Origin of the sequence: Rathayibacter sp. AY1E6, assembly GCF_002931115.1 — a bacterium.
In the GTDB taxonomy this organism is placed as follows: Bacteria; Actinomycetota; Actinomycetes; order Actinomycetales; family Microbacteriaceae; genus Rathayibacter.
The window spans coordinates 110,626-286,901 of record NZ_PSVK01000004.1 but is presented as its reverse complement, the minus strand read 5'-3'; the positions used below and the strand labels follow the sequence as shown (position 1 = coordinate 286,901).

The window sequence follows — 176,276 nt, the reverse complement described above, 5'->3', positions numbered from 1 at the left end:
GGCCTGACGCGCGGGCGCCGGCCGGGGCGGGCCCGCCCGCCCCGGCCGGCGCCCGCGCGTCAGGCCAGGCGCAGCAGGCGGCAGCCGTGCGGCTCGAGCTCGAGCTCGACGGCGCCGCCGACGATCGGCAGCTCGGCGCCGCTCCACACGTCGACGGCCGAGGTCGCGCCGGAGCAGCCCAGGTCGGCCAGGTGCGCCGAGTAGGACCGCGCCGACGAGCCCAGCCAGAACACTCCGCGCCACTGCTCGTCGCCGCGCCACGCCGACCACACCACCAGGTCGCCGTCGCGGACGATCTCGCGGCTGCCGTCGCTGCCGAGCAGCGCGAGGACGTCGCCGTTCGTCAGCAGCGCCAGGGTGTCGGCGGGCGTGTCCGGGAGGTGCCCGCCCATCATCAGCGGCGAGCGGAGCAGGCACCACAGCGTCACGAGCGTCCGCTGCTCCGCGGGCGTGAACCGCGAGAGCCGGTCCTCGCCCACGTGCGCGCGCACGCCGATCCGCCCCAGCGGCAGCATGTCGGCGTCGGCCCAGGCGCCGGGGCGCTGGTGCGGTGCCCAGCGCGCCGCCCGCTGGAACTGCTCGTGCAGGTGCGCCCAGTCGTCCCAGAAGTCGTCCGAGATCCGCCACATCTGCGCGGTCGAGCGCAGCAGCTCGAGGTTCTCGAGCGAGAGCTGCTTGCCCGGGGAGAGGCTCAGCACCATCGGGCGGCCGGTCGCGTCGATCGCGCGGGAGAGGGCGGCGATCTCCTCCGCCTGGATCGGCGGGTAGAGCACGTCGTCGAGCTTCACGAAGTCGACGCCCCACGAGGCCAGCTGCGCCATCACGGAGTCGTAGTACTGCTGCGCGCCGGGCGCGCTCATGTCGACGCCGAAGTTGTCCGGGTTCCACGGGCAGACGTTCCCGCGGTCGGCGATGTCGGCGCAGGTCGCCTCCGCCCCGAGCACCGGCAGGCCGAGCTCGGCCGCTCGGCGGGGGACGCCGCGCATCAGGTGCACCCCGAAGCGGAGGCCGAGGGCGTGCACGCGCGCGGCCAGCGCCGTGAATCCGCCCGTCGCCGCGGAGGGGAAGCGGCCGACGGCGGGCTGCGGGCGTCCCCAGTCGTCGAGCACCGGCTCCGACACCTCCTGGTAGTCGCTCGTGCCGGGATCGGGCTCGTACCACTGGATGTCGACGACGACCGTGTCCCAGCCGTGCGGCAGGAGGTGCTCGGCGAGGTACTCGGCGTTCGCGAGCACCTCCTCCTCCGTCACCGAGGCGCCGAAGCAGTCCCAGCTGTTCCAGCCCATCGGCGGGCGGCGGGCGGCCTCCGTGCGCGCGGCGATCACGACAGCTCCAGCGTCACGGTCGCGAAGGAGTGCGGGGGCAGCGTGACGCGCAGTCCTGTCGCCGTGGTCTCGATGCCCTCGAGGGCGACGGGGGTCACCTCGTCGGCGGCGCCGGGCCGGTTGTGCGCGTCGGGGCGGTCGGCGGTGAGGAGGCGGCCGGTCGCGCCGGTCACGGTTCCGCCGCGGAAGTCGAGGGAGACCTCGAGCGGCTCCTCCAGGTCGACGTTGGTCAGCGAGACCAGGACGCGGCCGTCCTTCGTGGAGGCGGAGGCGGAGGCGACGGGTATCTCGCGGCCGTCGACCGCGTGCGTCGGGCCGGCGACCGTGGTCGGCAGAACCGTCGCGTCGTGGTGCCCCTTGTTCATCTCGAACACGTGGTACGTCGGCGTGCGGACCATCTCGCCGCCGTCCGGGTCGGTCAGCAGCATCGCCTGCAGCACGTTCACCGTCTGCGCGATGTTCGCCATCGTCAGGCGGTCGGCGAAGCCGTGGAAGACGTCGAAGTGCCAGGCCGCGACCATCGCGTCGCGGATCGTGTTCTGCTGGAAGAGGAAGCCCGGGTGGGTCCCCGGCTCCACGTCCCACCAGGTGCCCCACTCGTCGAGCACCATCCCGTACTTCTTCTCGGGGTCGTGGACGTCCATCACCGCGGCGTGCGAGCGGAGCAGCTCCTCGATCCCCTGCGCGGCCACGATCGTGCTCCAGTAGGTGTCCGCGTCGAAGTCGGTCGCGCTGCCCTTCGCGTGCCAGCTGCCGCCGATCGTGTAGTAGTGCACCGAGACCGACTCCCACGGCACGGAGGAGAAGGGGTGCCCCTCGATCTCGGGGATCACCTCCATCAGCGTCTGCGTCCAGTGGGTGTCGGCGCCGTCGGCTCCGGCCGCCACGCGGTAGAGCGGAGTGTCGTTGCCGCTCTGCACGAAGGTCCCGAACTGCCGCGCCAGGTCGGCGTAGGCGCCGGCGCGCATGTTGCCGCCGCAGCCCCAGGTCTCGTTGCCGAGCCCCCAGAAGCGGACGGTCCACGGCTCCTCCCGGCCGTGGGAGCGGCGCAGGTCGGCCATCGGCGACTTGCCCGCGCCGGTGAGGTACTCGGCCCAGTCCGCCATCTCCTGCACGGTGCCGGAGCCGATGTTGCCCGAGATGTAGGCGTCGGCGCCGAGCAGCTCGCAGAGCGCCATGAACTCGTGGGTGCCGAAGGAGTTGTCCTCCGCGACTCCGCCCCACTGGGTGTTGATCAGGCCGGGACGCTCCTCGCGCGGGCCGATGCCGTTGGTCCAGTGGTAGCGGTCGGCGAAGCAGCCGCCGGGCCAGCGGAGGTTGGGGATGTCGAGGGCGCGGAGGGCCTCGACGACGTCCAGGCGGATCCCGCCCTCGTTCGGGACGGGCGAGTCCTCGCCGACCCAGAAGCCGTCGTAGATGCACCGGCCGAGGTGCTCGGCGAAGTGGCCGTAGAGGTGGCGGCTGATGGTGGCGCCGGGGCGGTCGAGGTCGACGGTGACGGTGCTGTTCACGGGGTGCTCCAGGGTGGTGGCGGACGGGTCGGCGGCGGCGGTTCCGGCGGCGGCGGTGTCGAGGACGCCGGGGTCGGCGGCGGTGCTCACGCGGTCTCGCGGACGAGCCGCAGGACGATCGCGCGGTCGGCGTGGAAGGTCGGCAGGTCCAGGCCCGCCTCGCCCAGCAGGCTCCCCGAGTAGGCGGGGGCCGGGGCGTCGGAGTCCAGCGGCACCGTCGACTCCAGCCAGTGCGGGCTCTGCCAGGGCGGGCCGAGCGAGCCGGGGCGCGCGGTCTCGATCCGGTAGCGCGCCCGCGGATCCAGGCCCGGGAGGCGGACGCGGCGGCGCGAGTCCGCGGTCAGCGCGGGCGTGACCAGCGTGTACAGCGCCTCCGAGCCGTCCGGCGCGACGACGCCGCGCAGCGACGGCGCGTCGGGGTCGGAGTCGTCGCCCCCGACGACCCGGCCGGTCGCGATCAGGCCGCGGTGCTCGCGGTACGCCGCGATCCAGCCCGCCAGCACGGGCTCCTCCTCCGCGTCCAGCTCGCGGAGGTCCCACTCGATCCCGAAGTGGCCGAGGAAGGCGATCGCGCAGCGGGTGTGCAGGTCGCTGGTGCGACCGGTGACGGAGTTGACCGGCGAGGCGACGTGCGAGCCGAGCATCTCCGGCGGCACGAGCAGCCCGGTCCAGCGCAGCATCCGCGAGCGGTCCAGCGGGTCCTGGTTGTCGGAGGTGTGCACGCGGTCGGTGCGCTCGAGGATCCCCAGGTCGACCCGGCCGCCGCCGGAGGCGCAGCTCTCGATCTCGAGCTCCGGGTGCCGGGCGCGCAGCTCGTCGATCAGCCGGTACAGCGCGAGCGTCTGCTCGTGCACCGCGGCCGTCCCGGTGGCGGGGTGGCCCGCGTCGATCAGGTCGCGGTTGTGGTCCCACTTGAGGTACGCGACGCCGAGGTCGGCGACCAGGCCGTCGAGCACGCCGAGGATGTGCGCGAACGCGTCGGGGTTCGTCAGGTCGAGCACCTGCTGGAAGCGGAACCGCGGCGGCAGCTCCTCGCGGGCCCGCAGGATCCAGTCGGGGTGCGCGCGGGCGAGGTCGGAGTCCTCGTTGATCATCTCGGGCTCGACCCAGAGGCCGAACTCCATGCCCAGGCCGCGGACGTGCTCGGCGAGGGGGAGGAGGCCGTCGGGCCAGGCGACGGGGTCGGGCGTCCAGTCGCCGAGGCCGGCGCGGTCGTCGCTGCGGCCGAGGAACCAGCCGTCGTCGAGCACGTAGCGCTCGACCCCGAGGGCGGCGGCTCGGTCGGCCAGCTCGGCGAGGACGGCGAGGTCCTGGTCGAAGTAGACCGCCTCCCAGACGTTGAGCGTCACCGGGCGCGGCCGGCGCGAGGAGCGGGAGACCCCGCGGAGGTGGGCGTGGAAGCGGGCGGCCGCGGCGTCGAGGCCGTGGCCGAAGCTGCCGGAGATCCAGGGGGAGGAGTAGCTCTCGCCGCTCGCGAGGCGCACCTCGCCGGGCAGGAGCAGCTCGCCGCCGCGGAAGGCGAGCCAGCCGTCGCCGCGCTCCACCGCGTGCTCGTGGTTGCCGCCGATGCCGACGTGGCAGAGCCAGACCCGCCCGTCGGCGGAGTCGAAGCCGGGGGTGCCGACCGCGACGACCGTCGTCGCGTCCAGGCCGGTGCGGCCGCGCCGCGAGGAGCGGGAGTGGGTGCCGGTGACGACGGGGTGGCGCTGGGGGATCTTCTCGGTGCCCCAGCGGCCGGAGAAGTCCAGGATCTCGCGGGCCTCGGTCGGGATCCGGAGGGCGGGGTCGACGCCGATCACCTCCAGGTGCCCGGCGCCGTCGTTGCGGACCGAGACGCGGGTCCTGAGCAGTCCGGCAGGAGAGAGAACGATCTCTACGACGACCCCGATCCGGGCCTGCGCGTCGTGCGCCTCGACGGTCACAGCGGCGCTGCCGGCCTGCGCGACCGCGCCCTCCGCGAGGTCTTCCCCGTCCACCGAGACGGTGTCCACGGTCAGTCTCGGCGACCAGCCGGCGCCCTCCCGGTGCACCCGGAGACCCGGCAGGCCGGCCCAGCCGAAGGTGTGCTCGGGCAGGATCCCGGGCTCGTAGGGGACGTCGGAGGAGCCCTCGATCCCCGTCCGCACGGGAGTTCTTGCGAAAGCTGCGAGATCGTCGTCGCTCGCGTCGAGTCGCGGACCCCAGTGCAGCAGCACGGGCAGGTCGCCTCCCGACTGAGTGAGGAGGGCGGACACGTCATCGGCGACGAGATGGATCACTCTCGGGGATTGCATGTCCCCATTCCTATCGTCGATCCTGGTCTGAGTACAGCGAGAGATCGATCTCGACCCTCGGTCGGATGGACCACCGCGCGGATCGACCCGCGCCGATCGACCACCGCTCGCGCCGCTCATCCCCACCACCCACCGCCTCGACGAGGAGCACCCATGCCGCTGACCCACCCGGCCCCGCACGAGACCCGCCTGGAGCGCGGGGTGCTCGACGCGCGGCGGCGGCTCAACCGCGACTACCTCCTCTCGCTCACCGACGAGGGGCTGCTGCAGAACTTCCTGATCGAGGCCGGGATCGGCGACCAGGGCTGGCACCTGCACCCCTCGCAGGACTCGCGCGAGGCCCGCGGCCTCGACCGGCACTGGGGCTGGGAGACGCCGGGCTCGCAGCTGCGCGGGCACTTCCTCGGCCACTGGCTCTCCGCAGCGGCCCGCGAGGTCGCGGTCACCGGCGACCCGCTGCTGCGCGTCCGGATCGACTCCGTGCTCGACGGACTCGAGCGCTGCCAGGAGGAGAACGGCGGAGGCTGGATCTGGGCGATCCCGCGCGGCTACCTCGACCGCCTCGCGACCGGCCGCCCCATCTGGGCGCCGCAGTACGCGATGCACAAGCTGCTGATGGGCCTCGTCGACCTGCACCTCGACCTCGGCGACGAGCGGGCGCTGCGGATGGCGCGGGCCGCCACGGTCCCGCTGCTGGAGTGGGTCCGCGGATTCGACGACGCCGCGTTCCAGGAGATCCTCGAGGTCGAGACCGGCGGCATGCTCGAGGTCTGGGCCGACCTCCTCGCGATCACCGGCGACCCCGTCTACACCGAGCTACTGGGCCGCTACGACCGCCGCTCCCTCTTCGAGGGCCTGCTCGAGGGCCGCGACGTGCTGACCAACATGCACGCCAACACCACGATCCCCGAGGTCCTCGGCGCCGCCCGCGCCTACGAGGTCACCGGCGACGAGCGCTGGCGGAGGATCGTCGAGGCCTACTGGGAGCAGGCGGTCACCCTCCGCGGCACCTTCTGCACGGGCGGTCAGACCTCCGGCGAGATCTGGACGCCGCCCTTCGCGTTCGCCGCTCGCCGCGGCGAGAAGACGCAGGAGCACTGCGTCGTCTACAACATGATCCGGCTGGCCGACGTGCTGCTGCGCTGGACCGGCGACCTCGCCTACGCCGACTACATCGAGCGGAACCTCTGGAACGGCCTCCTCGCCCAGCAGAACCCGCGGACCGGGATGGTCGCCTACTTCCTGCCGCTCGAGGGCGGCGCCCGCAAGGACTGGGGCAGCCCGACCGAGGACTTCTGGTGCTGCCACGGCACGCTGGTGCAGGCGCACACGCGCCACTCCGGGCTCGTCTTCTACCGCGGCGGCGACGCCGAGCTGACGATCGCGCAGCACGTCGACGCGAGCCTGCGCCTGCCGACCGCCGCCGGCGACGCGGCGGTGCGGGTCGAGGTGCTCGACACCGCCGGCTACGTCGGCCCGGACGCCAACGCGGGTGCCGCGGGCGACGTGCACCGCCCCACCGCCTCGCGGATCCGGGTCGAGATCGTCTCGGAGGAGGGGGTCGCGCTGCAGGTGCGGCTGCGGGTGCCGGAGTGGACCGTCGGCGAGCCGGGGGTCGCGGGCGACGCCGAGCGCGTTCGGGCGGGCGACGGCGCGCTCCTGATCGAGCACCCCGGTGGCCGCACGAGCGTCGACCTCGCCTTCGGCACCGAGATCCGCGCCGTGCCGATCCCGGACGAGCCGGGCACGGTCGCCTTCGTCGAGGGCCCGATCGTGCTGGCCGGCCTCGTCGACCGCGAGATCGCGCTGCGGGGGCGCCTCGAGGACGCCCCCGCCCTGCTCGCCCCCGACAACGAGCGGCAGTGGACCCAGTGGCTGCGCGGCTACCGCGCCGTCGGCCAGCCCGCCGCCGTCCGCTTCCGGCCTCTGCACGAGGTCGTCGACGAACCCTTCTCGCTCTACTTCCCGGTCTCGGCCGGGAGCTGATGGACAGGATCCCCTCCGTGACCTGCGCTCCGCGCTCATGACCGCCTCCCCCGCCGTCCAAGCGATGCCCCGCGGCCGCCTCCTGCTGCCGATCTTCGCGATGCTCGTCGGCTTCGGGCCGCTCACCATCGACCTGGTGCTGCCGTTCCTGCCGACGCTGCAGGACGATCTCGGCGTCTCGGTGGCGACCGCCCAGCTGGTCGTCACCGGCGCCACCTTCGGCTTCGCGGCCGGCCAGCTCGTCTCCGGACCGCTCAGCGACGCGGTCGGCCGCAAGTGGCCGCTCGGCGTCTCGGCGGCGCTGCACATCGCGGCGAGCCTCGTCGCGGCGATGACCTCCGACACCGCCGTGCTGCTCTCGGCCCGCTTCGTCCAGGGCGCCGCCTGCACCGCCGCGGGCGTCGTCGTCACCGCCATCGTCCGCGACCTCTACAGCGGCAAGCGGCTCGTCACGATGCTCGCGAACCTCGCCGTGATCGTCTCGGTCTTCCCGATCCTGGTGCCCTCCGTCGGCGCGCAGCTGACCAAGGTGATCGACTGGCGCGGCTCCTTCCTCGCGGTCGCCGCCTGGGGAGCGCTCGCGACCGTGATCGCGCTCCTGGTGCTGCCCGAGACGCTGCCCCGCGAGCGGCGGCACCAGGGCGGGCTCGGCCCGTCGCTGCGCAACTCCTTCGGGATGCTCCGCCGGCCGCGCGTGCTGGCGCTCGCCGCCGCCTCGGCCGCGGGCTGGTCGGTCGGCTTCGCGTATCTCGCGACCGCTCCCTTCCTCTACACGAACGTCTACGCGGTCGGTCCCGACCTGTACGGGCTGCTGTTCCTGGTCACCTCGCTCGTGACGATCGCGGTCGGGCAGACGACGGGACGGGTGATCGTGCCGCGGTTCGGACCCCGGTTCGCGATGTCCGCCTCGGCGATCGTCACGGCGCTCGGCGCCGTCGTGGTCGCGGTGCTCGCGCTCACCGGCACGCAGCCGCTGCTCGTCGTCGTCGGCGCGCTGACGTTCGCGCTGGCCGGCCGCTCGCTCGGCTTCGCCCCGGTGCAGTACCTCTCGCTGCAGGGCCCGTCGAGCGAGGCGGGCAGCGTCACGGCGATCCTCGGCACGGTCAGCTTCACGGCGGCCGGACTGGTGATGCCGGTGATGGGCGCGTGGGCCGAGATCTCGCTGATCCCGTTCGCGATCCTGCTGCTGCTCGCGGGCCTGGTCGAGGGCGGCGTGGCGCTGCTGTTCCGGCCGGGCTCGCGGCGCTTCGATCCGGGGGCGCAGCGGCTCGAGGACGAGCCGGCCGGGGCCGCCCGATCGGCCGGCCCCCGCGCGGACGACGAGAAGAGCTGAGATGACCCTCCGGGAAGGAATCACCGTGGAACTGCGCTCCGGCGACTACACCCTCCGCGTCGAGGCGGGCGGCCTCGAGGTGCTCGCGGGCGAGCGCGTCCTCTACGCGAACGACCGGCCGCTGCGCGTCACGGTCAAGACCGTCGCCGCGATCAGCGAGTACTCCGGCGCGCCCTACGACGACGTCTCGCTGTCGGAGGGGGCGATCACCGCGAGCGGGACGATCACCGTCCGCTCCGGGTCGGCCTTCGCCGTCACCGACGTCTGGCGCGTCGCGGGCGACGGCTTCTCCGTGCACCGCGACGTCGAGGTGCTGGCGGCCGGCGGCGACCTCGGCTTCTCCACCGCCGTCTCGCTCGGGCTGACCGGGTCCGACGACCTCCGCGACTACGAGTGCTTCGCCCCCGGCGCCTGGTACCGCGACAACGCCTTCGGGCCCGCCGACGCGATGGGCCGCGACCCCGGCAGCGAGTACTTCTGGCGCACCGAGACGCACTACGCGCTGCCGCTGTTCGCCGCGCAGAGCCTCGCGACCGGCGAGACCGTGGCGCTCTCGCGCTGGGCGGCCGACGCGACGCTGCCGCGCCTGGACGTGGTCCGCTCCGAGAACTTCACCGACCCGGACTGCACCGTCGGCTCGATCGGCCTGAGCCGCCCGCAGGGCACGACGCTGAACTACCTCTACTACGGCTTCGGCGTGCGGACCCCGCTCGACGTGCCGCCCGCGGGCCTGTCGATCGACTACGTCCACCCGGGCGCCGACGGCGAGCGCACGATCGACAACCCCTACTCCGGCCTCGACTACGACGCCGCCCCGAAGGCCCTGCAGCGGGTGAACCACCCGGTCGAGGTCGGCTTCCGCCAGCGCTACGCCGTCGCGGTCGACCTCGGCCGGTACGACGACTTCGCGACGATGATGCGCGCCACCTGGCGCAGCACCTACGCCCGGCTCCGCGACGACCTGTTCGAGGTCGACAACGAGCGGCACTTCCACCACGGCATGGCGATCCTCCAGCGCCTCACCCGCCGCTACGGCGACTCCTGGGGCCTGCCGTTCGCCTGCCAGCTGCCGGACCTGGACGTCTCGAGCGTCTCGTTCCAGTTCGGCTTCGTCGGGCAGCAGCCCGGCATCGGCTACCAGCTGCTGCGCTACGGGGACCGCGAGGGCGTGCCCGAGGCGTTCGAGCAGGGCGTCGGCATCGTCGACTTCTGGGCGCGGACCGCGCTGCCCGAGTCGGGCCCGCCGCGGATGTGCTTCAACCCCTCGCTCGGCGGCTTCGAGCCGTACCCGCACTACCTGCGGATGCTCGCCGACGGCGTCGAGGCGATCCTCGACGCCTACCTGCACCTGCGCGACCTCGGCGACGAGCGCCCGCTCTGGCTCGAGTTCTGCCGGCGGACCGCCGACTGGCTGCTCGAGGTGCAGGACGCCGACGGCAGCTTCCACCGCGCCTACAACGCCGACGGGTCGGTGCGGATGGACTCGCGCTCGAACACCCCGAGCGTGATCCGCTTCCTCGTGCAGCTGCACCTCGTGACGGGGGAGGGGCGCTACCGCGCGTCCGCCGTGCGCGCCGGCGAGTGGTCGTTCGCGAACATCCACCGCACGCTGGAGTACCGCGGCGGCACCTGCGACAACGCCGACATCCAGGACAAGGAGGCGGGCATCTACGGGCTGTTCGGCTTCCTCGCGCTGTACGACCTGACGGAGGAGCCGCGCTGGCTGGAGGGCGCCGTCCGCGCCGCCGACTACACGGAGACCTGGACCTACGCGTGGTCCTTCCCGGTCCGCGCGCCCTGGGCGCATCCCTTCAACCGGTACTCGATCAGCGGACAGAGCATCATCACCCTCGGCGGCGGCGCCGACGTCTACATGGCGGCCTGCTCGTACAGCTACTACCGACTGCACCTGATCACGGGCGACGAGCACTACCTCGATTTCGCCGAGTTCCTGCACCGCAACACCCGCCAGTCGACCGACGTCGACGGCAGCATCGGCTACGCGATGCCCGGCCTCGGCCACGAGAGCGGCGACTTCGCGACCCAGACCCTGCGCAGCCACCACCACTGGCTGCCCTGGTGCACCTTCGTCGAGGTCGACCCGGCCTCGCGCCTGCGCGACACCTTCGGCGTCTACGAGATCGCCGACGCGCAGCGCCTGCCCGCCGCCGAGCGGGCGGCCCGCAACCGCGTCTACGACCGCTACGGGCACTCGCGGAGCTGACCCGACCCCCCCACCGCATCCTGCTCGCGTCTCGTTCTCACGTCGACGCGGCCACACGGCGGGTCCGGCGGCCAGCGGGGACGACGCCCGGTGCGCTGCTCCGCCTCAGTCGGCGGACCGGAGCTCGTTCCGCGTGCCGCAGCCGGACCCTCCGCAGCGCCCTCAGCCGCGCCACTCCACGTCGACGCGCACCGCCTCCGCACCGAGCTCCAGCCCGCCCGACACCTCGCGCCCGTCGACCCGCAGCACCGCGTCGCGCAGCGTGCGCACCCGCGTCCCGCCCGCCGGTGCCAGCCACTCCGCGCCCGGCACCCGCCGCACCCACAGCGACGCCCGTCCCGGCGACCACTCCAGCCGGTCCACGACCACCCCGCCGCGCGCGCGCAGCCCTGTCACGGCACCCCGCGCCCACGCGGACGGCAGTGCCGGCAGCACCGTCAGCGTCTCGTCATCCGATCCCAGCAGCATCGCCGCCACGAGCCCCGGCAGTCCGCCGCTGGCGTCGAGGTTGAAGATCCGCCCCGCGTCGTGCCGGGTCGTCAGCGTCGGTGACCAGTGCTCGACCGCGAGCCACTCCGCGCAGGTCAGCGCCGCCTCCCCGTCACCCAGCGCCGCCGCCGCGACGCCCACCTGCACCAGCCCGAACGCCATCTCCATCCGCCCGGGAGGAGCGGTCGGCGCCTCGGCCCGCCACGCGATCTTCGCCGCCACCGTCGCCGCCGCGGCGGCCCGCAGCCGCACCGCGGAGGCGCCGGGCCCCTCGAAGGCAGCGTCGCCCGCGTACCAGAGCGGGTACAGCTGCGACGCGTGCCGGTGCGCGATCTCCTCCGCGAACCGCGGGTCGATCCACTCCGCCAGCGTGCCGTCCTCGGCGACCCGGTACTCCGGCAGCTCCGCCACCACCCGCGCCCAGCGCTCGTCGAGCGAGTCGTCGCCGCGGGCCCGGCCGAGCAGCGCCGTCGCCCGCGCGGCGTCCCGCAGCACGGCGACGTCGATCGTCGCATCGACCGCTATCGGCGAGCGCGCACCACCCGGTGTGTTCTCGGGGGAGTAGGAGGGGACGATCCGGCGCACCCCGTCGACCACGGTCGTCCCGGTCTCGGCGAAGCGCAGCACGCCCTCGGCCAGCTCCCACAGCCGGTCGTCGACGATGCCGCGGTCTCCCGTGGCCGCGACGGCGTCGGCGGCCAGGCGCAGCACCCAGCCGCCGCAGCCCGTCCAGAAGAGGTGCGGGTAGCTCGCCACGAAGTGGTCGGCGCGGCCGTGGGTCGACATCCGCGACGGCAGGAGCATCCCCTCCGCCCCGTAGACGAGGCGCGCGTTCTCGCGGTAGTCGTCGAGGTGCGGCAGCACCAGCTCCAGGATCGACAGCGCCAGCTCGGGCGTGCCGGTCGGGATCATCCCCGCCATCGCGCCGTTCTGCACGTTGCCGTTCAGCGTGTAGTCGGCCGACCAGGCCGGCCGCCAGGTGCCCTGCCAGACGCCCTGCAGCGTCGGCGGCAGCTCGCCGGTCGACGCGACGATGTTCGCACGGCCGCTCAGCCAGGCCAGCTCGACCACGCGGCGACGGGCGCCCGCGTCGCCGGAGCGGGCGGCGTCCCACAGGTCCTCGGTCAGCTCGGCGTCGGAGGCGCCGTCGAGATCCAGCACGGAGGCGCCGACCAGCCGGCCGTGCCCCTCGCGCTGGGCGTCGCGCAGCTCCTCCCAGGAGAGGTCGGCGGAGGCGTCGGGAGCCGCGCCGATCGCGACGTCCAGCCGGAGCACGCGGGCGACCCCCGCGGAGATCTCCACGTCCGAGACGGCGGCGCCCCCGGCCACGCGCCACGTCGCTCCGCTCGTCGCCCGCGTCACGGCGCGGATCGCGGTCGGGCCCTCGCCCGCCTCGGCCGTGAGCACCGCGGAGGCGCCGCCCTCGACGTGCGACGAGACCACGGCCGAGGCGTCGGGCACGCCGGTGTCGAAGGAGGTCGCCTCGCCGGCCCCGAGCGCGAGCTCGACGGTGACGACGGTGTCCGCGGAGGACTCCAGAGCCAGCCGGACGCCCTCGCCGCCGTGCGGGGCGAGCAGGCGCACGGCGTGGCGGCCGCCGTCCTCGTCGGTCCACTCCACCGCGGCCTCGCCGCCGAGCGGATCGATCAGGCGGACCGCGGAGGCGACGCCGCCGGGGGTGCGCAGCGTGACGGTCGCGCAGAGGCCGAGCGGGTCGGTCCAGATCAGGCCGCCGTCGTAGCCGCTGTCGCGGGCGGCGCGGGCGAGCAGGGCGGTGGCGGTGTCGGAGTCGCCGGCCAGCAGGGCGCCGCGCAGCTCGTCGCGGACGCCGGCGAGGTCGGGCGCGTCCGGGCGCGGATTGACGGGGAGGAACCAGCGCTCGTGGGCGAGCGGGACGGTCAGGGAGTCGGCCGGGCCGTGCACCACGGCGCCGACGCGGCCGCTGCCGACGATCAGGCCCTCCTCCCAGGTCGGGGCCGCAGTGGCGGTGACGAGGGTGGGCGTGCGCGACAGTGCGCCGGCGATCGGGGCGATGATCGGTTCCTTTCGGGCTCGCGGGAGTGCCTGATATGTTGCGTGAACCCTCAAATTACCTCTCCCGGTGCGACGGCGCGCGGGAGTCGAGAGTTAGGAATCCGCGATGACGCGACCGATCACCCTCTTCACCGGCCAGTGGGCGGACCTCCCCTTCGAGGAGGTGGCGCGCCTCGCGGGGGAGTGGGGCTACGACGGCCTCGAGATCGCCTGCTGGGGCGACCACATCGACGTGGCGCGCTGGGACGACGCGGAGTACGTGCAGAGCCGGAAGGACATCCTCGAGCGCAACGGCCTCCAGGTGTTCGCGATCTCGAACCACCTCACCGGCCAGGCGGTCTGCGACGACCCGATCGACGAGCGCCACCGCGACATCCTCAGCGACCGCGTCTGGGGCGACGGCGACCCCGAGGGCGTCCGGCAGCGCGCCGCCCAGGACCTCAAGGACACCGCCCGCTTCGCCGCCGCGCTCGGCGTGACGCAGGTCAACGGCTTCTCCGGCTCGTCGATCTGGAAGGGCGTGGCCATGTTCCCGCCCGCCTCCGACGAGTGGATCGCCGCCGGCTACCAGGACTTCGCCGACCGCTGGAACCCGATCCTCGACGTCTTCGAGGAGGTCGGCGTCCGCTACGCGCTCGAGGTGCACCCGAGCGAGATCGCCTACGACTACTGGACCGCCAAGCGCACCCTCGAGGCGATCGGCCACCGCGCCTCGTTCGGCTTCAACTTCGACCCGTCGCACTTCGTCTGGCAGCAGCTCGACAGCGTCGCGTTCGTGCTCGACTTCGCCGACCACATCTTCCACGTTCACGTGAAGGAGTCGGTCACCAACCTCGACGGCCGCAACGGCGTCCTCGGCTCGCACCTGCCGTGGGCGAACCCGCGCCGCGGGTGGACCTTCGTCTCGACCGGGCACGGCGCCGTCCCGTGGGAGCCGGTGTTCCGCGCGCTCAACGCGATCGGCTACACCGGCCCGACCAGCGTCGAGTGGGAGGACGCCGGCATGGACCGCCTCGACGGCGCCCCCGAGGCCCTGGCCTTCGTGCGGAAGCTCAACGCGATCACGCCGCCGGCCGACGCCTTCGACGCGGCGTTCTCGACCTCGCGCGACTGACCGTCCGCCGCACGCCTGCGTCCCGGAGGCCGGAAGGACCGACTGCCCGCGAGGGCCGTCCGGGCCTCCCGGCCTCCGTCGTGCTGCGACCGCGTCCGCAACCGGGGCCGGGACGCTGCAGCGGGCGCCGAACGGGCCGGAGAGGGCGATCCGACCTCGATCGCCGACGTGATCCAGGTCGGTCTCGGCGGCGGGCCCCCCGCCCCGACCCGGCGGCTCGCCGGGAACGACGGAACGGCCGGCCCCCCGCAGGGAGCCGGCCGTCCGGCCTCGCAGGATCTATAGGCCCTGGGAGAGGCGGTAGTACGCCGCGTTCGAGCGGATGTCGGACTCGAAGCCGCGGAGGGTGGTCGACTCGTCGATCACGAGGAGCTCGACGCCGGCGATGCGGGCGAAGTCCTCCCACGCCTCCAGCCCGATCTGCGTCGTCATCACCGTGTGGTGCGCGGCACCGGCGGTGATCCAGGCGGCGGCGCTGGTGCCGAAGTCCGGGGCGGGCTGCCAGACGGCGCGGCCGACGGGCAGGTGCGGGAGCGTCTGGGGCGGCTCGACGTTCCGGACCTTGTTCGCGACCAGGCGGAAGCGCTCGCGGACGTCGCTCAGGGCGACCACCACGGCGGGGCCGGCGTCGGCGGTGAAGACCAGGCGCACCGGGTCCTCGCGGCCGCCGATGCCCAGCGGGTGGATCTCGAGCGAGGCGCGCTTCGACGACAGGGACGGCGACACCTCGAGCATGTGCGCGCCGAGGATGAGCTCCTCGCCGGGCGTCATGTCGTAGGTGTAGTCCTCCATCAGGCTGGTGCCGCCGGGGAGGCCGGCGCCCATGACGGCGGCGATGCGGATGAGGACGGCGGTCTTCCAGTCGCCCTCTCCGCCGAAGCCGTAGCCGTCGGCCATGAGGCGCTGCACGGCGAGTCCGGGGAGCTGGCGGAGCCCGCCGAGGTCCTCGAAGCTGTCGGTGAACGCTTCGAAGCCGCCCTCCTCCAGGAACGAGCGCAGGCCGATCTCGACCGCGGCGCCGTAGCGGAGCGACTCGTGGCGCTCGCCGCCGGGGAGCAGCTCGGGGACCACGTCGTAGCTCTCGACGTACTCCGCGACGAGGGCGTCGATCTGCTCGGAGGTGGCGGCGTCGACGCGCTCGACGAGCTCGTTCACGCCCCAGGTGTTGACGCTGACGCCGAGGCGGATCTCGGCCTCGGTCTTGTCGCCCTCGGTGACGGCGACGTTGCGCATGTTGTCGCCGAAGCGGGCGACCTTCATGCTCTGCGAGGCGGACCAGCCTGCGGCCGCGCGCGACCAGGTGCCGATGGCCTCGGTGACGCGAGCGTCGCTCGCGTGGCCGACGACGGTCTTCCGGGGCACGCTCATCCGGCTGAGGATGTAGCCGTGCTCGCGGTCGCCGTGCGCGGCCTGGTTGAGGTTCATGAAGTCGAAGTCGATGTCCTGCCACGGCAGGGCGACGTTCGCCTGGGTGTGGAAGTGCAGCAGCGGCTTGGCGAGCGCGTCGAAACCGTGGATCCACATCTTCGAGGGGCTGAAGGTGTGCATCCAGGTGATGACGCCCACCACGGAGTCGTCGGAGTTCGCCTCGATCATGGTGCGGCGGATGGCGTCGGAGCTCTTCAGCACCGGCTTCCACTCGACGGTCACGGGGATCGCGCTCGCCTCGTTGAGCTGCGCGACGACGGCCTGCGACTGCTCGGCGACCTGGCGGAGGGTGTCCTCGCCGTAGAGGTCCTGGCTGCCGGTCAGGAACCAGACGGTGCGGGTGGCGAGGTCGGGGATGATGCTCTGGTACACGCTCATGCGATGGCTCCGGTGGGGTTCTGTCCGTAGACGTTCTGGTAGCGGTCGAACAGGGCGTCGATCGACTCCTGCGGGATGGGGACGAGCTCGCCGCCCTGGCGCGCGAGGTGCACGGTGCGGGCGACGTCCTCGGCCATGACGGCCGCCTTGACGGCGTCCTTCGCGTCCTTGCCGATGGTGAAGACGCCGTGGTTCTGCATCAGGACCGCGCGCGAGCGGTGGCCGCTGAGGGTCGCGACGATGCCGCGGCCGATGGAGTCGTCGCCGATGATCGCGAACGGGCCGATGGGGATCTCCCCGCCGAACTCGTCGGCCATCGCGGTGATGACGCAGGGGATCGACTCGGCGCGGGCCGCCCACGCGGTCGCGTAGGTGGAGTGCGTGTGCACGACTCCGCCGACCTCGGGCATCTCGCGGTACACGTAGGCGTGGGCCGCGGTGTCGCTGGAGGGGCTGCGGTCGCTGCCGGGGGTGCCGGGGACGACGTTCCCGTCGAGGTCGCAGAGGATCATGTTCTCGGGCGCGAGGTCGTCGTAGGAGACGCCGCTGGGCTTGATCACGAAGAGGTCGGCGCCGGGCACGCGGCCCGAGATGTTGCCGCCGGTCCAGATGACGAGGCCGTAGCGGACGAGCTCGGAGTGCAGCCGCGCGACGTCCTCGCGGACGCGGGCGATCGCCTCCTCGACGGCGGGGGTCTGGGTGGTCATGCGGTGGCTCCCTGGTTCTGCGGGTCGGTGAGGGTCTCGACGGCGGTCTGCTCGACGGCGAGGCCGGCGCGGTAGCGCTCGAGGTAGGCGGAGAAGCCGGCGACGTCGTCCGCGTCGGGGGCGACGGTCTCGAAGCCGGAGTCGCCGAAGACCTGATCGGTGAGGTACGCGTCGAGCGCGACTCCGCTCTGCAGGCGGTAGGCGGCGAGCACCGCCATGCCCCACGGGCCGCCCTCGGAGGCGGTCGCGGCGACCGAGACGGGGGCGTCGAGCGCGCCGGCGAGGAAGCGCTGGGCGACTCCGGCGGTGCGGAACATGCCTCCGTGCGCGAACATCTCGTCGATCCGGACGCCCTCGCCCGCGAGGACGCGCATGCCCAGCGCCAGGGTGCCGAACACGCCGTAGAGCTGCGCGCGCATGAAGTTGGCGAGCGTGAGGCGCGAGTCGGGAGTGCGCACGACGAGCGGGCGGCCCTCGACCAGCCCGGCGATCGGCTCGCCCGCGAGGTGGTTGTAGGCGAGCAGTCCGCCCGCGTCCGCCTCGCCCTCGAGCGCCTCGGCGAAGAGGGTGCCGTAGACGGCGTCGCTGTCGGAGGGTCCGCCGGACGCGGCGGCGAACCGCGAGAACAGGCCGACCCAGCCGGCGAGCTCGCTGGCTCCGTTGTTGCAGTGGACCATCGCGACGAGGTCGCCGGCGGGGGTCGCGACGAGGTCGAGCTCGTGGTGCACGCTCTCCAGCGGGCCCTCGAGGACGACCATGGCGAAGATGCTGGTGCCGGCGCTGACGTTGCCGGTGCGCGGGGCGACGGAGTTGGTCGCCACCATGCCGGTGCCGGCGTCGCCCTCGGGCGGGCAGGCGGGGGCGCCGGGCCGGAGGGCGCCGGTGGGGTCGAGCAGGAGCGCGCCCTCGGCGGTGAGCGAGCCGGCGTCGGCGCCCGCGGGGAGCACGGCGGGCAGCAGCTCGCGCAGGGGCTTCACGGCGCCGGCCGCGCGCTCGTCGTAGAGGTCGACGACACGCTGGTCGTAGTCGCGGGTCGCCGGGTCGGTCGGGACCATGCCGGAGGCGTCGCCGACTCCGAGGACCTTCTCGCCGGTGAGGCGCCAGTGCACGTATCCGGCGAGGGTGGTGAGGAAGTCGATCCGCTCGACGTGCGGCTCGGAGTCGAGGACCGCCTGGTGCAGGTGCGCGAGCGACCAGCGCAGCGGGATGTTGGCGCCGAACAGCTCGGTGAGCTCGGCCGACGCGGGGCCTGTGCTGGTGTTGCGCCAGGTGCGGAAGGGGACGAGCAGCCCGCCGTCCGCATCGAAGGGGAGGTAGCCGTGCATCATCGCCGAGACGCCGAGCGCCCCGACGGAGGAGAGCTGCACGCCGTGGCGCGAGGAGGCGTCGGCGACGAGGTCCGCGTAGGCGGCCTGGAGGCCCGCGTGGACGGCGTCGAGGGAGTAGGTCCAGCGGCGGTCGACGAACTGGTTCTCCCACTCGTGGCTGCCGACGGCGAGGACCACGGACGGGTCGGCCGCGTCGACCAGGCACGCCTTGATCCGGGTGGAGCCGAGCTCGATGCCGAGGGCGGTGGCGCCGCTCGTGATCACGTCGGCGGGGGTGGGCCTGCGCTGGTCCATCATGCTCCTCGCTCGGGCGATGTGACCGTTCACAAAGCCCCCGGTCAGCGTAGGCGAAACGGCTCGGGGTCGGCAAGCGAGGAGCCGGCCGACGGGGTCCGACTGCTCCTCCTCCGCCGCAAGCCCCTTCCGCCGGGGCCGCCCGCTTGGTCGCATGAGGCATGCGTGAGATCAGACTCGTCAGACTCGTCACCCGCCTCGAGAACGCCGCCGCCCTCGATCCGCTCGTCGGCCGGGTGAAGCGGGCCGTGAACGCGGTGGTCCGGCCGCAGCCGGTGCGGGACGTGCTGCACGGCGTCCCGGTCGGCCACCCCGTCCATCCGCTGCTCGTCCTCGTGCCCACCGGCGCCTGGGTGTCGGCGGCGGTGCTCGACCTGCTGCCGGGGAACCAGCGCGCGGCGAGGACCCTCGTCGGCGTCGGCGTGATCAGCGTCCTGCCGACCGCCGCCTCCGGCTTCACCGACTGGTCGGAGCTGCACGAGCAGCAGACCCGCGTCGGGCTGGTGCACTCGGCGGCCAACGTGGTCGCGACGGGCCTCTACGCCGCGTCGTGGGTGCAGCGCCGCCGCGGGCGCACCACGAGCGGGAAGGTGCTCGGGATGCTCGGGCTCGCCGTCGTCTCGGGAGGCGGCTACCTGGGCGGCCACCTCAGCTACCGGCAGGCGGCGGGGGCGAACCACGCGGAGGACGTGCCGCACCGCTTCCCCTCGGGCTGGCAGGAGCTCGGCGCCCTGGCGGACCTGCCCGAGCGCACGCCGGTGAGGAGGGAGGTCGCGGGCCTCCCCCTGCTCGCCTTCCGGCGGGGCGAGCGGATCGACGTGCTCTCGAACGTCTGCAGCCACCTCTCCGGCCCGCTCGACGAGGGCGAGGTCTCGGCGGACGGCTCGGGGGAGGCGTGCGTCGCCTGCCCGTGGCACGGCAGCGCCTTCTCGCTCGAGACCGGCGAGGTGCTGCGGGGGCCGGCCACCTCGCCGCAGCCGCGGTTCGAGACGCGGGTGCGCGAGGGGCGCGTGGAGGTGCTGCTGCCGCACGCGGGGTGAGGCGGGGCCGGTGCTGCTCAGGCCTGAGCCGTCGACGCCCGCTCCACCAGCACCGGCGGCACCGGGCGGTCGACGGCGGGCTCCTCGCCGCGCAGCTCCGCGAGCACGACGCCGATCGTGCGGCGGCCGACTTCCGCGAAGTCCTGGCGGATGGTGGTCAGCGGCGGCTGGTAGTGCGCCGCCTCGGGGACGTCGTCGAAGCCGACGACGCTGAGGTCCTCGGGCACGCGCAGTCCCCGCTCGGTGCAGGCGTGCAGGAGTCCGAGGGCCATCTGGTCGTTGCCGGCGAACACCGCGGTCGGCCGGGGCGAGGAGTCGAGGAGGCGGAGGCCGGCGCGGTAGCCGGACTCGGCGCTCCAGTCGCCCTCCACGACGGCGACAGGGTCGAGGCCGGCCGCGCTCATCCCGGCGCCGAAGCCCTCGAGCCGCGCCTGCGCCTCCACCCAGTGCTGCGGACCGGCGAGGTGCGCGATGCAGGTGTGGCCGAGGCCGACGAGGTGCTCGGTCGCCAGTCGCGCTCCGGCCGCCTGGTCGACGAGGAGCAGGGAGTCGGCGCCGCGGTCCGTCGCGCCGAGCGTCACCGAGGGGACGCCGATCGCGAGGCTCTCGATCGCCTCGAGCGCGCGCTCCTGCGGGGCGAGGACCACGATCGCCTCCACCGACTCCCGCTGCAGGTGGGCGAGACCGTCGGCCAGCGACTCCGCGTCCGGCGCCGCGTTCACGACCGGGACCCGGTAGCCCGCGTCGCGCGCCGCCTGCTCGATCGCGGCCATCGCGGTGGCGGTGCCGTAGAAGCTGTGGCTCTCGGCGGCGAGGATCCCGATCAGGCCGGAGCGGCTCGTCGCCAGGGCGCGGGCGGCGGCGCTGGGGCGGAAGCCGAGGTCCTCGATCGCGGCGAGCACGCGCTCCCTGGTGCGCGGCCGCAGCTGCGGGCTGTCGTTGAGCACCCGCGAGACCGTCTGGTACGACACTCCGGCCCGCACCGCGACGTCGCGGATGGTCGGCGCGCGGTCGAGGGGCATGGCCACACCGTAGCGGTGCGTGCGCCCCCGTCCCCCTCCCGCGAGATGCCACTCTGGTACACGTTCGTCGGCGTGTCGCGATCCTTCTTCCACTCGACCCGCCCTCCTGTGACATCTCCAAAGACACTTTTGGGCCTGGACGCGAAGCACGTAATCCTAGAAGAATTGCTTATTCCGGACGTAAGCTTTGAAGTATCAGCTGCTGGAGCCTGTCAATCAACGGGACACATTCAGATCGGAGAACAACATCGCCGTTAAGAACAGCGCGTTGAATAGCCGCGTTAACTATCGCTTTCGCCACGACAACTTCCCCTTTCGCATTTGGCATTCCGCGAGAGGTTAATATGTCTTCGAGCTTCTCACTCCAGGCCTTGATACGATCTTTGTCCAAGGATCCCCGCTCTTTAGCTGAAAAGCTAAACTTGATGTGAGCTTCAAGAGCGGCGAGATATGTATCAACCTCGAATAGATCCTCGAGTTCAGATCGTTGGTGATGGGGTCTTGTAGCTTGAACTACGAAAGTCGATTCGACTATTCCCTCGGCAAGGAGTCGTTCTACGTCTTTTTTCCCGGCGTCATCGCCATCAATCATGACTATTGGTGTCGTGAGGATGGTACGGGCTGCCAGAACTCTAGAGTATATTCTGCTACCGCCACCTGCGGCCTCGACGAGCACGCGTCCATCATCCAGGCTCGCCTTGACCGCCGGATTGAGTGTCGAGAGTAGAATTCGCAGAGTTAGTTCGTCATGGATGCCTTCTCCTATCAAGATAACTTCTGCAGCCGAAAGAGCGTCAGATAGGCGAACGCCTAGCGCATGACGAAGTTGGTCCAGGTCCTTCGCGGCTTTCGCCGCGCGATCCCCTACTATCACATTTTGGCTTAGGGATCGTCTATTGACAAGCGACTGGCTGTGGGTGGTCACGATCACCTGTTGAGTCTCCGCAATTCCTTGAAGAACCTTCCGGAGCTCGTGAACAGCTCCTGGGTGAAGGTGTGACTCCGGTTCTTCTACGGCAATTACGAGTTGCTTGTCCGGATGGGCTGTAGATCTAGTCCATTCTAAAGTCAGACCGAGCGCAACCAAGCTCTGGATCCCATCTCCCTTAGTGGCTAAAGATGTACTAACGCCATCGTCGATAAGAATTTCATCGACACCTCGCGATCTTGAAAGGCTGCTTGTCTGCACGGTCACTCCCGAGGCGGTCGGTACGAAGCGCCTCAGGGTCGACGTTAGAACGTTCTCGACTTCGGTCACGGCTTTCGCGTCTAGCTCTTCAAGTTCTTTTACAAGCGAAGCGTAGCGTTTCGACTCCAATATGGCGCGTCGGCGAGTAGCTAGGATCTCTTCTACCACTCGGAGGGCTGCGGCGCTCGTGCGAACGGCCGGTACGTATAGAAGGCCAATCCGCGCCGCTACAAATGCGGCAATTTCTTGAGCTTTTTCACCGTGATTGCCTTTACCCTGCTTGGGAATCGTTAGCGCTGCAGATCTTACATCGAAAGAAACTTGAACCGGCAAATGAGAGTTTATGGAAATACCCGTTGCAGATTTGAATGCGGCTTGCTCGGCGTCGTCAAGTTCAAAGTTTAATTGGATGATTGTGCTTTTCTGAGCTCCCCGTCGATCTCTTGCAAAGAGCGGAAAATCTCGGTCCCAATCGTAATCGAGATTCGACTCGCGGCGCTGCCTTTGTGATGCGCGAGACGACCTAAAGACGGCCAATAGCGGTACTTGGCTTCGTCTTGCGAAGACTGGCGGAAGCTGCGCCCAACCCTCGATGGCATGCATGGCAAGTACGGTCGCCTTTAATAAATTCGATTTCCCCTGATTGTTGGCCCCGACCAGTACGGTAAAATCAGCTACTTGAAACTCGGCTTGCTTATCGATACTTCTGTATTTGCGTACAGAGACACTTCCTAGTCGCACTCGCGGCTCCTTCTCTCGAAAAAACATCATTGTTGAACGTTGGTGCCCTCGTGGGAAAGTCGGCTTGCTGCAGTGCGGGACACCGCCGCATATTGAGGTCAGGGGCCGCCGAGCCAGTGGTCGATGCGGTGGTGGTCGGGGGTGAAGCCGTGGTCGACGCCCCAGAGGACGGCCTGCGTGCGGCTGGTCGCGCCGATCTTGCCGTAGACGCTGCGGATGTAGGACTTCACCGTGTTGGGGCTGAGGTAGGTGAGCGCGGCGACGTCGGCGTTGCTCTTGCCCTGCGTGATGAGCGCGAGGATCTCCGACTCCCGGTCGGTGATGCCCTCGTGGCGGCCCGGCCAGTCGAGGCCCGGTGCGCTGCCCGCCCGCCGCGGAGGATCGCTGACGACGACCTCGCCCGCCGCCACCCGCTCGAGCGCGGCCACCAGCTCCCGCGCCGGCAGGGTCTTGGAGAGGTAGCCGTGGACGCCCTGCTCGAGGGCGTCCGCGATGAGCGTCGGCGCGAAGTTCCAGGTGTAGACGACCACGTGCTCGGCCCGCTCGTTGCGCACCAGCTCCGCGATCTCGTGGTGGTCCGACTCCGGCTGGGCGAACGAGTCGTAGAGGACGACGTCGATCCGGTCGGAGAGGGAGGCGTTCGCGTCGATCTCGGCGACGACCACCCGATCGCGGTAGTGGTCGAACATGCGCGCGAGGCCCGTGAGGACGACGTCGTAGTCGTCGACGAGCGCGACGGTGAGGGGCGCGCGGCGGGTCATGGTCGGACGCTACCGCACGGCTCGTCGGGGCGAGCACACCCCCAGGGGTGTACCGCCGCCTCCTCCGGGGTGGTTGCGTAGCCACCGGTCCCGCAACCGCGGAACCGATCAGCGGGCCCCCGCCCGCACAACGGAAGGACGACCGCCATGCTCGGTCTCATCATCAGCCTCATCGTCGTCGGACTCATCGCAGGAGCGCTGGCCCGCCTCATCGTCCCCGGGAAGCAGAGCATCAGCATCGGCATGACCATCGTGCTCGGCATCGTCGGCTCGTTCGTCGGCGGCTTCCTCGGGTTCCTGATCTTCCAGCACGACCCGATGGACGGCTTCTTCCAGCCCGCCGGCATCATCGGCTCGATCATCGGAGCGATCATCGTCCTGCTCGTCTACACCCGCTTCGCCGGCCGCTCCGCCGCGCGCCGCTGACCCGCAGCGCACGGCGACAGCGAGGTGGCTGCCGACCCGCGCTCCGCGGGCATGCAGGCACCACGCTGACCGGCGGCCCCGGCCCGGCTCCCTCCACGGGCCGGGCCGTCGTGCTGTCCGCGGGGTGCCCGGGCGACGACCGCGGTCTCCGACGCTGCGTCCGCGGGTTCCGACGCTCCGTCCGCGGAGCCCGCGCCGCGTCCTCCGACCTCCGTGGATCGGCGGCCGAGTCCGTCGACGCCGCGTCGGTGGCGGCCGAGTCCGTCGCCCCAGAGTCGGCAGCCGCGCAGCCCGTCGCCGCCCAGCCGCCGCGCACCGGGGTGCGCGATGCTCGGGCGATGCCGCTCGTCGTCCCCGATGCCCTCGTCCCGCTCGCGCTCCGGCTCGCCCGTGCGAACCGCACCTTCGTCAGCGCGGAGGGAGCCCGTCGCCGCATCCGGGAGCGCGCGCTCCGTCCCGCCTCCTACGGCCCGCCGCCCCGCCTCCGGCCCGGCGTGCGCGTCGACGTGGAGCAGGTCGGCTCCTGGCCGGTCTACACGATCCGCCCGCGGGTGATCCGCGGCGGCGTCGTCTACGTCCACGGCGGCGGCTGGGTGAACGAGATCGCGCCCCAGCACTGGTGGCTCGCCGCCCGCATCGCCGACGAGGCCTCCGTCGCGGTGACCCTCCCGATCTACCCGCTCGTGCCCTTCGGCACGGCGCTCGAGGCGCGCGACGGCGTCCGAGGCCTGGTGCTGCGAAGTCTGGAGCGGCACGGCGCGACCTGCCTCGCCGGCGACTCGGCGGGCGGCCAGATCGCCCTCTCGACGGCCCTCGCCCTGCGCGACGAGGGGGTGGTCCTGCCGCGCACGACCCTCGTCTCGCCCGCGCTCGACCTCTCCTGGAGCAACCCGCGGATCCCCGAGGTGCAGCCGACCGATCCCTGGCTCGGCACCCCGGGCGGTCGCGTCCTCGCCGAGAGCTGGCGCGGCGCCCTCGACCTGCTCGATCCCGTGGTCAGCCCGCTGTTCGGCGACCTGGCGGGCCTCGGCCCCCTCACCGTCTTCAGCGGCACGCGTGACGTCCTCAATCCGGACGCCCACGTGCTGGCCGAGCGGGCGGCGGCCGCCGGGGTCCCGTTCGAGCTCCACGAGGCCGTCGGGCAGGTCCACGTGTACCCGCTCGTGCCCACGCGGGCCGGCCGCGAGGCGCAGCACGACCTGGTCGAGGGGCTCCGCGCGGCGGTCTGACCACCGGCCGGCCCAGGCGTCCGGCAGGCTCCTCTCAGTCCGTCTTCCGTATGGCGGACGGCGCCTCCGCCCGCTCGTCCACGACGTCGAGGCGAGCCAGCGCGTTCGCCGTCCCCCGGCGGCCCCGTGTCGCGACCAGGCCGATCATCGCGGCCGCCGCGAGGACGAAGGCGAGCAGCGACCAGAAGCCGCCCTCGACGGCGAGCAGGGTCGACCAGCCGCCCGATCCCGCCGCCCAGCGCACGAGCCGCTGCCAGAGGAGCGGTCGCGGCTCGGGACGCAGGCGCACCACCGTCTCGCCGAGGGTCCGTCCGGACCGCAGCACGATCACGAGCTGGAGCAGCGGAGCGACGAACGGCAGGGCTCCGAGAACCACGTCCCCGGGGCTCGAGCGCGTGTCCACCCCCGCGAGCACGAGGCCGACCCCGGTGATCGAGACGAGCGCGCCCGTGATGAGGCTCAGCGCGAGAACGTCGCAGAACATGCCGAACGCGCGGCGGCGGATCGTGACCGGGCGCGCCAGCTCCGGCACCGCGCCCTCGGTCCGGCGGGTGAAGAGGAGGAGGACGGGGGAGAAGAGGGTGCCGAGTAGGGCGCCGGCCGTGTTGGCCAGCAGGTCGTCGACGTCGAAGAGCCGGTAGGCGCACGGGTAGAGGAACCAGTCGCCCGTGAGCTGCGTGACCTCGATGAGGAGCGAGACGGCGAAGCCGACGACGGTGCCGCCGATCAGCCCGGCGACGAGGCGCCCGCGCAGAGCGAGGTGTCGGACGAGCATCCCGAGGGGGACGAAGAAGACCACGTTCAGGAGCACCTGCGCGGACGCGGGGTTCGTCAGCAGCGCGCGGGGCCCGTCGATCCCGCCCTCCTTCGCGATGTCGCCGACGAAGGCGAACAGGCGCAGCTGCGGACCCGATCCGGTGCGGCAGGCGGCGGCGACCGTCGCCTCGTCGGGCAGGGGGAGGAGCGTGTAGGTGACGAGGGCGAGCGCGTAGACCACGGCGGCGAAGGCCAGCACCGCGTTGCCGATCCCGAGGACGCCGCGGCGCCGGTACTGCAGGGCGGCCCAGGGCACGAGGCCCACGAGGGCGACGGCGGAGCCGAACAGGAGGGCGAGCACGGCGGAGGTCATGCGTCGACAGTAGGAGAGCGGAGGCCGATCCCCACCGACAGGCGCGTCGGGGATCTCCGCCAGCGCGATTCGTCCCTCCCCAGCGCGGGATCCGGGCGCTCCTCCACGGATCCGAGCGATCCCCGTCCGCCGCCTCCACGCCCTGCTAGCGTTTCCTGGGTCGCGTCCAAGAAACGCGTGCACCCCCGACCCCTCCACGAAAGACGTCATGCCGCTGCGCTCCCGCCTCCTCGCCCTCCCCGCCGCCGTCGCGGCCGCCGCGCTCCTGCTCAGCGGCTGCACCGCCGAGACGCCGGACGCCTCCAGCACCCCCGTCGACGGCGGGACGCTGACCTACGCGTCCGGCGACGCCGAGCCCACCTGCCTCGACCCGCACGTCGGCGGCAACTACCCGCAGGCGCTCCTCGCGACGCAGGTGCTCGAGTCGCTCGTCTCGCGCGACGCCGACGGCACCATCACGCCCTGGCTGGCCGAGTCGTGGACCGTCTCGGACGACGCGCTCAGCTACGACTTCACCCTGCGCGAGGGCGCGACCTTCACCGACGGCACCGCCCTCGACGCGGAGGCGGTCGCCGCGAACATCGCGCACCTGCAGGACCCGGCGACCAAGTCCTCCACCGGCTACCTCGCCGTGGCGAAGGTCGCCTCCGTCACCGCGGTCTCGCCGACCGTCGCCCGCTTCACCCTGACCGCGCCGGACAGTGCGCTGCTCGAGTCGCTCGCGCAGCCGTGGACCGCGATCGAGTCGCCCGCCGGCATCGCCCGCGGCGAGGAGGCGAACTGCGAGGCGCCCGTCGGCACCGGCCCCTTCACCGTCTCGGAGTGGGTCAAGCAGGACCACGTGACCCTCACCCGCAACGAGGCCTACGACGCGTCGACCGGCCCGACCGGGGACGGCCACGAGGGCCCCGCGCACCTGGCGAGCATCACCTGGCGCTTCATCCCCGACTCCGCCACCCGCTACGCGGCGCTGCAGTCGGGCGAGGTCGACGTGCTCGACAACGCCCAGCCCGACACTCTGAAGGCCGCGACCGGAGCCACGGACCTCGTCGAGCTCGACGCGCCCCGGCCCGGCTCGGTCAACCGCCTCGAGCTCAACTCCGGCCAGGCGCCGTTCGACGACGAGTCCGTCCGCGAGGCGTTCGTCCGCGGCGTCGGCGTGAACGACGCGATCGACTCCCTCTTCTTCGGCACCGCCGAGCGCTCCTACTCCCCGCTGTCCAGCCGCGAGGCGACCGCGTACTCCGACCCGTCGCTCTTCGAGGACGCCGGGTCCGACTCCGAGACGGCCGCCGCCGAGGATCTGCTCGAGAAGGCCGGCTGGGTGGACTCGGACGGCGACGGCATCCGCGAGAAGGACGGGACGCCGCTGACGCTGCGCTTCCCCGTCAGCACCAACCAGTCGATCCCGGCCGAGCAGTCGCTGTTCGAGCAGATCCAGGCCTCGGCGAAGACCCTCGGCTTCGACGTGCGGATCAGCCTGCTCGACCTGTCGAGCTGGTACACCGCGCTCGCGTCGAACGAGTACGAGCTGGTGAGCGCCCCGTACACGAAGGTCGGACCCGACGTGCTGCGGATCCTCTACTCCTCCTCGGGCATCACCCCCGCGCCGAGCGGCTACTTCGCCAACCACGCGCAGATCGCCGACCCCGCGCTCGACTCGCTGCTCGAGCAGGCGAGCGCCACGACCGACGAGGACGCCCGCGCCGACCTGTACGAGCAGGCCCAGCGGATCGTCCTCGAGGGCTACTGGATCCTGCCGCTCTACGACCAGCAGAACCACTACCTGCACCGGTCGGCCGTCCAGGGCCTCGTCGCCCTCGACACCGTGTCGACCCCCTGGTTCGCCGACGCCTGGGTCTGACCCGGCTCCGCGGAGCCGCCTGCACCGATCGAGGAGCGGACGCATGCCGGTCGAGTAGTCGCCGCGGCGGCGCATCGAGACCCCGCGATCGGGACGGGCGGATCTCGATGCGCCCGCTCCGCGGGCTGCTCGATCAGCAGGGATCCGTCCTCCATGCTGGTCGAGTAGCCGCCGACGGTCGCGCATCGAGACCCCGTGCTCCGGAGGGAGCGGACCTCGACGAAGCCCCGCCCCTCCATCGCCCCGACCAGAGAGGACGCCCGCCCGCATGATCCGCCGCGTGCTCCTCCGCCTCGGCGGCGCCCTCGTGGTGCTGTGGGCCGTCGCGACCGCCGTCTTCGTCCTCATCCGCCTCGTCCCCGGCGATCCGGCGCAGGCGATCCTCGGCGGTCCGGGCTCGCAGGCGTCGCCCGAGGCGCTCGCCGCGGTGCGGGAGCAGTACGGCCTCGACCAGCCGCTCCTCGTGCAGTACCTGGTGCAGCTCGGCAGGCTCGCGCGCGGCGACCTCGGCACCTCCTACTCCCTGCGCACTCCCGTCGCGCAGATCCTCGGCGAGCAGCTGCCCGGCACCCTCCTGCTCGCCGTGCTCGCGCTCACCGCCGCATGGATCCTCGCGCTCGCGACCGCCCTCTGGTCGACCCGGGGCGGCCGCCTCGCCGCCGCGGTCGGGTCCGGCCTCGAGCTCACGGCGGCCGCGCTCCCGCACTTCTGGCTGGCGACCGTGCTGATCGCCGTCTTCGCGACCGCGCTGCGCTGGCTGCCCCCGGTCAGCACCGGGTCGCCCGCCGGGCTGGTGCTGCCGACGCTCACCCTCGCGATCCCGCTGGCGGGCTTCCTCGGCCAGGTGATGCGCCGCTCCCTCCTCGACGCGCTGGAGTCGCCGTTCGTGCTCGCCGCTCGGGCGCGCGGCGAGGGCGAGTTCGGCGTCCGCGCCCGCCACGCCCTGCGCCACGCGGTGCTGCCAGGGGTCTCGCTCTCGGGCTGGGCGTTCGGCTACCTGATCGGCGGGGCCGTGGTGGTCGAGACGATCTTCGCGAGGCCGGGGCTCGGCCGGACTCTGCTCGCGGCGGTGACCGTCCGTGACGTGCCGGTGGTGACGGGTGTCGTGCTGGTCACGGCGCTGGCGTACATCGTCGTGACCCTCGCCACCGATCTGCTGACGCGCGTGATCGACCCGCGGCTGGCCCGGCGGGAGGCGGTCGCGTGAGCGAGCTCGAGCTGCGCGCCGCCCGCCCGCTCCGCCGGGGTCCCTCCCGCCTCCGCGCCGGCGAGGTGCTGGCCGCGGTCTTCGTGGTGCTGCTCCTGCTCGCCGCCGTCGCGCCCGGGCTGCTCGCCCCCTCCGATCCGCTCGCCGTCGCCCCGCGCGACGCCTTCACCCCACCGGGTGCCGCCCACCTGCTCGGCACCGACGAGTCCGGTCGCGACGTCCTCAGCCGCCTCATCGCGGGGGCGGGCGCATCCCTCCTGATCGGCGCCAGCGCCACCGCGATCGGCCTCGTCCTCGGCGCGGTGCTCGGGGTGGTCGCGGCGTTCGGCGGCCGCGTCGTCGACGGCGTGATCGGCCGCGTGCTCGAGGTGCTCTTCGCCTTCCCCGCGCTCCTGCTCGCGCTGCTCGTGATCGTGGTCACGGGTCCCGGAGTCGTCCCCGCCACCATCGCGGTCGGCCTCTCCACCGCGCCGGGGTACGCCCGCATCCTGCGCACGCAGCTGCTCGGCATCCGCGACTCCGGCTACGTCGAGGCGGCGCGCGTGCTGGGGCACGGGCCCGTCCGGATCCTCGTCCGGCACGTCCTCCCCAACACCTTCGGGCCGCTCGCCGTGCTGGCGACCCTCGGCGTCGGCCAGGCGATCGTCTGGGCCTCGGCCCTCAGCTACCTGGGCCTGGGCGCCGAGCCGCCCGCGCCGGAGTGGGGCGCGATGCTCTCGGCGGGCCGCACCTACCTCTCGAGCGCGTGGTGGCTGACCGTGTTCCCGGGGCTGGCGATCGTGCTGACCACGATCGCGACGACGGTCCTCGGCGGGCGTCTGCGGGGTGCGCGGTGAGCGCGGTCGTCGTCGAGGGGCTCCGGGTCGCCTTCGACGGAATCGAGGTGGTGCACGGGGTCTCGTTCCGCGTGGAGCCGGGGGAGTGCGTCGCGATCGTCGGCGAGTCCGGGTCGGGCAAGAGCGTCACCGCGCGAGCGCTGCTGGGGCTGAGCGGAGGCGCCGTGACCGGGAGCGTCCGCGTCGGCGGGACCGAGGTGGTCGGAGCGGGCGAGCGGGAGCTGCGGCGGCTGCGCGGCGGATCCGTCGGCTTCGTCCCGCAGGACGCGCTGCTCTCGCTCGACCCGCTGCGCCCGATCGGCCGCGAGATCGGCGACGTGCTCCGCCTCCACGGCCGCCTCCCCGCGGCCGAGCGCGCGCAGCGGACGGTCGAGGCCCTGGCGAGCGTCGGCATGCCGGAGCCGGCCGAGCGGATGCGGGAGCGCTCCGGCGACCTCTCCGGCGGTCTCCGCCAGCGCGCCCTCCTCGCGGCGGCCGTGGCGCTCGATCCGCCGCTGCTCGTCGCCGACGAGCCGACCACCGCGCTCGACGTGACCGTCCAGGCCCGCGTGCTCGAGCTCTTCGCCGAGCAGAAGGCGCGCGGCCGGGCGCTCGTCCTGGTCTCGCACGACCTCGCGGTGGTGGCGGGCCTCGCGGACCGCATCCTCGTGCTCGCGGACGGCCGCGTGGTGGAGGAGGGGACCGCGGCCGAGGTGCTGCGCGCGCCCCGCAGCCCCGAGGCCCGCGCGCTCGTGGCCGCCGTCCCCGCCGGGCGCCCGCGCGGCTCCCGGCTCACCGACCCGACCGCACCGGCGACCCCGCCTGACACCCCCGGCGAGGTCGTGGTCGCGGCCCGCGGACTCGCCGCCCGCTTCCCGCTGCCCGGCGGAGGAGTGCGGGTCGCGGTCGACGACGTCGACCTCCGGCTGCGGCGCGGCGAGACCGTGGGGCTCGTCGGCGAGTCCGGGTCGGGCAAGAGCACGGTGGCCCGGCTCGTGCTGGCGCTGCGGCGTCCGGACGCGGGCGCCGTCGAGCTGTTCGGCGAGCCGTGGTCGGCAGCGACCGAGCGCTCCCGCCGTCCCCGCCGCCCGCGGATCGGCGCCGTCTACCAGGACAGTCTCTCCTCGTTCGACCCGCGCTGGAGCGTCGGCCGCCTCCTCCGCGACGCCGGCGCAGCCTCCGTGCCCGCGCTGCTCGAGAGCGTGGGGCTCGACCCCGCCCTGGAGCGGCGCTCGCCGCGGACCCTCTCCGGCGGTCAGCGCCAGCGCGTCTCGATCGCCCGGGCGCTGGCGACGCGCCCCGACGTGCTGATCTGCGACGAGCCCGTCTCGGCCCTCGACGTGTCGGTGCAGGCGCAGATCCTCGACCTGCTCGACGACCTGCAGCGCCGTCACGGCCTCGCCCTCCTCCTCATCTCGCACGACCTCGGCGTGATCGCCCACATGAGCGATCGCATCGCCGTGATGCGCGAGGGTCGGATCGTCGAGGCGGGGCCGGCCGCGTCGCTCCTCGCCGCGCCGCAGGAGGAGTACACGCGCCGCCTGCTCGCCGCCGCCCCTCGCCTCGAGCGCTGAGCCGTCCGCGGCGCGGCGCCCGCGCAAGCCCGCGCCGCGAATCCGCCGCACCTCCACCACGTGTCGGACCTGCGGCGTAGCGTTGCCGAGGTGATGCGCCCGACGACCCAGACCCTCGGCCAGCTCCGTGCCTCCGGGCACGTGCAGAAGAGCCTCCGCACCGAGATCCGCGACAACCTGCTCGACGCCCTGCGCGAGGGCCGCGATCCCTGGCCGGGCCTGCACGGCTTCGCCGAGACGGTCATCCCGCAGGTCGAGCGCGCCGTCATCGCCGGTCACGACATCGTCCTGCTGGGCGAGCGCGGCCAGGGCAAGACCCGCCTCCTGCGCACCCTCGTCGGCCTGCTCGACGAGTGGACGCCCGTCATCGAGGGGTCCGAGCTCGGTGAGCACCCCTACGAGCCGATCACCACGGAGAGCCGCCGCCGCGCGGAGGAGCTGGGCGAGGACCTGCCCGTCGCGTGGAAGTCCCGCGAGGAGCGCTACGTCGAGAAGCTGGCCACGCCCGACACCAGCGTCGCCGACCTCATCGGCGACGTCGACCCGATGAAGGTGGCCGAGGGCCGCAGCCTGGGCGACCCGGCGACCATCCACTTCGGCCTCATCCCGCGCAGCCACCGCGGCATCGTCGCGATCAACGAGCTGCCGGACCTGGCCGAGCGGATCCAGGTCGCCATGCTCAACGTGATGGAGGAGCGCGACATCCAGATCCGCGGCTACGTCCTCCGCCTCCCCCTCGACGTCCTCGTCGTCGCGAGCGCGAACCCGGAGGACTACACGAACCGCGGCCGGATCATCACGCCGCTGAAGGACCGCTTCGGCGCCGAGATCCGCACCCACTACCCGACCGCTCTCGTCGACGAGGTCGCCGTCATCCGGCAGGAGGCGGACCTCGTCGCGACCGTGCCCGATGCGCTCATCGAGATCCTCGCCCGCTTCACGCGGGCCCTGCGCGAGTCGAGCTCCGTCGACCAGCGCAGCGGTGTCAGCGCCCGCTTCGCCATCGCCGGCGCCGAGACGATCGCCGCCGCCGCCCTGCACCGCGCCACCCGCCGCGGCGAGGAGGAGGCGGTCGCCCGCCCCATCGACCTCGAGACCGCCGTCGACGTGCTCGGCGGCAAGATCGAGTTCGAGTCGGGGGAGGAGGGCCGCGAGGACGAGATCCTCGACCACCTGCTCCGTCAGGCCACCGCCGAGACCGTCCGCGCCCACCTGCGCGGCGTCGACCTCGGGCCGCTCGTCGAGGCGGTCGAGAACGGCGCGATGATCACGACGGGCGAGCAGGTGACCGCCCGCGAGTTCCTGGCCGGCCTGCCGCTGCTGGGCGAGGCCCGCGTGTACGACGAGGTCGCCGAGCGCCTCGACGCCGTGGGGGAGGGGCGCCGCGCCGGAGCGGTCGAGCTCGCCCTCGAGGGCCTCTACCTCTCGCGCAAGCTGAGCAAGGAGACGGGCGGGGGCGAGGCCGTCTATGGCTGATGCTCCGCGCGGCAACCGGCGGCTGAAGCGCGACGCGCGCTACGCGAAGTACGACGGGGGACCCGATCCGCTCGCTCCTCCGGTCGACCTGAAGGAGGCCCTCGACGCGATCGGCGAGGACGTGATGGGCGGCACCTCGCCCGAGCGCGCCCTGCGCGAGTTCCTCCGCCGGGGCACCCGCGACCGCGAGGGCCTGGACGACCTGGCCGCCCGCGTCGCCGAGCGGCGTCGCGAGCTCACGCAGAGGAACAACCTCGACGGCACGCTCCGCGAGATCCGCGAGCTCCTCGACAAGGCCGTCCTCGCCGAGCGCAAGCAGCTCGCCCGCGACACGCAGATGGACGACGGCGACCGCGCGCTCGCAGAGATCCAGCTCGACAGCCTCCCGCCCTCACCGGCCGCGGCCGTCTCGGAGCTCCGCGACTACCGCTGGCAGAGCCCCGAGGCGCGCGCCGACTTCGAGCGGATCCGCGAGCTCCTGGGCCGCGAGATGCTCGATCAGCGCTTCGAGGGGATGAAGCAGGCCCTCGAGAACGCGAGCGACGAGGACCGCGCCGCGATCGACGCGATGCTCCGCGACCTGAACGAGCTGCTCGAGGCGCACGCGCGCGGGGAGGACACCCCCGAGCAGTTCGACGCCTTCATGGAGCAGCACGGCGAGTACTTCCCCGAGGGCCCGGAATCGGTGGACGAGCTGATCGACGCGCTCGCCGCCCGCGCGGCGGCGGCCCAGCGGATGCGCAACTCGATGACCGCCGAGCAGCGCGCCGAGCTCGACGCCCTCGCCCAGGAGGCCTTCGGCACGCCGGAGCTCATGCAGTCGCTCGGCCGCCTCGACGAGACCCTGCGGGGGCTCCGTCCCGGCGAGGACTGGGGCGGCTCCGAGCGGATGGACGGCGAGCAGGGGCTCGGCCTCGGCGACGGGACGGGCGTGTTCCAGGAGCTGGCCGACCTCGACGCCCTCGCCGACCAGCTCGCGCAGACGGACCGCTCCTCCCTCGACGACCTCGACCTCGACCTGCTGGCGAAGCGCCTCGGCGAGGACGCCTCCGTCGACGCGCAGACGCTGAAGCGCCTGGAGCGGGCCCTGCGCGACTCCGGGACCCTGCGCCGCGGCTCCGACGGCCGCCTCGCCCTCAGCCCGAAGGCCATGCGCCGGCTCGGCAAGGCGCTCCTGCGCGACATCGCCGAGACCGTCTCCGGCCGTCAGGGCGCCCGCGACGTCCGGCGTGCGGGCGCGGCGGGCGAGCGCTCCGGAGCGACGCGCTCGTGGGAGTTCGGCGACACCGAGGCCTGGGACATCCCCCGCACGGTGACCAACGCCCTCACCCGCAGCGCCGGCGAGGGCCGACCGGTCGGCTCGGGGGTGCGCATCCTGATCGACGACGTCGAGGTGCAGGAGACGGAGGCGCGCACGCAGGCCTGTGTCGCGCTCCTCGTCGACACGTCGTTCTCGATGGCGATGGACGGCCGCTGGGTGCCGATGAAGCGCACCGCCCTCGCCCTGCACACCCTGATCAGCAGCCGGTTCCGCGGAGACGCGCTGCAGCTCGTCGCCTTCGGCCGACGCGCCGAGGTGATGGACGTCGAGCAGCTGGTGGGCCTGGACGCGGAGTGGGACAAGGGCACGAACCTGCACCACGCGCTGCTGCTGGCCAACCGGCACTTCCGCAAGCACCCGAACGCGCAGCCGGTGCTGCTCATCGTCACCGACGGCGAGCCGACCGCGCACCTCGAGCCCGACGGCGGCGTCTTCTTCGACTACCCGCCGGACCCGCTGACGGTCGCCGTCTCGGTCCGCGAGCTCGACGCGTCGCTCCGCCTCGGCGCGCACACCACGTTCTTCCGCCTGGGTGACGACCCGGGCCTCGCGCGCTTCATCGACTCGCTCGCCCGCCGGGTCGGCGGCTCGGTGGTGAACCCGGAGGCGGAGGACCTGGGAGCGGCCGTCGTCTCCTCCTACCTCGGCGCTCGCGGCGCGGGTCCGGGAGGCGGCGGGACGCCGGGCGAGGAGCTGTTCGGCCGCGGCTGGAGCTTCTGAGCCGTTCAGGATGCAGGAGGGATCCGCTCCCGCGCCTGAGGATCAGCGCGTCTCCGCCGCTCCGGAGGCGTTCGTCCCGAGTTCCGACCGCGCCCTGCTCAGAACAGCGGCCAGGGCACCGCGGGCATCCCGCCCCGCGGGCCCGGGAAGCGGCCGAAGGAGCCGAGCCGCTCGCAGCGCTTCGCGAACGCGGCGACCTCGTCCTCGGTGAGCAGCTCCGAGAGCGCCTCGCCGAGCGGTCCGTCGATCTGCGCGCGCAGGAGCGCCAGCGCCGTCAGCTCCTCCTCGAGCAGCGGTTCGCCGATCCAGCCCCAGAGGACCGTGCGCAGCTTGTGCTCGGAGTGGAAGGTGAGGCCGTGGTCGACCCCGTAGCGGTGGCCGTCGGGCAGCGCGAGCACGTGCCCGCCCTTCCGGTCCGCGTTGTTGGCGACCACGTCGAACACGGCCATCCGGCGCAGCGCCGTCGAGTCCTCGTGCACGAGGGAGATGTCGCGGTCCTCCTCGTCGCTGCCGTCGAGGACGTGCCGCCATCCGTCGGGCACGGCGTCGGCGGGCACCAGGTCGACCGCGTCCTGGTCCGGATCGATGTCCTGCCAGAGCTGAACCATGCCCGGCCCGAGAGGACCGTCGCGGAGCCACGTGCGCGGCACCACGTTCCAGCCGAGCGCCTCCGAGACGAGGTACGCGGCGACCTCGCGGCCCGCGAGCACGCCGTCCGGGAAGTCCCACAGCGGCTTCTCGCCCGAGATCGGCTTGTAGACGACGGACGTCTCGCCGAGCTGCGCGAGGAACGTCGCGTTCGAGGCGATCGTGATCCGGCCGGCCAGCTCCAGCTCGCCGTCGAGCCCGCCCGGGTCGCTCATGCGAGCGGGCAGTCGTGCCCGTCGGGATCCATCGGCTCGCCGCAGCGGGGGCAGAGCGGACGTCCGGCGCCGACGACCTCGAGGGTGCGCTTCGCGAAGGCGCGCGCCGTTCCGACCGGGATCTTCACCTGCAGCATCTCGGTGGGCTCGGGCTCCTCCTCGGAGTCGTCCTCCGCCTCGGTCAGCGGGTAGGCCTCGATCACGATCTGCGCGGTGGACGGGTCCCAGCCGAGGCTGAGACCGCCGACGCGGAACTCGGGCTCCACGGGCTGGTCGAGCGGGTCGTTGTCGACGAGCTCCGGGGGAGTGCCGGCGGGGACGCTGACCGGGTTGCCCTGGGCGGTCATCAGCTGGTCGAGGATCTCGTCGATCTTCTCGGCGAGGAGGGCCGACTGCTGCTTCTCGAGGCCGACGCTGACCACGCGGGGCCCGGTCTTGGCCTGGAGGTAGAAGGAGCGCGAGCCGGGTGAGCCGACGGTCCCCACGACGACGCGATCGGGCCAGTCGAATCCGTGCACGATCGGAGGCATGCCCCCAGTCTACGAGCGCCCGCCTCCGCGGTGGCTGCGCGCGTCGGGCTCGGGCGGCCTGCTGATCGAGCAGCCGTCTCTTCTGCTGACCGAGCCCCCCGCGGAGCGGGCGCATCGAGATCCACCGCCGCCGAGCACCCGCGTCCCTGCCGCTCGGTCGAGCCCTGAAGCGGCCCTCCCGAACCGCGCCTACTCGTGCCCCGCCCCGCCCCCCACAGCGGCGTCCGCCACGGGGGCCGCCTTCCGCAGCCAGCCCAGGTCCCCGGCGTCCGTGTTCATCGCGACGACCTCGGGCCGCCCCGCGCCGTAGCGGATGATCGACACCGACGCCGGTCCGACGCTGAGCCTCTGGAACAGGTCGAGGTGCATGCCGAGCGCGTCCGCGAGGATCGCCTTGATCGTGTCTCCGTGGCTGACCGCCGCCCACACCGCGCCGGCCCCGTGCTCCTCCGCGACCGCCGCGTCGTGCCGCCGGATCGCCGATACGGCCCGGGCCTGCATCGCGAGCATCCCCTCGCCGCCGGGGAACACCACCGCGGAGGGCTGGTTCTGCACCGTCGCCCAGAGCGGCTCCGTCGCGAGATCCCGCAGCGAGCGCCCCGACCAGTCGCCGTAGTCGCACTCGGTGATGCCCTTGTCGATCACGGTCGCCGGCGATCCCGTCTGCCGCTCGAGGACGAAGCGCGTGGTCTGCCGGCACCGCTCGAGCGGGCTCGACACCACGGTCGCGAGCTCGACCGCCGCCAGCCGCTCCCCGGTGCGCGCCGCCTGCGTGCGTCCGACGTCGTCGAGCCGCACTCCGGCGGTGCGTCCGGCGAGGATCCCCGCGGTGTTCGCGGTGGTGCGTCCGTGCCGGACGAGGAGGAGCGTGGGCATGGGGCCAGCGTAGGCGGCCGTGCTCCCGCCCCGCCCCGTCGGACCACCGGGGCCGCGCCGGCGCGTTCAGCGCGACTCCATCGCGGGACGGATGCCCCGGCCGCAGCGCCTGCCTAGGGTGGAGGAGCGGCCGCCCACCGCGGCCCGGAAGGGACACACATGGACGGGACGACGCCCCCCGGCATTCCCCAGGACGGCACGGACACCGAGAGCCCCGCCGCGCGCACCGCCGCCGACGGCACCGCTGCCGAGCACACCGACTCCGCGCTCACCGACTCCGCGCTCACCGACTCCGCGACCCCCGCGTGGGCCGCCCCCGAGGCCTCCGGCCGCCACGGCGAGGTCGCCCTGCGGATCCGCGGCCTCCGCAAGCGCTTCGGCGACAAGGAGGCCGTGAAGGACATCGACCTCGACGTCCCCGCCGGGTCCTTCTTCGGGCTCGTCGGCCCCAACGGCGCGGGCAAGACGACGACCCTCTCGATGGCCACGGCCCTGCTCCGCCCCGACAGCGGCGTCGTCACGATCCACGAGGTCGACGTCTGGAAGGACACCCTCGAGGCGAAGCGGCTGATCGGCGTCCTCGCCGACGGCGTCAAGCTGTTCGACCGCCTCACCGGTCTCCAGCTCGTCACCTACTACGGCCTGCTCTGCGGGCTCGAGCGCTCCGTCGTCGTCGAGCGGACCGACGACCTCCTCGCCCTGCTCGGCCTCGATCCGGCCGACCGCACGCTCGTTGTGGACTACTCCGCGGGCATGACCAAGAAGATCGCGCTCGCCTGCGCGCTCGTGCGCGCCCCGCGCCTCCTGGTGCTCGACGAGCCGTTCGAGTCGGTCGACCCGGTCTCGGCGGCGAACATCCGCGACATCCTGACCGGCTTCGTCGCGTCGGGCGGCACGGTCATCGTCTCGTCCCACTCCATGGACCTCGTCGAGCGGATGTGCGACCGCGTCGCCGTCATCGCCGACGGCCGCGTGCTCGCCTCCGGCACCCTCGAGGAGGTCCGCGCCGGGTCCAGCCTCGAGGAGCGCTTCGTCGAGCTGGTCGGCGGCCGCACCCACCAGGAGGGACCGGCATGGTTGCGCATCTCCTGAGGCTGCGGCTGCTCCTGCTCCGCAACTCGCTGACGCGGAACGTGTGGCAGCTGATCGGCGTGATCCTCGGCGGTCTCTACGCGATCGCGGTGCTCGGCCTGGTCGCGGCCGGCCTGGTCGCGCTCGGAGGCACGGACCCGGCGTTCGCGAACGTCGCGATCGTCCTCGGCGGCTCCGCTCTGATCCTCGGCTGGGTGCTCGGGCCGATCTTCCTGTCCGGCTCCGACCAGAGCCTCGACCTGCCCACCCTCGCGACCTTCCCGATCCCGCTGCGGACCCTCCTCCTCGGGCTCGCCGCCGCGGGCCTCGCGGGCATCCCCGGCGTGGTGACCTCGCTCGGCGCGCTCGCCTCCGCCGCCGCCTGGTGGAGTCGGCCCATCGGCATCCTGCCCGGCCTCGTCGCCGCGGTGATCGGCGTCGCGACCTGCGTGGTCGCGTCCCGCCTGATCGGCGCGCTCACCACGGGCCTGGGCTCGAGCCGCCGCTACCGCGAGGTGATCGGCGGCGTCGTGCTCGTCGTCGTCATCCTGCTCGGACCGCTCTTCTTCGGCCTGACGAACGTGATCCGCGACGGCCTGGACGTCCTGCCCGTGATCGCGGGCGCCCTCGGCTGGTCGCCGCTCGGCGCGATCTGGGCCGTCCCCGGATCCGTCGTCGCGGGCGACTGGGTCGCGGCGATCGCGCGCCTGCTGATCGGGCTCGCGACGCTGGCCGTCCTCGTCTGGGCGTGGGCCCGGGCGCTGCGGCACGCGCTCGCGGAGCCCGCCGCGTCCGGCGCGCACTCCGCCTCCGGATCCGCGGGCCTCGGCCTGTTCGGGCGCTTCCCCGGCACCCCGACCGGCGCCGTCGCCGCGCGTGCCCTCGGCTACTGGTGGCGCGACCCGCGCTACAGCCGCGGGCTCCTCGTCATCCCCGCCGTCGTCGTCCTCGCGGTCTTCTACTCCGCGATCGGCAGCGGCGGCGACACCTTCGTGCTGCTCTCGGCCGTGCTCGTCGGCCTGATCTTCGGCGTGACCCTCTGCGCCGACGTGTCGTACGACGGCACCGCCTGGGCGGCGCACGTCAGCTCCGGAGTGACGGGGTCGGCCGACCGCGCCGGTCGCGTCGTCGCCGCCGCGATCATCGGCGTCCCTGCGGTGGTCGCCGTGGCGGTGGGCACCGCGCTGTACGCGGGACGCGCCGACGCGATCCCGGCCGTGCTGGGCATGGCGCTGGCCCTCGTTCTCAGCGGGTTCGGAGTGTCGAGCGTCGCCTCGTCGCTCGTCGTCTACCCCGTGCCCGGGCCGGGGGACAGCCCGCTGAAGACGCCGCCGGGCTCCGGGATGATCTCGAGCGTCGTGATGCTGGGGAGCATGGCCGCGACCGGTCTGCTGGCGCTCCCGTCGATCGTCCTCGGCGCGATCTCGCTCATCGGCGGCGACCCGGCCTTCGGCCTGATCGGACTGGCGGCCGCCCTCGTGCTGGGCACCGTCTTCGCGCTGGTGGGCATCCGCGTCGGCGGTCGGATCGTCGACCGCCGAGCGCCGGAGCTGTTCGCCGCCCTCGTGACGATCGGCTGACGCGGGGGCGGGGCGCGGGGCCGGCGGTGCCCGCCCGCTCCCCGTCTCCGCCCCGCTCCCCGCCCCCGCGAGTGCGCGAAAGTTGTCGCACTCGAGCTCGAGTGCGACAACTCCTGCGTGCTTGCGAGTGCGACGACTCCTGCACACTCGCGGGAGCCGGCGAGGACCGCGCGCACCCGCGAGTGGCCGCGCGTCCGCGAAAGCCAGCACACATTGCCCGCGGCAGAATGTGGACATGCGCAGCCTCGAAGTCCTCCTCGATCCGGAGTCGGAGGCTCGCGTCCGCAGCCAGTGGGAGGCGCTCGAGGCGGCCGGCATCCCGAGCCTCGCGCTGCACACGTCCGCCAGCAACCGCCCGCACCTCACCCTGGTCGCCGGGCCCGAGCTGACCGCCCCGGAGCCGGGCGCGCTCGGTCCGCTTCCGGCGACGGCCGACCTCGGTGCCGTCCTCCTCTTCCCGCACGCCGGGCGCTTCGTCCTCGCCTGGGGAGTGGTCCGCTCGCCCGCCCTCGACGCTCTGCACGACCGGGCCACGCGCCTCGTGCCGGGCGGCGTCGACACCTCGCTGCCGGACGCCTGGACGCCGCACATCAGCGTCTCGCGCCGCCTCCGCGCCGAGCAGCTCGGCGACGCCGTCCCCCTCCTCGGCGAGCCGTTCACCGTCGGCCTCGCGGGCGTCCGCTTCTGGGACGGCGACACCCGCACCCTCACCGACCTCTGATCCGGGCGCCGCAGAAGACCCCCGACCTCCCCGCAGCCGCCTCCCCAGCTCCCTCCCTGCGGCCCTTCTCCACAGTTCCCCGGACCCCCGGGGCGGCGTCGGAGGCGGCGGGTAGAGTTCCCCGGGTGACAGAGCCCACCGCGACAGCCCTCCCCGCCCCGCCGCTCGCCGACCCCTCGGCGGAGTCCCGCGGCGGCGTCCGGAGCGACGCGGCGAGCGGCGCTGCGGGCTCCGGATCCTCCGAGGCGCAGGCGATCCTCGAGAAGGTCTTCGGCTACGGCTCCTTCCGCGGCGAGCAGCAGGCCATCGTCGAGCAGGTCATCGGAGGCGGCGACGCCGTCGTCCTGATGCCCACCGGCGGCGGCAAGTCGCTCTGCTACCAGATCCCCGCCATCGTGCGCCCCGGCACCGGCGTGGTCGTGTCCCCGCTCATCGCGCTGATGCAGGACCAGGTCGACGCCCTCCGCGCGAACGGCGTCCGCGCCGAGTTCCTCAACTCCACCCAGGACGCGGGCGAGCGCAGCCGCGTCGAGCGCGCCTACCTCGACGGCGAGCTCGACCTGCTCTACGTCGCCCCGGAGCGCCTGGGCAACGAGGGCATGAAGCAGTTCCTCGCCCGCGGCCGGATCGCCCTCTTCGCGATCGACGAGGCCCACTGCGTCAGCCAGTGGGGCCACGACTTCCGCCCCGACTACCTCGCACTGGGCGAGCTCGCCGAGCGCTGGCCCGACGTCCCGCGCATCGCCCTCACCGCGACCGCCACCGAGGCGACGCACCGCGAGATCACCTCGCGCCTGCACCTCGGCGCCGCCCGCCACTTCGTCTCGAGCTTCGACCGCCCGAACATCCAGTACCGGATCGTCAACAAGGTCGAGCCGCGCAAGCAGCTGATCGACTTCCTGCGGCGCGAGCACGCGCACGACGCGGGCATCGTCTACGCCCTCTCCCGCAAGAGCGTCGAGGCGACGGCCGAGGCGCTGCGCTCGGCGGGCTTCGACGCCGTCGCGTACCACGCGGGCCTCGACTCGCGGGTGCGCGCCGCCGCCCAGTCGCGGTTCCTCCGCGAGGAGGGCGTCATCGTCTGCGCGACCATCGCCTTCGGCATGGGGATCGACAAGCCGGACGTGCGGTTCGTCGCGCACATCGACCTGCCCAAGTCGGTCGAGGGCTACTACCAGGAGACGGGTCGTGCCGGCCGCGACGGACTGCCGTCCACCGCCTGGCTCGCGTACGGACTGCAGGACGTGGTGCAGCAGCGCCGGATGATCGACGAGTCGCCGGGAGACCTGGCGCACCGTCGGCGGATGTCCGCGCACCTGGACGCGATGCTCGCGCTCTCCGAGACGGTCCAGTGCCGCCGGGTGAACCTGCTCGCCTACTTCGGCCAGGAGAGCACCGCCTGCGGCAACTGCGACACCTGCCTCGAGCCGCCCGCCTCCTGGGACGGCACGGTCGCGGCGCAGAAGTTCCTGTCGACGGTCGTCCGCCTCAAGCGCGAGCGCAACCAGCAGTTCGGCGCCGGTCACATCATCGACGTCCTCCGCGGCAAGACCACGCCGCGCACCACCCAGCACCAGCACGACGGCCTCGCCACCTGGGGCATCGGCGCCGAGCTCAGCGACACCCAGTGGCGCGGAGTCGCCCGCCAGCTCCTCGCCCAGGGCCTGCTCGGCGTCAACGACGACGGCTTCGGCACGCTCGTGCTCACGCCCGCGTCCGGCTCCGTCCTCAGCGGCGAGCGGAAGGTCGAGCTGCGGCAGGAGCCGGAGAAGCCGGCCCGCTCCAGCGGATCCTCCCGCTCCGGGCGGTCCACCGTCGCCGAGCTGTCGGGCGAGGCTCAGCCGCTGTTCGAGCGGCTCCGGGAGTGGCGCGCCGCGCAGGCCCGCGCGCAGGCGGTCCCGGCCTACATCGTCTTCAACGACGCGACCCTCCGCGAGATCGCGACCGCCGAGCCGGCGACGATGGACGCGCTCAGCATCATCGGCGGCGTCGGCCAGAAGAAGCTGCTCACCTACGGCGAGGCCGTTCTCGCCGTCGTCGCGGGGGAGAGCCCCGAGATCGCCGTCCCGGAACCCGGTGAGGAGGCTCCCGCTCCCCGCCGCGCGCCGACCGCCCGTGGCGGGTCGTCCCGCTCGCAAGGGGCGAAGCCCTCGTTCGGCCGCGAGTCGTCCGGTCCGCCGGTGTCCGCCGCTCAGCCGCCGGAGGACGACTGGGTGCCGCCGGACGAGCCCGACTGGGAGCCCGGCTGGGACAGCTACTGATCCGTCGCTGAGGCGCGCGGTTCACCACCCGCGACGGAGGCGGGCGCCGGCGCGGGCGACCGTGTTCCGGGCTCCGCGTCGGCGATCGTGCCCATCTCGTCACCGACGCGAGCGTCCTCGGTCCGAGGCGTCGGCGAGCGCCCTCAGCCGCCCGCGCCCGTCGACGCCATCCACCCGCCGAGCAGCGTGCAGCAGAACGACACCGCGAGGCCCGCCACCGGCACCCAGAACGCGATGCGCCGCCGCACCAGCAGCACGATCGAGACGGCCAGCGCCGCGAGGAACGGCACCCACACTCCTCCTGCGGCGAGGACCACCCCGCCCTCGATCAGGCCGATGTCGCAGGCGTTCGATCCGCCGCACGAGTCGCTGGCCATCGCGAAGAACAGCCCGAAGAACGACAGCAGCAGCGTCACCGCGGAGGCCACGAGGATCAGCACGATCGTCAGCACCAGGTCCCAGACGCGGACCGGGCGCCCATGCGGAACCCCGGATCCCGGCGCGGCCGGAGGCGCGGGAGGCGCGGCCGCGACGTCCACGGGCGGCGCACCCGGAGTCCGGGGAGGCGCTGCCGCGACGTCCGCGGGCGGCCCGGCCGCCGGGTGTCGGGCGGGCGGAGGGGGAGGCAGCGGCGGCTCGCTCATGCCGAGAGACTAGCGAGGCGGCCTCCGGTGCGGCGTCCCTCCTCCGCAGAAGCAGCCCGTAGGGACAGCCCGTTCAGCACACGGACGAGCCGCCCCCTTCTCCGCTCCCGTCGCAGGGACAGCCCGTCCTGCGCACGAGCCGCGCGCCCCGCCCCCGCCTGGTCGGTTCCGACAACGCGCTTCCTCCTCCGCCCGGCGCCGTTTGTGCCCGGGCGACGGAACGTTTCCGCCGCGCCGCCGCGCGACCTACCGTGCGAGGACCGCCTCCGCTGCCGCGACCGTCGGCGCACGACGCACCGGGAGCGGCCCGAACCGCAGACGGTCGAAGGGACACGAACACCATGGTCAGCACCGCTCCCCACCCCCGCTCCGCCGCCGACGCCGCCGACCGGGCGGCCACCGGACGCACGCGGGCCCGGCGCTCCCGCTCAGGCTCCATCGCGCCCACGCCGCCGGTGGACTGCCTCGGCTCCGAGGTCGACGCGCGCCTGGACGAGGACGGCGCCCCCGCCGTCGACGTCGCCGCCCTCGGCGAGACCCTGCTCGGCGCCTGGCGCGAGCAGCGCCTCGCCAGCCGCGCCCTGACCGCCCGCCCCGAGCTGCACCGCACCGACGGCCTCCCGATGAAGGAGCACCGCCTCCGCGTCTCGGAGCAGATGCGCGTGCTCGCGGCCGAGGGTGGCGTGCACCGCGCCTTCCCCGTCGACCTCGGCGGCGAGGCCGACCACGGCGGCAACATCGCCGGCTTCGAGGAGCTGGTCACCGCCGACCCGTCGCTGCAGATCAAGTCCGGCGTGCAGTGGGGGCTCTTCGGCGCCGCGGTCCTGCACCTGGGCACCCGCCCGCACCACGAGAAGTGGCTGCCGGGGATCATGAGCCTCGAGATCCCGGGCGCCTTCGCGATGACCGAGACCGGGCACGGCTCCGACGTCGCGTCGATCGCCACGACCGCCACCTACGAGGACGGCGAGTTCGTGCTGCGGACTCCGTTCCGCGCGGCCTGGAAGGACTACCTCGGCAACGCGGCGGTGGACGGGCGCGCGGCGGTCGTCTTCGCGCAGCTGGTCACCCGGGGCGTGAACCACGGCGTCCACGCCTTCTTCGTCCCGATCCGTGACGAGCAGGGCGCGTTCCTGCCCGGCGTCGGCGGGGAGGACGACGGCCTCAAGGGCGGTCTGAACGGGATCGACAACGGCCGCCTCCACTTCGACGGGGTCCGCGTCCCGCGCGAGAACCTGCTGAACCGCTACGGCGACGTCGCCGCCGACGGCACCTACTCTTCGCCGATCGCGAGCCCGGGCCGCCGCTTCTTCACCATGCTCGGCACGCTGGTGCAGGGCCGCGTCTCGCTCGACGGAGCCTCGGTCGCCGCGGCGAAGATCGCGCTGACGGTCGCCGTCACCTACGGCGACCAGCGCCGCCAGTTCACCGGCGGCGGCGAGCGGGAGGAGGTGCTGCTCGACTACCAGCGGCACCAGCGCCGCCTCCTGCCGCGCCTGGCCACCACCTACGCCGCCGCCTTCGCGCACGAGAAGCTGCTGACGGCGTTCGACGAGGTCTTCTCCGGCGCGAACGACACCGAGCAGTCGCGGCAGGACCTCGAGACCCTCGCCGCGGGGCTGAAGGCGCTCTCGACCTGGCACGCTCTCGACACGCTGCAGGAGGCGCGCGAGGCCTGCGGAGGCGCGGGCTTCCTCGCGGAGAACCGGCTCACGCAGCTGCGCGCCGACCTCGACGTGTACGCGACCTTCGAGGGCGACAACACCGTGCTCCTCCAGCTGGTCGCCAAGCGCCTGCTGACCGACGTCGGACGCCGCTTCAAGGGCGCCCAGCCCGCGGAGCTCGCGCGGTACGCCGCCTCGCAGGTCGCGGGGGCGACCGTCGACAACTCGGGTCTGCGCCGTCTGGCCCAGGTCGTCGCCGATCGCGGATCGACGGCCCGCTCGGTCGGCCAGCTACGGGAGGACCAGCGCGAGCTGCTCACCGGCCGCGTCGAGAGCATGGTCGCGGGGATCGCCTCACGGCTGCGCCCGGTGTCGAAGCTGCCCTCCGACGAGGCGGCCCGCCTGTTCAACGCGCACCAGAGCGAGCTCATCGAGGCGGCGCGCGCCCACGCCGAGCTGCTGCAGTGGGAGGCGTTCACGGAGGCGCTCGCCGGCGTCGAGGACGCGGGCACGCGCACCGTCCTCACCTGGCTCCGCGACCTGTTCGGCCTGGGCCTGATCGAGAAGCACCTCGACTGGTACCTCATCCACGGGCGCCTGTCGTCGCAGCGAGCGGTCGCGGTGACGTCCTACATCGACCGGCTGCTCGCCCGCATCCGCCCGCACGCCGCCGACCTGGTCGCGTCGTTCGGCTACGGGCCCGAGCACGTGCGCGCGGCGATCGCGACCGGTGCCGAGGCGGAGCGCCAGGAGGAGGCGCACGCCTGGTACGAGGCCGCCCGCGCCTCCGGCACCCTCCCCACTCCGGAGAAGCGCCGCTGAGCCCCTCCTCGAGATGCCGCTCCGGTACGCGACACGTCGCGCGAGGCGTACCGGAGTGGCATCCCGTGGCGACAGGACGGGGAGGGGCGCGTCAGGACGCGAGGAACGCCAGCGCCTGGTCGCGCTCGGCGCGCAGCTCGAGCACGGACTCGTCGATCCGCGCGCGGGAGTGCGCGTCGATCTCGAGCCCCTCGACGATCCGCCACTCGCCGTCGACGGAGCGGACCGGGAACGAGGAGATCAGCCCCTCCTCCACCCCGTAGGAGCCGTCCGACTCGACAGCGGCCGAGGTCCACGACGTGCCGTCGACCCAGTCGCGCACGTGGTCGATCGCGGCGGAGGCGGCGGACGCGGCCGAGGAGGCTCCGCGGACCTCGATGATCTCGGCGCCGCGCTTGGCGACCCGCGGCTCGAACTCCGTGTGCAGCCACTCGGCGTCGACCAGCTCGGGCACCGGCCGTCCGCCGACGGTGGCGTGCGTCGCGTCGGGGTACTGCGAGGCGGAGTGGTTGCCCCAGATCGCGACGCCCTCGATCGCGTCGACGGGGGCGTCGAGCTTCGCGGCGAGCTGCGCGACCGCCCGGTTGTGGTCGAGGCGCGTCATCGCGGTGAAGCGGCCGGCGGGGATGTCCGGGGCGCTGCGCCGCGCGATCCAGGCGTTGGTGTTGGCCGGGTTGCCGACGACCAGCACGCGGATGTCGGAGGCGGCGTGCGCGTTCAGCGCGGCGCCCTGAGGCCCGAAGATGCCCGCGTTCGCGGCGAGCAGGTCGGCGCGCTCCATGCCCGCGCTGCGCGGCCGGGCGCCCACGAGGAGGGCGACGCTCGCGCCGTCGAACGCGGCGGCCGGGTCGTCCGTCGCCTCGATCCCGCGGAGGAGGGGGAAGGCGCCGTCCTGCAGCTCGAGCGCCGTGCCCGCGGCCGCGCGGAGGCCGGAGGGGATCTCGAGCAGGTTCAGGCGGACGGGGACGTCCGGCCCGAGGAGCTGACCCGAGGCGATGCGGAAAAGGAGCGCGTAGCCGATGGCGCCTCCCGCTCCCGTGACCGTGACCGTGACCGGAGTGCGCTGCTGGTTCATGCGCCGAGCGTATTCCCGCCGGCTGGGGGAGGGGGAGGAGTCAGCCGGACGGCGGGCCCTCGGCGGGAGGCGCCGTCGACCCGCGGAGCACGAGCTTGTTGCGCAGCCGCACGTGCTGCTCGGCCACGCTCCCGCCGTCGATCAGCGTCAGGAGCGCCCGGGCGGCCGCGCGCCCCACGCGGTGCAGCGGCTGCCTCACCGTCGTGAGCGCGGGGACCACCCGGGAGGCGTCGGGCACGTCGTCGTAGCCCACGACCGAAAGCTGCCCCGGCACCGAGAGGCCCAGCGCCCGGGCCGCCTCGATCACGGCGATGGCGGAGGCGTCGTTCGCGGCGAGGACCGCCGTCGGGCGGTCGGGCAGCAGCAGCAGCTCGTGGGCGGCGGCGAGGGAGGGGTCGTGCCGGTAGTAGCCGACCCGTACGAGCGCGGGGTCGTAGGGGAGGCCGGCGTCCGCGAGCGCCCGCTGGTAGCCGGCGCCGCGCCGGTGCGACGACTCCAGGTCGGGGCGGCCCGCGACGAAGCCGATGCGGCGATGGCCGAGCCCGATCAGGTGGCTCGTCGCCAGCTGCGCTCCGCCGAAGTCGTCGGTCGCCACCGAATGCAGCTCGGTCTGCGCGGTCAGCGGATCCACGACGACGAGCGGCAGGTCCGACGAGGGGATCACGCCGGAGGGAGTCACCAGGATCGCTCCCGCTACGTGCGCCTCGGTGAGGCGCCGCAGGGACTCCTGCTCCCAGCCCGCCCGGCCCCGGCGGCTCGCCCCGCTGCCGGCGAGGAGGTCGAACCGGGTCCCCCGGAGCGCCGTCGCCACTCCCTGCAGCACCTCCGTGCCGAACGGCTCGAAGTCGCCCAGGAGCACGCCGATGACGCCCGAGCGCTCCGCGCACTCCGTCGTCACGACCTCCTGCTCGGCCTCCGCCGTCGCCGCCCCTGCGGACATCCTCGTCCCCTCCCGCCGTCCCCGCCCGGCCGCGGCGGAACGCGGTGATCGCCTCGCTGCGCTGCTCCGGACGGTTGAGAACACGTCCTTGCAATCGGGAATGTTCCCGGTAACATTGCCCGCAAGACTAGCTGAGGGAAAGCTCAGCAGTCGAGAGAGACGAGTGTCGGGCAGCCTTTCTCCCCTCAGTGCTGAGGGGGTCGAGAGCTGGAGCTCGCGTGGCCACGCTGTGGAAGCCGCCGCGCACGAGCCGTCCGCCGCTCTCCGCGCGTCCTGCGCTCCAGGCGCGGCCGAACGCCCCTCGGGCTGCGCCGCGCTCCGTCCTCTCGCGGCCTCGGGCCGCGCCACCACTCCGCGCCGTCCGGCGCTCGACCTGATCGGCGACGATGCCGATCGAGTGAGGAACACCATGTCCACGCGACGCACCCTCCGACCCCTCTGGCTCGTCCGCTCGGGCACAGCTCTCGCCGGCTGCCTGCTCCTGTCCGGCGTCGCCGCCGCGGCCGCGGCCGCCGACACCGAGTACGGCTCCGACGACGTCGACGTGAACGTCAGCATCGAGGAGCTGGAGCAGCCCGGCGCCCTCTCGATGTCGATCGACGGCACCTCCGCCACGCTCGCCGAGGAGGGCTCCACCCCGACCGTGCGCGCCTTCACGGGGCAGCTGCCCGACGTGACCGTGACGGACACCCGGACCGTCGACGAGATCCCGGCCGGAGCCGGCTGGTACGTCCTCGGCTCGGCGAGCGCCTTCACCGGCGACGCGGACCAGGAGGACATCTCCTCCGACCACCTCGGCTGGACGCCGGTCCTCGTGGACGGCGGCGAGTCGGGCCTCGTGTCCGAGGGCGACCCGGTCGACACGATCCTCGACGAGGGTGCCGACGCCGTGGGCCTGTTCGACCAGGAGCTGCTCGCGCTGTCGCTCGACTCGCAGGAGACCGCGACGGACGGGTCCTGGACCGTGTCCGCGGGCCTCACCCTGAAGACCGAGGCCGACGTCGCCCCCGGCGACTACTCCTCCGTCCTGACGCTGTCGCTGTTCGAATGACCCCGATGCGCGCAGTCGCCTCCACGGCGATCGGCGCCCTCCTCGCGGCGGGCCTGCTCGCCTCCGGCGCGGCTCCGGCGACCGCGGCCGGCGCGTGGTCGCCGAAGGCCTCGTACACGTCGACGGACCGCGGCGACGGCACCTACTCCGTGCCGCTGCTGAACGCCGACGTGCCCGACGTCAGCGTCGAGCGCGTGCCCGCGGCCGAGAACGACGAGGGCCGCGACATCTACTACATGATCAGCACCACGATGCACCTCAGCCCGGGCGCCCCGATCATGAAGTCCTACGACCTCGTCAACTGGGAGATCGTCAACTACGTCTTCGACCGGCTCGAGATCGGCGACCGCTTCTCGCTCCGGAACGGGCAGAACTCCTACGGCAACGGCCAGTGGGCCTCGTCGCTCCGGTACCACGACGGCCGCTACTACGCGGTCTTCAACACCAACAACCTCGGCGGCTCCTACCTCTACTCGACCGACGACATCGAGGACGGAGCCTGGACCCGCACGGCCCTCGGCCGCGCCTTCCACGACCCGTCGCTCTTCTTCGACGACGCGGACGGCGGCACGCCGTACATCTTCTACGGCTCCGGATCCACCAGCGCCGTGAAGCTGAGCGAGGACCTGACGACCGTCGTCGCCGAGTACCCGAACATCCTCCGCACCTCGGACTACCCGGGAGCCGGCTACCTCGGCGGCCTGTTCGAGGGCGCGCAGGTGCAGTACATCGACGGGCAGTACTACATCGTCATCATCACCTGGCCCTCGGGCCAGGGCCGCCAGGTGGCGCTGTTCCGCTCGTCCGAGCTGCTGGGCCGCTACGCGACCGCCGACGGCAGCAACCCCTACGAGGGCAGGGGCGTGCTGAACTCCAGCGGGTTCGCCCAGGGGAGCCTCGTGCCGATCGCGAAGGAGGACGGCTCGACCGCCTGGCACGGCATGTTCTTCCGCGACAGCTTCCCGACCGGCCGCATCCCCGGGCTCATTCCGGCGACGTGGAAGGACGGCTGGCCGACGTTCGGGACGAACGGCTCGGTGCCGGTGGGCGGGAGCTTCCCGAAGCCGATCCGCCTCAGCCCCGAGGAGGAGCTGTTCGAGCGGCAGAAGAGCATCGTCGTCTCGGACGACTTCGACAACGACGCCCCGGCGAAGGCCTACCAGGACGAGTCGTGGACGATCCCGCCCGCGCCCGCCTACGACGCGTCGCTACTCGGCGTGCAGCTGCTCCAGAACCCGGGAGCGGAGTCGGGGACGGCGCCGTGGGCAGGCCAGTTCGGCGCGACGCTGTCGGCCGACACGACCGACCCGGCGTCCGGCACCGCCGCGCTCCGCGTGGGCACCCGCACGCTCAACGGCTCCGGCCCGAGCCAGGTGCTGGCGAACAAGCTGCAGCGCGGCGTGACCTACACCGTGTCCGCGAAGGTGAAGTACACGACCGGCCCCGCGTCGGTCCGCTTCAACCTCTGCGCCGACTTCGGCGCGGGACCCGTGACGATGGCCTCCGCCGCCGTCACGCAGGGGCAGTGGACGACGATCACGGGGACCTACACGGTGCCCGAGACCGCGAACGTCGGCAGCGTGAAGTTCGCCGTCGAGACGCCGTGGGGCAATCCGCAGCCGGCGTCCTCGAGCACCGAGTACCTGCTCGACGACGTCTCGCTCGTCGGCGCCGCTCCCACCCTCGAGCGCCCGACGGCCGCCGAGATCGAGCCGAACGGCTCGACCCTCGCCCTCCCCTGGCAGTGGAACCACGCCCCCGACAACCGCTACTGGTCGCTGACCGAGCGCGAGGGCTGGCTCCGCCTCACCAACGGGAAGGTGCTCAGCGGAACGGCCGCGCACACGCGTCTCTCGGGCTCGCCCGAGATGACGTACCTGGAGGAGGCGCGCAACACGCTCTCCCAGCGCATCGTGGCTCCGAAGCAGTCGGCGGAGGCGGCGTTCGACGTCTCCGGGATGAAGGACGGCGACGTCGCCGGGCTCGCGGCCTACAACCGCGGCTTCTCCTACGTCGCGGTCAAGCGCGTGGACGGCGTCACCACCGTCGGCGTCGTGAACCGCAGTCAGCCGTTCGCGACCACGTTCGACCAGGCGGCCGTGGAGTCCTTCCTCCCCGGCACCGCCGCCGCCCTCGGCGACGCCTCGCAGGTGCGCCTGAAGGCCGACCTCGAGCTCTCGGCCCCGGCCGGACAGCTCTGGACGACCTTCTCGTACAGCCTCGACGGGACGAGCTGGACGAAGCTCGGCAGCCGCGTCGGCCCGCAGACCCTCGACGGTCAGCTCACGCACTTCATGGGCCACCGCCTCGGGCTGTTCAGCTACGCGACGAAGACCGCCGGCGGCCACGTCGACGTCGACGAGTTCCTCCTGAGCGACACCCTCTCCTCGGAGGGGAAGGCGCTCGACCGCTCGCAGCTCGACGCGGCCGTCGCTCACGCGGCGACGCTCCGCTCCGACGACTACCCGGCCGACGCCTGGTCCGACCTCCAGTCGGTCCTCGCGAAGGCGCAGGCGGTCGGCACCGCGGGATCGCAGAACCAGATCGACGCCCCGGAGCGCGCGCTCAGCTACCAGCTGGCCCGCCTCGGGACGCTGAAGGAGGCGTCGCTCGATGTGACCGCCGCCGCCGCGACCCGCTGCATCGCGGGGAAGGTCGTCGTGACCGTGCGGGCGACCAACGCTGACGACGTGCCCGTCGCCCTCCGGATGGAGAGCGCCTCCGGCACGAAGACGGTCGCCGCGCTCGCACCCGGCGCCACGACGAGCCACGCCTTCACCACGCGGGCGGCCTCGGTCCCCGCCGCCGAGGTGGTCGTGACCGCGACCGCCACCCTCGACGGCGAGCCGGTGACGACCACGGTGAGAGCGCCCCACCCGGCCGCGTCCTGCGGCTGAGCACTCCGGGGGCGGCCCGCGCGGCCGCCCCCGCCCCCGAACGCGTCAGCGGCACCCGTCGCCGACGATCTCCTGCACGACACGATCAAGGAGGATCCGTGAGATCACCACAACGAGAAGCCGCTCCGAAGGGGCGGTTGCGGCTGAGGCTGCTGGCCACGGCCGCGCTGACCGCGCTCCTGGTGGCCCCCTTCGCCGCCCAGACCTCGTCCGCCGCTGAGGCGGAGCTCATCGTCAACGGCGGCTTCGAGAGCGGCATCAGCAGCTGGTTCGTCAACAACGGCAACGCCGCCGACGCCGGCACCATCGCGACGACCACGGACGCGCGCACCGGCACCGCCGCAGCGCTCGTCACCGGCCGCACGACCACCGGCGCGGGCGCCATGCAGGACCTCAGCGGCAAGGTCGTCGCCGGCCAGACCTACCAGGTCAAGGCGCAGATCAAGTACGAGAACGCCGCGAGCCCCGCGACCAAGCAGTTCTTCGCCACCATGCACTACGGCGGAGGCACCTACACGAACCTCGCGAGCGTCACCGCCACGAAGGGGCAGTGGGCGACGATCAACGGATCGTTCACCATCCCCGCCGGGCAGAGCGTCGCCACCGCGCGCCTCTTCTTCGAGACGCCGTGGACCGCGACTCCCTCGGCCGCGCCCGAGACGCACCTCATGGACTACAAGCTCGACGACGTCTCGCTGGTCGGAGCGGCGCCGCCCGCGCCCGCCTCGCGCACCATCGAGGTCGTGGGCAAGATCCCGGGCGACCACAACCCGCTCATGGGCTGGAAGTTCGGCGCCGACGGCTTCGGCTTCGTCGAGAACGGCCGCGTGTACATGTACATGACGAACGACACCCAGGGCTACGCTCCGAACCCCGCCACGGGCGTCTCGGCGGGCATCGACTACGGCAAGATCAACCAGATCACCGTGATCTCCTCGGACGACCTCGTCAACTGGACCGACCACGGCGAGATCCAGGTCGCCGGCTCCACCGGAGTCGCGCCCTACACCGGCAACTCGTGGGCTCCCGGCATGGCGAAGAAGACCGTGAACGGCGTCGACAAGTACTTCCTCTACTACGCCAACGGCGGCGGCTCCAGCAACGTGATCACCGGCGACTCGCCGGTGGGCCCGTGGACCAGCCAGCGCACCTCCACGCTCATCAACGCGTCCACCCCGGGCGCCGAGGCGGTCGCGTGGAAGTTCGACCCGGCACCGCTCGTCGACGACGACGGCCAGGGCTACCTGTTCTTCGGAGGCGGACCCGCCTCGACCGCGCTCCCCGCGGCCGAGCGCTTCAACAACCCGAAGAACATCCGCGTGATCGAGCTCGGCGACGACATGATCTCGACCCAGGGCACTTCCGCCGTCGTGGACGCGCCCGTCGCGTTCGAGGCGGCCCAGGTGTTCAAGCGCCAGGACAAGTACTACCTCTCGTACTCGTCCCACTTCGGCGGCAACGACTTCGGCGGCAACCAGACCCGCGAGCCCGGCTACCCGGGCGGCGGCGAGATCGGCTACATGATCTCGGACGACCCGATGTCCTGGCCCAAGGAGAACTACGCCGGCGTGATGTTCCCGAACCAGAGCCGCTTCTTCGGAGCCGGCACCGGCGGCAACAACCACCAGTCGGTCTTCGAGCTGGGCGGCAAGTACTACTTCACCTACCACGCGCCGACGCTCAACAAGCGGATCAACGGCGACACCACCCAGGGGTACCGCAGCCCGCACATCCAGGAGCTGCAGTTCAACGCCGACGGCACGGTGCAGCAGGTGGTCGGCGACTACAAGGGCGTCGACCAGGTGAAGGACTTCGATCCGTACCGCACCTTCCCGGCCGAGACCATCGGCTGGAGCAAGGGCATCGCGACGGCGCCGCTCGGCACCCCCGCCGCGGGCGCGACCCAGAACCTCGTGCTGAAGGACCTCGACAACGGCGACTGGACCGCGCTGTCGGCCGTCGACTTCGGGGACACCGGAGCCGCGACGTTCACCGCGAAGGCCAAGGCGCTGCAGGCCGGCGGCACCGTCACCGTCCGCCTCGACTCCGAGACCGGGCCCGTCGCGGGCACCGTCGCGGTGAACGGGACGACCGGTGAGTGGACCGACGTCAGCGCCGCGCTGACCGGAGCGACGGGAGTGCACGACGTGTACTTCAGCTACTCCGGACCCTCCGGCGACCTGTTCGAGCTCGACACCTTCGCCTTCACCGAGGGCGAGGCGGCTCCGGCGCTCGACATCACGGCGAGCGCGGCGACCCGCTGCATCGCGGGCAAGGCGATCGTCACCGTCCAGGCGAGCAACGGCTCCGACGTCCCCGTCGGCGTGACCTTCACGTCGACGTCCGGCACGAAGTCGTTCACCTCGGTGGCGCCCGGCAAGACCGTGTCGCACGCCTTCACCACCCGTCAGGCGAACCTGCCCGCCGGTGCGGTGACCGTCGAGGCCACGGCCACGATGAACGGCGCCCCCGTCGAGACGGAGGTGAGCGCTCCGTACGCGGCGCGCCCGTGCTCGTAGCGCACGGCTGAACCACCGGGGAGCGCCCCCGGCCCTGCGGGGCCGGGGGCGCTCCTGCGCGTGCGGGGGGATCTCGATGCGCCCTCCGGGGCTGCTCGATCAGCATGTGCCGGCCGCGCAGCGGGGTGATGAGACCCCGCTGGGTCAGCGGGTGTCGGCCAGGCGCATCGTGCCGCCGGCCTGGGCGGCGAAGGCGCGGGCGGTCGCCGCGATGGTGCGCTGCATGACCCGCGCCGCGGCGGTCGGCGCGAGGTCCGCCGGGCGCGCGAGGCTGATCGTCCGGGTCAGGGTGGGCTTCTCGAGCGTCGGCTCCTCGAGGCGGATCGAGCGCAGCCCCGGGCGCCCCTGCAGCACCATCGCCGGGACGACCGCGACCCCGAGGCCCCGCTCGGCGAAGCGCAGCACCGCGTCCATCTCGGCGCCCTCCAGCACCACGTCCGGCTCCAGGCCCGCGGCGGCGAACGCGGCGTCGGTCGTGCGGCGCAGGTCGTAGCTGGAGTTGAAGACGATCTGCGGGAGGCGGGCGACCGCCGCCAGGTCGAGCGCGCCGGTCGCGGCGAGGGGAGGCTCCGCGGCGGAGGAGACCACGACGAGCTCCTCGACGAGCAGCGGCGTCACCGTGAAGGCGCCGGGAGCGGCCGCGGTCGAGGTCGTCACCAGCGCCAGGTCGAGCTCGCCCCGGGCCAGCCGGTCGAAGAGGCTCCGCGACCCGTCCTCGGCGAGGTGCAGCTCCACGGCGGGATGCGCGGAGTGGAACGCGTGCAGCACCTCCGCGACGAGGCTGATGCAGAGCGTCGGCGTCGCGCCGAACCGCACCCGGCCGCGCTCGAGTCCGGCCAGCTCGGCCAGCTCGCGGCGCACCGATCCGGCGTCGGCGAGCATGCGCCGGGCGAGCGGCAGCAGCAGCTCCCCGGCCGGTGTGAGGGTGCTGCCGGAACGCGCCCGGTGGAAGAGCTCGGAGCCGAGGTCCTGCTCCAGCGCGGCGATCCGGCGGCTCAGCGAGGGCTGCGCGAGATGCAGCTCCTCGGCGGCGCGGGTGAAGCTGCCGAGGCGGGCGACCTCGACGAATCCGGTGAGCTGCTCGAGATCCACATGCATACTCTATGCGCATGGCTGTGCCCAGCATTATGCATTGGAGTAATCGAAGCGCCGTGCCTAGCGTGGACGCATGACCACTTCAGAGACCACCGCACCGGAGCGTCGGATCTCCACCTCCGTCCTCGTCATCGGCACCGGCGGATCGGGCCTGCGCGCCGCGATCGAGCTCGCCGAGGCGGGCGTGGACGTCCTCGCGCTCGGCAAGCGCTCGAAGTCGGACGCGCACACCTCCCTCGCCGCCGGCGGCATCAACGCCGCCCTCGCCACGATGGACCCCGACGACAGCTGGCAGCAGCACGCGGCCGACACCATCACCGAGTCCTACCAGCTCGCCAACCCGCACACGGTCGAGATCGTCACCTCCAACGCCGCCCGCGGCATCCAGGACCTCGAGCGCTACGGCATGCCGTTCGCCCGCGAGGACGACGGCCGCATCTCGCAGCGCTTCTTCGGCGCGCACACCTACCGCCGGACCGCCTTCGCGGGCGACTACACCGGCCTCGAGATCCAGCGCACGCTCGTCAACCGGGCCGCCCAGCTCGAGATCCCGATCCTGGACACCGTGTACGTCACCCGCATCCTCGTCAACGAGGACGGAGCAGTGTTCGGCGCCTACGGCTTCGACCTCGTCGACGGCACCCGCTACCTGATCCACGCGGATGCGGTGATCCTCGCCGCGGGCGGCCACAACCGCATCTGGCGCCGCACCTCCTCCCGCCGGGACGAGAACACGGGCGACTCGTTCCGCCTGGCCGTCGAGGCCGGCGGGCGGCTGCGCGACCCCGAGCTCGTCCAGTTCCACCCGTCGGGCATCATCGAGCCCGAGAACGCGGCCGGCACGCTGATCTCCGAGGCGGCCCGCGGCGAGGGCGGCATCCTCCGCAACGGCCTCGGCGAGCGCTTCATGGGCAAGTACGACGCCGAGCGCCTCGAGCTCTCGACCCGCGACCGCGTCGCCCTCGCCTGCTACACCGAGATCAAGGAGGGTCGCGGCACGCCCAACGGCGGGGTCTGGCTCGACGTCTCGCATCTGCCGCGCGAGACGATCATGACCCGGCTGCCGCGGGTGTACCAGACGATGCTCGAGCTGCAGATGCTCGACATCACGAAGGACCCGATCGAGATCGCGCCCACGGCGCACTACTCGATGGGCGGGGTCTGGGTCCGCTCGGACGACCACAGCACCGACGTCCCCGGGCTCTACGCGATCGGAGAGGCCTCCAGTGGACTGCACGGCGCCAACCGCCTCGGCGGCAACTCGCTGATCGAGCTGCTGGTCTTCGGCCGGATCGTCGGGCAGGCGGCGGCGGAGTACTCCGCCTCACTGACCGCCCAGACGCGCTCGGCCGCGTCCGTCCAGGTCGCCCGCGACGAGATCGCCGGCCTGCTCGCGGCCGACGGCACCGAGAACGTCCGCGCCCTGCAGCGCGCGATCCGCAACACGATGACCGAGCACGCCGGAGTCGTCCGCGACGAGGAGGGCCTGCTCGCCGGGCTCGCCGAGCTGGACGCGATCGAGGCGCGCATCGCCGACATCGGCGTGCACCCGGACATCGCCGGCTTCCAGGACCTCGCCCACGCCTTCGACCTCAAGTCGGCCGCGATGGCCGCGCGGGCCACCCTCGAGGCCGCCCTCGAGCGCCGGGAGAGCCGCGGCTGCCACAACCGCAGCGACTACCCGGACATCGACCCGGCCCTCCAGGTGAACCTCGTCTGGTCGCCCTCCACGGGGATCACGCGCGAGGAGATCCCCGCGGTGCCGGAGGAGATCCAGGCGCTGATCAGCGGCGAGGTCGCCACCGCGGGCAAGCTGCTCGAATAGCAGGAACCGCGAGGGCACGACGCCGGCTCCCTTCCGAGGGGCCGGCGTCGCGCTGTGCGCGGCGCTCGCCGCCCCGCCCGGATCCGCACCGCCGGTTCGTCGGCGCTTCGGATGCCTCCGGTGAGGCCGCGGCGCCGACGGAGCACACGTCCAGGAGGAGCGGAAGATACCGCGAGGGCGGCGGCGCCCGCGTCCGCGCGGGAGGCGGCAGCGCATCCCCGCCGGACGCCCGGCCCCTCTCGACTCGCCGACGGCGCGGTCCTACAGTGGCTGCGACGACCCTCGACTCCCGCCGCGGGACCGACGGCGCCGTCGCGAGCGGAGGGAAGCCGTGTCCTCGACCGCTCCCGTGCCCGGACCCGCCGTCGACGCCTCGACGAGGCTCCGCGACTTCCACCAGATCCTCCTCAACACCGCCGTCGCGAACGTGACGACGAGCTTCCTCTGGTTCGCGCTCACGTTCTGGGTGTACCTCGAGACGCGCTCCGTCCTGGCGACAGGGATCATCGGCGGCGCCTACATGCTGCTCGTCGCGGTCTTCGCGATGGCCTTCGGCACGATCGTGGACCGGCACCGCAAGTTCCGCGTCATGGTGTTCGCCGGCGCGGTCACGCTCGTGTCGTTCGGCGTCGCGGGCGGTCTCTTCCTCGCGCTGCCCGAGGCGGCGCTCCTGGACTTCCGCGCCCCCTGGTTCTGGGTGTTCTCGGGCACGATCCTCTTCGGCGCCGTCATCGAGAACATGCGCAACATCGCCCTGTCCACGACGGTGACCCTGCTGGTCCCGGTGGAGGGGCACGCCCGCGCGAACGGCCTCGTCGGGACGGTCCAGGGCCTCGCCTTCGTGGTGACGAGCGTCTTCAGCGGGCTCGCCATCGGCCTGCTCGGCATGGGGTGGACGCTGGTGATCGCGATCGGTCTCTCCGCCGCCGCGCTCCTGCACCTCCTCTTCCTGCGCATCCCGGAGGACCGGCCCGCGCCGACGGGGGAGAGGGCGCCGCTGATCGATCTCCGCGGCAGCATCACCGCGGTGCGGGCGGCGACCGGGCTGTTCGCGCTCATCGTCTTCTCGACGTTCAACAACCTGATCGGCGGCGTCTACATGGCGCTGATGGACCCGTACGGCCTCGAGCTGTTCCCGGTCGAGCTGTGGGGCGTGGTGCTCGGAGTGACGGCGACCGGTTTCGTCATCGGCGGTCTGCTCGTCGCGAGGTTCGGTCTCGGGAGGAACCCGATCCGGACGATGCTGCTGCTCGTGATGGCGATGGGCCTGATCGGCGCGGTCTTCACCCTCCGCGACTGGTGGTGGCTCTACGCCGGCGGCATCTGGATCTACATGACCCTGATCCCGGCGGTCGAGGCCGCCGAGCAGACGGTGATCCAGAAGGTCGTCCCCTTCGAGACCCAGGGGCGCGTCTTCGGCTTCGCGGCGGCGTTCGAGTCGGCCGCCGCTCCGATCACGTCGTTCCTCATCGCCCCGATCGCCGAGTTCGCGCTCATCCCGTACATGGAGTCGCCGGCCGGGCGCTCGGCGTTCGGCGGGCTGCTCGGCGACGGCATCGGCCGGGGGATCGCGCTGGTGTTCCTGGTCGGCGGAGTCGTCATGATCATCGCGGCCGGCGCGGCGATGCTCACCGGCTCCTACCGCGTCATGTCGGCGCAGTACCTGCGGGAGGCCGCGGCGAGCGGGGAGGCGGAGCCCGTCGGCACGGAGGCGCCGGAGACGCACCGGACCGCGCCGAGCACCGTCGAGCAGAACCGCTAGCGCCCGCAGACGCCGCCCGTCATGCGCCTCCGGGGGGTCCGGCGGACCGGACGGCGCCGACACGAGGAAGACGTGCCGGACGCCCCCTCCCCAGGGTGCGGCGTCCGGCACGTCGGCTGCGACCACCCGGTCGAGGGGCCCTCCTCGACTCCCGAGCGCTCCGCTGCCCCGCGCCTCCGGAGGGAGACATCGGGGCATGCGGCGCCGGCGGGGGGGAGGGCTCTGGTTCCCCGCCCCGCCGGCGCCGGCCGCCCGCGAGGGGCGGCGAGGATGCTCGTTCGGGCGTGCCTCGAGTGACGGCTACATGCCGTCACTGAGCATGGACTGCACCAGCTTCACGTGGCGCTCGAGGTTCAGCTGGCTGAACTCGCTGTTGTAGTTGAGGCCGTAGTTCAAGATGTGACCCGGGGTGCACTGGATTGTCGCGTCCGGTCCGTCCCAGGTGCGCAGCAGTGCCAGGGCCGAGTCCCAGCTGCTGTTCTCGCAGTTCGTGTTGAAGGTGGTCGACGTGCCCAAGCCCACGGTGTGCGAGATCTCGTGCATGGCGGTGCCCTCCACCATGTAGACGCGCTCCTTGCCGAAGCGGATCTGGCCGTAGATGTTCGCATCGGCCGTCGGGGTTCCGGGGCTGTACGAGACGGTCAGGGAGCGGGAGATGTTGCTGAGGCGGTTGTAGCGCGCCACGGCGCGGTCCATCGCGTCGGTGATGCGGGCGTAGGCGTCGGCCTCGTCCGCGGTCGGGCTCGCGACGCGGTTCAGCGTCCAGGTGATCTTCTGCACGGTCGGATCGGTCAGTGCCCAGCGCTGGGCCTTGGAGCCGGTGCAGGTCCACTGCTGAATGGGGGAGCCGTCGATCTGGCGGAAGTCCTTGTTGTCGAGGCAGAGGTCGCTGTGCCGATTGGCGATCTCGGCGTAGCCTCCGCCGACGGAGGTGATCCGCCACTGCTGGGCGGTGCTTCCGTTGCAGCTCCACTGCCGCACCTCCGAGCCCGGAGTGGTGCCGAAGTCGAAGTTGTCGAGGCAGAGGTTGCTGAAGGTGTTCTTGATCTCGGCGTAGCCGGTGCCGAGGTCGGTGACCTGCCAGCGCTGGTTGCTCCCCTCGGTGCAGCTCCACTGCCGCACCTCGGCTCCGGGCTGAGTGCCGAAGTCGAAGTCGTCGAGACACATGCTGCTGTGCTGGTTGCGGATCTCCTGCGCCGATCCGAGGCCGACCGGGGCGGTGGCTGCAGAGGCGGGCGAGCTGATGCCGAAGGTCGTGATGCCGACGACGGCCGCGATCAGGGCGCCGATCAGGCGCTTGGAGGGGTGGGACTTCGTTGTCCGGGACATGGGTGCCTTTCACAGACATCCGGCGTCCCCGAAGGGACGCGGATGAGGGTCGCAGGAAGGAGCCGTGTCCGAAGGGATCGGAGCACGGCAGAGGATGCGCCGGAGCGACCGGGATGGTGATCCGGTCGTCCCGCCGCGGGACGCGTCAGCGCCGACGCTCCGAGTGGGATGGGAAGCTGATCACGACCTGCATGTTGACGTGGACAACCATCGACCGGTCGCGGAGCCGGTGTCAAGTGCCGGTCTCGAGCGGATCCGGTCCGAGCCCCGCCGGGCGAGGGTGATCCGTCCACGCGGATCCCCGTGCTCGCAGGGAGAGAGCGCTCACACCCGCCGTCGCTGCGGCATCGCCCGGGAATCCGCCATTGTTACCGTTAACAAAAGTCGGTACGGTGTCACCTGAAGTGGGCAAGCGCGTCCTCGCGCCTCGCGTCCCACTCCGACCGGTTCGAAGGCGAACCTGAGAGGAACGTCGATGATGACGACAGCACCACCCTCCCGCCGCACCCTCCCGCCGCAGGCCCACGCCCGGCCCCGATGACTGTCGGCCCGGCCGACACCTTCCACGCGGTGACCGCGGTCGGCGCCCGCAGCGCGCGACGTCTCGTCCTCGCACCCACGTCGACCTCCGCCTCCCGATCACGGGTCGCCAGGCCCGCGTCCCGGGCCGCCTTCCGGCGATTCCCTCCCCGCCAGACGGACGCCGGACTCACCACTCCGCCGGCCGATCGCGCGGGCTCCGTCCTCCCCCTCCGACCCCTCACCTGAAGGACCCCCCATGTCACGAACCCCCCGGCAGGAGCGCACCCGGCGCTCACGCCTCCCCCGAGCGGGCGCCGCGCTGACGCTCGCCATCGCCTGCCTCGGCGGCGTACTCGGACCGATCGGCGCCGCCGGCGCCGCAGAGACCGTCCCCGCTCCCGCGCTGCAGTACTCGTTCGACGGCATCGGCGCGACGCTCGCCAATGGAGCCGTCGTCGCCGACTCCGCTCCGGGCAACCACCCCGGCACCCTGATCAACTCCGGCGCGACCAGCGTCGCGGGTCCCTCCGGCGCCTCCACCGACCGCGCTCTCTCGCTCCCGGGCGGATCGAGCACGTCGGCCGCGCCGCACGTCCGGATCGCCCCGGGCCTGATCCCCGCCGGCACGCAGGACGTCACGATGTCCGCCTGGCTGCGCTGGAGCGGTGCTCCGGACTGCACCTGGCCCTTCACGCTCGGCTCCAGCGTCGACTCCCACGTCCTCTCCACCACGAAGTGCGGACCGGCCGGCTTCGGCGCGATCAAGAGCGGCTCCGAGGTGCGGGCCGCAGGCAACACTCCGGTCGCCGCGAACCGCTGGGTGCACATGGCGGTCGTCGTCAAGGGCGGCCAGTCGGTCTCGACCTACTTCGATGGAGCTCTCGTCGGCCAGGGCAGCACGACCTTCACCGCCGCGTCCGCGATCGGAACGTCCACGTTCTCCGGCTTCCTCGGCAAGTCGTTCTACGGCGCGGACGCCTACTGGGCCGGTGCCATCGACGACATGCAGGTCTGGACCTCCGCGCTCACCGCCGGCCAGGTGCAGCAGAGCGCCGCATCCGTGCACTCGGTTCTCGCGAACCAGGACGCCGCCGTCTCGCTCGGCGACACCTCGAACGTGACCTCGAACCTCGCACTCCCCACGACCGGCGCCAACGGCTCCACGATCACCTGGACGTCGAGCGCCCCCGGCGTCGTCAGCACCAGCGGCGTCGTCACCCGGCCCGCCGCGGGCAGCCCGGACGCCACCGTCACGCTGACCCCGACCGCCGTCCACGGCGGCATCACCGTCGTCGGCCGTGCGACCACCGTCTTCGTCCCGGCGTACGCCGCCGGTGACAGCGCCGAGGCCGAGCTCGCCCGGGCCGTCGCCGACGGCATCAGCAACGATCCCGCTCTCGCCGGACCGGTGCGCGGCAGCCTGAACCTGCCCTCGACCGGAGCCGACGTCGCCGCCACCGCCGCGCGCGCGAACAGCTCCAGCGCCGTGGTCAGCTGGACCTCGTCGAACGAGGCCGTCATCACCTCCGCCGACAAGGGCACCGCGCCGAACGTCGTCGCGAAGGGCTCGCTCACGCGTCCGTCCGCCGACACCACCGTCACCCTCACCGCGACGGTCACCGTCGCCGGCACCACGCCCCTCGTGCGGACCCTCACGCGTACCGTTCCGGCCGCGGCTCCCGTGGCCGCGAGCGACCTCGACGCGTACCTGTTCGCGTACTTCACCGGCGACAGCATCGAAGGCGAGAAGATCCGCTTCGCGACCTCCGACGGCAACGACTCGCTCACGTGGAAGACCCTGAACGACGCCCAGCCGATCCTCACCTCCACCATGGGCACGAAGGGGCTGCGCGACCCGTTCGTCTTCCGCTCGAAGGAGGGCGACCGCTTCTTCCTGATGGCCACCGACCTCTCCGTCGGCACCACCGGCTTCGGCGGATCGACCAACCGCGGCAGCCGCTACCTCGAGATCTGGGAGTCCACCGACCTCGTCAACTGGGGCCAGCAGCGCCACGTCGAGGTCAACCTGCCCAACGCGGGCATGACCTGGGCACCGGAGGCCACCTACGACCCCACCATCGACGCCTACGTCGTCTACTGGACCTCGGCCCTCTTCACCGACAGCACGCGCAACGTCGAGGACGGCAACGGACCGCAGATCCTCACGTCCACCACCCGCGACTTCCGCGACTTCACCACCCCCGAGGTCTGGTTCAAGGCCGCTGACGTCCCCTCGCTCAACAAGAGCAACGGACTGATCGACGCCACGATGCTCAAGGACGGCGACACCTACTACCGCTTCACGAAGGCGACCCAGACCAGCGGCTGCCCCTCGCCCGACATCATCGGACAGAAGTCGACGAACCTCCGCGCCACCACCGCCTCCGGTGCGTGGAGCCTCATCGACACCTGCATCGGCCGCACCGCCGGAACGCCGGAGGTCGAGGGTCCCGAGATCTTCAAGACCAACGAGGGCGACCGGGCGGGGTACAAGTACTTCCTCTGGACCGACAACTACGGCGGACGCGGCTACATCCCGCTCGGCACGAACTCGCTCGAGGGCGACATCCAGTGGACGATCCCCAGCAGCTTCTCGCTGCCGACGTCGCCCCGCCACGGATCCGTCGTCTCCATCACCGCGAAGGAGCGCGACGGGCTCGCCGCGAAGTGGAACCCGTCGCTCCTGGTGACCTCGATCGACGCCGTGGCGCGGACCGTTCAGGCCGGATCGACCACCGTCGACCTGCCCGCCACGGTGGGCGCGACGTTCAAGGACGGCCACCGCGAGACGGTCGCCGTGACGTGGGCGACCGCCGATCTCAGCTCGCTGAAGAAGGCGGGCGACACCGTGCAGGTGCGCGGACAGCTCGCCAACTCGGCAGCGACGCCGGCCATCGCCACCATCACCGCCACGGCTCCTCCCGGACCGTCGCTGACGGCCTCGGCCGCGAGCCGCTGCGTCGCCGGCAAGGTGACGGTCACCGCGACCGGCACCAACACGAGCGGCTCCACGGTCGAGATGACCGTCGGCTCGCAGTGGGGGAGCAGGACCTTCGCCGGGGTCGCTCCCGGCAAGTCCGTGTCCGCCGCCTTCACCACCCGGGCGACCTCGGTCACCGCGGGCGAGGTGAGCGTCGCCTCGAAGGACGCGAACGGCACCAGGACGGCCACCGCGCCGTACTCGGCGCTCACCTGCCGCTAGGCCGGTGACAGGGGAGGGGCGGCGTCCAGCCGCCCCTCCCCTGACCTCCTCCGTTCCGGGGCCTCCGGCCACCGGAGCAGGGGAGCAGGGACCCTGGGTCCGTGCTCCCCGCATCCACCTCTCCCACGGAAGTAGACGAACAATGCGGTTCCGACGCACGACGGCCCTCCTGGTCGCCGCGAGCCTGACAGCGGGAGGGGCTGCGCTCGGCGCGGCACCCGCACAGGCCGCGGTGCCCAGCCCGGTCCTCTCCTACGACTTCTCCTCGTCCGCCGCCGTCGGCTCCGCCGTGGGCGCGGGCACGACCCTGACCGACTCCGCTGCGGGCCGCTCCGCCACCGTGCGCGGGACCGGAGCGACGACCGTCGCCGGTCCGCGCGGCGGCACCGACCGCGCACTCCGCCTCCCCGGCGGCGCCGCAGGCAGCTCCGCCGCCTACGCCGAGATCGCGCCGGGACTGACCACGGCGGCCACCACCGACGTGACCATGTCGGCCTGGCTGCGCTGGGAGGGGAACCAGAACTGCAGCTGGGCGTACGCGCTCGGGCAGTCGACCGAGCGGTACCTCTTCACCACGCCCCAGTGCGGAAGCAGCCTGATCGGTGCCGTGAAGAACGGCTCGGAGCAGCGCGCGGCCGACTCCGGTCCCGCCGCCACCGGCCGCTGGAGCCACGTCGCCGTGGTCCTGCGCAGCGGCGTCAGCGTCTCGACCTACGTCGACGGCCGGCTCGCCCAGACCACCCCGACCTCCGCGACCGGAGCGGCGACTGTCGGCACCTCCGCCTTCTCCGGCCTCCTCGGCAAGTCGTTCTACGGCCCCGACCCTCTCTTCGCCGGGGCGATGGACGACGTGCACGTCTACTCCTCCGCACTGACCCAGGACCAGGTGCGCGAGGACGCGGCTCCGGCCGCTGCCGCGATCGCTGCATCGGACGCCGCCGCGGCGACCATCGCCGTGACCGGACCCGTCACCAGCGACCTCTCCCTCCCGACCCGCGGCGCGGGCGGCTCCGTCCTCACCTGGGCGAGCAGCGACCCCGCGGTGATCGGCACCGACGGCTCCGTGCGCCGCCCGGCACCCGGCTCGGCGAACGCCACCGTGACCCTGACCCCGACCGCGACGTTCGCCGGATCCGCCGCCACCGGCACCGCGCGAACCGTCACCGTCGCCGCCGACACCGAGGCCGACGCCACGGCGCGCCTGCGCACGGCCCTCGTCGTCCCGCCGACCGTCGCCTCCGGAACCGCTCTTCCCACGGTCGCCGGCTACACCGTGTCGTGGAGCGCGGACGGTGCCGGCCTGTCCGGCAGCCGCCTCGTGAACGACTCGGCGACCGACCGGGCACTCGCGCTCACCGCCTCCGTGAAGGTCGGCGCCACCACGCTGACGAAGACCTTCCGCACCACCGTCCTCAGCGCCTCCACGGCGAAGACCGTGGTGTCGTACACCCGGACGCCGACCGGCGAGGACAAGGCGAACCAGGACACGATCGCCCGCGGCCTCCACCTGGCACTCGGCTCGTCCGTCGCCGACGCAGCACCGCTCTCGGGCAACTCGGGAGTCCTCTTCGCCGACGGGGTCTTCCTCGGAACCGACAAGGCCGACAACCGCGGCCTCGCGAACCCCTCGCTGTTCACCTTCGCCGACGGCACCGTCGGCGTGATCGCCACGCGCGTCCTGCAGTCGGGCGCGTCCGACGGCACCGGGGCCTCGAGCGCTCTGATCTTCAAGGCCACGGACGCCACCGCGTCCGACTTCACCGAGCTCGGCCTCATCGACCTCGGCACCACCGGCGGCGTCGTCGCGCCGAAGGCCGTCTTCGACACGGACCAGAACCGCTACCTCGTCTCCTGGACGGACTCCTCCGGGGCGGCGAAGTACACGACCGTCACTGACCTCGCCCGCACCGAGCTCCGCGCGCAGGCGTTCTGGCCGAAGGACGGCGGCCGTCGCAGCGTCGTCGTGACCGACGGGAACCGCGGTGCGGTCCTCGGAGGAAGCCCCGCCACCGTCGCCGCTCCCGACCTCTCCGGAGTCCCGGGCCGCGTCGCCGACGCTCTGCCGGGCGGCGCGCTGACGGTCTCCGGCTCCGTCGCCGACTCGCTCGTGAAGAAGTTCGGCCGCACGGTCAACACCGGATCCTCGGTCGCACCGCAGACGATCGATCAGGGCGACACCTCCGCCCTGTCCGGAGTGAAGGCGCAGCTCTCCTACAACGACGGCTCGACCGGCAGCCTCGGCATCGACTGGAACCAGCAGCAGCTCGCCGACCTCGCCGCGAAGGGCCCGGGAACGTACGACCTCTCCGGGACCGTCCGCCAGCGGCAGTACAACGAGCCGTTCGCCTACAACCGCGCGGATCCGACGATCTACCGCTACGAGCGCAACGGGAAGACGCAGTACCTCTTCACCGCCACGGACGACACGAACAACAACAACGTCGCCTCGCAGCACCTGCCGATCCGGGTCGCCGACAGCATCGACCAGCTCAGCGACGACAACGGCGGACGGGCCCGTGAGGTGGACCTCCTCAACCGCACCACGCGGATGGACCGCACCGCCGAGGGCAAGGTGATCGCGGGCTGCTACTGGGCCCCCGAGATCCACGAGATCGGCGGCAAGCTCTCCATCCTGTTCGCCCCGTGCTTCAACCCGGACAACGACCAGTCGAACCAGAACGGTCAGTGGTTCACGGTGCAGGCGCACATCATGCAGCTGCGCGACGGCGGAGACCCCGCGAACCCCTCCGACTGGAGCGCGCCGCGCGCCGTCGTGAAGAGCGATGGGAGCGCCCTCGGACGCCCCGGCACGGGACGCAACATCAGCCTCGACATGACCTACTTCGAGTCCGGTGGAACTGCGTACTACGCCTGGTCCCAGCGCTACGTCGACAACGGAGTGAGCGACCCGGCGACCTGGATCGCCAAGGTCGATCCCGCGAACCCCACCCGCGTCATCGGCGAGCCGACCCCGATCATCGTGCCCTCGCTGACGTTCGAGGACCACCTGTCCGAGGGAGCGTTCGCGATCCAGCGCGACGGGAGGATCACGCTCGTCTACTCCAGTAGCGGCGTCAGCCCGAAGTACATCGTGGGCGGCGCCTGGGCGAAGGAGGGCAGTGACCTGACCGACATCGCGAGCTGGACCAAGTACGACGCCCCGCTCCTGCAGAGCGTTCCCATGCCCGACGGCGTCCTCGACTACCGCACCTACGAGCAGGGTCCCGGCCACGGAGCCGTCACCCAGGACGAGGACGGCAACGACGTGTACGTCTACCACACCTGGGGCAACGGAGTCGGGGGTGACGGCCGCGACACCCGTCTCGCCCGCATCCACTACGCCGCCGACGGCCGGCCGGTCTTCGATCTGACGCCGACGGAGGAGGTCGCACCCGCGAACCGGACTGTGACCGCGAAGGTCACAGTCACGTCGCCGCTGACCGTGACAGCCACGGCGTCGACCCGCTGCGTCAGCGGGAAGGTCGTCCTGACCACTGTGGTAAAGAACGACAGCCGCTCGATCATGGACATCACGACGGTCACCGCCTTCGGCTCGAAGACCGTGACCGGAGTCGCTCCGGGATCGTCCGCGTCGAGCGCCGTCACCACCCGAGCGGTCTCGATCCCCGCGGGGTCGGTGGCCGCGACAGGAAAGGCCGTCGTCGACGGGAAGACGGTCAGCACGCAGACGAGCGTCGACTACCCGGCGCGCAGCTGCCGCTGAGACGGTGAGGGAGCGGGCGCCACGATCGCCCGCTCCCTCGTCGCCCCGCCCCCGACCGGCACTGCGCCGCCCTGCAGTGCCGCCACCTCAGAAGGACGACCGACGAGATGCACCACAGAGTGAGAACCGGGACGGTCCCGACCATCGGGCCCGTGCTGACGAAGGTCGCGCAGTCGCACACCCTCACCGAGGAGAAGGACGACGGAGCGGCCGGCAGCGCAGCTGCGGTCGGAGGACACGACCTCCTGCTGATCAACGGCAACGCCCTCCCTCTCTCCTGAGCCCCCCTGCGCCGTTCGGACGGGTCCTCGACCCTGATCGCCCGACGATCCCGCCGCGGCGGCATCACCACCGGCTGCGGACCGGGGCGGCGATCGGGCCGTATCCTGCTGTCCGGACCGATCGCTGATGTGCGAACCTCTCCTGAGCGGACTCCCGGATGCGGGCCGACCGTGACCGGTCCGGCCCGTTCCTCTCGTTGCAGCAGGAGACCGCCGTTCCCCAGGAGATACCCGTGATGCGCCTCGATCGATTCCTCGTGTCCCTGGCACGCTCTGCGCGGTGCACGAACCGCTGCGGAGCCTGCGGGCTCGACTGCAGCATCGACGTCTTCATCCTGATCGCGCTCGCGACCGGAGAGAACCGCGACGAGACCCGCCTGCGAGCAGTCCTCGACCTCCGCTCCGGCGACCGTGTCGAGGTCCTCGAGGTGCGCAAGCGGCTCCTCCGGCTCTCCCGCCGGGGCCTGGTGCTCCTGGAGAGAGGCAGGAGGACCGCACTGCAGCGCATCGAGCGCTTCTCGATCACGCGCGACGGCCGGGCCTTCCTGGCGTCCCACGCGAGAGCGCTGGACCTCCTCGCCGAGGAGATCCACGTCGCGCTGCTGTCCCGCTGACGAGCGGAGTGCCAGTGCGGGCGCACGCGGGACGTCTCCTGGTCGGCCGTCGTCGGACCGGTCGTGTCGGTGACGCTCCAGGTGGAGCGACTTCGACACGTGCGTCGCCTCCGACCGCGTCCCGAGCGCTCCGGGGCAGCACGAGGCATCGCCGACCGTCATGGGCGCCGCGCTCGCGACCGTGCTGCCGCGGCGCGAGGCGGTGGCGGCGCTCCTCGAGGACGCCGTCGCTGCTGCATCCTCAGCAGTGTGAGGCGGGCGGGGGACCCGCCTCACGCCGGAACGCGCCCTTCGTGCATCACCCCGTGCTGGAGAGCTGGATGATCTCGGAGATCACCGCGGCTCGAGTGTCGTCCGGTATCCGATCGCCTCCGAGGGAGTGGTGCGACCACAGGCCGTCAGCCGCAAGGCAGGCGATGAACTGGCGGAGAGCGATCGGATCGGTCGCGGTCTCCTCTGCGGAGGGCGTCCACCTTCGGCGCACCTCCGCTACCGGCGCTCGGAGAGCGGTGTCGCTGCCCGTGGCCTGGAGGAGTCCGATCTGCATGTGCGTCGACGGCGTCAGGGCGACGGCGACGTAGGCACTCACGCGCTCCGTCAAGGTGGCCTCGTCCGCGGTCTTCCCCGCGACGTCGATCAGCTGGGCTTCCCAGCCGGCCGCGACGTGCTCCTGGAGAGCATGGGCGAGATCGGCTCGATCGCGGAAGTGGTACATCATTCCACCGCGTGTCAGCCCAGCCTCTTCGGCAGTCGCTTCGAGCGTGACGCGAACAGAACCTTCCCTCGCCGCGACACGGACCGCTGCGTCGAGGATCCGAGTCCGGTTGTTGGGTCGCGTCGCGCGAGGAGACGTCCGAGGAGAAGGCAGGACCCCCTCACCGCTGGGCGGGTTCGGTTCCATGTCGTGATCGATTCCGCCGCTCCCTCGGTCCGAGTGAGCGGCTAGGGACGGCGGGTGCTGAGGCGCCCGGAGGGTGTCGACGCGTCACCGCACGAGCGGGTGCGACAGCGTCGGCCGCCAGTCTGCCATCCTCTCCTGCCGACGTCGGAAGGTGAGGCTCGACCCCCTCGGTGTCGAGCCGTCCTGACGACGGACTGCAGCCGGAGGGACGGCTGTCACGGTCGACGAATCAGGAAGCAACTGTACATTCATGATTGTACAGTTGTGGTACGGTAACGGCCTGCCCAGCTTCGGAGCTGCGGGCGGTCAGATGCACTGCCGGTGCGGGATCCGAGGCTGAAAACCTCCAGCGACTTCATTCCTCAGAAGCCTGGAGGTTTCTTCATGTCCAGAATCGCGGACAAGCCGAACGCCCGCTGGTGGGCGCTCGCCGTTCTCGCCATGACCCAGCTCGTCGTCGTCCTCGACACGATGATCGTCACCATCGCCCTGCCTCAGGCCCAACTGGATCTCGGGATGAGCGACAGCCTGCGCCAGTGGGTCGTCACCGCCTACGCCCTCGCTTTCGGAGCACTTCTCCTTCTGGGCGGTCGGATCGCCGATTACTGGGGCCGCAAGCGCACCTTCATGGTCGGAATGATCGGCTTCGGAGCGGCCTCGCTCTGGGCCGGACTGTCGCAGAGCGGCATGGAACTCGTCATCGCTCGCGGCGTCCAGGGCGCCTTCGCGGCACTGCTCGCCCCCGCCGCACTCGCCATGCTCACCGTGACGTTCGCCCACGGCAAGGAGCGCAATCTCGCCTTCGCCGTCTTCGGCACGGTCGCCGGATCCGGAGCCGCAATCGGCCTGATCCTGGGCGGCGTGCTCACCGAATTCACCGACTGGCGCTGGTGCCTCTTCGTCAACCTCATCTTCGTCGCCTTCGGCCTCGTCGGCGGGGCTCTCGTGCTTCGCGAGAGCAAGGCGGAAGGAGACAACCGCTACGACGTCTGGGGAACCGTCACCGTGACCCTGGGACTGGGCGCGATCGTCTACGGGTTCACCCGAGCCGAGCACGGATGGGGCGCGATCGACACCGTCGCCTTCCTCGCACTCGGCATCGTCCTGCTGACCGTCTTCGTGCTCATCGAACGGACGGTCGACCAGCCGTTGCTGCCCCTGCGCGTCATCCTGCGTCGTGTGCGAGGCGGCGCGATCCTGATCCAGGCCGCCAATGGCGCCGTGATGATCGGGGCCATCCTCTATCTCGCGTTCTACTTCCAGATCGTGCTCGGAATGGGACCGCTGATGGCAGGACTCGCGAACCTCGCCATGACCGTCGCGATCATGGCGTTCTCGCCCGTCACCACGAAGATCCTCAACACGTTCGGCCCCCGACCCCTGATGATCGTCGGGCCGCTCGTCTCGGCAGCAGGGCTCTTCCTGCTCCTCGGCATCACCCCGGACGGAAACTACTTCCTCCAGGTCCTGCCCGCCCTGGTCGTGCTCGGAATCGGACTCTCCATGCTCTTCGTGCCCGTCCAGAACCTCGCCCTTCTCGGGGTCGAGAACGAGGACGCCGGAGTGGCCTCCGCCGTCGTCAACTCCGTCTTCCACATCGGCGGGTCGATCGGTCTCGCGGTGTTCACCGTGTTCTACGCGAGCACCGCGGACTCCGCCATCGCGTCCGGAACGGCCGAGCTCACCGCATTCACCGACGGCTACAAGGCCGTGTTCCTGGCCGCAGCAGTGACCATGGTCGCGGCCTCTCTCACCGGATTCCTCCTCATCCGAGGGAAGAAGGAAGACCTGAACCCCGCCTGGGACGAGGCGGAGGCCGCCCTCGTCCACTGAGACGATGCCGAAGGGGCGGGCCGGTTCGTGCAGCAGCGGCAGACCGGCTCGCCTCTTCCCGTCCGACTCACGACACCCCGTACGTCGCCGACCGACGACCTCCCCTCGATGGGGAGTCGTTCGTGGATCGCAACGGTCCGGTCGTCCGACGCGGCCGCGTCATCCGGTGGGTCCTCTCCCGCGATGCCGGCTGCACCGCCGAGATCATCGAGGGTCGCGATTCGGTCGCCCGGCGCATCACCGCAGACCGGAACGACGACGCCCGGCCGCCCTCAGGTGAGAGGCGGCCGGGCGTCGTCGGTCGGAGGACCCGGTCAGGTCAGCCGCAGCGGAGCGCCGGGTAGGCGGCGCTCACGGGAGCGGAGGCGCTGCCGACGGTGGCGACCCCCTGGACGGTGCCGGCGGCGACCGAGGCGGCCCGCGTGGTCACGGCCAGCGAGGCGGTCCGGCCCGCATCGATCTGCTGCGTCTTCGCGCCCCACAGGGTGTTCCAGCGGAGGTCGGCGGTCGACGCGGCCTTGTTGACAGTGGTCAGCGTGACCACCACCTTGCCCGCGACGCAGCGAGCCGCTGCAGTGGCGGTGACGGGCACAGCCGGCGCCTTCACGGTGATCGTCGCCGTGACGGTGCGGTTGGCCGAGGCCACCTCCTGCTCCTTCGAGAGCGAGAGGTCGAGCCGGCCGCTCGCGCGGATGTTCACGCCCTTGAACCAGGTGTTGCGGTCCGAATCGAACAGGCCGCCCGCGTTCTGCGGGTCGGTCGCCGTGTGCGGGTCCGGGTAGGGGCGGGCGTGGTAGGCGAGGAGCAGGTTGCCCGACTCGTCCTCGACGAACGAGTTGTGCCCGGTGCCGGCCTGCTGGCGCGAGAAGTACTGCGTCTCGTCCGCGCCGAGGCGGCCCAGGTAGGTGTCCTCGGTGTCCAGCACGGGGAACGCGGTCTGCGTCCACGTCGCGGGATTGAGGAGGTCGGCACTCGCGTCGGCCGTGAGCATGCCGAGCGAGTAGTACTTGTCGACCGTTCCGCCCGAGTAGGTGAGGTACATGCGTCCTCCCTTGGACACGATGAACGGCGCCTCGACGACGCCCTGGTCGTTGCCCTCGGTGGTGTCGGACGGGGTCGGCGAGCGCTTGCCCGACTCCCACGGCTGGCTCTCGCCGTAGATGCGGGTGACCGCACCGGTGACCAGCGGGACGGTGCCCTTGGGCCCCATCGTCGCCTTGGCGAGGGAGAGCGTGTTGCCGTTGGGCAGGACCCAGTAGCCCTGGGTGGCGCCGTTCTCCTGGCGGTCGATGTAGCTGACGTCGAAGGCCGCGCCCTCGAGGACGACCGGCTCGCCCCACTTCGTCTGGTCGAGGAATCCGCCCTCGGCGATCGAGGCGTCGGTCCCGGTGTAGGGGATCAGGACGGTGTTGTCGCACCAGCCGCCCACAGGCGCGTAGCCCTTGTTCATGCCGGCGACGATCCACCAGGTGCCGTTGATCTTGTGGAACTCCTGCGCCCAGATGTATCCGCCCCAGCCGTAGAAGGTGTTCGGGTACTGGCTCTGGCGACCGGGCGTGCCGGCGTCGGGGTCGATCACGATCTGCTCGGGAGCGGAGTCGAGACCGGCGATGGTCTTCGAGCGCTTGAGGCCGATCTTGCGGTAGCTGGAGCTCTCCTCGATCGGGCCGAGCGAGTCCTGACCGTAGTGCGAGCCCGTGAGGTAGTAGTAGCCGTCGTCCTCGTTGAAGAAGACGTGCGGATCCGCGCGGGCCTCGTTGACCATCGCCTCGGGGTCCTGCTGGACGGAGCCGGTGACCCGGTAGGTCCCGGGACGCGAGGTGTCGACGGCGGTGGTCAGATCGTCCTGCCAGTCGACGTTGAGCGACTTGGTCGAGCCGTCGTTGTACTCCATCACGGCCTGCCCCGGGAGCGCTGCGGCGATCGCAGCGGATCCGGCGCCGGAGTCGACGGAGCCGCTGAGCGACTTCACACCGGTGTTCTTCAGGTCGACGTACTCGCGGTAGAACGTGCTGAACTCGGTCGAGGTCAGCGCCGTCTCGCCGGCCTGGCCCTGGGTGAACCCGGCGGGGAGACCCGAGCCCTGGACACCGGGGACGCGGGCGTCGGCGCGGGTGGTCGCTCCGGGAGCGGTGCCGGAGGCGAGGTCCGTGAACAGCGTCACGCGGCCCTCGGTGGTGAGCAGATCGGTCCAGAACAGCTTGTAGACGCCGAGGGCGGAGTCGAAGACGATCCGCGGGTCGGTCACGACCGAGCCCGGCGCGACCCGGAGGACGCGCTGGTCGCGGAACGTGCGGCCGTCGGCGGAGCTCCAGAGGTAGACGGAGTCCGTGGCGTTGTTCTGCGACGAGACCGCGCCGAGCGAGCCGTCCTTCGAGCGGAACAGCAGCGGCGAGCCCATCTGGGCGTTCGGGCGCTGCGCCTGATCGCCGTCCTTGAGGACGGAGAGGATCGACTGCGAGCGGTTCAGCGGCTCCCAGGTGGTCGCGCCGGCGGGCAGTGCGGCCGTGAAGAGCGAGTCCGCGCGGCGGTCGTCGTTGTACGCCAGCGGGTCGTCCTTCACTCCGTTCGTCGTGGTGACGGTCTTGACGGAGGTGGCGATGCGCCCGCCGGGCACGGCGAGGGTGCTGTCCCACGCGAAGGTCTGCCCGGCGACGGCTGCCTGGAGGCGGACGGCGACGGGAGCGGTGAGGCCCGAGAGGTTCACGGCGCCGGTGGAGGAGACGCGCGCGGCGCCGGCGCCGGAGGCGGTCCACGTCACGGTGTTCCCGAGGACCTGCGCGGGCAGGTCGCCGAGCACGGTCGTGGGGACGTCGAGGGCGGCGCGCAGGTCGGTCGCCACGGTGCTGCTCGTCGCGCCCAGCTCGGCCCCGGTCAGGGCGCGGTCGTAGACGCGCAGATTGTCGAGGAGTCCGGTGAAGTACTCCCCGCCGCCCCAGTTGGCCTTGCCGATCTGCAGGACTCCGCCGGTCGATCCGAGGACCGTCGCGAGCGAGGGGCCGGCCGTCGTGACGGCGACGGGCTTCGCGTCGACGTAGAGGCGGGCGGTGCCGGCGCTCAGCACGAGATCGACGTGCTTCCACTCCGTGCTGCTCGGGCCGGTGAGGTTGCCCGAGGAGTCGCGGGCGCCGCTGTTGGCGTACCGCTCGACGGTGATGCCGTTCGTCCTGTCGAGGACGCCGACGTACTTCTCCTGGGCGTAGTCCTGGGTCGCGGCCGAGCGAGCGGCGAAGACCGACCAGCCGACGTTGTCCGCGGCGGCGGGCTTGGAGTCGTACGACAGAGTGACGGAGTCGCGACCCTTCAGCAGCGGCTGCCCGTCGGTCGCAGTGAGGTCGAGCCAGAACGAGGACGACAGCGAGACGGCGCTGCCCTGCCCGGTGCGGCCGGCGACGAGGGTCGGCGTGCCCTTCACGGCGGCGCGGGTCGACCTGTCGGTGAAGGCGCCTCCGCTCGGGGCGGTGTCGAAGGTGAAGTCCGCGAGCAGGCTCTGCGCGGGAGTGGTCGCCGCTGTCGCGGCGACGGCGACCGGCACGGCGGCGCCGGCGGCGAGGGCGATCGTCGCGGATGCGGCGAGGGTGGCGGCGAGCAGGCGCGAGGGCCTGCCTCCGCCCGGGGGTCGTGACGTCATCGTCGACGTGTCCTCTCGGGTTCTGCAGCGAACCGGTGGGCGGACGGGGGATCCCGCCTGCGGTGTGGTCTTCGCACGGTACCGGCGATTGTTCACGGTAACAAGGGAGCACGACCATCGGTTGCGTAACTCCCACACCCGTCGGACATCCGAGCGAGCAGAACGCCGAAGCGGGAGGGCCGGCAGCCTCTGCGCCGGCCCCGCCCGGTCAGTGCCCGCGCGCGATCCACTCCTCGCGGTGCGGCGCCTCCGCCCCGATCGTCGTCGAGTCGCCGTGGCCGGTCCGGACCACCGTCTCGGCGGGCAGCGTCAGCAGGCGCTCCGTGATCGAGTCGATGATCGTCGGGAAGTCGCTGTACGAGCGGCCGGTGGCCCCCGGCCCGCCCTGGAAGAGGGTGTCGCCGGTGAACACCGTGCCGAGCGCCTCGGCGACGAAGCAGACGGCGCCGGGGGTGTGGCCCGGGGTGTGCCGCACCTCGAGCTCGACGCCGGCGACGGGCACGATCCGCCCGTCGACCAGACCGCCGCTCGGGGCCGTGCCGGGGTGCACGGCGTCCCACAGCATCCGGTCGGCCTCGTGGAGCAGCACCGGAGCGCCGGTCGCAGCGCGGACTCCCTCGACCGCGTCGAGGTGGTCGTCGTGCCCGTGGGTCAGCAGTACGGCGAGGAGCCGGCGCTCGCCGACGGCCGCGAGGATCGCGTCCGCGTCGTGGGCCGCGTCGATGACGACGCACTCGGAGTCGTCGCCGACGATCCAGACGTTGTTGTCGACGTCCCAGGTGCCGCCGTCGAGGCTGAAGGTGCCGCTCGTGACGAGCTGCTCGATCCGCGCGCCCATCAGAGCACCACCACCGAGCGGAGCACGTCGCCGCCGGCCATCGTGGCGAAGGCCTCCTCGATGTCCTCGATCCCGATCCGCTCGCTCACGAACTCGTCCAGGGGAAGTCGGCCCTGGAGGTAGAGGCCGGTCAGCATCGGGAAGTCCCTCTCCGGCAGGCAGTCGCCGTACCAGCTCGACTTCAGCGAGCCGCCGCGGCCGAAGACGTCGAGCAGGGGGATCTCGAGCGTCATCTCGGGAGTCGGCACCCCGACCAGCACCACGGTCCCGGCGAGGTCGCGGGCGTAGAACGCCTGGCGCCAGGTCTCGGGGCGGCCCACGGCGTCGATGACGACGTCCGCTCCGAAGCCGTTCGTCAGAGCCTGCACCGCCGCGACGACGCCCGCCTCGTCGAGGCCGCTGGAGTCGATGACGTGCGTGGCGCCGAGCTTCTCGGCCGCGACCAGCTTCTTGGGGTCCCGGTCGATCGCGATGACCGTGCCGGCGCCCGCGAGAGCGGCGCCGACCACGGCGGCCGTGCCGACTCCTCCGCAGCCGATGACCGCGACGGAGTCGCCGCGCGTCACGTTCCCGGTGTTCATCGCCGCGCCGAGGCCCGCCATGATCCCGCAGCCGAGCAGGCCCACCGCGGCGGGGTCCGCCTCCGGATCGACCTTCGTGCACTGCTTGGCGTGCACGAGGGTCTTCTCGGCGAAGGCGCCGATCCCGAGGGCGGGGCTGAGCTCGGTGCCGTCCTCCAGGGTCATCCGCTGCGTCGCGTTGAAGGTGTCGAAGCAGTACCAGGGCTCGGCCCGGGTGCAGGCCCGGCACTCGCCGCAGACCGCGCGCCAGTTGAGGACCACGAAGTCGCCGACCGCGACGTGGGTGACTCCCTCTCCGATCGCGCTGACCCGCCCGGCCGCCTCGTGACCGAGGAGGAAGGGGAAGTCGTCGCTGATCCCGCCCTCGCGGTAGTGGAAGTCGGTGTGGCAGACACCGCAGGTCTCGATGTCGACCACGGCCTCGCCCGGGCCCGGATCGGGGACGACGATGTCGACGAGCTCCACGGGAGCGCCCTTCGACCGGGCGATGACGCCGCGCACAGTGGTGGGCATGGGGGCTCCTTCGACGGGGGCGTGCAGGTCCGCTCCACAGTAACGACCGCGGGAGGCGGGTGCGCCGGGTGGACGCGGGCGCTCCCGCCCTCTCCGGTAACGGACCGCCCGCCTCGCGGACCGCGACCCTGACAGTCGGTAGGGTGCGGGCCATGCGCACTCTGTACCCCGAGATCGAGCCCCACGACTCCGGCATGCTCGACGTCGGCGACGGCCACTCGCTCTATTGGGAGGTCTCGGGCAACCCCGAGGGCAAGCCCGTCGTGTTCCTGCACGGCGGCCCCGGAGCCGGCACCTCGCCCGCCCACCGCCGGCTGTTCGACCCCGAGAAGTACCGCATCGTGCTGTTCGACCAGCGGATGTGCGGCCGCTCCACCCCGCACGCCGGCGAGCCGGAGGCCGACCTCTCGACCAACACCACCTGGTACCTGGTCGCCGACATCGAGCGCCTCCGCGAGCACCTCGGCGTCGAGCGCTGGCTCGTGCTCGGCGGCTCCTGGGGCTCGACCCTCGCCCTCGCCTACGCCGAGACCCACCCCGAGCGGGTCAGCGAGATCGTCCTCCGCGGGATCTTCACCCTCCGCCGCGCCGAGCTCGAGTGGTTCTACGAGGGCGGCGCCGCCGCGGTCTACCCGGACCTCTGGGAGGGCTACACCTCCGTCGTCCCGGCCGGCGAGCGGGGCAGCCTCATCGAGGCGTACTACCGCCTGCTCCACGACGCGGACCCCGCCGTGCACGGCCCCGCCGGTGTCGCCTGGACCACCTGGGAGGCGTCGACCATCACCCTCCTGCAGAAGCCGGAGCTGATCGCGGACTGGTCCGATCCCGTCTTCGCGCTCGCCTTCGCCCGCATCGAGAACCACTTCTTCGTGCACAGGGGCTGGCTGGAGGAGGGGCAGCTGATCCGCGACGCCGGCGTCCTCCGCGACATCCCGGCCGTCATCGTGCAGGGCCGCTATGACATGTGCACCCCGGCCTTCACCGCCTGGGACCTGCACCGGGCCTGGCCCGAGGCCGACTTCCGGATGATCGCCGACGCGGGCCACGCCTTCGATGAGCCGGGGATCCTCGACGCGCTGATCGAGGCGACGGACCGCTTCGCGTCCTGACGGGCGGGGCGGTCCGCGCCTCGCGGCCGGGATGCCCGGGCGCCCGTGCCTGAGCGTCCCGCGCCCGGTGCCGTCGTGTCCCGGGAGCGGGTCTACCCTGATCAGATGCGCGCGGACGACGCCTCCGGTATGGAGGACTGGCCCACCGGCCGGCTGCTCTCCACCGCCTCCCGGATGGTCGAGCACGCCTGGCACGGCGCCCTCGCCGAGATCGGCCTCACCCACGCCGGCCTGATCGTGCTGCACCTCCTGCAGGCGGGTCCCGTCGCGCAGAAGGAGCTGGCCGCCGCGGCCCACGTCGAGGTGCAGACCATGTCGCGCACCATCGAGCGCCTCGAGCGCGAGGGCCACGTCTCGCGCACCACGGATCCGTCGGACCGCCGCCGGCAGCTCGTCGCGCTCACCGACGCGGGCGGCGAGGCCTGGCGCCGGGCGCACCGCCTCGAGGTCGACATGTTCCCGGGCTCGCTCGAGCACGGCCCCCTGCGCGAGGCACTGCTCGAGATCATCCGCTCGGCCAGCGAGTCGCGCTGGGGCTGACCGCAAGCCCGAGCGGAGCCCGTCCGCGGAGCGCTAGCTTCGTCGGCATGACCTTCAACGACGACTCCCAGCTCAGCGGCGGCAAGGTCCGCCGCCGCGGCCGCACCACCGGCATCGCCGTCGGCGGGGGCGCGGTGGGCGTGGTCGTGCTCGCGCTGCTCTCGCAGCTGCTCGGCGTGAACCTCTCGGGCCTCGGCGGGGTGTTCGGCGGAGGCGGGTCCTCGCCGGAGGGCGTCACCTCCACCGCGGTGGCCTGCGACAGCGGCGCCGACGCGAACACGCAGGTCGACTGCCGCCTCGAGGGTGCGGCCGAGTCGCTCGACCGCTACTGGGGCGAGCAGACGCCAACCCTCGGAGTCGCCTACACGACCCCGACCGGCGTCGACCTGTTCGAGGACAGCACCACCACCGGCTGCGGGAGCGCGACCGCCGCGGTCGGCCCGTTCTACTGCCCGCCGGACCGGACGATCTACCTCGACACCGACTTCTTCGACGAGCTGCGCACCCGGTTCGACACCTCGGGCGGATCGCTCGCGCAGATGTACATCCTCGCCCACGAGTGGGGCCACCACATCCAGAACCTGACCGGCGCGATGGAGTCGGCGGACCGCTCCGGCACCGGCCCCGAGTCGGACTCGGTGCGCCTCGAGCTGCAGGCCGACTGCTTCGCCGGAGCCTGGGTGGGCGACGCCTCGACGGTGCCCGACGAGACCGGCACGCCCTACCTCAAGCCGGTGACGGCGCAGGAGTACCAGGACGCGCTCGGCGCCGCGGCCGCCGTCGGCGACGACCGCATCCAGGAGCAGGCCACCGGCACCGTCGATCCGGAGGGATGGACGCACGGCTCGGCCGAGCAGCGGCAGCGCTGGTTCCAGGCCGGCTTCGAGGGCGACGCCACCAGCTGCGACACCTTCGCGGCCGCGCAGCTCTGACCGGGCGCCGCTGAGGGCTCCTCGCCGCTCCTAGGGACCCGCGCGGGTCAGGACACGGAGTCGGCCGGCTCCTCCATGTACCACTCGGTGAACGAGCGCGCCCGCCCGTCGGGGGCGAAGCGGATGACCCAGAGGTTCAGGTAGGTGCGGTCGCCCGGGTAGACGGTGCGCCCCTCCACCACCGCGGTCTCCTCCGTCAGTGCGACCAGGCCCCACGCGAACGTCGGGTCGGCGGGCTCCTCCTCCGCCAGCCACCACTCGACGATCGCGTCGCGCGGAGTGATCGCGTCGCGGTGCGGCGCCGTGAAGTACTCGGCGTCCTCGGTGAACAGTGCGGCCACGTCTGCCGCGTCGTCCGTGGCCCAGGCCTTCTCGTAGCCGGTGATCCAGCTCTCGATGTCGATCATCCGCCCATCCTCGTCCTGCCCGACGCGCGCGGGAAGGAGGAGGAGGGAACAAAGTGGCGGCCCGCGCTGTTGAGCCCCGAGCCGGTCGAAAGCAGAGCCGAGCGATACGATCCCGCCGACGACGGCCCGCCCGCCGCCGCGGTCCGGGTGCGCGTCCGCCGCCGACACGAAGGACCGCCGTGCCCGACTCCGACAGACGCTCCCTGACCCGCTCGCCGGACCCGCGCCTCATCACCGCCGTCCTCGCCTTCGCGGGCATGAGCGCCTCCTTCATGCAGACGCTGGTCGTCCCGATCCAGTCCGAGCTGCCGACGCTGCTCGGCGCCGACCGCACCGAGACCGCGTGGGTGATCACCGCGACGCTGCTGAGCGCCTGCATCCTCACCCCGGTCTCCGGCCGCCTCGGCGACCTCTACGGCAAGCGGCGGATGGCCGTGGCCGCGCTGGTCGTGCTCGTGATCGGCTCGATCGTGTGCGCCTTCGCGGGGGACGTGTGGACGCTGGTCGTGGGCCGGGCCCTCCAGGGCGCGGTGATGGGCGTCATCCCGCTCGGCATCTCGATCCTCCGCGACACCCTCCACCGCGACCGGCTCCCCGGTGCGATCGCCCTGGTCAGCGCGACCCTCGGCATCGGCGGCGCGCTCGGCCTGCCGCTCAGCGCCCTCATCGCGCAGAACACCGACTGGCACGTCCTGTTCTGGATGTCCGCGGGCCTCGGCGTCCTCGACATCGTCCTCGTCCTCCTGGTCGTACCGGTGTCGACGCTGCGCTCGCCCGGCACCTTCGACGTGGTCGGCACGATCGGCCTCGCCCTCGGACTGAGCGGCGTGCTGATCGCCGTCTCGCGCGGCAACGACTCCGGCTGGACGAGCCCCGCGATCCTGGGCTCCGGCCTCGGCGGCATCGCCGTCCTGCTCCTCTGGGGCTGGTACGAGCTGCGGCAGGAGAGCCCGCTCGTCGACCTCCGGGTGGCCGCCCGCCCCGCCGTGCTCTTCACCAACCTCGCCTCGGTGGCGGTCGGCTTCGCGTTCTTCGGCGCCCAGATCACCCTGCCGCAGCGCCTCGAGCTGCCCGCCGCGTCGGGCGTCGGCTTCGGCCTGAGCCTGATCGTGGCGAGCCTCGTGCTCGCGCCCTCGGGCCTGGCGATGATGGCGACGTCCCCGCTCGCCGCCCGCCTCTCGGCGCAGTCCGGGCCGCGGCTCGTGCTGATCGCCGGCTCCGGGCTGATCGCGGTCTCGTACCTGCTGATCCTCCCGTTCGGCGGCGAGGTGTGGCAGATCCTGGTGATCAACGCCCTCATCGGCGTCGGCCTGGGCCTCGCCTACGCCGCGATGCCGACGCTCATCATGCACGCCGTCCCCGCCTCCGAGACCGCCGCCGCGAACGGGCTGAACTCGCTGATGCGCACCCTCGGCACGACGCTCTCCTCCGCCGTGACCGCGGGCGTGCTCGCGCAGCTGACCGTGTCGGTCGGCGACGTGCAGCTGCCGAGCTCGCAGGGCTTCGAGACCACGTTCGTGATCGGCGCGATCGGAGCGCTGGTCGCCGTCGCCCTCGGCCTGCTCATCCCGCGGGCGCCCCGACCGGAGGCGCGACCCGCTCTGCCCTGACCGGCCCGCGCGTCGTCGGCCGCGAGTGCTCCTCGCCGAGGAGACCTGGTCGCGGCCGGCGACGCGCGTCCGCTACTCGTCCTCGAGCAGCATCCGCTCGATCTGCAGCTCGCGCAGCCGCGTCGAGGCCTGCAGGTTCTCGCGCGCGGCGAGCACCAGGCGGCACAGCAGCACCAGCAGGACGATCGCGAGCACCGCGACCGCCGTCACGACGACTCCGTACAGCGCGGTCAGGACTCCCCAGGTCTGGATCATCCCTCGACGCTACGGAGCCGCACCCGCCCTCGCGTCCCCCGCCCGACGGAGTGCGCGGGGCGAGGCGAGCGGCCCGTGCAGGGGCAGCGGACGCGCAGAGCCCTGCCCGCAGGGGCTCAGCCCGCGAACGCCCCGCGGTACGCCCGCGCCGGGTGCGTCGCCGGCAGCTCGTCCGTCCCGAACAGCTTGCGTCGCAGCGTCCCCTCGGCGTACTCGGTCTGCGCGAGGCCCCGCTCCTGGAGCACCGGCATCACCCTGTCGACGAACTCCTCGTAGCTGCCGGGCAGGATCCAGTTGACGACGTTGATCCCGTCGATCCCCGCGTCGCGCCAGCCCGCCAGGTGGTCGGCGATCTGCTCCGGAGTGCCGACGACCCGTCCGCGCAGCTTCGCCGAGAGCCGGGCCAGATCACGGACGGTCGGCTCGCGGTCGGGGGAGGCGTCGCGGATCCACTGCAGGTGGCTCTGGCCGGCGTAGGTCTCGATCGCCGAGAGCGGCAGGTCGGGGTCGAGCTTCTCGCCCGTCGCCGGGTCGAAGCCGAGGTTCGAGTGCACGAGGAACGCGTCCGAGGAGAGGTACTCGTCGATCTCGCGCTCAGCGCGGCGCGCCTCCTCCTCCGTGTCGCCGGTGATGAAGGAGAGCCCCAGGTAGAAGGAGGGCGCACCCGCTCCGCGACCGGCCGCCGCGGCGAGGGCCCGCGTGTCCTCGATCAGCTCGCGGGTCTTCTCCGGCGACCCCGAGAACACGAACTGCGCCTCCGCGTTCCGCGCGGCGAAGCGCCGGCCCGCGGGGGAGGAGCCGGCCTGGAAGAGCACGGGCGTGCGCTGGGGCGACGGAGCCGAGAGGTGCGGCCCCTGCACGCGGTAGCGCTTCCCGACGTGGTCGATGCGGTGGATGCGCGCCGGGTCGGCGAAGGAGCCGCTCTTGTCGCGCAGGAGCGCGCCGTCGTCCCACGAGCCCTCCCACAGCTTGTAGACCACGTCGAGGTACTCCTGCGCCCAGGCGTAGCGCTCGTCGTGCTCCTCGAGCCGGTCGTAGCCGAAGTTGCGGGCCGCGCCGTCGAGGGCGCTGGTGACGATGTTCCAGGCGATCCGCCCCTTCGAGAGGTGGTCGAGGGTCGAGACCTTCCGGGCGAAGTCGAACGGATGCGACTGCAGCACCGAGCTCGTGAACGCGAAGCCGAGGTGCTCGGTGCTCACCGCCAGGGCCGAGAGCAGCACGGACGGGTCGTTGCTGGGCAGCTGCAGCCCCTCGCGGGCGTTGACGTCCCAGTCGCCGTCCGCCGGACCGTAGAGCCCCGCCACGTCGGCGAAGAACATCGCGTCGAAGCGGCCGCGCTCCAGCGTCCGGGCGAGGTCGATCCAGAGCTGCACGTCGTCGAACTCGTGCTGCCTGGCGTCGGGGTGGCGCCAGAGGCCGTGCTGGATGTGGGAGGCGGTGTTCATGACGAACGCGCAGAAGCGCAGCGGGCGGGGCTCGGTGATCACGCTCCCAGGCTAGGCCGGGCGCCTCCCACCGGTCTCGAACGACTCCGCGCGTAGGGTGTCCGACTGTGGAATCCCGCATCCCCGAACCCGCGCACGCCGTCCCTCCGCTGACGGATGCCGTCGCCGAAGCGCTCGACGCCACCACCGTCGCCGAGATCCGCGCCCTGCGCGACGACTTCGCGCGCTTCATGCTCCAGTACAAGTTCGGGATGGACGAGATCGTCACGAAGGTGTCGATCCTGCAGGAGGAGTTCCGCGAGCTGCAGGAGTACAACCCGATCGAGCACGTCACGAGCCGGCTCAAGTCGGCCGACAGCCTGATCGAGAAGATCGAGCGCAAGGGCTGCGAGACGACCTTCGAGGGCATCGCCGACGCGATCACCGACATCGCCGGCGTGCGGATCACCTGCAGCTTCGTCTCGGACGTCTACCGCGTCTTCGACCTGCTCACCTCGCAGTCCGACGTGACGGTGCTCGAGGTGAAGGACTACATCGCCGAGCCGAAGGAGAACGGCTACAAGAGCCTGCACGCGATCGTCGAGGTGCCCGTGTTCCTCTCCGGCGGATCGGTCGACGTCTGCGTCGAGGTGCAGTTCCGGACCATCGCGATGGACTTCTGGGCGAGCCTGGAGCACAAGATCTACTACAAGTACGACCGCCAGGTCCCGCAGGAGCTCCTCGACGGCCTCGCCGACGCGGCCCGCACCGCCGCCACCCTCGACGCCGACATGGAGCGCCTCCACCGCCAGGTCCACGGCCCGCTGCCCGGGGCGCGCACCTACGACGTCTGACGCGCCACCCCACGCCCCCGATCGGGCCGCCCCGACTCCTGCCGATCGAGCAGCCCGCGCAGCGGGCGTCTCGAGATCCCCCCTACGGAGTCAGCAGCGGCAGCAGCGCCAGCAGCAGCACCGCGGAGCCGTTCAGCGTCGCGTGCGAGACGATCGCCGCTCCGAGCCGCCCGGTGATCGTCGCGATCCAGCCGTGCGCGAGTCCCGCGGTGACCGTCGTCACGCCGAGCGTCACGATCGTCGCCGGGTTCACCATCTGGTGCCCGTGCAGCAGGGCGAAGACCGCCGTGGACGCCAGGATGCTGAACACCATCGCCCAGACGCGGCGGCCGCGGGTGGGCGGCGCCGACTCCGCGGAGCCCCGGAGCATCCGGTTCCGCACCGCGCGCATCACGACGCCGCGGCAGAGGACCTCCTCGACCAGCGGCGCGACGACGACGGGGATGAGGACCGAGCTCAGCACGAACCACAGCGGATCGGGGTCGATGTCGAGGTTCCCCTGCGCGTCCTGGAGGAGCGGAGCGAACGCGGCGAGCACGAACAGGATCACGACGCGCACCGCGATGCCGAGCCCGATCCCGATGGGCACGTCGATCCAGCGGAACCGCAGCCCGAAGTCGGCCGCCATCGTGCCCAGCCCGCGCAGCCGAGACGCCGCGAACGGGACGATCAGCGCGACGAGGTAGCTCGCGAGCGCCCCCGCGAAGGCGAGTCCAGCGGAGTAGGGGAGCACTCCGAACCCGAACAGCAGGATGAGCACGGCCAGCGGCAGGACGATCCCGACGATCGTGAGCACGGCGGTCGGCAGGCCCCAGCGGACCCGAGGATCGGGCAGGTAGAGGAGGGAGGAGTAGGGCGCGTGGACCGAGGGGAGGGGCTCGGCCGGCCAGGACGTCGTCGCAGCGGAGTCGGGCGCGAGCGTCGCGGGATCGGGCGGCGGGAAGGCGTCGGGTTGCATGGCCGGGCCAGCCTACGCAGACCGCCTGGACGGGATCCGGGCTGCTGTCACTGCTCGGCGCGGTCCGGATCGGCAGGACGGGCGCACGTAGCGGATCGCGGCGGCGGGGACCTCCGGGTACGAAGAAACCCCCGCCATGTAGAAGCTAGGCGAGGGTTCCAGTGGCTCCGACGGGCGTCGATCCCGTGACCTCACGATTTTCAGTCGTGCGCTCTACCAACTGAGCTACAGAGCCGTTGCGACGTGATGTCGCTGGAGAGGTGATCTCCTGAAAAAGGCCCTTCCTCTCGGAAGGGCCTCTTTGCGACCCTGACGGGACTTGAACCCGCGACCTCCGCCGTGACAGGGCGGCACGCTAACCAACTGCGCTACAGGGCCTCGTTGCGAAGACAAGCATACTGCCTTCGAGGCTGTTCTATTTTCACGCCCCGACCCTCTCGAGCCGGCGCACTTTCCGGTGGTGCTGGTACTTCTGGTGGTGCTGGTAGTACCGACCCATCCGTGACCCCAACGGGATTCGAACCCGTGCTGCCGCCGTGAAAGGGCGGTGTCCTAGGCCACTAAACGATGGGGCCGGAGACTCGCGGGGCGACCCTGCGGCCGACCCCCCATGACTACCGACACGCAAGCATAGGGGGCCGCGGCGCAGGATGCAAAATCGACGGTTCCGCAGGCGGCGTGCACCCCGTCCGGGGTTGACCCGGGTCTAGGAGATCGGGCAGGGCCGCGGTTAGGGTGGGGCGGAATCGCTCTTCCCCCCACCCGCGCGCCGGAGCCGCACCGCCGCGGAGGGAGGGCCCCCTATCCCCGAGGTCCCATGCCCCACTCCCTGCGCCGTCCGCGTTCCGCTCGCCTCCCCGGCGCGCCGCGACTCGGGCGACTCCGAGGTGCTGCCCTGGCCTCCGCCGTCGTCGCGCTCGTCGCCGGCCTGCTCGTCGCCACTCCCGCCCAGGCGGTCGAGTACCCGTCGTGGGCCGACGTCGAGGCGGCGAAGGGCGACACCGCCGCCGCCGCCGCTCAGGTCGACCGGATCACGTCCCTGATCGGCGACCTCCAGAGCGAGGTCGCCTCCGCTCAGCAGCTCGCGCAGCAGCGCGGCGACGAGCACTTCGCCGCTCAGCAGGCGTTCGACGAGGCCTCGGACCAGTCGAAGAAGCTCGAGGACCGGGCCGCCGCCAGCGCCGAGGAGGCCGACAAGGCCTCGCAGCAGGCGGGCCTCCTCGCCGCGCAGCTCTACCGCAGCACCGGCACCGACCTGTCCGTCAACATCTTCCTCGACCAGAAGGCCGGCCAGGCCGACCAGCTGCTGTCGAAGATCGGGAGCATGACCAAGCTGGTCGAGCGCTCCTCCGCGATCTACGAGCAGGCCAGCACCGCCCGCAACACCGCGTCCTCCCTCGCCGACCAGGCCGAGGTCGCGCAGACGGAGCGCGAGCGCCTCCGCGTCGCCGCCGAGCAGAAGCTGGCCGAGGCGACCGCCGCCCAGGAGGCGTCCGAGGCCGCGCTCGCCGAGCAGCAGGAGCAGAGCGTCGTGCTCGAGCAGCAGCTCGCCGCGCTCCGCGACACCGAGTCGAAGACCGTGGCCGAGTACGAGGCCGGCGTCGCCGCCCGCGAGGCCGAGCGCCTCCGGAAGCTCGCCGAGGAGGAGGCCGCCCGCCAGGCCGCCGCCCAGGCCGAGGCCGCGCGCCGCGAGGCCGCCCGGGCCGCGGCCGCGTCCAGCGGCGGCAGCGGCGGCGGTGGCGGGTACGTCGCCCCCTCGGGCGGCGGCGGCTCCAGCGCCGTCAGCGACTCCGGCTGGGTCCGCCCTGCCGGAGGCCGCATCACCGGCACCTTCGGCCCGCGCGACAGCATCTCGACCGGCGGAGGGTCCTCCGGCTCGTACCACCGCGGCACCGACCTCGCGGGCGGCTGCGGCATCCCGATCTTCGCGGCGCACAGCGGCACCGTCTCCTACGCGGGCCCCAACGGCACCTACGGCAACTGGGTTCTGATCGACCACGGCAGCGGCATCAGCACCGGCTACGCCCACATCATGTCCGGCGGGATCTACGTCCGCGTCGGCCAGCAGGTCCAGGCGGGCGAGCAGATCGCCGCCGTCGGCTCGACCGGCGCCTCCACCGGCTGCCACCTGCACTTCGAGACCCGCGTCAACGGCTCCGCCGTCGACGCCCAACCTTTCATGGCCCAACGAGGAGTCACCCTTGGCTGACGCACAGACGACCGCACGCACCTTCACCCCGGCACCCCGGGAGCGCGCCTGGAAGGGCCGCCTCCCGCTCGTCATCTCCGCCGCCTTCGCGGTCACGGCGGTCACAGCGTCCCTCGGCATCACCCCGGCCCTCGCCGACGACGCGAAGTACCCCTCGTGGGACGACGTGCAGAACGCCAAGAAGGACGAGGCGAGCAAGCAGGCCGAGATCGACTCGATCACCGGCCTCATCGCGAGCCTGCAGACCGCGGTCGACGAGAAGTCGATCACCGCGATGAAGAAGGCCGAGGCCTGGCGCCAGGCCAAGGAGGCGCTCGACGCCGCTGCGAAGGCCGTCGCCGACCTCGAGGAGAAGGCGACCACCGCCTCCGCCAAGGCCCAGACCTCGAAGATGCGCGCCGGCCTGCTGGCCGCGCACCTCTCTCGCGCCGCCGGCGGCGACCTCTCCGCCAGCCTCGTGGCCAAGGGCAAGGACGCGGGCGACCTGCTCTACCAGCTCGGCGCGATGTCGCAGCTCTCGGAGCAGTCGCAGAAGGTCTACGCCGACGCCCTCGCCGACAAGCAGAACGCGGAGTCGCTCGGCGACCAGGCCGACCGCGCTGTCACCGAGCACCAGGCGCTCTCGGACGAGGCCGACGCCGCCCGCAAGGACGCCGACGCCGCCGCCGAGTCGGCCCGCGCGTCGCTCTCGGCGCAGGAGGAGAAGTCGCAGGAGCTGGTCGCCCAGCTCGCGCTGCTGAAAGACTCCTCGGTCGAGGCCGAGACCCAGTACCTCGCGGGGGAGCAGAAGCGCCAGGCCGACGAGGCCGCCGCCCAGGCGCAGGCCGAGGCGGAGGCCGCCGCTCAGGCGCAGTCCACCGCCCGCTCCGCCCAGCAGCAGTCCTCGGCGCAGGCCGACACCGCCGCCCCGTCGCGTCAGACCGCGTCCCTCCCGCAGCCCGCCGCTCCGCAGCCCGCGCAGCAGCAGCCGGCTCCGGCTCCGGCTCCGGCCCAGCCCGCTGCTCAGCCGATCGCCCAGCCGGCGGCTCAGCCGCTCCCGCAGCCGGTGACCGCTCCGGTCCTGGTGCCGACCAGCGGCGCCGTCGAGAACGCGATCTCGTACGCGATGGCTCAGCTCGGCGAGGAGTACGTCCTCGGCGGCATGGGCCCGGACCAGTGGGACTGCTCCGGCCTCACCAAGGCCTCGTACGCGTCCTCGGGCATCTACATCGGCACCCACTCGGCGACGAACCAGTACAACACGATGGCCGGCGCCGGCAAGCTCGTCCCCTACAGCCAGCGCCAGCGCGGCGACCTGATCTTCTGGGGCGGCGGCGGAGACTACTACCACGTGGCCATCTACCTCGGGAACAACCAGATCATCGAGGCCGCCGACTACGGCAAGCCCGTGCGCATCTGGAACACCTGGGGCACGCCCGCCGGCATGGTCGGCCGCCCGGCCGCCTGAGCCGCGGCCGCACCGCACAACGAGAGAACCCCCTCCTGTCGAGACGACGGGAGGGGGTTCCTTCGTTGATGCGAGGGGTCAGTGACCCTCTTCGGCCAGCTTCTTGATGCCGTCCTGGACGATCTGCTCCGCCTCGGCGGCGTCGCCCCACGCGTCGACCTTGACCCACTTGCCGGGCTCGAGGTCCTTGTAGCGCTCGAAGAAGTGCTTGATCTCGTTCTTCGTCTGCTCCGGGACGTCGCCGATGTCCTGGATGTGCTGCCAGCGCGGGTCCTTCGCGGGGACCACGATCACCTTCGCGTCGGAGCCGGCCTCGTCGCTCATGTTGAGCACGCCGACCGGGCGGACGGAGACGCCCACGCCCGGGAAGACGGGGTACTCGAGCAGCACCAGCGCGTCGACGGGGTCGCCGTCGAGGCCGAGGGTGTTCTCGAAGTACCCGTAGTCCGTCGGGTAGACGAAGGAGGTGAAGAGCACGCGGTCGAGGTAGACGCGACCGGTCTCGTGGTCGACCTCGTACTTGTTGCGGCTCCCCTTGGGGATCTCGACGACGACGTCGTATGCGGCCATGCTCTCTCCTTGAGTCGGTGGCGCCGTGAGCGGCGCATCGGCGGACGGATCGGCCTCCGGAACGCTCGCGCGGGTGCGCGCGCGGGAGGGGCGGATCGCTGGCATTACGTTACTTGATGTGCCCGATCGCCCCCGCCTGACCCCCGCCGTCGCCGATCTGCGGCGGGCGGTGCGCGAGAGCCTCGACGGGCTCGACCCCGGAGCGCTCGTGCTGGTCGCGCTGAGCGGGGGAGCGGACTCGCTCGCGCTCGCGGCGGCGGTCGCCTTCGAGGCCCCGCGGGGCGGGAGGCGGGCCGGCGCGGTGATCGTCGACCACGGGCTGCAGGAGGCGTCGGCGGAGGTCGCGCGGCGGGCCGCGGAGCAGGCGCACGGGCTGGGGCTCGCGCCGGTGCTGCGCCAGGTGGTGACGGTGTCCGCCGAGGGCGGTCCGGAGGCGGCCGCCCGCAGCGCGCGCTACCGCGCCTTCGACGACGCGCTGACCGCGACGGGCGCCGCCGCGATCCTCCTGGGCCACACCCTCGACGACCAGGCCGAGACGGTGCTGCTGGGCCTGGCACGAGGGGCCGGTGCGGCCTCGCTGCACGGGATGGCGCCGGTCAGCGGACCGCTGCGTCGGCCGATTCTGGGCCTGCGGCGCGAGACGACCCGCCTCGCCTGCTCCGACCAGGGGCTCGTGCCGTGGGACGACCCGCACAACGACGACCCCCGCTACTCGCGGGTCCGGGTGCGGAACCGCGTGCTGCCCGTGCTGGAGGACGAGCTCGGGCCGGGAGTGGCACAGGCTCTGGCGCGCACGGCCGAGCAGCTGCGGGAGGACGGGGACGCGCTCGACGCGCTCGCCCTCGACTGGGCGCTCGAGCTGGTGGGCCAGGACGAGGCGGGGCACGTCACGGTCGACGCGCGCGGGCTCGCGGCGGACCCGCCGGCGCTGCGGCAGCGGATCATCCGCCTGGTCGTGGCGAACGAGTTCGGAGTCGCGCTCTCGCGGTCGCAGACGCTGGCGGTCGCCGCGCTGGTCACCGACTGGCACGGCCAGAAGGGCGTCGACCTCCCCGGCGTCCTCGCCACCCGCCGCGGCACCACCCTCGTCTTCGCACCCGCCTCCCCCTGACCCCGTCCCCGCGACGCCGGTCCCCGCGAGACGCCCGGCCCCTCCCCGCAAGATGCCGCTCCGGCACGCGACTCGCCGACGGAGGTGTACGAGAGCGGAGTCTCGCGGAGGGGAGACGGGGGCCGGTCACCCGTAGAGTGGCCGGGTGGAAGCAGCCGACATCGCCGACGACATCACCGAGGTCCTCTACACCGAGGCCGAGATCCACGAGCGGATCCGCGACCTGGCCCGCGCCATCGAGCGCGACTACGCGGGCGAGAACCTGCTCATCGTCGGGGTGCTGCGCGGCGCCGTGATGGTGATGGCCGATCTGGCCCGCGAGCTCAAGCTCGACATCGTCATGGACTGGATGGCCGTCTCGTCCTACGGGAGCGGCACCAAGTCGTCCGGCGTGGTGCGGATCCTGAAGGACCTCGACTCCGACATCACGAACCGCAAGGTGCTGATCGTCGAGGACATCATCGACTCCGGCCTCACGCTCTCGTGGCTGCAGGGCAACCTCCGCAGCCGAGGCGCCGAGTCCGTCGAGATCTGCGCGCTCTTCCGCAAGCCCGCGGCCGCCAAGGTCGAGGTCGACGTGGCCTACGTCGGCTTCGACATCCCGAACGAGTTCGTGATCGGCTACGGGCTCGACTACGCCGAGCGCTACCGCAACCTCCGCGATGTCGCCGTCCTCGCCCCGCACGTCTACGAGTAGCCCCGCGGACACCGCGCAGGAGAGCCTCGAGCGGCTCTTCGCGGTGCCGCTGCTGGGCTACCACATGAGCTACCCGACCTCCCTGCGGGCCGACCTCGAGTTCAACTACTGGTGGCTCGCGCACGCGATCGACGCGGCCGTCGACGCCTTCGAGCGCACGGGCGACGAGGCGCACCTGGAGCGGGCCCGGCGGATCCACCGCGCGATCCGCCTCCGCAACGGCGGGCGCCTGGTCAACGGCTACTTCGACGACATGATGTGGCTCGGTGGCGCGCTCGCCCGCCTCGGGGAGGCCTCGGGCGACCCGCGCTTCCTCGACCGGGCCGACCGCCTGTGGCGCTTCGCCGTCGCGAAGGGCTGGAACCTCCGCCACGGGGCGAGCCTCGCCTGGCGCCGCCGGCAGCTGGACTACAAGAACGCGCCCGCGAACGGCCCGTTCGCGATCCTCGGCGCGCGCCTGGAGCGGCTGCGGCCGGACGGCCGGGAGGAGCTCTCGCGCGCCGCCCTCGACTGGATGCACGTGCGCCTCCGCGACGACGACACCGGCTTCGTCGCCGACGGCATCGGCCGCGAGGGCGGCTCTGCCCGCGACGACTGGGCCTTCAGCTACAACCACGCCGTCTACATCGGCGCGGCGCTCGCCCTGCACCGCCTGCGGCCCGACCCCCGCCTGGTGGCCCACGCCTCCCGCACGGCCGAGGACCTGCTGGACCGGCTCGCCCCCGATGGCGTCTTCGTCGACCAGGGATCGGGGGACGGCGCCCTGTTCGGCGGCATCGCCTACCGGCACCTCGTCGACCTCGCCACGACGAGCGGAGTCGCGCCCGCGGTGGCGGCTCGCGTCCGCGGTTTCGTCACCGGCAGCGTCGCCGCGCTGCAGAGCTCGAGCGTCCGCCGCGGCGTGCTGCTGGCCGGGCCCCGGTGGGACGCGCCTCCGTCGCTGCCCGCCACGCTCTCGGCCGAGATCGGCGCCGTGCTCGCGCTGGAGGCGTCAGCGCGACTGGACCGGTCGCCGGTGCCGTCAGACTGACGGGGTGAAGGCACCCGAGAAGCGCACCGTCGCCGTCGTGATCAACCCGAGCAAGTTCGACGACGTCGGCGCCGCGGAGGACCTGGTCGCGACGATCGCGCGCCGCCACGGCTGGAACGAGCCGCTCTGGTTCGAGACCAGCCCGGGCGACTCCGGTGCCGCCGCGGCCCGCGCCGCGCTCGAGGCGGGCCCGGACCTGGTCTGCTCGATGGGCGGCGACGGCACCGTCCGCGCCGTCGCCACGGTGCTGCGCGGCACCGGCGTCCCCTACGGCCTGCTGCCCAGCGGCACGGGCAACCTCCTCGCGCGGAACCTCGGGATCCCGCTCGGCTCGCTGCCCGAGGCGGTCGAGATCGCCCTGCTCGGGCAGGACCGCGCCATCGACGTGGGCACGGCCGCGTTCGACGACGGCGAGGAGCGGGTGTTCATGGTGATGGGCGGGGTGGGCCTGGACGCCGAGATCATGGACAAGACGGACGAGGAGCTGAAGAAGCGGGTGGGCTGGGGCGCCTACTTCGCGGCGGGGGCGCCGGCGATGTTCAAGGCCGGATTCGAGGTGACCCTCACGATCGACGGCGCGGAGGAGCCTCCGCAGCGCTGCTTCATGGTGCTGGCCTGCAACTGCAGCTCCGTGGTGGCGAACATCGAGCTGGCCGCGGGCGCGGTGCTCGACGACGGCGACCTGGAGCTGGTGCTGCTGCGTCGGCGCTTCGGCCTCGCGCTGGATGTCGCGACCGGCAACCGCAACGGGCTCGCCTCGCTCCGGCAGTGGCCCGGCCGCGAGTTCTCGTTCGAGCTGGACCAGCCGGTGCTCGCCGAGCTGGACGGCGATCCGGTCGGCCGCACCCGCTCCGGGCGCTTCGGCGTGGATCCGGGCGCCCTGCTCGTGCGCCTGCCGGTGCCGACGCCCCGGAGCCCGGGACTGACTCCGCACGACTCGGTGATCGTCGACACGTCCGCCATCTCGACGCTGCTCCCGGAGCCGCCCTCCTCTTGACGCTTGCGCGCTCTTCTTTACGGTTGTAAGTTATCTGACGGACGTAAAGAAGGCGCTCCTCGCGCCGGGAAGAAGGACCCTGTGACCGATCCGCGGCTCACCCGCTCGCGCGAGCTCCTGCTCACCGCGATCACGACGGCCCTCGACCGCCCGGGCGATGACCAGCCCTCCATCACGGAGCTCTGCGGCGCCGCGGGCGTCAGCCGCCCCACGTTCTACCAGCACTTCGGCGATGTGCCGTCCCTGATCGAGGCCGCCGCGGTGGAGCGGATGCACGCGCTGTTCGGCGACGTCGCTCCCGGCACCGCCCCCGCCGACTGGGAGGGCGCGGTCCCCCGCATCGTCCGCGGGCTCCTCGAGGGCCTGCTCGTGCACGCCGACTTCTACCGCCGCGTGCTGAGCGGAGGCACGGCCCGCGCCGTGCAGGAGTCGGTCGTCGCGTTCCTCGCGCAGCGGCTCCTCGCCTTCTCGCCCCTCGCCGAGCGCGGATCGGGCGGCGGCGACCACGCCCGCGTCGAGCGCTTCGCCGTCCTCCTCGCCGCCGGCACCACCTGGCTGGTCGTCGGCTGGCTCCTCGACGGCGACGCCCGCCGTCCCGTGGCCTCGGCCTCCGCCGACATCGCCGAGCTCCTCGTCACCGGGGTCGCCTCGCCGCGGCTCGCCGCCCTGCACTCCACGAAGTAGAAGGACCATGACCACCTCCCCGCTCCGCCGCGCCCTGCGCGCCGTGAACCCGCGCCTCGTCGTCGTCTTCGCCGCGATCGCGCTCATCCCGCTGATCTACGCGGGACTGCTGACCTCGGCCAACCTCGATCCCACGCACCACCTCGACACGGTGCCCGCCGCGATCGTCAACGAGGACACCGGCGCGACCGCCTCGGACGGCTCCGCGCTCGCCCTCGGCGACGACCTGACCGAGCAGCTCACCACCGACACGTCCGGCTCGGACTTCGCCTGGACGGCGACCGGTGCCGACGAGGCGTCCCGCGAGCTCGCCTCCGGCGACGTCCTCGCCGTGCTGACGGTGCCGGCCGGCTTCTCGGCCGACGTCGCCTCTGTCGGCGGCGACGACCCCGCCGCGGCCGTGCAGGCGAAGCTGTCGATCGAGACGAACGACGCGGCCAACCTGATCGTCGGCAACATCGCCTCCACCATCGGCACCACCGTGACGAGGACGCTGGAGGAGAAGGTCGGCGCGACCTACCTCGAGAACGTCTACCTCGGCTTCACCGACGTGCACTCCAGCCTCGAGCAGGCCGCCGACGGCGCCGCTCAGCTGGCGGACGGCGCCGGGACCGCCGCGTCCGGCTCCTCCGAGCTGGTCGTCGGGCTCGCGCAGCTGCAGGACGGCACCGCGCAGCTGGCGACCGGCGCCGACTCCCTCCGCTCGGGCGCGGGGAGCGCGGCCTCCGGAGCGTCCGACCTCTCGTCGGGACTCCAGCGGATCGCGAGCGGGACCGGGCAGCTGCCCGACCAGGCGGCGGCGCTCGACACGGGAGCCCGCACGGTCGCCGACGGCGCCCAGCAGCTCGACGGCGGAGCGGCGTCGCTCGCCTCGGGCGCCACCGACCTCGCCGCGGGGACGTCGACCCTGAAGGACGGCGCGGCCTCGGCGGCATCCGGCGCCGAGGCGCTGGCCACCGGGTCCGCCTCCCTCTCCGACGGAGCGGGGAACGCCCTCGCGGGAGCCCAGCAGCTCGCGACCGGTGCGGGAGCGCTCGCGACCGCTACTCCGCAACTCGCCACCGGAGCGACCGGAGTCGACTCCGGCCTCGCCTCCCTGCTCTCTCGGTACGACTCGCTGTCCGACGCCCAGCGCGTGGCCGAGCTGACCGCCCTCGAGGAGGGCGCGGCCGCCCTCGCGGGCGGAGCCGCCTCGGCGGACGCGGGCGCGCAGACGCTCGCCTCCGGTGCGACCGCGCTCGTCGGCGACGACGGCAGCGGACTGACGGCGCTCGCCGCCGGTGCCGCCACGGTCTCGAGCGGAGCCGCCGACCTCGCGACCGGCACCGCCGCTCTGTCCACCGGGGCGACCTCCGCCGCCGACGGCGCCCAGAAGCTGCAGACCGGTGCGCAGGCCCTCGCCCAGGGAGCCGCGACCCTCGACGGCGGAGCCGCCCAGGTCGCCGGCGGAGTGGACACCCTCTCCGGCGCGGTCGGCCCGCTCACCAGCGGGATCGCCTCCGCGGCCGCCGGCGCCTCCGACCTCGCCTCCGGGACGGCCGCCCTCGCGACGGGCGCGTCGGACCTCGCGGACGGCGCCGAGACCGCCGCGACCGGCTCGGCCGACGCGGCCACCGGTTCGCAGGACCTCGCCGACGGGATCGACTCGCTCGCCTCCGGATCGCGCACCCTCGACACGAAGCTCTCGGACGGCGCGGACGACGTGCCCACCTACACCGGCGAGCAGGCTCAGGAGCTCAGCACCGTCGCGGCCGCCCCGGTCGGGATCGACGCCGAGCGGATGAACCGCGTGCCGTCCTACGGCTACGGCCTCGCCCCCTACTTCATGGCCCTCGCGCTCTGGGTCGGCGCGCTGGCCTTCTACCTGATGAGCGCCCCGCTCAGCTCCCGCCTCCTCGCCGCGCGCCGGCCCGCCTGGGTCATCGCGCTGCGCAGCTACCTGCCCGGCGCGCTGATGGCGGTCGCCCAGGGCGTCCTGGCCGCGCTCGTCATCCGCTTCGGAGTGGGCGTCGAGGCGTCGAACCTGCCCGGGCTGATCGGGATCGCCGTGCTCACGAGCCTCACCTTCGTGGCGATCAACCAGGCGCTGATCGCGCTGCTGGACGCCCCGGGCCGGTTCCTGGCGCTGCTGATGATCGTGCTGCAGCTGTCCTCGGCCGGAGGCACCTACCCGGTCGAGACCGCTCCCGCCTTCTTCCAGGCGATCCACGGCGTGCTGCCGCTGACCTGGACGGTGGAGGCGTTCCGCTCGCTGATCGCCGGCGGCAGCATCGGAGTCGCGCACGCGGTCCTGGTGCTCGTGCTCTGGCTGGTCGGGGCGCTCGCCGTGACCGTGCTGGCCGCCGCCCGCCGCCGCCGCGGCCTCGTGCCCGCCCTCCGCGACCCGGAGCCCCTCCTCGAGTCGGCCTGACCCGGGCTGTGCAGGCCCGGTCCGTCCGCGTCTGCCGCCCCTTCTCGCGGCGGCCCCGCCCGGACACCTTCGCCCCCTCCGAGACCGCAGTAGTCGTCGCTGTCGAGCTCGAGTGCGACAACTCCTGCGCTCTCGCGGCGCGCCCGCTCGGACACCTTCGCCTCCTTCCCGAGACCGCAGTAGTCGTCGCTGTCGAGCTCGAGTGCGACAACTGCTGCGCTCTCGCGGCGCGTCCTGCTCGGACACCTTCGCCTCCTTCCCGAGGCCGCAGTAGTCGTCGCTGTCGAGCTCGAGTGCGACAACTCCTGCGCTCTCGCGGCGCGTCCCTACCGCCGAAGCGCCGATCCCCGCGACCTCCACCCACAAGGCAGAGGACGCGGACCGGGAAACGCGTGTCAGCGTTTCCCGGCAGTCCGACGAGACCCGCTCTGCGGAACGCACCATCTCGTGAAGCCGACCGCGCGCGGGGATGCCGCCCGCCGCATCCCCGCCAGACAACACAGCCCGCGGCCGTTCGGCCCACGGCGAACGCGTGGGCGGCGCTCAGAGTGCGGGAGGTAGCCTGGCAGGCACAATCTCCTCGTCAGAAAGGCGCCGGGTGTCGCACCCGCAACAAGCATGAACGTGAAGCGCATCTTCCGGGGTCCCATCCTCTACGTCGTCCTGGCGATCGTCGCGGTGTGGATCGGCTCCTCGCTGATCACCATGTCCGGCTTCCGGCCGGTCACGACGCAGGAGGGTCTCGACCTCCTGAAGGACGGCAAGGTCGATTCGGCGAAGATCGTGGACGGCGAGCAGCGCGTCGATCTCACGCTCAAGCAGGCCGACGGCGACAACGGCACGCAGGTGCAGTTCTACTACGTGGCCCCTCGCGGCGCGGAGGTCGTCGACGCGGTGTCCGCGGCCGATCTCGGCAGCACCGGCTACAACGACGAGGTCCCGCAGACCAACTGGTTCCTCTCGGCTCTCGGCTTCCTGCTCCCCATCCTGCTGATCGGCGCGTTCTTCTGGCTGATGCTCTCGGGCATGCAGGGCGGCGGCAACCGCGTCATGCAGTTCGGCAAGTCGAAGGCGAAGCTCGTCTCGAAGGAGTCGCCCAAGGTCACGTTCGGCGATGTCGCCGGCGCCGACGAGGCGATCGAGGAGCTGCACGAGATCAAGGAGTTCCTCAAGGAGCCCGCGAAGTTCCAGGCCGTCGGCGCCCGCATCCCGAAGGGCGTCCTGCTCTACGGCCCTCCCGGCACCGGCAAGACCCTGCTGGCGCGCGCGGTCGCGGGCGAGGCGGGCGTCCCCTTCTACTCCATCTCCGGATCGGACTTCGTCGAGATGTTCGTCGGCGTCGGCGCGAGCCGTGTCCGCGACCTCTTCCAGCAGGCGAAGGAGAACTCGCCGGCCATCATCTTCGTCGATGAGATCGACGCCGTCGGCCGCCACCGCGGCGCCGGCATGGGCGGCGGTCACGACGAGCGCGAGCAGACCCTCAACCAGCTGCTGGTCGAGATGGACGGCTTCGACGTCAAGACGAACGTCATCCTGATCGCGGCGACGAACCGCCCCGACATCCTCGACCCCGCGCTGCTGCGTCCGGGCCGCTTCGACCGCCAGATCGGCGTCGACGCCCCCGACCTGCTCGGCCGCAAGCGGATCCTCGAGGTCCACGGCCGCGGCAAGCCGCTCGCCGGGGGAGTCGACCTCGAGGTCGTCGCCCGCAAGACCCCGGGCTTCACCGGCGCCGACCTGGCCAACGTCCTCAACGAGGCCGCACTGCTCACCGCCCGCTCCAACGCGCAGCTGATCGACAACCGCGCGCTCGACGAGGCGATCGACCGCGTCATCGCGGGGCCGCAGCGCCGCACGCGGGTCATGCGCGACAAGGAGAAGCTGATCACCGCCTACCACGAGGGCGGACACGCTCTGGCGGCGGCGGCGATGCGCCACACCGACCCCGTGACCAAGGTCACGATCCTTCCGCGCGGTCGCGCCCTCGGCTACACGATGGTGCTCCCGCTGGAGGACAAGTACTCCACGACCCGCAACGAGCTCCTCGACCAGCTCACGTACGCGATGGGCGGCCGCGTCGCGGAGGAGATCGTCTTCCACGACCCCACCACCGGAGCGTCGAACGACATCGAGAAGGCGACCTCCATCGCCCGCAAGATGGTCACCGACTACGGCATGTCCGCGAACGTCGGAGCGGTCAAGCTCGGCCAGTCGTCGGGCGAGATGTTCCTCGGCCGCGACATGGGCCACCAGCGCGACTACTCCGAGCAGATCGCCGAGACGGTCGACGCCGAGACGCGACAGCTCATCGAGCAGGCGCACGACGAGGCGTGGCAGGTCATCAACGACAACCGCGACATCCTCGACCGCCTCGCGATGGAGCTGCTCGAGAAGGAGACGCTCGACCACGACCAGCTGGCCGAGATCTTCAAGGACGTCCGCCGCATCGACGAGCGCCCGCAGTGGCTCTCGAGCGACAAGCGCCCCCTGTCCGACCTGCCGCCCATCGCGGTCCCGGTCGCCAAGGCGCCGATCGACTCGGGTGCGACCGACGGGGGAGTCTCCTCCGCCGGTGCCGACGAGGTCGCGCCGAAGCGCCCGCCGCTGATCAACCCGCGCCCCGCGACGGCGTAGCGCGCGCGTGCCCGTCGACAAGGCGCGCATCGAGGCGGCCGTCGCCGAGATCCTCGCGGCCATCGGGGACGACCCGGGCCGCGAGGGACTCCTCGACACGCCGCGGCGGTTCGCCGAGGCGTACGAGGAGTTCTTCGGCGGGTTCGACGACGACGCCGCGGCCCAGCTGACCGAGACGTTCGCGGTGGTCGAGGGCGGCCAGGAGTCGCCGCTCGACCAGACGGTGATCGTGCGCGACCTCGCCTTCCGCTCTGTCTGCGAGCACCACCTCCTGCCGTTCCTCGGCGTCGCGCACATCGCCTACCGGCCGCGCGAGCGGGTCGTCGGCCTCGGCCGGCTGCCGCGCGTGGTCGAGACGGTCGCGTCGCGACCGCAGATCCAGGAGCGGATGACCGAGCAGATCGCCGACGCGCTCGAGCAGGGCCTCGCTCCCGAGGGAGTGCTCGTCGTGGTCGACGCCGAGCACGGCTGCGTGCGGATGCGCGGGCCGCGCCAGACCGCGAGCTCGACCGTGACGGTCGCCGCCCGCGGCTCCCTCGCCGACCCGGCCGCCCGCGCCGAGATCATCGCGCTGATCGGCGCCGCGCGGGGGGAGTGACGTGGCCACCACCGTCGCCGACCTCACGCCGACCGGCCGCGCCGCGCTCCTCGGGATCCTCAACGTCACTCCGGACTCGTTCAGCGACGGCGGACGCTGGCTGTCCGTCGACGACGCCGTCCGCCACGGCCTCGACCTGACCCGGCCCGCCGGGGACGGACCCGCCGCGTTCGGCGCGGACCTGGTCGACGTCGGCGGCGAGAGCACCCGCCCCGGTGCGGCGCGCGTCGACTCCGCCGCCGAGCAGGGCCGCGTGCTGCCCGTCGTCCGCGCCCTCGCCGCGGAGGGGGTGCGCGTCAGCATCGACACGATGAGCGCTGCCACAGCGGAGGCCGCTCTGGACGCGGGCGCCGTCGTCGTCAACGACGTCTCCGGCGGCCTCGCCGATCCGCGGATGCTCCCGCTCGTCGCCGAGCGCGGCGCCGTCTACATCGCGATGCACTGGCGCGGGCACAGCGCGGGCATGACCGCTCTCGCCTCCTACGGCGACGTGGTGGCGGACGTCCGCGGCGAGCTCGAGCGCCGCGTCGACGCCGCCCGTGAGGCCGGGATCCGGGACGACCGCCTCCTGCTCGACCCCGGCCTCGGCTTCGCGAAGGTCGGCGCGCACGACTGGGCGCTGCTGGCCGGGCTCGACGCGATCGTCTCGCTGGGCTTCCCGGTCCTGGTCGGCCACTCGCGCAAGCGGTTCCTCGCTCCGTTCGCCCCCGCCGGCGCCCCGGCCGCCGAGCGCGACGAGGTCTCCGCCATGCTGAGCCTCGTCGCCGCCGAGCACGGCGCCTGGGGCGTCCGGGTCCACGACGTCCGCTCGTCCGCCCGCGCCCTGGCCCTCGCCGCCCGACTCCAGGAGGAGACCCCGTGACCGCGATCGACCCCGCCGCCCTCGCCGTGCGCGACTCCATCACCCTCACCGGGCTGCGCGTGCGGGCGCACCACGGCGTCTTCGACTTCGAGCGCGAGAACGGCCAGGACTTCGTGATCGACGCGACGGTCTGGCTCGACACCGCGCCGGCGGCCGAGGGCGACGCGCTGGCCGAGACGGTGCACTACGGCGAGCTCGCGATCGCCCTGGCCGACGCGGTGACCCGCGACCCGGTCGACCTCATCGAGACCCTGGCCGAGCGCCTCGCCCGGGTGGCCCTGGGCTTCGCCGCCGCCGACGTCGTCCGCATCACCGTCCACAAGCCGGACGCGCCGATCCCGCTGCCGTTCGAGGACGTCGCCGTGCAGATCACGAGGACCCGCTCGTGAGGCCGCGGCAGGAGCGCGTCCGCCCGGTGCGCCACGTCGTGCTCGCGCTCGGCAGCAACCTCGGCGACCGCCTGGCGCACCTCGAGGAGGCGCTGCGGGCCCTCGCCACGACGCCGGGCCTGCGCATCGAGGCGGTGTCCAAGGTCGTCGAGTCGCCCGCGTGGAAGCCCGAGGGCGTCGACGAGGACGCGCCCGGGTACCTCAACGCGGTCGTGACCGGCTCGACCGTCCTCGAGCCCGACGACCTGCTCGCGGCGACGGCGGCGATCGAATCGGCCGGCGGCCGGATCCGCGGCGAGGGCGAGGAGCGCTGGGGCGACCGGACCCTCGACATCGACGTGATCGCGGTCGGCGGCGTGCTCCGCGACGACCCGCACCTGACCCTCCCGCACCCGCGGGCGGCCGAGCGGGCCTTCGTGCTCGAGCCCTGGCTCGACGCCGAGCCGGCGGCGGTCCTTCCCGGAGCCGGACCCGTGGCCGAGCTGCGCGCACGGGCGGCCGACCGCGTGACCGACCACCCGGCCGGGCTGACCTGGCCGGGGCGCGACTCCACCCGCGGCAGCACCGCCGACCCCGAGAGCAGGACCCCGTGAGGCGCACCCGCATCAGCACCCTGCTCGGACTCGGCCTCGCCGGGGCCGTCGCGGGGTTCCTCCTCGACCTCGCGATCGCCGCCGCCGGCCGCCCCGTGCTCATCCCGCCGCTGACGGTTCCGCTGACCCTGATCGTGGTCGCCGCCCTCGTGCTCGGCTTCGCCGTGCCGATCCACCGCGCCACGAAGGGCACGCTGCGCCGGGCCATCGATCCGTTCCGGGCGATGCGCGTCGTGGTGCTGGCGAAGGCGTCCAGCCACGTCGGTGCTCTGCTGCTCGGAGCCTCCGGCGGCATCCTGGTGTACCTGCTGAGCCGTGCGATCCCTTCGCTAGGCTCCGTGTGGCAGGACGTCGCGACCATCGTGGGTGCGCTCGTCCTGCTGGTGGCCGGCCTGGTCGCCGAGCATCTGTGCACCATCCCGCCGAGCGACGACGACGACAGCGCCGTCGGCGAGGTGAACCACGCCTGACGCCGACGCCCGGATCGCCGCGGGCAGTGAGGACGACGCCATGCCCGCCGAGCCCGAGGACGCGTCGCCGACGACCCGCCGCGACGCGAGGGGACGCCGGCGGGACCGCCTCGACATCACGGGGGAGTGGCGCCGCGTCTCGCCCCGGTACGTCGCGGTCGAGATCGTGTCGGCCGTCGTGTCGAGCGTGCTGCTGCTCGCCGTGCCCGTGGTGCTGATGCTGATCGGCCTGCCGTGGGGCTGGATCCCGCTGGCCGCCGCGGCCGCCGTCGCGGTGACCCTCCTGATCGTGGCCCCGCGCCGTGCGCGCGCCTACGGCTACCTCCTGCGCCAGGACGACCTGCTCTTCCGCCGCGGCATCATGTTCCAGCGCTTCGTGTCGGTGCCGTACGGGCGGATGCAGCTCATCGACGTCAACCGCGGGCCGCTCGCCCGGGCGCTCGGCCTCGCCGACCTCCGCTTCGTCACCGCCGCCGCGGCGACCGGCGTCAGCATCCCGGGCCTGGCCGAGCAGGACGCGGAGGAGCTCCGCGACCGCCTGGTCGAGCTCGCCGAGTCGCGCCGGGCCGGCCTGTGACCGAGCTCCGCGCCGTCGAGACGGACCTCGCCGACGGGGAGTGGCACCGCCTCCATCCCGCGACCCCGGTCCTCAAGGGCGGGATCGGCCTGCTGGTCGTCCTCGGCATCGTGATCACGAACCTCCGCGAGCGCCTGGTCGAGCTGTTCCTGCCCGGGCCGGAGGGGTACGAGAGCGGCGATCCGGTCGACGAGCTGCTGCGCCGCGGTCTCGTCGGCTGGGCGCTGCTGGCGGTCGCGGTGGGCCTGGCGGTCGCCGTCTTCGCGTTCTGGCTGTCCTGGCGGATGCACACCTTCCGCATCACGGACGAGCTCGTCGAGGTGCGCTCCGGCGTGCTCTTCCGGACCAACCGGCGGGCGCGGCTGGACCGCATCCAGGGCATCGCGGTGCAGCGTCCGCTGTTCGCGCGGCTGTTCGGGGCCGCGAAGCTCGAGGTGAGCGTGGCCGGGCAGGACGCGAACGTCCAGCTGTCGTACCTCGGCTCGCGGCTGGTGGACGCCCTGCGCCGCGACATCCTGCGGCTCGCCTCCGGGGTGCGCGAGCGGGAGGCGACGGTCGACGGTGCGGCTCCGGCGGGCGGGTTCCTGGCGCGCCGGCTGGAGGAGTTCGGCGAGCCTCAGGACGAGACGCCGCCCGAGTCGGTCGTCTCGATCCCGCCGGGCCGACTCCTCGGCTCGCTCGTCTTCAGCGGCTTCACGCTGTTCCTGGCAGCCTCGGTCGTCGCCGTGGTGTTCGTCGCCGTCTACGGCTCGCCCTACGTGCTCTTCGCGATCCTGCCGGGCCTGATCGGCTCGGGCAGCTACTACGTCCGCCAGTTCGTGCGCTCGCTCCGGTACTCGATCGCCGCGACGCCCGACGGCGTGCGGGTCGGCTACGGCGTGCTCTCGACCAGCAGCGACACGATCCCGCCCGGCCGGATCCACGCCGTCGAGATCACGCAGCCGCTGCTCTGGCGCCCCTTCGGCTGGTGGCAGGTGCGGATCGACCGCGCCGGCCACGCGGCCTCCCGCGGGGCGAACGGCGAGCCGAACACCACGATCCTGCCCGTCGGCGACCTCGCCGCGGTCAAGCGCGTCCTCGCCCTCCTGCTGCCCGGACCGGCTGAGGGAGCGGAGTCGACGCCCGTCGGAGACGCACTCCGGCGCCGCGACGCGGCCGGCTTCACCCGGGCGCCGCGCTCGGCGGTGTGGCTCCGCCCCTTCTCGTTCCGGAGGACCGGGTACCGGCTGACGGACGAGGTCGCGATCCTGCGCAGCGGAGCGGTCTGGCGGCGGGTCGCCGTGGTGCCCCTGGCGCGGATGCAGAGCGTCGGGGTCCAGCAGGGACCGCTCCAGCGCCTGCTCGGGCTGGCCTCGGCGCGCGTGCACACGGTGGCCGGCCCCGTCACTCCGCTCGTGCCGGTGATGAGCGCGGCCGACGGACTCGCCTTCTTCGAGAGCCTCGCGACGGCCGGAGTGCGGGCCGCCGACCGCGACGCGAGCCACCAGTGGGGGCGGCGCGCGGCCGCACCCGCCCTGCCCGACTGGCCCGCTCCGGAGGGGGAACCGCATGCCTGAGAACCGCCGCGACGGACGCCTGGGCGTCGGCGTGATCGGTGCCGGACGCGTGGGCCCGGTGCTCGGTGCCGCGCTCGCCGGGGCCGGCCACGCCGTGATCGGTATCGCCACCACCAGCGAGAGCGGCCGCGAGCGCGCCGACGCGCTGCTCCCCGGAGTCCCCGTGCTCGCGATCCCCGAGCTCGTCGAGCGCAGCGAGCTGGTGATCGTCGCCGTCCCCGGGAGCGAGATCGCCGCCCTGGTCGCGGGGCTCGCCGCGACCGGAGCGTGGCAGCCCGGCCAGCTGGTGCTGCACACGGCGCCTGAGCACGGCTACGGGGTGCTCGCTCCGGCGCTCGCCTCCGGGGTCATCCCCCTGGCAGTCCACCCGGCGATGGCCTTCAGCGGCACCAGCCTCGACCTGGCGCGCCTCGCCGAGACCTACTTCGCCGTGTCGGCACCGGGCCCGGTGCTGCCGATCGCGCAGGCGCTGGTGGTCGAGATGGGCGGGGAGCCGGTCACCGTGGCGGAGTCGGACCGCGCCGCCTACGCGGAGGCGGTCTCGACCGCCACGACCTTCTCGACCGCGATCGTCGACCAGGCGGCGGGACTGCTGGCAGGCATCGGCGTCGAGAAGCCGGGCTTCTTCCTCTCCAGCCTCGTCCGCTCCTCCGTCGACGACGCCCTGCGCCGCGCGGCGGGCTGACGGGCGCGCCGCTCGAGACGCCGCTCCCGGGTGGGACGCCGCTCGGGAGGCGGTGCCTCGCGGAGGAGCACGGCGTCTCGGTGCCGAGGGCCCGGGCGGCCGCGGGACCGCCGGTAGCATCGTCGGGTGATCAGCACCGTCCACCGCATCGGCGACCTCCGCGAGCGGCTGCAGGAGGCGCGGCGGGCCGGTCGGCGCATCGCGCTCGTGCCGACGATGGGCGCCCTGCACGCCGGGCACCTCGCCCTCGTCGAGCGGGCGCGCGAGCTGGCCGACGTCGTCGTCGTGTCGGTGTTCGTGAATCCGCTGCAGTTCGGTCCGACCGAGGACCTGGACCGCTACCCGCGCGACCTCGAGGGCGACACCGCCCTGCTCGACGCGGCCGGGGCCGACCTCCTCTTCGCTCCGGGAGTCGCCGAGATGTACCCCGACGGGCCGTCCTCCACGAGGGTCGTCGCGGGCGAGGTCGGCGGCCTCTACGAGGGGCGCGCGCGGCCGGGCCACTTCGACGGGATGCTCACCGTCGTCGCCAAGCTCCTGAGCATCGCCCAGCCGGGCATCGCGGTCTTCGGGCAGAAGGACGCGCAGCAGCTGTTCCTCGTGCGCCGCATGGTCCGCGACCTCGACCTGCCCGTCGCGATCGAGGGCGTCGGCATCGTGCGGGAGGAGGACGGGCTCGCCCGCTCCAGCCGCAACCGCTACCTCGACGAGGAGCAGCGCCGCGCGGGCCTCGTGCTCCCGCGCCTCCTCGCGGCCGCCACGGAAGCCGCGGACCGCGGTGCCGCCGCGGCGATCGAGGCCGCCGAGACCGTCGCGCACGCCGAGCCGCTCGTTAAGCTGGACTACCTCGTCGTCGTGGATCCCGCGACGCTCCTCCCGGTCGACGCCGACCACCGCGGCCCGGCACTCGTGCTCGTCGCCGCGATCGTCGGCACCACCCGCCTCCTCGACAACGCCCCGATCCTGCTCGCCTGATCGCGGCCGTCCGCCCCGAACCGAAAGCACCGCGACCCCTCATGGCCGACACCCCCGACGTCCCCGAGTCCACGACCCCCGCCGCCGAGCAGTCCGACTCCGAGCAGGCCGCCGCCGAGCGGGCCGCGCAGCAGGAGGCCTCCGAGCAGAAGGCCGTCCGCCTCGCCAAGCGCGAGCGACTGCTCGAGCTCGCGGGCGACGACCTCGGCGCCGGCGCCTACCCCGTCGCGGTCGGAGTCACCGACACCATCGCGGCCGTCCGGGCGCGCCACGAGGGCATCGAGCCGGACGTGAAGACCGGCGAGCGCGTCGGCCTCGCGGGCCGCGTGGTGTTCCAGCGCAACACGGGCAAGCTCTGCTTCGCGACCCTGCAGGCCGGCGACGGCGAGCGGATCCAGGCCATGGTCTCGCTCGGCGACGTGGGCGAGGAGTCGCTCGCGGCGTGGAAGGAGCTCGTCGACCTGGGCGACCACCTCTTCGTCGAGGGCGAGGTCGTCTCGAGCAAGCGCGGCGAGCTGAGCGTGTGGGTGTCGGAGTGGACGATCGCCGCGAAGGCGATCCTGCCGCTGCCGAACCTGCACAACGAGCTCGGCGACGAGACCCGGATGCGCCAGCGCTACCTCGACCTGATCGTGCGCCCCCAGGCCCGCGAGACGGTCGTCACCCGCGCCCGCGTGAACGCCTCCCTCCGCGACACCTTCGCCTCGCACGAGTTCCTCGAGGTCGAGACCCCGATGCTGCAGGTGATGCACGGCGGCGCCTCCGCCCGCCCCTTCGCCACGCACTCGAACGCGTTCGACACCGAGCTGTACCTGCGCATCGCGCCCGAGCTCTACCTCAAGCGGGCAGTCGTCGGCGGCATCGACCGGGTCTTCGAGATCAACCGCAACTTCCGCAACGAGGGCGCCGACTCCACCCACTCGCCCGAGTTCGCGATGCTCGAGGCCTACCAGGCGTACGGCGACTACAACTCGATCGCCGACCTCACCCAGGAGCTGATCCAGAACGCGGCGCAGGCCGTCGCGGGCTCGCACGTGGTCACCTGGGCCGACGGCACCGAGTTCGACCTCGGCGGCCGGTGGGACCGCATCTCGATGTACGAGAGCCTGTCGCTCGCAGCCGGCATCGCGATCACGCCGGAGACGGAGCTCGCCGAGCTCGAGACCCTCGCCGCGCGCGAGGGCGTCGAGGTGCACGTCCCCACGCACGGCAAGTACGTCGAGGAGCTGTGGGAGCACTTCGTGAAGGGCGGCCTGACGCGTCCGACCTTCGTGATGGACTTCCCCGTCGACACCTCGCCGCTCGTGCGCGCGCACCGCAGCATCCCGGGCGTCGTCGAGAAGTGGGACCTCTACGTCCGCGGCTTCGAGCTGGCCACCGGCTACTCCGAGCTGATCGACCCGGTCGTGCAGCGCGAGCGCTTCGTCGAGCAGGCCCGCCAGGCCGCCGCGGGCGACGACGAGGCGATGCGCCTGGACGAGGACTTCCTCCGCGCCCTCGAGCACGGCATGCCCCCCACCGGCGGCATGGGCATGGGCATCGACCGCCTCCTGATGGCGATCACCGGCCTCGGGATCCGCGAGACGATCCTGTTCCCGCTCGTCAAGTAGGGTCGCAGGAGCCGAGGGGGAGACATGGTCAGGGCATCGAGCATCGTCGCGGCCGTCGCGGCGGGCGTCCTCACGATCGCGCAGTTCGGAGTGGGGACCGCGGTCGCCGCGAGCGTCCTCACCTCCTCCGGCGACGTCGGCACCGCGCTGGCCGACCAGCGGGCGGCCGAGGCGTTCACGCCCGACCCCACGATCGCCGGCTTCGCGGAGCGGACCGCCATGTCCGACCGCGGCCGCGCCCTCTACTACGCGTCGAGCCCGTCGGTCGAGCCGACCGCCGGCTTCAACGACCTCTGCGGCTACGGCGCCTCCGACGACATCGTCCTCGGCTGCTACACCGGCACCAGCATCTACATCTCGGACGTCGCCAATCCCGACCTCGACGGGATCCGCGACGTGACGGCGGCCCACGAGATGCTGCACGCCGCGTGGGTGCGGCTCGACGCGGAGGAGCAGGCCGAGCTGGGCGACGAGCTCGAGGCCGCGTACGAGACCCTCCCGCAGGACGGCACGATCGCCGAGCGCCTCGAGCTGTACCGCACCGGCGGCCTCGGGGAGCGCGTCAACGAGCTGCACTCGATCCTGGGGACCGAGGTGGCCGACCTGCCGCCGGCGCTCGAGGCGCACTACGCCGAGTTCTTCGACGACCGCTCCGTCGTCGTGGGCCTGAACGCCCGCTACGAGGCGGTCTTCACCGATCTCGAGAACCGCATCGAGGACCTGGTCTCCCGGATCGAGACGATGTACGCCGACCTCACGGCGCGGGTCGACGCGAACAACGCCGAGTACGACGCGCTCAACGTCGAGATCGACGACTTCAACTCGCGCGCCGACAGCGGCGACTTCGGATCGACGGCCGAGTTCGAGACGGAGCGCGCCGATCTGCTCGCCCGCAGCCAGGCCGTCGACGCCACCCGCGCCGCCATCGACGCGGACATCGCCGTGTACGACGGCCTGCGCTCGGAGCTGGAGGGCCTCAACTCCGATGCCGCGGCGCTGAACAAGTCGGTCGAGAGCCAGTAGCGCCCAGCGCCCGCGAAGGCCGCTGGGCGCACGGGCCTCCGGGCTCACGGCTCCCGCGCCGGTGCCGCGGGTAGGATCGCCGCATGGACTGGGAGCTGTGGAACCAGGGGCTGTGGGCCCTCGTGCCGACGATCACGGTCGGAGCCATCTTCTGGTTCGTGATGCGCGCCCTCATCCGCTCGGACCGCAACGAGCGCCGCGCGTACGACCGCATCGAGGCCCGCGAGCGCGAGCGCCGCGGCCTGCCTCCCCGCGACGCCTCCTGACCACCGCCGCCGAGCGGGTGCCTCCCGCGCCCGCTGAGCGGCCCCGCACGACGAACGAGGAGGCGCGGTGCCCGCACCCGACTGGGCCGTGATCCTCCCGATCGCGGCCGTCGTCGTCGAGCTCGTGGTCCGCGTGATCGCCGTGATCGTCGTGCCGCGGAACCGCCGTCCGACCACCGGCCTCGCCTGGCTGATGGCGATCTTCCTCATCCCGTACGTCGGCATCCTGCTGTTCCTCTTCATCGGGAGCTACCGGCTGCCGCGCAAGCGCCGCCGGAAGCAGCAGGAGATCAACCGGTTCATCCTGGAGTCGACCGACGGCATCGACCGCGTCGCCCGGGAGCACCCGTGGCCGCAGTGGCTGGAGTCGGTGGTCACCCTCAACCGCAACCTCGGCGCGATGCCGCTGGTCGGCGGGAACGACGCGCGCCTCCAGGGCGACTACGAGCAGACCATCCGCGCGATGGCCGCCGAGATCGACCGCGCCCGCCGGTACGTGCACTGCGAGTTCTACATCCTCGCCGCCGACTCGACCACCGCGCCCTTCTTCGACGCGCTCGACCGCGCGGTGGCGCGCGGGGTGCGGGTGCGGATCCTCCTCGACCACATCGCGTCGATCCGCGTGCCCGGCTACTACAGCGGCACCCATCGCCGGCTGCGCGCCCTCGAGCGGGCGGGCGCCTCGTGGTCGTACATGCTCCCCGTGCGGCCGTGGCGCGGGCAGTACCAGCGGCCGGACCTGCGCAACCACCGCAAGCTGCTGATCGTCGACGGCAACGCGGCCTTCATGGGCTCGCAGAACGTCGTCGACTCCAGCTACAACAAGCGCGGCAACATCCGCCGCGGCCTGCACTGGCACGACCTGATGGTGCGCCTCGAGGGGCCGGTGGTGCAGGGCATCAACGCCATCTTCATCACCGACTGGTACAGCGAGACCGACGAGCTGCTCCTCCGGGAGTCGGAGCCGATGGAGGCGCTGCAGCAGCGCGACACCATCGACTGCCAGGTGGTGCCGAGCGGCCCGGGGTTCGAGGGCGAGAACAACCTGCGGCTGTTCCTGACGCTGCTCTACTCGGCGCAGAAGTCGATCATCATCACCAGCCCGTACTTCGTGCCCGACGAGGCGATGCTCTACGCGATCACGACGGCGACCCGGCGGGGCGTGCACGTGGAGCTCTTCGTCTCCGAGATCGGCGACCAGGCCGTGGTCTACCACGCCCAGCGCTCGTACTACGAGACGCTGCTGACCGCGGGCGTGCGCATCTGGATGTACCGCAAGCCGACCATCCTGCACGCGAAGCACTTCACGATCGACGACGACGTCGCCGTGATCGGCTCGAGCAACATGGACATGCGCTCCTTCACGCTCAACCTCGAGGTCTCGCTCATGGTGCGCGGCTCGGAGTTCGTCGAGGACCTGCGCCAGGTGCAGCAGGACTACCGCGAGCACTCCCGCGAGCTGACCCTCCGCGAGTGGCGGCAGCAGCCGCTCCGCTCGACCCTGCTCGACAACCTGGCGCGGCTCACCTCGGCGCTGCAGTAGCGCGGCTCCCGTCCGCCCGCCTGCGGAGGATGCGCGGCCCCGACTCGTCGCGCAAGTCCCTGTGCGGGCCGCCGCGCCCCGCGTAGCGTCGGAGCGTCCTCAGCACCATCCGGTTCCGCCTGCCCGGCGCCGGGTTCGAGAAGGGAACGGACATGACGGCATCCCGTACGACGCGCATCCTCATCCTCGGCGGCGGCTACGTCGGCCTGTACACGGCCTGGGGCCTCGAGAAGAGGCGGGGGGAGGCGCCGATCGACGTCACCGTCGTCGAGCCGAACCCCTACATGACCTACCAGCCGCTGCTGCCCGAGGTCGCCGGCGGGCACGTCCAGCCGCGCCACGTCACGGTGCCGCTGGTCTCCGCGCTCAAGCGCACCCGCGTGATCCGCGGCGCGATCACCGGCGTGAGCCTCGCCGAGCGCAGCGTCACCGTCGCCGCGATGGACGGCTCCACCCGCACGATCGAGTTCGACCAGGTCGTCTTCGCGCTCGGAGCCGTCACCCGCACCTTCCCCACGCCGGGCCTCGCCGAGCACGGCATCGGCTTCAAGACGGTGGAGGAGGCGGCGCACCTGCGCGACCGCGTCATCGAGAACATCGCGAAGGCGGCGCTCACCACCGATCCCGCCGAGCGTCGGCGCCTGCTCACCTTCGTCTTCGTCGGCGGCGGCTACACCGGCGTCGAGGCGCTGAGCGAGCTGCTCGACCTCAGCCGCAAGACGCTCGCCGCGCAGCCCTCCCTCTCGATGGGCGACGTCACCTGGCACCTCGTCGAGGCGCTGGACCGGGTCGCCCCCGAGGTCGGTCCCGAGCTCTCGAAATGGACGCTCGACCACCTCCGCTCGCGCGGCGTGCACGTGCACCTGAAGACGACGATGCCCTCCTGCGAGGACGGCGTCGTGGAGCTCTCCTCGGGCGACCGCATCCCGACGGCCACGATCGTGTGGACCGCCGGCGTGAAGCCGAACCCGATCCTCGACGCGACCGACGCGCCCCGCGGGCCGAAGGGCCACGTCATGGCGGATGCGCGCCTGCGGGTCATCCGCGAGGACGGCGAGCCGGTGGGCGGCGCCTGGGCGGCCGGCGACGGCGCGCAGGTGCCGGACCTCACCAGCGAGAAGCAGCCCGCGTACTACCCGCCGAACGCGCAGAACGCGGTCCGGCAGGCCAAGCTCCTGGCGCGCAACATCATCGCCGACCTCACCGGAGGCACCGTGGAGGAGTACCGCCACGCCTCCGTCGGGACCGTCGCCGAGTACGGCATCGGCAAGGGCGCGGGCCTGATCAAGGGCGTGAAGCTGCGCGGCCTCCCCGCCTGGCTCGCGCACCGCGCCTACCACGGAGCGGCGATGCCGACCCTGGACCGCAAGTGGCGGATCATCACGGGCTGGCTCGTCGACGCCGTCACTCCGCGCGACCTCTCGCCGATGAGCGCGCTGCAGGACCCGCGCCGCGCGTTCCGCGAGACGGCCGAGGCCACCGATCGCGAGGCCGCGGCGAAGGCCGCCGCGAAGAAGGAGTCGGACGCGTCCTGACGCCCCAGTGGGAGCGCGGGAGTCGCGGTGGTCGAGCGGGATCATCGCGACTTCCGCGCTCCCGCGTCGTGGGCCCTGCCTCGGAGCGCCTCGGCCTGACGGTCTCGGCTCAGGCCCGGCGGCGCGGCTTCAGGCGCACGGTCGGCAGCACGGGCGCGGGGAGCGCGCGTCCGCCGTACCCGTCGACGGTGCCGAACGGTCCCGCGGGATCCGCCCCGGCGATCACGTCGGACTGCCAGCGCGCGCGGGCGGCCGCCACGTCGTCGTGGCTGCGGCCGACGAAGTTCCACCACATCACCAGCTCCTCGGCGAACGGCTCGCCGCCGAGCAGCACCACGCGGGCGCCCGCGTCCCCGGCGGTCAGCATCAGGTGCGAGCGGCCGGGCGCCAAGTAGGCGAGGTCCGAGCGCGGGACGTCCGCGCCCTCGACCGCCACCGGGCCGGCGTCGACGAGCACGCCGTACTCCCACGACTCCTCGACCGGCAGCTCGACCCGGGCACCCGGCTCGAGGTCGATCTGCGCGGCGACCAGCGGAGTGAAGGTGCTCGCGGGCACCGACGCGCCGAGCATCCCTCCGACGAGGACGCGCACCAGCGCGCCGGGCAGCTCCACGGGCACGCCGCGGTGGTGCTCGAAGAACGGATCGACGAGCCGCGCCTCCTCGGGCAGCGCGACCCAGAGCTGCACCCCGTGCAGAACGGGCGCGCCCCCGGTCGAGACCTCCGAGTGCGAGATGCCGCGTCCGGCCGTCATCAGGTTGAGCTCGCCCGGGCGCACCACGGCGAGGCTGCCGACGCTGTCGCGGTGCTCGATCTCGCCCTCGAAGAGCCAGCTCACGGTCTGCAGGCCGGTGTGCGGGTGCGGCGGGACGTCCATCCCGGCCTCCTCGCCGAGCCGCACCGGGCCGTAGTGGTCGGCGAAGCACCATGCGCCGATCGTCGAGCGCGAGCGCTGGGGGAGGGTGCGGCGCACCTCGATCGCACGCGGACCGCCGAGCGGGACGAGCCGTGCCTCCAGGATCTCGACCGCGCCGGGCTCGCGAGGGACCGGCTCCGCGGCGACGGGGAGCTCGTCGGGATGCTCCTCCAGGTTGCTCATGCGGGAAGTGTATGCCTTCGCATGGACCGGTGGACGGGACCGCCGCCCGCACCCCTCCCGGATCGCGTGCACGCCCAGGGCGAACAGGCCTGCTCACCGGGGGGAGCGCTGGTTACAGTCGACGTATCGGAGCCCACCCCTGCGGGTTCTGTAGGGAGTGACAGCATGTTCGAGAGATTCACCGATCGCGCGCGGCGCGTCGTCGTCCTGGCCCAGGAAGAGGCCAAGATGCTCAATCACAACTACATCGGCACGGAGCACATCCTGCTCGGCCTGATCCACGAGGGCGAGGGAGTGGCCGCCAAGGCGCTCGAGTCCCTCGGGATCTCGCTCGACGCTGTGCGCGAGCAGGTGCAGGACATCATCGGCCAGGGGCAGCAGCAGCCGACCGGCCACATCCCCTTCACGCCTCGGGCGAAGAAGGTCCTCGAGCTGTCCCTGCGCGAAGCGCTGCAGCTCGGCCACAACTACATCGGGACCGAGCACATCCTGCTCGGCCTCATCCGCGAGGGCGAGGGCGTCGCCGCTCAGGTGCTGGTCAAGCTCGGTGCCGACCTGAACCGCGTGCGCCAGCAGGTCATCCAGCTGCTCTCCGGCTACCAGGGCAAGGAGCAGGTCGCCGTGGGCGGTGAGCAGCAGCAGCCTCAGGGGGGATCGCAGATCCTCGACCAGTTCGGACGCAACCTCACCCAGGCGGCGCGCGACAACAAGCTCGACCCGGTCATCGGGCGCGAGAAGGAGATCGAGCGGGTCATGCAGATCCTCTCCCGCCGCTCCAAGAACAACCCCGTCCTGATCGGCGAGCCCGGCGTCGGCAAGACCGCCGTCGTCGAGGGCCTCGCCCAGGCGATCGTGCGCGGCGACGTGCCCGAGACGCTGAAGGACAAGCAGCTCTACACGCTCGACCTCGGCTCGCTCATCGCCGGATCCCGCTACCGCGGTGACTTCGAGGAGCGCCTGAAGAAGGTCACGAAGGAGATCCGCACCCGCGGCGACATCATCACCTTCATCGACGAGATCCACACCCTCGTCGGCGCAGGGGCCGCTGAGGGCGCGATCGACGCCGCCTCGATCCTCAAGCCGCTGCTCGCCCGCGGCGAGCTGCAGACCATCGGCGCGACCACGCTCGACGAGTACCGCAAGCACTTCGAGAAGGACGCCGCTCTCGAGCGCCGCTTCCAGCCGATCCAGGTCGCGGAGCCGTCGCTGCCCCACACGATCAACATCCTCAAGGGGCTGCGCGACCGCTACGAGGCGCACCACAAGGTGTCCATCACCGACGGCGCGATCGTCTCGGCGGCCAACCTGGCCGACCGCTACATCAGCGACCGCTTCCTCCCCGACAAGGCGATCGACCTGATCGACGAGGCCGGCGCACGCCTGCGCCTCTCGATCCTCTCGGCGCCGCCGGAGCTGCGCGACTTCGACGACCGCATCGCCGTGGTCCGCTCCGCCAAGGAGGCCGCGATCGAGGACCAGGACTTCGAGAAGGCCGCGTCGCTGCGCGACGAGGAGAAGCAGCTGCTCGGTGAGCGCCTGCGCCTCGAGAAGCAGTGGAAGTCGGGCGACGTCAAGGCCACCGGCGTGGTCGACGAGGGCCTGATCGCCGAGGTCCTCGCCCAGGCGACGGGCATCCCGGTCTTCAAGCTCACCGAGGAGGAGTCCTCGCGGCTCGTCTTCATGGAGAAGGCCCTGCACCAGCGCGTCATCGGCCAGGAGGAGGCCATCGCGGCCCTCTCGCGGACGATCCGCCGCACCCGCGCGGGCCTCAAGGACCCCAAGCGCCCCTCGGGCTCGTTCATCTTCGCCGGCCCCACGGGCGTCGGGAAGACCGAGCTGGCCAAGGCGCTCGCCGAGTTCCTCTTCGACGACGAGAACGCGATGATCTCGCTCGACATGTCGGAGTACGGCGAGAAGCACACCGTCTCGCGGCTGTTCGGCGCCCCTCCCGGGTTCGTCGGCTTCGAGGAGGGCGGCCAGCTCACCGAGAAGGTGCGCCGCAAGCCGTTCAGCGTGGTCCTCTTCGACGAGATCGAAAAGGCGCACCCGGACATCTTCAACTCGCTCCTCCAGATCCTGGAGGAGGGTCGACTGACCGACGGCCAGGGCCGTGTCGTCGACTTCAAGAACACCGTCATCATCATGACCACCAACCTCGGTGCTCGTGACATCGCCGGTGGTCCCGTCGGGTTCCAGATCGAGGGCGACAACGCCACCGGCTACGACCGCATGCGCGGCAAGGTCAACGAGGAGCTCAAGAAGCACTTCAAGCCCGAGTTCCTCAACCGCGTGGACGACGTCATCGTCTTCCCGCAGCTGTCGAAGCCCGAGCTGCTCCAGATCGTCGACCTCTTCATCAAGCGCCTGGGCGACCGCCTGCTCGACCGCGACATGACGGTGGAGCTGACGCAGCCGGCCAAGGAGCGCCTGATCGAGGTCGGATTCGACCCGGCCCTCGGTGCGCGCCCCCTGCGCCGGGCGATCCAGCGCGAGATCGAGGACCAGCTGTCCGAGCGGATCCTGCACGGCGAGCTCGGCGCCGGAGACCACATCCACGTGGACTTCGCCGAGAACAGGTTCGTCTTCACCACGACCCCGCGTCTGATCTCGATCAGCGCCGGCGCGTCCACCGGAGCGGCCACGGCCGGCCCGGCGACGCCCGACCTGATGTCGTAGCAGGCTGCCGAACGACCCCGTGCCCGTCCCCTCTCGCGAGGGGGCGGGCACGTCGTCGTCCGGGGGTGCGCGCCTGCTCGCAGGATCCCGCGCCCGGTGCGGCCTAGGCTTGTCGAATGGCCGATTGGAAGTACCCGGTGCGCCGCGCGCGCACGAGCGATGTCCCCTTCATCCAGGAGCTCAGCGAGCCGCTCGTGAACGAGCGCATCCTCCTGGGCAAGGACCGCGTGGTGCTCTACGGCGCCGTGCAGGAGTTCCGCATCGCCGAGGACGGCCACGGGACGGCGATCGGCTGCGGTGCGCTGCATGTGATGTGGGACGACATCGCGGAGGTGCGCACCCTCGCGGTCGCGCAGGACTGGCTCGGGAGGGGTGTGGGCCACCACATCCTGGAGCGCCTCGAGAACGACGCGCGCGAGCTCGGCCTGAAGCGCCTGTTCTGCCTCACCTTCGAGGTCGACTTCTTCGCCCGCCACGGCTTCGAGCCGATCGGCGAGAAGGTCGTCGACCCCGAGGTCTACGCCGAGCTGCTCCGCTCTCCCGACGAGGGAGTCGCCGAGTTCCTCGACCTCGCCCGGGTGAAGCCGAACACGCTCGGCAACACCCGCATGCTGAAGACGCTCTGACCGCCGCCACGTCGTAGCCTGTCCCGGTGACTCCGCCGCCCCGCCGCCTGCCCTCCCGGGTCTACCGGCGACGCCGCGCCGGAGTGCTGCTCGCGCTGGTCGTCATCGTCGCGGGCCTGGCGGTGGTGCTGTCGCTGCTCCCGCGGATGACCGGCTCCGACGCCGCGTCGAGCCCCACGCCGACCGTCGTGCTGCCGACGCTCTACCCGACCACCTCGCCCGGTGCGACGCCCGGCGCCGCACCCGCCTGCACGGCCGACTCCGTCGCCGTCACCGCGGTCACGGACGCCACGAGCTACGCGCCCGGCGAGGATCCGCAGCTCTCGCTCTCGCTGGCCAACATCTCGAGCACCGACTGCGTGATCGACGCGGGCACGAGCAAGCAGGTCTTCACGATCACGAGCGGCTCCGAGCAGATCTGGACCTCGACCGACTGCCAGACCGGCGCGGCCGATCTGCCGGTGCTCCTCCAGGCGGGCCGCTCGGTGATGGGCAGCGCGCTGACGTGGGACCGCACCCGCTCCTCCGCCGACACCTGCTCCGGCGGACGCGAGGCGGTCGAGGCGGGCGGCGCCGCCTACAACCTGTCGGTGTCGGTCGCCGGCATCCCCTCGGGCTCGCCCACGCAGTTCCTGCTCCAGTAGTCCGCCCGGGGGACGTGCCGGGCGTGCGTCGGCGCGTAGCATCGCAGGCATGTGGGGGCTGCTCGGCACGATCCTGTCCGCCTCGACCGGCCGGGCGGGGGTGGTCGCGCGGCGCGCGGCGGCCGTGGCCCTCGCGGTCCCGCTGCTGGTCGGCGGAGCGGCGGCGCAGGCCGTGGCGGCTCCGCAGCCCGTCGCGGCTGCGCAGCCCGTCGCGGGTGTCGTGCGCGCGGATGTGGACGGCTTCCGGTTCTCGGAGTACTCGGCCGACTTCCGCCTCGACCGCGACGAGGAGGGCCGCTCGACGCTGACCACCGTCGAGACCTTCGTCGCCGAGTTCCCGCCGTCGCAGAACCGCGGCATGCAGCGCGCGATCCCGCTCGACTACGAGGGGCACCCGACCGACGTCGACCTGGTGTCCGTCACCGACGGCGACGGGGAGGCGCGGCCAGTCGACACCGAGCGCGAGGACGGCTTCCTCCTGGTCACCAGCGCGGCGGACGAGTTCGTCAGCGGCAGCCAGACCTACGTCTTCACTTACACGCAGCACAACACGACCCTGCCTGGATCCGGCACGCGCAGCGGCGAGGACGAGTTCTACTGGGACGTCAACGGCACGGGCTGGCGCCAGTCCTTCGACCGCTACGACGTGCGCGTCGAGCTCGCCGGGTCGCTGGCCTCCGCCGCGACGGGGACCGTCAGCTGCTACCGGGGACCGGAGGGCTCGACGACGCCCTGTCCCATCGGCCGCGACGGCGCGGTCGTCACGGCATCGGGGGAGTCGTTGGCTCCGGGGGAGAACGTGACCGTGGCGATCGGCTTCGCTCCCGGGACCTTCACGCCGCGCGACGACCGCTACCTCGCCTCCGGCTGGTCCTGGGTGCAGCTGGGCGGCCTCGCCGCGGTCCTGATCGGCCTCGCGCTCGCCGTGCACCGCCGCCGGACCGTGCTCCGCGACGCTCCCGGCCGCCCGACCGTCGTCGCCGAGTACGACCCGCCCGCGGAGGGGCTGTTCCTCTCCGCCGCGCTGCTGCGGAAGACGTCGAAGGCCCCCGCGGCCGGACTCCTGGACGCCGCCGTCCGTGGTCTCGTGCACATCGAGGAGACGGGGGAGGGGCGGAAGCAGGAGTACGCCGTGCGGGTGCTCGACCCTGCGACGACGCCGACGCGACGCGCGGGACGCCCGCGGCCCCTCGCGTCCGACGACCGCGAGTTCCTCGACATCGCCCTCGGCCGGGCGCCGGGGACGGTGCGTGAGCTCTCGGGCAAGGACAAGGAGTTCGGCAAGGCCGTCGGACAGTTCCGGACCGCGCTGGGCAACAGGGTGACCGAGGCGGGACTGAAGAAGGCCGGGACGATCGGCGGCAGCGTGCTCGTGATCGTCCCGCTGCTGCTGGGTGTCATGGCCGCCTTCCTGGGCGCGATCCTCCTGATGACCCGCTCCTTCGGCGGAGCGCTCCCGCTCGTGCTGATGCTCGTCGCGATCGTTGCGGCCGTCGTCGGGACGATCCTGGTCTCGAGGGTGCCGCTGACGGCCGCGGGCGCGGAGTTGCGCGACCATCTGCGCGGGCTCGAGCTGTACATCCGCCTGGCCGAGGCCGACCGGATCGCGATGCTGCAGTCGCCCCGCGGGGCGGATCGGCGCACGGTCGGACCGGTCGAGGTGGTCGAGGTGACGGAGCGCCTGCTGCCGTGGGCCGTGCTCTTCGGTTTCGAGAAGGAGTGGTCGGCGGAGCTCGCGTCGGCCTACGAGCGCACCGGCGAGGAGCCGGTCTGGTACTCCGGACCGAACGGCTTCCACGCGGCGGCCTTCGCCGGCAGCGTGTCCTCGTTCTCGTCGTCGACGTCGAGCTACGTCGGATCCTCGTCGAGCTCCTCGAGCGGCGTCTAGGGGCAGGCTGCGACGGGCGGCCGCGGCGGAGCGGACGCGCGCGTGGTCGGGCGGAGCTGTCGGGCAGTGCCCATCGAGCCCGTGTTCGCCTCCGGTGGCGATCCTCGACCATGCGGTGGACGGGGGCGCCGGCGGCTCCGAGCGGTGGACGGGTGCGTGTGCGGCGTGCCGGGGACGCGGCGGTCAGTGCGTGGGCACCCGCTCCGGACGGATGCGCTCGGGAACGGGGACGAGCGCGTGGGTGATCGCGCTCGAGAGGGTGAAGGCGCTGGAGTCGAGGTGCGAGGAGTGCCCGAGTCGTGTCGCTTCGGAGGCGCGCTGCTTCGCTCCGGAGGCGGGCCGGATGTCTCCCGAGAGGCTGATCTCGCCGAACGCGGCGATCCCGGGCCGCAGCGGCGTGTAGGCGTGGGCGGAGGCGATGGCGACCGCGATCGCCAGGTCCGCCGCCGGCTCCATGAGCTTCACGCCGCCGACGGTCGACACGTAGACGTCGCAGCGCCGCAGGGGGATGCCCGCCTGCCGCTCGAGGACCGCGAGGATCATCGCGACCCGGGACGCGTCGACTCCGTTCGTGACGCGGCGGGGGTGCTCGCCGTCGTTCGCGATCACGAGCGCCTGGATCTCGACGGGGAGCGCGCGGCGTCCCTCCATCGCGACCGTGACGCAGATGCCCGGGGTGGGGAAGCGGGTGCGGCTGAGGAACAGACCGCTCGGGTCGGGGATCTCGGCGATGCCCTCGGCGGTCATCTCGAAGCAGCCGACCTCGTCCGTCGGGCCGAAGCGGTTCTTGAGCGAGCGGACGAAGCGCAGCGCCGTCTGCCGGTCGCCCTCGAAGTGGCAGACCACGTCGACCAGGTGCTCGAGCAGGCGCGGCCCCGCGATGGAGCCGTCCTTCGTGACGTGTCCGACGAGCACGAGGGGGAGCGCCCGCTCCTTGCAGACGCGGATGAGGGTCGCGGCGACCTCGCGGACCTGGCTGGGACCGCCGGGCAGGCCGTCGACGGTGTCGCTCGCGACCGTCTGCACCGAGTCGACGATGAGCAGGTCCGGCCGGACCTCGTCGATCTGGCCGAGCACGGTGGCGAGGTCGGTCTCGGCCGCGAGGAAGAGGCTGTCGTGCATCGCGCCGGTGCGCTCGGCCCGCATGCGCACCTGCGCGGCCGACTCCTCCGCGCTGACGTAGAGGACCCGCTGGCCCTCGGCCGCGGCGCGGCTCGCGACCTCGAGCAGGAGGGTCGACTTGCCCACGCCGGGCTCTCCCGAGAGCAGCACGACCGCACCGGAGACGATCCCGCCGCCGAGCACGCGGTCGAGCTCGCCCACGCCGGTGGGGCGGTGCGCCGCCGACGTGGTCTCGATCTCGGTGATGGGCCGCGCGATGCGGCCGGCGGCCGGAGCCACAGCGGCGACCGCGCGGACGAGGCCGGTGCGCTCGGTGCTCTCGATCACGGAGCCCCACTGCTGGCACTCGCCGCAGCGGCCGACCCACTTCGCGGTCGTCCATCCGCACTCCGAGCAGCGGTACGGGGCGGTGCGCGTCTTCGAGGAGGCCATGAGGTCCTTTCGGGGCGAGGAGGGGGACGAGCGCGACGCTACGGGGGACCCCCGACACCGCCGCTCGTTCGAACGTGTCTTCGACAGTACCGTCGACCACTGACGCCGCGAGCGGGGCGCGCCAGGCCGGGGGAGAGGTCTCGTGGAAGCCGTCTGTGGAGGAGCGTCGTCGCGGAGGAGCGGAGGCGGAGGAGCACGCCTCGGAAGACGACTCCCGAGCGCCGCTCCGTCGGCGTCGGACGTCTGCGGGAGACTGGGGGACATGCCCTCGACAGTGCACGTCCTCAAGTCCGGCCGCCCGCTCGGAGTCAGCTGGTCCGGCCCCGAGGGCGCCGAGCGGGTCGTCGTCCTGGCGCATCCCGCTCCCGGCTCCTCGGACTTCGACCCCGACCCGGAGGCGACCGCGCGCCACGGGGTGCGCCTGCTCTCGTTCGACCGCCCGGGTTACGGCGCCTCCTCCCTCCTGACCGACCTCGACCCCGCCGGAGCGGGCGTCGGCGCCAGCCCCGAGCAGGCCGCCGCCGACATCGCCGAGTACCTCGCGACCGTCGGCATCGCCTCCGTCAGCGTCGCCGGCTGGTCGGCGGGAGGCCGCGTGGCCCTCGCGCTCGCCGCGAACTACCCCGGCCTCGTGGCGCGCGTCGCCGTGATCGGCACGCCCGCTCCCGACAGCGCCGTGCCGTGGGTCGGCGACGAGAACCGCGCCGAGCTCGCCCGCCTGGCCGACCTCCCGCTCGACGAGGCCGTCCGCTCGCTCACCCGCACCCTCGAGGGCGCCTTCGGCCCGACCCCCGCCCCGGACGCGCTGCTCGGGATGCTCGGCTCCGGCGACGCCGACACCGCGGTGCTCGAGACCCCCGGAGTCCGCGAGCGCCTCTCGCGCATGCTCGAGCGCGCCGCCGCCCAGGGCGCCCTCGGCATGGCCGCTGATCTCATCGGCTACGGCGTGCAGGAGTGGGGCTTCACCGTCGAGTCCGCCGAGCCGCCCGCGCTCCTGCTCTACGGCGCCGAGGACGCGGTCGCCGGCCGCCGCCATGCCGAGTGGTACGCCGCCCGGCTGCCCGACTCCCGCCTCGAGGTCGTGCCCGGCCGCGGCCACCTGCTCGCGATCCCGGAGTGGGACCGTGTGCTCGGCTTCCTCCTCCCCGCCTGACGGCGGCCCGTCCTCTCGATTGGCGCGACTTCCGGCCGTCGCGTACACTCGACCCCGGTACCGTGTCCGAGCGGCCGAAGGAGCATGTCTCGAAAACATGTGTGGGCTTGCGTCCACCGTGGGTTCAAATCCCACCGGTACCGCCAACGAGAAGGCCCCCTGCTTCCACGGAAGCAGGGGGCCTTCGTCGTTTCCGGCGAGCTCCGGCGGTCGCGACGTGCGGGTCAGCCGGCCCGGAGCAGCCAGGAGCGGCCGGCGCGCAGGGCCCGGTACAGGCGCGTGACCGCGTGGTCGGCCTCGGCCGAGCCGACGTCCGAGAAGGAGCCCGCCCCGCCCCAGAGCCCGAGCGCGTCGGCGGCCGCCGCCCGCACCTCTCTGCGGGTCGTCGCTCCGGCGAACAGCTCGTCGAGCCGGTCCGCGACGCGGGCCCGCGCGCCGTCCTGCTGCGACCGAGCGACGTCGCGCACCTCGGCGACGGCCGCCGTGATCTCGGCGAGCACAGCGGGGATCGTGCGGTCCATCCTCCTGAGCCTAGGAGCGGGAGCGCGAGCGCTGCGAGGCGGCGTGGGTCAGGAGCGTCGCCACGACTCCGACGAGCACGCCCAGCGCGGTCTCGAGCGCCCGGTCGCGCAGCAGCACGAGCTCGTCGACGGGGTGCGCGAGCTCGACCATGAGGATCGCGAGCGGAGTGACGAAGGCGAGGGTCAGGCCGTAGTTGCGGCCGACGACGAGCTCGGCGGTCATCTGGAGGAGCACCACCACCACGATCACGGCGAGCGGGGAGAGCGGCAGGGCCAGGAGCGCGGCCGCGATCAGCACTCCGACGATCGTGCCGAGCATCCGGTGGCCCGCGCGCACGAGCCGGGCGCCCGCGTCCGCTCCCGAGACGGCTGCGACGGCGGAGACCATCGCCCAGTAGGGGTGGCCCAGGCCCGTCGCGGTCGGGACGGTGCCCGCCACCAGGACGACGGCCCCGAAGCGGAGCAGGGCGGCGCGCGTCGCCGGACGGGCCGCCGCCGCGCGGAACGAGGTGCGCCACGGCGTCGGGGCGAGGCGGCGTGCGCGGGGGAGCGCGAGACCGCTCAGGCCGACGACGAGCGAGAAGGCGGCGGAGCCCGCGGCGAGAGCGACGGCGAGCGGGATCCGCGAGGGCTCGGACGGGACGGACGCGCACGCCGTGACGGCGAACACCGGGAACAGCGGGCCGGGCGGATGCCAGTGCAGGGCGTCGCTGAGATAGGCGGCCGCGACGGTCACGGCGACCACGACGGGGATGATCAGCCAGTCGCGGTGAGGAGAGAGGGAGACGACGGTGCCGAGGGTCACGGTGGTGACGAGGAACGCGGCTGCCGACAGCTGCATCAGCAGGCGCGGCCGGTGCGTGTGCTGGCGTCCGTAGAGGGCCGTGAAGGCGCCGAAGGTCGCATAGAGGGCGAGATCGGTGCGGCCGAGCGCCCAGAGGACGAGCAGCGGGACGGCGATCGAGACGCCGGCGCGCAGGGCGACGCGATGGGCGCCGGCGTGCGGGCCGAAGGCGAGGAGCTCGCGGGGGTGGGGCAGAACGGGGGTGGCGGCCATCGAGTCCTCTGATCGGGGTCCGAGCGGCGGCGGCCGGAGAAGTGTTTCACGGGTGAAGCAGATATACTTTACGTGTGAATCAGTCTGAAAGCCAGCCGGGCGACGCGGTCGACGAGATCAGGGCGGGCTGGGCGGTGCTGCGGCCCGAGCTCGACACCTCCGCCGTCGACGTCGTCGGGCGGGTGATCCGCGCCTCCGCGCTGATCGTCCGGGCGACGGAGGAGCTGCTCGCCGCCCACGGGCTGACCCGCGGCGAGTTCGACGTGCTCTCCACGCTGCGTCGCGCCGGCGCTCCGCAGTCGCCGACGACCCTCCGGACGATCGCCCTCGCCTCCGCTCCCGCGATCACCAAGCGCGTGCACTCGCTGGAGCGTCGGGGCCTGGTGCGGCGCGCCGCGAACCCGGCGGACGGGCGCGGCTCGCTCATCACGCTGACTCGCGAGGGGGAGGAGCTGGTCGACCGGGCCTTCCCCGAGGTGCTCGACGCCGAGCGGGTGCTGCTCTCGGGGGTGCCCGCCGATCTGCGGGCGGAGGCGTCGCGCTCGCTCCGCGCGGTGCTCGCGAGCGTCGAGGCGGCCGCGAGCCGGTGATGCGCGCGGGGACCGCGAGGCAGCGGGTGCTCGCTACCGTGGTCCCATGCGCCTGACCTCGAGCTTCACCGTGCCGACGCGGCCGCCGGTGCTGCAGCTGGTCAAGACGGCGGCGGCCACGGTCGTCACCTGGCTCCTCGCCGGCGTCGTCTTCCCGGGGACGCTGCCCGTCTTCGGCGCGATCGCCGCGCTCCTCGTCGTCGCGCCGAGCATCAACCAGTCGTTCTCCAAGGCCCTCGAGCGCTCGGTCGGCGTCATCATCGGCGTGATCGTCGGATCCGTGATCGGCACGGTGCTCGGCGGCGAGAGCATCATCGTGCTCCTCGCGATCGTGGCCGCGATCGCCGTCGGGTGGGCCGTGCGCCTGACCCCCGCCTCCGCGGTGCAGATCCCGATCAGCGCGATGCTCGTGCTCTCGGTGGGCGCGGTCACGCCGAACTACGCGCTCGACCGCATCCTCGAGACCCTCCTCGGCGCGGCGGTGGGAGTCGTCATCAACGTGCTCATCGTCCCTCCGGTCGTGCTGGCACCGGCCGAGCGGGCGATCGGAGACCTCACCGCTCAGCTCGCCGCCGCCCTCGACGACCTCGGCGACGCCCTCCAGGCCCCCGTCCCGCGACGCCGGCTCGACGAGCTGCTCATCAACGCCCGGCTGCTGCAGACCATGCAGAGCAAGGCGGAGGAGGCGATCGCGACCGGCGAGGAGTCCCTCCGCCTCAACCCGCGCCGCTCCGCCCACCGCGACCGGCTGCTGGCCCTCGACTCCGTCGTCCCGCGGCTGGGGCGCATCGTGACCCGGGTCCGCGGCATGACGCGGACCGTGCACGACCTCTACGACGACGAGCTCGTCGGGGAGCCGACGATCGCCGACATCGCCGTCCAGCTGCACCGGGCCGCCCACGATCTGCGGCTCCTCGTGCAGTCCTCGGTCGACGTTCCCGAGCCGGAGGCGATCACGGACGAGCTGCCCGCTCTCACCGCGCCGCTCGTGATCGCGACCCCGCATCCGCAGCACTGGATCCTGCTGGGGGCGCTCGCCGAGGATCTGCGGCGCATCCGCGAGGAGATCGTCGGCGCGGAGTCCTGACGGGCGGGCGCCGAGTGGCGTCGGCGGGAGGGCTGCTCTTTCTGCGCTCGGCGTCTCACGCCGCGCGACATGCGGCTCGTGGTGGCCTGCGGTGGTCAGCCGTCCTGCTCGCCGTCCTTCCTCGGTCCGCCGCCCTCGACGAGCTCGCCGTCGCCCGGGTCGGGAGCGACCTGGCGCAGTGCCTCGGGGTCGCTCGCCTCGGCGTGGAGGGTCTTGCCCTCGGCGATGAGGGAGTCGTCGTCCACGAGGATCCCGGCCAGCTCGGTGATGCGTCCCCGGAGAGCGCCGATCGGGTCCTCGGTGGGCGCGTCCTCCTCGGAGTGATCGACCTCCGAGTCGGGGTAGCGGCGGAGGGCGGCCTCGTCCCGGTCGGGCCGCGGTGCACGGGCGTGCTCGACGCAGAGGCGGGCGACCTCCTCGGCGTGCGCGTGCATCACGGAGTGGGAGGCGTCGGGGATCTCCCAGGCCCGCGCATTCGGCATCGACCGGGCGATCTCCTCCGCCCACTCGCGCGGAACGAGCCGGTCGAACTCGCCGCGGATGACGAGGGCGGACGCGCGGATCCGGGGGACGGTCTCCTCGATCCGGTAGTGCATCATCTCGGGCAGCACGCGGGAGAACCAGCGCGGTCCGCAGAGGAGGTAGGCGCCCGCGGCGAGGATCGCGACCTTGAGGGGCTCGCGGACGCTCGACTGGGCGAAGCGGAGCGCGGCGGTCGGGAGGCGGCGCTCGTGCCGGTTCATCACGGGTCCGAGCAGGACGATGGTGGTCAGCTCCGGACGGCGGGCGGCGAGCTCGGCCACCACCTGCGTCCCCATCGAGTGGCCGAGGACGACGGGATCGTCGAGGCCGAGCTCGTCGATGACCGCGCCGACCAGCTCGGCGTAGTCGCCGATGTCCATGCGCCGCGCGTCGATCGGGTGCGGCACGCCGCCGAAGCCCGGCAGGTCGAGAGCGTGCACCGGGCCGAACTCGTTGAGCGCGGGCGCGAGGCGCTCGAAGTACGTGGCCGCGACTCCGATCCCCGGCACGAGGACGAACGTGCGCTCGCCGTCGCGCCCCACTGTGCTCACCCGCGCCCAGACGTCGCGGTGGTGCACGCGCTGGACCGAGACGTCGGTGCTGCGGGTGCGGCGGTGCGGATCTCGCCCCCGAGAGCGCGTGGTCGCGAAGACGTCGCGGACTCCGCGCCGCAGGGTCGTGGCGAGGGTGGGGAGGAGGTCGCTCGGGCGGAGCACGGGGCCTCCTTCGATCGGGGGAGTCGGTCGCTGCGAGCCTAGGCGCTCGCCGCCGGGCTCAGATCAGCATGTCGTCCGACCTGTGGAGGATCAGACGGGCCGGCCCGGTGTGGAGGACGCCGTTGGTCAGGGGGGCGGTCCGGACGCCGCCGCGCCTCCGCATAGCCCGGAACGCCCCGGGGGCGAGCACGACGTCCATCCAGGCGCAGGGGTTCGCTGGTCGTCCGCCCTGGAACTCGATCCGCTCCCCGCCCTGCTCGATCGCGAACGTGCGGCCGGCGAGCGCATCGACGTCGGCGCCGCGGACGATGATGTTGCGGCGGGTGTCGGCGGGGTCGAAGGGCCCTGCGCCGAGCTCGGCGGCGATGTGCTCGAGGGTCTCGACCGCGAAGAGCGTGATCGCCGCGGGGCGGTGCGCGCGCTGGGCGAAGAAGCGGTCGCCGACGATGCCGAGGCCTGCGCGGATCTCGATCCGCTCGGGCTGCTCGTTGCCCTCGGACGGCACCGGGCCATCGGCGGGGCGGCCCTCGTAGCGGTGCAGCGGAGAGACGACGAAGCCCACGAGCTCGATCGCGGCGGCCTCCATGAGCCCACGGTACGCCGTGAGGGGGAGCAGCGGCGTCCGCCCGTCGGAGGCTCTGCGAGGCGCTCCGGGACACCGCGACGGAGCCTGGGTTCTCGTGGCCGCGGCGGCGTCCCGAGAGGGAGCCGTCTGCGCCGCCGCCGCCGATTCGCGGAGGGGGCTCCCGGCATGTATAGTCGTACCTCGTTGCGTGCGCCTCTGGCCCACGTGATGGATTGCGCCCGTAGCTCAACGGATAGAGCATCTGACTACGGATCAGAAGGTTGGGGGTTCGAATCCCTCCGGGCGCACTCTGGTTGAGACAGAGCAGAACGGCCCGCTTCGGCGGGCCGTTCTCGTTTTAACGGTCGCTCGTTCCGGTGGCTGTCGGCGTCGGCCTCCCGGAGAGCGCAGGGCGGCGGAACGGCCGGTTCTCCGCCTCGCAGGACGCCTCTTCGCGCCGTCGACGGCGCCGACCGTCTTCCGCCCGCACCCGCGATCAGTCCGCGCCCGCGCTCGCGATCACTCCTCGCAGGCTCCGCGATCACCCGTCGCGAGCACGCCGCTCGGCTCTTCTCGCGCGCCGTTTCCTCCTCCACAGCGCCCATCTCGCGCCGTTCTCCACGGATGCAGCCGTACCGGCCGCGGTGACGTCGAACCGAGCAATACTCTCCTTCCGTGGGGCTGAACGGTCGCCGCCGACGCAGTGCGCTCGGTCGGCAGAGGAGAGGACATCGGATGAGTCGAACGGAACAGTCGGGGCGGGACGAGCGCGGACGACCCCGAGCGCGGACGGCGCGAGCGCTGGTCGGCACGACGGCGGGCTGCGTGCTCGTGAGCGGGCTGCTGGGCGGAGGCCTCGCGCCGCCGCCCGCCCTCGCCGCCGACGGTCCTCACACGACGATCGAGAACACCCTCCTGCAGGGAGGCGCGACGAACGCCGGCGTGACGACCGTCTCGGCCTGGGTCCAGAAGGGCGAGACGCTCCGGGTGGACCTCCACCCGCTCCAGGCGGGCTCGGGGACCGGCGAGGGCGAGACCGGCGGCGGTACCGCCCGGGTGACGGCTCCGGGCGGAGCCGTCCTCGACGAGCAGGACTTCGCGCCCGGAGCGGCGCCCTCGGTGTCCGCCGGCGGCTCGTTCGTGGCAAACGAGACCGGCGTCTTCCAGATCCGGGTGTCCGACGACGACGTGACGGCGCCGGTGAACCTCGTCTGGAGCATCGGCGTCCAGGACGCGCGGGGCGCGGCGGTCGCGGGCCGGGTGTGGTCCGACTCCTATGCGATCCAGTCCGGGGCGAAGGAGTCCTACTCCTCGCCCGAGGAGCGGCGCTCCTCCTTCACGCTCCACGCCGTCACGGAGACGGGCGCCCGCTACGAGCTGGGGCTGCGCGGCTACGACGGAGTCGCCTCGACGGTCCAGGCCACGAACAAGGGCAACGTGAAGGTCGGGTCGTCCGATCCGTCCTACCTCTCGGTCCCCATGCCGCAGTCGAGCGAGGCGGGCGGCATCGGGGCGCAGTACGTGCAGGCGTCCGGACGCTCCGGGATCGACGGCCTGCAGACCTACAAGCTCTTCCTGGACCCGCCGTCGTCCGACCTGCCGGAGTCGATCGCTCCGGCCTACCGCGCGCCGACGATCGAGGGCCTCGCCTTCCGCCGGTCGACCGCGGGCTCCGACGCGGGCACGCTGACCGGCGTCCTGGGGACGCAGCCGGGCACCGTCGTCGTGGACGTCGATGCGGACGGGGACGGCTCCTACGACGGCGAGCGCGACGTGCACCTCACCCGGATCGCGGGGACGACCGGTCCCTTCTCGGTCGATTGGGACGGACGGGACGCGAAGGGCGGGACGGTCGACGTGACCGACCCCGACGTCACCTTCCGCGCCTCCATCGGCCGCACGAACGAGTTCCACTTCACGCGGGTCGACGCCGAGACGTCCGCCGGCGGCGTATCCGTCGTGAGGTCGACCGGCGGCGGCGACGACCCGTCGATGGTCCACTGGGACGACTCGCTCCTCGCCGGATCGAACTCGGAGCGGTACTCCGGCACCTCCGCGGTGACGTCCGGCGACGGCGGCACCGACTCGTCCGGCGGGGTGCACCGCTGGGAGGGCGACGACTCCGGGCGAGGCCGCATCCCCAACGCCAACGACTCGGTGCACGGCTCCTACGGCGACCTGCGGGCGATCGACGACTGGGCCTACGGCTCGGACGGTGCGGTCGCGGTCGCACGCCTCGATCCGCTCGCGCCGCACGTGACCATCGCGAAGACCTCGTCGGTCGACTCCGCCACTCCGCTGCTCCGCGGCGCCCGCGTGCCCTACCGGGTGACGCTGACCTCGGACGGGACCGGGGACTACTCCGACGCCGCCGTCATCGACTACCTCGACAAGGGCGTGCTCGACGACGCCGAGCTCGACTCCGGCTCCCTCCGCGCCTCGCAGGGCACGGCCACGATCGATGCGGAGACGGGCCGCATCTCCTGGGCGGCCGGCAGCCTGCCGGTCGGGGCGACGGCTGAGCTGACCTTCGACGTGATCGTGACCGGCGAGGGGGACCGCGCGCTGACGAACACGGCCTGCCTCGCCGATGCGCCCTTCGCTCCCGCCTCGTCCGGCACGGGGACCGACGCGAACCCCTGCGCCACCGTCCCGCACGACATCGGCGAGGGGTCGCTCCTGATCCGGAAGACCGCGTCCCAGGCGAGCGCCGAGCACGGCGGCACGGCGGGCTTCGACATCGTCGTGGCGAACACCGGAACGGTCGACGCGACGGACGTGACCGTGACCGACGTTCCGACGCTCGACCACCTGCTCGAGGCGACCATCGAGAACGGCGCCGGAGGAACGCAGCCGGCCACGGAGCCCGTCACGGGTCTCGACATCCCCGCCGGCGGCCAGGTATCGCTGCACGTCAGCGGCCGGGTCGCCGACGGGTACGACGCCGCGACCCTGCCCAACCGCGTCTCGATCACCCACCAGCCCGAGGGCTTCGACCCGCCGACGGTCGAGAACGCCTGCGCTGACGATGCGACGTCGTCCTGCGCCGAGATCCCGGTGCCGCCCGTCGAGGGCAGGCTCTCCATCGAGAAGACGGCGATCGGGAATCAGGTCGACCACGGCGGGCGTGCCGGGTTCCGGATCGTGGTCGCCAACGAGGGGGCTCGGCCGGCGGACGGGGTGACCCTCACCGACGTCCCCGAGCTCGCGCACCTGAGCGACGTCACGATCTCCCGGGACGGCGGCCCGGCGTCGTCCGACCTGACTGTCGAGAACCTGTCTCTGGCACCGGGAGCGTCGACGACGTTCACCGTGACCGGACGGGTCGCCGACGGCGTGGACGCGTGGACCATCCCCAACCGGGCGCGCCTGACCGAGGTCCCGGAGGGCTTCGATCCGACGACCGTCCTGCACCCGTGCGCGGACGACGGCGGAGCCAGCTGCGCCCAGGTGGCGGTGCCTCCGGTCGGACTCGTGCCGACGGTGCTCGCCTCGACGGGAGCGGCGGCCGGGCCCCTCGCGGCCGGAGCCGGCGCTCTGCTCCTGGCCGGCGGCGCTCTGACGGCGCTGCGCCGTCGCTCGACCCGCACCTCGTGAACCGGGAGCCCGGGCCGCTGCAGCGCGGCCCGGGCTCCCGGACCCTCTCCTCGAAAGGCACTACTGCATGACCGAGCACGGCCTCCCGTACCGCATCACCGAGCGCTTCCCTCTCCCCGATGGACGCGTCGGTGTCAGCACCTGGTGGTCCGCCGACCCGGAGCAGCTGGAGCAGCAGCTCCGCACGCGGTCCGGGCATCCGCATCCCGAGAGGGAGCCGGTCCGGAGACTGCACCTCGCGACCGCGACGATCGTGCTGATCGAGGAGCGGACCGCGGGAGGCTTCCGCCCGCTCGACCCCCACCTCCGAGCCCGCACCGATCCGCGCTGGCGCCGGGCTCTCCTGCGGTCGCGCAGGTCGGCCCGGCTCCGACGGGTCATCGGCCCGCGGGACCTGCCGAGGACGGATCCGCCGTCGAGCGTCCACCGATCGGTCAACTGAGACCCATCGGTCGGAGCACGAGTTGTGGCACTTTCCGAGCGCCCTGCTTGGGACCTAGTGTCGCATTGTGACTGCCCCCGCCGCTTGGTACCCGGATCCGACAGATCCCACCCTCCTTCGATACTGGGATGGTTCCGCTTGGACTGACCACACGCATCCGCTAGCGGCAGTGCAGCAAGAGGCTCGGGAGTCGCAGAGTTCGGCGTCGCAGCCCTTGTCCCGTCGCGAGCGGCGGGCCGCGGAATCCCAAGAGCAGGCGGAGCGGGAACAGATTCGCGGAGGCGTTGACCGACAGGAGGAGCAGCGCGGCGAATCCTCCGAGGTGACGAGAGAAGGAGCCGCGCCGGTCCGACCTCCTTCCGGCGGGGATACGAGCGAGGCCCGCTCCGGCGGAGACGTGCCGTTCTTCGGGGCTCGGAAGATCGCCAGAGAACTTCAGGCGCGAGTGGCGGAACTCGAAGCATCGATGGACCGCTACGGTCTGCTGGAGCTCGCGGCACTCGACACGGAGAAGAGACGGCGACGAGAGGAGATCGCAGCGGATCAGCGTGCACACGAGGTCGAAGCGGCGCAGGTCGCCGCCGCGGCGCACCGTCGAGAATCGGAACTCGAAGCTGCGCTGACCGCTCTACAGGCCGAAATCGCCGCGCGGAGGACGGAGTTGGCGGATCTGGATCGCGAGATCATCGGGGTCCGTCACTCGATCGAGGTGCAGGAGCTCGGCCTCTACGACTACGAACACCCCGCCGAGTCGTCCGCCGACCTCGCCACTCGATTGGAAGCGCTGCGCTCCGAGATCAAGAGCGCCGTTCGAGAGAAGCGGGCTGCCCACGCGGCGAGCAATTTCACCTTCAACAACTCGCAGGCGCAGGGGCGCAAGTTCGTCGGTGACATGACCAAGATCCTGCTGCGGGCGTACAACGCGGAGGCGGAGAACTGCGTGAAGTCGGTTCGAGCCGGAAATCTTGCAACGGCTCAAGCCCGCCTGAGCAAGGCTTCGGAGATGATCGAGCGTCAGGGCTCGATGGTGTCGCTCACGATCGATCCGCAATACCACCACATGAGGCTCACTGAGATCCAGCTCGCCAACGACTATCTCCAAGCACTTCAGCGGGAGAAGGAACTGGAGCGGGCGCGACGCGAGGAGCTCCGCGAGCAACGCAAAGCGGAGCAGGAGCTGGCCCGTGAACACGAGCGTCTCGATAAGGAACGCGCGCATTACATCGCGACGCTTTCCGCCCTCGAAGCGAACGGAGACGTAGACGGCGCAGCCAGGCTGCGCGCCCGGATCGAGGACGTGGACAGGGCGCTACACGACGTCGACTACCGCGCGGCGAACATTCGAGCAGGGTATGTGTACGTCATCTCCAACGTCGGCGCGTTCGGCGACGAGGTCGTCAAGATCGGTATGACGCGTCGACTCGAGCCGATGGACAGAGTGAACGAACTGGGCGACGCCTCCGTTCCCTTCCGCTTCGACGTACACGCGCTGTTCTTCGCAGACGACGCCGTCGGCATCGAGGCGATGCTGCATCAGACGTTCGCGGACCGACGCGTGAACCGGGTCAACCTTCGCCGGGAATTCTTCTACGTCAAGCCGGAGGAGGTACTGGCGCAACTGAAGATGCATTCCGTCGAGATCGTCAAATTCCGGACCGATGTCGCTTCGGAGGAGTATCGGGCGAGCGTCGCGCTTGCCGCGCCTGCTCGCTGACGCGCGCTCCGCTTATCAGGCGGCAGCGGTGAGGTCGAGGTCCCCATCGTCCGCCGAGCGGTCTCCATGAGCGTCGTCCTCGGCCGGGGGCGCCGAGGCCGCGATGCGCGAGCGCTCGAGCCCGGCGAGGAGCACGGCGAAGGCCTCCTCGAGCTCGGCGGTGTCGCGGAGCAGGACGCGCTCACCGGTGGCCGGATCGAGGCGGACCGTCCGGTAGGCCGGGCGGGGGAGATCGGAGACCAGGGTGATGATGCCGAGGACGACGCCGCTGCGGCGGGCGCGCGCGGTCCAGCGGTTGGCGTGGGTGCGGAGAAGGATCATGACCGGGGCCGTCCTCGGTGACGTGGTGCAGGAGCGGGGGGAGGGGGGTGTCGCTGGCGGTGCGGGGATCCTCTCGAAGCTTGCTGCACGAAGGGCCTCCGCTTCCTGTGCTTGACAGCAGAGCCGAGCAGCGGTCACCGGCGCCGGGCGGCCGCCGCGGCGTGCAGGGCCCGCAGGAACTCGGGGACGACCGGGTTTCCGGTGTCGCGGGCGAGCACACCGATCTCACGGCTCGCGCCCGGATCGTCGATCGGGATCTCGCGGACGTCGTCGTCGACCGAGGACGGGCTCGGCGGCAGGATCGTGAGTCCGAGACCGGCTGCCGCGAGTCCCCGGGCGGCGCGGTAGTCGCCGACCTCGAACGCCGGCACGGGGTCACGGCCGTCCACGGCGAGCAGGCGCCGGGCCGACTCGTGGAGGCCGTAGCCGGGTGCCAGCATGATCAGGTCGAGGCCGCGGAGGTCCTCCACCGTGACCGAGCGCCGCGAGGCCAGCGGATGACGGGGGTCCACGACCGCGAGGAGAGGCTCCGAGTAGAGGGTCGTCGTGGTGGTTCCGGGGAGATCGGGCGGATCCGCGACGATCGCCAGCTCGGACTCGCCCTCCGCCACGGCCCGCAGGCAGAGGGCTCGGGAGCCGTGACGGAGCCCGAAGCCGACTTGCGGCCAGCGGCGGCGGAACCGGCGGATCACATCCGGCACGAAGCTCTCCCCGAGGAGCGTCTGGAAGGCGAGGTCGATCCGGCCGTGCTCCACGTCGCCCGCCTGCCGCACCTCCGCGAGGCCGGCGCGGATCACCGACATGCCGTCCTGAGCAACCTCGGCGAGACGGGTCCCCGCCTCCGTCAGCACCACCCCGCGGCCCTCCCGGCGGACCAGGGGAGTGCCGACCAGGGCGGACAGCCGGGCGAGCGACCGGCTCGCGGTCGGCTGCGGGATCCCGAGCTCGGCGGCCGCCGCCGTGACGCTCCCGGTCTGGGCGACCGCGACGAGCAGGGGCAGGAGGCGGAGGGTCGCGGGCCAGTCGTCGGACACGCCACCACCCTAGATCCGGACATGACCAGAACGCATGAACAGTACGAGAAAGGACATTAGTCATGCACCCGCAGGCGGTCTACCGTCGGAATCATGAGCACCGCCGCACGCCTCCGACCGATGCGCGCAGCGGCACCCTTCTCGCAGCGGAGGCTGACCATCGCCCTCCTCGCCGCCGGAGTCGCGACCTTCGCCGAGCTCTACGCAGTGCAGAGCGTCCTCCCGCAGCTCGCGCGGGAATGGGCCCTCGCCCCGTCCGACGCCGCGCTCACCGTCTCGGCCGCGACCCTCGGACTGGCGCTCTCGGTGCTGCCGTGGGCCTCGGTGGCCGAGCGCATCGGACGGCTCGAATCCATGCGGATCGCTGTCCTCACGTCCGTGGTCCTGGCGCTGCTCGCCTGCATCGCCCCGACCTTCGAGCTCCTGCTCGTCCTGCGCTTCCTCGGGGGAGCGGCACTGGGTGCCGTCCCGGCGCTCGCCGTCGCGGCGATCCACGACCGGGTCGGAGGCGCCGGAGCGACGGCCGCCGCGACCGCCTACGTCTCCGGGACCACGATCGGCGGTGCCGCCGGACGACTGCTCGCCGGACCGCTCGCGGCGGCGCTCGGATGGCGCGGCGCACTGCTCGTCGTGACGGCCGTCTGCGCGGCGGCGGCGATCGTCTTCGCCGTGCTCGCGCCCCGGGGCGGCGGCGCGCGCGAGGCGGCCCCCGGCGGCTGGCGAGGGAAGACGGCGCAGGTGCTCCGCGATCCGATGCTCGTCGCGATCGCGCTGCAGACGTTCCTCGCGGTCGGCGTGTTCGTCGCGGTCTACAACTACCTGGCGTTCCGGCTCGAGGCGCCGCCGTTCGCGCTGGCGCCCGCGCTCGTCTCCCTCCTCTTCGCCGCCTACCTCGCGGGAACCGTCTCCTCCCGGCTCGCGGGGAGATGGGGGCCGCGGATCGGTCCCCGCCTCGTCATGCGGATCGGCGTCGCCCTGATGATCGTCGGACTGCTGGTGATGCTCGCCGAGAACGTCGCCGTGGTGATCGCGGGACTCCTCGTCTTCACGGCCGGCTTCTTCGCCCTGCACGCGACCGGCGCCGCCTGGACGGGAGCGCGGGCGGCTCCGGCACTCCGCGGGCACGCCGGCGCGGTCTACACGATCGCCTTCTACGCGGGCTCGGCCGCCGGCGGGTGGCTCCTCGGCCTGGCCGTCGGAGCCGGTGGCTGGCCGGCGCTGACGGCGGTGACGATCGGCCTGCTGCTGGTCGGAGCGGGGATCGTCAGCCTCCCGTCGCGCACCACCGCGGCCGGGCGCTGAACCCCCGCCTCCGTCGACCGCACCCCGAGCTCCGCCCGGCACCTCCCCGCAGCGAGCGACGTGCGACATGATGGCCCGACTGCACGAAGCGGGGGACGGCATGGCGCGGAGCACCGGAGCGGACGGCTCCCCACGCGAGAGCGGCGGGACGGACGAGGGCGGCACCGACCCGCGCTACCACGCGGGCTTCCAGCGCGGCTACGACGGACGCGAGGCCGAGCGGCGCGGCAGCGGAGAGGAGCGCCTCCGCTCCCCGTTCCTGTCGGGCGGGACCTCGTGCATCGGGCGATCAGCTGGCCGGCGAGGTGGCGGGTCCGCTCCCGAGCAGGAGGACGTGCGATCGGTCGACGGCCCGACGGGCTCCCGAGTCTCCGGCCGACGGACCGCTCCGGAGCGCGCGAGAGCGGCGGTGCGGGCCGTCCCGACACCCGCGGAGCCGACCGCGCCCCGACCCGCGGAGCCGACAGTCCCACTCCCGACCGAGCCGACCGTCCCGCTTCCCGCCGAACCCGACCCCGCTCCCGGCGACGCGGCACCCGACTCCGGTGACCGTCACGACGCGACCGACACCGACCCCCGCCCCGCTGTCTCCACTCGCCGCATCGCCGGAGCCCTGGCGGTCGTCGGCGGCGTGAGCGTCCTCGTCGGACTCCTCGCCCTCTGGAACAGCTCCCACAGCTGGTACGACTACTCGCCGTCGCAGAGCGCCTTCGGGCCCGAGCAGTACCTCCGCGTGCTCAGCGACAACGCGATCGGACCGTTCCTCACCGTCGGCCTGATCGCGCTCGGCCTGGCGGTCGTGGTCCCGCTGCTGAGGGCTCCCGGCCGATGACGCGGGTCCGCCTGCTCTGGGCCGCCGCCATCGCGGTCACCGTCGTCCTCTGGGCCGCAGTGCTCGCGCTCCCGGTCGTGGTCCTCCTGCTGCCGAACCAGTACCAGGGCGACTCGATCACGGTCCCGCCGGAGCTCTACGTGCGGCAGGCGCTCGCGATGGTCGCGCCGCCGCTCCAGACCGCCGCCCTGGTGATGCTGGGGGCGCTGATCGTCGTCGCGGTCGCGCGGCGCCCGCCGGCGAAGGCCCGCACGACGGAGGCGGCGAGCGGCTGGGACGACGCCGTCCTCCTCGACCCGGACGGCCGCGAGCAGCGCGGGACGGGCCCCGCAGGCCGCTGAGCATCCGCTGCAGGATCGGGAGCACCCGCTGCTCCCCGGTCGGAAGCCGCTCCTCCGGATGCACCCGCCCTTCACGCCGGCAGCAGCTGGAACCGCTTCCGCGCCGCTCCGCCGGCGACGAGGTCCGCGAGCAGCTCGCCCAGGACCGGGCCGAACTTGAAGCCGTGCCCCGAGAACCCGGTCGCCAGAGTCACGCGGCCCACGCGGTCGAGCACGAAGTCCTCGTCGGGCGTGCTGTCGTAGAGGCAGCTGATCGGAGCGGCGCTCGCCGCGTCCACGCCCGGGATCCACTCCGCGACGTAGCCGACGAGGCGGGCGAGCGCTCCGGGCTCGGGCTCGAAGGTGCGCTCGTCCGGATCGACGACGACTCCGGTGCTGTGCTCGCCCACCTTCACCCCGACTCCGGGCGTCGCGAGCCCGTAGACGACGGGCAGGCCGGCGCGATGGTGGGCGAAGCTCGGCCAGGAGTCGAGGGGCAGGTCGGTCGCGAAGTGCGCGGGCTGCTCCTGTGTCACGCGCAGCGGAGGGAGGCGTCGGCCGGCCGCGCGGACGAGGCCGTTCACGAGCGGCGGCGTCCAGGATCCGCCGGCCACGACGACCGCGTCCGCGTCGAGAGCGCCGTCGGTGGTCAGCACGCGCACGTCGTCGGCGCGCTCCTCGATGCCCAGCACCCGCGTCCGCGTTCGGAGGACGGCGCCGCGTCCGAGGGCGGAGTCGAGCATCGCGTCGATCGCGGCCGCCGCGTCGAGGCGTCCGCCCTCGGCGTGCAGCAGGACGTCGGTCTCGAAGCGGAGTCCCGGCCAGCGCCGCTGCGCCTCGTCCGCCTCGATCCGCACCACGGGGATCCCGTCGCGCAGGAGGACAGCCTCGACGGCGGCCAGGACGGCGGGGTCGCCGTGGTCGATCGCGCCGACCGGGTGCAGCAAACGGCGGCCGGTCTCGGCCTCGAGCCGTGCCCAGGCGCGCCCGGCCCGTCCGGTGAGGGCGCGGTAGTCGTCCTCGAGGTAGCCGCGGCGGAAGATGCGCGTCTCGCCGTGGGACGAGCCGCGGTCGTGGCCCCGCTCGAACTGCTCGACGAGCACCACGCGATCGCCGCGCTCGGTGAGGGCGCGGGCTGTCGCCGCTCCGACCAGGCCGGCTCCGACGACGACGACCTCACGGGTCACGGGGTCTCCCGGGAGGCCCGGCGTACGCCGAGCAGGACCACCAGGCGGAGGAACCCGACGAGTCCCATGCCGATCAGCGCGGCGATCAGCATCAGCACGGCGATCCCGGCCACCCAGGTCGTGTCGCCGGTCACCGACTGCGCCGCGAACTCGGTGCAGAACAGCGCCAGCCCCGCGTAGCTCAGGATGAGGACGGTGATCGTCCCGGGGCGGCGGAGGCGCTGCGCGGGCGTCCGCCAGAGGGCCGGCGGCTCGAGCCAGCGGCGCAGCAGCCGGATCACGAGGGTGCCGACGAGGCCGAGGAAGCCGGCCGCGATCAGGATGATGCCCGCGCCGCCCAGCCCCGACGCCTCGACACCGGCCAGCTCGAGGGCGATCCCGATCGCGACGCCGACGGCTCCGGCGCCCCCCGCGATCATGGCCGCCCACACTCCGAAGCCGCCGCGGAGAACGCTCTCACGCTCGGGACGTGACGGGTCGGCGTCCATCGGACGCTGCTGACGCGGACGGATCGGCGCAGGGGGAGCCGACGCCGGCGCTGCTGCCGGAGCGGCCGCGGCCTCGGACACGCCCCAGATCGGAGCGGCGTCCGGCGTCTGCGACTCGATCACGTTCTCGCGCACCGGCACGTAGCGCAGCGGCGCGTCGATCCGCACCTGCGGCCGCCCGCGCACGACGATCGTCGCCCCCAGGTCGGCCCCGCGCTCCAGCGCGACGGGTCCGAGGAGGAGCCCGACCGCCGGATCGATCCGCCACGCGTCCGACCGGGGAGCCGACCCGTACCACTCCGCCGACACGGCCCCGCCGAGATCGACCGAGATCGGCCGCCCGTCGCTGTAGCTCGTCACCGGCACGAGCGAGCGGCCGGAGTTGCGCACCCGCGCGCCCACCCGCCACCAGTCGTCCCCGGCGTGCGTCAGCCGCACCTCGACGTCGACCAGCGACGCCGGCACCGCCCGCCGCCGTCCGATGACCACCGCGACAACCGCGAGCCCGGCGATGACCAGCCCGCCGAGCAGGCCGACCACTCCGATGAAGATCTCCATGGGAGCAGTCAAGCAGGCGCGGGTCGACGGCGCGGGCGCGACGAGGTGGCCTCCGGGAGGCTTGATCCCGACCGTCGACGCCGTCGCTCCGCGCGGCCGCCCCGTTCCCGACGCTCCGCCCGACCGTCGAGCCCGGAGCGGGTCACTCCGCATACTGAGGAGGCGCGTCGCGTCGACCGCATCGCGGGTCTCGTCGCAGGAGGGGGCGATCATGCGCCACTGGTCGGCCGCCCCCGTGCGCCGGCGCCCTCGTCGACGGGCCGGTGCGGTCCTCGCTCTGCTGGGGGCCGCGGCGCTCGCCGCCGCAGCCGTCGCGCTGTCGGACACGGCGGGAGGAGGCGGACCGGAGGCGGTGTCCTCCTCGGCCGATGCTTCTGCGGCGTCGAGCAGTCCCGCTGCTCCCGTGCCGAGCAGCCCCTCGGCGGACGTCGAGCCGTCCGCTCCACAAACGGAGCCGTCCACTCCGCCCCTCGCGACGCTGGCCGCTCTCGCCTCGGTCGAGGGCCCCGCCGCCGTCCCCTACGACCGCGACCTCTTCGGGCAGGCGTGGTCGGACGTCGACCGCAACGGCTGCGATACCCGCAACGACGTCCTCGGCCGCGACTTGCTCGCCCCCGTGTTCAAGCCCGGCACCCGCGACTGCAAGGTCCTCACCGGCACCCTGATCGACCCCTACGACGGCGCCTCGGTCGCCTTCGTCTCCGGGACCGACACCTCCCGCCTGGTGCAGATCGACCACGTCGTCGCCCTCGGCTGGGCGTGGCACCACGGCGCCTGGTCGTGGACGGACGACCAGCGCCTGGCCTTCGCGAACGATCCCGCGAACCTCGTCGCCGCCTCCGAGCAGACGAACCGCGCGAAGAGCGACGCCGGCCCAGGGGAGTGGCTGCCACCGGCCGCGGAGCTGCGCTGCGGGTACGTGGAGCAGTTCGTGGCGGTGCTTGGTGCGTACGGGCTGGGGATCGACGCTCGGGATCGTGCGGCGGCGGAGGCGGTGCTGGCGGGGTGCGGGGGGTGAGGGGTGGACGACTGCATCGAGCGCGACAGCTCATCCGGGCACGTCGGTCTTCAAAAGGTACGACCACACCGACGAATCCGCGAGAACCTTCGATATTCGAAACACACTGTGCAGCTCCGTCAGCGGACCTCAGCCACAGCTGCTTCCTGCGCTGCGCTGACGAGGGGCTGGAAGAAGCCGTTCTCGCCGACGAGTGAACTCCGATCTAGAAGCAGATTCAGCGATTCGCAGGACGTCTCCGGCGCCATCAAGCAGGAGTGGCACGCGGCAAGATTCAAGCCGTCGATGCTCTGCGGGGAGGACTCGGCACAGACCGGATCGTTGGCGCACCATGTCATGGCCGTCAGCGCATTGACGACCGCCTCGGGAAGGCGGTCATGCTCTCCTTCTCGAGCAAGACCACCGAGCGTGCCCGCCGTACCACCGGTCGTCGTGTAAACGAGGATCCCGTAGTCGCCCGGCGAGGCGTAGACCCTCTCGCGAAGAGCGGGAGCGGTGTAACCCGCTGTGTGCGCCAGCCTCGCCATCACAACATGGGCGAAGGAATGCAACATCAGGTACTGCGGAGAAGGATCGGCGAGCCGCGATCGGAGGTTGGACGCGTCATGATTCCGCCGCAAAGCGTCGTACCGATCCGCTGTCGTTCGGCGGTTCGCCCAGTCATCGACCGGTGCGGCAGCGAAGCGGATGAAGACACCTTCTCCGTAGTTCTCCACCGCTGGAAGCCAGCTCTTGGAGATCGTGGAGACAGGTACCGACGGGACGAGTACGGAGTCGGGCTTGTATCTGCGGAACCCGACCGAGGCGCGGACCTCACGCAACCTGTCGACGATGACCACGGCGTCGAACGTTCGTGACAAGACGCCACCGACCTCGCCGGCTCCGGTCATCTCGTCAGTTCGGGTCACGAAATCCTGGGTCGCCGCTGATCCGTGCTGTGCGGCGTGGAACGCCTCGAATTCCTCCTCGAGGATCGAGCGACTGACTTGCGCGTGATCGAACGACGGTCGTCCGGATCGCAACTGCAGCACCGCCTCCACCGACACGTCGAGGTCGTCAGCGATCATTCGAGCGATCTGATCGATTTTGCCCGGCGCTTGGGCCGCGAGCAGCGCTTCGTGCATCAGATGGGAGCGGATGGCGTCGGTCGCCTCATCGGCTCTGGAAGGAACCCACGGAATGTCGATCGCCGACACCACGTCACCGAACCTGACGTTGGTCGCGCCGCGTTGCTGGGCGTCCAGCGGCTCACCACAAGACGTCTCTTCGCGACGACGGTCCCACGGCTGTCGTCCTCGACAGGTGTAGCCGTCGCGAGCCAGCCCGTTCTTGTTCAAGTCGCCGAGAGAGCGGCTGCGGCCGCAATCGCATTCGACGCGAAGCGCCGAAAGGCCTGCGCCTCGCCCGCTCGTCGCGAATCGCAGCTTCGGGCTTCCGCACATTTCTCCGAGACGATGGGCCCACCGGTCCCAGGGCACGTCTTCTGCATGTCCTCTCGTCGTGCAGAGCAGGACGAAACGCATCGGAACGAGCCGGCCCGCACAGTCCGGGCACGTCGGCGCAGAACCGCCCTTGACGTTGTCCGACGCCTTCCACTTGTGCATCAGGCTGCATCTGTCGCAGAACATCCACGCCGGGAATCTGGTGAACTCGAGGGCGACCGACGTCTGGTCCTGGTCGTCGTACACGGGAGCGGACCGCAACTCGCTCACCTTTCGCCCTTCGATCTCCAACTTCTCGAGAAGGCGAGGGCAGTCGACCGCGGGCAGCGCCTGCGGTGAGGGCCAGGACTCGCCCGTAGGAACCATGAAGGATTCCCCGAGGATGTCCACGATCGCTCCTGGTCCGAAAGGAGCGATGGTCTCGGTGAGCCGCAGAGTACGCGCGTCGACCACGCCCTTCCGTGTCCATCTCTTCCCACCATCACCGGTCACGACTTCTCTCCCCAAGCTTTGATCCGGACGACCGCGTCGACCGTTCGCATCGAGTTCATCGCAGGCCATCCGATCCCGGCCTCGTCGAAGTTCTTCAGGAGCCGCTCGTTCGGCTCGGGGGCCTCGTAGAGGAGCTCCTCGTTCGTGTCTCGAGCGTTCTGCGCCCGACGACCCCATTCGGCGATGGCGCCATCGAGCTCCCACCGGGACGCTTCGGATTCTCGCGGGTCGGAGACGCCTATGTGCTCGAGGAGGAGGGTGTACGCCTGCCTCACCGCAGCGGAATCGACCTCGAATCGACGAGCCGCGTCGTTCTGCCGCAACGACAGTTGCCTCACGAGCATCGCGAAGGCGGCTCGCAGGGACCGCTGACGCGCCTGGAGAGACCACGGCGTCACTGACGCGGGCTCGACGAAACGGTAGTACGAGTCGTGGTAGACGCCGAAGCTCTCGAAGACGGACCGGTCTCGCGGCTTGTGGCTACGGAACAACGTGATGACGATTCCGGGCACGGATCCGCGCCCGACTCGACTCGTTGCCTGGATGTACTCGGAGGTGGATTTGGGGTGGCCGTTGACGAGCATCAGTCCGAGTCGGTCGACGTCGATGCCGACGGAGAGGATGTTCGTCGCAGCTAGCGCGTCGATCACTCCGTCAGAGCCGGGACCCTCGCCGAGGCGGTTCAACAGCTCGATCAGCTCGGAGTCCCGCACGTTGCTGTTCAACTCCTCCACGGCGTACGTCCTGGCGGCCGATGACGTCAACTGCGCGCGACGGTCGAGATCACTCTTGACATCGTCACGGAGGATCGTGACCGTGCGGCCCAGCTCTCGAAGGCTGTTGTGGTAGAGGACCAGCGTCCAATAAGCACTTCTCTGCGCGCCGGTGAGGCCGAGCGCGTCCGGCGCTGAGCCCGCCTCGATCGCGAGCCTGCCGAGGGCCCAGGCCGGGCTGTGCGCCTGAGGCATGATGCCGATGTAGGTGCGGCCGGGGCGGTCCCGGTCGGGCTCGGCGAAGAAGCTGTCGTCGGCGTTCAGCCCGCTCGGAGGAAAGACGGCAGTCCGCGGTCGAGCGAAAATCCCGCGTACTTGATCCGACGCAGCCCGTACAGTCGCCGAAGACGCCACGATCTTCGGTGGCCGGCCGTTGGAGGACAACATTGCGGAGATGGCTGCCTCATAGGTGCCGACCACGGTTCCGAGGGGGCCGGAGAGAAGATGAAGTTCGTCTTGGATGACCAGGCTCGGCGGACGGTTCTGTGTTCCCAGACCCAGCAGTGTGCCTGCCGTCGCGAGACGCGAGAGGCGAGCGAACTTGTCGACCGTTCCGACGACCATGGTCGGCGGGTGCGCATACATCGCTTCGTCGACCACCTGCACTGGTAGGCGCTTGAAGAAGGGGCACTGTGCTCGAGTGCAGTGGATGCGGAAGGAGGACTTCGTCGCGTCGAAGCCGTACTCGTCCCAATTCGAGCTACGTTCCTGCGGAACCAGGGAGGTGTCACACCACGGACACTCGCGGATCTGAAAGCTGTTCTGGGGACGATGTTGACCGCGCAGCAGCTCGAGGCGTTCCTTGGCCTGCGCGAACGTGTTCGGCGTTGCGTTCTTCCCCACCCAGAGGCCGACGGAGAACTCCGCAGTCCCCCGAAGGAGAGGCTCATCCACCCTCATCAGCTCGAGGGCGCAGAACAGCCGAGACGCACGCTGGAACTGCTGTGCAGTCAGGAGTCGCATCGTGTAGCGGGTGATTACTGCCGTGCCGCCTCCGTGGATCGGTTCGACCAGGCGACGCCGGATCATCTCGATCGCGGCGAGCCCGAGATACGCCTCCGTCTTGCCGCCTCCCGTCGGGAACCAGATGAGATCGACGAGGTCCCTATCGGGATGCTGAGGGTCGGTCGTGGAGCAGAGTCCGACCAGAATGAACGCGAGCTGGAAGGGGCGCCAGGACGGCTCTTCGTCCACGACCGGAACGCGGCCACGGAGCATCTGGTCCCGCATGGCTCGATTCCCGAGCTGGAAGGACTGGAAGATCGTCTCATCCGAGGCGAGGAGGTCGACGCCCTCGGACATGCGTCTGACGGCGGACGTCATCTTCTCCAGAAGCGATGAAGCGGTGCGTCGATCATCGAAGCCGCCAGCCTCTTCTTGTCGCGCCTCTACCCAATCCGAGTATTCGTCGATGAACCGGCGAAGGCCGTCGATGACGTCGGTGCGAGCGACATCTCGATCGGAGAGACGATCCAGCCGGAGGAAGGAAGCGGACGATTCCCGAGCTTTGATGGCGGGTACTGTCTTCACGGGAATCGTGACGGAGCGCAAGCCCGCGGGCTCACCCGGTGTCTCGTCCCACTGGACAGAGACCCCGTGTCCGACGCCGTAGGTACGCCGCCCGCGATACCTCAGGCGTAACTCATCCTCCTCGGGATCCCGAGTGAAAGAGAGGGCCTCAGGGTACGGGTGAAGACGGCCGCCGACGACCTCGCAGCCGAAGCCGACCTGGAACAGGCAGTCCGCGCTCGCGGATTTCGCCCTGCCCTCCTCGACCTCACGAGCGTTCGCGAGGGAAACGGTCGTCAATGTCAGACCGCCGAAAGGGCGATTCCGCCAGTCGATTCGAGCTCGGCCGTCGAAGACGAGAACCGAGCCGGCGAGAGCCTCGGAGGAGATCGGTACAGTCGCGGGCGGCAGAGGCGATCGACGCCATCCGTCCCCTTCGATCGGATAGAGCGCGGCTTCGACCTGCACGGCCAACGACTCACCGTCGTGGAGGAACGACATGCCCATGGTACTCGGTGCCCATCCGAACGCGCTCGTCAAGTCGAGGCCGTCCTCGGATTCCTCTTCTTCCGCTGCGAATCCACCCACCACCTCTTCATCGGGGAGAAGGTCTGATCGCAGAACCGCGTCCTCGTCCATGGAGAGGGAGAGTTCACCTCGACCACTGCGTCTCTCGGTCGGGTAAAGAGTTCCGACCAGGTAGGCGTACACCGGATCCTGGTCCAAAAGCTCATCGCTACCGCCCCTGGGCCCCAGCCAGGCCGACCGAAGTGTCTCCACCATGGCGTCGCGGCTCTGTTCCATCGTCGGTTCCGCCGTCACGACCGGTCCTCCCAGAGGTAGTCGAACTCGGTATAGGCGAGATCTGCGCCGAATTGATCGAACGTGTCAGCTACATTCACAATTGTGCAGACATCTGTTCCGCCGTTCTTTGGGCCTCTCAGACCACGTCCGACCATTTGGATGTAACGGTTCGGGCTGAAGGTCGGGCGTGCGATGTACAGGGCTCTCACTGTCGGAGCATCGAAGCCCTGTGTCAGGAGGTCGCAATTTATCAGGAACTGCGCTGCGCCGGACTTGAATCGCTCGATCGCTGCTCGTCGAGCGGGACGCCTCATTTTTCCGTCGACCGCCTCCGCAAAACGGCCCTCGAGCCGAAGTAGGGAAGCGATCAGGTGCGCCGAACTCACTGATGGGGTAAAAACGACTATCGGCCAGTCAGCGGGCTGAGCAAGGAGATCATCGAGCAGCAACTGAGTTCGGTTCAGGTCGGAGCCAATTTTATCCAAGAGAGAGCCGTTGATCTTTTTGAGTTTCCGCAGGTCGGCCAGTTCCTGTGTATCCGGGTTGTAATACCCTCCGTTAAGCACTCGATGCTCAACGTCCGAGAGTACACCACGCTCTCGCAGCTGGGCGATGGCGGTTTCGGTGGGAAAGGCCTCCAGGCGGCGCTCGCCGAATCGCAGAGCCAGTGTGTGGTTGCTCTCGACGCCACGGCCTTTGAAAGCAGTCGCGGTGAGTCCGAGTAGCGGCCGGGGGGTCACATTTGCGGTTAATCCCAGCCAGGCGAGAATTTCTGTATATGTCTTCGAAGTCGCGGTGTGCGCTTCGTCGATAATAACTAACGCTGGCTCGGAGAGCCAATGTAGCGACTCTCGTCGCATTACAATCTGACTCCGGAGCTTGTCGTCGATCGCAACCACGATTTGGAAGTCCGCATCTGCCTCCTCCACGGAGTACCTATCCCAAAATCGACTGATCTCTAGAACTCGGGAGTCACCGAGCGCTCTCCATACGTCCGTCCACGTTTGTATGGCTTGCTCACAGAGTTCCTCCGATTGAGCTATCCAAAGAATCGGGCCGTTCAAGTGCCCTTCAAGCATTAAGCGCACGACCGCTTCGACGCTGACGCGCGTCTTGCCTGCGCCGGTCGGCAACGTCATCAGTGCTCGCTGGGCACCACTGGGTTCGAGAATGAGATCTCGGATTTGAGCAGCCAAGTCTTCTTGGAAGTCGTGCAGTGCGGAGAGCTCAATTCGGCCCTGTATCTGTACTGATGCGGCCTTCGTCGCCTTCTGTGATCCGGCGTAGGCAGAAGGAAATCCAAGGTTTTCTACGAATCCACGCGCCGAATCGCTCCCTGCAAAATTCGAGGGGACATCGTCGAGATATTGGAGCTGTTCGTGAATGATCCAGAGTGCCTCTTCCCGGAAGATTTCGATGAAGACGTCTGCAATTCTATTGTCGGGTTGTAGCCCCTGCCGCTTCTCGACTATCTCTAAGAAGCCTTGAGGAAGTTTCTTGCGGAGGGTCTCGACACCCACCAACAGGAGAAGACGGGCGCCGTCGGACGCGGCGGACCTGCACTGATCTATCAGTTCCGATTTGCGAAGAGCTTCGTCTTTTTTTAGCACCGAGGAGACTTCATCGAGGTTCCAGCCAAGATGAAAAAGTCGCGATATTTCGATAAGGGTTTCAACGTGGTCGAGTTCCGCATCAATCGACATCAGCTTGCGGTCGTCTGATAGGTTGCAGCGTAGGCGCTGCTCAGTACTTCCGCCGGGCCCGGAGAGCCGACGAATTATGCGGGGACTGCGGGTTACTTTTGCGTTCTCGAGTTCCAGGTAGCGAAACCTGAGGGATGGATAGACGTCGACGATGAGCTCAGGAGGCGTACCGGGCTCGCTCTCCACGGACTTTGCAAGAGCAACTTGCGCATTCGCCAGGCGCCATTTATCCGCAATTAACTGCGCTCCAGGAACGCTCGCAGGCAGCCAGGGGATCCCAAGAATGTCGAGATCGATCGTGTCGTCTTCGCGCGCAAGATATACGGATCCGGTCGGCGCCCAAGTAACTAAGCCTTTAGAGTAAGCAGGAATTCTGTCAGGGCGGTCTTCAAGGATTGAGGCGATACTGGCGACGAATTCCACCAGGATGCTCTCTTCGAGAGTCGCACCATCTTCAATAACATCGGGTGAGAATGAGGCTAAGAGTAGCCCCTCCGGCACGTCGACAAGCAGGTCGGGGGCAGCAAAGAATTCGGAGATCTGTCGGCTCGCCACCGGCAAAAATGCACGAAACCGCGCGAGTCCATTCCCGACGAATTCGGACGCCTTGCGGAATCCGTTAGAAGTCCGGACCCGACCGTGGGTGCTGAGGACCCAGCGTTCAAATGAGAAATGTGCCGCCGATGCTTTAGTTCCGCCGAACGCGACGGCTTGGTATACGTGCTTCGCCTCGGCTCCTGCTTCAATGATGCCATGTGTCCAAGCGGCCGCATCCTTCGGGGAGTCGACAAGCGAGGGTAGTATGTCAAGTGGCCCAAACGCTGTCAGGCCGCTGAAATCCACGTAATCCATGCGGAGGCTCTCGGAGCGAAACGCCGTGACGAACTCTGAGACCAGCCATTTTCGGTAGCCGATGAAGAAATCGTCTCTATCGACTGGAGCGCGGCGGGGTGAGTCTCTAAGGCACCCCGCCGAGAGGAGCATATTGATTGGTACGCCTAGAGCCGCTGCTCGCCGCTCCTTCGGAATGCCGGAGAACGGCGGCGAAGCGAATAGGTCCTCTGCCGCTCGAACTTCTCCGGTCTCTGATAGTGCCTTTATGTCAGTTCGTAATCTGAGGCTGTTGAGCGTGTCCACGGATTCGATGCGTTCAGAGGCTTCAATGAGATTCCAGAACATTATCCAGTCAGCATCTGGAGACCGTTTGCTTAACCGTGCAGCAAGGGCTTTCAAAGCAGTCGTAGCGGATGCGCTCCTCATTCCCAAGTCTGCCAAGAGCTTGTGAACAGTTTCATCTCGGGCGAATCGATCGTCGAGTGTTGGGATTCCTCCTGGAGATTCGAATCCGTCGACGGGAAGTAGGGCTGTTTCGAGCGCAGATTCGATCGGCATCAGTCCCGCGGTGGTCGGAACGATCGCGGCGTGCCGAACGGCGTCGTCGCCGCGAGTCCGTTTGAGCGCACCGACGATTTTGAGGCAGGCGACGAGAGCTGCCGGCGTTCCGACCGCGGCGAGCTCCTCCAGCCATTGATCGAGACGGACCTCGCCGCCGGTGCGTTCGCCGGACTCCCTTGTCAGTGTTCGCAATCGGGAGGAGCGAGTCCGTGTCCGATAGCAACTCGAATGCGGAGTATCGATCCGAGAGATCTGCTCCTGCCAGAGCGCGACGATCTGCTCCGTGGCGGGTGCTGCGCGGCCGTCGTCCTCGTCGGCCGCTTCGGGGAACCTGGAGAACTCACCTGGCGCCCGTAGTGCTCCCGAGGCGTCTGGAATGATCTCGCGGAACCGTGCGAGGCGTGGAATGGCCTCGGAGAGCCTGTGATCGCCGGGGCCCCGGACCTCTCGTCCTCGTCCAGGGAAGAGGTCCAGATGAGCCGCCGGGTCCTTCGGATCCGATGAGCGGATCGCCACATCGAGGAAGAGCTCGGCGCAGACGTCCAACATCTCTCCGTTGAGGCGGCTTCCGGCGAGCATCGTCGTCCGGTCGTCGTTGACCTGCCATGGTGCATTGAAAATGCCGCTGGCGGTAGTGAGATCGTTGAGAGGGAACCACGCCCAGAAGTGCCCGAGGCCGGCTCGGACACCGGGCGGTACGGCGTACGAGACGGTCATGGCGCTTCTTCGCGCCGTATCCGGCAGAGTCGCAAGAGTCTCCGGGGACGGCTCGAACCGCCTGTCGGCCACAAGCCAGCGGACCTTCTTCCCGCTCGGCCCCATGAGGAAGACCTCACCACGATCAGAAGCGTCCTCGCGTACGTGCCGCACCCTGGTCAAGGTGCCGTCGGCGTTCTGCGTGGATACGGCGAGTTCGCTGATCGAGCGCATGAAGAGCAGCAGCTCGGTGTTCAGACCGAGGAGTTCCTCTCTGATCCGCGGGCCGCCGGAGACCAAGGGGATTTTGATGACGGTCGACGCCCAGCCGAGCAACTCGGCCAGATGCGGATCCTCGGCCTGCGCCGCAACGGTGTCGATCGGAGTCGGTACACGCATCACAGGAAGGCGGCCGGACTGCGACTGCATCCCCTCGAAGAGCTCGACGACGTCGTCACCGTTGAACTGGAAGGACGCCTCCCTGCTGTGGATCTGCGGATTGTTCGTGATTCCGAGGAGAGACTTGAATCCCAGGCCGAATCTCCCGATCTCGTCGCCGCGCTTCTCGCTGAGGAACGCCATGGAGACCGCTCGTACACCGTCCCGGGTGAATGGTGCACCCTCGTTCGCGCAATACAGGGCTCTGTTGGCGACTCTCAGTTCGACTCGGCCGGGAGTGGATCCCAGGGCGTCGGCGGCGTTCTGGAGCAGCTCGCTCACCTGGCGGGTCCCGTATCCGCCGAAGCGGTAGCTGTCCTCCTGCCGAACATGTTCCTCCATCAGATCCCGATTGCGACGATAGGTGTCGATCGCCGTCGCCTGCAGCTCCAGCACGTAACCGTGCAGGTCAGCCACCCGTCCGTCATCCATCGAGGGTCTCCTTGTCCTGGCGCTACTGCTGGTGTGTGTACTGAGATGAGAACTCGGCCGATCGGTGGGCGGTGGCCGAGAAGGATCAGGAACCGCGATCCGAGCCGTCGTCCGAGCCGCCGGTACCGTGGCCGGCGAGCTGTTGAAGGATCATCCTGTCGAGGACATCGATGTCGACGAGCCCGTAGAAGTCGACCATGTGCTCCATCCGGCCGGCCGCGGTCTGCATCGGGGCCAGTCGCGACACGGCGAGTACCTCTTGCAGAGGCACCTCCAGAAGGCGCCGGACCCCCAGCGGTCGGATGCGGAGTGCCGGCGTTCCCGCGATGCGCAGGGTGCGTTGGGACCCGAGGAGGGGGATCTCGAAGTCGTCGGCTTCGATGCGGCGGGAGTCGAGCAGTGAGGCGATCGCTCCGTTCATCACCGCGTCCGCCGATCCGAGGATGGACTCGTCCTCCACAGTGCCCGCGATCAAGCGGCGGAGGCGCGATTGCAGGACGGGTCCTTCCGCCGCGATCGCCGCTTCGACCACTCCTTCGAGCGCGGACTCTTCGAGCAGCTGCGTGGCGGACAGGGCGGCGGGACGGACGTAGGCGATGTACTCCGGTTCGACGAGCCCGAGTGCACGCTCGGGAACCTGTTCCTCGGGGACGACGGAGACGGAGGCGCCGATGGTGCTTCCGGTGTCGTGCGACGCGTTCAGGCCGCCCGTCACCTGGAGGGTCGACTGCTCGACGACCTCGTCCGCCAGGGCGCGGATCTCGTCCTCGTCGAGGGCGGGCGTCTGGACGAAGGCGAGGAGTCGGCGGATCCTCTTCGTCGCGTCCCGGACGATCGCCCGACGATCACCGGTGACGGTGACGAAGGACCGGGCGAGCGCGCGCACGAGGGCGCTGTCGCCGCCGATCGACCGACGCTCGAACAGTTGGTTGAGGTCGCTCTCCGACAACGGGCCGAGCAGTTCGGGCTCCTGTCGGAACGCTTCGCCCTGCCACCACAGGCGAGCCCAGGTGTGACGGGTCAGGTCGCTTCCGATCCACCGTTCTTTGTTGCGGTGCCCGAACCGCCATTCCGTGACGTCGGGCAGCACCGCGAACGAGACGAAGGACCAGACGTCCCCTGTCGCCGCTTCGGCGAACGGCACGTCGATCAGCTCGCGGACCACGAACGCGGCCTCACGGTCGAAACGCCCGAGGTCGTCTCCTGCGGAGTCCGGGAATCCGTGGCTCTCCGCGAGAGCGGTGACCCGCTCCCGAAGGGTCTCGAACTCCTGCTCGTCGGCGCGGTTCCCGATCGCGCGCCAGTGGGCGTCGCGGATCAACTGCCGTCCGCTCGCGGACCCGTCGTTCTTGACCCGGTCCCATTCCCCTGCCGCGATCGCCCTGCTCAGCCTCGGCCAGATGATCACGAGAGCTGCCTTCCGACGCCGAGCGTGCGCACTTTCGACATGATCGCCGCCCGCCACATCGCCAGCTCGGAGGGGACGACGGGGACGGATCCGAGGTCGTCCGCCCGGGTGAGGAGTGAGCGGAGCACGTGACCGACTGTCTCCTTCTCCCAGTCGTTCTCCATCAGGTCGTGCTGAAGCATCGAGGCGGACTCCAGCAGCAGTCCGAGAACGCCTTCCTCGAGGCTGTCGAGCAGCATCTTCTCGCGGTCGGTGGGCCTCCTGGATCCGATGGCCTTCGTGAGTTCCGCATCGCGCTCGTTGATCTGCAGCCGGAAGCCCGCGAGGAAGGCCTGGTCCAGCTCCTGAGACGTCTCGAGGTGCCAACTGGCGGCGTTCGGAAGTCGCGTCTTGACGAAGTCGACGACCTCGACGGGGAACATGCCGATGGTGCCTTCGAGTGCCACCGAGTACCGGCGCTCAGCCAGCACGGAGCCGCGACGGCGGGCCGTCCCGGCTCCGACGTCCGCGTTCGGCAGAGCGACGACGGCGGTGGTGATCTCGACCTTCCCGTCGAGGCGGGCTCCCGGCATCGTGACCGTGAAGTCGGTGACTCCGGCGTCCGCGAGTGGAATCCGGGGAGCGGCCGCGCGGAACCTACTGGACGAAGAGGACCAGGAGACGGCGAGCGCCATCTCGCGCAGCGTCAGACCGGTCTCCGTCTCGACGGCGCGAGGGTCGATCTCGACGGAGCCGCGGACCACCAGGTCGATCGAGGGGTCCCACCCCTCGATCTCGTCCCGGAGAGGAACCCACGCGTCCCCGTCGAGGAGATCCGGCGCCGACCAGCTGATCGTCGCGGGTGAGGGTGTGCGATAGGGCGCGAGTGCGTCCGCCATGTCAGCTCTTCCAATCCACAGTGAGACGCAGGGCGGCGTCGTCGACGATCGTCACGGAGAGCCACCACCGATCCGCCGCATCCGTCTGCGGCGACAACACGGGTCCCTGAAGGACGGAGGTGTCGCCCTCCTGCCGACGCCAGACGAAGTCGGGCGCTGCGGCGCCTTCGGGCGGGTCGTCTTCGAGGCCACCGCCGTCGAGGACGACCTGCGCCGAGGCGACCACGGTCTGCTCGTCCTCCGACGGGGGGACCTCGACCAACGCGCGCAGGACAGCGATCCCGTCCTCGACCACGACACTCGGACCTTGGACGATGCGCGGCTTCGTCGCGCGCCGACGCCGAGAGCCGCCGCCCCCGCCGCCTTCACCGCCGCCTCCCGAGCGCTTGTCCGCGACGGGACCGTCGGACCCGGCACCCGTCCCCGAGAAGCTGCGAGTGACGGAGCCGAGACGGGCGGCCAGTCGACCGAGGCCCGCCGTCTCTGTGGAGGACTTGAACGTCTTCTTCGGTCCCGTCTCCTTCTGGATCGCCCCCCGGAGGAATGCGCCCAGATTGTTGACGACGCCGAGGTCGGTGCCGCGCAGTCCGGCCGGTACCCACGCGTCATGAGTCGGAGGTTCGGCACGACCGAAGACGTCGTCGGCCTCTTCGGACCCGATGAAGACACCGGAGTATCCGAATCGAGGGTCGGGGTGCTCTTCGCCGATGAAGTAGTCGACGACGAGTTCGACCCTGCGCATCCGTGCGATGTGACGGCGTGGCCCACTGATCGGACATGCCGCGTCGAACTCGTCGTCCTCGGAGGGAACGGCCGGGGACAGCTGCAGTGCCATCGTTCCCACGTCGAACGGCGCTCGCTGGCGGGTGTAACGGTGGCCGTCGAGTCGACGGGCCTTCTCGAGGGCCATCGCGAAGGGTGCGACCGTCGGAATCCGATCGGCTGAAGGGACCGCTTCCTGCTTCCCGTCGACACTCGTGGAGAGGAGGAGGACTCCTTCCGGCGCGGGGACCGTCTTCGGCCAGAGGTGCCAGACCATGGAGGAACGGAGGAAGGCGATCGCTTCATCGACGGTCCTCGGTCGTTCCGAGTCGAACATCCCCAGGTCGGGGTCGATGATGACGACGTCCGTCCCGTGCTCGCCCTCGGTGAATCCCGGCAGCCCCAGTCGCGCGGACAGGTCCGCCGCTTCGAACCCCGTCACCGGGTCGGGCACGCCGTCCACCACGTCGCCCCACCAGTGACGGCCCGTGTAGACGTCGTTCCCGTCCATCCACTTGTGCGTCATCGCTGCGCCCATGACTCGCCGGCCGGCCTTGCGATCGACCGCGTGGGTGTCGACCAGGATGGCGCTCGCCCGACTGACCGAGTAGTAGATGCCCTTGCCGAAACCGTAGGTCCCGCCCCCCAGCGACTGGTTCCGTGGCTCGCCCACGTTGCGGAGGAACTGGACGAAGTCGGGGCGCTCGTCCTCCTCGACGCGTGCATCAGCGCGCGCGGGACCACCGAGTCCCACGGTCCCTCGATCGCTGACCGTCATGACGAGAGTGTCGGGGGTCCATTCGGTCTTCTCGAAGAGTCCGCTCTCCGTCGGAAGCTTCGACTCGAAGTTCTCCTGCCACACAGCGGCACGATCACCGAGGCGGGAGATGTCGATGGAGAACCGGACCTCGAGCCCGGCCCGAGCGTCCCAACTGTTCTGAGCGGCTTCTCTCGCCAGGACGGTGAGGGGATCGAGTCTGGGCTGACCGAGTTGCTTCTTGATGCCGTCGGCCGCTGCCGAGCCTTCCGGCGCGAAGCGCTGGGACCACCATTCAGGCATGGAGGACCTCCTGCAGGAGTTCGTCGACACCGCGTGCCGAGGCGAAGGGAAGAAGCGCGGCGGTCCGCAGTCGATAACTCACGTCGGAGTAGTCCTCCTCGGCACTACCGGGCAAGGGGACGAGTCGGGGTGTCGTGTCTTCGACATCGAGCACGATGACGGAGCCCGTCCGGAATCGAGTCAGTGGAGGACCGTCGACCGCGGTCGACAAGCCGAGTAGAGCGAGCGGTCGGTCGAGATCGACGTCGTGAACCTCGCGGAGTCGCGCCGCGGTCTCGAGGACGGTGGCACCGTCCTCCGCTTCGAACACCTCGATCAGAAGGAGGTGCAGGCTTCGCCCGTCGTGCCTCGCCAACTGTCGGAGGCCGTGGACTTCGATGGAGTCCGAGTCCGCCACGGCCTTGACCTCGACGCAGCCGGAGGGGAACTCGAAGTCGTGCGGTTCTCGGAAGGGCCCACGCCAGGCGTCCGCGACGGTCGCGTCAATGCTCAGAGCCCGATCGAGAACGGCGAACTCCGCCGCGATCCCCATCTGCTCGATGAACGACAACCGCTTCCCTCGCTCCAGGGCGAGAAGACGCCGCCATCGGTCGATCGCTTCGAGAGCCGCCGCGCCCGCTGACCGCGGGTCGTCGACGCTCGCGATGACGTCCTCGATGAGGAGGTCGAACTCCGCGTGCACGGAGGAGTCGCCGCACGCGACGTCCAGGACGATTCCGCTGTCGACGCCGAAGGCCAGGTGGCGAACGGCGAAACGAACGGCGTCCCCGTCCCCCGGGAGCGACTGAGGTGCGATGACGAGAGGGACGAAGAGGTGACGTCGACCGTCACCGTCCACACCGAGACGGACACTTCTCGGACCCACGTCCTTCATCGGGAAGGACTCGAGCCGATTCCCCGAGGGACGGACGAGGACCGCCCAGGCGCCGACGGTCGTTCCCGTCGGACTCACGCCGTCGTTTCCGCTTCGGTGTCCTCATCGACGCCTTCGACGCGATCGTCGGGCTCCTCGATCTCCATGTTCGACAGATCGACCGAGACCTTCGTCGCCGCGACGACGAGCTCAGGGGAACGCTGGCCCGGGAAGACGACGCCGATACCGACCGGGACGACCTCGGCGTCCATGGACAGGCGGAGTCCGTCCCTGCCGCCCAGCGCCCCACCCTTCGGAGCGATGAAATAGAGGACGAGCAGACCCTCCGCGCGGGCGACGGGATCGAGGTCTCTGAGCCGGATCAGGTCCTCCTCACTGGCCTTGCGCGCGTCCTGACGGGACAGACCGAGATCGGCGACACGGTCCTCCTTGCTCATCAGGGTCTTGATGTCGGCCCCCTCGAAGCTCTCCTTCCCGTTCACCCGGCCGCGCGTGACCATGTGCACGTCGAGATCCCCGACCTGGACGGGCTCACCCTCCGGGCTCTCGACGATCGCGACGGACCACGTCTCGAGGCTCTTCTCTTCAGCAGTGGTGCACTTCTCGATGTACTGCCGCATGAGGTCGGGATCGACGTCCTTCGACTCCGTGTGCACCGAGTAGTCCGACAGGAACCTCTGAACCAGATCCACCGGAACGTGACGGTAGAGTCGCGCTCCTGTCGCTCCGGTCTCCAGAGGTCGTTCCGATCGTCCGCACGCGTCGAGGAGTGCGGTCGCGGCGTCGAGGTTGTTCTGCAGCCACGTCCGGTCGTGGTTCCGGAAGTACCGCGTCTGGAAGCGCCGCCCCTCGAACGACACGAATCGAGGGGAGGCGGCCCCCATCTTCGCGGTGATCCGCAGCGCCGGGTGCGTACTGATACGGACAGCCGCCTGTTCCGGCGTGATGTCCTCCCGCTGGAATCGGTCGATGTCGTCGCGCATCTCGTACTCGACCCGGGAGAGATGGCGGAAGTTGTCCTGCAGCTCCGCCGTCATCCAGATCCGGGGCAGGTCCTCGTAGCCGGTCCGGTAGCCGAACCAGCGCCCCATCTGCATCAGAGTGTCGTACGCGCTGGCGGCTCGAATGAAGAAGCTGACGACCAGTCCTTCAAGGGTCAGGCCGCGCGAGAGAGTGTTTCCACCGACGGCGATGACGACCTGCGAGGGCCGGGAGTTGTAGTCGAGGCGGTCGGTGCTGCGGAAGTTGTCGAGGACGACCCGGGACTCGTCGACGCTCGATCGCAGGAACGGGAGGATCTCGTCGAACGTCGAGACGGACTTCGTAGGATCCTCGAGGGGCACTCGCGTGCTCTCCGTCGCCCAGAGTGCGCGCAGTCGATCCTCCGTCCCGGACCCTTCAGTGGCGAGACCGAGCGCTGTGGCGCCCCGGTACTGCTCGATGACCGGTTTGAAGGCCTCGTGCACCGACGTCTTGACCGTGGTGTGCACCAGCATCGAGCTGTGGTCGCGGTCGCCGCGTGCTCGACGGGCAGCCGTCGCCAGCCAGAACCAGTCGAGCGCGTCGGCGAACTCGGCGGTCACCTCCGGTACGAAGGTCGCGGCGTCCTTGGTGCCGGGCCGCAGTTTCGCGACGTCGTCGTCCGGCACGATCCGGACCATGTCGTATCCGTCTTCGGGCTGATCGGTCGATGCCAGGTCGGACGTCACCGTGTCACGACCGAAGATCTTCTCGGGTCCGAAGTAGCCGTCCGGCCTGGGCAGGCTGAGGATGAAGTCCCGCGGGTACAGATCGCTCTTGTCGTAAGGGTTGATGAAGACATTGGCGAAGGGAGTCGCGGTGTAGCCGATGTAGGTCGACTTGGCGGCGAGGCCGAGCAGATCCGTGATGAGCGGATTGATGGTCGACGTCTCAACGGACGCCTGGTCCGCCTCGTCGTCGATCACGAGCATCGGGCGCTCCCGGAGCGCCGTCCGGGCCCCGTCCGTCTCGAGCCACTTCTTCAGCTTCCTCAGGACGGAGGCGTTCTTCTTCACCACCGCGACTCCGGTCTTGTTCCCGGAGAGGAGCGCAGCAGCGTCGAACGGAGGGAGTCGGAAGTCGCGGTCGAGCTCGGTCAGTCGGAACCAGTCCTTCGCCGGAACCCGCGCGAGCGCTTCCTCCAAGCGCATCTGCGTCTGCTTGCGGAGGGCGTTGTGGATACCGGAGAGGACGATGATGAGCCCGTACTCGAGATCGGCCATCTTCGCCGCCGTGGCGAGGAAGTTCGTCGTCTTGCCGCTCTGCACGTAGCCCACCACGAGACCGCGGGTACCCCAGCCGGCCTTGTCGGGTCGTTCGGTGTGAGCGACGACCTTGTCCGACGAGCTGTTGACGCTCATCAGGCGGTCGTCGTTCCAGCCTTCCGAGCGGAACTGCTCGTACAGACCGCTCCAGAACTTGTCGTCCGGGGTGGGGCCCGGGTACCAGTCCGCCTTGCCCGCGGCGATGATGACCGGTCCGCCCGTCACCACTTTCTTCTTATCCGCTTCGAACCGATCGCGGAGCTGGGCGAGTACGCCCGCGTCCAATACACCTGACATCGATTCTTCTGCGGCCTCGACGCCGTGCCGGCGCGCGTACGAGGCGAACATTCCGTAGAACATGTCGATGCTGATCGAGACCACTTATCCTTCGTCGGACGATGATGCTCGTGCAGCCTATTGAGGCCCACCGACATGGGCAACTCGAAGTCGAACCGGTTCAGCTCGATGAAGCGGCATTCGAGTCGACCCTCAGAAAAGTGAGATCGAATCCGCTTCGCGAGGACCGGCGACGAGGACGTCGCCGTCCAACGCGCCGATGAGGTGAGTCGCGATCGCAGCGCCGAGCGGGATGGGCACGGCGTTACCGATCTGCTTCGCGATGGCCGTCCGGGACCCGACGAATCGGTAGTCGGTGGGGAAGCCCTGCAAGACGGCCGCTTCGAAGAGGGAGATCGACCGCATCGCTTCGGGGTGCAGGTAGCGGCCCTTCTCCGGCTTGAAGAACTCGGTCCTGATGGTCACGGCCGGCTTGTCCCAGTGCAGCCGTCCCATCACGTCAGCCGAGCCTGTGCGGTGGTTCCTCCAGCAGTTCGCCTGCAGCTCGTAAGGGAGGTCGAACCGATTACCGCCGGGCGGGATCCGGGCGAAGCGCTGGAGGGAGAGTGATGAGTAATTCCTCCCGGTGTGCAGTTCGAGACCGGAATACGGACCCTTGAGCAGTCTTCCCGCGAACTCGATCGACCGCTCGGGGAGGTCTCTCTCATCGATGGTCTCGAAGGAGATCCGGTGCTCTGCCATCAGAGCGTCGCGAACGGTCCGGTGACGTCCGAGGTGGGAGGGCTCGGGGAAGCCCGGCGTGACGAGATCGCGACGGTGACCGATGAGTACGGCGCGCTTCCGTGCCTGAGGAGCGCCGTGGTCGGCGGCGTTCAGGATCCGGCACTCGAAGGCGTAGTCCTCGAGGACCTCTCCCGGCTGTACCGCCGCTTCGAACTCGCGGAACTGCGGCGACTTCATGAAGGCGGCGACGTTCTCTACGACGAAGTACTTCGGCCGCACGCGACTGATCGTCTCGGCGTAGGTCTTCCAGAGGTCGTTCCGCTCGTCCTCGACGTCCTGCTTGCCGAGGGTGGAAAAGCCCTGGCAGGGCGGACCGCCGATGACGATGTCGATGTCCGTCGGCATCGGCGCGTCGGCCAACCAGCTCTGAATGCTTCCCGCCCAGGCCTTGCCCCTGCCGAAATTGGCCTCGAAGGTCGCAGCGGCCGCGATGTCCCACTCGACAGCCGCGACCGTCTCGATTCGGGACGAGGCGGAGTGGAACCCTGCGGTGAGGCCGCCCGCGCCGGCGAACAGATCGAGGGTTCGAATCGGGCCGCGTTCCATGTGACAAACGTACTGTGACAAACGCACTGAAAACGGCGGCACCGCAGGCCCGAGGCGGTGGATCCTCTTACGCTCGGATCATGTCCTGGGCTTCGAGCGACGGCGTCCGGCGCTCGATGCGCAGCAACCGCGGCCGAGACACCAAGGCGGAGCTCCGCATCCGATCGGCGCTCCACGCCGCGGGACTGAGGTACCGCCTCCAACGCAAGGTGCCTGGGTCGTCCCGGCGCACCATGGACGTCGCCTTCCCCCGACAGCGCATCGCGGTCTTCGTCGACGGCTGCTTCTGGCACGGTTGCCCGGTGCATCACACGGTGTCGAAGACCAACGCCGGCTTCTGGGCGGAGAAGGTGACGAGGAATCGCGAACGGGACCGCGACACCGACCGATTACTCCGAGAGGCAGGCTGGATCGCACTTCGTTTCTGGGAGCACGAGGACCCCGACGAGGTCGTCCGGGTCGTCACGGAGACGGTCGCGTCCCGACGAGTTCAGTGACGCTCCCGCCTACAAACCCCCTCTTTGACGCTCCACCCACCCCCGTGTTACGTTCGCTCCCGGACATGTGACTGGTCGTGCAGGCAGGATCCGACGAAACGCGTATTGAGCGTCGTCGGGTCCTTTTTTTGTGCCCGGACGCCTCCTGACGCTCCGCCGGAGCACCGATGACGGTGCCGGAGGGGGCGGGGACGGCGACGGACGGCCGGGCAGCACAGCGCAGGGAAGCGCGCGTCCCCCCACACCCGGAGGAGTACCGATGAGTACCCAGGAGAGCGCGAAGGCGATCCTCGAGCACGTCGGCGGCGCCGCCAACGTGGCGAAGCTGCAGCACTGCTCGACCCGTCTGCGGTTCGCGCTGGCGGACGACGCGAAGGCCGACGTCGAGGCGCTGAAGGCGGTGCCCGGCGTGATCGGCGTCGTCACAGGCCCGCAGACGCAGGTCATCGTCGGCAGCGGCGTCAGCGAGATGTACGCGGCGGTCGAGAAGCTGCGCGGCGGCACCACCGCATCCGCGGAGCAGGCGAAGCAGCCGCGGTCCCTCAAGCGCCTCGGCGCGACGATCATGGACTTCGTGGTCAGCGTGTTCACGCCGATCATCCCGGCCATCGCGGGCGCCGGCATCTTCAAGTCGTTCCTCGTCCTCGCCTCGGCGCTGGGCTGGCTCGACCCGGCCTCCGACAACTTCAAGCTGCTGTCCGCCATCCCGGACGCGGTGTTCGGCTTCCTGCCGCTGCTCGTCGCCTACACGAGCGCGAAGAAGCTCGACGTGAACCGGCCGCTCGCGCTCGGGCTCGTCGGCGTCCTGGTCTTCCCGGCGTTCACGACGCTGCTCAACCAGGAGGGCGGCGTCGCGCTCTTCGGCATCCCGGTGCCGGTCATCGCCTACAACGCGCAGGTGTTCCCGGCGATCCTGGCCGTGCTGCTGCTCTCGGTCGTCGAGCGCTTCTTCAGGAAGCACTCGTGGGGCCCGATCCGCACGTTCTACGTGCCGCTGATGTGCCTGGTGATCGTCGCTCCGGCCACGATCTTCCTGCTCGGCCCCCTCGGCTACTGGCTCGGCTCGATGCTCACCGGCGCGATGATCGGCCTCTACGGGGCGCTCGGCTGGGTGGCCGTCGCGCTGCTGGCCGGCGTGCTCCCGCTGATCATCTCGGTCGGCATGCACAAGGCGTTCATCCCGCCGACCATCGCGACGATGGCCAGCGCGGGCAAGGACACCTTCTACCTCGCCTCCTCGCTCGCCCACAACGCGGCGGAGGCGGGCTCCAGCCTCGCGATCGCCCTGCGCACCAAGAGCGCGACCCTCCGCGCCACCGCCTTCTCGGGCGGCCTCTCGGCCCTCTTCGGGATCACCGAGCCGGCGCTCTACGGCGTCACGCTGCAGAACAAGCGCGCCCTCGTCTCCGTCATCACGGGCAGCGTGGTCGGAGGCGCCTACATCGGCGCCACGCAGGTCGCCGCGTTCGCGCTGGTCAGCCCCGGCGTCGCGAGCATCTCGATGTTCATCGACGGGCTGAACCCCTGGAACCTGCTCAACGCCGTGATCGGCCTGCTGATCTCGGTCGCCGTCTCGTTCGTCGTCTCCTTCGTCATCTGGCGCGACGACGCCTCCGCCAGCGTCCAGGCGCTCGGCGACGTGGCGGCCGACGCCGGGAGCCCGCTCGCGCTGCAGGCGCCGCTCACCGGCTCCGTCATCCCCCTCTCGGAGGTGCCGGACCCCGTGTTCTCGGCCGGCGTGCTCGGCGAGGGGCTGGCGATCTGCCCCACCGACGGAGCCGTCCGGGCGCCGTTCGCGGGCGAGGTCATCGCGCTGCTCTCCTCCCGCCACGCGGTGGGGCTCCGCCGCGCGGACGGCGTCGAGGTGCTCATCCACGTCGGCATCGACACGGTGCAGCTGGACGGCGCGCCGTTCGAGGCGCACGTCGCGGTCGGCGACCGGGTCGAGGCCGGGCAGCTGCTCCTCACCGCCGACCTGGCCGCGATCACCGCGGCCGGCTACGACACCACGACCCCGGTGCTCGTGACCAACTCCGCCGAGTACACCGTGCTCGTCGAGGCCGCCGAGCGGATCACCGCCGGCGACCGGATCATGACCGTGACGCAGAGAGAGAAGGAGCTCGCCGATGGCGCTTCCTGACGGATTCCGATGGGGCGGCGCCCTCGCCGCCAACCAGGTCGAGGGCGCGTGGCGCGAGGGCGGGCGCGGCCCGGCGGTCAGCGACGTCGCCTCCTACAAGCCGAAGGCGGACCCGAAGGAGTACGCGATCCACCACCGCAACACGGTGGAGAGCATCACGGCGGCGATGTCCGACGACGACACCGAGTACTACCCCAAGCGCCGCGGCATCGACTTCTACCACCGCTACCCCGGCGACCTCGCGCTGTTCGCCGAGATGGGCTTCACCACCCTCCGCGTCTCGATCGCCTGGACCCGCCTCTACCCGACGGGGGAGGAGGCGGAGCCGCTCGAGGAGGGCATCGCCTACTACCTCGCCCTCTTCACCGAGATGCGGCGCCTCGGGATCGAGCCGCTGGTCACGCTCTCGCACTACGACCCGCCGCTCGCGCTCGCGCTGAAGCACAACGGCTGGGTCGACCGCCGCACGATCGGGCTGTTCGAGCGCTTCGCCCGCACCTGCTTCAAGCGCTTCGGCCACCTCGTCGACATGTGGCTGACCTTCAACGAGATCGACGGCATCATCCGCCACCCGTTCACCTCGGGCGGGATCATCGAGGAGACCGTCGAGGGCAGCGTGGAGCAGGCCTGCTACACGGCCCTGCACCACCAGTTCGTCGCCTCCGCCTCGGTCACGAGGACGCTGAAGGAGCTGTGGCCCGAGTCGCGGATGGGCTGCATGCTCACGATGCTGACCACCTACCCCAACACCTGCCACCCCGACGACGTCGCGGCGACGCAGGCGAAGGAGCGGATGCTCTACCTCTGCACCGACGTCCAGGCAGGCGGCGCCTACCCGCGCCTGGCGCTGCGGGCGCTCGAGAGCCGCGGGGTCGAGATCCCGTTCGAGTCGGGCGACGCCGAGCTGCTGCGCGAGCACCCGGTCGACTTCATCTCGTTCAGCTACTACATGTCGATGACGGAGTCGGTGCGCCCTGACGCCGAGCGCACCCCCGGCAACACGGTCCTCGGCGTCAAGAACCCGTTCCTCGAGTCGAGCGAGTGGGGCTGGCAGATCGACCCCGTCGGCCTGCGGATCTCGCTGATCGACCTCTACGACCGCTACGGCAAGCCGCTGTTCATCGTCGAGAACGGCCTCGGGATGCGCGACGAGCTGACCGAGGACGGCCGGGTCCACGACCCGTACCGGATCGACTACTTCCGCGCACACTTCGAGCAGATGATCCAGGCGGTGGACGAGGGCGTGGAGCTGCTCGGCTACGTGAGCTGGGCGCCGATCGACCTGATCAGCGCCTCCAGCTCGCAGATCTCGAAGCGCTACGGGTTCGTCTACGTCGACATGGACGACCTCGGCCACGGCAGCACCGAGCGCTACCGGAAGGACTCGTTCTTCTGGTACCAGAAGGTCATCGCCTCCAACGGCGCGGATCTGGGATGATCCTCCTCTGCCCGGAGGCGCCGTCCGGCTCTCCGGGCAGAGGCCCCGCCACCCCCACCCCAGCCCTGACGCGGCCGTCGACGGAGACACGCATGCAGACCATCAAGAAGGTGCTCAACTCGAGCGTCGTCCTCGTCGTCGACGAGCGCGGCGTCGAGCGCGTGCTCCTGGGCAGGGGGATCGGCTTCGGAGCGAAGGCCGGCGAGGCGATCGAGCCCTCGAGCGTCGACCAGGTGTTCGTGGCGCTGGACGACTCGGATCAGCGCAACCTCGTCGAGCTCCTGGCGCAGATCCCGCCGGAGTTCGTCGAGCTCACCCGCGCGGTCGTCGCCGACGCGGAGGAGCAGGGGCTGAAGCTCGACCCGCACGTGTACCTCGCGCTCACCGACCACCTGCACTTCGCGGTGGAGCGGCAGCGGCGCGGGCTCTCGGTCGCCAACCGGCTGGCCTGGGAGATGCGGACGGTCTACCCCGTGCAGTACGCGGTGGGGGAGCGGGCGGTCGAGCGGATGCGCGAGCGCCTGGACGTGGAGCTGCCCGCCGACGAGGCCGCGAACGTCGCGTTCCACCTCGCCAACGCGGAGCTCGGCAAGGTCGGGATCGACTCGCTCCGGATCGTGCAGCTCATCCGTTCGGTGACCGCGATCATCCAGCACTCCAGCGGAGCCGCGCTCGACCGCGACGACCTCCGCTCCGCCCGCTTCGTGGCGCACCTGCAGTACTTCGCCGAGCGCTTCTTCTCGGGCGGCCTGCTCGAGAGCGAGGACGACTTCCTCTTCACCAGCCTCAGCGCCCGCTACCCGCGCGCGATCGCCTCCGCCGAGCGCGTGCGCTCCTTCGTGGCGGCCGAGTACCAGGCCGCCCTGCCCAACGAGGAGGTCGCCTTCCTGGCCCTCCACATCGCGCGCGCCGCTCCGGAGTAGCGCGCTGACCCCGGAGAACCGCATGCACCGCACCACCTCCGCCCGCCCGACGACGCCCGCTAGCGCGCGCCCGTGACCGGCACGATCCACCTCGTCCGCCACGCCGAGACCCTCTTCAACGTCGCCGGCCAGCTGCAGGGCTGGTGCGACTCGCCGCTGACCGAGCGCGGCGAGCGCCAGGCGGCGGCCCTCGGCGAGCGGATGCGCGGCGTGCCGCTCGTCGCGGCGTTCACGAGCGACCTCACCCGCACCCGCACCACGGCGGCGGCGGCGCTCGCCGGGCACCCGTCGCTCGAGGCCGAGCCGATGGTCGAGCTCCGCGAGTGGCACTTCGGCGCCTTCGAGGGGCAGCCGAACGCCTCGCTCTGGGAGCCGGTGTTCGCCGACCACGGCTACTCCTACGTGCCCGCCTCCGCCGACTGGCCGCGGATGACCGACGCCGGTCTCGACTCGGTGCTCGACGCGATCCATCGCCACGACCCCTCCGGCCGGGCCGACAGCGGTGCCACCGTGCGCGCCCGCGTGGAGGCCGCGATCGCGCGGTTCGCGCCGGCGGCCGAGCACGGGGACGTGCTGGTCGTGACGCACGGAGCGGTGCTCGGGAGCATCCTCCGCGCGCTCGACCCCGCGCACCGGCCGCAGCGGGGCTACCCGAACTGCGCGGTCGTGTCGGTGACGGACGGCGTCATCGGCGAGGTCGACGGGAGCTGCGCGACGGCCTGACCCCGCCCCTCCTCCTCCACGGACGCCCCTGTGCGCTCCGGTCGCCGACCGGACGAGCACGGGGGCGTCCGTCGTGCTCGGGACGCAGGCGGCCCGCACCCGGGCCGCCCCCGGACCTGCACGCGCGGCCGCCTCGGGACCTGCACGTCCGGTGATGCGGGACCTGCACTTTCGGCCACCTCGGCGCTGTACCGAAGTACAGGAGCCCGTCGCGAGAGCGTCCGTAGCGTCTGAGGAGTCAAGAGAAACGACTTCGAGGAGATGACATGCGAGGGCTTCAGCTCAGCGGCGTGAGCCGTGCATTCGGCGGCCACCGGGTCCTGCACGACGTGGACCTGTCCGTGGGCCGCGGCGAGATCGTCGGCTTCATCGGCGGCAACGGCGCCGGCAAGACCACGACGATGCGGCTGATCCTGGGCCTGCTCACCCCCGACACGGGGACCATCACCTGGGACGGCGCGCCGATCACCGCCGAGGACCGCCGCTCGATCGGCTACATGCCGGAGGAGCGCGGCCTCTACCCGCAGATGCGGGTCCGCGAGCAGGTGATCCACTTCGCTCTGCTCGAGGGGCACGACGCCCGGGGAGCCCGTGAGACCGCCGAGGAGGTGATCGACGCGCTGGGCCTGGCCGAGCGGGCCGACACGCTGGTGCAGGACCTCTCGCTCGGCAACCAGCAGCGCGTGCAGCTGGCCGTGTCCCTGGTGGGCGATCCGTCGCTCCTGGTGCTGGACGAGCCCTTCTCGGGGCTCGACCCGGTCGCCGTGGAGACGATGGCCGGCCTGATCCGGCAGCAGTCCGCCCGCGGCGTCGGCGTGCTCTTCTCCTCCCACCAGCTCGACCTGGTCGAGCGCCTCTGCGACACCGTCTGCGTGCTCGACTCCGGCCGTGTGACCGCGAGCGGAGCGGTGGCCGAGCTGCAGGACGACGGCCGCAGCCGCTGGCAGCTGCAGTTCTCCCGCCCCCTGGACGACCTGCTCGTCGCCGAGCTCGGCGTCACACCGGGACTGTCGGCCGAGCCGGTCCCCGGTGAGCCGGAGTCGCTGCTCGTCTCGATCGAGGGCAGCGGCCGGGACGTCCCCGAGCAGGTGCTCGCGACCCTCACCCGCCACGGCGGCCTCCGGAGCATCCGCACCGAGCAGCGCTCGCTGACCGAGCTGCTGTCCGAGCGGCTCACCGCCGCCTCCACCCCTGCGGCCGAGCGCCGCCTCGAGATCCAAGGAGCAGGACGATGACCACCACGCACCCCCGCGCCGCCCACGCCCGGACCGCCGAGAGCTCCGCTCCTCCGACGCCGGCCCGGGGAGCCGCGACGATCGTCCGCCGCGAGATCCTGACCCGCACCGGGAACCGCACGATCCTCACCGCGACCCTCGCGCTGGCCGCGATCGCCGGCCTCGGCGCCGGGATCGGCGGCTGGTTCCTGGTCGACGCGACGAGGGAGGCGGGGACCGTGGTCCTCGACACCCGGATCCTGTTCGCGACCGCGATGATCAGCGCCCTGCTCGCCGCGATGGTCTACTCCTCGTCGAGTCTGGCCTCGGGGGTGGTCGAGGAGAAGTCGTCCCGGATCGTCGAGATCCTGCTGACGAAGATCGGCGTCGCCCCGCTGCTCGCCGGGAAGATGATCGGCGTCGGCCTGGTGACCCTGGCCCAGCTGCTCGTGATCGGCGGCGCCGTCGTCGGCGGGTTCAGCGTGGTCGGCGGGTGGTCGGTCCTCGAGATCGAGCTCGGCCCGAGCCTGGTCTGGTTCCTCGTCTGGTTCCTGCAGGGCTACGTGCTCTTCGCGCTCCTCAGCACCCTGCTCGCCTCGACCGTGTCGAGGCAGGAGGACCTGGGCACCGCCGCCATGCCGCTCTCCGTCGTGCAGATGGCGCTGCTGATCATCGCGCTCTACGTGGTGCCGGCGAACCTCGACGAGGCCTGGGTGCACGCGCTCTCCTTCGTCCCCCTCTTCTCCTCCTACCTGATGCCGATGCGCTTCGGCCTCGACTCGGTCGGCACCCCCGAGATGGTGATCGCCGCCGTCGTCGCCGCGATCACGGTGCCGCTGCTGTTCCGCCTGGTCGTCCGCATCTACCGCAACAACGCGCTCCGCACCGGCTCCCGCGTCTCGCTCCGCGCCTCCCTCAAGGCCGCCGACGCCTCCTAGGCCCGGCTCCCGATATCCACCACCACCACCCCTCGGAAGGACACCACCATGACCACCTCGCGCACCGCCTCGACCCGCCCCTCGCCCCTCAAGAAGCTGCTCGTCAACACCGCCCTCCTCGTCGGGGGAGCGGGCGGCGCCTACCTCGTCGTCACCTACCTCTTCTGATCCGCTCGACCGACCGAAGGACACGATCGTGACTCTCCTCGCGACTCCCGGGCTCCGCCCCGCGACCCCCGGGCACCGCCCCGCGGATCCGGCGGCCCTCCGGGCGGCGGCCTCGACCGAGCGGCTGCTCGGCGGCGGACGCCACCGCGTCGCCGCGATCGACCGCCCCGCCTTCGCCGGCCGGAACGCGTCGTGGACGATGACCCTCGACGACGGCGCCCGCGTCTTCGTCAAGCACGTCTCGCCCCGGACGGCGGGCCCCGCGGCCTTCCGCCGCTCCAGGGACTTCGCCGGCTTCGCCGCCCGGAGCCCCGAGCACGCCCCGGCCGGACCCCGCCTGCTGGCGGCCGACGAGGACGACTCCCTGCTGGTGTTCGAGCACTGCCCCGGCACCAGCCTGGCCCTCCTGCTCGTGGAGGAGCGCGTCCCCGCGGACTTCCCCGAACAGGCCGGCCGGCTCCTGGCCCGGCTGCACGCCGGCCCGGTGGCGGGCCTCACCGCGACCTCGCACCCCAGCCCTCCCGTCGAGATGCTGCGCGTCGGCATCCCGCACACCCGCTACGTCGACCTCACCCTCGCCGAGCTCGCCTTCTGGGGCGACCTGCAGCACGACGAGCAGCTCGTCTCGGCCACGGAGGATCTCCGCGAGTGGGAGAGCGGCAACCGCACGGCCCCGATCCACGGCGACCTCCGCCTCGACCAGTTCCACCTCCGCGACGGGCGCCTCCAGCTGCTCGACTGGGAGGAGTTCGGGATCGGGGATCCGGCCCGCGACCTCGGCACGCTGGCGGGGGAGTGGATCCACCGCGCGGTGCTCGACACCGTGACCACCCGGGAGGGCGCCTCCGCTCCTCCCCTCGCCTTCGACACCGCGGCCGCGGACGCCCGCATCGCGGAGCGGATGGCGGCACTGGTCCCGAGGATCCGGCGGATGTGGCTCGCCTACGCCGCCGAGACCGCCGGCGCGGACGACGCCCTCGCCGTCCGCGCCACCGCCCACCTGGGCTGGCACCTCGTCGACCGCACCCTCGCCCGGGCCTCGATGGTCTCCCGCCTCCCCGGGATCGAGCGGGCCGCCGCCGGCATCGGCCGCCGCGTCCTGCTCGCCCCCTCCGCCTACTCCACCGCCCTCGGATTCGACAGGAGCCCGCGATGACCGCCCTCACCACCCGCTCCGTCCTCGACGAGGCCGTGATCAGCGTCGACGCCGCCCGGCTGCGGGCCGAGGTCGACGGGACCGTGATCGAGGCCACCGGGCCGATCGAGCTGCGGGCCCGACTCGCCGCCACCGTCTACACCCACCTGCACCTCCGGAACCCGCTGCTCGGCGAGACCGCCGGAGGCGACGGCCAGGACCTCGCCCCCCGGCTGATCGACGCGATCCCGCACCGCACGGTCCTGCAGCCCGCTCCCTCCGGGGTGCTCGGCTCCGCCACCGTGCAGGGGGAGGAGCGCCGGGTCGTCGAGCTGGGCCGCGTCCGGGTCCTCGTGCCCGAGGTCGATCTCGTCCGCTCCGCCGACGGGGCCGTCGCCGGCGTCCGGCTGCCGAGCTGGCGCACCCGCACCACTCCCGGCTACCTCCTCGCCCTCGGCCCGATGGGACTCGATCCCGCCGACCGGGTCGTGCGCCTCTCGCTCGTCGCCGACTCGGCGGAGGACGCGCTCGCCCTGTGGGGCCCGCTCCTGGAGGCGCTCGCCGCCTCCGGAGCCCGCCACCAGGCCAAGGCGCTCTCGGACCCGCGGGCCTTCCCCCGCTCCGACGCCCTCGTCGTCTACCTGCCCGCCGACTCCGCCGACGACGTCGCCCGGAGGATCACTCCGCTGCTCGATGCCCGGCCCTCGCCCCGCACCGCCGTCTCGGCCTTCGCCGAGAGGCTCGCCGACGGCCTCGCCTACGCCGAGGACCCGGCCGACGAGCGCTCCTCCTACCGCGGACTGAGCTTCGGCCAGCACCGCTCCCGCGTCCTCGCCGAAGCGCTCCTGCGCTCCTCGGCCGAGACGATCCCCGCCGCCGACGCCTGGGCCGACGCCGCCCGCGCCGCGCGCATCGACCCGGACCGCCCGGGACTCACCGCCCGCTAGGGCCCCACGAACCTCCCCTCGATCCCGAGGGGACCACCACCTCAGCCCGAGGTACTCCACGAAAGGGACACATCATGACCACCATCTCCACCGACGCCCAGTCCGCCGACCTCACCGCCCTCGCGGGAGCGCACGACACCTTCGCCACCGTCGACGAGCTCGGCTCGGACGCCGCGACCGAGGCGCCCGCCACCACGCCCCTGTGCGTCGGCATCATCGTCGGCGCCACCCTCGGCGCGGGCTGCTGACCCGGCCCTCCTCCCGCCCGGGTGCTCCCGCAGCACCCGCTCCCCGGCCCTCCGGCCGGACCACCCGCACCACTCCCCGCACGACCCGGCGGATCCGCCGCCACCACTCATCCAAGGAGAACACCATGTCGACCATCACCGCCCAGACCGTCCAGTCCGCCGACCTCGCCGAGCTCGCCACCGCCCACGACACCTTCACCGCCGCCGACGAGATCGGCACCGACGCCGCCTCCGAGGCGCCCGCCACCACCCCGTTCTGCGCCGGCGTCATCATCGGCGTCACCCTCACCGCAGGGTGCTGACGGGCACGGGGCGACCGGTCCTCGACCGCGTCGCCCCGGCCCCTCCCGGGCGCGTGCCGTCCGCTCGCGCCGTCCGCCCATCCCCGTCCGCCCTTTCCGCGGGCACGGTCCGCCCATCCCCGTCCGCCCTTTCCGCGGGCACGGTCCGCCCGTCCGCCGCCGTCCTCACCGCCGGCCGCGACCCGATCCGCCCTCCCGCCCGCCGCCCTCTGAGGAGACCGCCATGACCACCCCGCCCGGTGCGCAGAGCGCCGCACTCTCCGACCTCTCGCTCGGCCGCTTCGGCTACTCCCGGGTGGCCCTCGTCCTGACCGGCTCCGCCATGACCCAGGTCATGCCCTACTGGATCCAGTGGGCGCGCGCCGCCGCTCCGGCGACCGAGTTCCGCGTGCTCGTCCGCGACTCGGCCTACCGCTTCACCACCCGGCACAACCTGGAGTCGCGACTGCGCGGCCGGATCCAGGACGACCGCTGGGACGACGAGATCGTCGTCGCCCACGTCGACCTCGCCGAGTGGGCCGACCTCATCCTGATCTACCCGGCCACCCTCGACTACGCCTCGCGCCTCGCGCACGGCATCACCGACTCCCCGTCGCTGCTCGCGGCCCTCACGACGGAGGCGCCGGTGTGCATCGCTCCGTCGCTGCCGCCGCGGGCGCTCGGCAACCCGGTCGTCGAGTCCACCCTCGCGCTGCTGCGCGAGCCGGCCAACTTCACCGTCATCGACCCCGTGCCCGGGCCGAGCGAGTCCAGCGACACGGCGCTCGCCTGGGTGCCGCCCGCGTTCCCCGCGGTGCTGCGCCACTTGGAGTCGCTGCGCACGGCACCGGCGGCCGCGGAGGAGGCGAGGTCGGCGTGAGCACCACCGCCCCTCCGCGGGCCCTCGTCACCGGGCTGCTCGTCACCGAGCTCTCGGAAGGACCCGACGGGACCACCGTCTGGACCCGCCGCCTCGGAGAGCAGGCGCCGCTGCCGTTCTCGCCGGTGCCCGTCCGCCTCGCAGCGCCCGATCCCCGGATCGTGCCGGGAGGCGCCGACCCGTCGATCCGCCGCTACCGCACCACCGCCCGCGCCCTGCTGCCCGCGCTCCTCCACGAGCTGTCGGAGGAGGCGCTCGTCTCCGTCGGCCGCGAGTGGAAGGGCGCGCTGGACGCGCTCCACGGCGCCCGGCCCGCCGGGGAGCCGCTCCCTCCGCGTCCGCTGCAGCGCGCCCGCGGCTGGCTCGCCGGTGGCTGGGCGCCCGCCGCCGAGGAGCTCGGCGCCGGCGGTCTCCTCGAGCTCGCCGACTGGGCGGAGGCGGTCGTCGCCTCGCCGGCCGCGGTCGTGGTCCACGGCCACCCCGGCCTCGCCCACCTCGTCGTCGGCGGGACCCGCGTCGCTCTGCTCACGGGCGAGGACGTCGGGCTCGCCGACCCGGTCTGGGACGCCGCCTGGGTGCTCGGGGAGCTCGCAGAGCTGCACGCCTTCCACCCCGCGCTCCGCCCGGCCCTCGACGCGCTCCGCCGCGGACTCTCGCTCGAAGAGGACCACGACGCCGAGCTGCTGCGCGTCGGCACCGCGTTCCGGCTGGCCCAGCACGCCGTCGACTGGCACCGCTCCGGGGGCGCCAGCAGCGATCAGGCGCGGCTGCTGCTGCGCCTGTCCGCCGCACAGCTGGGGGAGCGGGCGGAATGAGCGCCCGCGACGTCCCGACCCTGTCCGCCGCCCTGCCCTCCGGCGCCCGCGCGCTCGTCGTGCACCGGCCGGAGGTCCGCAACGACTCGGTCGCCCTCGCCGTGCCCGCCGGTATGCGCCACGAGCGCGACGGCGAGGAGGGGATGCTGCACCTGATCGAGCACCTCGTCTACCAGGACAGCGAGGGGGTCGCCGGTCTCGTCCGGCAGACCCGCGTCGCCGAGAGCGGCGGCGTCCTCGGCGGTCACACCCACCTCGACTACTCCGAGTTCTTCGAGACGGGCTCTCCCGGGTCGGCCGCCGTGATCGCGGAGCGGCTCGTCGAGCAGGTCTTCCGCCCCGCCTTCCGGCCGGAGCAGATCGCGGAGCAGATCCGCGCGGTCGCCTCTGAGCGGGCCGCGCGCCTCGCCCCCGCTCCGGGCGGCGTGCTGCCGTGGCCGCACCTGACCGCCCGCTACTGGGCCGACGCCCCGAACGCGCACGACGGCAGCGGCGACCTCGACCTCGAGGGCCGCGCGACCGAGCCCGTCCTGCGCGCGCTGCACAGGCGCCACTACCGCCCGGCCGGCTCCGTGCTGGTCGGCGTCACGGCCGACGACCCCGCCCGGCTCCTGGACCGCCTGGTCGCGGCCCTCGCGGAGACGCCCGATCGCGCGGCAGGACCGATCGCCGTCCCACCTGGGACGGCCCGCCCCGAGTACCGCGCCGAGCCCGCCGCCCGCCGGCTCGCCGCGACCGCCGCCGCGCCGTCGACCCGCGTCTCCGACGAGCTGCTCGGCGACCTGATCGCCGCCGAGGCGCTCGCTGCGCAGGCCGGACTCGACGCGAGCGCCGGACTCTTCGGCCCGGGCGACACCGTCGCCGACGACCTCTTCGTGCTGGTCGACGACACCGCCGTGCCCGTCGATCCGTGGCACCGCCTCCGCGCCCTCGCGGTGAGCGACGACTCCGCCCTCGAGCACGCCCGGCATCGCGCGGTGCTGCGTGCGGAGCGGCTGGTGCACGACGACGAGCGTCTGGCCCGCACCGTCGCCCGGGATGCCCTGCTGCGCGGTGCGCCCGGCTTCGCGGGCGAGCTCGTCGACTCCCTCGCCGCGCGGCCGCCGCGCCCGCTGCTCGCGGACGCCGCGGCCCGCCTGGCCGAGCAGCCCTTCGCCGCGCTGGGCGTTCCCGCCGCCTCCACCCCTCCAGGAAGGAGGAGCCCATGACCGCCGCACCCCCGCTCGCCGTCGTCGACGAGCGCTCCCGCTTCGCCGTCGTCGCCCTCGGCTGGCGCGACCCGGCCGGAGACGACGGGCTCGACCGCGCTGCCCGCCTCCGCTCGGCCGTTCCCCCCGGAGCGGTCTCGCTCGCGTGGACGGCGACGGCCGGGGCGCAGAGCCTCACCGCGGTGCTCCCTCCGGAGGGCGCCGCGGCCTGGACCGCCCTGACGCTCGAGCGCGCCCAGGGAGCCGGGGATCCGGTGCTCGCCGTGGTCGGGCCCGAACGCGCCGTCTGCGAGACGTCCCGGCCCGTCTCCGTGCCCGCCGCGGCTCCGCTGCCGAGCGCTCTGCACCAGTCCCGCGAGCAGGGCTACGAGAGCACGATCGTCACCGGCGCGGACCCGTCCGGCGAGGTCGGCCACGCCGCGACATTCCTGGCGCTGTGCCGCCTCACCGCGGGGGCCGAACCGCTCGTCCCCGCCGCACTGCGCTCCGCCGGCGGCGATGCGGTCGCCCAGGTCGCGCGGGGCCTGCGCTCGAGCCGCCCCTCCCTCACCTGGCAGGTCGTCTCCCCGGCCGGCCAGGGCATCCCGACCCTCGAGACCGTGCTGCGCACCGTCCTCGACGGCCGCGCCGCGCACGGGGAGGGAGCACGCGCCGCGCACGCGTTCGCGCGGGCGAACCTCCTCCGCGCCTGGCGGTCGCCCGAGACGCTCGCGCGCACCCTGGTGGAGTACGAGGTGATGGGCTGGGGCGGCGCCCTGGTGCTCGATCCGGAGCCGGCGCTCGCCGCGGTCGACGAGAGTGCGCTCGAGCGGGCGGTCGCGGGGCTCGTGCGGCCCGTCGCCGACGTGGTCGGCTGGGGCTGAATCCGGCGGGCTCGATCAGCTCCGGCCGGGACGCGTCCCCAGGTCGACGAGCCCGTGCTCGATCGCCGAGACCAGGATCTGCACCCGGTCGCGCACGCCCAGCTTCTCCATCACCTTCACGAACCGCGCCTTCACGGTCGACTCGGTGACGAACAGCTCCTGCGCCATCTCGCGGTTGCTCATCCCGCGGGCGAGCAGGCGGATCACCTCGAGCTCCTTCTCGGTGAGCGCCTCGAGCAGATCGGGGTCCGGCACCGTCTCCGCCGGCACCGACTCCTCGAGCCCCTTCACCACGTGGCGCGTGACCTCGGCGGAGAGCACGGACTCGCCCGCGAGCACCGCGTGCACCGCCGCGATGATCTCCCGCGGCTTCGTGTCCTTGACCAGGTAGCCGGAGGCGCCCGCGCGGAGCAGGTCGACGACGTAGCGGTCCGTGGTGAACGTGCTGAGCCCGAGGATCGCGATGCCCGGGTGCTCGGCGTGGATCCGCTCGGTCGCAGCGACGCCGTTCATGACCGGCATCTGCATGTCCATCAGGATCAGGTCGGGCTGGAGCGTCGCCGCCTGCTGCACCGCGATCCTCCCGTCGGAGGCCTCGCCCACCACCTCGATCGCCGGGTCCTGCGAGAGGTAGTCGCGGAGGATCTCGCGGGTCATCGATTCGTCGTCCACCAGCAGCACGCGGGTCATCGCTCTCGTCCTTCGTCGGTCGCCCCCGCGACGAGCGCACCGGACGCCCGGCCCTCGAGGGGGATGGTCATGGTCGTGGTCCAGCGACCGCCGCGGGCTCCCGCGTCCAGCCGCCCGCCGAAGACGGCGCAGCGGGCCGACATCGCCTCGATCCCGAGGTGCGAGGAGACGATCGGAGCCGCGGAGGCGATCGCGTTGGAGGAGCTCAGCTGCACCTCGCCCCCCGACACCTCGAGCCGGAGCTGCACCTCACCGGCGGTGTCGCCGTGCTTGAGCACGTTCGTGCCCAGCTCCCGGACCGTGCGCCGCAGCACCTGGCGGAGGCTCGCGGGCACCTGCGCCACGGAGCCCGCCACGTCGAGGCGGACCCGGAAGCCCGCGCGCTCGATCGCGTCGGCGACGTTCCGCACGTCGTGGACGAAGCCGACAGCGGTGGTCGTGGCGCCCGAGACCTCCGGGGTCCCGAGCAGGTCGGAGTCGCCGCGGGCGGGAGCGCCTGCCTCGTCCTCGTCCTGGAGGAGCGTCACGAGGCTCCGCAGATCCTGCAGCGCCTGCTGCGCCGCGTCGCCGATGCTCTCGAGGATGCGCTCGGTCTTGGCCGGGTCCTCGACCGAGGTCGCGCGGCGGGCCTGCATGGCGATGATGGTGACCTCGTGCGCGACGATGTCGTGCAGCTCGTGCGCGAGCCGGGTCCGCTCCTCGTTGCGGATCCGCGCCTGCTCCTCCTGGATGCGGTCGGCCCGGCGCTCGCTCCGCTCGCTGCGGCCCCGGAAGGCGTTCAGGCCCAGCCCGGCGGTGCCGCCGAAGAGGACGAACGCGCCCAGGACGTAGACGGCCGTGCCCATGGCGCGGTCGACGAGCAGCACCGCGGGCAGGAGGACGAGGGTGCCGAGCACGAAGACGAGCCCCGCGCGCCAGGGGAGGAGGAAGGTGACGAAGCCGACCACCACGATGGTCGGGAAGATCAGCGCCGCGAGCAGCAGCGGCGGGGCGCCGAGCATCAGGACGACGGCGTAGACGAGGTAGAGCGAGACCGCCGCGGGGATCGCGCCGGCGAGCAGCGCCAGGAGCGGCAGGTAGGGGAGCGCCAGCTCGATCCAGCCGCGGACCGACGTGAGGTCGACGCTGCCGCCCATCAGGTCGATGACGACGAGGAGCGTGAAGGAGCCGAGGAGGAGGGACCGGGTGATCCAGCCGCCGGGCAGCGTCCGCACGTCGTTCGTCCACCGCGTCGTCCCCACCACGGGACCAGGGTACCGAAGCCTTCTCCGAGCCCCGTCGGCCTTCCGTACAAGGGCGGACTGGTCTTTCGTACAGGAGCGGTGCGACGGGGCGTCGCCATGCTTATGGAGCGGTCGAGCCGATCGCACCCCTCGATCACAGGAGAACGACCATGGCCCCGATCCTCGCCGCCGCCGCCCTCGCCCTCGGAGCCGTCCTCGCTCCCGCCGCTGCTCCTGCCGCCGCTCCCGTGCAGGCCGCCTCGTCCGCCGGCGTGCAGACGGTCGCCGCCTCCTACGAGCTGCCGAAGGTGCAGAAGCCGGGCGGCATGGAGTCGATCCAGGACCGCGGCGCCCTCTGCAACCTCTTCGGGATGTGCTGAGCGCAGCTCTCGGACCGGGTCAGCACTTCAGCGGGTCGTTGCCCCAGTTCATCAGGGAGTAGCGCCACTTCGTCTCGGTGACATCGCCCGAGGGACGCTGCTTCGCGTGCCGGTGCACGTAGCCGACGACCTTCGTCATGTGGGCGTAGTCGTCCTCGCTCAGGTCGGCCTGCTTCGTGCCCAGCAGCTCGACGATGCGGCGCCCGCTCTCGTGGCCGACGGACTCGCCGCCGCCCTCCGGCTTCTGGCCGACCTCCTTCGACTCGTCGGTGCCGAGCCACTCCTCGAGCTCCTTCGCGGTCATGTTCACGGCGTCGTGGAACTCGTCGCGGGTCGTCCGCTTCTCGTCGTCGGTGGGCATCGCGGGGCTCCTCGGGTCGGTCGGTCCGGGTCGGTCGGTGACCTCCAGCGGAGCGTGTCGGAGGGGGAGAGGTCAAGCCCCGTGCGCGGTTCCAGGGCGCGCGTAGCGTCGGAGGAGTCCGCACCAGCCGACCACCGCCGACGTCCGCCGCCGGCAGAGAAGAGGCCCACATGCCCTCCCGCAACACCCTCGTCCGCAGTCTCCACGACCTCGGAGCCGCCGCCTGGTTCGGAGGCTCGCTCATGGGCGCCGTCGGCCTGAACGGCGCCGCGTCCACCTCGTCCGACCCGGCGGAGCGCCTCCGCCTCTCCTCGAACGGCTGGGCCCGCTGGACCCCTGTGCAGCTCGCCGCGATCGCCGCCCACGGCGTCGGCGGCATCGGACTCGTCCTCGCCAACAAGACCCGCCTGGCCAACCAGCAGGAGAGCCGCACGAACACCGTCGTCAAGACCGTCGTGACCGGGCTCGCCGGTGCCGCCTCGGTGATCGCCGCGGTCGCCGGAGCGACGCAGGCCAAGCACGCCGACGAGGGCGCCCCCGGCGTGACCGAGGCGTCGGAGCACAACTCACAGGAGCTGACCACGGCCCTCCGCGTGCAGAAGGTCACCCAGTGGGCCATCCCCGTGCTGACCGCCGTCATCATCGTCCTCGGCGCCCAGCAGGGCGAGCAGCAGCGCCCCGTGAAGGGCCTCTTCGAGACCACGGCGCGGATGTTCCGCAAGTAGTCCCCGCGCTCGCGCGCAGACCGTCGGCTGAGAGTGCCCGCCGTCCCCCGAGGGTGGAGGGCGGCTGCTCTCGGCCGACGTTCTGCGTGCGGGGTCCAGCGGCCGTGTCCGCGGCTGCTGTGGGGTCGACGACCGGATCGCGGAGGCGGACGCGCCTGTGCTCGTCTGCTCGGCGACGTCCCGCCGTGAAGGGTGATGCGTCAGCTGATCCCGCCCTGGTCATCGGAGGATCAGGGCGCCGATCTCGCCGATCAGGGCGGCGGGGCCGGAACCGACTCCGGTCCTCCTCGGACGGGGGCGGCGCAGTCGTCGAACGTTTGAGGGCCCGACCGCGGCCGGGGAGTGGAGTGGTATCGCCCGTACGCACGGAGGCGATCCGATTGACCCCGCTATCTCTACATAGGTAGCGTCATCCGTGTGCAGCCACTCCCTCGCCTCACGCCCGCCACCGCGGACGTCCTCCGGACCCTCCTCGATGCCGACGGCCCGACCTGGGGCATGGTCGTGATCAAGGCCACCGGGCGACCGGCGGGCAGCGTCTACCCGATCCTGGAGCGGCTCGAGGGAGCGGGCTGGGTGGTCTCGGAGTGGGAGGCCGCGAGCGAGCGGAGCGGCCCGCGTCGCCGGCTCTACGAGCTGACCGCGGAGGGCGCCCCGGCAGCCCGGGCCGCCGTCGAGCGGATGCGGTCGACCGCGCGGACGGCGCCGCGAGCGGCGGAGGCGACCGC

138 protein-coding genes, 5 tRNA genes and 1 pseudogene (1 of these 144 running past the window's edge) are annotated in these 176,276 nt (G+C 71.9%); 91 read left to right on the top strand and 53 right to left on the bottom strand.

Annotated elements, in window-relative coordinates:
• Window positions 1–59: 59 nt before the first annotated feature.
• The 3 genes from C5C46_RS06375 to C5C46_RS06365 are packed head-to-tail and all read right to left on the bottom strand — an operon-like array spanning window position 60 to window position 5,109.
• Window positions 60–1,325 (bottom strand): glycoside hydrolase family 27 protein, encoded by a 1,266-nt coding sequence (locus tag C5C46_RS06375; RefSeq protein ID WP_258059368.1) that lies wholly within the window; start codon window positions 1,323–1,325, stop codon window positions 60–62.
• Window positions 1,322–2,926, bottom strand: coding sequence for an alpha-L-arabinofuranosidase C-terminal domain-containing protein (locus C5C46_RS06370; protein ID WP_308471126.1), 1,605 nt, complete (start codon window positions 2,924–2,926; stop codon window positions 1,322–1,324). Before C5C46_RS06370 ends, C5C46_RS06375 begins: the two co-directional genes overlap by 4 nt.
• Window positions 2,923–5,109: an alpha-galactosidase gene (locus tag C5C46_RS06365; protein WP_104226059.1), complete on the bottom strand. Its 2,187-nt coding sequence runs from the start codon at window positions 5,107–5,109 to the stop codon at window positions 2,923–2,925. Before C5C46_RS06365 ends, C5C46_RS06370 begins: the two co-directional genes overlap by 4 nt.
• A gap of 153 nt (window positions 5,110–5,262) precedes the next feature.
• Between C5C46_RS06365 and C5C46_RS06360 the strand changes: the two genes are divergently transcribed.
• Genes C5C46_RS06360 through C5C46_RS06350 form a run of 3 tightly spaced genes read left to right on the top strand, consistent with a single transcriptional unit; the run spans window position 5,263 to window position 10,652 of the window.
• Window positions 5,263–7,095, top strand: a complete 1,833-nt coding sequence (locus C5C46_RS06360) for a beta-L-arabinofuranosidase domain-containing protein (RefSeq protein WP_181136059.1) — start codon at window positions 5,263–5,265, stop codon at window positions 7,093–7,095.
• 37 nt (window positions 7,096–7,132) lie between these two features.
• A complete protein-coding gene (locus C5C46_RS06355) occupies window positions 7,133–8,428 on the top strand; it encodes a multidrug effflux MFS transporter (RefSeq protein WP_104226058.1) in 1,296 nt (431 codons plus the stop codon).
• Window positions 8,429–8,453: 25 nt separating this feature from the next.
• Window positions 8,454–10,652 carry a hypothetical protein gene (locus tag C5C46_RS06350; protein ID WP_104226082.1) on the top strand — a complete coding sequence of 733 codons (2,199 nt, stop codon included), beginning with the start codon at window positions 8,454–8,456 and terminating at the stop codon, window positions 10,650–10,652.
• 162 nt (window positions 10,653–10,814) lie between these two features.
• On the opposite strand, the gene C5C46_RS16550 is transcribed toward C5C46_RS06350, so the two are convergent.
• The gene (locus C5C46_RS16550; RefSeq protein WP_146078941.1) at window positions 10,815–13,229 is read right to left on the bottom strand and encodes a glycoside hydrolase family 95-like protein; all 2,415 of its coding nucleotides are present in this window, start codon (window positions 13,227–13,229) and stop codon (window positions 10,815–10,817) included.
• 52 nt (window positions 13,230–13,281) lie between these two features.
• Between C5C46_RS16550 and C5C46_RS06340 the strand changes: the two genes are divergently transcribed.
• A complete protein-coding gene (locus tag C5C46_RS06340; RefSeq protein ID WP_104226056.1) occupies window positions 13,282–14,289 on the top strand; it encodes a sugar phosphate isomerase/epimerase in 1,008 nt (335 codons plus the stop codon).
• Window positions 14,290–14,568: 279 nt separating this feature from the next.
• On the opposite strand, the gene araA is transcribed toward C5C46_RS06340, so the two are convergent.
• Genes araA through C5C46_RS06325 form a run of 3 tightly spaced genes read right to left on the bottom strand, consistent with a single transcriptional unit; the run spans window position 14,569 to window position 18,424 of the window.
• The gene (gene araA / locus C5C46_RS06335) at window positions 14,569–16,095 is read right to left on the bottom strand and encodes an L-arabinose isomerase (protein ID WP_104226055.1); all 1,527 of its coding nucleotides are present in this window, start codon (window positions 16,093–16,095) and stop codon (window positions 14,569–14,571) included.
• Entirely contained in the window at window positions 16,092–16,802 is a 711-nt protein-coding gene (locus C5C46_RS06330) for an L-ribulose-5-phosphate 4-epimerase (protein WP_104224687.1), read from the bottom strand. Before C5C46_RS06330 ends, araA begins: the two co-directional genes overlap by 4 nt.
• Window positions 16,799–18,424, bottom strand: a complete 1,626-nt coding sequence (locus C5C46_RS06325; RefSeq protein WP_104226054.1) for a xylulokinase — start codon at window positions 18,422–18,424, stop codon at window positions 16,799–16,801. Before C5C46_RS06325 ends, C5C46_RS06330 begins: the two co-directional genes overlap by 4 nt.
• A gap of 161 nt (window positions 18,425–18,585) precedes the next feature.
• Here C5C46_RS06325 and C5C46_RS06320 point away from each other — a divergent pair, with 161 nt between their 5' ends.
• On the top strand, window positions 18,586–19,464 hold the full coding sequence (locus C5C46_RS06320) for a Rieske 2Fe-2S domain-containing protein (RefSeq protein WP_104226053.1): 879 nt from the start codon (window positions 18,586–18,588) through the stop codon (window positions 19,462–19,464).
• Between the two features lie 17 nt (window positions 19,465–19,481).
• On the opposite strand, the gene C5C46_RS06315 is transcribed toward C5C46_RS06320, so the two are convergent.
• The 3 genes from C5C46_RS06315 to C5C46_RS06305 all read right to left on the bottom strand — a co-directional run bounded on the left by C5C46_RS06315 (window position 19,482) and on the right by C5C46_RS06305 (window position 23,177).
• A complete protein-coding gene (locus C5C46_RS06315) occupies window positions 19,482–20,486 on the bottom strand; it encodes a LacI family DNA-binding transcriptional regulator (protein WP_104226052.1) in 1,005 nt (334 codons plus the stop codon).
• 169 nt (window positions 20,487–20,655) lie between these two features.
• The gene (locus C5C46_RS06310) at window positions 20,656–22,416 is read right to left on the bottom strand and encodes an ATP-dependent endonuclease (protein WP_181136498.1); all 1,761 of its coding nucleotides are present in this window, start codon (window positions 22,414–22,416) and stop codon (window positions 20,656–20,658) included.
• 98 nt (window positions 22,417–22,514) lie between these two features.
• Window positions 22,515–23,177 carry a response regulator transcription factor gene (locus C5C46_RS06305; protein WP_104226051.1) on the bottom strand — a complete coding sequence of 221 codons (663 nt, stop codon included), beginning with the start codon at window positions 23,175–23,177 and terminating at the stop codon, window positions 22,515–22,517.
• A 147-nt stretch (window positions 23,178–23,324) separates the two neighbouring features.
• On the opposite strand from C5C46_RS06305, the gene C5C46_RS06300 reads away from it, so the two are divergent.
• Both C5C46_RS06300 and C5C46_RS06295 read left to right on the top strand, forming a co-directional pair.
• Window positions 23,325–23,603: a GlsB/YeaQ/YmgE family stress response membrane protein gene (locus C5C46_RS06300; protein WP_104225042.1), complete on the top strand. Its 279-nt coding sequence runs from the start codon at window positions 23,325–23,327 to the stop codon at window positions 23,601–23,603.
• Between the two features lie 338 nt (window positions 23,604–23,941).
• Complete coding sequence (locus C5C46_RS06295; RefSeq protein ID WP_104226080.1) at window positions 23,942–24,832, top strand: alpha/beta hydrolase fold domain-containing protein; 891 nt, start codon at window positions 23,942–23,944, stop codon at window positions 24,830–24,832.
• Between the two features lie 34 nt (window positions 24,833–24,866).
• On the opposite strand, the gene C5C46_RS06290 is transcribed toward C5C46_RS06295, so the two are convergent.
• Window positions 24,867–25,961, bottom strand: a complete 1,095-nt coding sequence (locus tag C5C46_RS06290; RefSeq protein ID WP_181136497.1) for a VanZ family protein — start codon at window positions 25,959–25,961, stop codon at window positions 24,867–24,869.
• Window positions 25,962–26,169: 208 nt separating this feature from the next.
• Between C5C46_RS06290 and C5C46_RS06285 the strand changes: the two genes are divergently transcribed.
• The 6 genes from C5C46_RS06285 (at window position 26,170) to C5C46_RS06260 (ending at window position 34,938) form a co-directional block, all read left to right on the top strand.
• A complete protein-coding gene (locus tag C5C46_RS06285) occupies window positions 26,170–27,825 on the top strand; it encodes an ABC transporter substrate-binding protein (RefSeq protein WP_104226049.1) in 1,656 nt (551 codons plus the stop codon).
• 268 nt (window positions 27,826–28,093) lie between these two features.
• On the top strand, window positions 28,094–29,032 hold the full coding sequence (locus tag C5C46_RS06280) for an ABC transporter permease (protein ID WP_104226048.1): 939 nt from the start codon (window positions 28,094–28,096) through the stop codon (window positions 29,030–29,032).
• Window positions 29,029–29,868: an ABC transporter permease gene (locus C5C46_RS06275; RefSeq protein WP_104226047.1), complete on the top strand. Its 840-nt coding sequence runs from the start codon at window positions 29,029–29,031 to the stop codon at window positions 29,866–29,868. The genes C5C46_RS06280 and C5C46_RS06275 overlap by 4 nt, the downstream gene beginning before the upstream one ends.
• Window positions 29,865–31,421, top strand: coding sequence for an ABC transporter ATP-binding protein (locus C5C46_RS06270; protein WP_104226046.1), 1,557 nt, complete (start codon window positions 29,865–29,867; stop codon window positions 31,419–31,421). Before C5C46_RS06275 ends, C5C46_RS06270 begins: the two co-directional genes overlap by 4 nt.
• A gap of 93 nt (window positions 31,422–31,514) precedes the next feature.
• Window positions 31,515–32,897, top strand: a complete 1,383-nt coding sequence (locus C5C46_RS06265; RefSeq protein ID WP_104226045.1) for a magnesium chelatase — start codon at window positions 31,515–31,517, stop codon at window positions 32,895–32,897.
• Window positions 32,890–34,938: a VWA domain-containing protein gene (locus C5C46_RS06260; RefSeq protein ID WP_104226044.1), complete on the top strand. Its 2,049-nt coding sequence runs from the start codon at window positions 32,890–32,892 to the stop codon at window positions 34,936–34,938. Before C5C46_RS06265 ends, C5C46_RS06260 begins: the two co-directional genes overlap by 8 nt.
• Window positions 34,939–35,036: 98 nt before the next feature.
• Here C5C46_RS06260 and C5C46_RS06255 read toward each other — a convergent pair whose 3' ends face one another.
• The 3 genes from C5C46_RS06255 to C5C46_RS06245 all read right to left on the bottom strand — a co-directional run bounded on the left by C5C46_RS06255 (window position 35,037) and on the right by C5C46_RS06245 (window position 37,207).
• Window positions 35,037–35,801: an SCO1664 family protein gene (locus C5C46_RS06255; protein WP_104226043.1), complete on the bottom strand. Its 765-nt coding sequence runs from the start codon at window positions 35,799–35,801 to the stop codon at window positions 35,037–35,039.
• Window positions 35,798–36,331, bottom strand: a complete 534-nt coding sequence (locus C5C46_RS06250) for a DUF3090 domain-containing protein (RefSeq protein ID WP_104225051.1) — start codon at window positions 36,329–36,331, stop codon at window positions 35,798–35,800. The genes C5C46_RS06255 and C5C46_RS06250 overlap by 4 nt, the downstream gene beginning before the upstream one ends.
• Window positions 36,332–36,520: 189 nt before the next feature.
• Window positions 36,521–37,207, bottom strand: coding sequence for a histidine phosphatase family protein (locus tag C5C46_RS06245; protein ID WP_104226042.1), 687 nt, complete (start codon window positions 37,205–37,207; stop codon window positions 36,521–36,523).
• 159 nt (window positions 37,208–37,366) lie between these two features.
• Here C5C46_RS06245 and C5C46_RS06240 point away from each other — a divergent pair, with 159 nt between their 5' ends.
• From C5C46_RS06240 to recQ, 4 genes are all read left to right on the top strand, one after another.
• Entirely contained in the window at window positions 37,367–38,299 is a 933-nt protein-coding gene (locus tag C5C46_RS06240) for an ABC transporter ATP-binding protein (RefSeq protein ID WP_104226041.1), read from the top strand.
• A complete protein-coding gene (locus tag C5C46_RS06235) occupies window positions 38,281–39,858 on the top strand; it encodes a transporter (protein WP_104226040.1) in 1,578 nt (525 codons plus the stop codon). The genes C5C46_RS06240 and C5C46_RS06235 overlap by 19 nt, the downstream gene beginning before the upstream one ends.
• 235 nt (window positions 39,859–40,093) lie before the next feature.
• Complete coding sequence (locus C5C46_RS06230; RefSeq protein ID WP_104226039.1) at window positions 40,094–40,579, top strand: 2'-5' RNA ligase family protein; 486 nt, start codon at window positions 40,094–40,096, stop codon at window positions 40,577–40,579.
• A 125-nt stretch (window positions 40,580–40,704) separates the two neighbouring features.
• Window positions 40,705–42,840: a DNA helicase RecQ gene (recQ, locus tag C5C46_RS06225; RefSeq protein WP_104226038.1), complete on the top strand. Its 2,136-nt coding sequence runs from the start codon at window positions 40,705–40,707 to the stop codon at window positions 42,838–42,840.
• 143 nt (window positions 42,841–42,983) lie between these two features.
• On the opposite strand, the gene C5C46_RS17105 is transcribed toward recQ, so the two are convergent.
• Window positions 42,984–43,484, bottom strand: a complete 501-nt coding sequence (locus tag C5C46_RS17105; protein WP_219812269.1) for a DUF6264 family protein — start codon at window positions 43,482–43,484, stop codon at window positions 42,984–42,986.
• Between the two features lie 341 nt (window positions 43,485–43,825).
• Here C5C46_RS17105 and C5C46_RS06215 point away from each other — a divergent pair, with 341 nt between their 5' ends.
• Window positions 43,826–45,970, top strand: a complete 2,145-nt coding sequence (locus C5C46_RS06215) for an acyl-CoA dehydrogenase (RefSeq protein WP_104226036.1) — start codon at window positions 43,826–43,828, stop codon at window positions 45,968–45,970.
• A 91-nt stretch (window positions 45,971–46,061) separates the two neighbouring features.
• On the opposite strand, the gene C5C46_RS06210 is transcribed toward C5C46_RS06215, so the two are convergent.
• Both C5C46_RS06210 and C5C46_RS06205 read right to left on the bottom strand, forming a co-directional pair.
• Entirely contained in the window at window positions 46,062–47,045 is a 984-nt protein-coding gene (locus tag C5C46_RS06210; RefSeq protein WP_104226035.1) for a malate dehydrogenase, read from the bottom strand.
• A gap of 40 nt (window positions 47,046–47,085) precedes the next feature.
• A complete protein-coding gene (locus C5C46_RS06205) occupies window positions 47,086–47,985 on the bottom strand; it encodes a LacI family DNA-binding transcriptional regulator (RefSeq protein ID WP_104226034.1) in 900 nt (299 codons plus the stop codon).
• A 409-nt stretch (window positions 47,986–48,394) separates the two neighbouring features.
• Here C5C46_RS06205 and C5C46_RS06200 point away from each other — a divergent pair, with 409 nt between their 5' ends.
• From C5C46_RS06200 to C5C46_RS06190, 3 genes are all read left to right on the top strand, one after another.
• Window positions 48,395–49,036 (top strand): hypothetical protein, encoded by a 642-nt coding sequence (locus C5C46_RS06200; protein ID WP_104226079.1) that lies wholly within the window; start codon window positions 48,395–48,397, stop codon window positions 49,034–49,036.
• A 5-nt stretch (window positions 49,037–49,041) separates the two neighbouring features.
• Window positions 49,042–51,933 (top strand): family 43 glycosylhydrolase, encoded by a 2,892-nt coding sequence (locus C5C46_RS06195; protein ID WP_258059364.1) that lies wholly within the window; start codon window positions 49,042–49,044, stop codon window positions 51,931–51,933.
• Between the two features lie 98 nt (window positions 51,934–52,031).
• Window positions 52,032–54,452: a family 43 glycosylhydrolase gene (locus C5C46_RS06190; RefSeq protein WP_219812141.1), complete on the top strand. Its 2,421-nt coding sequence runs from the start codon at window positions 52,032–52,034 to the stop codon at window positions 54,450–54,452.
• A gap of 144 nt (window positions 54,453–54,596) precedes the next feature.
• Here C5C46_RS06190 and C5C46_RS06185 read toward each other — a convergent pair whose 3' ends face one another.
• The gene (locus tag C5C46_RS06185) at window positions 54,597–55,550 is read right to left on the bottom strand and encodes a LysR family transcriptional regulator (protein ID WP_104226031.1); all 954 of its coding nucleotides are present in this window, start codon (window positions 55,548–55,550) and stop codon (window positions 54,597–54,599) included.
• A gap of 70 nt (window positions 55,551–55,620) precedes the next feature.
• Here C5C46_RS06185 and C5C46_RS06180 point away from each other — a divergent pair, with 70 nt between their 5' ends.
• A complete protein-coding gene (locus C5C46_RS06180) occupies window positions 55,621–57,372 on the top strand; it encodes an L-aspartate oxidase (RefSeq protein WP_104224384.1) in 1,752 nt (583 codons plus the stop codon).
• Between the two features lie 331 nt (window positions 57,373–57,703).
• On the top strand, window positions 57,704–59,134 hold the full coding sequence (locus tag C5C46_RS06175) for an MFS transporter (RefSeq protein ID WP_104226030.1): 1,431 nt from the start codon (window positions 57,704–57,706) through the stop codon (window positions 59,132–59,134).
• Window positions 59,135–59,434: 300 nt separating this feature from the next.
• On the opposite strand, the gene C5C46_RS06170 is transcribed toward C5C46_RS06175, so the two are convergent.
• The gene (locus tag C5C46_RS06170; protein ID WP_104226029.1) at window positions 59,435–60,463 is read right to left on the bottom strand and encodes an RICIN domain-containing protein; all 1,029 of its coding nucleotides are present in this window, start codon (window positions 60,461–60,463) and stop codon (window positions 59,435–59,437) included.
• 778 nt (window positions 60,464–61,241) lie between these two features.
• Here C5C46_RS06170 and C5C46_RS06165 point away from each other — a divergent pair.
• From C5C46_RS06165 to C5C46_RS06155, 4 genes are all read left to right on the top strand, one after another.
• Window positions 61,242–64,187 (top strand): immunoglobulin-like domain-containing protein, encoded by a 2,946-nt coding sequence (locus C5C46_RS06165; protein ID WP_104226028.1) that lies wholly within the window; start codon window positions 61,242–61,244, stop codon window positions 64,185–64,187.
• A gap of 142 nt (window positions 64,188–64,329) precedes the next feature.
• Window positions 64,330–67,911, top strand: a complete 3,582-nt coding sequence (locus tag C5C46_RS06160) for a family 43 glycosylhydrolase (RefSeq protein ID WP_104226027.1) — start codon at window positions 64,330–64,332, stop codon at window positions 67,909–67,911.
• A gap of 119 nt (window positions 67,912–68,030) precedes the next feature.
• Window positions 68,031–68,192 carry a hypothetical protein gene (locus C5C46_RS16815; RefSeq protein ID WP_181067898.1) on the top strand — a complete coding sequence of 54 codons (162 nt, stop codon included), beginning with the start codon at window positions 68,031–68,033 and terminating at the stop codon, window positions 68,190–68,192.
• Between the two features lie 233 nt (window positions 68,193–68,425).
• Window positions 68,426–68,806 carry a hypothetical protein gene (locus C5C46_RS06155; protein WP_104249689.1) on the top strand — a complete coding sequence of 127 codons (381 nt, stop codon included), beginning with the start codon at window positions 68,426–68,428 and terminating at the stop codon, window positions 68,804–68,806.
• Between the two features lie 298 nt (window positions 68,807–69,104).
• Here C5C46_RS06155 and C5C46_RS06150 read toward each other — a convergent pair whose 3' ends face one another.
• Window positions 69,105–69,707 carry a TetR/AcrR family transcriptional regulator gene (locus tag C5C46_RS06150; protein WP_104226025.1) on the bottom strand — a complete coding sequence of 201 codons (603 nt, stop codon included), beginning with the start codon at window positions 69,705–69,707 and terminating at the stop codon, window positions 69,105–69,107.
• 384 nt (window positions 69,708–70,091) lie between these two features.
• On the opposite strand from C5C46_RS06150, the gene C5C46_RS06145 reads away from it, so the two are divergent.
• Window positions 70,092–71,540: an MFS transporter gene (locus tag C5C46_RS06145; RefSeq protein WP_104226024.1), complete on the top strand. Its 1,449-nt coding sequence runs from the start codon at window positions 70,092–70,094 to the stop codon at window positions 71,538–71,540.
• Between the two features lie 319 nt (window positions 71,541–71,859).
• Here the strand turns inward: C5C46_RS06145 and C5C46_RS06140 are convergent, their stop codons facing one another.
• From C5C46_RS06140 to C5C46_RS06130, 3 genes are all read right to left on the bottom strand, one after another.
• Window positions 71,860–75,171 carry a family 43 glycosylhydrolase gene (locus C5C46_RS06140; protein ID WP_104226023.1) on the bottom strand — a complete coding sequence of 1,104 codons (3,312 nt, stop codon included), beginning with the start codon at window positions 75,169–75,171 and terminating at the stop codon, window positions 71,860–71,862.
• A gap of 208 nt (window positions 75,172–75,379) precedes the next feature.
• Window positions 75,380–76,009, bottom strand: a complete 630-nt coding sequence (locus tag C5C46_RS06135; protein ID WP_104226022.1) for an MBL fold metallo-hydrolase — start codon at window positions 76,007–76,009, stop codon at window positions 75,380–75,382.
• Window positions 76,009–77,103, bottom strand: a complete 1,095-nt coding sequence (locus C5C46_RS06130) for an S-(hydroxymethyl)mycothiol dehydrogenase (protein WP_104226021.1) — start codon at window positions 77,101–77,103, stop codon at window positions 76,009–76,011. The genes C5C46_RS06135 and C5C46_RS06130 overlap by 1 nt, the downstream gene beginning before the upstream one ends.
• Before the next feature lie 152 nt (window positions 77,104–77,255).
• Here C5C46_RS06130 and pip point away from each other — a divergent pair, with 152 nt between their 5' ends.
• The 3 genes from pip (at window position 77,256) to C5C46_RS06115 (ending at window position 79,684) form a co-directional block, all read left to right on the top strand.
• Complete coding sequence (gene pip / locus C5C46_RS06125) at window positions 77,256–78,212, top strand: prolyl aminopeptidase (protein WP_104226020.1); 957 nt, start codon at window positions 77,256–77,258, stop codon at window positions 78,210–78,212.
• A 105-nt stretch (window positions 78,213–78,317) separates the two neighbouring features.
• Window positions 78,318–78,752, top strand: coding sequence for a MarR family winged helix-turn-helix transcriptional regulator (locus C5C46_RS06120; RefSeq protein WP_104224399.1), 435 nt, complete (start codon window positions 78,318–78,320; stop codon window positions 78,750–78,752).
• A gap of 47 nt (window positions 78,753–78,799) precedes the next feature.
• On the top strand, window positions 78,800–79,684 hold the full coding sequence (locus C5C46_RS06115; protein WP_104226019.1) for a neutral zinc metallopeptidase: 885 nt from the start codon (window positions 78,800–78,802) through the stop codon (window positions 79,682–79,684).
• Between the two features lie 47 nt (window positions 79,685–79,731).
• On the opposite strand, the gene C5C46_RS06110 is transcribed toward C5C46_RS06115, so the two are convergent.
• On the bottom strand, window positions 79,732–80,091 hold the full coding sequence (locus C5C46_RS06110) for a nuclear transport factor 2 family protein (RefSeq protein WP_104224401.1): 360 nt from the start codon (window positions 80,089–80,091) through the stop codon (window positions 79,732–79,734).
• Window positions 80,092–80,270: 179 nt separating this feature from the next.
• Between C5C46_RS06110 and C5C46_RS06105 the strand changes: the two genes are divergently transcribed.
• Entirely contained in the window at window positions 80,271–81,701 is a 1,431-nt protein-coding gene (locus C5C46_RS06105; protein WP_244230520.1) for an MFS transporter, read from the top strand.
• Between the two features lie 72 nt (window positions 81,702–81,773).
• Here C5C46_RS06105 and C5C46_RS06100 read toward each other — a convergent pair whose 3' ends face one another.
• Entirely contained in the window at window positions 81,774–81,956 is a 183-nt protein-coding gene (locus C5C46_RS06100) for a hypothetical protein (protein WP_104224402.1), read from the bottom strand.
• A gap of 116 nt (window positions 81,957–82,072) precedes the next feature.
• The gene (locus C5C46_RS06095; RefSeq protein ID WP_374953130.1) at window positions 82,073–83,401 is read right to left on the bottom strand and encodes an NtaA/DmoA family FMN-dependent monooxygenase; all 1,329 of its coding nucleotides are present in this window, start codon (window positions 83,399–83,401) and stop codon (window positions 82,073–82,075) included.
• Window positions 83,402–83,631: 230 nt separating this feature from the next.
• Between C5C46_RS06095 and C5C46_RS06090 the strand changes: the two genes are divergently transcribed.
• Entirely contained in the window at window positions 83,632–84,234 is a 603-nt protein-coding gene (locus tag C5C46_RS06090) for a GTP pyrophosphokinase family protein (protein WP_104226077.1), read from the top strand.
• A gap of 82 nt (window positions 84,235–84,316) precedes the next feature.
• Here C5C46_RS06090 and C5C46_RS06085 read toward each other — a convergent pair whose 3' ends face one another.
• From C5C46_RS06085 to C5C46_RS06070, 4 genes are all read right to left on the bottom strand, one after another.
• Window positions 84,317–85,192 carry a CPBP family intramembrane glutamic endopeptidase gene (locus C5C46_RS06085; RefSeq protein WP_104224403.1) on the bottom strand — a complete coding sequence of 292 codons (876 nt, stop codon included), beginning with the start codon at window positions 85,190–85,192 and terminating at the stop codon, window positions 84,317–84,319.
• A gap of 162 nt (window positions 85,193–85,354) precedes the next feature.
• Window positions 85,355–85,427 (bottom strand) — tRNA-Phe (locus C5C46_RS06080).
• 69 nt (window positions 85,428–85,496) lie between these two features.
• A tRNA-Asp gene (locus tag C5C46_RS06075) sits at window positions 85,497–85,570 on the bottom strand.
• A 124-nt stretch (window positions 85,571–85,694) separates the two neighbouring features.
• Window positions 85,695–85,767 (bottom strand) — tRNA-Glu (locus C5C46_RS06070).
• Window positions 85,768–86,009: 242 nt separating this feature from the next.
• Here C5C46_RS06070 and C5C46_RS06065 point away from each other — a divergent pair.
• Both C5C46_RS06065 and C5C46_RS06060 read left to right on the top strand, forming a co-directional pair.
• Entirely contained in the window at window positions 86,010–87,401 is a 1,392-nt protein-coding gene (locus C5C46_RS06065) for a peptidoglycan DD-metalloendopeptidase family protein (RefSeq protein ID WP_104226018.1), read from the top strand.
• Entirely contained in the window at window positions 87,394–88,848 is a 1,455-nt protein-coding gene (locus tag C5C46_RS06060; RefSeq protein ID WP_104226017.1) for a C40 family peptidase, read from the top strand. The genes C5C46_RS06065 and C5C46_RS06060 overlap by 8 nt, the downstream gene beginning before the upstream one ends.
• A gap of 78 nt (window positions 88,849–88,926) precedes the next feature.
• Here C5C46_RS06060 and ppa read toward each other — a convergent pair whose 3' ends face one another.
• Window positions 88,927–89,418 (bottom strand): inorganic diphosphatase, encoded by a 492-nt coding sequence (gene ppa / locus C5C46_RS06055; RefSeq protein ID WP_068255683.1) that lies wholly within the window; start codon window positions 89,416–89,418, stop codon window positions 88,927–88,929.
• A 118-nt stretch (window positions 89,419–89,536) separates the two neighbouring features.
• On the opposite strand from ppa, the gene tilS reads away from it, so the two are divergent.
• The 21 genes from tilS (at window position 89,537) to C5C46_RS05950 (ending at window position 111,663) form a co-directional block, all read left to right on the top strand.
• Entirely contained in the window at window positions 89,537–90,529 is a 993-nt protein-coding gene (gene tilS / locus C5C46_RS06050) for a tRNA lysidine(34) synthetase TilS (protein ID WP_104226016.1), read from the top strand.
• A 145-nt stretch (window positions 90,530–90,674) separates the two neighbouring features.
• A complete protein-coding gene (hpt, locus tag C5C46_RS06045; protein WP_104224109.1) occupies window positions 90,675–91,226 on the top strand; it encodes a hypoxanthine phosphoribosyltransferase in 552 nt (183 codons plus the stop codon).
• A complete protein-coding gene (locus tag C5C46_RS06040; protein ID WP_104226015.1) occupies window positions 91,192–92,256 on the top strand; it encodes a glycoside hydrolase family 76 protein in 1,065 nt (354 codons plus the stop codon). Before hpt ends, C5C46_RS06040 begins: the two co-directional genes overlap by 35 nt.
• A gap of 4 nt (window positions 92,257–92,260) precedes the next feature.
• Window positions 92,261–93,253 carry a diacylglycerol kinase family protein gene (locus C5C46_RS06035; protein ID WP_104226014.1) on the top strand — a complete coding sequence of 331 codons (993 nt, stop codon included), beginning with the start codon at window positions 92,261–92,263 and terminating at the stop codon, window positions 93,251–93,253.
• 81 nt (window positions 93,254–93,334) lie between these two features.
• Window positions 93,335–93,937 (top strand): TetR/AcrR family transcriptional regulator, encoded by a 603-nt coding sequence (locus C5C46_RS06030; RefSeq protein ID WP_104226013.1) that lies wholly within the window; start codon window positions 93,335–93,337, stop codon window positions 93,935–93,937.
• A gap of 7 nt (window positions 93,938–93,944) precedes the next feature.
• Entirely contained in the window at window positions 93,945–96,347 is a 2,403-nt protein-coding gene (locus tag C5C46_RS06025; protein WP_104226012.1) for a YhgE/Pip domain-containing protein, read from the top strand.
• A gap of 618 nt (window positions 96,348–96,965) precedes the next feature.
• Window positions 96,966–98,981: an ATP-dependent zinc metalloprotease FtsH gene (gene ftsH, locus C5C46_RS06020; protein WP_104224104.1), complete on the top strand. Its 2,016-nt coding sequence runs from the start codon at window positions 96,966–96,968 to the stop codon at window positions 98,979–98,981.
• Window positions 98,982–98,988: 7 nt separating this feature from the next.
• On the top strand, window positions 98,989–99,579 hold the full coding sequence (folE, locus tag C5C46_RS06015; RefSeq protein WP_104224103.1) for a GTP cyclohydrolase I FolE: 591 nt from the start codon (window positions 98,989–98,991) through the stop codon (window positions 99,577–99,579).
• A 1-nt stretch (window position 99,580) separates the two neighbouring features.
• Entirely contained in the window at window positions 99,581–100,441 is an 861-nt protein-coding gene (folP, locus tag C5C46_RS06010; RefSeq protein ID WP_104226011.1) for a dihydropteroate synthase, read from the top strand.
• Complete coding sequence (folB, locus tag C5C46_RS06005) at window positions 100,438–100,830, top strand: dihydroneopterin aldolase (protein WP_104347803.1); 393 nt, start codon at window positions 100,438–100,440, stop codon at window positions 100,828–100,830. Before folP ends, folB begins: the two co-directional genes overlap by 4 nt.
• On the top strand, window positions 100,827–101,423 hold the full coding sequence (folK, locus tag C5C46_RS06000; RefSeq protein WP_104226010.1) for a 2-amino-4-hydroxy-6-hydroxymethyldihydropteridine diphosphokinase: 597 nt from the start codon (window positions 100,827–100,829) through the stop codon (window positions 101,421–101,423). The genes folB and folK overlap by 4 nt, the downstream gene beginning before the upstream one ends.
• Window positions 101,420–101,893, top strand: coding sequence for a DUF3180 domain-containing protein (locus C5C46_RS05995; RefSeq protein ID WP_104226009.1), 474 nt, complete (start codon window positions 101,420–101,422; stop codon window positions 101,891–101,893). The genes folK and C5C46_RS05995 overlap by 4 nt, the downstream gene beginning before the upstream one ends.
• 40 nt (window positions 101,894–101,933) lie before the next feature.
• Window positions 101,934–102,470: a PH domain-containing protein gene (locus C5C46_RS05990; RefSeq protein WP_104226008.1), complete on the top strand. Its 537-nt coding sequence runs from the start codon at window positions 101,934–101,936 to the stop codon at window positions 102,468–102,470.
• The gene (locus tag C5C46_RS05985; protein WP_104226007.1) at window positions 102,467–104,026 is read left to right on the top strand and encodes a PH domain-containing protein; all 1,560 of its coding nucleotides are present in this window, start codon (window positions 102,467–102,469) and stop codon (window positions 104,024–104,026) included. The genes C5C46_RS05990 and C5C46_RS05985 overlap by 4 nt, the downstream gene beginning before the upstream one ends.
• Window positions 104,019–104,711 (top strand): Rossmann-like and DUF2520 domain-containing protein, encoded by a 693-nt coding sequence (locus tag C5C46_RS05980; protein ID WP_104224097.1) that lies wholly within the window; start codon window positions 104,019–104,021, stop codon window positions 104,709–104,711. The genes C5C46_RS05985 and C5C46_RS05980 overlap by 8 nt, the downstream gene beginning before the upstream one ends.
• A 126-nt stretch (window positions 104,712–104,837) precedes the next feature.
• The gene (gene panC, locus C5C46_RS05975) at window positions 104,838–105,686 is read left to right on the top strand and encodes a pantoate--beta-alanine ligase (protein WP_104226006.1); all 849 of its coding nucleotides are present in this window, start codon (window positions 104,838–104,840) and stop codon (window positions 105,684–105,686) included.
• A 41-nt stretch (window positions 105,687–105,727) separates the two neighbouring features.
• A complete protein-coding gene (gene lysS / locus C5C46_RS05970) occupies window positions 105,728–107,296 on the top strand; it encodes a lysine--tRNA ligase (RefSeq protein WP_104224095.1) in 1,569 nt (522 codons plus the stop codon).
• Between the two features lie 24 nt (window positions 107,297–107,320).
• A complete protein-coding gene (locus C5C46_RS16810; RefSeq protein WP_181136496.1) occupies window positions 107,321–108,319 on the top strand; it encodes a hypothetical protein in 999 nt (332 codons plus the stop codon).
• Between the two features lie 83 nt (window positions 108,320–108,402).
• Window positions 108,403–108,585, top strand: coding sequence for a hypothetical protein (locus C5C46_RS05960; RefSeq protein WP_104224094.1), 183 nt, complete (start codon window positions 108,403–108,405; stop codon window positions 108,583–108,585).
• Window positions 108,586–108,652: 67 nt separating this feature from the next.
• Window positions 108,653–110,128: a cardiolipin synthase gene (gene cls / locus C5C46_RS05955; RefSeq protein ID WP_104224093.1), complete on the top strand. Its 1,476-nt coding sequence runs from the start codon at window positions 108,653–108,655 to the stop codon at window positions 110,126–110,128.
• A gap of 152 nt (window positions 110,129–110,280) precedes the next feature.
• A complete protein-coding gene (locus C5C46_RS05950; RefSeq protein WP_104226005.1) occupies window positions 110,281–111,663 on the top strand; it encodes an NAD(P)/FAD-dependent oxidoreductase in 1,383 nt (460 codons plus the stop codon).
• A gap of 109 nt (window positions 111,664–111,772) precedes the next feature.
• Here the strand turns inward: C5C46_RS05950 and C5C46_RS05945 are convergent, their stop codons facing one another.
• Complete coding sequence (locus C5C46_RS05945) at window positions 111,773–112,762, bottom strand: pirin family protein (RefSeq protein ID WP_104226004.1); 990 nt, start codon at window positions 112,760–112,762, stop codon at window positions 111,773–111,775.
• A gap of 165 nt (window positions 112,763–112,927) precedes the next feature.
• Between C5C46_RS05945 and C5C46_RS05940 the strand changes: the two genes are divergently transcribed.
• From C5C46_RS05940 to C5C46_RS05925, 4 genes are all read left to right on the top strand, one after another.
• On the top strand, window positions 112,928–115,438 hold the full coding sequence (locus C5C46_RS05940; RefSeq protein WP_104226003.1) for an ATP-dependent Clp protease ATP-binding subunit: 2,511 nt from the start codon (window positions 112,928–112,930) through the stop codon (window positions 115,436–115,438).
• A gap of 116 nt (window positions 115,439–115,554) precedes the next feature.
• Complete coding sequence (locus C5C46_RS05935; protein WP_104224089.1) at window positions 115,555–116,064, top strand: amino-acid N-acetyltransferase; 510 nt, start codon at window positions 115,555–115,557, stop codon at window positions 116,062–116,064.
• A 26-nt stretch (window positions 116,065–116,090) separates the two neighbouring features.
• Window positions 116,091–116,708 (top strand): hypothetical protein, encoded by a 618-nt coding sequence (locus C5C46_RS05930; RefSeq protein ID WP_104226002.1) that lies wholly within the window; start codon window positions 116,091–116,093, stop codon window positions 116,706–116,708.
• Window positions 116,709–116,757: 49 nt separating this feature from the next.
• Complete coding sequence (locus C5C46_RS05925; RefSeq protein WP_104226001.1) at window positions 116,758–118,596, top strand: DUF2207 domain-containing protein; 1,839 nt, start codon at window positions 116,758–116,760, stop codon at window positions 118,594–118,596.
• Window positions 118,597–118,779: 183 nt separating this feature from the next.
• Here C5C46_RS05925 and radA read toward each other — a convergent pair whose 3' ends face one another.
• Window positions 118,780–120,150, bottom strand: coding sequence for a DNA repair protein RadA (gene radA, locus C5C46_RS05920; protein WP_104224086.1), 1,371 nt, complete (start codon window positions 120,148–120,150; stop codon window positions 118,780–118,782).
• A gap of 262 nt (window positions 120,151–120,412) precedes the next feature.
• Between radA and C5C46_RS05915 the strand changes: the two genes are divergently transcribed.
• Together C5C46_RS05915 and C5C46_RS05910 are read left to right on the top strand one after the other, a co-directional pair.
• Window positions 120,413–121,303 carry an alpha/beta fold hydrolase gene (locus C5C46_RS05915; protein WP_104226000.1) on the top strand — a complete coding sequence of 297 codons (891 nt, stop codon included), beginning with the start codon at window positions 120,413–120,415 and terminating at the stop codon, window positions 121,301–121,303.
• Window positions 121,304–121,359: 56 nt separating this feature from the next.
• Window positions 121,360–121,449 (top strand) — tRNA-Ser (locus tag C5C46_RS05910).
• Window positions 121,450–121,527: 78 nt separating this feature from the next.
• On the opposite strand, the gene C5C46_RS05905 is transcribed toward C5C46_RS05910, so the two are convergent.
• Window positions 121,528–121,824, bottom strand: a complete 297-nt coding sequence (locus C5C46_RS05905; RefSeq protein WP_104225999.1) for a hypothetical protein — start codon at window positions 121,822–121,824, stop codon at window positions 121,528–121,530.
• 10 nt (window positions 121,825–121,834) lie between these two features.
• Window positions 121,835–122,881 carry an FUSC family protein gene (locus tag C5C46_RS05900; RefSeq protein WP_104225998.1) on the bottom strand — a complete coding sequence of 349 codons (1,047 nt, stop codon included), beginning with the start codon at window positions 122,879–122,881 and terminating at the stop codon, window positions 121,835–121,837.
• 74 nt (window positions 122,882–122,955) lie between these two features.
• Here C5C46_RS05900 and C5C46_RS05895 point away from each other — a divergent pair, with 74 nt between their 5' ends.
• On the top strand, window positions 122,956–123,471 hold the full coding sequence (locus C5C46_RS05895) for a MarR family winged helix-turn-helix transcriptional regulator (protein ID WP_104225997.1): 516 nt from the start codon (window positions 122,956–122,958) through the stop codon (window positions 123,469–123,471).
• Window positions 123,472–123,517: 46 nt separating this feature from the next.
• Window positions 123,518–124,558, top strand: a complete 1,041-nt coding sequence (locus tag C5C46_RS05890; protein WP_104225996.1) for an aromatic acid exporter family protein — start codon at window positions 123,518–123,520, stop codon at window positions 124,556–124,558.
• A 95-nt stretch (window positions 124,559–124,653) separates the two neighbouring features.
• Here the strand turns inward: C5C46_RS05890 and C5C46_RS05885 are convergent, their stop codons facing one another.
• Both C5C46_RS05885 and C5C46_RS05880 read right to left on the bottom strand, forming a co-directional pair.
• Complete coding sequence (locus C5C46_RS05885; RefSeq protein ID WP_181127836.1) at window positions 124,654–125,796, bottom strand: alpha/beta fold hydrolase; 1,143 nt, start codon at window positions 125,794–125,796, stop codon at window positions 124,654–124,656.
• A 58-nt stretch (window positions 125,797–125,854) separates the two neighbouring features.
• Complete coding sequence (locus tag C5C46_RS05880; RefSeq protein WP_104225994.1) at window positions 125,855–126,382, bottom strand: MOSC domain-containing protein; 528 nt, start codon at window positions 126,380–126,382, stop codon at window positions 125,855–125,857.
• Window positions 126,383–126,596: 214 nt separating this feature from the next.
• On the opposite strand from C5C46_RS05880, the gene C5C46_RS05875 reads away from it, so the two are divergent.
• The 5 genes and pseudogenes from C5C46_RS05875 (at window position 126,597) to C5C46_RS05860 (ending at window position 132,114) form a co-directional block, all read left to right on the top strand.
• Window positions 126,597–126,669: transfer RNA gene (locus C5C46_RS05875), tRNA-Arg, on the top strand.
• 427 nt (window positions 126,670–127,096) lie between these two features.
• Window positions 127,097–129,958: a DUF11 domain-containing protein gene (locus C5C46_RS05870; protein ID WP_146078940.1), complete on the top strand. Its 2,862-nt coding sequence runs from the start codon at window positions 127,097–127,099 to the stop codon at window positions 129,956–129,958.
• Window positions 129,959–130,025: 67 nt separating this feature from the next.
• Window positions 130,026–130,400 carry a hypothetical protein gene (locus C5C46_RS05865; protein ID WP_104224077.1) on the top strand — a complete coding sequence of 125 codons (375 nt, stop codon included), beginning with the start codon at window positions 130,026–130,028 and terminating at the stop codon, window positions 130,398–130,400.
• Between the two features lie 67 nt (window positions 130,401–130,467).
• A pseudogene (locus C5C46_RS17420) lies at window positions 130,468–130,563 on the top strand (DUF2510 domain-containing protein); the annotation flags it as partial.
• Between the two features lie 6 nt (window positions 130,564–130,569).
• Window positions 130,570–132,114 (top strand): DUF4041 domain-containing protein, encoded by a 1,545-nt coding sequence (locus C5C46_RS05860; protein WP_374953791.1) that lies wholly within the window; start codon window positions 130,570–130,572, stop codon window positions 132,112–132,114.
• A 15-nt stretch (window positions 132,115–132,129) separates the two neighbouring features.
• On the opposite strand, the gene C5C46_RS05855 is transcribed toward C5C46_RS05860, so the two are convergent.
• On the bottom strand, window positions 132,130–132,435 hold the full coding sequence (locus C5C46_RS05855) for a hypothetical protein (protein ID WP_104224075.1): 306 nt from the start codon (window positions 132,433–132,435) through the stop codon (window positions 132,130–132,132).
• Between the two features lie 134 nt (window positions 132,436–132,569).
• Window positions 132,570–133,469: a LysR family transcriptional regulator gene (locus C5C46_RS05850; protein ID WP_104225991.1), complete on the bottom strand. Its 900-nt coding sequence runs from the start codon at window positions 133,467–133,469 to the stop codon at window positions 132,570–132,572.
• 93 nt (window positions 133,470–133,562) lie between these two features.
• On the opposite strand from C5C46_RS05850, the gene C5C46_RS05845 reads away from it, so the two are divergent.
• The 3 genes from C5C46_RS05845 (at window position 133,563) to C5C46_RS05835 (ending at window position 135,944) form a co-directional block, all read left to right on the top strand.
• The gene (locus C5C46_RS05845; RefSeq protein ID WP_104225990.1) at window positions 133,563–134,771 is read left to right on the top strand and encodes an MFS transporter; all 1,209 of its coding nucleotides are present in this window, start codon (window positions 133,563–133,565) and stop codon (window positions 134,769–134,771) included.
• A gap of 631 nt (window positions 134,772–135,402) precedes the next feature.
• On the top strand, window positions 135,403–135,603 hold the full coding sequence (locus tag C5C46_RS05840; RefSeq protein ID WP_104225989.1) for a hypothetical protein: 201 nt from the start codon (window positions 135,403–135,405) through the stop codon (window positions 135,601–135,603).
• Window positions 135,600–135,944 (top strand): hypothetical protein, encoded by a 345-nt coding sequence (locus C5C46_RS05835; protein WP_104225988.1) that lies wholly within the window; start codon window positions 135,600–135,602, stop codon window positions 135,942–135,944. The genes C5C46_RS05840 and C5C46_RS05835 overlap by 4 nt, the downstream gene beginning before the upstream one ends.
• A 71-nt stretch (window positions 135,945–136,015) precedes the next feature.
• Here C5C46_RS05835 and C5C46_RS05830 read toward each other — a convergent pair whose 3' ends face one another.
• Together C5C46_RS05830 and C5C46_RS05825 are read right to left on the bottom strand one after the other, a co-directional pair.
• Window positions 136,016–137,110 carry an FAD-dependent oxidoreductase gene (locus C5C46_RS05830; protein ID WP_104225987.1) on the bottom strand — a complete coding sequence of 365 codons (1,095 nt, stop codon included), beginning with the start codon at window positions 137,108–137,110 and terminating at the stop codon, window positions 136,016–136,018.
• Window positions 137,107–138,156, bottom strand: a complete 1,050-nt coding sequence (locus C5C46_RS05825; protein WP_104225986.1) for a hypothetical protein — start codon at window positions 138,154–138,156, stop codon at window positions 137,107–137,109. Before C5C46_RS05825 ends, C5C46_RS05830 begins: the two co-directional genes overlap by 4 nt.
• 211 nt (window positions 138,157–138,367) lie before the next feature.
• Here C5C46_RS05825 and C5C46_RS05820 point away from each other — a divergent pair, with 211 nt between their 5' ends.
• The gene (locus C5C46_RS05820; protein ID WP_104225985.1) at window positions 138,368–139,174 is read left to right on the top strand and encodes an HNH endonuclease family protein; all 807 of its coding nucleotides are present in this window, start codon (window positions 138,368–138,370) and stop codon (window positions 139,172–139,174) included.
• A gap of 119 nt (window positions 139,175–139,293) precedes the next feature.
• Here the strand turns inward: C5C46_RS05820 and drmB are convergent, their stop codons facing one another.
• From drmB to C5C46_RS05775, 9 genes are all read right to left on the bottom strand, one after another.
• Complete coding sequence (gene drmB, locus C5C46_RS05815; protein WP_258059360.1) at window positions 139,294–141,177, bottom strand: DrmB family protein; 1,884 nt, start codon at window positions 141,175–141,177, stop codon at window positions 139,294–139,296.
• Window positions 141,105–144,212 (bottom strand): helicase-related protein, encoded by a 3,108-nt coding sequence (locus C5C46_RS05810; RefSeq protein WP_104225983.1) that lies wholly within the window; start codon window positions 144,210–144,212, stop codon window positions 141,105–141,107. Before C5C46_RS05810 ends, drmB begins: the two co-directional genes overlap by 73 nt.
• Window positions 144,209–148,858, bottom strand: coding sequence for a DEAD/DEAH box helicase (locus tag C5C46_RS05805; RefSeq protein ID WP_104225982.1), 4,650 nt, complete (start codon window positions 148,856–148,858; stop codon window positions 144,209–144,211). Before C5C46_RS05805 ends, C5C46_RS05810 begins: the two co-directional genes overlap by 4 nt.
• A gap of 85 nt (window positions 148,859–148,943) precedes the next feature.
• Window positions 148,944–150,266 carry a hypothetical protein gene (locus C5C46_RS05800; RefSeq protein WP_104225981.1) on the bottom strand — a complete coding sequence of 441 codons (1,323 nt, stop codon included), beginning with the start codon at window positions 150,264–150,266 and terminating at the stop codon, window positions 148,944–148,946.
• Window positions 150,263–151,144 (bottom strand): hypothetical protein, encoded by an 882-nt coding sequence (locus tag C5C46_RS05795; RefSeq protein WP_104225980.1) that lies wholly within the window; start codon window positions 151,142–151,144, stop codon window positions 150,263–150,265. Before C5C46_RS05795 ends, C5C46_RS05800 begins: the two co-directional genes overlap by 4 nt.
• 1 nt (window position 151,145) lies before the next feature.
• Window positions 151,146–152,996, bottom strand: coding sequence for a hypothetical protein (locus C5C46_RS05790; protein ID WP_146078939.1), 1,851 nt, complete (start codon window positions 152,994–152,996; stop codon window positions 151,146–151,148).
• Complete coding sequence (locus tag C5C46_RS05785) at window positions 152,959–153,918, bottom strand: PD-(D/E)XK motif protein (protein WP_104225978.1); 960 nt, start codon at window positions 153,916–153,918, stop codon at window positions 152,959–152,961. The genes C5C46_RS05790 and C5C46_RS05785 overlap by 38 nt, the downstream gene beginning before the upstream one ends.
• The gene (locus C5C46_RS05780; RefSeq protein ID WP_104225977.1) at window positions 153,915–156,506 is read right to left on the bottom strand and encodes a Z1 domain-containing protein; all 2,592 of its coding nucleotides are present in this window, start codon (window positions 156,504–156,506) and stop codon (window positions 153,915–153,917) included. Before C5C46_RS05780 ends, C5C46_RS05785 begins: the two co-directional genes overlap by 4 nt.
• 108 nt (window positions 156,507–156,614) lie before the next feature.
• Complete coding sequence (locus tag C5C46_RS05775; protein ID WP_104226076.1) at window positions 156,615–157,751, bottom strand: DNA cytosine methyltransferase; 1,137 nt, start codon at window positions 157,749–157,751, stop codon at window positions 156,615–156,617.
• 14 nt (window positions 157,752–157,765) lie between these two features.
• Between C5C46_RS05775 and C5C46_RS05770 the strand changes: the two genes are divergently transcribed.
• From C5C46_RS05770 to C5C46_RS05710, 15 genes are all read left to right on the top strand, one after another.
• Window positions 157,766–158,248, top strand: coding sequence for a very short patch repair endonuclease (locus C5C46_RS05770; RefSeq protein ID WP_258059359.1), 483 nt, complete (start codon window positions 157,766–157,768; stop codon window positions 158,246–158,248).
• Window positions 158,249–158,507: 259 nt separating this feature from the next.
• A complete protein-coding gene (locus C5C46_RS05765) occupies window positions 158,508–160,388 on the top strand; it encodes a beta-glucoside-specific PTS transporter subunit IIABC (RefSeq protein WP_104225975.1) in 1,881 nt (626 codons plus the stop codon).
• Window positions 160,375–161,826 (top strand): glycoside hydrolase family 1 protein, encoded by a 1,452-nt coding sequence (locus C5C46_RS05760; RefSeq protein ID WP_104225974.1) that lies wholly within the window; start codon window positions 160,375–160,377, stop codon window positions 161,824–161,826. The genes C5C46_RS05765 and C5C46_RS05760 overlap by 14 nt, the downstream gene beginning before the upstream one ends.
• A 92-nt stretch (window positions 161,827–161,918) precedes the next feature.
• Window positions 161,919–162,749 carry a PRD domain-containing protein gene (locus C5C46_RS05755; protein ID WP_104225973.1) on the top strand — a complete coding sequence of 277 codons (831 nt, stop codon included), beginning with the start codon at window positions 161,919–161,921 and terminating at the stop codon, window positions 162,747–162,749.
• A 72-nt stretch (window positions 162,750–162,821) separates the two neighbouring features.
• On the top strand, window positions 162,822–163,472 hold the full coding sequence (locus C5C46_RS05750) for a histidine phosphatase family protein (RefSeq protein ID WP_104225972.1): 651 nt from the start codon (window positions 162,822–162,824) through the stop codon (window positions 163,470–163,472).
• A gap of 290 nt (window positions 163,473–163,762) precedes the next feature.
• Entirely contained in the window at window positions 163,763–164,707 is a 945-nt protein-coding gene (locus C5C46_RS05745) for an ABC transporter ATP-binding protein (RefSeq protein ID WP_258059358.1), read from the top strand.
• Window positions 164,704–165,624 carry an ABC transporter permease gene (locus C5C46_RS05740; protein ID WP_104225970.1) on the top strand — a complete coding sequence of 307 codons (921 nt, stop codon included), beginning with the start codon at window positions 164,704–164,706 and terminating at the stop codon, window positions 165,622–165,624. The genes C5C46_RS05745 and C5C46_RS05740 overlap by 4 nt, the downstream gene beginning before the upstream one ends.
• 196 nt (window positions 165,625–165,820) lie before the next feature.
• Window positions 165,821–166,948: a class V lanthionine synthetase subunit LxmK gene (gene lxmK / locus C5C46_RS05735; RefSeq protein ID WP_258059357.1), complete on the top strand. Its 1,128-nt coding sequence runs from the start codon at window positions 165,821–165,823 to the stop codon at window positions 166,946–166,948.
• Window positions 166,945–167,874 carry a T3SS effector HopA1 family protein gene (locus tag C5C46_RS05730; protein ID WP_104225969.1) on the top strand — a complete coding sequence of 310 codons (930 nt, stop codon included), beginning with the start codon at window positions 166,945–166,947 and terminating at the stop codon, window positions 167,872–167,874. Before lxmK ends, C5C46_RS05730 begins: the two co-directional genes overlap by 4 nt.
• Before the next feature lie 74 nt (window positions 167,875–167,948).
• Window positions 167,949–168,122, top strand: a complete 174-nt coding sequence (locus C5C46_RS16805; RefSeq protein ID WP_181027122.1) for a hypothetical protein — start codon at window positions 167,949–167,951, stop codon at window positions 168,120–168,122.
• 125 nt (window positions 168,123–168,247) lie between these two features.
• The gene (locus C5C46_RS16800; protein ID WP_181027123.1) at window positions 168,248–168,424 is read left to right on the top strand and encodes a hypothetical protein; all 177 of its coding nucleotides are present in this window, start codon (window positions 168,248–168,250) and stop codon (window positions 168,422–168,424) included.
• A 223-nt stretch (window positions 168,425–168,647) separates the two neighbouring features.
• On the top strand, window positions 168,648–169,283 hold the full coding sequence (locus C5C46_RS05725; protein ID WP_104225100.1) for a flavoprotein: 636 nt from the start codon (window positions 168,648–168,650) through the stop codon (window positions 169,281–169,283).
• Window positions 169,280–170,098, top strand: a complete 819-nt coding sequence (locus tag C5C46_RS05720) for a hypothetical protein (RefSeq protein WP_104225968.1) — start codon at window positions 169,280–169,282, stop codon at window positions 170,096–170,098. The genes C5C46_RS05725 and C5C46_RS05720 overlap by 4 nt, the downstream gene beginning before the upstream one ends.
• Window positions 170,095–171,306, top strand: coding sequence for a pitrilysin family protein (locus C5C46_RS05715; RefSeq protein WP_104225967.1), 1,212 nt, complete (start codon window positions 170,095–170,097; stop codon window positions 171,304–171,306). Before C5C46_RS05720 ends, C5C46_RS05715 begins: the two co-directional genes overlap by 4 nt.
• Window positions 171,303–172,169, top strand: a complete 867-nt coding sequence (locus C5C46_RS05710) for a hypothetical protein (RefSeq protein ID WP_104225966.1) — start codon at window positions 171,303–171,305, stop codon at window positions 172,167–172,169. Before C5C46_RS05715 ends, C5C46_RS05710 begins: the two co-directional genes overlap by 4 nt.
• Window positions 172,170–172,184: 15 nt before the next feature.
• Here C5C46_RS05710 and C5C46_RS05705 read toward each other — a convergent pair whose 3' ends face one another.
• Both C5C46_RS05705 and C5C46_RS05700 read right to left on the bottom strand, forming a co-directional pair.
• Entirely contained in the window at window positions 172,185–172,859 is a 675-nt protein-coding gene (locus C5C46_RS05705; protein ID WP_104225096.1) for a response regulator transcription factor, read from the bottom strand.
• Window positions 172,856–174,103, bottom strand: coding sequence for a sensor histidine kinase (locus tag C5C46_RS05700; protein WP_258059356.1), 1,248 nt, complete (start codon window positions 174,101–174,103; stop codon window positions 172,856–172,858). The genes C5C46_RS05705 and C5C46_RS05700 overlap by 4 nt, the downstream gene beginning before the upstream one ends.
• A gap of 149 nt (window positions 174,104–174,252) precedes the next feature.
• Between C5C46_RS05700 and C5C46_RS05695 the strand changes: the two genes are divergently transcribed.
• Window positions 174,253–174,462 (top strand): hypothetical protein, encoded by a 210-nt coding sequence (locus C5C46_RS05695; protein ID WP_104225965.1) that lies wholly within the window; start codon window positions 174,253–174,255, stop codon window positions 174,460–174,462.
• 19 nt (window positions 174,463–174,481) lie between these two features.
• On the opposite strand, the gene C5C46_RS05690 is transcribed toward C5C46_RS05695, so the two are convergent.
• A complete protein-coding gene (locus tag C5C46_RS05690; RefSeq protein WP_104225964.1) occupies window positions 174,482–174,823 on the bottom strand; it encodes a DUF3140 domain-containing protein in 342 nt (113 codons plus the stop codon).
• Window positions 174,824–174,993: 170 nt separating this feature from the next.
• Here C5C46_RS05690 and C5C46_RS05685 point away from each other — a divergent pair, with 170 nt between their 5' ends.
• Window positions 174,994–175,548, top strand: coding sequence for a hypothetical protein (locus C5C46_RS05685; protein ID WP_104225963.1), 555 nt, complete (start codon window positions 174,994–174,996; stop codon window positions 175,546–175,548).
• 417 nt (window positions 175,549–175,965) lie between these two features.
• Window positions 175,966–176,276, top strand: partial view of a PadR family transcriptional regulator gene (locus C5C46_RS05680; protein WP_104225962.1) — the 5' portion only. Its footprint extends 4 nt past the window's final position; only the first 311 of its 315 coding nucleotides appear in the window; the start codon lies at window positions 175,966–175,968; its stop codon lies beyond the right edge, outside the window.

What these genes read in the sequence shown, in the direction of transcription:
- C5C46_RS06245 (WP_104226042.1), bottom strand. Translation starts at nt 37,207, where the DNA reads ATGCCCACGCTCCTCCTCGTCCGGCACGGACGCACCACCGCGAACACC.
- C5C46_RS05980 (WP_104224097.1), top strand. Translation starts at nt 104,019, where the DNA reads ATGCCTGAGAACCGCCGCGACGGACGCCTGGGCGTCGGCGTGATCGGT.
- C5C46_RS05855 (WP_104224075.1), bottom strand. Translation starts at nt 132,435, where the DNA reads ATGATCCTTCTCCGCACCCACGCCAACCGCTGGACCGCGCGCGCCCGC.
- C5C46_RS06205 (WP_104226034.1), bottom strand. Translation starts at nt 47,985, where the DNA reads ATGTCCGCAGGGGCGGCGACGGCGGAGGCCGAGCAGGAGGTCGTGACG.
- ftsH (WP_104224104.1), top strand. Translation starts at nt 96,966, where the DNA reads ATGAACGTGAAGCGCATCTTCCGGGGTCCCATCCTCTACGTCGTCCTG.
- C5C46_RS05950 (WP_104226005.1), top strand. Translation starts at nt 110,281, where the DNA reads ATGACGGCATCCCGTACGACGCGCATCCTCATCCTCGGCGGCGGCTAC.
- C5C46_RS06325 (WP_104226054.1), bottom strand. Translation starts at nt 18,424, where the DNA reads ATGGACCAGCGCAGGCCCACCCCCGCCGACGTGATCACGAGCGGCGCC.
- C5C46_RS06135 (WP_104226022.1), bottom strand. Translation starts at nt 76,009, where the DNA reads ATGGGCGCGCGGATCGAGCAGCTCGTCACGAGCGGCACCTTCAGCCTC.
- C5C46_RS06255 (WP_104226043.1), bottom strand. Translation starts at nt 35,801, where the DNA reads ATGAGCGACCCGGGCGGGCTCGACGGCGAGCTGGAGCTGGCCGGCCGG.
- C5C46_RS06110 (WP_104224401.1), bottom strand. Translation starts at nt 80,091, where the DNA reads ATGATCGACATCGAGAGCTGGATCACCGGCTACGAGAAGGCCTGGGCC.
- C5C46_RS05870 (WP_146078940.1), top strand. Translation starts at nt 127,097, where the DNA reads ATGAGTCGAACGGAACAGTCGGGGCGGGACGAGCGCGGACGACCCCGA.
- C5C46_RS06115 (WP_104226019.1), top strand. Translation starts at nt 78,800, where the DNA reads ATGACCTTCAACGACGACTCCCAGCTCAGCGGCGGCAAGGTCCGCCGC.
- C5C46_RS06280 (WP_104226048.1), top strand. Translation starts at nt 28,094, where the DNA reads ATGATCCGCCGCGTGCTCCTCCGCCTCGGCGGCGCCCTCGTGGTGCTG.
- C5C46_RS05795 (WP_104225980.1), bottom strand. Translation starts at nt 151,144, where the DNA reads ATGGCGGACGCACTCGCGCCCTATCGCACACCCTCACCCGCGACGATC.
- C5C46_RS05805 (WP_104225982.1), bottom strand. Translation starts at nt 148,858, where the DNA reads ATGGATGACGGACGGGTGGCTGACCTGCACGGTTACGTGCTGGAGCTG.
- C5C46_RS06365 (WP_104226059.1), bottom strand. Translation starts at nt 5,109, where the DNA reads ATGCAATCCCCGAGAGTGATCCATCTCGTCGCCGATGACGTGTCCGCC.
- C5C46_RS06120 (WP_104224399.1), top strand. Translation starts at nt 78,318, where the DNA reads ATGCGCGCGGACGACGCCTCCGGTATGGAGGACTGGCCCACCGGCCGG.
- C5C46_RS06180 (WP_104224384.1), top strand. Translation starts at nt 55,621, where the DNA reads ATGACCACTTCAGAGACCACCGCACCGGAGCGTCGGATCTCCACCTCC.
- C5C46_RS05705 (WP_104225096.1), bottom strand. Translation starts at nt 172,859, where the DNA reads ATGACCCGCGTGCTGCTGGTGGACGACGAATCGATGACCCGCGAGATC.
- C5C46_RS17105 (WP_219812269.1), bottom strand. Translation starts at nt 43,484, where the DNA reads ATGAGCGAGCCGCCGCTGCCTCCCCCTCCGCCCGCCCGACACCCGGCG.
- C5C46_RS06295 (WP_104226080.1), top strand. Translation starts at nt 23,942, where the DNA reads ATGCCGCTCGTCGTCCCCGATGCCCTCGTCCCGCTCGCGCTCCGGCTC.
- lysS (WP_104224095.1), top strand. Translation starts at nt 105,728, where the DNA reads ATGGCCGACACCCCCGACGTCCCCGAGTCCACGACCCCCGCCGCCGAG.
- C5C46_RS05845 (WP_104225990.1), top strand. Translation starts at nt 133,563, where the DNA reads ATGAGCACCGCCGCACGCCTCCGACCGATGCGCGCAGCGGCACCCTTC.
- C5C46_RS16810 (WP_181136496.1), top strand. Translation starts at nt 107,321, where the DNA reads ATGGTCAGGGCATCGAGCATCGTCGCGGCCGTCGCGGCGGGCGTCCTC.
- C5C46_RS05765 (WP_104225975.1), top strand. Translation starts at nt 158,508, where the DNA reads ATGAGTACCCAGGAGAGCGCGAAGGCGATCCTCGAGCACGTCGGCGGC.
- C5C46_RS05755 (WP_104225973.1), top strand. Translation starts at nt 161,919, where the DNA reads ATGCAGACCATCAAGAAGGTGCTCAACTCGAGCGTCGTCCTCGTCGTC.
- C5C46_RS06265 (WP_104226045.1), top strand. Translation starts at nt 31,515, where the DNA reads ATGCGCCCGACGACCCAGACCCTCGGCCAGCTCCGTGCCTCCGGGCAC.
- C5C46_RS06100 (WP_104224402.1), bottom strand. Translation starts at nt 81,956, where the DNA reads ATGATCCAGACCTGGGGAGTCCTGACCGCGCTGTACGGAGTCGTCGTG.
- ppa (WP_068255683.1), bottom strand. Translation starts at nt 89,418, where the DNA reads ATGGCCGCATACGACGTCGTCGTCGAGATCCCCAAGGGGAGCCGCAAC.
- C5C46_RS05685 (WP_104225963.1), top strand. Translation starts at nt 174,994, where the DNA reads ATGCCCTCCCGCAACACCCTCGTCCGCAGTCTCCACGACCTCGGAGCC.
- C5C46_RS06160 (WP_104226027.1), top strand. Translation starts at nt 64,330, where the DNA reads ATGCGGTTCCGACGCACGACGGCCCTCCTGGTCGCCGCGAGCCTGACA.
- C5C46_RS16805 (WP_181027122.1), top strand. Translation starts at nt 167,949, where the DNA reads ATGACCACCATCTCCACCGACGCCCAGTCCGCCGACCTCACCGCCCTC.
- C5C46_RS06320 (WP_104226053.1), top strand. Translation starts at nt 18,586, where the DNA reads ATGCGTGAGATCAGACTCGTCAGACTCGTCACCCGCCTCGAGAACGCC.
- C5C46_RS05775 (WP_104226076.1), bottom strand. Translation starts at nt 157,751, where the DNA reads ATGGAACGCGGCCCGATTCGAACCCTCGATCTGTTCGCCGGCGCGGGC.
- C5C46_RS06215 (WP_104226036.1), top strand. Translation starts at nt 43,826, where the DNA reads ATGGTCAGCACCGCTCCCCACCCCCGCTCCGCCGCCGACGCCGCCGAC.
- C5C46_RS05905 (WP_104225999.1), bottom strand. Translation starts at nt 121,824, where the DNA reads ATGGACCGCACGATCCCCGCTGTGCTCGCCGAGATCACGGCGGCCGTC.
- C5C46_RS06355 (WP_104226058.1), top strand. Translation starts at nt 7,133, where the DNA reads ATGACCGCCTCCCCCGCCGTCCAAGCGATGCCCCGCGGCCGCCTCCTG.
- C5C46_RS06305 (WP_104226051.1), bottom strand. Translation starts at nt 23,177, where the DNA reads ATGACCCGCCGCGCGCCCCTCACCGTCGCGCTCGTCGACGACTACGAC.
- C5C46_RS05835 (WP_104225988.1), top strand. Translation starts at nt 135,600, where the DNA reads ATGACGCGGGTCCGCCTGCTCTGGGCCGCCGCCATCGCGGTCACCGTC.
- C5C46_RS06230 (WP_104226039.1), top strand. Translation starts at nt 40,094, where the DNA reads ATGCGCAGCCTCGAAGTCCTCCTCGATCCGGAGTCGGAGGCTCGCGTC.
- C5C46_RS06095 (WP_374953130.1), bottom strand. Translation starts at nt 83,401, where the DNA reads ATGAACACCGCCTCCCACATCCAGCACGGCCTCTGGCGCCACCCCGAC.
- C5C46_RS05725 (WP_104225100.1), top strand. Translation starts at nt 168,648, where the DNA reads ATGACCACCCCGCCCGGTGCGCAGAGCGCCGCACTCTCCGACCTCTCG.
- araA (WP_104226055.1), bottom strand. Translation starts at nt 16,095, where the DNA reads ATGAGCGTGTACCAGAGCATCATCCCCGACCTCGCCACCCGCACCGTC.
- C5C46_RS06235 (WP_104226040.1), top strand. Translation starts at nt 38,281, where the DNA reads ATGGTTGCGCATCTCCTGAGGCTGCGGCTGCTCCTGCTCCGCAACTCG.
- C5C46_RS05915 (WP_104226000.1), top strand. Translation starts at nt 120,413, where the DNA reads ATGCCCTCGACAGTGCACGTCCTCAAGTCCGGCCGCCCGCTCGGAGTC.
- C5C46_RS05730 (WP_104225969.1), top strand. Translation starts at nt 166,945, where the DNA reads ATGACCGCCCTCACCACCCGCTCCGTCCTCGACGAGGCCGTGATCAGC.
- C5C46_RS06360 (WP_181136059.1), top strand. Translation starts at nt 5,263, where the DNA reads ATGCCGCTGACCCACCCGGCCCCGCACGAGACCCGCCTGGAGCGCGGG.
- C5C46_RS05695 (WP_104225965.1), top strand. Translation starts at nt 174,253, where the DNA reads ATGGCCCCGATCCTCGCCGCCGCCGCCCTCGCCCTCGGAGCCGTCCTC.
- C5C46_RS05690 (WP_104225964.1), bottom strand. Translation starts at nt 174,823, where the DNA reads ATGCCCACCGACGACGAGAAGCGGACGACCCGCGACGAGTTCCACGAC.
- C5C46_RS05880 (WP_104225994.1), bottom strand. Translation starts at nt 126,382, where the DNA reads ATGGAGGCCGCCGCGATCGAGCTCGTGGGCTTCGTCGTCTCTCCGCTG.
- C5C46_RS06315 (WP_104226052.1), bottom strand. Translation starts at nt 20,486, where the DNA reads ATGCCCCTCGACCGCGCGCCGACCATCCGCGACGTCGCGGTGCGGGCC.
- C5C46_RS05940 (WP_104226003.1), top strand. Translation starts at nt 112,928, where the DNA reads ATGTTCGAGAGATTCACCGATCGCGCGCGGCGCGTCGTCGTCCTGGCC.
- C5C46_RS06195 (WP_258059364.1), top strand. Translation starts at nt 49,042, where the DNA reads ATGCGCGCAGTCGCCTCCACGGCGATCGGCGCCCTCCTCGCGGCGGGC.
- C5C46_RS06025 (WP_104226012.1), top strand. Translation starts at nt 93,945, where the DNA reads ATGACCACCTCCCCGCTCCGCCGCGCCCTGCGCGCCGTGAACCCGCGC.
- C5C46_RS05825 (WP_104225986.1), bottom strand. Translation starts at nt 138,156, where the DNA reads ATGGAGATCTTCATCGGAGTGGTCGGCCTGCTCGGCGGGCTGGTCATC.
- C5C46_RS06250 (WP_104225051.1), bottom strand. Translation starts at nt 36,331, where the DNA reads ATGCCTCCGATCGTGCACGGATTCGACTGGCCCGATCGCGTCGTCGTG.
- C5C46_RS05820 (WP_104225985.1), top strand. Translation starts at nt 138,368, where the DNA reads ATGCGCCACTGGTCGGCCGCCCCCGTGCGCCGGCGCCCTCGTCGACGG.
- C5C46_RS06240 (WP_104226041.1), top strand. Translation starts at nt 37,367, where the DNA reads ATGGACGGGACGACGCCCCCCGGCATTCCCCAGGACGGCACGGACACC.
- C5C46_RS05715 (WP_104225967.1), top strand. Translation starts at nt 170,095, where the DNA reads ATGAGCGCCCGCGACGTCCCGACCCTGTCCGCCGCCCTGCCCTCCGGC.
- C5C46_RS16800 (WP_181027123.1), top strand. Translation starts at nt 168,248, where the DNA reads ATGTCGACCATCACCGCCCAGACCGTCCAGTCCGCCGACCTCGCCGAG.
- C5C46_RS06140 (WP_104226023.1), bottom strand. Translation starts at nt 75,171, where the DNA reads ATGACGTCACGACCCCCGGGCGGAGGCAGGCCCTCGCGCCTGCTCGCC.
- C5C46_RS06290 (WP_181136497.1), bottom strand. Translation starts at nt 25,961, where the DNA reads ATGACCTCCGCCGTGCTCGCCCTCCTGTTCGGCTCCGCCGTCGCCCTC.
- C5C46_RS05990 (WP_104226008.1), top strand. Translation starts at nt 101,934, where the DNA reads ATGCCCGCCGAGCCCGAGGACGCGTCGCCGACGACCCGCCGCGACGCG.
- C5C46_RS06090 (WP_104226077.1), top strand. Translation starts at nt 83,632, where the DNA reads ATGCTCCAGTACAAGTTCGGGATGGACGAGATCGTCACGAAGGTGTCG.
- radA (WP_104224086.1), bottom strand. Translation starts at nt 120,150, where the DNA reads ATGGCCTCCTCGAAGACGCGCACCGCCCCGTACCGCTGCTCGGAGTGC.
- C5C46_RS06040 (WP_104226015.1), top strand. Translation starts at nt 91,192, where the DNA reads ATGTCGCCGTCCTCGCCCCGCACGTCTACGAGTAGCCCCGCGGACACC.
- C5C46_RS06260 (WP_104226044.1), top strand. Translation starts at nt 32,890, where the DNA reads ATGGCTGATGCTCCGCGCGGCAACCGGCGGCTGAAGCGCGACGCGCGC.
- C5C46_RS06065 (WP_104226018.1), top strand. Translation starts at nt 86,010, where the DNA reads ATGCCCCACTCCCTGCGCCGTCCGCGTTCCGCTCGCCTCCCCGGCGCG.
- C5C46_RS05865 (WP_104224077.1), top strand. Translation starts at nt 130,026, where the DNA reads ATGACCGAGCACGGCCTCCCGTACCGCATCACCGAGCGCTTCCCTCTC.
- C5C46_RS06085 (WP_104224403.1), bottom strand. Translation starts at nt 85,192, where the DNA reads ATGCAACCCGACGCCTTCCCGCCGCCCGATCCCGCGACGCTCGCGCCC.
- C5C46_RS05945 (WP_104226004.1), bottom strand. Translation starts at nt 112,762, where the DNA reads ATGAGCAACCTGGAGGAGCATCCCGACGAGCTCCCCGTCGCCGCGGAG.
- C5C46_RS05760 (WP_104225974.1), top strand. Translation starts at nt 160,375, where the DNA reads ATGGCGCTTCCTGACGGATTCCGATGGGGCGGCGCCCTCGCCGCCAAC.
- C5C46_RS06200 (WP_104226079.1), top strand. Translation starts at nt 48,395, where the DNA reads ATGTCCACGCGACGCACCCTCCGACCCCTCTGGCTCGTCCGCTCGGGC.
- C5C46_RS06285 (WP_104226049.1), top strand. Translation starts at nt 26,170, where the DNA reads ATGCCGCTGCGCTCCCGCCTCCTCGCCCTCCCCGCCGCCGTCGCGGCC.
- C5C46_RS05710 (WP_104225966.1), top strand. Translation starts at nt 171,303, where the DNA reads ATGACCGCCGCACCCCCGCTCGCCGTCGTCGACGAGCGCTCCCGCTTC.
- C5C46_RS05960 (WP_104224094.1), top strand. Translation starts at nt 108,403, where the DNA reads ATGGACTGGGAGCTGTGGAACCAGGGGCTGTGGGCCCTCGTGCCGACG.
- C5C46_RS06130 (WP_104226021.1), bottom strand. Translation starts at nt 77,103, where the DNA reads ATGCCCACCACTGTGCGCGGCGTCATCGCCCGGTCGAAGGGCGCTCCC.
- C5C46_RS06145 (WP_104226024.1), top strand. Translation starts at nt 70,092, where the DNA reads ATGTCCAGAATCGCGGACAAGCCGAACGCCCGCTGGTGGGCGCTCGCC.
- C5C46_RS06150 (WP_104226025.1), bottom strand. Translation starts at nt 69,707, where the DNA reads ATGGAACCGAACCCGCCCAGCGGTGAGGGGGTCCTGCCTTCTCCTCGG.
- pip (WP_104226020.1), top strand. Translation starts at nt 77,256, where the DNA reads ATGCGCACTCTGTACCCCGAGATCGAGCCCCACGACTCCGGCATGCTC.
- drmB (WP_258059360.1), bottom strand. Translation starts at nt 141,177, where the DNA reads ATGGCCTGCGATGAACTCGATGCGAACGGTCGACGCGGTCGTCCGGAT.
- C5C46_RS05900 (WP_104225998.1), bottom strand. Translation starts at nt 122,881, where the DNA reads ATGGCCGCCACCCCCGTTCTGCCCCACCCCCGCGAGCTCCTCGCCTTC.
- C5C46_RS06185 (WP_104226031.1), bottom strand. Translation starts at nt 55,550, where the DNA reads ATGCATGTGGATCTCGAGCAGCTCACCGGATTCGTCGAGGTCGCCCGC.
- C5C46_RS05890 (WP_104225996.1), top strand. Translation starts at nt 123,518, where the DNA reads ATGCGCCTGACCTCGAGCTTCACCGTGCCGACGCGGCCGCCGGTGCTG.
- C5C46_RS06300 (WP_104225042.1), top strand. Translation starts at nt 23,325, where the DNA reads ATGCTCGGTCTCATCATCAGCCTCATCGTCGTCGGACTCATCGCAGGA.
- C5C46_RS05935 (WP_104224089.1), top strand. Translation starts at nt 115,555, where the DNA reads ATGGCCGATTGGAAGTACCCGGTGCGCCGCGCGCGCACGAGCGATGTC.
- C5C46_RS06210 (WP_104226035.1), bottom strand. Translation starts at nt 47,045, where the DNA reads ATGAACCAGCAGCGCACTCCGGTCACGGTCACGGTCACGGGAGCGGGA.
- C5C46_RS06330 (WP_104224687.1), bottom strand. Translation starts at nt 16,802, where the DNA reads ATGACCACCCAGACCCCCGCCGTCGAGGAGGCGATCGCCCGCGTCCGC.
- C5C46_RS06340 (WP_104226056.1), top strand. Translation starts at nt 13,282, where the DNA reads ATGACGCGACCGATCACCCTCTTCACCGGCCAGTGGGCGGACCTCCCC.
- C5C46_RS05925 (WP_104226001.1), top strand. Translation starts at nt 116,758, where the DNA reads ATGTGGGGGCTGCTCGGCACGATCCTGTCCGCCTCGACCGGCCGGGCG.
- C5C46_RS06165 (WP_104226028.1), top strand. Translation starts at nt 61,242, where the DNA reads ATGTCACGAACCCCCCGGCAGGAGCGCACCCGGCGCTCACGCCTCCCC.
- C5C46_RS05740 (WP_104225970.1), top strand. Translation starts at nt 164,704, where the DNA reads ATGACCACCACGCACCCCCGCGCCGCCCACGCCCGGACCGCCGAGAGC.
- C5C46_RS06170 (WP_104226029.1), bottom strand. Translation starts at nt 60,463, where the DNA reads ATGTCCCGGACAACGAAGTCCCACCCCTCCAAGCGCCTGATCGGCGCC.